This window comes from Serratia sp. K1WW1, assembly GCF_055790865.1.
The window spans coordinates 5,586,510-5,817,195 of sequence record NZ_CM147697.1 but is presented as its reverse complement, the minus strand read 5'-3'; the positions used below and the strand labels follow the sequence as shown (position 1 = coordinate 5,817,195).

The window sequence follows — 230,686 nt, the reverse complement described above, 5'->3', positions numbered from 1 at the left end:
ACTGAGTTTTGGAGTTGACCTCTCCCCCGGCCGTTGGCTCGGTAGGTGTCTTGACGCCGATCTGGCGGTTCTCCAACTCTTTGATGTAACGCCAACGCTCTTCCGGCTTCGGTGGCAGACCGTTGCCCGGGCGTGTGCCATGCGTAGGCAACATCGGCGTTTCATCCGGTTTGTTGTGGGTAATGAAATAAAGACCACCGATAAAGACAACCAGAATGGCGACGGCAAGCGCCACCACGGTTTTGGATACCTTTGGAGAACTGCGTTTTTTACGGCTGGGGGTCTTGCGCCGCGCTGCTCCTGAGCGCCCGCGGCCTACATAGTCTCTCTGTGCCACTATAATTCCGCTGTGTCGTGATGAGGTTAAAACCTATCCTCTAGCTATTTTATCGGCCATTTTGCATCAGCTTACTGCCCTGTAGGTGTAGGCAGGCTCCGGGGAGCGGTTCTGGCAAAATGACCACAACAATGATCATTACGCCGGTTTGGCCAGCGCTGGGTCTGCCATGTTACTTAACCCAAAAATATTTGACTAGCGTTTAGGGGCCGCGGTGCTGCCTCTGATGATCAATTCACTGTCCAGTAGCCGGGAACCGCTGTTCACGGTTTGCCCATGCAACTGTTCCAGCAGCAGCAACATCGCCTGCTGGCCAATCTGGAAGCGGGGCTGCGCCACGGTGGTCAGTGGTGGATCGCAATACTGCGCCAGCTTGATATCGTCAAAGCCGACAATCGACAGATCCTGCGGTACCCGCAAGCCCAGCTTTTTCGCCTGGGACAATACACCGATCGCCATGACGTCGCTGTGACAAAAGACCGCCGTTGGCGGTTTCGGCAGCGCCATCAGTGAGGCTATTGCCTGCGCACCGGCTTCGTAGGTGAAGTCACCCCGGGTAATATAGCTGCTTTCGACGGTAATGCCATTACGGCGTAGCGCCTGAATGTAGCCTTGCAACCGATAATGGCTCAGCGGCATCTGCTCTGGCCCGGCGATACAGGCGATCTGTTTATGGCCAAGCTGGTGCAGATAATGTACGGCTTCAAACGCGGCGGTCAGGTTATCGATATGCACCGTTGGCAGTTCCAGCTCCGGTGCAAACTCGTTGGCCATCACCATTGGCGGCAGGTTGCGCTGCTCTTCCTTGCTGGCGTCGAAAGGCAGGTTGGAGCCGAGCAGCAACATGCCATCGATTTGTTTGGTGATGATCAGGTTAACGAAGGTGCGTTCCTGCTGGTTCTGCTGCGCACAGTCGCCGATCAGCACCAGGTAACCCTGCTGCGCTGCCGTTTGCTCGATCCCCTGGATCACGTCGGCAAAAAACGGATCGCAGATGTCCGGGACGATCACCAGGATAGTGCGGGATTCATTGCGTTTGATATTGCGTGTCAGGGCATGAGGGGAGTAACCCACGGCCAGCACGGCCTGTTCTACTTTCTGGCGCGTTGGCGTTGACACCTTTTCCGGATTCATCAGCGCACGCGACACGGTTGCCGTGGAAACGCCGGCCATTTCGGCAACGTCTTTCATGGTCGCCATGGGTAATTCTTGCTTGTGTTCCAACGCCTTTCTCCTTGCGTCAGCACCCAGCTAACGCGGTTACTTCAGTTTGCTCACAAATTCTGGCATGCAGTGGTGGTGGTGTTATTTTTAGCGTCATCCACATTCAAGCATTCCATTGCCTGGCTGAAAAAATGCCTTCACCGACATTCTAAACAGATTACGCGCCGCTTTTGTTACCTAATTTGCATGAAAAGTGTGACGCAGGAAGGTTTTTTCGTGTTCGCTCGCAAATTGTGGTGTAAACGATTGCTTTTAACGGTGGAATTAAGAGTTTTCTTAATCAACTGTCAATGGGATCAACGTCTAACGTCCATTTGACTTTACGTGCCTGTGGCAGGGTGCCAATCAATGGCAACGTGCTTTTTATCAGGTGCTGTAACAGCTTTCTGGACGGGTGCTGCAACAACAGTTGCCAGCGGAAGCGACCCCCGCGTTTGGGTTGCAGGGCCGGAACCGGGCCCATTACCCACAGCGAATCATCCTTCAGCGGGCTGGCTTCCAACAGATTGCGTAGCTGCTGTAAGAACAACGGTGCCTGCTGATTATCGTGATCTTCCGAACGTACGATGATGTGGCTGGTGTAGGGCGGCAGGAAGACGCTGTTACGCTCGGCCAGGGTTTGCTTGGCAAAGGCGTCGTAGCCCTGTTGCAACAGGATTTGCAGTAGCGGATGCTCCGGGTGATGGGTTTGCAGCAGCACCTCGCCCTGCTTGCCCGCCCGCCCGGCACGGCCTGAAACCTGAGTATAGAGCTGGGCAAACCGCTCGGCAGAACGGAAGTCGGCGGAGAATAGCGCGCCGTCCACGTCGAGCAACGCCACCAGGGTGACATCCGGGAAGTGGTGGCCTTTGGCCAGCATTTGCGTGCCGATCAGGATACGCGGGCCGCCACGGTGAATATCGGCCAGATGCTGTTCCAGCGATCCCTTGCGGCTGGTGGTATCGCGATCGATACGGGTAATGGCGGTTTCCGGGAACAGGGGAGCCAGTTCATTCTCCAACTGTTCGGTACCGACGCCGACGGAAACCAGGTTGGTGGTACCGCACTGTGGGCACTGATGTGGTACCGGGCGCTGGCTGTCGCAGTGGTGGCAGCGCAGCTGGCGTTGATGCTGGTGGAACGTGTAGTAATGGTCGCAGCGCTGGCATTCGGCGATCCAGCCACACTCATGACACAGCAGCGCGGGGGCATAGCCACGGCGGTTAAGGAACAGGATCACCTGATTGCCGTTCTTCAGGTGGTGCTGCATGCTTTTCAGCAGAGGCTGAGAGAGCCCGACCTTCAGCGGCAGGCCTTTCAAATCGATCAGATGCTGATTGGCCGGTTTGGCGTTGCCCGCCCGCTGGGTCAGTTTGAGTTGACGGTATTTGCCTAACTGCACGTTGTGCAGCGTTTCCAGCGCCGGCGTCGCCGAGCCCATCACCAGCGGGATGTTTTCGGCGTGAGCGCGGAACACCGCCAGATCGCGAGCGTGATAGCGCCAGCCTTCCTGCTGTTTATAGGAGCTGTCGTGTTCTTCATCGATGATGATCACCCCAAGGCGCGAGAAGGGGGTGAACAACGCCGAGCGGGTGCCGATCACAATGGCGGCTTCACCGCTGCGCGCGCGCAGCCAGACGGCCAGCCGTTCGCTGTCGTTCAGGCCGGAGTGCAGGACTTCTACCGGTGCGTTGAAGCGTTCACGAAAGCGAGCGATGGTCTGCGGGGTGAGGCCGATCTCCGGTACCAACACCAGCGCCTGCTTACCTTTCGCCAGGATATTTTCCAGCACGCTGAGGTAAACCTCGGTTTTGCCGGAGCCGGTGACCCCGGCCAGCAGCCAGGCGGCAAACTGATCGTCTTCACTGCGGATAGCGCCCACGGCGGTGGCCTGCTCGGTATTGAGCCGCAACCGTTCACCGAGCACGGCAAAGCCAGGCCGCCAATCCTGCGTTGCCACAGTTTGCGAACGCAGGTCGATCAAGCCTTTGGCCCGTAGCGCCTGGAGCGCGCTTTCCGTCAGCTCCAGTTCGCTGACCTGATGGCGATACACCGGGCGTTGCAGCAGTGCCGCCAGTGCCTGTTGCTGCTTTGGTGCTCGCTTCAGGCTTTCCGGCGGGGTTGAGCGCCCCTGCTCGGTAGCAAACCATTGCCACAGCGGGGCGGCTTCTGCGGGCTTACCCTGACGCAGCAGAATGGGCAGCGCATGGAACAACACTTCACCGATCGGGTAATGGTAGTATTCGCTGGCCCACAGCAGGATGCGCCACAGGCTGGTGGTGAACAGCGAGTCGTTATCCAGCAGGCCATCGATGGGTTTGAGCTTTTCCAGCGGCAGTTCACTGGTCTCGCTGCTGCCGGTGATGATGCCTATCGCCCGTTGCTTTCCCCAAGGCACACTGACGCGCGCGCCGATGACCGGCTGCAGGCCTGCGGGCAGCAGATAATCGAAGGTGCGGGCAAGGGGAACCGGTAGAGCAACGTGTACAACAGGCATGTGGCTGTCCAGGTAGAAAAAAGTGTTGGCTAGTTTACACGGTAGGCTGGCAAATGTACGGATCCGATTGCGCGCTACATTTTATTCTGTATAATTTGCCGCCTTTGGTATAATCCCATATCAAAACCTATTATCAACCACGTGTGGTGTCTGGCGGAACAGGGCTGGATAGCGACACGGCCTTAACTGAGGTTCTCCCATGAAAAAAGGTATTCACCCTAAATACGACGAAGTTACTGCAAACTGCTCTTGCGGTAACGTGATCAAAATCCGCTCTACCGTGGGTCACGATCTGAACCTGGACGTTTGTGGCGAATGCCACCCGTTCTACACTGGCAAGCAGCGTGATGTTGCTACCGGTGGCCGCGTTGACCGCTTCAACAAGCGTTTCAGCGTACCAGGCGTTAAGAAATAAGTTTTCTTATCGTCAGATGAAAAAGGCGCCTTTGGGCGCCTTTTTTCGTTTTTGCCTTCGGTGCAGGCAAGATCAATATTCCCAGGTATCAGGGTCGACACCCAATTCACGCATCAGTACTTTCGCGGCTTCCGGGATTTCATCGCTGCGTTCTTTGCGCAGGTCTTCATCGTTCGGCAGCGGCTGGCCGGTAAAGGCGTGCAGGAATGCTTCACACAGCAGTTCGCTGTTGGTGGCGTGGCGCAGGTTGTTTACCTGGCGACGAGTCCGTTCATCCGTCAGGATTTTCAGCACCTTCAGCGGAATGGATACCGTGATTTTTTTGACTTGCTCGCTCTTTTTACCGTGTTCAGCGTAAGGGCTGACATACTCGCCGTTCCACTCAGCCATGGGACACCTTAAAATTGTCTGAAAAAATACAAAATTCTAAAAACCGGCCGATTATGCCCGATCTTCCCTATGCTCACTAAATAAATGTCTACTTTACGCGATAAGGGTCACTGAATCTGATGATTTAATAGGCTATGCCTATGCATTGTTGGGCTGACATCTTATCAATAGTACAAACCGCCATAATTTTAGCGGGTATTGTCTCTTTGCTCAATCTATACGCAAAGAAGTTTAGATGTCCAGATGTATTGACGTCTATATCTGCTGCGGTTAATCTTTAAGCCTCATTCCCCCACTTTCCGAGAGCCGAGCCACCCTATGACGCGTAAACCAGCCACGATTGCCGTACGTAGCGGTCTGAATGATGACGAACAGTACGGCTGCGTTGTCCCGCCGATCCATCTTTCCAGCACCTATAACTTCACCGATTTCAACCAGCCCCGAGCTCATGATTACTCACGCCGTGGTAACCCTACGCGTGATGTCGTGCAGCGTGCGCTGGCAGAGTTGGAAGGAGGTGCGGGGGCGGTGATGACCGGGAGCGGGATGTCGGCGATCCATCTGGTGACCACGGTATTTCTCAAACCGGGCGATCTGCTGGTGGCTCCTCATGATTGCTACGGCGGCAGCTACCGCCTGTTCGATAGCCTGAGTAAACGCGGGGCGTATCGGGTGCTGTTTGTCGATCAAGGAAATGAAGCCGCATTGCGCGATGCGTTGGCGCAAAAGCCGAAGTTGGTGCTGATCGAAAGCCCAAGTAACCCACTATTACGCGTGGTGGATATCGCGGCCATCTGTAAAGCTGCCCACGAAGCCGGTGCGCTGACCGTGGTAGACAACACCTTTCTCAGCCCGGCGCTGCAACAGCCGATCGAACTGGGTGCCGATCTGGTCGTCCACTCTTGTACCAAATACCTCAACGGCCACTCCGACGTGGTCGCGGGTGCGGTGATCGCTAAAGATAAAGATCTGGCGGTCGAGCTGGCCTGGTGGGCCAACAATATCGGCGTCACCGGCGCGGCATTCGATAGCTATTTGTTATTGCGGGGGATGCGTACCCTGTCGCCGCGTATCAAGGCTGCACAACATAATGCCGAGGCGATTGTCGGCTATTTACAGCAGCAACCCTTGGTCAAAAAGCTGTATCATCCTTCCTTGCCAGAAAACCCTGGCCATGAGATTGCGTGCCGTCAGCAACGTGGGTTCGGTGCCATGCTCAGCTTTGAACTGGATGGGGATGAAGCGCTGCTGCGCCGTTTCCTGTCCGCTCTGGAGCTGTTTACGCTGGCGGAATCCCTGGGTGGCGTAGAAAGCCTGATCTCACATGCGGCAACCATGACTCACGCCGGTATGGCGCCAGAAGCGCGTGCCGCAGCGGGGATTTCCGAAAGCCTGCTGCGTGTTTCCGTGGGGATTGAAGACAGCGAAGATTTGATTGCCGATCTGGAACAAGCCTTCCAGGCGGCGGCTACGAGGTAAGTCATGAATGCAATTGCGGTAGCAGGGCCGGTTAGCGGGCGTCAACTGCACAAATTTGGCGGCAGCAGCCTGGCAGATGTGAAGTGTTATCTGCGGGTGGCCGGGATCATGGCCGAATACAGCCAGCCGGGTGACATGATGGTGGTGTCGGCGGCGGGGAGCACCACCAACCAACTGATCAGCTGGCTGAAGCTCAGCCAGAGCGATCGCCTTTCCGCGCATCAGGTGCAGCAAACGCTGCGCCGTTATCACAGTGAGCTGATCGGCGGGTTGTTGCCTGTGGAAACGGCGGAACCGCTGATTGCCGAATTTATCCACGATCTTGAGCGCCTGGCGATCCTGCTGGACGGCAAGGTTGATGATGCGGTGTATGCCGAAGTGGTGGGGCACGGTGAGATCTGGTCAGCCCGCCTGATGGCTGCGGTGCTGAACAAGCAGGACATGCAGGCGGCATGGCTGGACGCGCGTGATTTCCTGCGTGCCGAACGTGCGGCACAACCGCAGGTCGACGAAGGCCGTTCCTATCCGTTATTGCAGCAACTGCTGGCTCAACATCCCGGCAAACGTCTGGTAGTGACCGGCTTTATTTCGCGTAATGACAGCGGTGAAACCGTGCTGCTGGGGCGCAACGGCAGTGACTATTCTGCCACGCAGGTTGGCGCGTTAGCCGGAGTGGAGCGAGTCACCATCTGGAGCGACGTGGCCGGGGTTTACAGTGCCGATCCGCGCAAAGTGAAAGATGCCTGCCTGCTGCCGTTGCTGCGTCTGGATGAGGCCAGCGAGCTGGCCCGCCTGGCGGCTCCGGTGCTACATACCCGAACCTTGCAGCCGGTGTCTGGCAGCGATATCGATCTGCAACTGCGTTGCAGCTATCAGCCGGAGCAGGGGTCGACCCGTATCGAGCGCGTGCTGGCTTCCGGCACTGGTGCCAAAATTGTCACCAGCCACGATGATGTCTGCCTGATCGAACTTAGCGTCGCGCCGCAGCATGACTTCAAGCTGGCGCAGAAAGAGTTGGATCTGGTGCTCAAGCGCGCGCAGATCAAACCGTTGGCCGTAGGGGTTCATCCTGACCGTAACCTGATCCAGCTTTGCTACACCTCTGAAGTGGTGGGCAGCGTGCTGCGCATTTTGCAGGAGGCCGGATTACCGGGTGAACTGCAACTGCGTGAAGGGTTGGCGCTGGTAGCGTTGGTGGGCGCGGGCGTGTGCAAGAATCCGCTGCATAGCCATCGTTTCTATCAGCAGTTGAAGGACCAGCCGGTGGAATTCATCTGGCAGGCCGAGGATGGTATCAGCCTGGTGGCCGTGCTGCGTCAGGGGCCGACCGGTCTGCTGATCCAGGGCCTGCACCAAACGCTGTTCCGCGCGGAAAAGCGTATTGGCCTGGTGCTGTTTGGCAAAGGCAATATTGGTTCGCGTTGGCTGGAGCTGTTTGCTCGTGAACAGAAGAATATCTCTGCGCGCAGCGGCTTTGAGTTTAGCCTGGCAGGGGTGGTGGATAGCCGTCGCAGCCTGCTCGATTATGACGGGTTGGATGCCAGCCGCGCGCTGGCGTTCTTTGAAGATGAAGCCCAGGAACTGGACGAAGAGTCGCTGTTCCTGTGGATGCGGGCGCACCCGTTCGACGATCTGGTGGTGCTCGACGTCACCGCCAGCGGGGAGTTGGCGGAGCAATATCTGGACTTTGCCAGCTATGGTTTCCATGTGATCAGCGCCAACAAGCTGGCGGGAGCCTCGTGCAGCGCCAATTACCGACAGATCCGCGATGCGTTTGCCAAAACGGGCCGCCACTGGCTGTATAACGCCACCGTGGGGGCCGGGTTACCGGTGAACCATACCGTGCGCGATCTGCGCGACAGCGGGGACAGCATCCTGGCAATCAGCGGCATCTTCTCCGGCACGCTTTCCTGGCTGTTCCTGCAGTTTGACGGCACGGTGCCGTTCACCGATCTGGTGGATCAGGCCTGGCAGCAGGGGCTGACGGAACCGGATCCGCGTGTTGACCTGTCAGGACAAGACGTGATGCGTAAGCTGGTGATCCTGGCGCGTGAGGCGGGTTATGACATTGAGCCTAACCAGGTACGTGTCGAATCGCTGGTGCCCGCGGGCGCGGATCAGGGATCTATCGATCAGTTCTTTGAGAACGGTGATGCGCTGAACCAGCAAATGCTACAGCGTTACGAAGCGGCCAGCGAAATGGGTCTGGTGCTGCGCCACGTGGCGCGTTTCGATGCCAATGGCAAAGCGCGTGTTGGCGTAGAGGCGGTACGGCCAGAACATCCGCTGGCTTCGCTGCTGCCTTGTGACAACGTGTTTGCCATCGAAAGCCGTTGGTATCGCGACAACCCGCTGGTGATCCGTGGGCCAGGGGCCGGGCGCGATGTTACTGCCGGTGCCATCCAGTCTGACCTTAACCGCTTGGCACAACTGCTTTAAATCCTCGCTTTAGCCACGGGGGTGGCGCTGCGTTGCCCCCGCTCAATCCATGAACATGAAATTCTCTCATCCTGCGTGAGGATTAATCATCGTATCTCCCTCACTTTCCTGTTGACTCTTCAGGCAACATCCGGCATTTTCTATCTAGACGTCTAAACGTATAGACGCTTATTATAACAAAGCACAACAGTGATCGATAAGAGGCGGACAGGGTATGAGTTTTTATCACGCAAACCAGCGGGAAGCGCTGAATCAGAGTCTGGCAGAGTTAAACGGCCAGATTAACGTGTCGTTCGAGTTCTTCCCGCCGCGTACCAGCGAGATGGAAGACACCTTGTGGCAGTCGATCGATCGCCTGAGCAGCCTCAAACCCAAGTTTGTTTCTGTGACCTACGGTGCCAACTCGGGTGAGCGCGACCGTACCCACAGCATCATCAAGGGGATCAAAGAGCGTACTGGTCTGGAAGCTGCCCCTCACTTGACGTGTATTGATGCCAGCCCGGCGCAGCTGCGTGAGATCGCTACCGATTACTGGAACAGCGGTATCCGCCATATTGTCGCGCTGCGCGGTGATTTACCGCCAGGCGGTGGCAAGCCGGAAATGTATGCGACCGATCTGGTCACGCTGCTCAAAGACGTCGGCGACTTTGATATTTCTGTCGCGGCCTATCCGGAAGTGCATCCGGAAGCGAAAAGCGCCCAGTCAGACCTGATCAACCTGAAACGTAAAATCGATGCTGGTGCCAACCGTGCCATCACCCAGTTCTTCTTCGACGTAGAAAGCTATCTGCGTTTTCGTGACCGCTGTGTGACTGCTGGCATCGACGTAGAAATCGTGCCGGGTATTCTGCCAGTGTCCAACTTCAAGCAGCTCCAGCGCTTTGCCACCATGACCAACGTGCGGGTGCCAAGCTGGATGACCAGCATGTTTGCCGGGCTGGATGACGATGCGGAAACCCGCAAGATGGTCGGCGCCAATATCGCTATGGATATGGTGAAGATCCTGAGCCGCGAAGGGGTCAAAGATTTCCACTTCTATACGCTCAACCGTGCGGAAATGAGCTACGCCATCTGCCATACCCTGGGCGTGCGCCCCGGTGCGGTAGTTGGCTGATAGATAGCGGTTGCCGTTGCGGCAACCGCGCCATTATCAAGGAACGGCCGGGTGCGTGAGCATCTCCACGAACCACTGCCGGAATCCTTCGACATCGATTTCCAGACAGACCTCGGTATTGGCTGGCAGTTTCAAACGATTGGCCAGATCGACACAGGTCGTTCCTCTGGTCAGCTCACCTTGCGTCTCTACCGCCACATGGCAGGCCTGAGTGGTAAACAACTCGGGTTTTGCCAGATAGGCCAGAGCGCATAGATCATGCATTTTCAGCCCACGGCTCATACTCCCACCCCGATAGTGTTGGAACAGGCTATGCAGCATGGCGCCGGTGCGGTTAAGCGTCGGTAAGCTGGCTATCATCTCGGCGGTGAGCGTGGCCCGATTGGTGACGTCCAGCCCGCACATCACAATCGGGATACCGCTGGCAAACACCACGCTGGCGGCCTCGGGATCCACGTAGATATTGAACTCCGCGTTTGGCGTATGGTTGCCACGGCTGGCGGAGCCTCCCATCATGACGATCCGCGCGATGGATGGCTTACATTCCGGGTAGAGCGTGAGCAACAGGGCAATGTTGGTTAACGGGCCAATCGGCACTAAGACTATCGGTTCCTTGCTGGCCAGTAGCAGGTCACGCATCACTTCAACGGCATGACCGTCAACGATCTGCCGTGTCGGCTCTTCAAACTCGTATCCATCCAGGCCGGAGTTGCCGTGAATATGGCTGGCATCCTCCAGTTTACGTACCAGCGGAGCCGCTGCTCCTTGAGCTACGGGCGTTGATGCGCCAAGGAAATGCAGCAGGCGCAGCGCATTGTTGGTGGTTTTATCCACGCTGACGTTGCCAGCGACCGTACTTACCAGGCGCAGGTCGATTTTGGGATGAAACAGCGCGGCAACCAGCGCGACGGCGTCATCAATACCGGGATCGGTATCCAGGATCATGGCAATAGGTGCAGAGTTAGAGGACATAATATCTCCCATACAGAATGGATCAGACGTTAGCGCTGATGGTCAAAATAGCTGGCGATCTGCGGCAGGTCTGCGCCACTCGCCAGAGCTAATTGCAGTAAAACCCGTGACTTCTGCGGGTTGAGGAAACCTGCGCCGATGGCAAAGGACTTGGTGCTGACATAGCCTGCGCCGGTACGCGTGGACATCACCACCGGGATACCTTGCTGGTGTAGCTTGCCGATGGCCGCCTCCATATTGGTAGACACGTTCCCGTTGCCATTACCGGCGATGACAATGCCTTTGGCGCCGCTCTTTAGGGCCGCATCCAGAATGGCAGTGTCCTGAGCCTGGTAGGAATAGAGTATTTCAACCTTCGGTAGGCTGGTGAGTTTACTGACGTCAAAATAGCGCTTATCGATCGGCTGGGCGGCGGTGTAATAGAATTTGGGTTGCCCGCTGACAAACAGCCCCAGATAGCCGGGCTCCGTGGCTTTAAAGGTGTCCAGCGTGGTGGAGTTGGTTTTGCTGGTGTAAAAGGCGGAGCCGATGCGGTCGTTTAATACCACCAGCGTTCCCCGGTTTTCTGCCAGCTTGGTCGTGGCTAACGTCACCGCTTCCAGCAGGTTCATTGGGCCGTCCGCACTGATGGCCGTTGCCGGGCGCATCGAGCCGACCATCACCACCGGCTGCTTGCTGTTCACGGTTAAATCCAGGAAGAAGGCGGTTTCTTCCAGGGTATCGGTGCCGTGCGTGATGACGACGCCTTGCTGTCCCTGTTGATTCAACAGCTGATTGACTCGTTTGCTCAGGGTAAGCAGCACCTTGTCGTTGACGTCGCCGCTGATGGTATTGGAGATTTGCTCACCTTTCACCTCCGCTACCTGCGCCATTTCAGGCACGGCGGCGATCAGGGTATCGATGCCGACGGCACCCGCCTTATAGCCAGTGGTGTCCGTCTTGGAGGCTGAGCTGCCCGCAATGGTGCCGCCGGTCGCCAGGATGGTGACTTGGGGTTTACCCGTCTGTGCGGCTACCGGCAGGGCGAGTAGCGTGCTTGCCAACAGAACGGCCAGTGTCGATTTATTCATTTCTCTCTCCTTGGAAAGTAGGCCGTGTTCAACGGGCCAGCAAGAGGCGCTCAAGCAACTGGGTGAAGACGGTATAGCCAGTGAACAGCTGGTCTTCGTCGATATCAAACTCGGACTGGTGGTGGCCAGCCTTCAGATCGGAGCCAATCACAAAGTAAGCCGCCTTGCCGCCGTGAGACTGCACCCGCTTGATCAACACGGTGGCATCATCGCTGCCGTTAAAATTCATGCTGCGCTGCACGTGTTCCACTGAAGGGATGTCCCTAGCGATGGACATAATCAGCTCCGTCATTTCATCATCGGGGACGAAGTTGACCGCTTCCCCCATGATCTGGGTTTCGAGCTGCACGTCAAAGCTGAGCGCGGCCCCCTGGGCGCGGCGCATCGCTTCTTCATACATGAAGTTATTGATTTTTTCGTTTTCACCCCGCACTTCGACCTGCATTTGCGCATGGCTTGGGATGACGTTGCGCCCTTCGCCGCCGTGTAACACCCCGACGTTAACGCGCGTCATACCTTCGCCGTGTGTCGGCAGGCTAAGGAGTTGCAGCGTGGTGTGGCAGGCGGCTGCCAGGGCATTTTTCCCGAGATGGGGTTCCATACCGGCATGGGCGGCTTTGCCTTTGAAGCTCATGTCGATCTTCAGCGTCGAGAGGAATTTCTCTGGCGCAGCCACGATGGTATTGCTGGGAATGTCACAGCCCAGGTGGCCGCAGGCAAAGAAGTCCACATCATCCAGAATGCCGCTTTCAGCCATTGGACGCGCGCCCCGCACGCCTTCTTCCGCCGGTTGGAACAGCAGCTTGACGCAGCCATGCAGTTGGTCACGGTGATCCATCAACCATTGCGCCACGCCCAGTCCTATCGCCATGTGGCCGTCGTGGCCGCAGGCATGCATAAACCCAGGCTGGCTAGAGGCGAAGTTTTCCTGTTGTGGCGTATGGGACGTACAGGTTGACTCCTGCACGTTGACGCAATCCAGTTCAAAACGCAGTGCCACCACTGGGCCAGGCCTGCCGGTATCGAAAACCGCAGCGCAACCGGTGTAATCCCCGATCCTTTGCAGAATGCCTTCATCCATGCCTGCGGCTTTGGCTGCGGCCTGCGAGTTCTTTACCGCTTGCTGGTTGTAGCCACGGACAAAATCGGGATTGATAACCTGCGTCCCGGTTAACACCTGATGCCCCATGGATTCCAGCGTCTGGATCACGCGGGCGGTGGTGGCAAATTCGGTCCAGCCGGTTTCCGGGTAAGCATGAAATTGACGCCGCCAGTTAATCAGGGTGCGGGGGGCGATAGTGCTCATTGTCATCTCCTCAGAATGAATAGCGGATCAGCGTGAAAATCAGGGTGGCGACAAACCCGACCAGCAACGGCACCGAGGTTCTTTTGACCACCTCAATCGGGCTGACTTTGACTACCGATGCCACGATGATCACCACCGCAGAAACTGGCGATATCGCACGGATCAGGTTTGAGGTCAGTTGCATCGGCAGGGCTATCATTACCGGATCGACGTGAGCCTGAGTGGCGATGGACGGAATAAGCTCAATAAAGGAGTAGAACACCGCATTTCCGCTACCGCTAATCAGCGTGATCAGCGCGGTCAGGCCGGAGAAGATAAACATCAGGCCGATCCCGGCGTTATTGACCTCTTTAACCAGCGAGGCCACGGTGCCGATGGCCCCGATAGCGGTCAACCCGGCCACCAGGGTGCTGGCAGCCACGATCAACACCACCACCTGCGAGAAGCCTTGCCCCATGCCGGTGAAGAACAGTGATGAATTTTTCATTTGTTCGCGCAGGTCGCCCTTGCGGATCAGTTCCACAATAAAGGCCAGTGCAAACGAAAACAGGGTGATTTCCACCAGGCCGATTTTGATCTGGCGGAAGAACAGGCCAAATACCACGATCAGGAATAAAGGGATCAGCGGGAATAGGGCGTAGTAAGCCGGAGGGAGCTGGCTTTTGGTGGTCAATTTACTTTCATCGACATCGGTAAACGCGGCTGCGCCCTGGCGTTTATCCATGTACTTTTGCCAGAAATAGTGCGCGATGCCGATAATGACCAGCACCGGCAGTGAGATAACGGCATGGTGCATCGTGACGTAGTCCACCACGTGCTCGAAACCCAGGATTTTGGCGGCGACCACGTTATCGCCACCCAGCGGCGTGGGCACGATGGTGGCGGTGGTGGCAATGACCCCGGCGGCGCTGAGCGAGGACATTTTTGCCACGCGCAGAATGGGGTAAAGCGTAGCCATCAAAATCACGGCGAGGGAGGCGGCGCTGGGAATAATCAACGATAGCAGTGACCCGATCCAGAATACGATCGGCACCAGAATATAGGGGGAGCGGATCTTCGCGATGGGTTTTGACATGATTTTAACCGCGATATCGTTTGCGCCAATATGCGACATATAAGCGGAAAAGCCGAACAGCACCATGATGATGATGCCAGCCCGGCTAAACTGCTTGATGAAATCCAGCTCGATTTGTTTTAACGGATCCAGCCAGACGGTGCCCGTTCCTGCCCCGGCACTCAAAATGGGCAAGCCCAAGGTGGCCGCCGCCAACATGAGTACGATCCCTGCGCTAAACAACACCAGCTTGGTGTCGTAGTTCTTGGCAATGGCGTAACCGGCCACCACGAGCACTGCCAAGCTGATTATTAGTGCTACATCCATTTGCTTCCCCTGTCATCATCAATCTTCATGGTAAATATCTTTCTGTGAAGATACTTTTACGAAGGTAAGATCTTTGTCTATCACCTGCAACGAATAGTACCGGTAATTTTGATCTTAACTGCATTTATTGTTAATTCCTTATTGGGCAAAGCATTCGGCATTTACTATGCAAGTAAAGTATCTTAACGTGAAGATAAATTTCCCACGGATGTTCTGCCTACGGATAAGCCACCAGTATGAAAAAATTCTCTTTAATTGGCGTTTTGTTAACATTATCTGCTGCTTTCTTGTGGGGGACGGTGGGCACGGCGCAAAGCCTGGCTCCCGGCTCGGCGTCGCCTTACTGGCTCGGAGCGCTGAGGTTGGTACTGGCCTGCCTGTTCTTCCAACTGCTGTTTGCTTATCGCCAGGCCAAAAATACGGCGACGGCCAGTGCCGAAGGGCAGCAGGTTGCGGCACAGCGCCATTTGTACTGGGGTTTTGTGCTTGGGGCTGGGGTGTGTATGGGGCTATATAACCTGGCCTTCTTTGCCGGGGTAAAAGCCACCGGGATTGCTGTAGGCACTGCCACGACGATCGGCAGCGCACCGATCTGGGCTGGTTTGCTTGAGGCCGTCTGGTTGAGAAAGTCACCGAGCGCATTATGGTGGGGAGGTGTGCTGTGTGCCACAAGCGGAGGGATCTGGATGGTGCTTTCGCAATCGGCTTCCTGGGTGATTAACCCGGTCGGGCTGATGACCTGTCTGGGGGCCGGTTTTTGCTATGCGCTGTATACCTTGCTCAGCAAGCGGCTGGTGGCCATCGCGTCACCGTTAACCATCACCAAACACACCTTTGCCATCGCCATGCTGATCGCCGTGCCGGTGGCCTGGGGGATGGCGGGTACGCCGTCACTGACTTTGCCAACCTGGTTGATCATCGCTTATCTGGGGATTTGTACCACCGGCATTGCCTACCTGTTGTTTACTCTGGCATTGAAACACATGAGTGCGGCTACCTGCGTTGCCTTGGGGTTATTTGAGCCGATCGTGGCCTTTGCGTTGGCGATCATGGTGGCAAGGGAGCCAATCAGCATGCTGGCCTTTGGTGGACTGTGCCTGATTTTAGCCGGGCTGTGGTTGGTATTGCGCGCAGAGAGAGCACCCAATCAATAGACGCCCTCACCCTCACCCTAGCCCTCTCCCCCAGGAGAGGGAACCGATCGAGTTGGCCGGAAAGGAAGGGGGCATACCTTGGATGCAGGACAATTACGGTGGGTAAAACATGTTAAAAAGTGTTCACCATGTCCTTGAACACCTGTCTACTCTATCCCCGGACTGTACTGAGGGACGTTATAGCTATTTGATATTAAGATATTTTTTTAATCTGCACGGGCTGATTCAGTACTCCGGTCAGCCCCCTCGCCCTTTGGGAGAGGGTTGGGGTGAGGGGCAAGGGTAATTCTGGCTAACGTTAGCCGAGTGACATCAGGCTGATTTGGTTTTTTCATTCAGCTGTGATTTTTGCGAGAGGATCAATTTTTTCAGTAGCTCTGCCAACTGGTCTTGATCTTCTGCACCTAATCCCTGGATCAGGGCTTTTTCGATTGCCACATGGGTTTCGACGGTTTCCAGGGTTAATTTCCGGCCTGCCGGCGTGATCTTGACGATCACGCCACGCCGGTCCGATGGATCGGGCATGCGGACAATATACTTTTTATTTTCCAGGCGATTAATCCGGTTGGATAAGCCACCGGAGGAAATCAGGATTTTCTCTTGCAGATCTTTGGGTGAAAGCTGGCGGTCGGGGTTGCGGGCCAGGGCAGCCAGCACTTCGAATTCACCAATAGTCAGGTTATAGCGTGCGAAGTTGGCATCGACAAACTGCGAGATATAGTGGCTCATGCGCACAATTCTGGCGATCACCGGTAGGCCAGACAAATCTAAAGTGGGTACCGTGTCTAACCATTCCTGGATTAAACGATCAACGAAATCTGTTTCAGTGACATTGGTCTTATCGCCCATCTATTTTATCTCTTCCTGACTGAATTCATCGCATAATCAACGCAAAAGGTGCGGCCAAACGGAGCATGGACTCAAAATGAGTGTCAGCAATAATAGCATTGATAGCCCGCAGTGAGTGACGGATGGGACAAAAATCCGCAGATTAGAATGGGGATAACCGGGGGGGAGAATAAGCACCGACGCCGATCGCATCGGTGCTTGCTGCAAATGATGAAGCAATATTAGCCGGTGTTGCGCATCCCGGCCGCCACGCCAGCAATAGTGACCATCAGCGCCTGCTCAACGCGGGCATCCGGTTGCTCCTGCTGGCGCGAACGGTGCAGCAACTCGGCCTGCAACACGTTTAGCGGGTCGGTGTAAACGTTGCGCAACGCGATAGATTCGGCAATCCACGGCAGGTCTTCCATCAGATGGTCGTCGTTGGCAATGGTCAGCACCGCCTTGATATCACTGGCCAATTGATCACGCAACTGTTGGCCGAGCGGCCACAGGGACTTGTCTACCAGACGCTGATCGTAGTATTCCGCCAGCCACAGGTCGGCTTTGGCGTATACCATCTCCAGCATCGCGATACGGGTAGAGAAGAACGGCCAGTTGTGGCACATGTCTTCCAACTGATCCTGCTTGCCAGCCTTCACCGCTTCCTGCAGGCCTGCACCAGCACCCAGCCAGGCTGGCAGCATCAGGCGGTTCTGCGTCCAGGCGAAGATCCACGGAATGGCTCGCAGGCTTTCAACACCGCCGTTGGGGCGGCGTTTGGCCGGGCGTGAACCCAATGGCAGTTTCCCCAGTTCCTGCTCTGGCGTAGCGGCGCGGAAGTAAGGCACAAACTCAGGGTTTTCACGCACGTAACCGCGATACATGTTGCACGAGGTTTCGGACAGTTCATCCATCAGCGTGCGCCATTCTGGCTTAGGCTCCGGTGGTGGCAGCAGGTTGGCTTCCAACACCGCACCGGCGTACAGCGCCAGGCTGCTGATGGTGACTTCTGGCAGGCCGAATTTAAAGCGGATCATCTCGCCCTGTTCGGTCACGCGCAGGCCACCTTTCAGGCTGCCCGGCGGTTGGGACAGCAGAGCGGCGTGCGCAGGTGCGCCACCACGGCCAATTGAGCCACCACGGCCATGGAACAGCGTCAGCGCTACTCCGGCCTTCTCACAGGTTTTGATCAGGGCGTCCTGTGCACGGTATTGCGCCCAGGAGGCAGCCATCACGCCAGCATCTTTTGCCGAGTCGGAATAGCCGATCATCACCATCTGTTTGCCCTGAATAAAGCCGCGATACCAGTCGATGTTCAGCAACTGGGTCATCACGTCTTCGGCGTTGTTCAGATCGTCGAGGGTTTCGAACAGCGGGGCCACCGGTAGCGCGAATGGGCAACCAGTTTCCTTCAACAACAGGTGCACGGCCAAGACATCGGACGGGGTTCGTGCCATGGAAATGACGTAGGCGGCGATCGAGCCTTGTGGCGCTTCAGCGACCACCTTGCAGGTTTCCAGCACTTCCTGAGTGTCTGCACTCGGCTCCCACTGCAGTGGCACCAGCGGACGCTTGGAGTTCAGCTCACGGATCAGGAATGCCTGTTTGTCGGCTTCTGACCAGCTCTCATAATCCCCCAGGCCCAGATAGCGGGTCAGTTCGGCAATGGCTTCGGTATGGCGGGTGCTTTCCTGGCGCACGTCGATACGCACCAGTGGCACGCCAAAGCAGCGTACGCGGCGCAGCGTATCCAGCAGTTGGCCGTTGGCGATAATGCTCATGCCACAGGCCACCAAAGATTGGTAGCAGGCATACAGCGGTTCCCACAACTGCTCGTTATTTTCCAGCAGATCGTGCGGACGCAGCACGCGTTCACCCTTCAGGCGGCCTTCAAGGTAGGCCTGGGAGCTCATCAGCTGGCTGCGCAGTTGCTTCATCAATTCGCGATAAGGTTCTTGTACTTCGTCACCACCGGCCAATTCCCGCAGTTCCGGGGTACATTCGGTCATCGACAGTTCGGAAACCAGTACCTGAATATCACGGGTGAACAGATCGCAAGCCTTCCAGCGGCTCAGCAACAGCACGTGACGGGTGATTTCGGCGGTCACGTTCGGGTTGCCGTCGCGGTCGCCACCCATCCAGGAGGTGAAGCGGATAGGCACGGCTTCTACCGGTAGGCGGTAATCGATGGAGTTTTCCAACTGTTCGTTGAATTCGCGCAGGAAGGCCGGTACGCCTTCCCACAGGCTGTTTTCCACCACTGCAAAGCCCCATTTGGCTTCATCGACCGGGGATGGGCGATTCTTGCGGATCTCGTCGGTATGCCAGGATTGCGCGACCAACTGGCGCAGGCGGCGCATGATTTTATTACGCTCGTAGTCGGCCAGATCGTTATGGTCCAACTGGCTCAGGCAGGTGTTCACCTCAACCAGCTTGTGGATCAGGGTGCGGCGGGTAATTTCCGTTGGGTGAGCGGTCAGGACCAGCTCGATGGAAAGATCGTCCACCGCCTTTTGCAGCTGCTTGTTATCCAGCTTGTTGTCTTTCAGCTTGCTAAACAACTGCGCCAAGGCTTCCGGGTTGCTGGCCGCTTCGCCGTGCGGCGAGATGCTGTGGTATTGCTCGGCAACGTTGGTCAGGTTGAGGAATTGGCTGAAGGCGCGGGCAACGGGCAGTAGCTCATCGTTAGACAGGTTCTGCAGTGTAGAGAGCAGCTCCTGACGATGCGCCTCGTTACCGGCACGTGAGGATTTGGAAAGCTTACGGATAGTTTCAACGCGATCGAGAATATGCTCGCCCAGCGCTTCTTTAATGGTATCGCCTAGCAGTTTGCCGAGCATACTGACATTACTTCGCATTGCCGAATATTGTTCGTTCATATAATCCCTGACCCAGTTCTTTGCATACTTATCATCCTCCGATCGCGGCGTTTTTCACCACTACCTGAACACGATGAGTACGTGATTTTTCATCTTGTAAGTAAATTTCACGTGCCGTCGCAGCCTGCCGGTTTAAGCCGATCACGTGCCTGTCCAATCATCAATTGACACTATTTTTAGCAAAAAAACATCAAATTCGGCGTATTTTCTGAAATTTAATTACGCGCTGTCGGTTATCAGTCTGGCTTATCGGCGTAAATTGCTACGTCTTAAGAGGTAGGGGATGGTAACCCATTCCCCTGTTGTTATTAAGGTTTATTGCCGGCAGAAATGGTCGACCAACTGACCCAGCAGCTTACGCGTTGGCTCGATAAACGCGGTATCCAGATATTCATCCGGCTGATGCGCCTGGTTGATCGAACCTGGGCCGAGCACCAGCGTTGGGCATACTTCCTGGACGAACGGTGCTTCGGTGCAGTAATTGACCACTTCGGTGCGTGAACCTAGCAGTTTTTCAATCACCGCCACCATGTGATGGTCGGTTGGGCATTCGTAGCCTGGGATCGGCGGATGCAACTCATCGATCGTCAAACGGCCCGGCCAACGTTGGCTTACCGGCGCCAGCGCTTCGTGCAGGAGTTCGTTGATGTTATCCAACGTCATCCCCGGCAATGGGCGGATATCCATATGCAGTTCACAGCAGGCACAGATACGATTGGCCGCATCGCCGCCGCTGATATGGCCAAAGTTCATGGTTGGATAAGGCACCGCAAACGCCGGGTTGTTGTAGCGTTCCTGTAGCGTTTTGCGCAATGCCATCAGATGCCCGATGGACTCATGCATCAGATCGATGGCATTGACGCCGCGCGCCGGATCGCTCGAATGGCCCGACTGGCCAACGATGCGGATCGCACTTGAGATATGGCCTTTATGCGCGCGCACCGGTTGCAGCGAGGTTGGCTCGCCGATGATGGCAAAGTCCGGGCGAATTTTGCTGGAGGCAGCAAAGTAACGTGCGCCAGCCATCGTCGTTTCTTCATCGGCGGTGGCCAGGATGTATAGCGGCTTGGTCAGCTTACTGGCATCGATATCGCGTACCGCATCGAGGATAAAGGCGAAGAAGCCTTTCATGTCGGCAGTACCCAGCCCGTACAGCTTGTTGTCATGTTCGGTCAGGGTAAAGGGATCTCGCGTCCAGCGGCCCTGATCGTAAGGCACCGTGTCGGTATGGCCCGCCAGCAGCAGGCCGCCGCTGCTTTCGCCGAGGCTCGCCAGCAGGTTGAATTTGTTGCGGGTGCCCGGCACGGGTTGCACGTCGACGCGGAAGCCCAAATCGTTGAACCAGCCGGCCAGCAAGTTGATTAATGCTTCATTACTCTGATCGAGGGCGCCATCGGTGGCGCTGATCGACGGAGTGGCGATCAACGCCCGGTACAGCTCAATAAATGGAGGTAATTTCATCTTCACTGTTGACAGCCTTTGGTTAGGATAGTATCAATATTCATGCATTTATTTTGAATAAAAATACAGTAAGCTAGAGCGTAAGGGAACCTGTAACCCAGATGTTGATAAAAACATCACGCTCAACCACGTGGGTGAACCGCGCAACAACGCGACCAAGCCCTGCTACCAGGGTCGCCGTGACTCTTAGATTGCTAGCCAAGAAGGTGAAAGGCCACATGTTGAATACGCTGATTGTTGGTGCCAGCGGTTATGCCGGAGCAGAGCTCACGGCTTACCTGAATCGCCACCCACACATGAACATAACCGCTTTAGCGGTTTCAGCGCAAAGTGCAGATGCAGGAAAATTGCTTTCCGAGCTGCACCCTCAATTAAAAGGCATCGTCGATCTGCCATTACAACCGCTGGTTGACGTTGCCGCAGCGGCAAAAGGCATCGACGTTGTTTTCCTCGCGACCGCCCATGAGGTGAGCCACGATATCGCGCCAGCATTCCTGGCCGCCGGTTGTGTGGTGTTCGATCTCTCCGGCGCCTTCCGCGTACAGGATGCTGATTTTTATCAGCAGTATTATGGTTTTACACACCAGCATGCCGACCTGTTGGCGCAGGCGGTCTACGGCCTGGCGGAGTGGCAGAGCGAAAAACTCAAGCAGGCGCAGCTGATTGCCGTGCCGGGCTGCTACCCAACGGCGGCGCAGCTGGCGCTCAAACCTCTGCTCGACAAGCAATTGCTGAACCTGGATCAATGGCCGGTCATCAACGCCGTCAGCGGCGTGAGCGGTGCAGGGCGTAAAGCCAGCGTCACGACCAGTTTCTGTGAAGTCAGCCTGCAACCTTACGGCCTGTTCAATCACCGTCATCAGCCAGAAATTTCTGCTCATCTCGGGGTGCCGGTCATCTTTACGCCACATCTGGGTAACTTCCCACGGGGTATTCTGGAAACCATCACCTGCCGCCTGAACAAGGGCGTCACCGCGCAGGACGTGGCGGCGGCTTACCATGCGGCTTACGACGATAAACCGCTGGTACGGCTGTATGACCAAGGGGTGCCAGCACTGAAATCCGTGGTGGGCCTGCCGTTCTGTGATATTGGCTTTGCCGTGCAGGGCGAGCATCTGATCGCCGTAGCTGCAGAAGACAATCTGTTGAAAGGTGCGGCAGCTCAGGCGGTGCAGTGTCTGAATATCCGTTTCGGCTTCCCGGAAACCCAATCCTTACTTTAAATCAGCGTGAGTAAACAGCAATGAATCCATTGATTATCAAACTAGGTGGCGTGCTACTGGACAGCGAAGAAGCGCTGGAGCGTTTGTTTACCGCGCTGGATGTCTATCGCCAGGAACATCAGCGCCCGCTGGTGATCGTCCACGGTGGTGGTTGCGTGGTGGATGAGCTGATGAAGCAGCTCTCCCTGCCGGTAGTGAAGAAGAACGGCCTGCGTGTCACTCCAGCCGATCAGATCGACATCATCACCGGCGCGCTGGCAGGAACGGCTAATAAAACCCTGCTGGCCTGGGCGGTGAAGCACAAAATTAATGCAGTTGGCCTGAGCCTGGCAGACGGTGGCAGCGTTGCGGTAACCCAGCTGGATCCAGCGTTGGGCCACGTAGGCCATGCAGTTCCAGGAACGCCTGCGCTGCTCCATACCTTGTTGGGCGCTGGCTACCTGCCAGTGGTCAGCTCCATCGGCATCACTGCCGAGGGCCAACTGATGAACGTGAACGCCGATCAGGCAGCGACGGCCCTGGCCGCCACGCTGGGGGCGGATTTAATCCTGCTGTCGGATGTCAGCGGTATTCTCGACGGCAAAGGGCAGCGCATCGCGGAAATGACAGCACAAAAAGCCGAGCAACTGATTGCTCAAGGCATCATTACCGATGGTATGGTGGTGAAGGTCAATGCGGCGCTGGATGCTGCACGTACCCTTGGCCGCCCGGTAGATATCGCCAGCTGGCGTAATGCCGAAAAGCTCCCTGCTCTGTTTAATGGTGTGTCGATTGGCACCCGGATCCTCGCTTAAATTTAGAATTAAAAAGGAATAACACAATGCAAAACAAAGGCATCAAGAAAATCGTTCTGGCGTACTCCGGCGGTCTGGATACTTCGGCCATCATTCCATGGCTGAAAGAGAACTACGGCGGCTGTGAAGTGGTAGCCTTCGTGGCGGACATCGGCCAGGAGCGCGGCGATCTGGAAGGCGTTGAGCAGAAAGCTCTGCAATCCGGTGCCTCTGAGTGTCATGTTGTCGATCTACGTGAAGAGTTTATCCGTGACTACGTTTATCCGGTGCTGCAGACCGGCGCACTGTACGAAGGCAGCTACCTGCTGGGGACTTCAATGGCGCGGCCGATCATTGCCAAGGCTCAGGTTGAGCTGGCGCTGAAAGTGGGTGCTGATGCGCTGTGCCACGGGGCTACTGGTAAAGGTAACGATCAGGTGCGTTTCGAAACCACCTATACCGCATTGGCTCCTCACCTGAAGGTCGTCGCGCCTTGGCGTGAGTGGAACCTGCGTTCCCGTGAAGCACTGCTGGACTACCTGAAAGAGCGTAATATCCCAACCACCGCTTCGCTGGAGAAGATCTACAGCCGTGACGAAAACGCCTGGCACATCTCTACCGAAGGCGGCGTGCTGGAAAGCCCGTGGAATGCGCCAAACAAAGATTGCTGGGTCTGGACTGTCGATCCGTTGGAAGCACCGGACAAGCCAGAACAAGTGACCGTGACTGTTGAGAAAGGCTGTGTAGTGGCCGTTAACGGTGAAGCCATGAGCCCGTACAAGTGCCTGGAAGCCCTGAACGTGCTGGGTGCCAAACATGGCGTGGGCCGTATCGATATCGTAGAAAACCGCCTGGTAGGCATCAAATCCCGTGGTTGCTATGAAACCCCAGGAGGCACCATTATGGTTGCCGCGCTGCGCGGGATCGAGCAGTTGGTACTGGATCGTGATAGCTTTAAATGGCGTGAGCAGTTGGGCCTGGAAATGTCCTATGTGGTCTACGATGGCCGCTGGTTTGCTCCACTGCGTCGTTCCATCCAGGCTTCTGCACAAGCGCTGGCGGAAGAAGTTAACGGCGAAGTGGTATTGCAGCTGTATAAAGGCCAGGTGACGGCGATCCAGAAGAAATCGGCCAACAGCCTGTACTCAGAAGAATTTGCGACCTTTGGCGAAGACGAAGTTTACGATCACAGCCATGCGGGTGGTTTTATCCGTCTGTTCTCGCTCTCTTCCCGTATTCGCGCGTTGAACGAGAAGAAAAAGTAACGTCGTTGGTTTAGCGTCAATTTGAGGGGCGCAGCATGCTGCGCCCTTTCGCATACTTATTCAGGAGCAAGATTATGGCACTTTGGGGCGGACGGTTTAGTCAGGCAGCGGATCAGCGGTTTAAACAGTTAAATGATTCCCTGCGCTTTGACTATCGCCTGGCGGAACAGGATATTGTGGGCTCCGTCGCCTGGTCAAAAGCGCTGGTGACCGTCAACGTACTGACGTCAGCAGAGCAACAGCAGCTTGAGCAGGCACTGAACGTGTTGCTGGAAGAAGTGCAGGCCGATCCTCTGGCGATCGTTAACAGCGACGCAGAAGATATTCACAGCTGGGTTGAGCAGAAGCTGATCGAGAAAGTCGGCGATCTGGGCAAAAAGCTGCATACCGGCCGCAGCCGTAACGATCAGGTGGCCACCGATCTGAAACTGTGGTGCAAACATCAGGTTAGTGAACTGCTTCAGGCATTGGTACAGCTGCAACAGGCGCTGGTGGAAACCGCCGAAGCCAATCAGGATGCGGTGATGCCGGGTTATACCCACCTGCAGCGCGCCCAGCCGGTGACTTTTGCCCACTGGTGCCTCGCTTACGTCGAGATGCTGGCGCGTGATGAAAGCCGCCTGCAGGACACGTTGAAACGCCTGGACGTCAGCCCGCTGGGTAGCGGTGCCTTGGCCGGAACTGCTTATCCGATCGACCGTGAACAGCTGGCTGGCTGGTTGGGCTTTGCCTCTGCCACGCGCAACAGCCTGGACAGCGTCTCCGATCGTGACCACGTGCTAGAGCTGCTGTCCAATGCTGCCATCAGCATGGTGCACCTGTCGCGCTTTGCAGAAGATCTGATCTTCTTCAACAGCGGCGAAGCGGCGTTTGTCGAGCTTTCGGATCGCGTGACCTCTGGCTCATCCCTGATGCCACAGAAGAAAAACCCGGACGCATTAGAGCTGATCCGTGGCAAGTCTGGCCGCGTGCAAGGGGCTTTGACCGGCATGATGATGACGTTGAAAGGCCTGCCGTTGGCCTATAACAAAGACATGCAGGAAGACAAAGAAGGGCTGTTCGACGCGCTCGACACCTGGATGGATTGCCTGCAAATGGCGGCGTTGGTGCTGGACGGCATTCAGGTGAAGCGCCCGCGTTGCCAGGAAGCAGCACAGCAAGGTTATGCTAACGCCACTGAGCTGGCCGACTATCTGGTTGCCAAAGGCGTGCCGTTCCGCGAAGCGCACCACATTGTGGGTGAAGCGGTAGTGGAAGCGATCCGCCAGGGCAAACCGTTGGAAGACCTGCCGTTGAGCGATTTGCAGAAATTCAACAGCGTGATTGGTGACGACGTTTATCCGATCCTGTCGCTGCAATCTTGCCTGGATAAGCGCGCGGCCAAGGGCGGCGTTTCTCCTCAGCAGGTTGCCTATGCAATCGCAGAGGCGAAAAAACGTCTGTTCTAAGCTACGCCTAGGGCAGCGCAATGCTGCCCTTATCCTGCCAACCGGGCGCACAAATAGCGGTTCAGGCTAACGCCTTCATCCATAGCATTAATCGCCAGGCGACGATGCTGTTCCGGGGTCATCCTCAGCACCAGTTTCCCACTGAAATTTTTCTCTGCCAGTGCCTCTGGCGGCGTTTCACCTTGGGAAAGCATATCGGCAATCACATCGCGGACCAGTTTTTCAATGCCGTCCAGCGCTGCGGTGCGGGTAGGTGCCAACCATGACAGAGAGGGAAACTCCGTACAGAGGCCGACATACTCGCTATCCTCCGCTGACCAGGTGATGCGGTAAGTGTAGTGCTCATGTTTTTCCATTTTCTTCCTCCAGTTTGATCAGCGCGCTGATCACCTGTTTGACCTGATATACCTTTGCCATGCCGCTATCTGCACGTTGGATATTCACGCGTGGATCCCCCGGCCAAGGCATTTTGTAAACCTTGTGACTGCCACCGTTCAAGCGGGGTGGGCCAAACCAGTAGGTGCAGATCTTTACTAATGTGTTGAATTTGATATTGGCTTGCCGCTGTTGCAGATCGTCAATGGTTTCTCTGAGTCCTTTCATTTAGCTGCCCCATATTAGTATCAATATTAGTATCATTTCAAGGTGAGGGAGCATAAAAATGACGCTAAAACCAAAACTCGGCAAGCAAGGAGATTCAAGGCTGGAATGCCATACGCAAAAAACCGGGCGCGAAGGCCCGGTGGATGGTGACTAATAGCAGAGATAAAGGCTTATTCGCCAGGGCAACGCTGACAGCGTTCGGCCTCAGACTCACCCAGCTTCAGCTTGGCTTGCAGATCGCGTAGCGCGGTACGCAACCCTTCTTCGATCACCGGATGGTAGAACGGCATATCCAGCATTTGGTCGATGGTCATCTGCTGCTGATGTGCCCAGGCCAGCAGATGGGCGATATGCTCCACGTCCGGCCCCATCATTTCAGCACCCAGGAAGCGGCCAGTCCCTTGCTCGCCATAGACGTGCAAGATGCCTTTATTGCGTAGCATCACCCGGGAACGGCCCTGGTTTTCGAACGATACGGCACCCACTTCAAAGCAGCCACAGGCGCTGAATTTCTGGTTCAGTTCACGGAAGGTCGAGCCGACCATGGCGATTTGTGGGTCTGAAAACACCACGGAAATCGAGCTGCGGCGCAAGCCTGGCGTTACCTCAGGGAAGCTGCCCGCGTTGTGTCCGGCAATACGAGCCTGATCGCTGGCTTCGTGCAGCAGTGGCAATTGGTTGCTGGCATCCCCGGCGATGAAAATATGTGGCACGTTGGTTTGCATGGTTAAGCGATCGGCCTGTGGTACGCCTTTGGCATCCAGCACCAGGGTGGTATTTTCCAACCCCAGCTTGTCGACGTTCGGGCGGCGGCCGGTGGCGGCCAGCACGTAATCCACCATCATTCCCTGCGTTTGGCCGTGCAGATCCTGGTAGCGGATAAACACTTTGTCGCCTTCACGCTGCATGATGTCTACTTTGACATCCGGGTCGAGATAGAACTCTTCACCCAGCGTTTTAGCGGCATATTCCCGCACTACGCTGTCGGTCAGCGGGCCAACCGCACCGCCGACGCCGAACACTTTGGTGGCAACGCCAAGGCGATGCAGCGCCTGGCCCAGTTCCAATCCGATCACCCCTGGGCCAAATACCGCGACGGACTGCGGCAAATCATCCCAGTTAAACACATCGTCATTGACGATCAGGCGGTCGCCCAGGTCGTTCCACGGTGCAGGCCAGCTAGGGCGGGAACCGGTGGCGATCACGATACGTTGAGCGACGATGCGCGTATGCTCGTCAACCTGCAAGGTATTGTCGTCAATGAAGCGGGCATAGCCCTGAATTTTATCTGCGGCCGGGATGTTATCGACCCCTTCCAGTACAAAACCGACGAAGCGATCGCGCTCGCGTTTGACGCGATCCATCACTTCACGGCCATTGATGGTAGTTTTTCCCGCAGGGTGGACGCCAAACCCTGGAGCACGTTCGATCTGATGCACCGCTTCTGCCGCAGCAATCAGCAATTTGGAAGGCATACAGCCCACGCGGGCACAGGTAGTGCCAAAAGGTCCGCCCTCAATCATCACCACGCTCGGGGTAGAAAGTTTTGCTGCGCGGTAAGCGCCTAGTCCGGCTGTGCCGCCGCCAATAACGGCGACGTCGACATTCAACAGTTTCATATCCGCTCCTGAAGGGAATAAAAAAAGGGCGGGTCAGCACCCGCCAAAGGTCACATTACTTCTATTCCGTTAGGTTTTTCAGGCGGCAGATTGTTGAACCGTGCCTGAGACCCATCGGGTTTATTTTTATCATTCAGGCTGACAGGAAGTTTTCCAGATCGTCGCTACCACCGATGTGGCGACCACCGATAAACACCTGTGGCACGGTAGCACGGCCGCTGACAGCGCGCAGGCTGACCGTGGTCGCGTCTTGGCCCAACACGATTTCTTCATATTGGATCCCGCGCTCTTGCAGCATTTGTTTGGCTTTGGCGCAGAACGGGCAGCCCGGCTTGGTAAACAGGGAGACCGATTCCTGCACTTGGAATTCCGGTGCCAGGTACTTCAGCATGGTATCGGCGTCAGAGACTTCAAACGGGTCGCCCGGCTTGTTTGGCTCGACGAACATTTTTTCTACCACGCCGTTACGCACCAGCATGGAGTAGCGCCATGAACGTGGGCCAAAGCCCAGATCGGCTTTCTCAACCAGCATGTTCATGCCCTTGGTGAACTCACCGTTGCCGTCCGGCACGAAGGTAATATTTTCGGCGTGTTGATCGGCTTTCCAGGCATTCATCACAAAGGTATCGTTTACCGAGACGCACAGGATGCTGTCAACGCCGTGTTGCTTGAACACGCTGGACAGTTCGTTATAGCGTGGCAAATGGCTGGATGAGCAGGTTGGGGTGAACGCGCCCGGCAAGGAGAACAGGATCACTGTTTTGTCTTTGAACAGGTCATCCGTGGTGACATCGATCCATTGGTCGCCCTGGCGAGTATGGAAGGTAACCTGAGGGACTTTTTTGCCTTCTTGACTGGTAAACATGAATTAACCCCTTAATTAGAAAAATGAATTTTTTATGTTGGCGCCGTTGCGCTTTGTTGGGGGACATTATTCACTGCGGGGCTTGATAGTTCTAATCACTCGTTGCTATCTTATCTATCGCCATGAGCTATCATGGCCAGGAGGGAAACAACAATGAATATTCGTGATTTAGAGTATCTGGTCGCCTTGGCCGAGCACCGCCATTTCCGGCGCGCTGCCGACTCATGCCATGTCAGCCAACCAACATTGAGTGGGCAGATCCGCAAACTGGAAGACGAGTTGGGCGTGATGCTGCTTGAGCGGACCAGCCGTAAGGTGCTTTTCACACAGGCAGGCTTACTGCTGGTGGAGCAGGCGCGCACCGTGCTACGCGAAGTCAAAGTCTTGAAGGAAATGGCTAGCCAGCAGGGGGAGGCGATGTCCGGGCCGTTGCATATCGGCCTGATCCCTACCGTGGGGCCTTATCTGCTGCCGCAGATTATCCCGACGCTGCATAAATCCTTTCCCAAGTTGGAAATGTACCTGCACGAAGCACAAACCCATCAACTGCTGGCACAGTTGGACAGCGGCAAGTTGGACTGCGCTATTCTTGCCCTGGTGAAAGAGACCGAAGCCTTTATCGAAGTGCCTTTGTTCGATGAGCCGATGCAATTGGCAGTCTATTCCGACCATCCGTGGGCGCAGCGGGAACGCGTGGCGATGGCCGATTTGGCGGGTGAAAAACTGCTGATGCTGGAAGATGGCCACTGTTTACGCGATCAGGCGCTGGGCTTTTGCTTCCAGGCCGGTGCGGATGAGGATACCCACTTCCGTGCGACCAGCCTGGAAACGCTGCGTAATATGGTTGCCGCAGGCAGTGGGATAACGCTGTTGCCCGCTTTGGCAGTACCGCGTGAGCGCGAACGTGATGGCGTGTGCTATCTCGAGTGCTACAAACCGGAACCGAAGCGCACCATTGCTCTGGTGTATCGCCCCGGCTCCCCGCTGCGTAGCCGCTATGAGCAGTTGGCCGAGGCTATTCGCGAACACATGCAGAACTACCTGGACGCGAACTTAAAACAGGCGGTTTAAGCCGTTTAGCGCTGCCACACGGTAGGCTTCGGCCATGGTCGGATAGTTGAAGGTGGTATTGACGAAATACTCGATGGTATTACCTTCACCTTTCTGTTCCATGATCGCCTGACCGATGTGAATGATCTCTGCCGCACGCTCACCAAAGCAGTGGATCCCCAGGATCTGCAAGGTATCGCGGTGGAACAGGATCTTCAGGCTACCCACGTTCATGCCGGCAATCTGCGCCCGGGCCAGGTGTTTGAACTGGGCGCGGCCCACTTCGTAGGGCACTTTCATCGCCGTCAGTTCCTGCTCGGTTTTACCGACGGAGCTGATTTCTGGAATGGTATAAATGCCCGTTGGAATGTCTTCGATCAGATGCCCGCTGGCTTCCCCAGAGGAGATGGCCTGCGCGGCGATGCGGCCCTGGTCATAAGCGGCAGACGCCAGACTCGGATAGCCGATCACGTCACCCACGGCATAAATGTGGGATACGGCGGTCTGATACATGCTGTTGACCTTCAGCAGGCCACGGCTGTCTGATTCCAGACCCACGTTTTCCAGGCCCAGCGCATCGGTATTACCGGTACGGCCATTGGCGTACAGCAGGCAATCGGCCTTCACTTTCTTGCCGGATTTCAGATGCACAATCACGCCGTCATCGGTACCCTCAATCTTCTCGAACTCTTCATTGTGGCGGATCACCACGCCGTTATTCCAGAAGTGATAAGACAGAGAATCTGACATCTCCTGATCGAGGAACGCCAGCAGCCGATCGCGGGTGTTGATCAAATCCACCTTCACGTTCAAACCACGGAAGATAGAAGCATATTCGCAGCCAATCACCCCTGCGCCGTAGATAATCACGTGGCGTGGCTCGTGGTTCAGCTCCAGGATGGAGTCGCTGTCATAAATGCGCGAGTGGTTAAAATCAACGCCGTTCGGATGATAAGGGCGTGAACCACAGGCGATCACAATATGGTCGGCGCGGATGGTATCCTGCGTGCCATCCATATAGCTTACGCTGACGGTGTTGGCGTCGATAAACTTGGCGTTACCGGCGAACAGCTTGCACTGGTTACGCTCGTAGAACCCTTGGCGCATGCGCGTTTGCTGGTTAATCACACTGTCGGCGTGGCGTAAAATGTCAGGGAAGGTGGCGCTAAGGGTGCGGGAGTTATTGTAAAGCGGGTTCTGGTTGAATTCGATAATGCGGCTGACGGCGTGGCGGAGGGCTTTTGAGGGGATGGTTCCCCAGTGAGTACAGCCGCCGCCCACGTTATTGTACCGTTCGATCACGGCCACGCGGGCACCTTGTTTCACCAGACCCATGGCTGCGCCTTCACCACCAGGGCCGGAGCCGATGATAATGGCATCAAATTGATAGTGTTGTTGCATGTAGGAGAGACCTGTTCTTATACAAATTTACAACGGTATCTTAACATCATAGCGCTGCGTGCCCAATTACCATTAGCCTTTTTGTGGCAAAGCACAATCGGTGTGGCCCAGAACTGTGACAAAGCGCGTTTGTATAAATGCTGTTGCAATAAATTTGCTATATTGCCAGTTCTGCGGCGTTAGACTGAAGAAGGGAAGTCATCCGGATATGCAAATGGGCGTCAGAGCACAACAAAAAGAACGCACTCGTCGTTCCCTCATTGAGGCGGCTTTCAGCCAGCTGAGTGCCGAGCGCAGTTTTGCCAGCCTGAGCCTGCGTGAAGTCTCACGAGAGGCGGGCATCGCGCCCACGTCTTTCTATCGTCATTTTCGCGATGTGGATGAGCTTGGGCTCACCATGGTTGACGAAAGCGGCCTGATGCTGCGCCAATTGATGCGCCAGGCACGCCAGCGTATTGCCAAAGGCGGCAGCGTGATCCGCACGTCGGTATCGACCTTTATGGAGTTTATCGGCAATAATCCCAACGCCTTTCGGCTGTTGCTGCGTGAACGTTCTGGCACCTCGGCCGCGTTTCGTGCGGCGGTAGCACGGGAAATCCAACATTTTATCGCCGAACTGGCAGATTACCTTGAGCTGGAAAACCATATGCCGCGCAGTTTTACCGAGGCGCAGGCGGAAGCTATGGTGACGATTGTGTTCAGTGCCGGTGCGGAAGCGCTGGATATTGATATTGAACAACGGCGGCAGCTCGAAGAAAGGTTAGTGTTGCAACTGCGGATGATCTCCAAAGGAGCGTATTACTGGTATCGCCGCGAACAAGAAAAAGCATCTGTATCCCACGTATAACAAGGTGAAAGTCATGGAAAAACTAAGCCGTGAGAATGGTACTTTACTGCTGGCGTTGATTGCCGGCCTGTCCGTAAACGGTTCCTTTGCCGCGCTGTTCAGTTCGGTGGTGTCGTTTTCAGCCTTCCCGTTGATTGCTTTGGTGTTGGCGGTATATTGCCTGCATCAGCGTTACCTGAACCAGCCAATGCCGGATGGTATGCCAAAACTGGCGGCTGGCTGTTTCCTGTTGGGCGTCCTGGGATATAGCGCGATCGTGCGTGCGGAATACCCGCAGATCGGCTCGAACTTCCTGCCTTCGATTGTCTGCGTGGTGCTGGTGTTCTGGCTTGGTTTCCAATTAAAGAAACGCAATACCGTCACTGTTCAGCATTAAAAATGGTTTTATCGAGAAAAGGCACTTTGCGGAGTGCCTTTTTTGGTTTTTGCGCCCGTCTAGATCAGCGGCGTTCGAGCAATACGCCACATTCCATATGATGGGTGTATGGGAACTGATCGAATAGAGCCAGGCGAGTGATTTTGTGCGTGGCCTGCAGCGTATCCAGATTGGCGCATAGGGTCTCCGGGTTGCAGGAGATGTAAAGGATGCGTGGATAGGTCTGCACCATCTTCACCGTTTCCTCATCCAGCCCGCTGCGCGGCGGATCGACGAAAATCGTTTCACAGTTATAGCTGCTCAGATCGATCCCTTTTAACCGGTTGAACTCGCGAGCGCCGTTCATTGCCTGGGTGAAATCTTCCGCCGCCATACGGATAATCTGCACGTTGTCGATATTATTGGCTGCGATGTTGTACTGCGCCGCCGCCACCGAAGGCTTGGCAATTTCAGTGGCTAACACCCGTTCGAAGTTGCGGGCCAAGGCCAGCGAGAAGTTGCCGTTACCGCAATACAGCTCCAGCAGATCCCCTTTTGAACCTTGGGTCACATCCAGCGCCCATTCCAGCATTTGCACGTTCATGGCTGCGTTGGGCTGGGTGAAGCTGTTTTCAACCTGGCGATAAATCATTTCGCGGCCAGCGACCGGCAGCACTTCGTCGACGTAGTCCTGATCCAGCATGATTTTCATCTTCGAGGCGCGGCCAATCAGCTGCACATCGAAGCCGTCTGAGCGTAACGCGTCACGCAGCGCAGTGGCATCTTGCTGCCATTGTTCGTCCAGCTTGCGGTGATACAGCAGCGAGGCAATGATCTTACCGCTCTGCGTAGAAAGATAATCGATCTGGAACAGCTTGTGGCGCAGCACCGGATTGGGCTTGAGGGCCACCATCAGGGCACTCATCAGGCGGTTAATCAGCTCGCTGGCCGCCGGGAAGCTATCGACGCGAATACGCTGCTTGGTCTGCTGATCGAACATGATGTGGTACATATCGTCCTCATCATGCCAGATGCGGAATTCCGCACGCATCCGGTAGTGACTGACTGGCGAGCGAAACACTTCCGGCTCGGGCGCCGTGAACGGTGACATCATGGTCTTCAGGCGGGCTGTTTTCTCCGCCAGTTGGTCGTCATAGCGTTCAATGGGCAAATTCTCGGGCGTCATGTTTTCTCTCGTCAGGCAAATTGGATCAGCGGGGATTGTAGGGAATCAGCCCGTGAAGTCCAGTTTTGTTGTGGTGCTATTTTGCAACACTGTTGGCAATCTAGACATCCATTTTCATTGATTGTAGCATTGCCATCCGGTCTCAAGCAGCGAGTGAAAAGGGAATCCAGTGCAAATCTGGAGCTGACGCGCAGCGGTATGGGGAAGTCACGGCGATAGCGTTAAATGACGCAGACACTGTCCACTGCAGGATGGGAAGTCATCGCCCGGTGCGGGTTGCCACAGGCAACCGGCAAATCCCAAGCCCGAAAACCTACCGGTGTACGTCGCAATATCCATAGCCGTCGCGAACTACCGGCCGTGGCCCTGCGGCATCCCCAATGAAGTTTGGATGCTTTTTATAATGACAATGATAAAAAATACACTGCTGGCGGTGGTCTCTTCCGCGACGGCATTTTCTGGATGGGCGCAAGATAACACCACGGCTAAAAGTAGCGATGATCTGGTGGTTACCGCCAATCGCTTCCCTCAACCGGTCTCTTCCGTATTGGCGCCTGCCGATGTGGTAACCCGCGAAGATATCGATCGCTGGCAGGCCAAAAGCCTCAATGATGTGATGCGCCGTTTGCCCGGTGTCGATATTTCACAGTACGGCGGTATGGGGCAGGGGTCATCTCTCTCTGTACGGGGCACCGAAGCTCGCCATGTATTGGTTCTGATCGACGGCGTGCCAATGGCCCGTTTGGGGATCAGCAACGGCGTCGATTTTAACCAGGTTCCGTTGGCGCTGGTTCAGCGTGTGGAGTTTATCCGTGGGCCGCGCTCTGCCATTTACGGTTCTGGTGCCATCGGCGGGGTCATCAACATCATTACCCAGACGGATAAAGAGGGCGGCAAAGTCCAGGCGGGTATCGGTTCTAAAGGATACCAGCAGTACGATGGTGCCTTGCGCCAGCGTTTTGATAACACTGTTGCTACCGTTGCGGGCAGCTACCAGATGACCAATGGTTTCAATGTGCAGCCAGGCTCGCCTTATTCGGTCGACAGCGATCGTGATGGTTTCCGTAATAAAAGTTTCTGGGGCGGGTTGGAACAGCAGTTCAATCAGAATTTCTCAGGCTTCGTGCGGGGTTATGGTTATACCAATAACTCGGACTACGATGTCGGCAGTGTACCTTACAGCCCGAAGTACAGTAATGATGAAGACCGCCTGTATAGCCATACCTATGATATGGGGCTGCGTTTCCTGTCTGGGGCTTTCTCTTCTCAACTGACGGGCAGCTATCAGAAACAGAAAGATTACAACTACAGCAGCCAGAATGGCCGTTATGGCATCAGCACTACGCTGGATGATATGGATCAGCGTAACCTGCAATGGGGCAATACCTATGCTTTCGAGCACGGTAGCGTTACCGCCGGTGCCGATTTCCAGCAACAGCGCCTGACTTCTTCCGACAGTTCCTTTGCCGATACCTATAAAAGAGACAACACGGGGCTGTACCTGAGCGGTCAACAGCAGTTTGGCAGCGTGACGCTGGAAGCCTCTGGGCGTGAAGACAAGGCAGGTGACTTTGGTTGGCACGGCACTTGGCAGACCGCGGCAGGTTGGGAGTTTGTTGATGGCTATCGAGCCACTTTGTCTTATGGTACGGGTTTCCTGACGCCGTCATTGGGTCAGCAATATGGCTCAAAACGCTTTGGCATTGATTCCAACAGCAACCTCAAGCCGGAAGAGTCCAAACAGTGGGAAATGGGTCTGGAAGGTTTGACCGGGCCGTTGGATTGGCGTCTGTCTGCTTACCATTACAAAATCCAGAACCTGATCAACTATGATTCTGACCCGGTGACCTATCAGGGGCAGTATTACAATGTGGACAAGGCAACGATTAAAGGCGTGGAATGGACGGGTAGCTTTGATACCTGGATGTTCACCCACCGGTTGACGCTGCAATATATCGATCCGCGTAATGACCAGACCGACGAGGTGCTGGCGCGCCGTTCGAAACGTCAGGCCAAATATCAGTTGGATTGGACGATGTTCAACCTGGACATGGATATCTCGTATCAATACTACGGCAAGCGTTACGACAATATCTCTTCTACTTATAACCCTGAGCAACGCGAATTGCCGAGTTACAGCACGGTCGACGTGAGCGCCTCATATCCAATAACCTCTCAGCTGACAGTTCGTGGTAGAATTGCCAACCTGTTTGATAAAGATTATGAGACGGCTTATGGCTACGCTACTCCAGGAAGAGAGTACTACCTCACTGGCAGCTATACCTTCTAACGCCACTGCGGCTCCTCGCCCGACGGCGCTGGTTTTTGATTCCGGCGTCGGTGGGTTGTCAGTGTTTCAGGAGGTTCGGCAACTGCTGCCGGATCTCCACTATATCTATGCCTTCGATAACGTGGCATTCCCCTACGGCGAGAAATCCGAAGAGTTTATCGTTGAGCGCGTGCTGGAAATTGTCAGTGCGGTTCAGCAGCGCCATCCTCTGGCGATCGTCATTATCGCCTGTAATACCGCTAGTACCGTTTCCTTACCTGCACTGCGTGAACGTTTCGCTTTCCCGGTAGTGGGGGTGGTGCCTGCGATCAAGCCTGCTGCCAAACTGACCGCCAACGGTATCGTCGGTTTGCTGGCCACGCGCGGTACGGTTCAGCGTACTTATACTCATGAACTGATCGAGCGTTTCGCGACAGATTGCAAAATTGAGCTGTTAGGCTCTTCTGAGCTGGTGGAACTGGCAGAAGCCAAGCTGCATGGTGAACCTGTGCCGCTGGCAACGCTGAAGAAAATATTGCAGCCGTGGCTGAGCATGCGCGAGCCACCGGACACGGTAGTGTTGGGCTGTACTCATTTCCCTCTATTATCTGAAGAGCTGATGCAAGTCCTGCCTGAAGGAACGCGTCTGGTGGATTCCGGTGCGGCAATTGCCCGCAGAGCCGCCTGGCTTATCTCTACTCAGGAAAATCTGGTCTCAACTCAGGAAGAGAATCTGGCGTATTGCATGGCGCTGAATGAAGACACCGATGCTTTATTGCCCGTTTTGCAGGGTTATGGCTTTAAATCGTTGAAAAAACTGCCGCTTTAATGGGTTTTTGCTTAAACATTCGACGGTCAGTAAAAAAAGTGAATTTAGGGGTTGCGGCGTTCTGAGAACTCCCTATAATGCGCCTCCACTGACCGGGAACAACGACGAACAAGTCGCCCAGCCAGGAAGAAGCAACCCGGTGAAAACACCGTGTCTCGTAAGAGAAAAAGGTTGACTCTTCAGCGGGAAAGCGTAATATGCACCTCCCGCGTTACCGAGAAACTTCACGGTAACGAACGCTCTTTAACAATTTATCAGACAATCTGTGTGGGCACTCACAAGACGATATCCAGCTACTTCGGTAGCAAAAAAAATATCAAGTCTTGAAGAGTGACCAAGCAGTAATTCATGCGAATGAATTATTACGAAAGTTAATTTTCGAGCATCGCTGCACGAGTTGCAGCAAATCAAGCTTTTAATTGAAGAGTTTGATCATGGCTCAGATTGAACGCTGGCGGCAGGCCTAACACATGCAAGTCGAGCGGTAGCACAGGGAGCTTGCTCCTGGGTGACGAGCGGCGGACGGGTGAGTAATGTCTGGGAAACTGCCCGATGGAGGGGGATAACTACTGGAAACGGTAGCTAATACCGCATAACGTCTTCGGACCAAAGTGGGGGACCTTCGGGCCTCACACCATCGGATGTGCCCAGATGGGATTAGCTAGTAGGTGAGGTAATGGCTCACCTAGGCGACGATCCCTAGCTGGTCTGAGAGGATGACCAGCCACACTGGAACTGAGACACGGTCCAGACTCCTACGGGAGGCAGCAGTGGGGAATATTGCACAATGGGCGCAAGCCTGATGCAGCCATGCCGCGTGTGTGAAGAAGGCCTTCGGGTTGTAAAGCACTTTCAGCGAGGAGGAAGGCCAATAGCTTAATACGCTGTTGGATTGACGTTACTCGCAGAAGAAGCACCGGCTAACTCCGTGCCAGCAGCCGCGGTAATACGGAGGGTGCAAGCGTTAATCGGAATTACTGGGCGTAAAGCGCACGCAGGCGGTTTGTTAAGTCAGATGTGAAATCCCCGAGCTTAACTTGGGAACTGCATTTGAAACTGGCAAGCTAGAGTCTTGTAGAGGGGGGTAGAATTCCAGGTGTAGCGGTGAAATGCGTAGAGATCTGGAGGAATACCGGTGGCGAAGGCGGCCCCCTGGACAAAGACTGACGCTCAGGTGCGAAAGCGTGGGGAGCAAACAGGATTAGATACCCTGGTAGTCCACGCTGTAAACGATGTCGACTTGGAGGTTGTGCCCTTGAGGCGTGGCTTCCGGAGCTAACGCGTTAAGTCGACCGCCTGGGGAGTACGGCCGCAAGGTTAAAACTCAAATGAATTGACGGGGGCCCGCACAAGCGGTGGAGCATGTGGTTTAATTCGATGCAACGCGAAGAACCTTACCTACTCTTGACATCCACAGAACTTTCCAGAGATGGATTGGTGCCTTCGGGAACTGTGAGACAGGTGCTGCATGGCTGTCGTCAGCTCGTGTTGTGAAATGTTGGGTTAAGTCCCGCAACGAGCGCAACCCTTATCCTTTGTTGCCAGCACGTAATGGTGGGAACTCAAAGGAGACTGCCGGTGATAAACCGGAGGAAGGTGGGGATGACGTCAAGTCATCATGGCCCTTACGAGTAGGGCTACACACGTGCTACAATGGCATATACAAAGAGAAGCGAACTCGCGAGAGCAAGCGGACCTCATAAAGTATGTCGTAGTCCGGATCGGAGTCTGCAACTCGACTCCGTGAAGTCGGAATCGCTAGTAATCGTAGATCAGAATGCTACGGTGAATACGTTCCCGGGCCTTGTACACACCGCCCGTCACACCATGGGAGTGGGTTGCAAAAGAAGTAGGTAGCTTAACCTTCGGGAGGGCGCTTACCACTTTGTGATTCATGACTGGGGTGAAGTCGTAACAAGGTAACCGTAGGGGAACCTGCGGTTGGATCACCTCCTTACCTAAAGATATGTGTTCGAGTGCAGTGTCCACACAGATTGTCTGATGAAAAAGTAACGAGCAGAAATACCTTTATAGGCTTGTAGCTCAGGTGGTTAGAGCGCACCCCTGATAAGGGTGAGGTCGGTGGTTCAAGTCCACTCAGGCCTACCAAATTCGCACTTATGCTGCGTTATGCGCGCGGTCGTTTACCCAACAGTAAACTTCCCTTACGCATGCCTTGCCTAAGCACGAATTAACAGGATTTCCAACAGGAAAGACTGTTACTCACGCGAGTGGTAAATAAAGGTTTCTGCAAGTGACTGTATGGGGCTATAGCTCAGCTGGGAGAGCGCCTGCCTTGCACGCAGGAGGTCAGCGGTTCGATCCCGCTTAGCTCCACCATATCCATATAGTCCTTGATAATACTTCAGAGTGTACTGGCAACAGTATGCTGCGAAGTATTTTGCTCTTTAACAATCTGGAACAAGCTGAAAATTGAAACATGACAGCTGAAACTTATCCCTCCGTAGATGTATTGGGGTAAGGATTAACCTGTCATAGAGTCTCTCAAATAAACAGCACGACAGTGTCTCTGTTTACAGAAACACCTTCGGGTTGTGAGGTTAAGTGACTAAGCGTACACGGTGGATGCCTAGGCAGTCAGAGGCGATGAAGGGCGTGCTAATCTGCGAAAAGTGTCGGTAAGGTGATATGAACCGTTATAACCGGCAATACCCGAATGGGGAAACCCAGTGTGTTTCGACACACTATCGTATGGTGAATACATAGCCATACGAGGCGAACCGGGGGAACTGAAACATCTAAGTACCCCGAGGAAAAGAAATCAACCGAGATTCCCCTAGTAGCGGCGAGCGAACGGGGAACAGCCCAGAACCTGAATCAGTTCTTGTGTTAGTGGAAGCGTCTGGAAAGTCGCGCAGCAAAGGGTGATAGCCCCGTACACTAAAATGCATTAATTGTGAGTTCGATGAGTAGGGCGGGACACGTGACATCCTGTCTGAATATGGGGGGACCATCCTCCAAGGCTAAATACTCCTGACTGACCGATAGTGAACCAGTACCGTGAGGGAAAGGCGAAAAGAACCCCGGCGAGGGGAGTGAAATAGAACCTGAAACCGTGTACGTACAAGCAGTGGGAGCACCTTCGTGGTGTGACTGCGTACCTTTTGTATAATGGGTCAGCGACTTATATTTTGTAGCAAGGTTAACCGTATAGGGGAGCCGTAGGGAAACCGAGTCTTAACTGGGCGAATAGTTGCAAGGTATAGACCCGAAACCCGGTGATCTAGCCATGGGCAGGTTGAAGGTTGGGTAACACTAACTGGAGGACCGAACCGACTAATGTTGAAAAATTAGCGGATGACTTGTGGCTGGGGGTGAAAGGCCAATCAAACCGGGAGATAGCTGGTTCTCCCCGAAAGCTATTTAGGTAGCGCCTCGTGAATTCATCTTCGGGGGTAGAGCACTGTTTCGGCTAGGGGGCCATCCCGGCTTACCAAACCGATGCAAACTCCGAATACCGAAGAATGTTATCACGGGAGACACACGGCGGGTGCTAACGTCCGTCGTGAAGAGGGAAACAACCCAGACCGCCAGCTAAGGTCCCAAAGTCATGGTTAAGTGGGAAACGATGTGGGAAGGCATAGACAGCCAGGATGTTGGCTTAGAAGCAGCCATCATTTAAAGAAAGCGTAATAGCTCACTGGTCGAGTCGGCCTGCGCGGAAGATGTAACGGGGCTAAACCATGCACCGAAGCTGCGGCAGCGACGCTTAGGCGTTGTTGGGTAGGGGAGCGTTCTGTAAGCCGTTGAAGGTGAACTGTGAGGTTTGCTGGAGGTATCAGAAGTGCGAATGCTGACATAAGTAACGATAAAGCGGGTGAAAAACCCGCTCGCCGGAAGACCAAGGGTTCCTGTCCAACGTTAATCGGGGCAGGGTGAGTCGACCCCTAAGGCGAGGCCGAAAGGCGTAGTCGATGGGAAACAGGTTAATATTCCTGTACTCGGTGTTACTGCGAAGGGGGGACGGAGAAGGCTAGGCTAGCCGGGCGACGGTTGTCCCGGTTTAAGCGTGTAGGGGGAGTGACCTGGTAAATCCGGTTGCTTATCAACCCTGAGGCGTGATGACGATGCACTACGGTGCAGAAGTAGTTGATGCCCTGCTTCCAGGAAAAGCCTCTAAGCATCAGGTAACATCAAATCGTACCCCAAACCGACACAGGTGGTCAGGTAGAGAATACCCAGGCGCTTGAGAGAACTCGGGTGAAGGAACTAGGCAAAATGGTGCCGTAACTTCGGGAGAAGGCACGCTGGCGCGTAGGTGAAGAGACTTGCTCTCGGAGCTGAAGCCAGTCGCAGATACCAGCTGGCTGCAACTGTTTAATAAAAACACAGCACTGTGCAAACACGAAAGTGGACGTATACGGTGTGACGCCTGCCCGGTGCTGGAAGGTTAATTGATGGGGTCAGCCGCAAGGCGAAGCTCTTGATCGAAGCCCCAGTAAACGGCGGCCGTAACTATAACGGTCCTAAGGTAGCGAAATTCCTTGTCGGGTAAGTTCCGACCTGCACGAATGGCGTAATGATGGCCAGGCTGTCTCCACCCGAGACTCAGTGAAATTGAACTCGCTGTGAAGATGCAGTGTACCCGCGGCAAGACGGAAAGACCCCGTGAACCTTTACTATAGCTTGACACTGAACATTGAGCCTTGATGTGTAGGATAGGTGGGAGGCTTTGAAGTGTGGACGCCAGTCTGCATGGAGCCAACCTTGAAATACCACCCTTTAATGTTTGATGTTCTAACTCGGCCCCATAATCTGGGGTGAGGACAGTGTCTGGTGGGTAGTTTGACTGGGGCGGTCTCCTCCCAAAGAGTAACGGAGGAGCACGAAGGTTAGCTAATCACGGTCGGACATCGTGAGGTTAGTGCAAAGGCATAAGCTAGCTTGACTGCGAGAGTGACGGCTCGAGCAGGTACGAAAGTAGGTCTTAGTGATCCGGTGGTTCTGAATGGAAGGGCCATCGCTCAACGGATAAAAGGTACTCCGGGGATAACAGGCTGATACCGCCCAAGAGTTCATATCGACGGCGGTGTTTGGCACCTCGATGTCGGCTCATCACATCCTGGGGCTGAAGTAGGTCCCAAGGGTATGGCTGTTCGCCATTTAAAGTGGTACGCGAGCTGGGTTTAGAACGTCGTGAGACAGTTCGGTCCCTATCTGCCGTGGGCGTTGGAAGATTGAGAGGGGTTGCTCCTAGTACGAGAGGACCGGAGTGAACGCACCACTGGTGTTCGGGTTGTCATGCCAATGGCACTGCCCGGTAGCTAAGTGCGGAAAAGATAAGCGCTGAAAGCATCTAAGCGCGAAACTTGCCTCGAGATGAGTCTTCCCTGGGCCTTTAAGGCCCCTGAAGGAACGTTTAAGACTAAGACGTTGATAGGCTGGGTGTGTAAGTGCAGCGATGCATTGAGCTAACCAGTACTAATGATCCGTGAGGCTTAACCTTACAACACCGAAGGTGTTTTAGAGAGATTGTAGAGATTTTCAGCGAAGTTCCGAGATTGGTTCCGATGGCGACACGAGAGTGAAGCGGTTGGAATGAAACGAATTTGCCTGGCGGCAATAGCGCGGTGGTCCCACCTGACCCCATGCCGAACTCAGAAGTGAAACGCCGTAGCGCCGATGGTAGTGTGGGGTCTCCCCATGCGAGAGTAGGACACTGCCAGGCATCAAATAAACGTTATCAGTATGACATCTGGTAATGCGCGAAATCACCCAGGTGGTTTTGCCAGCATCGAAAGATGCGACGTAGAAGAATCGGTGGAGCGGTAGTTCAGTTGGTTAGAATACCTGCCTGTCACGCAGGGGGTCGCGGGTTCGAGCCCCGTCCGTTCCGCCACTTATTTAAATTATGCCTGCTAACTTTAGCAGGCATAATGTTAAGCGTAATTTAGGGGCGTAGCTCAGTTGGTAGAGCACCGGTCTCCAAAACCGGGTGTCGCGAGTTCGAGTCTCTCCGCCCCTGCCATATTAGAAACCCTTTGCGAAAGCGAAGGGTTTTTTTTGCTTTCTACTCGCCTAAAATTGCCACTCCTGCCGCTAACGCGTACAAAATTCCCGCCGAAATCGTTCCCAATTTAGACATTTCTTGCTGTATCTATGTACAAAATGGTTGTAATCCCGCGCTGTGATATCGCTCATCATTCCTGTCTGTATTTCAACTACACCTTATAAGCCCCACGAGTTTTTTGGGCACACTCGATGAAAGCGAATATACCCACAGCCATCTCTGTCTGATCGATTCAGGCAGAGCGAGGAGAAAAACATGGTTAAGCGTTTACTGTTAGCGGCCGCCGTAAGCGGCGTGTTGATGGGAGCGGCGCAGGCTGCCCCCTTGGTTGTCGGCTTTTCTCAGATTGGTTCTGAATCAGGATGGCGTTCGGCAGAAACCAAAGTGGCGAAACAGGAGGCGGAAAAACGGGGTATTACGCTGAAAATCGCCGACGCACAGCAAAAGCAGGAAAACCAGATCAAGGCGGTGAGATCCTTTATTGCTCAGGGCGTTGACGCCATCTTCATTGCGCCGGTGGTGGCTACCGGTTGGACTCCGGTATTGCAGGAAGCGAAAGAGGCCAAAATTCCGGTCTTCCTGCTGGATCGCATGATTGAAGTGAACGATCCCTCGCTGTATACCGCAGCCGTCGCCTCTGACAGCGTCCATGAAGGGAAAGTCGCAGGCGAATGGCTAGTGAAAGCCGTTGCGGGCAAGCCCTGTAACGTGGTGGAACTGCAAGGCACCGTTGGGGCCAGCGTGGCCATCAACCGCAAGAAAGGCTTTGCGGATGGTATTGCCTCTGCCGACAACGTCAAAATCATCCGTTCGCAGTCCGGCGACTTTACTCGCAGCAAGGGTAAAGAAGTGATGGAAAGCTTTATCAAGGCTGAACAGAACGGCAAAAACATCTGTGCCGTCTATGCACATAACGACGATATGGCCATTGGTGCCATCCAGGCGATCAAAGAAGCCGGTCTCAAACCGGGTTCACAGATCAAGGTTGTTTCCATCGACGGCGTGCCGGATATCTTTAAAGCGATGATGGAAGGGGAAGCCAACGCCACGGTTGAACTGACGCCAAATATGGCAGGACCTGCGTTTGATGCCTTGATTGCATTGAAAAAAGACGGCACACAGCCACAGAAATTTATCCAGACCGAGTCGAAACTGCTGCAGCCTGAAACGGCCAGACAAGAATACGATATGAAGAAAAGCATGGGATATTGATCGTTAACAGGCGGAGCAGATAATGGCCACACCTCAGGCAGCATTATTGGCAATAAGCGGGTTATCCGTGGAGTTTCCAGGTGTAAAAGCGCTGGAGCAGGTTGATTTCACACTACAGCGCGGTGAGGTGGTGGCGCTTCTTGGGGAAAACGGCGCGGGCAAGTCCACGCTGATTAAGGCATTGACCGGTGTTTACCAACGCTCCGCCGGTGAGATCTGGCTAGAAGGCACCGCGATTGCGCCACAGAATACGGCCCAGGCGCAATCGTTGGGGATTGGCACCGTCTATCAGGAAGTAAACTTGCTGCCTAATATCTCGGTGGCCGCCAATCTGTTTATCGGCCGCGAACCTACCCGCTTTGGCCTGATCGATCAAAAAACCATGTTGCGTAATGCCCGTAAGCTGCTGGAAGGGTATGGATTACCGCTAGATGTCAGCCAGCCGCTGGGCAACTACTCTATCGCCATTCAGCAAATTGTCGCGATTGCTCGCGCCGTCGATCTCTCCGCCAAGGTGCTGATCCTGGATGAACCCACCGCCAGCCTGGATGCCAAGGAAGTCACCATGCTGCTGGATATTCTCAGCCAACTGCGATCGCAGGGAATGGGGATGATTTTCGTCACCCATTTTCTCGAACAGGTTTACCGCATCAGCGATCGTATTACGGTGTTGCGTAACGGCAAGCTGGTCGGGACCCGTGTCACCGCCGAGCTGCCACGGCTCGAGTTGGTGCAGATGATGCTTGGCCACAGTTTTGATGAGACGCTGCTCAAACGCAGCGAACATCAGGCCGTGCAGGCTCCGCCGTTAGTGGAATTTAGCGGTTATGGCCGACGCGGCATGGTTGAGCCCTTTGATCTGGCGATCCGCCCTGGGGAAATAGTCGGCCTGGCTGGTTTACTGGGGTCGGGGCGGACAGAGACGGCTCAACTGATCTTCGGCATTAAGGCTCGGGATAAAGGTATAGCGAAGGTTGAGGGCAAAACGGTGGCGATCCCTACCCCTCGTAAAGCGGCCAGCCTGGGATTTGGCTATTGCCCAGAAGATCGTAAGACCGACGGTATTGTCGGCGCGGCCACGGTAAGGGAAAACATCATTCTGGCATTGCAGGCGCAGCGTGGCTGGTTACGGCCTATCCCGTTGCGTGAGCAAACCCGAATTACGGAGGATTTCATCAAACTGCTGGGGATCCGCACGCCGGGGCCGGAGCAGCAAATCCAGTACCTTTCCGGCGGTAACCAGCAGAAGGTGCTGCTTTCCCGCTGGCTGGCGACTAAACCTCGTTTCCTGATCCTGGATGAGCCAACCCGTGGCATTGACGTGGGTGCCCATGCGGAAATTATCCGACTGATTGAACGGCTCTGTGATGAAGGGTTGGCGCTGCTGGTGATCTCCTCCGAACTGGAGGAGCTGGCAGGCTATGCCGATCGCATCGTGGTATTACGCGATAGAAAACATGTGGCGCAGCTTGAGCATGATGCCATTACGGTTCCCGCCATTATGCAGGCCATTGCCGTGCAACAGGGGGCAGCATGAACCACAGGAGTTTTCCCATGACCGGTGGACCGCGCAAAGTAAGGTGGGTAATGCCCGCCGGAGCGACGCAGCTGGGGGCGCTGGCGGTGATTTTGCTTATCGATAGCCTGGTCGCCCCCCACTTCTTTTCAATTCATATCCAGGATGGCCGCCTGTTCGGCAGCGTGATTGATATTTTTAATCGCGGTGCCCCCGTTGCGCTGCTTGCCTTGGGTATGACGCTAGTGATCGCTACCGGTGGGATCGATCTCTCCGTAGGTGCGGTGATGGCGATTGCCGGGGCGACCGCTGCCACCATGACCAGCGCTGGCTACCCATTAGCTTACATCCTGGGGGCCGCATTAGCGGTTGGGGCACTGTGTGGCCTGTGGAACGGCTTCCTGGTTGCGGTGCTGCAAATCCAGCCGATCGTCGCCACCTTGATGCTGATGGTGGCCGGGCGCGGTATCGCGCAGTTGATTACCGAAGGGCAAATCGTCACCTTTGAGAGTGAAGGATTAGCCAAGCTCGGCAGTGGTTCGCTGATGTATCTGCCGATGCCGGTGATCATTGCTGCCATCATGCTGCTGCTGATTTGGTTACTGACACGCAAAACCGCTTTGGGGCTGTTTATTGAGGCGGTCGGTATCAATTTGCGCTCGGCACGTAATGCTGGCGTCAGTACTCGCTGGGTGATCATTGCGGTATATATCATTTGCGGCCTGTGCGCGGCGGTGGCGGGGGTTATCGTCACGGCGGATATCCGTGGTGCGGATGCCAACAATGCGGGCCTGTGGCTCGAACTGGATGCGATCCTGGCCGTGGTGATTGGTGGTGGGTCACTGCTGGGCGGGCGTTTTAACCTGCTGCTCTCGGTGGTGGGGGCGCTAATTATTCAGGGTATGAATACTGGAATTCTGCTTTCGGGCTATAAACCGGAGTTTAACCTGGTATTGAAAGCGGTGGTGGTATTAGCCGTGTTGCTGGTGCAATCCCCCTGTGTGTCATTACAGCGGCTGTGGCGGAGACGGAAATCATGATGAAACGTAACCTTCCCCTATTGATCACTATCGCGGTTTTCCTGTTGGGCTATGCCTTTTGCCTTAGCCAATTCCCCAGCTTCGCTTCCACCCGCGTCTGGTGCGATCTGCTGACCGACAACGCCTTTCTCGGCATAGTGGCCGTGGGCATGACCTTTGTGATCCTTTCAGGGGGTATCGATCTTTCGGTGGGCTCGGTGATCGCCTTTACCGGCGTACTGCTGGCCAAGCTAATTGGCACTTATGGTATTGCTCCAGGTTATGCATTTGTCATTGCCTTGCTGATGGGGGCCTCATTTGGTGCGCTGATGGGTTGGATCATCGACGTACTGAAATTACCTGCATTTATCATCACGCTCGCGGGGATGTTCTTCGTGCGCGGCATGAGTTTTATCGTGTCAGAAGAGTCTTTGCCGATCGATCACCCGCTGTATGCCACGCTGGCAAACTATGCCTGGAAAGTCCCCGGTGGTGGCCGATTTACCTTACTGGCGTTGGTGATGTTGCTGGTCGTGGCGATTGGCATGATCCTGGCGCATCGTACCCGCTTTGGCCATAACGTCTATGCCATCGGGGGTAATCCGGTCTCCGCTGGGCTGATGGGGGTGCCGGTACGGCGTACCACCATCCAGATTTACATGCTTTCCAGCACGCTGGCGGCCCTCTCCGGCATAATTTTCTCGCTATACACTTCCGCCGGTTACGCGCTGGCTGCCAGCGGTGTCGAACTGGATGCCATTGCGGCGGTCGTCATTGGGGGAACGTTGCTGACCGGTGGTGTCGGCACCATCTTGGGTACCCTGTTTGGCGTGCTGATCCAGGGCCTAATCCAGAGTTACATCACTTTTGATGGCTCGCTCAGCTCCTGGTGGACCAAAATCGTCATCGGCATCCTGCTGTTCTGCTTTATCGGCCTCCAGAAGGCGATGAGCGCCTTTTGGCAGACCAGACGGGCAAAACCCCGCCATCCACGCCTGAAGCCGTCATAGCGGCTCAGGTTGCGGTATTTAAAGGTATTTTCAGCAGTTGGCGGATTAACGGTTGCTGGTCGCTGTTTTGCAGCCAGACGGCATAAAGCGGGCGGATGATCGGCTGGGCATCAGCAACGGCGATCAGCTGAGGATACTCTTTTTCCCACTGGCTGGGGAGAAATGCACAGCCACCGGTTGTCTCCAGCAATTGACGCGTCAGATGTGCTGAAGTGGTGGTCAGCACGGGCATGCTGTCGCCCTCAAGCATGCGGGCTTCCTGTTGGTGAAAATCGGCACCCCATTCCAGTTTGATGTAAGGCATGGGGGCGGGATTATCGCGTAGCGACGAAGAAAACAGGCGTAGCGAGAAGTTACCCAACTGCTGGCTGGCCAGCTCATCCATCTTTGGCGGTTCGGTGGTGATTAGCAAATCGAGCTGTCTTTCATGTAGCTGCTTCACCAAAGAATGACGCAGAGCAATCCTGGCTTCGAGCTGCAAGGCCTCCCGCTGCTGGTAGAGCGATTGCAGCCAGGGCGTGAGGTAAGCTTCCCATAGCGACGCGGTGGCGCCGATCGAAAGTTCGCTGTGCTGTAGCGATCGCACCACCTCTTTCTTTGCCAACTGCCAAGTGTTCATCAGGCTCTCGGCATAGGGCAACAGCCGCTCTCCTGCAGGTGTCAGGCGGATGTTGTTGCGGTGGCGGGTGAATAAATTCGCCCCTAATTGAGTTTCAAGCTGACGGATACGGAAACTCACCGCAGACTGCGTTAAGTACAGGGATTCCGCTGCGCGGCCAAAGTGTCGCGTTCTACTGACCTCCAAAAAGGTTTTCAGTAATTCGGTGTCCACACCAATCTCCAAAGTTTTTTATCGTTAAGATTTAAATGTTTTGTTTTACACGATGTCAAGCCTATCTAATACTCCGCGCCATAAACAGCACGGCCATGAGAGAATTAGGAGCGTGTCAGATGGCGGATAGCTTCACCACCAACAGTCGTTTTTTTGATAATAAAAACTATCCTCGCGGGTTCTCCCGTCACGGCGATTTCACCATTAAAGAAGCGCAATTGCTAGAGCGTTTCGGGTATGCGTTCAACGAGTTGGATGCCGGCAAACGCCAGCCAGCCACTGAAGAAGAGCAGTTGTTCGTTGCAGTGTGTCGCGGTGAGCGTGAACCGGTAACCGAGCAAGAAAAAGTATGGTCTAAATATCTGGCGCGCACCCGCCGCCCGAAAAAATTCCATACGCTGTCAGGTGGCAAGCCGCAGGCTGATGCGGTAGAAGACTACACTGAAAGCGACGATTGATCATCATGGGGCCATTCGGCCCCATTTTTTATTCCAGGCTACGGTGTAGCTGCAGCAGCAGGCGATCCATACTGCGATAGCTGAGCGCTTCGCTGAGGTGGCGTTTATCAATCTGTGGTTCCCCCGCCAAATCGGCCAGCGTGCGTGCCACTTTCAGGATGCGATGCCAGGCTCGAACCGATAATCCCAGTTGGCTCAGCGTTTTCTCTAAAAACTCCGCTTCCGCTGCAGGCAAATGGCAATCCCGATCCACCTCGCGGTTACTCAACAGCGCATTCACTTTTCCTGCCCGTGCCAGCTGCCGCTCGCGCGCCACCAGCACCCGTTGACGTACCTGTTGGCTGCTTTCCCCCGCATGGTGCTGCTTGGCCAGTACGCCCGATGGCAGCAGTGGCACCTCAATCGATAAATCAAATCGATCGAGGAAGGGGCCAGAGAGCCTGCCGAGGTAGCGCAAGATTTGCTGCGGTGGCGTGCGGTTGTGTATGCCCTGATAGTGCCCGGTTGGGCTGGGGTTCATCGCCGCAATCAGCTGCACCCTGGCTGGGAAGCGTACCTTGGCGCTGGCGCGTGAGATGACGATTTCACCGGATTCCAGCGGTTCACGCAGCGCATCTAACACTCTCCGTTCAAATTCGGGTAACTCATCCAGAAAGAGCACGCCGTTGTGCGCCATAGAGATTTCCCCTGGCCGCGGCAAGGAACCACCCCCAACCAGGGCAGCCATCGAAGCGCTGTGATGCGGGGCACGAAACGGCCGCTGTCGCCATGGCAGGGTTTCATCAGGGTGATGCAATAAGCTGGCAACGGCAACGCTTTCCAGCGCCTCCCGATCGCTTAACGGCGGCAGCAAACCGTTGAGGCGGCTGGCCAGCATGGTTTTTCCGGTGCCCGGGGGGCCAAGCAGCAATAGGTTGTGGCCCCCGGCCGCGGCAATTTCCAACGCTCGTTTTGCCTGCTCCTGACCAATGACTTCCTGCAGGTCGGCAGTTTCCGTTGACGTGGCGGCCGCAGGGGGCGCTACGGCGATTGGCAGATCCCCCTTACCTTGCAAAAAAGCGCAAACCTCCAGTAAATGTTCAGCGACTCGGGTCGTGCTGTTAGGAAGCAACCCTGCCTCTTTGCCGTTGGCCGCCGCCAGGATCAGCTCACGTTTGGCCTCGGCAGCCGCTATTGCCGCCGGAATGGCGCCGTGCACCGCCCTCAATGCGCCTGAAAGCGCCAATTCACCCAGGAACTCATAGTGCGCCAACTTATCTGCTGGCAGCTGCTCTGAGGCTGCCAGAATGGCCAGCGCAATGGGTAAATCATAACGCCCCCCTTCCTTAGGCAGGTCGGCCGGGGCCAGATTGACGGTGATGCGTTTGGCCGGAAAGGTGAAGCCGTTGTTGATCAGTGCGCTGCGCACCCGGTCACGGGCTTCTTTCACCGTGGTTTCCGGCAGGCCGACCAGTGTAAGGCCGGGTAATCCGTTACTGATATGGACCTCAACCATGACCGAAGGCGCCTGCACGCCGATCGTGGCACGGGTATAGATTACCGCCAGTGACATATTGCTCTCCTCGCTGAAGGCAACATGATGCGGGAACGGACCGATAGCCGCGCGCTACTCATCATCAACTTGCGTAGTGCTACAAAATTAAAAGTAATTTATTTCATCATGTTAGTGCTGTTTTTCGAGCTGGTACGCATTTCGCTGTAATACCCCTTAACAATTACCACAAGGTTGCAACAAATTAGCAGGCTAACCAAGTTGCAACAGCAGGGCTAATGGGTGTATTTAACAATTGGTTAAAATAATAAATCACTTCATTAACAAAGCCCCGACCGCTACCGCACCCGCTGCGGCCGCCGCTAAACCTCATACTCTACGGTAGGGATAACACTATGTTTGGTTGGACTCCGCTGCAGCGCAATGCGGCAATTGCCAGCTTTTCAAGCTGGACGCTCGACGCTTTTGATTTCTTTGTGCTGGTCTTTCTGCTCAGCGATATAGCTCAGGCTTTTCAGGTGGGGATGGAAGAAGTCACCCTGGCGATCCTGCTGACGTTGGCGGTGCGCCCGATTGGCGCTCTGATCTTTGGCCGTGCGGCGGAAAAGTATGGTCGTAAACCGATCCTGATGTTGAATATCGTGTTTTTCTCGGTATTTGAGCTGTTGTCGGCGGCCGCTCCTTCTTTGACCGTCTTCCTGTTGCTGCGTGTGCTTTACGGCGTGGCGATGGGGGGCATCTGGGGCGTGGCCTCATCGCTGGCGATGGAAAGCATCCCAGACCGTTCGCGCGGCCTGATGTCCGGTATCTTCCAGGCAGGGTATCCGTTTGGCTATCTGTTGGCGGCGGTGGCCTACGGCCTGCTGTTTGAAGTGGTCGGCTGGCGTGGCATGTTCGTGATCGGGGCCGCGCCGATCCTGTTGCTGCCGTTTATCTACTTCTGCGTGGAAGAGTCGCCGGTGTGGCTGGCGGCACGGGCACGTAAAGAAAGCACCGCTTTGCTGCCAGTCCTGAAGAGCCATTGGAAGCTGTGTCTCTATCTGGTGCTGCTGATGGCAGCGTTTAATTTCTTCTCTCACGGCACGCAGGATATGTATCCGGCCTTCCTGAAAATTCAGCACGGTTTCGATCCTAAAACCGTCAGTATCATCGCCATTAGCTACAATATCGCGTCCATTATCGGCGGTATTTTCTTTGGAGCCCTGTCGGAAAGAATCGGCCGTAAGAAAGCCATTATTATTGCTGCCCTATTGGCGTTACCCGTGATCCCGCTGTGGGCCTTCGCCAGCGGTTCGCTGATGCTGGGGCTGGGGGCGTTCATGATGCAATTCATGGTGCAGGGTGCGTGGGGGGTGATCCCAACCTACCTCAACGAACTGGTGCCAGCGAATACCCGTGCTGTGTTGCCGGGGTTTGTCTATCAGTTGGGTAATCTTATTGCCTCAGTGAATGCGACCTTGCAGGCCGCGATTGCGGAACATCATGGGCAAAACTACGGCCTGGCGATGGCGATGATTGCCGGGACGGTGGCGATAGTGATCGCGGTGCTGGTGTATTTTGGCAAGGATACGCGCGGCAAAGCGATTGCGGTGGAAAGTAAAGCGCCTGGTGCTGGTGTTAGCGTTTGAATTTCATGCGCTTTGTTGCAGCTTTGACCCGGCAGCGCCGAATAATAACGCAAAAAAAGTGTTGTCAGGTTACCGGCTGCTATGGTAACTCTGTAGGCATTAGTTCGAAACGAGCACAGTGAACAACCCAATTATGAAAGCCCTAGCCCAAGTGATTAGCCTAGTCGTGATTAGCGTGGTGGTGATTATTATCCCACCGTGCGGGGCTGCACTTGGACGAAGAAAGGCTTAGAAAACAAGCCGGAATCGCAAGATAACCCCCGCACCCAAAAGGTCCGGGGGTTTTTTTATGCCAAGAAAATGTGAACAAGGAGCAGAGAATGACCAACAGAATAAAATCCTGCACTTCCCGCAACAAGGCGGGGAAATAACCATGAATGGTGCTCAGTGGGTAGTTCAAGCGTTGCGTGCGCAGGGGGTAGACAAGGTATTCGGCTATCCCGGTGGTGCGATCATGCCGGTCTACGATGCGTTGTATGACGGCGGAGTTGAACATCTGCTGTGTCGTCATGAGCAGGGTGCGGCGATTGCGGCCATTGGCTATGCCCGTTCCAGCGGCAAAGTTGGCGTCTGTATCGCCACCTCTGGCCCCGGCGCGACTAACCTGATCACCGGGTTGGCGGATGCGCTGCTGGACTCGGTGCCAGTGGTTGCTATCACCGGTCAGGTAGGCTCTGCGCTTATCGGTACCGATGCTTTTCAGGAGATCGATGTTCTTGGCCTGTCTCTGGCCTGTACCAAACACAGTTTCCTGGTGGAGTCGCTGGAAGCGCTGCCAGGGATCATGGCAGAGGCTTTTGCCATCGCCACCAGCGGCCGCCCAGGCCCGGTACTGATCGACATCCCGAAAGACATCCAACTGGCGCAGGGCGATTTGCCTCCTCATCTGATGCCGGTAGAAGACCAGTTTGAACATCCCACAGCAGAGTTGGCCATGGCCACGCAACTGCTGGCACAGGCGCAGAAGCCGATGCTGTACGTGGGCGGTGGCGTAGGGATGGCGCAGGCAGTCCCGGCATTACGGGAATTTGTCGAGCTGACGCAAATCCCAACCGTGGCGACCTTGAAAGGCTTGGGCGCACCGGATGCCAACCATCCGTATTATCTCGGCATGTTGGGTATGCATGGCACCAAAGCTGCCAACTTCGCCGTGCAGGAGTGTGATTTATTGATAGCCGTGGGCGCGCGTTTTGATGATCGGGTGACCGGCAAACTGAACGCCTTTGCGCCGCAGGCCAAGGTGATCCACATGGATATCGACCCGGCGGAAATGAGCAAGCTGCGTCAGGCGCATGTGGCCCTGCAAGGGGATCTGAGAACCCTGCTGCCAGCGCTGCAACAGCCGATGCAGATCGCCCCTTGGCTGCAACGGGTGGCCGAACTGAAAGAAACCCACCCTTGGCGTTACGACCATCCGGGCCAACCGATCTATGCGCCGTTGCTGCTCAAGCAACTGTCTGAACGCAAACCGGCCAATACCGTGGTGACCACCGACGTGGGCCAGCACCAGATGTGGACCGCGCAGCACATGAGCTTTGAACGCCCAGAGAACTTCATCACCTCCAGCGGGTTGGGGACGATGGGCTTCGGTATCCCCGCTGCGGTAGGTGCGCAGATGGCGCGTCCGGAGGATATGGTGATCTGCGTGTCCGGGGATGGTTCCTTCATGATGAACGTGCAGGAGCTGGGCACCATCAAACGCAAACAGTTACCGCTGAAAATCGTGTTACTGGATAACCAGCGTTTAGGAATGGTTCGCCAGTGGCAGCAACTGTTCTTTGATGGCCGTTACAGCGAAACCAACCTCTCCGATAACCCCGATTTCCTGATATTGGCCAGTGCCTTCGGCATCCCCGGCCAACGTATTACCCGCAAAGACCAGGTCGCAGATGCGCTCGATACCTTGCTTAACAGCGAAGGGCCTTATCTGCTGCAGGTTTCCATTGATGAACTCGAGAACGTCTGGCCGCTGGTGCCGCCGGGCGCAGGCAACGAAACCATGTTGGAGAAAGTATCATGATGCAGCATCAACTCTCGATCCAGGCCCGCTTCCGCCCTGAAATGTTAGAGCGCGTATTGCGCGTTGTTCGTCACCGTGGCTTCCAGGTCTGTGCTATGAATATGGCTTCGGGCAGCAATAGCGACGATATAAATATTGAATTGACCGTTGCCAGCCAGCGCCCTGTGGATTTACTGTCATCTCAGTTGAGCAAACTGATGGATGTCTCCAGCGTTGAGATCCAGCAACAATCATCACAACAAATACGCGCCTGATTGCGCAAAAGGAACAGAACAATGACGAAGAAAGCCGATTATATTTGGTTCAATGGTGAGATGGTTCCTTGGGCCGATGCCAAGGTTCACGTAATGTCGCATGCGCTGCACTACGGAACGTCGGTATTTGAAGGGGTTCGCTGCTACGACTCCCATAAAGGCCCGGTGGTATTCCGCCACCGTGAACATATGCAGCGTCTGCATGACTCGGCCAAAATTTACCGCATGCCGGTAACGCAAAGCGTCGATGAGCTGATGGAAGCCTGCCGTGCTACGCTGCGTAAAAACAATCTGGTCAGCGCGTATATTCGTCCTTTGGTGTTTGTTGGTGATGTTGGCATGGGCGTTAACCCACCGGCAGGCTATAAAACCGACGTGATTATCGCGGCGTTTCCTTGGGGCGCATATCTGGGTGAAGAAGCGCTGGATCAAGGTATCGATGCGATGGTCTCTTCCTGGCACCGTGTGGCACCAAACACCATTCCTACCGCGGCGAAAGCCGGGGGCAACTACCTTTCCTCACTGCTGGTGGGCAGCGAAGCACGCCGCCACGGCTATCAGGAAGGTATCGCGCTGGACGTTCACGGCTATATCTCTGAAGGCGCAGGCGAGAACCTGTTTGAAGTGAAAGACGGCGTGCTGTTTACTCCACCGTTCACCTCTTCTGCCCTGCCGGGTATCACGCGTGACGCGATCATCAAGCTGGCAAAAGACATGGGCTTCGAAGTGCGTGAGCAAGTGCTTTCCCGTGAGTCTCTGTATCTGGCGGACGAAGTGTTTATGTCCGGCACCGCGGCGGAAATAACGCCGGTGCGCAGCGTGGATGGCATTCAGGTGGGGATCGGCAAGTGCGGCCCAATTACCAAGCAGATCCAGCAGGCGTTCTTTGGCCTGTTCAGCGGCAAAACCGAAGACAAGTACGGCTGGTTGGATCCGGTAAACCAATAACGACAGACAACACTAAACGGATGGTTCGTTCGCCATCCGTAAAATGACTATTTTTGGAGTGAAGAGCATGCCTAAGTACCGTTCCGCCACCACTACCCACGGCCGCAACATGGCGGGTGCCCGCGCATTATGGCGCGCGACCGGGATGACCGACGACGATTTCGGCAAACCGATTATTGCGGTGGTCAACTCCTTCACCCAGTTTGTGCCGGGCCATGTGCACCTGCGCGACCTGGGCAAGCTGGTTGCAGAACAGATCGAAGCCTCCGGCGGCGTTGCCAAAGAGTTCAACACCATTGCGGTGGATGATGGGATCGCCATGGGCCACGGCGGCATGCTCTATTCTCTGCCGTCGCGCGAGCTGATCGCCGACTCGGTGGAGTATATGGTGAATGCCCACTGCGCCGATGCGATGGTGTGTATCTCCAACTGCGACAAGATCACCCCAGGGATGCTGATGGCGTCACTGCGCCTGAATATTCCGGTGATCTTCGTTTCCGGCGGCCCGATGGAAGCCGGTAAAACCAAGCTTTCCGACAAAATCATCAAGCTGGACCTGATCGATGCGATGATCCAGGGGGCCAACCCGAACGTCAGCGACGCCGACAGCGCGCAGATCGAGCGTTCCGCTTGCCCAACCTGCGGCTCGTGCTCCGGGATGTTTACCGCCAACTCCATGAACTGCCTCACCGAAGCGTTGGGCCTGTCTCAGCCGGGCAACGGTTCGCTGCTGGCGACCCACGCCGATCGTAAGGACCTGTTCCTGAACGCCGGTAAGCGCATCGTTGAACTGACCAAGCGTTACTACGAGCAGGACGATGAGAGTGCGCTGCCACGCAGTATCGCCAACAAGGCCGCATTCGAAAATGCGATGACTCTGGACATCGCGATGGGTGGCTCCACCAATACCGTACTGCACCTGTTGGCGGCAGCGCAGGAAGGCGAGATAGACTTCGCCATGGCGGATATCGATCGCCTGTCCCGCAAAGTGCCACATCTGTGCAAGGTGGCGCCAAGCACTCAGAAATACCACATGGAAGACGTACACCGTGCCGGTGGCGTACTTGCCATTCTTGGCGAGCTGGATCGCGCCGGGCTGATGAACCGCGATGTGGATAACATCCTGGGGATGAAGCTGCCAGAGACCCTGGAAAAATACGACATCATGCTGACCCAGGATGAGGCCGTGAAGAAAATGTTCCGCGCAGGCCCGGCGGGCATCCGCACCACCCAGGCATTCTCACAGGACTGCCGTTGGGACACGCTGGACAACGATCGTGCCGATGGCTGTATCCGCTCCTTGGAAAACGCCTTCAGTCTGGAAGGGGGCCTGGCGGTGCTGTATGGCAACATGGCCGAAGACGGCAGCATCGTTAAAACCGCTGGCGTGGATAAAGACAACCTGACTTTCCGTGGGCCAGCCAAAGTTTATGAGAGCCAGGATACGGCCGTTGAGGCGATTCTTGGCGGTAAAGTGGTGGCAGGCGACGTAGTGGTGATCCGCTATGAAGGGCCAAAAGGCGGGCCGGGCATGCAGGAAATGCTCTACCCAACCACCTATCTGAAATCGATGGGGCTGGGCAAGGCCTGTGCGCTGATCACCGATGGTCGCTTCTCTGGCGGCACCTCCGGTTTATCCATTGGTCACGTTTCGCCGGAAGCGGCCAGCGGCGGCCTGATTGCGCTGGTGGAAGAAGGGGACATGATCGATATCGATATCCCGAAACGCAGCATGGTGCTGGATGTGCCGGAGAGCGTACTGGCTGCACGCCGTGAGGCGGAACTGGCACGCGGTGATGCGGCCTGGACACCGAAAGCGCGTGAGCGCCAGGTATCTTATGCGTTACGTGCTTACGCTACGCTGGCCACCAGTGCTGATAAAGGCGCAGTGCGGGACAAGAGCAAGCTGGGAGGCTAACCACCATGGCGGTATCACAACCCCTACCCGACGCCCCCTGCGGCGCCGAATATTTGCGAGCGGTACTCCGCTCGCCAGTTTACGAGGTGGCTCAGGTCACCCCGTTACAGACCATGGGCAAGATCTCTGCGCGCCTCGGCAACACCATTCTGGTGAAGCGCGAAGATCGCCAGCCGGTGCACAGCTTCAAGCTGCGCGGGGCTTACGCGATGATTGCCAGCCTGGATGAAGAGCAGAGGGCGCGTGGCGTGGTCACGGCCTCTGCGGGCAACCATGCGCAGGGCGTCGCCTTTTCCGGCAACCGTTTGGGGATCAAAACCCTGATCGTGATGCCGGTGTCGACGGCAGATATCAAGGTTGATGCGGTGCGCGGTTTCGGCGGCGAAGTGTTACTGCACGGTGCCAACTTCGACGAAGCCAAGGTCAAGGCGATTGAGCTTTCGCAGCAGCAAGGCATGACCTTCGTACCTCCGTTCGATCACCCGGCAGTCATTGCCGGGCAGGGCACTTTGGCGATGGAGCTGTTACAGCAGGACGCGCACCTGGACCGGGTGTTTGTCCCGGTTGGCGGTGGCGGCCTGGCGGCCGGTGTGGCAGTGCTGATCAAGCAACTTATGCCGCAAATCAAAGTGATTGGCGTGGAAGCTGAGGATTCGGCCTGTCTGCGTGCGGCGCTGGATGCCGGGCAGCCGGTCGATCTGGCGCGCGTTGGTCTGTTTGCTGAAGGCGTGGCAGTAAAGCGCATCGGTGATGAAACCTTCCGTCTGTGCCGTGAATACCTTGATGATGTGATCACCGTAGACAGTGATGCGATCTGCGCAGCGGTGAAAGATCTGTTCGAAGACGTGCGAGCCATCGCCGAACCTTCTGGCGCGCTGGCGTTGGCAGGGCTGAAAAAATACGTGCAGCAGCACAATATTCAGGGCGAGCGGCTGGCCCATGTGCTTTCCGGTGCCAATGTGAATTTCCACGGCCTGCGCTACGTTTCCGAACGCTGCGAATTGGGTGAACAACGCGAAGCGCTGTTGGCAGTAACCATTCCAGAGCAGAAGGGCAGCTTCCTGAAGTTCTGCCAGCTGTTGGGTGGCCGTGCGGTTACCGAGTTCAACTACCGCTATGCCGATGCTGACAACGCCTGCATCTTTGTCGGGGTCCGCCTGACCAGAGGCCATACCGAGCGGCTGGAAATCATCGATGAGCTGAACCGTGATGGCTATCAGGTGGTGGATCTGTCCGACGATGAGATGGCAAAACTGCACGTGCGCTACATGGTCGGCGGTCGGCCTTCGAAACCGCTGCGTGAGCGTCTGTACAGCTTTGAGTTCCCGGAATCACCGGGCGCTCTGCTCAAGTTCCTGCAAACGCTGGGCACGCACTGGAATATTTCGCTGTTCCACTACCGCAGCCACGGTACCGATTTTGGTCGCGTGCTGGCAGGGTTTGAGCTTTCGCAGACCGAGCCAGAGTTTGAGCAGCACCTGCAGGCGCTGGGCTACGATTGCCATGATGAGACCGACAACCCGGCCTTCCGTTTCTTCTTGCAGGGCTAACATCGGCGACAAGGATAGCGTATGAGTAATGAGTTCACCGGGTTCAGCCAACAGGGGCTGGATTTCCTGCAACAGGTGCGGATCGAGAACGACAAAGAGTGGTTTGACGCCAATCGGGGCGTGTATGACCGTGAGCTGTTAACGCCGTTCCGTTCGCTGGTGGATGCGCTGAGTCCGGCGATGCTGATGATTGACCCGCAGTTTGAAACCCGTCCGGTCATTGGCAAAACGCTGTCGCGCATTCATCGCGACACGCGTTTTTCCCATGATAAATCCCGCTACCGTAGCCGCATGTGGCTGACCTTCAAGCGGCCAAGTAAAGACTGGAAGCTGGCACCGGTGTACTTCTTTGAACTGGGGCCGGACATGCTGCGTTATGGCCTGGGCTATTACAGCGCCGACAAAGCCACCATGGATCTGTTTCGCCATACCTTGCTGCGCAGGCCACAGCCGTTTTTGGAAGTGGCCGAGTGCTGCCGTGCGCCGTTCGAGCTGGTGGGGGAAAGCTACAAGCGCCCGTTAGTGAAGGAGCAGGCACCGGAGATTGCTACCTGGTACAACCGCAAATCCTTTGCGGTGATGGCCACAGATAATCAGGTGGAAAAGCTGTTCAGCGCCGATCTGGTCGCAACCCTGACCCAGAGTTTCCAGCAGTTGGAGCCGCTGTACCAGTGGCTGATGCAGGTGGAAGCGATGAAGCAGATCGACCCTGCGGATTTATGAGAGTAAACGCCAGAACGCCTCAATCAGCGGTTCATTGAGGCGTTTTTTCGGCACGCAAACCCCCAGTTCGAACGGTTCGACCATTGAGATATTCTCCAACTGAGAAATGCGGTTGCGAACTGGCTCCGGGCTATTGTCTACCACCACGCTGGGGATCAGCGCGATACCGCAACCTAATGCCACCATCGAAACAATCGCCTCATGCCCACCGACGGTGGCGTAAATCAGCGGATTGGTGATGTGCTGGCGGCGGAACCACAGCTCGATGCGTTTTCGTGACGGGCCATGCTCCGGCAGGATAAACGGCATATTGGCCCAGTCCGGCTGCTCGGCAAAAGCCTGCGTTCGTACCGCACACGGCAGAGCGGGAGCAATCAGCACCAGCGGGATCTCACCGATTTGGGTGAAGGCGACGCTGGTGGGGAGTGTTTCAGGCCGCCCGGCGATACCAAGGTCGGCCTCGTTGGATTGCACTTTGTCCACCGCATCAGCGGCATCACCGGTGGTCAATTTGATTTCAACCAGGGGGTGCTGGGCACGGAAGCGGTCGAGGATCGGCGGCAGATGGCTGTAAGCGGCGGTGACTGAGCAGAACAAGCGTAGCTCGCCGCTCAGCGATGGGCCGTGCTGGCCAAGCGAATGTTTCAATTGCTGATACTGCAGCAGCGTTTGTTGAGCAAACACTTTCAACTGTTCGCCAGCATCGGTCAGCTCTACGGTGCGGTTATCACGCAGAAACAGCGACTGCCCAAGCGTTTCTTCCAGCCGCTGGATCTGGCGGGAAAGCGTGGAGGGACTGACGTGCATAGCCTTGGCCGTGCGGCCAAAGTGATGGCTTTCAGCCAGGTGCAGGAACAGCTTGAGATCACGTAAGTCCATAATCAGTACGCTCGCAGCGGGGTGTTGCAGAAATTGCAACGTCACGTTCGTAATATATCAATTTAAGCAACGCAATTCCTGTTATACATTGGTTTCAACGGATCCCGTACCGACAGGGTTGGGATGAAAATAATAGTAAGCCTATGGATTTCAATCTGCAGCTAGGCGGCCAGCTATCTCATCCCCAGGAGCTTACGTTTAAGTAAGTGACTGGGGTGAGATAGTGCAGATAACAACGCTGCAGATTGAAAGACGACGGCTTTGCACGACACAACATCTAACTGGAGTTCTACCATGGCTAACTATTTCAACACATTGAACCTGCGTCAGCAGTTGGCGCAATTGGGTAAGTGCCGTTTCATGGCGCGTGACGAATTTGCGGATGAAGCCGGTTACCTGAAAGGGAAAAAAGTGGTGATCGTCGGCTGTGGTGCTCAGGGTCTGAACCAGGGTCTGAACATGCGTGATTCCGGCCTGGACGTGGCTTATGCGCTGCGTAAAGAAGCGATTGCCGAGAAGCGTGCCTCATGGCGTAAAGCCACCGAGAACGGCTTCAAAGTTGGCACCTACGAAGATCTGATCCCGCAGGCCGATCTGGTAGTTAACCTGACTCCAGACAAGCAGCACACCTCCGTAGTTCGTGCCGTACAGCCACTGATGAAAGACGGTGCTGCGCTGGGCTACTCCCACGGCTTCAACATCGTTGAAGTTGGCGAGCAGGTTCGTAAAGACATCACCGTAGTGATGGTTGCGCCTAAGTGCCCAGGTACCGAAGTGCGTGAAGAATACAAACGTGGTTTCGGTGTACCAACGCTGATCGCGGTTCACCCGGAAAACGATCCAAAAGGCGAAGGCATGGCGATTGCCAAGGCATGGGCGGCAGCCACCGGCGGCCATCGTGCAGGCGTGCTGGAATCTTCCTTCGTGGCAGAAGTGAAATCTGACCTGATGGGCGAGCAGACCATCCTGTGCGGTATGCTGCAAGCGGGTTCTCTGCTGTGCTTCGACAAGCTGGTATCTGAAGGTACTGACCCGGCGTACGCAGAAAAACTGATCCAGTTCGGCTGGGAAACCATCACCGAAGCGCTGAAGCAGGGCGGTATCACCCTGATGATGGATCGCCTGTCCAACCCGGCGAAACTGCGTGCCTATGCGCTGTCTGAGCAACTGAAAGGCATCATGGCTCCGCTGTTCCAGAAGCACATGGACGACATCATCTCTGGCGAATTCTCCAGCGGTATGATGGCTGACTGGGCAGCAGACGATGTGAACCTGCTGACCTGGCGTGAAGAGACCGGCAAAACAGCCTTTGAAAATGCACCACAGTTTGAAGGCAAAATCAGCGAGCAGGAATACTTCGACCATGGCGTGCTGATGGTGGCAATGGTGAAAGCGGGCGTTGAGCTGGCCTTCGAAACCATGGTGGATTCAGGCATCATCGAAGAGTCTGCTTACTACGAATCACTGCACGAGCTGCCGCTGATCGCCAACACCATCGCGCGTAAGCGTCTGTATGAAATGAACGTGGTGATCTCCGATACCGCAGAATACGGTAACTACCTGTTCTCTTATGCAGCGGTACCGTTGCTGAAAGAGTTCATGACCACTCTGCAGGCGGGCGATCTGGGTAAATCAGTTGCTGGTACCACCGTTGACAACGCGCAGCTGCGTGACGTGAACGAAGCGGTGCGCAACCACCCGATCGAATCCGTTGGCCGCAAACTGCGTGGTTATATGACCGATATGAAACGTATCGCAGTAGCCGACTAAATACCCGTCGTCTTTCAAGCTGTAGCGTTGTTACCTGCACATAGCTATTCGGCCCATCCGTGGGCCTCACCCCTTCGGGGCCGCTGTGTACAGCGTTCAAATCTGTTCCCGACAGATTTGTCACCCCAGTCACTTACTAAACGTAAGCTCCTGGGGATGAGATAGTTTGGCGCCTAGCTACAACTTGAAATCCATAGGGTATTAAGATTGGTTTTCGAGTCCAATAAACTCGGTTCAGTGCACCAATTAAAAAGGCCAGCATCGTTGCTGGCCTTGCGCATTTCTGGCGTTCGGGAATTATTGTGGCATTGCCTCGCGCGGGATTATGGCCCCGCGATACTGGATCACCGTGCTGGCGGTCAGGTGGCCACGTCTGGCCGCGCTAACCGCATCACCGCCGGTCAGGCGTACAGCCAGATAACCCGCGCTGAAGGAATCCCCGGCGGCGGTGGTATCAATCACTTTCTCTTTTGGCAGTTTGACTGCTGGTACGTCGTGGGTTTCCCCATCGGCGCTGAACACCAGGCAGGACTCTGCGCCACGCTTAATCACAATCTCACTCACGCCAAAGTCGCGGGTACGGCTCACCACCTGCTCAACCGGTTGCTTGCCCCACAGTAAATCTTCATCATCCAGCGTCAGGAAGGCGATGTCGGTACAGGCCAGGATCTCGCGATAGGCCTGCTGAGTCTCTTGCTGGCTTTGCCACAGCCGCGGCCGATAGTTGTTATCGAAGATCACTTTGCCGCCGTTGGCCCGGCATTGGCGCAGCAGGGTCAGCAGTTTTTCCCGGCTGGCAGGGTTGAGGATCGCCACGCTGATACCGCTCAGATACAGGTAATCAAACTGCGCCAGCTGTGCGCACAGGCTCTCTGCCTGCGGGCCATCCAGCCAGTAGCGTGCGGCCGCATCGTTGCGCCAGTAATAGAAGGTGCGCTCGCCGGTATCGTCGGTTTCGATCACGTACAGCCCCGGCAGCTTGTTGTCCAACTGCTGGATCAGATCGGTTTTTACCTGCTCCTGCTGCCAGGTTTGCAGCATTTCCCGGCTGAAGCTGTCGGTGCCCAGTGCGGTGACGTAATGCACATTCAGCGCCTGTTGCGGCACCTGACGGGCGATATAGACGGCAGTGTTGAGGGTGTCGCCGCCGAATCCACGGCTGAGATCGGCGCCTTTCTGCGACAGTTCGATCATGCATTCGCCGATCACGGCGAGGTTTTTGCTGTTCATGATAATCCCTGGCTTGATAATGAGTCTGGTTGCTGCGAATACGTCCAGTCTCAACGCAAGGGCGAAGCGAGTCAATAGGAATAAAACAGCGTTTTAATTAGTTTATGATCGCGATCGGGAAACGCGAAGTTTCCCGCCGCTGAGAAAGGAAAACTACTTGGCCGCCGCGCGCAGATCGGTGACGCATTGACCACCAATCCCCCAATTATCGGTTTCCACTTCATCGATAACCACCACGGTAGTGGCCGGATTTTTGCCGAGCGTGTCGACAAACAGCTGGGTTACGCCAGCGATTAGCTGTTTTTTCTGCTCCGCGGTTGCACCTTCGCGGGTAATTTTGATATTTACGTAAGGCAATTTATTTTCCTCTTGTTAAGGATGCGTTGCATGTAGGTAATGGCTTAATGTAGGGACCTTTTACCCAGGCTTAAAGTTTTATTGTGCGTTGCCGATAACTAGATCGACAAATTTCCGGCAACGTTATCGTTCCCATTCCCTAATGGCGATAGTACCGATGATAACCAACATGATCTCAGGTCTACTGACGCCATTGTTTGCCGCCTGGCAGCGTGCCAAGGTCTTCCGTTACTGGCGGCAGTGTCGGCGTTTGTATACTTTTCAACCCATTTACCGCACCTGCGGCAAACTGCTGGCGGTGGAGTTGCTCACGGCGGTACATCATCCGGCGTCACCGGGCAAGCCGGTATCTCCAGAGCATTACTTTGCTGCGCTGGGGTTACGCCAGCGCCTCGCGGTCATTCAGGAACAGCTCAATTTACTGCAGCAATGGCAGACGTTGTTTACCCGTCATGCTCTGATGGTCTCCATCAATATCGACGGCAAGGCCCTACAGGCCCTACAGCGACACCCGGCGATGCAGCGGCAAATCAGCGTCATGCCTTACCTGCGTTTTGAGCTGGTTGAGCAGGCAGACAGGGCGTTGAATGGGCCACTGCAGCATATCCCCGGAGCGGAGCGCCTGTGGCTGGATGATTTCGGCAGCGGGCTGGCGAATTTTTCCGCGGTCAGCAGTTGGCGTTATCAGTATATCAAGGTGGCGCGCGAGCTGTTTATGTTGCTCAAGCAGAGCGATGAGGGCATTCAGCTGTTTTTTACCCTGGTGCGCCTGATGAGCCAACACAGCGACGGGGTGATTGTCGAAGGGGTCGAAACGGAGCAGGAATGGCGGCTGGTACAGCGCTCTGGCGCGTTTGCAGCCCAAGGGTATTACCTTAGCCGCCCTGCACATTTTGACCAGCTGAAAACGCTGCCTACGCGGTTTATTGCCCCCACTCCCTGACCCATTAGCCCCCAAAGCGTGAACTCTGGCCCATCCTCGACTAGGCTTTTAGCAAGGCTGCTTATCAATTTGGTCAGTCAGCTATCGCCTCAAGGGAGCCGTTATGACAAGAACAGGCAAAACATTTAGCTGGATTGGCGGCATCGTGTTGCTGATCGTCGTGGTTTTGGTGGTGTTCATTGCCACCTTCGATTGGAACCGTCTCAAACCCACCATCAATAGCAAAGTCTCTGCCGAGCTGCAGCGCCCGTTTGCTATTCGTGGCGATCTGGGCGTTAACTGGGAACGTCACCAGGATGAGCGGGGCTGGCGTGCCTGGGTACCTTGGCCGCATCTCCACGCCGAAGATATTATGCTGGGCAACCCTGCCAAGATCCCCGGCGATGAGATGGTCACACTGCAACGCGTCGATGCCTCGATCGCGCCATTGGCGCTGCTGGGCAAAGAGGTGCTGATCCCGCGTATCTGGTTGAAACAGCCGAATGCTTCGCTACAGCGCCTGGCGAACGGTGACAATAACTGGACCTTCAACCTGGCCAACAGCGCCGAAAAAGACCCCAACCAACCGCAGTCAGACTGGTCGGTCAGCATTCACGACATCGTGTTCGACCGCGGCCAGATTGATTTTAAAGACGCTACGCTCAAGGCCGATTTCCAGGCGCTGATCGACCCACTCGGCAAGCCTCTGCCCTTTAGTGAAGTTGCGGGTAAGCAACCGGGGGATAAAGCGGCGACGCCGGATTATGTCTTCGGCTGGAAGGTGAAAGGAAAATACCACGGTGAAGCGCTGTCAGGCAGCGGCAAGATAGGTGGCATGCTGTCACTGCAAAGCGCAGATATTCCGTTCCCGCTGCAGGCCGATGTGCGTTCCGGCAATACCAGAGTGCAGGTCGCGGGTACGTTGTCCGATCCGCTGAACCTTGGCGGCCTGGATCTACGGCTGAAATTCTCCGGTGACAGCCTGGGAAACCTGTATGCGTTGACCGGCGTGCTGTTACCTAACACCCCACCTTATTCTACCGATGGCCATCTTATCGCCCAGTTGCATCAACCGGGCGGTGCGGTATTCGAGTATCAGGGCTTTGACGGCAAGATCGGTGACAGCGATATTCATGGGGACTTGAAGTACGTTGCGAGCCACCCTCGGCCCAAGTTGAGCGGTGAAGTGCTTTCCAAACAGCTGCGTTTTGCCGATCTTGCGCCATTGATCGGCGCGGACTCCAATCAGCAGAAAGCCAATCGCGGCGAGAAAACCCGCCAGCCGAGCGACAAAGTGCTGCCGGTAGAGAAGTTCGAAACCAAAAGCTGGGGGGTAATGGATGCCGACGTCAAATTTACCGCCAAACGCATTGAGCATGGCAGTTCGCTGCCGTTGAGCGATCTGAATACCCACCTTAAGCTGGATAACGCGGTGATCCTGATGGACCCGCTGCGCTTCGGCGTGGCCGGGGGGAACCTGAATGCCACCGTCCGTCTTGATGGTAGCAAGAGCCCGATGCAGGGCCGGGTGGATATGCATGCGCGTAAGTTCCAGCTGAAACAGCTGCTGCCGAACGTGGAGTCGATGAAGCGCAGCCTGGGAGAATTGAACGGCGATGCCAAGCTAACGGGCAGCGGCAACTCGGTGGCCGATTTGCTGGCGACCAGCAGCGGCGATCTGCGCCTGCTGATCAATGACGGCGTGATCAGCCGCAGCCTGATGGAAATCCTGGGCCTCAACGTAGGTAACTACCTGGTAGCTCAACTGTTTGGTGATGACGAGGTGGGGATCAACTGCGCTGCGGCGGATGTCGGCATTCGCCGCGGGTTGGCGACGCCACGGCTGTTCGTGTTTGATACGGAAAACGCCATCATCAACATCACTGGCAACATCAATTTCGCCACCGAGCGGTTGGATCTGTCCATCGACCCGGAAAGCAAAGGGATGCGGGTGCTGACCTTGCGCTCGCCGCTGTATGTCAAAGGGACGTTTAAAAAACCGGACGCTGGCGTGAAGGCTGGGCCGTTGATTGCTCGTGGGGTGGCTGCGGTGGCATTGGGGGTAGTTGTCGCCCCGGCAGCAGCGTTGCTGGCTCTGGTTTCACCAAGTGACGGTGGCGAAGAAAACCAGTGTGGCAAGATCCTGCAGCAGATGAAGAATAAGAAGTGACCCCTCACCCTAACCCTCTCCCCTAGGAGAGGGGACCGATCGAGCTGGGCTGAAAGTGTAGTGATTCTTCATGAGTACTGGCTAATTCACTTTGGTTGAAAGGGCGATCGCGGTTGCTAAGGTGACCTTTTTACTTCCAAACGAGCAGGGGCTATCAGCTCCCTCTCCCTGTGGGAGAGGGTTGGGGTGAGGGGTTACCGTAGTACCTGGCAGCTGTGATCCTGAATTTCTTCGGCTGAGGCCAGATTCAGCTGCCACAGGTTACGTTTCACAGCCAGCAGTAGGAAATCCCCTCCCGGTAAGGCAGTCATCGCCATGCCATAGCTCCCCATATTTTCACTAGAGCCCTCAACGTCCTGAGTCAGCAAACGGAATGCCCCAAGCTGCTTGAGTTCAGCAGCGCTGGCGCGGCGAGCCAAATAATCATGCCCCTGCAATCCACCAGGTAGCGGCTGCCAGCTTTCGCTGAAATCTCCTTGCAGCTGCGCCAGCCGGTTTTTTACCGCCGGTTGCAGGCAGGAGATATGAATATGCAGCTGATTTTGCGTACGGCCATATTCGGAGTTGATCGCCAGAGAGATGGCGGCATCGTCGATCGGTTTACCGAGTTTATCCGCCATAAAATGCCGGGCCTGCCAGGCTAAGGCGAAGAAGTTGGCGGTATCGGGCTTCAGTACCTGCGGGCTTTCAATGCCGGTGATTTTGGCCGTTGGCATCAACAGGTATTGCAAAGGCCCATTGCGGTCTTTCAGCACCGCGAACCCTGCCTGCTCATCTACCTGTGCGCAGGGGGCCGGATTATGGTTTTGTTGCTGATTTGGCAGGCATTGCTGGCTGACGATATGCCACAGCGCATCCGGGTGGGCCGGTTTCAGCCAGAAATAGGCGGCAATGGCAATAATTATCAGCAACGTAATAGACAAACAGAGCCAACGGCGCAACGACATGGGCGGGTTTCCTCAGCAAATGGGGGGATAGCATAGCCGGGATTTGTGACAACAGACAAACAGGCCCCCATAGGCAGGGGGCCGGAAGAGGATTACAGAGACGTGTGGCGGGTTTCTTTCATCAGCAGCAGCGCGATCAGCGTCAGGCTGGCCATGGCCGCCAGGTACATGCCAACGTAGAACAGCCCGTAGTTGTTGGCCAACCAGGTCGCAATATAAGGTGCTACCGAAGCCCCCAGGATCGAGGCCACGTTATACGAGAACGAGGCCCCGGTATAGCGCACTTCGGTTGGGAATAGTTCAGGCAACAGAGCGCCCATCGGGCCAAAGGTCAGGCCCATAATGCTCAGCCCAAGCAGCAGGAAAGCCATCACCAACAGCTGATTGCCGGAACCCAGCATGCTCGGGAACAGGAAGGCAAAGCCGATCATCAACAGGGTGATGACAATCATGGTTTTGCGGCGGCCAAAGGCATCGGCCAGCAAACCGGCGATCGGCACCATCACGCCAAAGCCAATCACCGCCACCATCAGCATCCACAGGAAGCTGTTACGCGAATAGCCCAGCCCCAGCGGCTCTGCGGCCGTGCCGTAGGTCATGGAATAAACGGTCATCAGGTAGAACAGCGTATAGGTAGCCAGCATGATGAAGGTACCCAGGATGGTGGCCTTTTTGTGTTTGCTCAACAGCGTCCCGAGCGGGACCTTCACCTGTTTGCCCGCTTTGGCCACCTTGGCAAAAACCGGAGTCTCGTGCAGCGAAATACGCACATACAGACCCACCAGCACCAGCGCGGCAGAGAGGATAAACGGTACGCGCCAGCCCCAGGTCATGAACTGTTCGTCAGTCAGCAACCAGGAGAGCAGCAGGAAGGTGCCGTTGGCGAAGAAGAAGCCGATCGGTGCACCCAACTGTGGGAAAGAGCCGTACAGCGCACGTTTGTTGGCAGGCGCATTCTCGGTGGCCAGTAACGCGGCACCGCCCCATTCACCACCCAGACCCAGGCCTTGGCCAAAGCGTGCCAGCGCCAGCAGGATCGGTGCAAAGATGCCAATGGTTGCATAGCTTGGCAGCAGGCCGATCAGCACGGTGGAAATCCCCATGGTCAGCAGTGAAGCCACCAAGGTGACCTTCCGCCCGACGCGATCGCCGAAGTGGCCGAACAGAGCAGAGCCGATTGGCCGTGCCACAAAGGCGATGGCGAAGGTGGCCAGCGATTGTAGCGTTGCAGCTGCCGGGTCACCCTGTGGGAAGAAGATGTGCGGGAATACGATCACCGCAGCGGTGGCATAAATATAAAAATCAAAGAACTCGATGGCGGTACCGACCAGAGAGGCGACGATGACTTTTCCCCGGGAGTTAACCGGTGTGGACGCGGCATCGGCGTCCAAGGGGGTTGCGATGGTGGCTTGCATAGTTATTTCTTATATTTTGACTAGGGAAAAATTCATCTTAGTCATAGCAAAATGGCTTTTCAACGGGGAGATTTTGTACTATCTGGCAAATAAACCGTTAAAAAGACTAATGTTTTAACGAGTTGGCATTCTATAGTCGTTAACGTGGTGAAGTGAGCTATAAGCAGAGAGAATGACTGGAAAAGGTGCAAAGAAAAGTTATGGGGTAGTTTGTTATGCTGGTTTTTGCCGGTTGACCAGTCTTGTTTTAGAGTTATTGACTGCTTTTTGGCTTTATTGTCGAAATAAAAAACCAGTCACAACCTGGCGACTGGCATGAATGCAATGCTGATGGTGGATATTCACTTGCCCTGCGGCAGGGTTTTGTCCTCTTTATACTGTGCCGTGGCGATCCAGGCGGCGCAAAACAGCGTCAGGCGGGCAAAAAAGTAGAAGAATGCCATCAGCCCGATCACCGAGCCAAAGGCGGCACCGGAAGGCGATTTGGCGACCTGCGGCAGCGTCATGGTCATCACAAACTTGATGGCTTCAAAGCCAATTGCGGCGATCAGCGTGCCGCGCAGCAGCGCTTTTTTCTTCGGCTTATGGCGTGGCAGCATCCAGAAGATCCACAGAAACAGCAGGTAGTTGGCAAAAATGGAGATCGACAGTGCGATCAACGTCATCGCTGGCCGTAGCCATTCAATGCCATCCAGCCCCAACGCATGCACGATGGCCGCCTGGGCAGAACCCGCAATCGAGGTTAACGACAGCGTGACGATCAGTGCCACCACCAGGCCAGTTAGTGAAATAAAATCGCGGGTGTAGCGAAAATAGATTTTCTCCTGATCCTGCGGATTACGTTCCCAGACGTCACGGGACTGGGCGCGGATCGCCTCACGCAGGTTACCCATCCAACTGATGCCGGAGTACAGCGCCAGCGCCAGGCCGGTCAGGCCGACGGTGGTACGTTGCTGGATGGCGGTATTCACCGTGTTCTTCAAGGTACTGGCCAGCGTGGGATCGCTGATGCTGTTGACGATCTTATTGATCAATTCGGCCAGCAAATCCGGGTTAGATGCCAGCACAAAGCCGACGGCGGCAAACGACACCATCAGGATCGGGATCAGAGAGAGAAACGAGAAGTAGGTAATGGCGGCGCCAAACTGGCTGCCGAGACGGTCGTTGAAGCGTTCGGTGGCTCGCAGCAGGTGAGCGATGGTGGGCCAGGCTTTAACGCGCTCTATCAGGCGAGCGAACCCCGAAAGGCCTTTATCCAGTTTTTGGTTGCCGGTTTTGATGGCGATCGTCGGTTTCTCAATGGCCTTAGGCTGCTCTGGAGCGGCTTTATTCTGCATTACGTCACGGTATCCTTCAGGTAAATCAATAGGCATGTGCTTGATTATAGCCAAATATGCCCTCGATTTGGCCGTTATGGGCGAGATTGGGTTAATTCTGATGATGACCTCTACCAACAGCTGCGAGCAAGAACGTTCGATTTTGTCCTGTTCACCACACGTCTGATTTTCTGCCGGATCCCTGCAATTTTATCTATCTCAGCGCCAGGAAGGCTTTTACTCATCTTATGGCGCGCGCTTTTTTATCCGGCATGCGCCTACTGCAGCCGTAGGGGCTGGAACGGTTATTTCCTGAATCAATAGATAAAATGGAAGGTCTTATGAAATTATTCAATCATCCCACCTGTCGTCCATTTACCGAAGCGGGCAACCTGTCGCAACTTTCCGCTTATTACGAGGAAGATCGCCACATCATGTGGATGTTACTGCGTGCAGAGCCGCGCCCTTGCTTCAATCAGGCGCTGATAGAAGACATCATGACGCTGGCGCAGGCGGCGAAAGAGTCGACGTTGCAGTTCGACTTCTGGGTCACCGGCTCGCTGGTACAAAACATGTTTAACGTTGGCGGGGATCTGAGTTTTTTTGCCGAAGCGATCAAAAACCGCAAGCGTGAGGCGATGATGGCTTATGCGCGGGCCTGTATCGACTGTGTGCATGCGGCAGCACGAGGCTTTGATACCGGGGCCATCAGCATTGCCATGGTGGAAGGCAGCGCGCTAGGGGGCGGTTTTGAGGCGGCATTGGCGCACCATTTCGTTTTGGCGCAGAACAACGCGCGGATGGGGTTTCCAGAAATCGCCTTCAATCTGTTTCCCGGTATGGGCGGTTATTCACTGGTAGCCCGCAAGGCAGGTATGCGCCTGGCGGAAGAACTGATCTGGAGCGGGGAGTCTCACACCGCCGAATGGTTCGAAAGTTATGGGCTGGTGGATAAGCTGTTTCAACCGGGGGATGCCTATATGGCGACTCGTACCTTCATCGACACCATCAGGCCCAAGCTGAACGGTATGCGGGCCATGTTGCGCGCGCGTCAGCGGGTATTACAGTTAACCCGCTCCGAGCTGATGGACATTACCGAGGATTGGGTGCACGCGGCCTTTACTATCGAGGAGAAGGATCGGCTGTACATTGAGCGGTTGGTGATATTACAGGATCGGCACACGCTTAATCAGCGTCACGCTGGCTAAGCGTTAATTCCCGCCCGCATCACTTTGGTGATTGCGGGCTATAGGTTTTCAGCCACTGCTCCAACTGTTCCGGCAGCATCGGCCGGGCGAAAAGAAATCCCTGTTTTTCATCGACCCCAACGCAGTCCAGGAAGCGATTTTCACTGTCCGTCTCGACCCCTTCGGCAATCACCTTGAACTGTAGCGCTTCGGCGACCGCGACGATGGCGCGTATCAGTGACTGTGATACCGGGGCCAGATTGACGCCGCGAACAAAGCTTTGATCCAGCTTGATAGCGTCCAGCGGGATACGTGCCAACTGGGCCAGAGAGGAGTAACCGGTACCAAAATCATCCAGGTGTACCTGTGCACCCAAGGCCCGTAGCCGGGCGATCACCTCACGAGCCCGATTCTCATCTTCTATCAGGCTGCTCTCGGTCAGCTCAAAGTCCAGAGTGCATGGCGCAAGCTGGTTTTCTCGCAGTACCTCAACCAGATCGTCAACCACGCTGTCATCCACCAACTGCCTGGCGGAAAGGTTAACCGCGATGCGTAAATTCAGCCCCTGCTGCTGCCAAATGGCAGCCTGTTTAGCGGCGGTTTGCAGTACCCAGCGGCCAAGTGGGGCAATCAGCCCGGACTCTTCGGCATAGGAGATAAACTGCAGAGGTGGGATCAACCCGCGCTCCGGCGAGTCCCAGCGGACCAGCGCCTCTACGCTGTTCACGGCTCCGTTGAGCGTTGTGACCTTGGGTTGGTAATACACCACCAGTTGCTTCTGTTCCAGCCCCTTACGCAGGTTGGTATCCAGCCACATGTATTCGGCAACGCGGCGGTTCATGTCCGGCGAGAAGACGATAAAGGTGCGTTTACCGTGCTCCTTGGCGACGTACATGGCGGTATCGGCGCTGCGGATCAGGCTGTCCAGATCGTGGCCATGTTGCGGGCACAGGGCAATACCAATCGAACAGCCGGTGTAGACCTCGATCAGGCCGATGCGGAAGGGCATTTGCAAACGATCGATAATGCGCTGGGCCAGCTCTTGCAGCATAATCCGGTCGGCCTGGGTGACCATCACCAAAAATTCATCTCCCCCCAGGCGGGCAAGTTTTTCGCCATGATCCAGGCAACTGAGAATGGCGTGGGACACCTCGATCAGCAAGCGATCGCCAAACATATGGCCATAGGCGTCGTTCACTTTTTTGAAATTATCCAGATCGAGATAGACCAGCCCAACGTGGCTGTCACCCCGTTCGCTAATCGCCAGATTAATGTCATCCTGAATGGCGTTGCGGTTTGGCAGGCCGGTGATGGTGTCGGTATTGGCCAGTAGGCGCAGGCGTTCCTGGGCGCGGCGTTCTTCGGTGATATCCGTACCGGAACAGATCAGGAACACCTCTTTTTTGCCGCTGCCGCTGTGGACAAACTTGTTGCGGAACAGGAATAACCGCTCGCCTTTGACCGTTTTTATCCAGCGCTCTACCTCATAGGAGGCGCCGTTACGAAAGAAGTTGGCAATATTGCGCCGGGATGCTGCGGCCTCTTCGGGGCTCATAAACATCTTGAAGACGTTTTTGCCTATCACGTCCTGTTCCTGCAGGCCGGTATACTCTTCGCTCAGCCGGTTAAAGCGCTGGACGCGGCCGTGTTGGTCAACGATGACAATGACGGAATTGGCCTCTGACACCACCTGTTCGGCAAACGATAGGCCGTGCACCAAATCACGTGCCACGGCCTCGGTATCGGTATAGGCAGAGGCGGTGCCTGCCCACTCTAATTTATTGACCCGGCGGCCGACCAAATGCAGGTGGATGGGTTGGCCGCTGAGCAGAATGGTCAGATCCAGGCTGGCGGTGACCCCGCTCAGACGGCGGATTTTCGCTGCCTGCATTTCGTCGAGGGCCACGGCCAGGTGTGTTTTGCCTTTGATTGCCGTCAACTGCAGGGCATTGCTGTCAAACGCCAGATGCCAGTAAGGGCTGCTAGTGCCAAAGTGGGTGTTAAGGAGTATCGGGCCTTGGTCTGCGAACATGTTCATTCCTCAAAAAGGGACAGCCGGACCCTACGCTGCAGCCTGAAAGACGATGGGATCGCGTGAGCGACGTCTGTATAGAGTGTAAAAGAGAACCGCGCAGTGTGCGAAAATCAGTTTTTGCTTCGTTGAGCGATGGTTGGGGCTGGGGCCGCTAAATTATCCAAAGCTCGAAGAGGGCAACTGCCACACTAATAATTACGCTTGGGTCATGTAATCTTCCAAATAACAGACGCCTTCTCCATAATTTATTCATAATTGATGACTATTGCTATTTTTGATTTTAAAAAATTTACACTCCCTCGCATTACTATATGTTCATGCGCATACTATTATTTCCGACGACGAGATAGTGAGCCTGTTAACGTACAGCGCTCCTGATGAAGAATAACTTTTTAAGGAAATAATTATGCGTAAACTGACTGCTTTATTTGTCGCTTCAACGTTAGCCCTGGGTTCTGCTTCTGCCGCCTTTGCTGCGGACGCAACTGCCACCCCGGCAACCGCATCGGCCACAGCCGCCGCCCCGGCAAAAATGATGCACCATAAAGGCCCTGGCAAAGAAGGCCCGTTTGCCGGCCTGAACCTGACCAAAGAGCAGCGCCAGCAGATGCGCGATATCATGAAAGAGTCGCATCAAAAACGCGGCCCGGGTGCTAAAGAAGAGCGCCAGGCACTGCACAGCATGATCGCTTCGGAAAGCTTCGACGAAGCCAAGGCAAAAGCCCAGATCGATGCGATCGGTAAAGCGCAATCTGAGCACATGCTGGAACGCGCCAAAGCGGAAAACAAAATGTATAACCTGCTAACGCCAGAGCAGAAAAAACAATACAATGAGAATTATCAGAAACGCGAGCAGAAGATGACGGAGCATATGAAAAAAATGCGCGATCAACAGCCTGCCGCTGAATAATTAACATTGCTAGCATAATAAAAAATGCCGGGTTATTTGCCCGGCTTTTTTATTAATGACAAAGTCCTGACCGTGAAGCTGAAATTTTAATCTAATAAGGTCAGTGTAAACAATGGACTGGCCGCCATGTTCAAAGCTCTCTCTCTCCAGTAATACCAGTTTGAAATCATCACTCTTAATGAATTTTCCCCCGAAGACCACCTGGAATGCAAAATTGAGGATGGTGTCTGTGCTGCCACGCCTACAGCCTATTTCCCGCGGATCTCGCACGGGTTAAACTGGACGACTAGGCCGGTTTCCCGTCTTTAATCCACTGTTCCGTCATACGCATCGAAAGGCGATACCGGGCGCAGTTGTGCGTGTTCAGTACCCGGAGTTCATCCTGCAGGAGAGCCCTGAACTGCTCCTTATCTTCTGCGGCAATAGTGATGGCTAGCAGGGCGGATTCGATACTCTCCCTGTCGGTGACGATATAGCGGATGGCTGTATTTAAGTCCTCCCGGTGGCGCAGTCTGAACGGGTCAGGAACACCCATTGCCTGGAGTGTCACGGCGTAGCGTTTTATTGAGCGACGGTACAGATGCTCAAACAACTCCACCGCTAGAGCCACATTACGCTTTTCATAGACCCCCATCATGGCGTATGCATAATTCGTGGCATCAGCGTCAAGGAAGGACAAAGGGGCACTATTATACAGCATCAGCGGAATGTTGGCCGCGAGCCTGCTGGTTCTTTTGTCACCGTCCTCAAAGGGTTGCAGGTAGGCAAGATTGACCCACAGAAAAAATGCGGACTCTACCGGATTTATGATTTGCCGGGCCTTCTCAATAATTTTGTCAAACATCTCCTGCAGCAGGAAAGGTGTCTGCAGCGGAGTGTAAGTTGTTCCGCTGATATTCACTATCTTCTTCCTGATGGCCCCGAGACCTTCCGGCTCAGAAAGCAAGTCGTGCATCAATAGAGCATGAAGGTTGCTGATGACAGGGCCAGTCAGTCCGGATTCGGGGACGGCATCGACCATAAACTCAATCGCCTGCTTATGGTTCAACAGCATCACTGCATCCATATCCCCGGCTTCTGTCCCGCTTCTAAAGAGTTCCTCGGTTGCCAGCAAGGAATACCGGTTGCCTTCCAATTGCGATGAGGACCAGGATAAATCAATCAGCAACTGCTCCAGCACTTTTCGGGCATAGGTCCCAGCAGGTTGCTGCCCGGCCATCTTCCCTTCTTCCATTAGTGCCCTGGCAAGAGACTCTGACAGCAGAAAGGTCTGGTTCGGGATGTAGTCTTCCACAAAGCTTCGGTCATAACCAGTAATCTCCCTGCTAGTCAGTGGGGAGTGTAGGTAGTTGAGAAGAGCTTGCGCCTCCGTGGTGTGAGGTGCGATGCCACTGTCTGTTGTGACCGAAGAAGTGGGTTGTACCAACTCTGTCTGTTGCCCAGAGAGGGTGTAACGGGTTCCTCGTCCGGTGCCGTATCGGATGATTCTGTCTTCCCTGAGCAGGACCTCAATATGACGCTTGATGGTGGAGCGACCGACCTGAAGCTGCTTCGCCAGTTCCCCAGAACTGACGGGAGTTTTCGCGGCAGCGATGGCGGTTAGGATGGCCTGCTGCAGGTTGGGTAGGGTAACTGAGGATGTCATCGATGTTTGTTTCCTGCGGGCCAGTAAAAACACGGACCGTAAAATATCCTATTTACGGCCCGTTTTGCCATTTATGGCCCACTGTATCAGGTTTTATGGCCCAATTTAAGTTTTACCGGCCCATTAAAGGGTTTGCGGCCCATAGTAGGGCCATCGACACGATTTTAATTTCTGACAGGATTATTTAGCCGTAGCAGCAATGGCATTAAATTGTTCGATAATAACCGCGGCGAACAGGGGATCGTTGATATGGTACGGTACTTTGAGCAACCGGCGTTTTGCGGTCTGTATCAGCGTCCGTTCCAGCGAGTGAACAAAAGCGCCCAGCGCCTGTGGATCCCAGAAGGGCTGCCCTGGCGCATCCAAGGTTGAAAAGCCACCCAGCGGTACGACAAAGCATACCTCTCCGGCACAGGCGTTCAGCTTGCCGCCAATCCAGCGCCCCAACTGGGTATTCTCCTGCGCCGTGGTGCGCATCAGCGTTACCTGGCTGTTGTGGCAATAAAATTGACGATTGGAATAGCGGGCCGGAATGGTTTTCGGGTGACCGAAGTTGATCATATCCAGCCCTCCGCAGGACATCACACCAGGGATCTCAGTGCGGGCAATGGCCCCAAAGCGATCTTCGTTGCAGGCCAACACGCCATCAAACAGATAGTCGCACACCTCGGTAGTGGTCAGATCCAATACGGCGTTGAGCAAGCGGCTGTCGATCAGCTTTTCCATTGCCTGGCCACCACTGCCGGTAGCGTGAAACACCAGGCAATCCCAGTCGTGCTCAATGGTGCTGGTCACGGCCTTGATACAAGGCGTAGTGACGCCAAACATGGTCAGGCCGGTGGCGGGTTTGCTGTCGGCATCATCATCGATATGAAAGCGGATGGCCCCGGCTATCTGGTTGGCGGCATTGCTCAATACCTTGCGTGAAATGCGATTTAGCCCGGCGATATCGGTGACGGAATACAGCATGGCAATATCGCTGGAGCCGACATAGCCAGCGACATCACCCGCCGCCATACTCGATACCATCAGCTTTGGCAGGCCGATGGGCAACTGTTGCATGGCGGGCGTGATGATCGCGGTGCCACCAGACCCGCCCAAACCGAGCAGCGCAGCAACATCACGACGTGAGAGCATGAAGCGCTCAAAAGCGATAGCCATGGCCGCAATCGCCTGCCCGCGATTAGCACAAAAAACGGCTTGTTCACCTTCCGGATGGTAACCCGCGATCTCATGCGCAGAAACGTCCGCGTGATACAGAGAAGGTTTACCGGAAGTGGAGAGATCGAGGGTGATGACGGGTAAATCGAGATTGGCGATCAGATGACGGACATATTCCAGTTCTTGTCCTTTAGTATCTGCTGTGGTAGCAATATAGACAAAACTTGGGGTGCTGCTCATCATCTGTTCCTGGAAAAAGGTTCAGACAAGGGTCTGAACAAATTGATTTTAATGCTATTTTTTATAGTAGGTGGTGAACCCTGGTGTCGGACAATAAGGTACTATCGTTTATTTGTTGGTCATAATGAGACTACCGTATCATTTTTGCAAGCATTAATTTGCTTAAAGTGAGACTTGTGTCCCGTTTTTGGCTATCTTAGCTGTGATTTTTTACGTTGCCGATGGGCCAGGATCTGTCGGTGAGGCTGTCTATCGTATTGACTCCAAGGCTGGAAGATACGAGGAAGTTCGAGGAAAACGTGCCAATATCCGCATTTCCCGCTCCACGGGATGAATCTTTGACACATACTCGTGCCAAAACCCGCAGCTTGCTGCTGGCCTGTGCGATGGAGCTCTACGATGGTGGTGTCTTCCCTTCGATTACAGAGCTAGCGGCGCATGCGCAGGTCTCCCGTGCCACCGCTTATCGCTATTTTCCCACCCAAAGTGCCCTGATCTCCGCCGTTGTGGCGAAAAGCCTGGGGCCGATCCTTGAATGGCAACCGCAGGATAACGATGCGCTCAAGCGCATTCATCAACTGTTGGCGTTTGCCTATCCGCAGATGGAGCAGCATGAAGGCGCGCTACGTGCGGCGTTACAGCTCTCGCTCCAGCAATGGGCTAACGCGACGCCGGGCGAAAAGTTTGTGCGTGGCAATCGCAAGCGGCTGTTGAAGCTGGCGGTGGAGCCCTTGCAGAACAAACTCCCCGCTGAAGACCTGCAACGCGTGATCCACGCCTTTTCGCTGATTTATGGTTCCGAAGTCTTCCTGGTGCTGAAAGACATTTGGGGTTTGGAGCTCGATGATATTCAGGATGTGACCCAGTGGATGGCCAAAGCCATCATTCGCCAGGCTGAGGAAGATGCCAGAGTTGGGGGATAATCCGCGAACGAGTGACGGGCCGGGGAGTGTTCTCCGGCCTTTTCATTGGGTTTATGGCAAATAAAAAACCGGAACCCTTGCGGGCCCCGGCTTAACGAGGGGTGAAGCCATTAACTCTGCGGTTAAACTTGCTCAGCTTGCAACTCCCTGTTGATACTTTAATCAGGTGTTGTGGCCGGCTTATAATTTCCCTGGTGTTGGTATGGTTATTACTAACTTATCGTTCTACTATCGTTTTTATAATACATCACTTCTGATACCATGTTTGACCATAAAAGATGGTATGTCAAGCAAGCTATTAGGCTAAGATTGTATAGTATGCGAGATTTCGATAACGTTTTTGTACGGATGGGTGTCAAAGCGACTGAAAAATCAGCGAGATATATCGAAGGATAACATGTTTAACAATCATCAAAAATTCGATTCGCAGTCGATTGCAGGCAAGGTCAGGGAACTCTTTTTGCAACATGGGATCGGCAAGCGACAACATGCCAAGGAACTCAGCCGCATTTTGGATCTGAGTTTTTCCCATGCTCACCGCAAGCTGAAAGGCCAGAGCCCATGGACGCTGGAGCAAATCAACAGCGTGGCACTGGCCTTGGGAGAAACGCCGGCGTCCATCGTCGACATTCTCCCCGAAAGCGAGCCTGTAGGGTCCACTGTGGCACAGGATGCCATCTTTTCTGTGGCCGGGGTGGCGTTACCTTGCGTGGCGCACATTAGCAGCGAACTATTGGGCAGCAAGCAGGCCGAATTTGTTGGCTTGCAGCAGGATGGGCAGTGGATCGTTTATCGAGCCAGCGAAGCCCCACAGGGCAAGTATTTTGCTGTCGAACTGATCGAGATCCGCCCCGGCCTTAGCGAGGACGATCGCCTGAGCATTGCGGTATTGGACGATGCACACCAGGCCGCTGACGAGCTAACCAAGTATCTCAATAGCCAAGGATTTAACGCCGTGGCTTTCTATGACGTCAGCAGTTTCTGCCAGGCGCTGGCCAAAAGCCCGTTTGATGGCTACGTGGTGGATTGGTTGATAGGCCATGAGACGGCGCAGAGATGCATCGAAACCATTCGCACTTCCGATCACGCGGATGCGCCGATCCTGGTGCTGACCGGCCAGTTGGGCACCGATTTACGTGAGTCAGAGATTGCCAGAGCAATGCGTGATTATGACGTGCTCGGCCCGTATGAAAAACCGGTGCGGCTCCATGTGATCGAAGCCGCACTGCAACGGTGCTTTAATCTGTAGCGACAAACAGCGACGTGAGTGAGGTGGATAGCGCCTCCATGCGTACCGGTTTCATCAGGTAATCGTCAAACATGGCGCGTTGCTCGCTAGGGAGCAGCTCCGGCGTATAGGCGCTGATACCGATAATCGGGATATTACGGTTCGGGCCACGCTGGTCACGCAGCTGTTGCGCCACTGCCACACCATCGATGCCGGGCATTTGCAGATCGAGCAGCAAGGCATCGTAAGGCCGCCGCAACAGCTTTTGCAGCGCACGTTCCGACGAGTCACACAGCTCATATTGATAGCCCAACTTATCCAGCAGGGCGATAAAGGCCATGCCTGCGGCAGGATTGTCGTCCACCACCAGGATTTGCTGCTCTTTTTTCAACAGCGTCGCTGCCGGACGTGGGCTTTGCTCTGGCAACTGTTCTTCACTGATCTCAACGGGGATGCTGACGATAAAGGTGCTGCCTTCTCCTACTTCGCTATACACCGTGATTGTGCCATCGAGCAATTCGACCAGGCCGTGGACGATCGCCAACCCCATGCCAACCCCGCTGTATTGGCGAGTATTTGACTGATCGAGCTGGGTAAAGGGCTCAAAAATCTGCGGTAGCAGGGCATTGTCGATACCGATGCCGGTATCCGTGACTTCGATGATTAACGAGCTTCCCGCCGGTTGGCTACGCAGGCAGCTGTGCAGCGTGATGGTACCGCTTTCGGTATATTTAAAGGCGTTGGTCAGCAGGTTAACCACGATTTGCCGTAGCCGCTGCGGGTCGGAATAGACCTGCGCATGGGTAAACTCCACTTCACGTACCAGTTTGACCCCAGGTTTATGGGTCAGCATGGCGATTTCATCCGTCGTTTCGTCGATCACCTGCTGGGCATTAAAGGGAACAATGCGCAGCTCCATCATGCCGCTGTCCAGGCGTGCATAATCGGTGAGATCCTTCATCTGGCTTTCTATCTGCTCGGCGGCGGTTTCCAGCCGGTGGAAGGTATCCTTGTGCTCATGGGATACGCGGGTATTGGTCAGCACATCAATGGCGGACATAATGCTTTGCAGCGAGGTGCGCAGTTCATGCCCGATAGCCCCAAGGAAGGCGTTTTTGGTGCGGATAGCCTTTTGCTCTGCGCGAATGGCCTTCGACTGCTGGCTGATGGTTTGGCGCTGCTGGCGGATGACGATCAGCGTGATGGCAATCAGCGTGATCACCGAGAACATAATGATCACCAGGCCATAAAAGATGATGTGCCTTTTCTCGATAAAATCTTCGTAAGCGCCGGTGCGTTGCTTCACTTCAGCGTGGTCCGCCAGGTTGGCCATCATAATCGCGGAGGGTTTGATCTGTTGCATGGCCTGCGAAATCATCCCCAGATCTACCTGAGGGCTGTTGACCAACTGATCCAACTGGGTAATTTCATTGCGCATCCGTTCAACGAGCTCGGGATATCCAGGCTCGTGATACAGCGGCAGGGTCGATTCTGACGGGCGGGCGAGCACCGAATAGCGAGAATAGAGAATATCGAACCTTAGCCTCAGGTTATCGATATCCACCTGATTGGTGCTTTTTTGCTGTTCCACCAGGGTTTCAAATTCCGCCAGCTTGATGGCGAACTTGGCGATTGACCAAGAGTAGTTCTCCTGCGTACCGGCAACGGCATACAGCCCTTTTTTGGACAAGGTGGCGCTGTAGTAATACAGCGTCACCGTTGAGGCGAGCAGGAATAAGGCGGCAAAAATGGCCGGAATGGCCAACCTGCCGCTGTCTTTGAAGCGGACTAACTTCATTTAATTACGATCCTGTTGATCTGCCAGATAAAGCGCGAGTTATACAGCGGAGAGTTGAGCTCCGCGCCCCCGGCATCGCGGGGATAGATCAGAAACAGCGGCCCGAAATCGCGCACCTTTAACATTTCCCCGCCCATTTTATAGGCCAGGATCATATTGTATTTAGCCACGTCCGAGATGGGCACATCAATATAATAATCGTTCAGCGCGTAGAGCGTCATCATGGTGCCTTCGGCACCCACTTTAGCCAAAATATCTGCCAGCAATACGCCATCGAATTTTACTCTGGGCGTCCACGAAGTGGTGGTCGTGATGCTGTGGACCGGCATGGCAAACAGCTCTTTATCGGTAAAGACATAGGTTTTGTTCTCGGCGTCGGTGGTGTTTTTAATCTTGCCGCCAACTTCCAGGGTAAAGCTGAGTGCGCTGGTTTGGGTAATGACCAAAGCCAGCAGGGCAAACGCGGTATTTCTTATTGCGGTCAACAGCATCGGTAGTTCTCCAGACCGGGGATCAGGCCCACGGCAATTCGTTTAGCATCAGGGTAGTAAAGGCTAGTTCGACCTGCTCCAGGTCATGCTTTCTGGCGCTGGCCTGCACGTTGTTCAGCTCGGGGATGGCAAAATAGACAGGCTGACATAAAGGATAGTCTCGCACCCGCAATTCGGGAGCGATTGAGGTAAAGAAGGCGGTGGTTGGGACATCGTAGCCAGCGGCAATATGCACCGCAGCGGTATCCGATGTCAGAACATAGCGGGCATGCTTCACCCAGGCCAGGAAATCCGCGGTAGCGGGGGAAAGCGGTTGAATATCCACATAATGCGGATGATCCACCGCGCCGAACCCCAGCACCGGGCAGGCAAATTTCTCCCACAGGGCATTCACCAATGGCACATGGGCACTGGCCGGGATGCTGCGTAACGGCGTACTGGCGGTGGGGCAAAACAGCACGTAGGGCTTGTTCTGCCAGCGCTCAGGTAATGGCGGCAGACACAGTTTTTGCATCCAGCGGTTGGCTTTCGCCGCAGCAGGAATCGCGGCAGGTTCAACGCCCAGTGCCTGCAGGAAGAAATCGATCATCGGCAACGTGGTGAAGGCTGGCCAGAACAGTTGATTACCGGCATCGATACACAGTTCTTGTTCTGGAATATGTTCTGCCTTCCACGGCAGCCAACGGAGATCCGCCACCACGCCTGCCGCCAGATGATAAAGCTGATCGACATAGTGGGGCGCGCGCCCTGGCCGGTAGATAATAGTGTGCAGATTGGAATTAAACTCGCGCAGCGCCTCAAGCGCGGTCAGGCCAATAATGGAATCGCCCAGCGTTACGCCCATGCCGTTAATGATGTGCACGACCGATTCGTTGCAATAATCCACGCTGAAGGGGGCCGCAGCGGCGTTGCGGATACCGCGGTAGCCAGCCAGGCTAAAATAATCACCGGAAAAACTCTCCTGTTGTTCAAGATCCCATGAGGCGACCATGACGCCGTCTGCTGTCAGCAAACTTCCCCGGTGATATAACACTTCATCCTTTGTTAACACTTCCATTATTTGTCCTGTCTACGAAGGTGCAGCTAAGGCTAGGAGGAATAGGCAAAAGAATGGCAGAAAACGCTGCGCTTTGCAGGTGAGAATAAGCGAAATAGCATTAAAAAGATTGGAGTTTACGCCTTACCTGAATAGCAGCAGGAAGGCAGCCCCAATAGATAAGATGCCAACCGTGTCTTTTCCCAGTAGATTATTTTGCTTCTTGCTCACCTACGGGTATCTCGTTCTTCTGGCTATCGAAGTAAAGCGTGCTGCTCGGGAAAGCAAAGTCAGCCTCGTGCTGATGGACGATATCAATGATTTTCAGGTAAACCGCCTGTTGCACCGCAAGCCACTCACTCCAGGCCGTTGTCTTGGTAAAGCAGTAAATCATGATATTTAACGATGAATCACCAAATAAGTTAAAATTGACCAACAGGGTTTTGCTCTGATCGATGTTATCGTTCGATTTTAGCATCGCCAATATATCTTGGGTGATGCCAGCTATCTTGTCTGCATCTTCATAGCGCAGGCTGATAGAGGCCTTGATACGGCGATTGGTCATTCTGCTCGGGTTTTCAACGCTGATCGATGAAAATACAGAGTTTGGAACATATAACGGTCGCTGATCGAAGGTGGTTATCTTGGTCATTCGCCAACCCACCTCGACAACCGTACCCTCGATGTTTCTATCCGGTGAGCGTATCCAGTCACCAATGGTAAACGGACGATCAAAGTACAGCATAATGCCAGAAAAAAAGTTACTTAGGATGTCCTTCCCTGCCATACCGATGGCGATGCCACCAATCCCGCCGAACGTCACCAACCCCGACACGCTCATGCCAAAATGCTCGCCATACAGCAGTATCATGATGACCACAATCGTGGCTTTTAATATGCGGGAAATCATGTGGGTCGTCGTGATGTCTCGCCCTTTTTGGATCTGCTTCTTTCCCAGGCGATTGATCATTAAAAATAATTTTCTAATTAAAATCAATGAGATGATAGTGGTGCAGAGAAAGTTGATGGTACTGGATGAAATAAAGGAGATTTTATACGTAGCCACGGCAATTTCCGCGTAGCCGCCGAGTATCGTAATAATACAAACCCAAACTATAAATTGAGCAAGGTGAACGATAACGCCAAACTTCCCCCTTTCTCTTTCCCGGTCATAGATAGTCAATCCAATAATAGCAACAATACAAACTGCCAATACGCTAACGCTGGCTATATTATTAGAAACAAATTCACTATCCATATCATCACCCCTACATTCTTCTTATGTGTCAGGCTCATTTTCTCTCAATAGCTTTTCACAATAGTAGCTCACTTAAGGAACTCAATCCGGTTTGAGCGTTTGATCAAGCGCTAACCCGCATTGCCGGGTTGAGTCGTGCCGATCATAGCACTGGTACCCAGAAATCAACGACGCCAGATGCAGAAGACTGTGCAAAAAATACGTGATAAGGGCCAGGCCAGTAGGCTGGCAGAGTATGGCTCGCCAGACGAGCTCCTGTCTTCGGCTCCAACCCCAGTTTTTGACGGGCAAAAAATGAGCCTTGAATCAGCCAGTATTTGGCCTTGATGGTGGGAGTGCTGGCATTGTTTGATAGAGCGGTAAAGTAAACCAGGGGCCAGATAATGAAATCAAACTTTAAAAACGAAATACAGACGTTTGGGCGTTCCCTATTATTGCCTATTGCCGTGTTAGCCCCGGTGGGGATGTTAATGGGGATCTGTAGCGCGCTGGGCCAGGCGTATATGATCGATAAACTGCCGTTTCTGGGAAATGCCTACTGCAAGGCGATCCTCTCTTCGGTGGGATTAATCAGCAGCGTGGTATTCCAGAATATCCCATTGCTGTTCGCCATGGGGGTCGCTTATGGCATGTCGAAGAAGGAAAAGGGCATTGCGGTCTTTGCTTCGGTCATCGCCTATCTAACCTTACTGATCTCCATGCATGTGCATCTGAAAGTCATGGACCAATTGGTGACGGAGAATATGGCGCTGGTCGGGCAGGGCATGGTGCTCGGCATCCATACGCTGAAAATAGAGGCGCTGGGAGGGATCATTGCCGGTTTGCTTGCCGCCAAGGTGACAGACAGGTTCTACCGGCTACAGCTGCCGTTGGCCTTTGCCTTCTTCAGCGGGAAGAAATCGGTCGCCATCCTGTCGATTGCCTTTACCATTCCGGTCGGCCTGCTGATCCCATTCGTGTGGGATGTGTTTACCTATGGGATGCGGAGCATCTCGACCGTGATGATGGCGCCGAACATCGGTGCCGGGATCTACATGACCTTGAACCGTTTGCTGATCCCGTTTGGCTTGCACCATGTTCTGAGCTCAACGGTGCGCTTCACCGAAGCGGGTGGTACCTATCTGATTGATGGGCAAACCTATGTCGGCATTCTGCCCGCCATGAACAAGATCCTGTTTGAACTGGGACCCAACCATCCAGCATGGAATGAGTTCATGCCAACGCTGTCCAGCTACCTGGCTTCGTCGCAGATGCTGACCACGTTGTTCCGCGTTCCGGCTATCGGGCTGGCGATGTACCACATGGCCTATTTCAAAAACAAGAAATTCGCCAAAGGGATGATCCTGACCGTGGTGCTGACGGCGTTCCTCGGCAATATCACCGAACCGCTTGAGTTCTCCTTCCTGTTTATTGCACCGCAGCTCTTTGTTGTCTACGCGATCTTGTGCGGCCTGCTAACCATTCCTCTGCAAATGTTGGACGTCTCGATTGGCTATATTCGCGGCACGATCTTTGACTTCGGCATCTTCGGGCTGATGTACGAAAACACCCACTGGCCGAACCTGCTGCTGCTGGGCGCGATTAACTTTGTGGTGTTCTATGGCGTGTTCCGCTATGCCATTGGCAAGTTTGATATCAAAACGCCAGGCCGCGAGAACGAGATGGCGGACAGTGCGCTGCTCAATAACAAAGAGTACGACAAGGTGGCGGAGCTGGTCGTAGAAGGCCTAGGCGGCAGGCAGAACATCAAGCGGGTAGAAAACTGCGTGTCGCGGCTGCGTATCGACCTTGGCGACCAGAAGCTGATGAACATGGAGTTGCTCAAAGAAGCGGGCTCATTGGGGACCTTTATTCCCTCCAGCAACCATATTCACGTCGTCTTCGGGCCACACGTCGAGTTTGTCCGTAACGCGGTAGATGACCATCTTGCTGGCATTCAGCAACGTTAAGAGGAACACAGCATGCGCGCACTTTATGATTCCAAAAGTAAAACCATCGATCATCAGGGCATGAAAGACCTGTTCACTCACGAGGCCAGAGTGCAATCGTGGCTCGACGTAGAGGGTGCTTTGGCGATAGCGCAGGCCAAGGTGGGGATGATCCCCGCCGCCGCGGCTGAAAATATCGCTGCCAACTGCCAGTTGGAGCGGATCGATCTGGCGGAGATCGACCGGTTGATGCGTCAGATTGGCCACGGGTTTGTGCCTGTCATCAAGGTGTTGGTCAAAGCTTGTGATGCGGAAAGTGGCAAGTACGTGCACTACGGTGTGACGACCCAAAACATTCAACAGACGGCCCATCTGCTGATCGTGCAGAAATTCCACCGCTATCTGATTAGGTTTGTCGATGACACGCTGGTCAATCTGGCCCGCCTGGCGAAGGCACATAAAAATACCCTGATGGCGGGGCGTACCCACGGCAAACATGCCTTGCCTATCACCTATGGCTATAAGGTTTCCGTGTGGATTTATGAGCTGCTGGCAGCGGTGGAACGCATGCGGGAGGCGGAAAAGCGCGTCTTCACCGTGATGATGGGCGGGGCTGTGGGGGCCTTTCACGCCACGGGGGAGGCGGGCAGAACGGTGCAGGATCTGGTCGCCGAACAGCTCGGGATGCATTCGATGCTGGTCCCTTCACGCAATGCCAGAGTGTTCCGCGCCGAGTACATCAGCAACCTGTGTCTGTTGGCAACCACTCTGCATAAAATCGCCGAAGAGGTTTATCAGACTTCCAGTGAGGAGTTTGGCGAGGTCTCCGAGGCATTTACCAAAGGCACCGTGGGCAGCAGCACCATGCCGCAGAAGGTCAATCCCAAGCTGGCAAAAGGCATCATTGCCAACGCCCAGAAGCTCTATTCAGTGATGACGGCGGTGCTCTATGTGTGCCCAAGACCGTTTGAGGCGGACAGCTCGGCCTACTTTATCTTTGATGCCAGCCTGCAGGAAAGCATTGAGCTGATGGCCGAGATTATCCTGCGTGCAGAGGAGCTGACGCGCACGCTGGTGATTAACCCTGAGCGGATGCACGACAACGTGATGTTGACGCACGGGCTGATCAACAGCGAGAAAATCATGATGAAGCTGGTGGATAAGCTGGGTAAGGATCCGGCCCATGAGCTGGTTTACAACATGGCGATGCGCAGCACTCATGAACACCTCGAATACGGTGAAATACTAAGCCAGGATCCGGTCATGGCCGAAAACTTTACTGCGCAGGAGATTGCGGAGCTGCTGGATCCCGGAGCCTATACCGGCCTGTGTGCCGTCTTGGCCGATGAACTGGCGGATCGGGTCTTGGAGAGAAGCCATGAATGACCAGTGCTCTGGGGTTATCAAATCCAACCGGATCGTATTCCCCGACGGTATCAAAGCCGGTTATCTGCTGGTGGAGCAAGGGAAAATCAGCGGGTTCGCCAGCCACTTTTCCGGTAGCTGCATCGACCATAGTCATCGGATCATCATGCCCGGCTTTGTCGATATTCATGTGCACGGTTGGGGGCGGGGTTCGTTCGGCTACAAGGGCAATAAGGCATCGCTGAAGTGGATGAGCCACGATTTGGTCAAGGCCGGAGTCACTTCTTACCTGCCCACTTCCGGCACCATGCCAAATGATTTCCTTGAGACGTCGTTAATAGAGGCTGCTGACTATATTGCCACGGCAACGCCAGCGAACGGGGCCGAAGCCATTGGCATCCATATGGAAGGCCCCTACATCAGTGAAAAACACCTCGGCATGCAACGAGCCGACTGTTTGCAACGGCCAAGCGTTGAGGGATTCGAACGCTTTAACCGGCTAGCGGGGCAGAACATCCGCCTGATGACGCTAGCGCCAGAGCTGGAAGGGTCGTTGGAGTTGATTCGCCACCTGCACGCGCAGGGGATCACTGCGTCGGCAGGGCATACCGATGCCACCTTTGCTGAGGTTACTGCAGCGATAGAGGCGGGATTAAATCACTTCACCCACGCTTATAGCGGAATGCGTGGCTTCCATCACCGTGAGCTCGGGGTGGTTGGTGCGCTGATGTACTATCAGGATACCTACGCGGAGGTCGCGAAACAGAGCGGCATCACCATCAAACCGGAGGCCTTTGATCTGCTCTACCGCCTGAAACGCGATCGGCGCATGGTGCTGATGAGTGACTGTATGGGCTATGTGGATTTCCCGGAAGGCTATGAGTTTCACCATTACCTGCGCAAAGAGACCTTCCGTATCAAACAGGGGCAGTTAGAGATCACCTCAGACGGTGGCGATACGTGCCACGTTTGCCCCTGTGACTATGGTGCGGTGCAGCAGTTGGAGATGAACTTTCTCGATTCGGTGAAGAACATCGTCGATCGTCTGGATAATGGCCTGGTGTCTATTGCCAGCATTGCTTGCGAAAATCCGGCGTTTCTGGCGGGCGCGCAGAGCCGGAAAGGGTCACTGTGCCCGGGGAAAGATGCCGATATTCTGGTGCTGGATGAAGGGTTGGATCTAGTGGAGGTCTACTGCCGGGGCGTTCGTCAGACACTGTAACCTTACCTAATGCACGGCCAACGTTGGTTGGCCGTTGTGCCTCCAATCCCCCCCTCGCTAAAACTCTCAGTGGTACAACCTCAAAAAATTTCAGCGATTTTATTGATGAAGGCCGTCACATAATCTAATTATTTGAGGGACTGTAAAAAAATATGTTGATATTTATCAATATGTGTCAGTTCAAAAAGTGAGCACACTGCGGGTGCTCGTTTGAAATGGTATACAAATCAATAAAAAAGGTGTGGCCAGCTTGGCACAAAGAAATATCTCTGTGAGCATTATTGAAAGGAATATCAACATGAATTTGATTTCAAAGGTATTTTTTCACAAGGCTTCGCAACAACCCAACAAAATAAATCAAAACCAGGGGAAAAAAGTAACGCTTAACAAGTCGCTCATTGCCTTGACTATTTCCGCCGCCATTTCGCCGATGGCCGGTGTGGCCACCGCAGCTTATGTGGAAACAGGGCAGATTGGCGATAAAGCCAGTTGGGAAACAGAGGAATACAGCAGGGATTGGGGCATCACTGCGATGAAAGCATCCAGCGCCTATGCGCTGGGGTACTCTGGGCAAGGGGTTAACGTTGGCGTAATGGATTCTGGTGCTCTGCTATTTATTCATCAAGATCTTAATGGCGATCGCTTCCATGCAGTCCAGGCAAATGGCATCTACGGTTCGTCCGGTTTGCGTTACCCACAGTTGGCACCGGGGTTACAGGGCGAATATATCGAGGGTGAAGCATTTGATATCAGCGGCCAATGGGTCGCCGGTGTTAACGATGGCCATGGAACCCACGTAACCGGCACCGTTGGGGCTAATCGTGATGGCGAAGGCATGCACGGCGTTGCCTGGGGAGCCAATATTTATGTCGCAAATACCGGTGGCACAGATAGCAATAACTATGGCCCGTTCCAGGATTATCAGTACTTCTATACCGGTTGGAAAGCGCTGGTAGATTCCGGTGCAGAGGTGATTAACAACAGCTGGGGCACCAACATTCGTATTGTCGACAACGGGTCAACCGGCAGTGATGGTGGTAATACCGGTGTGCATATACCGGCCAATAACATGACCCAGTCAGAATATGAGTACTTTTATTTCAATAAAGTCTACGGAGATAATCCGTCCTTTGTTGATGCTGCCTATGATGCCGTGAAAGGCACCACGGTGGTGCAGATATTTACCACGGGCAACCGCGATTTTGCCAATCCATTCTATCGTGCACTTTACCCCTATTATCATCCTGAAGCCGAGCAGCACTGGATTGCTGTTGCCGGGTTGCAACGGGTAACCGGTACCGATAAATACTCCCTCTCTTATACCTGGAATGAGGCTGGCGAGGCCAAATGGTGGACCGTGGCTGCGCCGGGAAATGGCATCTACTCAACGACGGTGAATGCGACAACCGGAGCGCCGGGCTGGGGGAACTCATCAGGTACCTCCATGTCGGCTCCACATGTGGCTGGTGCCATGGGCGTACTGCTATCACGTTATCAGGATATGAGTGCTCTTCAGGTTCGTGATGTGATGTTCACGACCGCCAGCCACCAGAACCCGGACGGCAGTACGCTGGCCAACTGGACTGCGGCTGACGGCGTTCCTGATGTTCGTTACGGCTGGGGAGTGCCCGATCTTGATAAAGGTATGTATGGGCCCGGTCAGTTCCTTGGCAAGGTTGAATACAAGATGACCACAACACCGCTTGATGTCTGGAGTAATAACATCAGCCAGCAAGCGCTGGATGCGCGTAAACAAGAAGATTTGGCTTGGCTACAGAACTATAAAGATCAGGGTATTGCGGCTGGTGGAGCCTATGAGCTGGGTAACAGCTTCGTAGTCAATGATGGTAACAGCGATCCGACGGATCATATCGTTAGCCAGGAGGATGCGGAAAAATGGCGGCAAGATTATTACGCTGCGCGTGCTGCTTCTATTGAGGCCAAAATTAACGCCGATCTCTATACCGGTTCACTGGTTAAACTCGGTGCGGGCACGTTGATCATGACCGGTGATAACAGCTATCAGGGTAATACCACCGTGGAGAACGGCGCCCTGTATGGCTTCACTGAATCCTTTGGTAGCGGCACCGTAGCGGTGAATGGCGGTAAGTTCGGGGTCATTGGCCACTATAACGATACGTTTACGCTGAAAGGCCATCTGACATCGACAGAAAGCCATAAGGCCAATATTGACGTCAATGCCGGGGGTACTTACGTCGTCAGCACGGACGAGCATGTCAATGTGGGTCAGTTGACCTTTAACGACGGTTCGATGATTACGGTGGGCTCCAACGACAGGGATGTGTACGCAGACGTCTTTAATAATGGCACTGTCGCTGTCGGCACTGTCACCGCTGATGCCTTAACCGGCGTTGATAAGGCCATTGCCACACCTCAGTACGCGTTCTTCAACACCCAGGTCGAGGTCTCTGGTAATGCCCTCACCGCCAGTTTTGGCCGCAATGATGATGTGACGTTTGCCTCTTACGCTTCAAACCACAATGGTCGCTCTATTGCCAATACGATTGAGGGCACGGGTAGGGGGACGCTTTTCAACTCCCTGCTTATGGCATCTGGCGAGGAGGTTAGTAATACCTACAATTCACTCGGTAGTGATATGTACCTCAATACGCAAAATGCCAGCATCGTTAATTCAATGACTATGTCGCGCGTTATCAAGGATCAGGCGGTTGGCATAGGTGGAGGGCGTTATGTTGAAACGGCCGATGGTTCGGGCCGCTTCTGGATGGCGCCTATAGGTAGCTGGTCTAATGTGGATTATGGTCAATCCAGCATGGACGTCGACTTCTTCGCGGCCTTAATCGGCAATGAAATCGATGTTAGCAGCAGCACTAAACTCGGGCTGTACTTCGGGGCGGGTAGCACCGATTTCAAAGGGGGAAGCAGCGGTAAAATCGACAGTGACGACCTGCACTTCGGGGTTTACGGGGTCTCCAAAATCGCTGATGTGGCTTCGCTGAATTATGGTGCGATGTACACCAAACAGGATCGTGATGCTAATCGTACTTTGAGTATTCTCGATCAGGTTGGCACAAATTCTGTTTCCCCAAATGTGGATATTACCCAGCTGTTTGCAGAAGCGGCCTATTCAGGATTCAATACCGATAGCTATTCCGTTGAGCCCTATTTCGGTATCAGCTGGATGCATATCAAATCCGATGGCTATGTGGAAACGGTTAACAATATGGTGTTTACCACCAACGTTGATAACCAGGATCTGCAGGTCACTACCCTTGGCGTGCGCACCGCGGTGCCATTTACTTTGGCTAACCTGGATATGGCAGTGAAGGGCGATTTGTATGGTACCCACTTCTTCGGTGACACCACTCCAGAAGCGACAATGTCTCTGGCAGATAGCGGAGTAGCCAGGATCCAGGGGGGTAAATTGTCTAACCTGGTTGGCGTGGGGTTAGGTATTGAAACCAAGCTCGGTAAAGCGACCACCTTCGGTCTGTCATACACCGGTGCCTATAATAGCGATATCACTTCAAACGGTTTTTACGCCAAGTTAAAAATCGATTTCTAGAGTTATTACTCGATAAAACAACCACCGGCCAAGGCTGGTGGTTGTTCCCGATCAAATGAAAAAGTCAGGGTATTTCTGTTCTAGCATGGCGTGCAACTGCTGACGATCCAATCCCTCAACCTCCTGAATAAATCCCTCTGCCGGGATCTTCTTCTTCGCTCGGGAAAGCCCGTGCTGGCTGAGCAGCGAGATATCATCGCGGCTGAGATAGAAATTCACCTTGATGTAATCCCACTGATAATACTTCAGATAGCTCGAGATCTTATTGGTGAAGGTGATCAGCAAATCAAAAGGTATCTGCTCGAGCGTGTGCAGCTCATTGATATTCACGTAGCCGATAATTTCAATATGGAAGTGCGACTTCAACACCTCCTTGAAATACCCCACCTTACTTTCCGAAGAGTTGGTCACGATAATGACGCGTTTTTTCTCCTCGCTGTGGACTCGGTTTTGCAGCTCGTATTTCTTCAGGATCAATACCAGCGTGGACAGATGCACCGTTGAAAAGGTGGTTTGATAGTGCTGCGCAATAGGCGCGGTGGCCTGGGTGACTCCTTGATAGAGCAAGGCGTGCCGGGTCTGCACCTGATGTAGTTTCTTATCGTCAAAATAGAGATTGAACTTGTTTTGTACGATGGTCGAATAGACAAACTGGTAGATCTCGGCGAAGAAGGGCGAACGGTTGTGGATTTCTGCCCGCAGCAACGGGGTCAGGCTTTCACTCAGGCGGCCAACGAGCGTAATCAGTGTGGGATCGTAGATATCGAACGGCCGCCAGGTGTAGGTCAGCGATGAAATCAGCAGGTCGAGAAAGCGGTTTTCGTGCTCGCCATCCAGCAACCCAAAGTCAGAAGATTGAATAAAGCTCAGGTTATCGCTGTGGGTAATGAAATGCCCGCGCCGCATGCGATGTAGCGCAATGCTCATATACACCAGGAAGTATTTCTTGCTGTTATAGCCCAGCGTGATCCGCTGGCTCAGCCGCTGTTGGTACAGCTCGGCGGCAGCGCTGATTTCCGGCTGGCACACCTTTAAGAACTGCGTGGCAATGGAGCGATTGATCGGCTCGTTGGCTTTGTGCGGCACCAATAGGTGATCTTCGCCGATCTCGATGGTTTTCAGGATCGTCAGGCAGATGGCGATGCGCAGCAGGATCTCGTCGCCATCCAGCCGCGATCCCTGCTTGGGAATGGCGGTAACGGTGAGATGATTGGCCTGTAAAAATGCCGACAGCGCCTGATTATCGTTCTTGAGCGTGGTTGGGCTGACGTTAAACTTGCGGTAATACTCGCTTTTGTTCACCACATCCTGCAAGCATAGCGCCACGCTGAGATCTTTAATGCGTTCATCGGCGGTGGTGATGTAGCGGTTAAACGGGATCTGTTCCAGAAAGGCGATATATTCCCGGTAGCCGATTGCCGTGACGATCCACTGCCCATCGATATGCAGGTGGTAATCTGCCTCCAGGAACTCGTTGATCTCCTTCATGGAGCGCTTCAGCGTCGACAGGGTTTTGCCAAACCTGGAGGTGACATCCTCGATTAACACCGGGCTGTGTTCCTGAATATATTTCAACAATGACAGGTCAAAACTGTTCACCAAGGCATCTCAACGTCTGGTCTGGAGTCGGATAGTTGAGAGTATAGAAAATCGCGGGGATTGTCTGTGAGCTGGGTGGGTAAGGGGAGTTCCAGTGCGGTGTAATGGTCTATTCATCGCTATCCACCTGGTGTAAAACCTGCAGTAGTGGCTGATAACCTACAGAATCGACAATTTTATCTGTTGTTTATCTAAAAAACAGACAGCCGAGATTTTTTTCGTCTTCCCTCCGTTAACGCGACAGAATCACCTATACTGAAATTCAGCTCGTTGATTTAGCTCGTTTCGACGAGCACAGACGATCCTGGTCGGCATCGAACTGATCAACATGATACGAAAAGGGCAATATCAACATCTACAAAGTGAGGGATTATCACCCGCGGAACAATTATATTTGCTGGCTGCCTAAATAACCGACAACGCAACTTTTGCCAACTTCATGTCACTAATGCGGCAGAGCAAACGAGCGTAATCTGTTGTTGCTGCATGACAAACCGCAGCTGCCCCAGCGCGAACATAACGGTAAAATCGCGGTACCGGAGAGCAACCAACGCTGGTGCTCAGACAGCTTCGAGTTCGGTTGTGACGACGCGGGTGGCACGCGCAAGTTTGCCAGAGAGCTGAATTTGGAAGCCTGCACAACGGCAGTGAGCAGTCCACAAAGTAACTGTATGGACGAGTGGTTCGTGAAAACGATGAATCGCGCTGGGATATCACTCCCCCGAGGAATACCGGCGCCTGCAGGCATCGTTAACTTAAGCTACAAAAGCTGTCTGGAGATAGCGGGTCAAGATCACGTAAAAGCTGAATTATGTAATTAAGACAGACAGGGGAGTGTTAATAATCGACGCAATGCAGCATTACATTTCTATTCTTCAGACGACGTTATTTCGAACTAACTTACGGTGAAATAGTGAGCGCTTATGAATAATACACTGGCAACACTTCAGACACTAGACGTCCCCAATACGGCATTTATGTTGATATGTGCGAGTCTGGTTATGTTAATGACGCCCGGACTGGCCTTCTTCTATGGAGGACTTGTTCCGCGCAAGAGTATACTGACCATTATGTTTCAGAGTTTTATTTCTATGGGCTGGGTGGCCATTATATGGTTCTGCGTCGGCTACTCGCTGGCGTTCGGTCCAACAATGAATGGTATTATTGGCGATCCTTTCTTCTATGCCTTTATGGCTAATATTGACCCGACAACCATGTATACAGGTAACAGCGGTGGCCTGCCTTTGCTCAGCCATTTTGTTTACCAGATGATGTTTGCCATTATTACTCCGGCACTGATTACTGGAGCCTTTGCGAATCGCGTAAATTTCAGCGCCTACTTCGTCTTTCTTACCTTCTGGACGCTGCTGGTCTACTGTCCGTTTGTACACATGATCTGGAGCCCTGAAGGCATTTTCGCTAAATGGGGGGTGGTCGATTTTGCTGGCGGGATAGTGGTTCACGCTACGGCGGGTTTTGCTGCTTTAGCCTCGGCACTGTTTGTGGGTAAACGCGTTCTGAGCAGCGATCGCAGCCATAATGTCCCCTACATTGCTTTGGGTGCCGGGTTGCTGTGGTTCGGTTGGTACGGCTTTAACGCCGGTTCAGAGCTTCAGGTGAATGCGACGACCGTTTCCGCCTTTATCACCACCGATATTGCCGCTGCTTTCGCCGGGATTGCCTGGGTGCTGATTGAAAAAATCCACACGGGTAAACCCAAACTCGTTGGTTTCCTTACCGGCTCGGTCGCCGGCCTCGCAACCATTACACCAGCGTCAGGCTATGTTTCAATTCAGTCCGCTGCGGTAATCGGGATCATTGCCAGTATCGTCTGTTACTTCTCTGTGGCTGTAGTCAGACGCTATCTTGACGATGCGCTCGATGTGTTTGGGGTTCACGGTATGGGAGGGATTACGGGTTCCATTCTGGTGGGTGTTTTTGCATCCAGTGTGTGGAACGCGAAAGGTCCGGATGGTCTGCTGCACGGTGACAGCTCCCTTATCCTGAAACAAATCGTCGCTGTCGTCGTTGCCTGCGTATGGTCCTTTGTCTTCACTATTGTCATTTTATGGATTATCAATAAATTCACGCCGGTGAAAGTTCAGCAGGGATCCCCGGATTTCGATCTGGATGAAAATCAGCTGGATGAGCGGGCTTATACCCTGAAGTAATCCGGCAACACTACTACTAAAAGGCAGCGGCCGGGGGATTCTGTCGCGTTAACGGAGGGAAGACGAAAAAAATCTGGGCTGTCTGTTTTTTAGATAAACAACAGATAAAATTGTTCTGCTGGCGACGGATTGTCGCCAGCAGAATGATGGAGCTGTCCTTTGCGTATTATATATATCAGTTCGATGCTGGCCAGGATCGTCTGTGTCCGTCGAAACGATTTGAATCCCTGCATCGGTCGATTCCGACGTTTGATATTTCGGTGATCTTGCTCAACCAGGTTATTCCGGTACTTACTTTGCCTGACGGTAATCGTTTCCTCATCGGGTTTATCGGCGTTGAGCATGGCTAACCCAATGATGCAGCGTTGAATGGGCAACGACAATACCGCGCTCTGCCATCATCTCTTCCAGGTTGCGTACACTCAGTGAGTAAGCCAAATATAAGCGGACACACTGAGCAATAATATCGACGGGATAATGTAGACGACAGAAGGCGTTTCGGATCAGAGACATCAATTAAGGGACACCACCTAGTACTGATAAGGGTTTATATTCTAAATAATTCGAGTTGCCTGTAGGCGGCAAGCGCTGTTTATTTGGGATGAATATGTGGGTGGAAATGATGGTGCATGTGCTGGTGAATCTCAGCCTCTTTCAATCCTCCTGCGGATAGTACTGCCGCACGGGTCGCAATGTCCGTAACAAAGCGTTCATCATGTGATACCAGCAGCATAGCACCCTCGAAAGTCAGCAGCGCCGCGCGTAGCTTCGCACTGTTCTCAGCATCAACACCGTTTGTCGGCTCATCAAGCAGAAGGATATCGGGTCGCATGGCGAAAAGACCAGCAAGACAAACTAGCCGTTTTTCTCCCCCCGAGAGGCTATGGGTAAACCGTTCCGCTAGATGGGCAATCCCCAGTTTACTCAATGTGTCAGCGGCACACTGTAGAGCTTCTTGGTTAGATACTCCGGTGTTACGGGGGCCAAAGGCAACATCCTCAATGACACTTGGACAGAAAAGCTGGTCATCGCTCTCCTGGAAGAGAAAACCAATGCGAGGCCGCTGGACACGAAATTCAGCCTCGCTTTTACAGGTATGCCCGAACAGAATGACCTCGCCGGCCTCCGGATGTTCCAAGCCAGCAATGGTGCGCAGGAGCGTAGTCTTGCCCGCACCATTAGAACCGATAATTGCCAGTCTTTCACCGACATTAAGTACCATTTCAAGATTATTAAGGATGATTTTGCCATCCCGAAGCACCCTGAGATCATGGAGTCGGATGAGTTCAGTCATAATTTATCCCAAAGCAAAAGCAGCATTGAACTGCCTATCAACCCGATAGCGGAAATCCAATCAGAAAGTGGCGGTGGTGGAAGAGGTGTTTGTGGAAAGCGACCAGTATATCCGCGCATGCGCATTGCCTCTTCCACGCGTTCGGCACGTTCCATCGCGCGTATAAGTAGCATACCGAGCAGATAACCATAGCTTCGCCAGGTATGTCGATTGGAACGAGGGATAAAGGCGCGAGCACGCATTGACTCTTGTAGGCGGGAAAACTCCGCTTGAATCAACGTCAAATATCGCACTACCGTCACAAACAACCGGACAAGTGGTTCAGGTACCCGCAATCCCAGTAATGCGTTACCGATACTGAGCGGATCTGCTGAGGCAAAAAGAAACGAAATAAGCAGCACACATGCCATTACCTTGCATGCCAGGACGATAGCTCGCCATAATCCCTCCTCGCTGGCACTCAGAGGACCCAGATGAAAAAGCGTGGTTCCGGGCAATGTGAAAGGTAAGGTAATCAGCAGAAGAAGCAGAAAACCTTCGAGATGGAAAAGCCTTCTCCAAGGAAACGGTTGGCGATTGACCGCGTACAGCATCAGCACAGCCAATACACCGACAGCTGCTGGCGCTATATTCTTAACGGGGGTAAAGACCACAAGTGCTCCCATTGTTGCTATCAGACGCAAACGCAGATCCCCAAGAAGGGTTACCGTCTTCGGTTGCGGATCCATAGCCCTATTCCCGCAAGTCCAATGATGAGAAAAATACCTGACATCACATCAGTCAGGCGCATGCGCGAATCCATAGCCACAATCCGCTCAAGGAGAGGCCCCACTTGACGTTCAACAGCCTGTTCAACAAGTCGTTCCGTGATCTTACTATCAGGCGTTGCATCAGGTAGCTTGCCGTCACTATCTATCACCGTGGCAGGTTTCTTTTCGGCTGTTGAGAGAGAGAGTTCGAAACGCTCAGGCACCAGCCTGGTGGTGGCGATATGTCCTTCGCCGGTATTCACGGTGATGATGATGTCCCCGATTACTGGAGAGGGTGCGGAAAAATGATATTTACCACTTTCATCGGTTTTCCCTTGAGCAATGATCTCGTTGTTCATCTTTGCAATCCAGTCCACATTCGAGGGATGTCCTCCACCGATAAAAAAGGCATAACCGCTGACCTGCCCTGCCTCAACCCTAGCAAAAAGCCGAAGACTATGGGCAGCTACAGGACTGACTTGCAGTATAAGAAACAAAACAATAAAAATACGTACCATGAACTTACTTCCTTGGGTCAGGCAGATATGGGAACAATGCCTGCGGTTTTATACGTACCAAGAAACCCACTGCGGCAGCTGTAATTGCGGCATCAGCTAAGGCCAACGGAAAATATGTCAACATAAGTATCTTCGCAACTGGCGTAAACTCTGATGATGAAAGCCAAAGTGATAGAGCAACTAGCCCCCCTGTTGCAAGCACACAGAAAGCGGCACCAATGGCAGCAAGCATTCCCGCTCTGAGTGGTGAGACTGTGCGACGGATCACCGGCCCAAGTACCGTACCGACTAGTGCACCGGGCAATGCAATGTTAACGATATTTACACCCAACGTGGTTAAACCGCCAAAGCCGAAAAGTACAGTCTGCAGCAACAATGCGACCAGTACAGCCGGAAAGATACCCAGTCCAAGGATCAATCCCATGAGACACGAAAGCAACAGATGTACGCTTGAAGGGCCGACCGGTACGGAAATCAAAGATGCCACAAAGAATACTGCGGAAAGAATGGCTATACGAGGGATAGCGCGATCGTCGATCCGCCGAAGCGCCAGATATATCCCGGCGGAAGCCATAATGCCACCGCCTACCAGTACGGGAAGTGAGAGAATACCGTCAGGGATGTGCGCCATTCTACTTACCCATTGCGTTCGTATGGATCCATATCAGTGCGCCTTCCTCAACGGGCACATCTTTGCCATCTGGCGATTGCATCGGCTTATCACCTTCAACCAGCGCTGCAAATCCCCACCATCCTGATGCGGGCATTGCATAGTTGAATGTGCCATTCTCATCAGCTTTGATCACTTGGGTAATATAGGCATCGTTCGGAGCCTTAACGCCGGCATCATTGACATACTCAACCTCGATCTCAGCAAAGGGCACGGGTTTACCCGCCTTGATTACCACGCCGGAAAATATATTACCTGTCCACAACCCCGTCGGCCGCGTCAACGGTTGGATCTCGACGGGTAAACCAATCATTTCATCCCAACCTTCTCCAGAGGCAAAACTATCCACAATTACTTTGGCATAATGCACAATGTATTTATTTTCCGCCGGTTCCCAATAGGGTTGCGGTTTTACATAGAAGATGGCTGCTCCGGGTTCAGGCAAGTTATGGGAAACCTGCCAAGTTACGGCACCCTCTTTCGGCTGCTCTACCAGTTTGCCAGTGAGATCGGTTTTTGTACCGTGATCCAGAACACCTACTTCAGTAGGGCGTTTCATCGCCATGATTGGTCCACCTTCAAAAGGATGTGTAAAGACCAGATCCAGCGTTACATCCCCTCCTTCTGGAAGTACATCTGCTGAGGGAATGATTTCTTGGAAATGAGCGGCAACGGGTAATATAAAGATTCCATTAAGTACAGTTGCCAAGATAGTTTGAGACAACAAAGGGGGGAGCATAACCTTCTCCTTGTTTAGTTTAGTAACTCAATATCGCCATGTTTTTTTGACTAAAGTATCGGCACGTCAGTGCACAGTCGCTGATTCTGTCGCGTTAACGGATGGAAGACGAAAAAAATCTGGGCTATCTGTTTTTCAGACAGACAAAATTGTTCTGCTGGCGACAATCCGTCGCCAGCGGGATGATGGAGCTGTCCTTTGCGTATCATGTGTATCAGTTCGATGCTGGCCAGGATGGTCTGCGTTCGCCGAAACGATTTGAATCCCTGCATCGGTCGACTCCGACGTTTGATATTTTTGTGAACTTGCTCAACCAGGTTGTTCAGGTACTTGCTTTGCCTGACGGTAATCGCTTCCTCATCGGGCTTGTCGGCGTTGAGCATGGCTAAAGCTGCTGTGTTAGCACCGCTTTTATCGATAGTGACCACCTCAGGTCCGCCATGATGACGAATAGCCTTGCGAAACCATTGAGCAACATTCCCTTATTACCGATGGAACCTTTCCGTTCTATACGCTATATGGATGTTTCGTATTGTCTCAAAATTAGACTATCTTCAAGTAACTTGCAATGTTACTTAGATTTACCGTTAAATAGCCAACCTTCCCAGCGTCATCATGCGGCTATTCTTGTAACTACAACCACTCTGGTGTTCCCAAGCTATCAGGATATAGTTTGAGATCCGGCTTTAACTCTGACACCCAGCCCTAGCCCCATTTCGACGGCCAAAAAGCCGACTACCAGGCTGATGATCAGATAAAAAATAGCAACCAGGATGCTTAGTGGATCTTTCATCATTTCTACGGCCCCAAACACAAAGCTCGAGAAAGTGGATAATCCCCCCATGATGCCCGTCGCAACCATCGTATGTACATATTGATTAATTCTATTTTGTTTGAATAGCGATGTAGCCAACCCAAGAAGAAAGGCGGCGACTGTATTTGCAATGAAGATATCCAGGGGAAAAAAATCGCTCAGGCGGGGTACGGCCAGCATCAGTAGTTCGCGACACACTGCACCAAAGGCACCGCCAACAAAGATCAAAATAATAAAATTCAGCATCTTGTTAACTCCTTATGGATTGGCTAACCAAGCACCACATGCAGCAGCAGCTAAACCGACAACAACCGAAATGAGCAGATAGCCTGCTGCAATGAGCCTCTGATGTGTATTTGCCAACTTTGCTGCATCCAACTGCATGCTACTGAAGGTGGTATAACCACCAAGCACACCTGTCAATATAGCAGCACTGAACCATTCCCCATAGCGGTCTCGCCAATCAATACCTAACAGAATGCTAAGGTAGCCAATAATAAATGCACCACTCACATTGATTAAAAAAGTACCGAGAGGAAATGGCCCTTGATAAAGCTTTGCCACGGCAAGACTTACCCACCAACGCAACAACGAGCCAATACCACCCCCCACCCCCACCCACATAATATCAATTGCAATCATGATCATACCTTCCAAGTTAATCCGCATAGACATAAAAACTATAGCAGTATTTCATAGCTGCCGTTCGATGTGGCAATTGCTAAATAAGCTACGCTACTTTATGAAAACAGTAAGCCCATTCCCAGGCAGGAAACACAGTCAGGCAAAAGTGTAACGGCATTCAGATCAGCTATTTAGCGCGGGTGGGGGGGGAGCGCAGATGCCATCGCTTGTTCCTGTTCCTCGATCTTCACTTGCAGTTTGTTATTCTGGATCATTTTAATGGCAAAATAGAGGTCGGGAACCAAGATCAGCGTGTTATCACTATACATGATGTTATTACGCCCCAACCACTTGGCCAGCTCGTCGCTGCGCCCCGCTAAAACCAGTGTCACTCCCTTGATTTTCAACTCTGCAATCAATTCATTCAGTACAGAAAATACGCTGGCGTCATTATAGGTAAAGCAAACGGTGGCATCAATCACCAGCCAGTTGGCTTTATTGTTCGAATCATCAATTGTCTGCAAGACACGTTTTTTAAAGTAATTGACGTTGAAATAGGTCAAGGTGGAGTTAAAACGATAGATCACCATGTTCTCAAGCGGCTTGATCGGTTTACCCGCTGTGATCTCACGGATTATATTTTGGCCATCCACGCCAAGTAGCTGGTCTGTTGGCCTGAATACAGTATGCAGGAACTGTAGCAAACCCAACAGAATAGCGAAGCCGATGCCGTCAACCAAACCGACAGTTATCACAGCCAGCAGGGTGAACAAGGTGAGAATATAGGCCAAGCGGTTGTGTTTGCGTTCAGCAAAGATAGATCGCAGACTGAACATTGACCAGGCAGCATAAATCAACACGGCTCCCAACGTCGCTAGAGGTATAAAACTGAGAAAACGAGTCAGGAAAAACAACACAAGGAAAATTATCAACGCAGCAACACATGAAACCATCTGCGTCTTACCATTATTGGCATCGTTAACTGCCGTGCGGCTCGTGGCTGCACTTACAGCGAAACCTTGTGATATTCCTGCTGCAATATTGATATAGCCTAACGCTCGTAGTTCCTGATCAATATCCACTTCGTAGCCGTTTTTGACAGAAAAACTGCGTACCGTCATCATAAAACTCACAATACTGATTACGGCAAGATTAAGTGAGGGAATAATCAACTCCCGTAAGAGCTCAAGGTTAAAATCAGAAGACATGTGGATAACAGGCAACCCGTGATCAACGCTTCCGATAATGGCAATTCCTTTGGTATCAAAGTTCAGATGCCAACTGAGGAATGTGGCCACCGACATTACGAACAGCGGTGCAGGCAAGTTAGGATACCAAGCGTTCAGAATAAATAACGAAGCCAAGCAGATAGCTGCAAGTGTGAGTGTCAATCCATGCGTAGCAGCCATATTGCCAGGCAAGGCGATCAGGCATTCAATCAAATCGGTCGATAGTGAGCCTATCCCCAAAATATTGCCAAACTGGCCAACAACTATGGTGACCGCCACGCCATTTAACAAACCTTGCAGGATCGGTTGGGAAAGGAAATCGGCAAAAATGGCGAGGCGAAAATGCCCGGCGATCAGGCACCAGAACCCGGTCATCAGTGTCATTATAATCGCCAGTTGCCAAAGCGTATTATGATCCCCTAGTGCAAGTGGAGCGATGGTAGCGGTAATTACCGCACAGGTTGCTGCATCCGGCCCAACGATAAGCTGTCGTGAGGTGCCAAATATGGCATAAACTACCATTGGTATAATACAGGCATAGAGTCCAATGATGGCGTTTATCCCCATCAATTCGGCATAAGCGATAGCCACAGGAAGTGCAACAGCAGCGACAGATAGTCCTGCGCGAATATCATACTTAATATTTTTCCTATCATAATGGATAAGGGTTGCAAGCCCTGGCATCCACTGTTTGATTCTACGAAATTGCATTCAATGTATCTCTTTTCATATATAGGCTCCGTTTGGGAAACGGTAAATACCGTACATTTAGTCTGTTTTTTTACTTGTCGAGGCGATAACCAATCATGTAAAACTCCAGGATCGAGAGTTCGAGATGCAATAGAGAAAAAATAGACCTGAATAGTATTTTTCACAAGTGCTGCTTCGTGGATTAATGACCTGCCATTATTTTTCAACTTCTTCAGGCTTATCATGCACACCAAACCGAACAATAAGGGTAGAGGTCGCTTCATTCATACCCCGGATTTCAACGTCAGTTTCTTATCTTAACCGGTGCGCTCACAGAGGTGATATCCCTGAAGTGGGTATGACTAACATCGAACTGATACATATGATACGCAAAGGACAGCTCCTTCATCTTGCTGGCGACGAATTGTCACCAGCAGAACAATTTTGTCTGTCTGAAAAACAGATAGCCCAGATTATTTTCGTCTTCCCTCCGTTAACGCGACAGAATCGTTCTTAACCTCGGGTTTATTTTCAAGCTGCGGATAGGTGACAAGCTATCTCTCCCCAGAAGCTTACTTTTATGAGTGACTGGGGGAGGTAGTGCAGGTAACAACGCTGCAGCTTGAAAGACGGTGGGTACAGTTGTTACAGCTGACTCCTATCCATAGTTAAACCATATAGAGCTAAAGAATTTGAGCAATCGCATGAATGTTAATTGGGCGATTATGGTTTTTAGCGCGCACTCTGCAGGTTTTTGGCGCTACTCAGCGCTATACTTGACTACAAACCGACCAGGGTGATTAAAATGAATCCACTTATGCGGTTGCTTTGGTTAGAGAACCCTTTTGAGTTTGTTATCCACATTAAACGATGATTGATTAATAACTGGTTGTTTACTTTGGCTATTCAATCTTATTCGGCAACGTCCACCTGCGGTGGCGAACCGAGAACCTGACCGATCACAGACGGAGGAGTTATGCAACTAACCCCGAGAGAAATAGAGAAGCTGATGGTTTACACCTTGGCGGATGTGGCGATAAAAAGGAAAAATAAAGGGCTGAAACTCAACCATCCTGAAGCGGTTTCCATCATAACCGTCACTGCGATGGAGGGAGCCCGTGAGGGAAAAACCCTTGAGGATGTCATGAAAGAAGCCCGTACGGTATTAACCAAAGAGGATGTCATGGACGGCGTCGCCGATTTGATACCACACGTTCAGGTCGAGGCGATTTTCACCGATGGCAGCCGGTTGGTGACCGTTCATGATCCGATTCAGTGAGTGATGCAAACATCAGCCCAGCCCTGAGGATATCGCAATGAAGAAAAAGTCGACCAAAGCCAACGATACGCAAGTTGCCATAGGTGGTTATGTTCTTGCCGATACACCAATCGCATTCAATACCGATAAACCTGTCACTAAAGTCAAAGTCAAAAACACCGGCGATCGCCCCATCCAGGTGGGGTCGCATTTCCATTTTTTCGAAGTCAATAAACTGCTGGAGTTTGACCGCAGCCAGGCATTTGGCAAACGGCTGAATATTGCTGCCACCACGGCGATCCGTTTTGAACCCGGTGACGAAACCCCGGTTGAACTGGTGCCTTACGGGGGCAAGCAAACCATTTATGGTTTTAACAACCTGGTGGATGGTTGGGTAGGCAGTGTCGGTGGTGGACAGGATACGGGCAAAGTGCCAGACGACGTTTTAGAAAATGCCATCAAGCGCGGGTTTAAATCCTCGACTAAATGATTCTGCGTATAACCTGGTTTTGGAGAAGAAAATGCCTACGATTTCCAGAAAAGAATATGCCAGCCTGTTTGGCCCAACCGTCGGTGACAAGATCCGTCTGGGCGATACGGATTTATATATCGAAATAGAACAAGACCTGCGGGGTTATGGTGAAGAGTCGGTCTACGGCGGCGGTAAGTCGCTGCGTGATGGTATGGGTGCCAACAATAACCTGACGCGCGATAACGGCGTGCTCGATTTGGTGATCACTAACGTCACCATTCTGGATGCCAAATTGGGCGTGGTGAAGGCCGATGTGGGCGTCAAGAATGGCCTGATCGTCGGCATTGGTAAAAGCGGTAACCCAGACACCATGGACGGCGTGACGTCGAACATGATTGTCGGCCTCAGTACCGATGCAATTTCAGGTGAACACCTGATCCTTACCGCTGCGGGTATCGACAGCCATATTCACCTGATCTCCCCCCAACAGGCGTTTGCTGCGCTATCGAACGGAGTTGCCACCTTCTTTGGTGGCGGCGTTGGGCCAACGGACGGGTCTAATGGCACCACGGTTACCGCCGGGCCATGGAACATCCGGGCCATGCTGCGTGCGTTTGAGGGGATCCCGGTCAATATTGGACTGCTGGGTAAAGGAAACTCCTTTAGCCGAGCGCCTCTGGAAGAACAGATCATTGCTGGTGTATCCGGGCTGAAAGTGCATGAAGATTGGGGCGCAACACCCAACGCTCTGCGCCATTCCCTGCGCATCGCCGACGAGATGGATGTTCAGGTTTCAGTGCATACCGACAGCCTCAATGAGGCCGGTTACGTGGAGAACACCATCGACGCCTTTGAAGGCCGCACCATCCATACCTTCCATACTGAAGGGGCCGGTGGCGGGCATGCGCCTGACATCATCAAGGTGGCAGGACAGCTTAACGTGTTGCCGAGTTCAACTAACCCAACGCTGCCTTTCGGTATCAACAGCCAGGCTGAACTGTTCGACATGATCATGGTGTGCCACAACCTGAACCCGAATGTGGCGGCGGACGTCTCTTTCGCAGAAAGCCGTGTGCGCCCGGAAACCATCGCGGCGGAAAACGTGCTGCATGATATGGGCGTGATCTCAATGTTCTCCAGCGACTCACAGGCAATGGGCCGCGTAGGGGAAAACTGGTTGCGTTTGGTTCAGACCGCACATGCCATGAAGGTCGCCCGTGGAAAACTGCCCGAAGACAGCGACGGCAATGATAACTTCCGCGTGCTGCGCTACGTAGCCAAATTGACCATCAACCCGGCGATCACCCAAGGGGTGAGCCACGTGATCGGTTCGGTTGAAGTGGGTAAAATGGCGGATTTGGTGCTGTGGGATCCGCGCTTCTTTGGCGCCAAACCGAAAATGGTCATCAAGGGCGGCATGATTAACTGGGCGCTGATGGGCGATCCTAACGCCTCGTTACCAACGCCTGAACCCGTCTTCTACCGGCCGATGTTTGGCGCAATGGGTAAAACCTTGCAGGATACCTGTGTCACCTTTGTGTCCCAGGCCGCGTTGGAAGATGGCGTCAAAGAAAAAGCCCAACTGGAACGTCAGGTTGTCGCCATCAAGAACTGCCGTTCTATCACCAAACACGATCTGGTGCGTAACGCTGAAACCCCGAATATTGAAGTCGATCCAGAAACGTTTGCCGTGAAGGTGGATGGCAAACATGCCACTTGTGAACCGATCAAGACTGCAGTCATGAACCAGAAATTTTTCTTCGGTTAATCCTGGCGCTTACGGCATCAGTAAAAAGGTGAGAGACATGATCCTGATTGAAAATATTATCGGCAATATCAAGACCGAACCACACTGGGCACAGAAGGCGGAAGGCTTCCAACATGATGTGTTAGTGCTGGAGCAGTGGGAAGCGCAAAAGAGCCGTTGTCGTAAACAAAGTGAACAAGGGGCCGATATTGGCCTGGCGCTGGATCGCCATGTCCGGCTCTCGGATGGCGATGTGCTGATGTTTGATGAACAAAAGCAATATCTGCTCACCGTCACCATCCATCTGCGCGATGTGATGGTGATCAATCTGGAGAAATTCGCCACGGCCAGCTTTGAGGAAGTGGTCAAACACGTATTTGAGTTAGGGCATGCACTCGGCAATCAGCATTGGAAATCCGTGACTAAGGGCAGCAAGGTCTATGTCCCCTTGACCGTGGAAGTGAAAATGATGAACTCCGTAATGAAAACGCATGGCTATGACGCAGAAGAATATCAGTTTGTGGCAGGGAGTTCGGTCCTACCGCTGCTGACGCCTTCGGAATCACGCCTGCTATTTGGCGGGGCAGAAGACTCGCATGTGCATGTTCATGTCCACCACGATTATGATCACGCGCACTTGCATCACGATCATCATCATGGAACAGACCATGAACACCAGCGCTGAAGGGCTGGCCCGGCTATCCCGAGTGCTGCAATTTGGTGATTCGATGCTACCCGTGGGGGCGTTCTCGTTTTCCTGCGGGGTTGAATCGGCGATCCAGGTCGGCCTGGTCAAGGATGTGGAGACACTGAAGCAGTTTGTCAAAACGTCGCAAAACCAGGCTGCCCATTGCGATGCTATCGGGCTGGCGCATGCGCTCCGCGCCTTACAGCAAGGTCGCCATGACGATATTTTGGCGGTCGATCGGGAGGTCATCAATCGCAAACTCAACGAAGAGTCGCGCGTTATGACAACCCGGATGGGTAAAAAGTTGGCGGAGATGACCTCGCACGTTTTTGAATCGCCGATCCTGGCCTGGTGGCTGGGGAAGATCAAGGCAGGGGAAACGTCAGGAACGCTACCTGTCTCTCAGGCTCTGGTCATGGGGTTACAAGGGATCAGCGTCGAAGAGGCTATCGTGATGCATCAGTATGGCGTCGGCATGACCATTCTGAGTGCAGCGCAAAGATTGATGAGGATAACCCATCTCGACAGTCAGCGTATTCTGTTCGATGTGAATAGCGACATACCGCACTTTTGCCAATTGGCGGCTAATGCCAGTATCAGTGATATGGCTTCCTATACGCCTCTCATTGATATTCTGGCCGCCGTTCATGTTGATGCACACGTGCGCTTATTTATGAATTAATAGAAAGGGATCTGAGATGAAAAAAATAACTCGAATCGGCATCGGTGGTCCTGTGGGCTCAGGGAAAACGGCCATTATCGAAGTGATTACGCCAATACTGATCAATCGCGGGTTTAAGCCATTGATCATTACCAATGACGTGGTGACCACGGAGGATGCCAAGCAGGTTAAGCGCACATTGAAAGGGATCCTGGATGAAGACAAGATCCTGGGAGTCGAAACCGGGGCCTGTCCGCATACGGCGGTGAGGGAGGATCCTAGTATGAATATCGCTGCGGTTGAAGAAATGGAGGAGAAATACCCAGATAGCGATTTGATCATGATAGAGAGCGGCGGCGACAACTTAACACTTACTTTCAGCCCGGCACTGGCGGATTTTTATATCTATGTCATCGACGTGGCGGAAGGGGAAAAAATCCCACGTAAAAACGGGCCTGGTTTGGTGCAGGCGGACATTTTGGTGATCAACAAAATCGACCTGGCTCCGTATGTGGGTGCCAGCCTGGCGGTTATGGAACACGATACGCAAATTGTCCGCAGCGGTCGGCCGTACATTTTGACCAACTGCAAGACCGGTGAAGGGATTGAGGCACTAGTGGATATGATCGAGAAAGATTTCTTGTTCACGCATTCCAAACAATAAGGAAGCCAGGATGCAGACAGATGAGAGATCACCCGCCGCGTTGACGGCGCTGTCGCTTGGGGCGCATTCGCCCGAACTGGCGCAGTATCAACAGGAACCACCGCAGATGGCTAGCGCCGCCGTCGGCAAAAACGGCTATTTGCGGCTGAGGTTTATTCACAAGGGCGACAAGAGCGTGCTGTATGAAATGGAGCGCAAAGTACCATTGCTGGTGCAAAAAGCGCTTTATTGGGATGAGGAAATGCCGTTCCTGCCCTGTGTACCAATCATTTCTACCTCGGGATGCATTCTGCAAGGGGATCGGCTTTCGATGGTGGTTGAGGTGGATGAGGGGGCCTGTGCCCACATCACGACCCAATCGGCCACTAAGATCCATTCCATGGATAACAACTATGCGGCACAGACCCAGTTTATCCGTGTCGGGGAAGGAGCTTACCTGGAGTTTATGCCCGACCAGGTGATCCCCCACAGAAATTCGCGCTTTATCAATGAAACGGTGATCGAGTGCGCCCGCAATGCGACGGTGATCTACGCCGAGATCTTGATGTCTGGGCGCAAGTACCATCATCATGACGAGCGTTTTGGTTTTGATGTCTATTCGTCCAAAATTACGATGAAAAACCCTGCCGGTGACACGCTGTTTACCGAAAAGCTGGTTCTGGAACCCCAAGCGTATCCGTTGGATGTCGTTGGCGTGATGGGGGCATTTGATACCTATGGTAATGTCGTCGTCATTACGGACAAAGCGTTTCAGGATGAAATCTTAAAGCAGTCCCCCTCGTTTTACAGCCCCGAGCTTTGCCATGGCGTCAGCCGTCTTCCCAATGAACTCGGGCTGATTTTCAAGGTGCTTTCCTGTGACAGCCCCCGGGTCAAACAAGCTATCCGCGAATTCTGGCAAGTAGTACGCCAGGTGACGACCGGATATTCACTTCCCGCACCCTTTCTTTGGAAAACATAAAGCTCGGTTTGTATCTGGCCCCGTTAGGGGGACAGCCCAGGTTTCCGGTGTCCGGCAAACGTTATCAGGAGTTTACCTCATGAATGCTCCCGCAGAGATTTCGTCCCAATGGCAACGCTTGGCCCAATCACATGCCGTGATCGGTTTTATCGATGTGACATTGCGCGGCTGCGCTCAGGTCATGTTTCAGAATAACCCACTGACCGGCCTGATTTTCTTTATCGCCATTTTTGTGGCGGCCTATGGAGAAGGTATCCCGATGGCCGCCTATGGTTGTCTACTTGGCACTGTGGTCGCGACCTTGACGGGGTTGGGGCTACCCGATCGTTCATCCTGGCGGGCGGGGCTTTATGGTTATAACGGTTGCCTGGTCGGCGTTGCGCTGCCGACCTTTCTGGTCATGACGCCGCTGGTATGGGTCTGTATCGTTGTTGGCAGCGTGGTGTCGGTTATCGCTACCGCCTGCCTTGCTGACCTGCTGAAAACCTGGAAAATTGCCGCCTTGACGGCGCCTTTTGTGCTGACAACCTGGGTCATCTTGCTGAGCAGCTATATGTTTGCCGGATTGCATAGCGCAGGTTTACCGGCACCGAAGCTACCAACTGCTGAGAGCGTGGTAGCAATGCAATCTTTGTTGAACGCTTCCGTTTACAAGACGCTGTTCCACGGTATTTCGCAGATTTATCTATTCAGCAGCGTCATCGCGGGGGTTTTATTTGTCATCGGTTTAGCCGTCAGTTCGCTGTGGGCCGCCGTATTTGCCGTGGTGGGGTCACTCCTGGCGCTGCTGACCGCACTGGCCTTGGGCGCTAATGATGCCAGCATCGCCAGTGGCCTGTATTCCTTCAGTGCCGTATTAACGGCGATTGCCTTAGGTTCAACCTTTAATAAACCGAGTTGGCGGGTGCTGGCCTACACCCTTATTGGCATCATCTTTACGGTTTTTGTCCAAGGCGCGATGAATACGCTGATGTCCCCGCTGGGGATCCCGACCTTAACGATGCCGTTTGTGCTGGCATCCTGGTTATTTTTAGTCCCCAATCAGGATGTTATGCCGCCACATCGTCAGGCATGAGAAACTATTGGGCTCTGTCGCATTAAGGCGTCGCCAGTTAACTGGAAGAGATGATGGCAGAGCGCGGTATTATCGTTGACCATTCAACGCAGTGTCGTTGGGTTATCCGCCTGGCGCCGCTGCTGGATAAGGCTTCTCGCCGACACAAGCGCACTGCAGGTCGGCAGGGGCGAATGGATGAAAGCTACATCAAAATCAAAGGCCAATGGAAGTATCTGTATCGGGCTGTCGATACAGCAGTTCAAACTATCGACTTTTTGCTGACTGCCAAATGGGACGCTGCAGCCGCATTGCGCTTCTTTCGCAAGGCTATTGGTCATCACGGTGAACCTGAGGTGGTCACTATCGATAAAAGTGGTACTGACTTTTTCCAACTTCATGTCACTAATGCAACAGAGCCATTTATAGACCTTCACCTTATCCTTCATTCCGCAGTGAGGGCTCACAGCGGTTCAACATGCCCAACCACCCGCGATACCATCGGGAATTGCATTCTCAATTGCCGTTCAATATGGTCCACCGCATCGTGCACCGCAGAAATCGACAAGGCAGGAAGGGCCCGACAGTGAAAATTCACAATCACGCCCTGCGGCGTTTCTCGCGCCCGGATATCATGGATGTCTTGCACCAATCCGCTGTTTTGCGCCGAAAGCGTCAATGCTTGTTCAATCTTCGCCAGTTCGCCGTGTTCCACATCCTGGCTAGTTAGCCAATCCAGCATCTGTGGCTCCAGGTGGGTTTCGATCTCCGTATTTTCGCCCAACGTCCGGCGTAGAGCCTCCTCCACCTCGCTGGCAATATCATGCGCCTGCTCTACGCTGGCATTGGCCGGAACCAACAGATCCATACCGATCGCCACACGGTCTGCCAATTGTTGTAGCGAAAGGCTCTGCACCACGGCCCCATGGTTGGCGGCCAGCATGCGAATACGGGTTGCCAGATCTTCATCACTTCTGGCTTGAGGGATGGCAATCACCCGTACTTCCGAGTTGGTGTATTGCTGCGCAAGTTTGGCGGTAACGTTCTGCTTCAATTCCTTGATCCGCTCAAGCGGTAGCGTCCGGCATACCCCAACGCTCACCTCGATAAACAGCGTGGCTCCGCCACTGCGCAGTCGAATGTTTTCTGTAGACAGCACCGCGGGGAAATCGTTAAGCAGGGCCGCGATATCTTCCCGCGTGCCTGCAGGTGCAGTGTCAATCAGGGAATCAAAAGAGCGTTTCCCCAGCTTCAATGCGGCGGTCAGGATAAAGCAGGCGACGATCAGTGCTGCCAGCGCATCCGCACGGGCAAAACCAAATAGCACAAAAACCATGCCCAACAGCACCACGCCAGAAGACAACATATCGGAGAAGAAATGCAGAGCATCGGCTTCCAGAGCCGCGCTGTTGGTGGCCTTGGCCACGCGGTTCAAGGCCCGGACACGGAAGAAATCAACCACAATGGACACCAGCAGTACCGCAATCACTACCGGTGCAGCCACAATCTGGTTTGCCTCACCTATCAGGCTGCTTACTGCTTCAAAGATGATCCAACCCCCGGCCGCCAACAGGAGGAGTACCTCAAACAGTGCGGCCAGATTCTCAACCTTGCCATGACCGAAATGATGGTCATCATCAGCAGGTTTATCGCTGACGCTCACCGCCCACCAGGTGATGCTGGTGGCGATAAAATCGGTAAATGAATGAATGCCTTCGGATATCAGGCCAATACTGCCGGTAAATATACCTGCGATAAATTTACCTAACGCCAACAATCCGCTGATAATCATCGAGTTTCTGGCGACGGCCTGTTTTTGATTTTGCATAGCACAGCTCATAGTTGAATTAAAAAAATCAGCGTTTGGTTTTTACGGAACATTGCCAGACAAAAGCGACGAGCAGTAAGCTTGCGGTAGCTGTCAGCAATAGACAGGAAAGAAATGCAGTTTGACCGGTGGAATACAAATAAATCTCATTAATACCTACCGAGATCATAAAAATAGCGTACAGCAACCCAAGAATAAAAATCATCATCATTATCACGCGCGGTAAATACCGTCCGTTTATTGCGGTTATTCATCCTCCCCGCAATGATTGATGAGGCTACGGGGAGGATGATGCTAGGCGGATCCTTTTCGTTCATTAGTCATCCCATTTGGTGCTCAGATAGGCTGCAATCAGCCCCAATGAGCTGATGAAAAACAAAAATCCCATAAAAAACATCATATTTCCCATAATCTTATCCTCGGTTAACTGTAATCGATAACGACCTCTGTGGTTAAAAGTAAGTGTGCAACGTAGTCTCCTGGCTTCATTCACCGTCATGGTGCCAGTGGCGGTGAAAAAGTCAGCGTTCAAAGAGTTAGCAATGCCTGAACCGCCTGTGTTGCTGGCGCGGTAGCGGTCATCGCTGAGGAGTCTGGAAGTGATTGACCCTATTGCTGTTTAAACTTCAGCAGTGCATCGCATAGGGGAGTAAACCAAAGAGGGGGAGTGCAGAAAGCCTATCTCCGCGTCCAGGTTTTAGCACTATACAACGTATCTGAAAAATTTCAGAAGTTACCTTGGGCTGAACCTTAATCCGATAAAGCCTGTCTTAACCTTGGGCATCTCTCGATGTCGTCAGATCAGTAACCTGTGTTTGTATAGGAGCCTCGCCAAACGAGATACTGCATATAACTACGCGGTGATTATAGGCGTGCTGGGAGCGATAGTGCTCGAAAATCGGCAACTCGTTGAGGTGATATTTAAGAAGTTATATTTAAACGAACGATGTATCTTAATGAACGTTAATTTTGAAGTGATATAAACACTATGGCGGGGATATTCAATTGCCTTAATCAGCATTTATAAGCTGAATAAAAGCAAAAACCGACCTTTTACAGTCGGTTTTCCAGTAAGGAATGCACTATTACCGCATGGTCACAAACTCTTCCGCGGCGGTTGGGTGGATAGCCACGGTGTTGTCGAAGTCTTTCTTGGTCGCGCCCATTTTGATCGCTACGGCGAAGCCCTGCAGGATTTCATCCATACCGAAGCCGATACCGTGCAGGCCAACGATCTTCTCTTCTTCACCCACACACACCAGCTTCATGCGGCACGGCTGGCGATGCTGAGTCACGGCGCTGTACATGGCGGTGAAGGACGATTTATAGACCTTCACTTTGTCCTCACCAAACTGCTCTTTCGCCTGTGGTTCGGTCAGGCCAATGGTGCCGATTGGCGGGTGGCTGAACACCACGGTGGCGATATTGCTGTAATCCAGATGTTCGTCCGGCTTGTTGTTGAACAGGCGCTCGGACAGGCGACGGCCAGCGGCGACGGCAACCGGGGTCAGCTCAACTGCACCGGTGTTGTCACCTACCGCGTAGATGCCCTTCACGTTGGTGTTCTGGAATTTGTCGACCTCGATGTAACCTTTCGCATTGGTTTTCACGCCGGTGACCGCCAGGTTCAGATTGTCGGTCGCTGGCTCGCGGCCGATGGCCCAGACCAGGCTGTCCACGGTGAACTCTTTACCGTTTTCCAACGCCAGCGTCAGGCTGCCGTCGGCGTTTTTGACGATGGATTTTGGAATGGATTCGGTGTGCAGGGTTGGCCCTTCGGTGTTCATCACCTCAACCAGGGTTTCTACAATCATCGGATCGAAGGTACGCAGCGGGGCGTGTTTACGCACGAACAGGTGCGTTTCCGCTCCCAGCGCGTTCATTACACCGGCAATCTCTACCGCGATGTAGCCAGCGCCCACCACTGCCACGCGTTTTGGCATGGCATCCAGCTCGAAGAAGCCGTCGGAGTCGATGCCGTATTCGGCCCCAGGGATTGAAGGGTGGCTTGGGCGGCCACCGGTCGCAATCAGAATATGGTCGGCAGTGATTTTCTCGCCGTTGACTTCCACAGTATGCGCGTCAATAAAGCGGGCAAAACCTTTGATCACGTCGACCTTGTTTTTACCCAACACGTTGTCGTAGGAAGTATGAATACGATCGATGTAGGCGGTGCGGTTGGCGATCAGACGTTTCCAGTCGAAGGCGTTGACGGTGGTATCGAAGCCGTAATCCGGGCCGTACTGGTGAATGGCCTCGGCAATCTGTGCCGCATGCCACATGACTTTTTTCGGGACACAACCCACGTTAACGCAGGTGCCGCCAAGTTCTTTGGCTTCAATCAGTGCGCATTTCTGGCCATACATGGCTGCCCGGTTGATCGATGCGATACCGCCGCTGCCGCCGCCAATTGCTAGATAATCGTAATGTTTCGTCATCTGGGTTTTCCATGAGTTGTGTGATTCGAGAAGGGTAAGAGTTTAACGCCTGATAGGGGGTTGTCGCAAAGATTGCGTCGATGGCTGTAATAGGCAGAGGCTTGATCCTCTGCCCGGTTGATTTTACACGATAACCAGTTCGGGTTTTGCCCGATCGAGCGCTTGGCGATCGGCACTGCTGATGCCGGTATCGGTAATGATCATGTCGATCTGGCTCATCGACAGCACCAGGTTGAACCCCCGGCGGCCGAACTTGGTGGAATCGACCACCGCGACCACGCGCTTGGCTGCCTGAGCCATTACGCCGCTGATCGAGTAGCCTTCATTAAAGGTGGTGATGCCGTTGGTAGCGTCCAGCCCGTCGGCCCCGACGAACATCACGTCACCGGCAATGCCCTGTAGGGAGAGTTCCGCGATGGAGCCGTGCATGGAGCGCGTCTTATGGCGCAGCGTGCCACCACACAGCACCAGCGTGATGTCTTTATTGTCGGAAAGTGCAAAGGCGGCGGGCAGGTTATTGGTGATCACCGTGATATTACCCATCTTCACCAGCTCTTCGGCGATCAGCATGGTGGTGCTGCCGCTGTCGAGGATCACCGTATCGCCGGGGTTGACCATCGCCGCTGCCTTTAAGGCAATGCGCTTTTTCGGGTCTTTGGCCAACTGGTAGCGTTCTTCCAGGATGACCTCACCGGTGGTTTTCGGCGCCTCGGCCTCCTGCTCCAACTGGCTGCCCGGCCTGGCGGCACCGCCGTGGAAGCGGATCAGCAGGCCTTTTTCTTCCAGCAGGCGCAGGTCAGCGCGGATGGTAACTTCAGAAATTCCGAAGGAATTCGAAAGATCGCTGACCAAGATGCTGCCGTTCTGCTGAACCAAGTCGACAATTTTATTTCGTCTTTCAAAAGAGTTCATCATCCTGACCTATCGAAATGTTTTGCTTTTATTTTATGCGAAAGGGATATGAAAGGGGAGCATAAAGATCAAGGAGATGGGATTTGAGGCAAAATAATGGCTGCACCAGGGCAGCCATTGGCTAAATATCACTCTTCGCCAAGCTTGAGCATGATTTTTCCCTGCATCGGCATACCGGCCAGGGCTGCAACGCTGGCGGCGTATTGCTGCGGACGATCGATGCTGGCAATCAACGGCTCCAGAGCCAGATCTGCCGATTGGAACAGCTTCATGGCCTGCTGCCACTCTTCCCCTGGCCACGGGGCTGAATAGTTCATCCAACTGCCCAGCAGCGTCAGTTCCTTGCGCAGGATCTGACTGAAGGTGCTGTAAGACAGATGCAGGTCCTTATGGAGAGTCCCCACCAGCGCGATTTGTGCCCGTGGCCCGGCGATATCTAGCGCCAGCCCAACCGTTTGTGGTGTACCAGCGGTTTCCAGAATCAACTGATCAAAACGCCTCTCCTGCAAGCGTTCGGCTATCTGGGCGGGACTGAGTTCTGCGCTGTTAAACGTGTTTTCTGCGCCGATCTGGCGTGCCAGCTTGAGCCGGTCGTCATTGATATCGATCGCCGTGACGCTGCGTGCGCCCATTGCTCTGGCGCACTGGATCGCCAGTTGGCCGATGGTGCCAGCACCAATGATGATCACCTCTTTATCTTTGCATCCGCCAGCCAACTGAATGGCATGCAGGCCGACGGTGATGGGCTCAATAAACGCCCCCTGCAATAAGCTGACGTTGGCAGGCAATTTCACCAGATTGGCACGTTTGACCACGATAAACTCGGCGTTGCCGCCGTGGCTGCGTGAACCGACGAACTGGTAATGCTTGCACAGCGAATAGTAATGGCGCTGACACTCCGGGCAGTTAAAGCAAGGCAGCAAAGGGACGCAGGCCACGGCATCATGCTGTTGCAGATCGGTAACCCGATCGCCGCAGGCCACGACCCGGCCACTGAACTCATGCCCCAGGGTAATCGGGTAGAAATGCGCGCCCTTGGCGAAGATGCGGGGGATATCCGAACCGCATAGCCCGGAATACGCCACCCGAACCAATACCTCATCGGCGGCCTCAATGGCAGGAGCGGGGCGTTCTTCAACGCGCACTTCTCCCTCCGTGTGGATCACGACTGATTGCATAACTTGAACTCCGTAGAAATAGAGAGGGGGAGATAAGCTCCCCCGAAGGATCAGGACATCGCGTTGAGGCTTTGCGCGGTCTGCTGTTTAGCAGTGGCTTCAGCTTGGGCAAATTGACGGGCACGGCGCCAGGTGAGGAACACCCCAATGGCGTAAATGACGCCGATAACCACCAGACCCACCACGTTTTGCCAGGTGAGTAGTTGGATCAGCAGGTAGGTGATTGGTGAGCCGCCTTGGTCCATCGAGGCCACTACGCCGCCCGCTTTCAGGGCACCGGCATTGGCAGCCAGTTGGGTATGCAGCCCGATGGTTTGGGTGGCGATCCACAGCGTGATGCTCATGATGATAAAGCCCGAGATCAGCGTGCGGAACAGGTTGCCCTGATGCACTGCGACGGCGAGGGCCACAAAGAAGCCGATGGTTGCCAGATCGCCAAACGGCAGCACCTGGTTACCTGGGACGATCACGGCGATCAGAATGGTCAGCGGGATAAAGATCAGGCTGGCAGAGACCACGGCGGTATGGCCCAGCAGCAGCGCCGGGTCGAGGCCAATAAGGAACTCCTGGCCACCAAAGCGTGCTTGCAGGCGTTTACGAGCATGCTTGGCGATCGGCGTCAGACCATCCATGATCGGTTTAATCACCCGTGGCATCAGCAGCATTACGGCAGCGGTTTTCACCGCCAGTTGCAGAATGCCCTTCAGGTCATAACCGGCCAGCGCACCGATAATCAGCCCCATCACAAAGCCGACGGTCACCGGCTCGCCGAACGGGCCAAAGCGTTTCTGTACGTCGTCTGCGCTGAAGTGAATGCGGTTCAGACCGGGGATCTTCTCGATAATGGTGTCCACCAGTACGGCGATCGGCCCCATATAGGCGGAGGTGCCGTGCGGGATGGCAATCCCTTCCAGCCCGAAGAAGTCACGGGTATCTTTGGCGAACCAGTCCCCCAGCTTGTAGACGAAGGCGGCATGCACCACCACGCCCAGCATACCCAGCCAGTATGAACCGGTGGCCAGATGCACCATGGCGCCGGTAAAGGTCATGTGCCAGATGTTCCAGATATCCACGTTAACCACTCGGGTCATACGCGTCAGCAGCATCACGATGTTGACCGCAATCGCTACCGGGATGGCGATCAGGGCAATCTGCGAGGCCCAGGTCATCGGCGACGAGCCTGGCCAGCCGATATCCACCACGTGCAGGTTGATCTGGAACTGTTCGGCCATCGATTTTGCTGCGGGGCCGATCGAGTCCAGCATCAGGCCGATAACCAGCCCGATACCGACAAAGCCAATGCCGATATGAATGCCGGATTTAAATGAATCCCCTAATTTCATCCCTAAAATCAGCGAGAAGATGATGATCACGATGGGCAGCATCACCGTAGGGCCGAGATCGAGGATGTAACGCATGATGTCGGTAAACATGGGCTACTCCGTCAGAATGGTCAGTATTTTTTGTTTCAGCGCATCGATGCCGACGCCGGAAATAAACGGCATGCCGTGGACCAACGGTATATCGCCAAACTGCCGGTCGACACGGGCGGTGGTGCAGATCAAATCGGCATCGTCCATATAGGTTTCAATCTCGGTCACGCGGCACTGCACCAAATCCAGCTCGATGTTGTGCTCCGCGCACAGCTCTTTGATCTCTTCTGCGGCCATGGTCGAGGTGGCAACGGCACCGCCGCAGGCAACGATAATTTTACGTTTCACAGTGTGGCTCCTTCATATTCTGTTTTTTGTTGTGGTCGGGAGGGCGGAGTGAAAACCCGCTGGGCAAAAATTTCGCCCAATTGGTCCTCGGGGGCGGTCAGTAGCGCAGTGATAAACTCGGGGTGCTGCAACTGGCCAAACAGCGTGCGCAGTAAAACCAACTGCGCCGCCGGGTCGGTGACGATCAGCGCGATAATCAGCGCAACGTCGATCGTGCCGTCATCATCCGCCTGAGCGAAGGGTACGGCATGGTCAGGGCGGATCAGATAAATAGCCGGAGCGCGTGCATGCTCCGCTTCACAATGGGGTATGGCGACCGCATGCTGCTCAAGGGCTATGCCGGTGGGATAAGCGCTCTCACGCACCAGCAACGCCTGCGGGTAGCTGTTGTGAACGACCCCGGCGTTGAGCATGGTGACGCCAATGTGCTCCAGCGCCTGCTGCGCGTCGGCAAAGCTGATGCCAGTGCGAACGAACAGTTGGCTGTTATGCATGGACCATCTCCTCGGCGTTTTTGGCTTGCTCTGCGGAGGCACAGCCGAAGCGATAAGCGCGCAGCACATCCTGAATCTTGTCGATCATCAGTGCGTGGGGTTGCTTTGCCAGTTTGCGCTCCATCACGCGCTGATATTGCAGCGGGAAGTATTGGCTAAGCAGGCCCGCGGGGATCTCTTGCTGGTCGAGGTTATTGAGCAGCGTCGTCATACTTTGGGCGATACGCGGGTGAGGCCAGTAGTAGCGGATACGATCCGACAGGCTGAAATGCAGGTCGATCAGCGAGCGGCTGAACGTCGGGTGGTAATACTTTTTCCAGTAATCCGGTTCGTCGAGCATTACGGCGTCAATCACCGCCAGGATCTGGCTGCGTTTTTCCGGGGCAATCAGGGCCTGTTCGATATTGGCCAGGGCAAACACCGCTTCGCGCAGGGCAAACGTCAGGGCCGGGCCAACCTTGAGAATGGCGAAGTGATCGCGCACCAGTTGCTGATAGGCTTCACGCGTTTGGTAATCGGTAGAGTGCGCCTCATAGACCAGCGGCGTGGTGGTAATAAACTGGGAGAGTTCGCGGGCCAGCTGCGGTTGGTATGCGATCACTTGTGAGTGGTCGAACTCCACCCCTGGTTGCACTACCACGGCGATGATCCTGGGGATCGCCGCCGCCAACCCGGCCTTGCGGAACGCCTGATAGTGAGTTTCCAGCGTGGCGGCGGCATCCGTCGCGTGAGTGATATGTACGCTGCCAATGGCGGAAGATTCTCCTCCAGGAACTGGCACCTCGGTCCCAATCACATAGGTCAGCTGCTGTTTTTGCTCTGGGGTAGCGACCCGTTCGGCGACCTGGCACAGACGGGCGGCGCGTTCTGCCACCACGTGGGGATCTAACGGGATCGGATCGTCGGCGCAGGACATGGACGCATCCAGATGGATCTTGCTGAATCCGGCGGTAACGTAGTCGGCGATCAGCACTTCCGCTTTCGCCATTGCGCTGGCGGCGGGTTCATTTTGCCAACAGTTAGGGCCTAGATGGTCGCCCCCTAATAGCAGCCGGGAGAGCGGAAAGCCGACGGTTGCCGCAATATCGCAGACAAACTGCCGGAAATCCGCCGGTTTCATGCCGGTGTAACCGCCAAACTGATTAACCTGGTTGGATGTGGCCTCGATCAGCACCTGGCGATCGCTGTGCAGATCCAGGCGTAATGCGGCTTCAATGACTAATGGGTGTGCCGAACAGACAGAGCAGATCCCGATCGGCTCCCCTGCTTTATGTCGTGCGATTATATTTTTCATTCTACCCTCCGTTTTCTTACGAATATAATCGTAATGTTTCGAAAGGTTAGCAATGCACTTTTCTATTATTCGTGATCAAGATCGAAAACTTTAGCGCTATTTTTCCGTGCCGGTGCTTTCAGTGTGAGGGGGTAAGTTAACGAGCAGGGTAAGTTTAGTTATTTAAAATCAGTATATTACAGATGGTTGATAAAAAGAAGAATGGGCATACGCAATAAAGTGAAAGCGGTTGTTTTGCTGCGGAGATAGGTTCACCGGCCCCTCACCCCAACCCTCTCCCATAGGGAGAGGGAGCTGTTAGCCCTTGCTCTTTTGGAAGTAAAGAGGTCATCTCATTAAACTCGATCGTCCCCTTATCCAAGGTGCGTCACTGAGTTTTCAGACACACTTGATCGGCTCCCTCTTCTTTAGGGAGAGGGAGCTGTTAGCCCTTGCTCTTTTGGAAGTAAGAGGTCATCTCATTAAACTCGATCGTCCCCTTATCCAAGGTGCGTCACTGAGTTTTCAGCACACTCGATAGGTCCCCTCTCCCTGTGGGAGAGGGTTAGGGTGAGGGGCCATTACCATGCTGGCGTATTTCACTGCCTGCCTTCGCAGCCACAAACCTGAATCACCTTTTGCACCACCTGTTGCATCGCCAGCTTGGCGGGCTGCATATAGTGGCGCGGATCGTTGGCCTGCGGATGCTCCGCCAGATGCTGTTTCAGCGCATCGGAAAAGGCGATTTTAAGCTCCGTCGCCACGTTCACCTTGCAGACCCCCAGCCGAATAGCCTGCTGAATATCGGCGTCTGGCAAGCCCGACGCACCATGCAGCACCAGCGGTACGCTGACTCTGTCGCGGATCTGCCCAAGGCGGGTGAAATCCAACTCTGGCCTGCCCTGGTAAAGCCCATGTGCCGTACCAATCGCCACCGCCAGTGAATCGATGCCGGTGGAACGCACAAACTCCTCGGCCTGCTGCGGTGAGGTATAGCGGGCATCCTTGGCATCGACACTGATGCCATCCTCAACGCCACCAAGCCTCCCCAACTCTGCTTCAACGCTGACATCATAACGATGGCAAAACTCGGTCACCTGCCGCACCAGCGCGACATTTTCCGCAAAGGGCAGGTGCGAGCCATCAATCATGGCCGAGCGGATCCCTGCATGCACTTTAGTTTCAATATCTTGCAGGGTTTCATGGTGATCAAGATGTACCGCCAGTGGGATGCGGTATTCGGCGGCCAGCTGTTTGACAATGGCGACCACGTTAGCCGTTCCCGCATAGAGATAGGTGCCGGGCGTACCGGCCAGGATCACCGGTGAGCGCATGTGCGCGGCGGTTTCAGCCACCACCTGCATGGTTTCCAGGTTATGAATGTTGAAGGCCGGTACGGCATAGCCCTGTTGTTGTGCCTTCTGCAGCATATTGTTGGTCGAAATGATGTACACCGCCTGCCTCCTGTTTTCTTTAGTTACGTTATCTTTCGATAATCATCATCTAATCGAAAGGTAAAATAAGCAAACAGTTATTTTGCGGTTGTGATGAGGATCGGCAAAAGATCGGGGGAAAATGAGGCTGAAGCAGGGGGGATGGAGACTGGAAAAGTGGATGGCCGCCCAGGCAGGCGACCATCATCGAACTTATTCTGGTACGACCCAGTTCACCAGGTGGTGACCGATACCGGACGGCACCAGTACCTTGTGCAGCCACGGCAGCACGTTGTTCATCTGCTGTTCCAGCTTCCAAGGTGGGTTAATCACGATCATGCCTGAAGCCGTCATCCCGCGTTGATCGCTGTCGGGCTTCACCGCCAGCTCGATTTGCAGGATACGGCGGATGCCGGTCGCTTCCAGCTCTTTGAGCATGCGTTTGATCTGCTGGCGCATCACCACCGGATACCACAGGGCATAGGTGCCGGTGGCAAAACGCTTGTAGCCTTCCTGAATACCTTTCACCACGTCTTGATAATCGGTTTTCATCTCATACGGCGGGTCCATCAGGATCAGGCCACGGCGTGACGGAGGCGGCAACTGGGATTTTAACTGCTGGTAACCGTCGGCACGCTGCACTTTGGCGCGCTCGTCTTTCTGGAATTCGTTACGCAGCAGCGGGAAATCGCTTGGGTGCAGCTCTGTCAGATGGATTTTATCCTGCGGGCGCAGCAACTGGCGGGCGATCAGCGGTGAGCCTGGGTAGTAACGCAGGGTGCCGGAGCGGTTGAAGTTGTGCACTACGCTCATGTAGGCCGCCAGCTCTTCTGGCAGATCGTCACGTTGCCACAGCAGGCCGATGCCTTCCAGGTATTCCCCGGTGCGCTCGGCATGCTCACCGCTCAACTGATAGCGCCCGGCACCGGAGTGGGTATCCAGGTACAGCAGCGGCTTATCTTTTTCTTTCAGCGCCTCAATGATCAGGCTCTGAACGGTGTGCTTGAGCACGTCGGCGTGGTTGCCGGCGTGAAAACTGTGGCGGTAACTTAACATGGCGTTTTGTGTTTCCTGATTTTCGAGTTATTTTCAATAAAATCAACTCATTAAATGCAAAAGAGTTCTGCGTGTTTACTGCAAACTCGTAGATCAACGAATTTAAGCTACCAAGTATAAACCGCCTTGCTGGTAAAAAGCGAAAAGCGTTGCAGCCTGGAGGGATCTACGCCGGTATAGTCAAGAATAGGTGATAGCTATGAGGAATTTGCCTTGATTGTTCTTTATACAATGCCGAATTTCAATTATATTAGTGGATGAGTAAATGGAAATACTTTCTTATAAGGCAACCGGAGGCCGCGATGAAGGATAGAATATACCCCAACTATCTCACGGGAAATAATTCCACTCTCTTCCCCACACCACCCGATCATGGCGCCTATGCCCGACGAATTGCGGAAGAAAAATTCCAGGCTTGCATGAATGCCGAACAGCGCCACATCATGCTGCTTACCAAAGAAGAAGCCTATGATGTTCTGGAGTGCTTTGGAGAGTTTGGCAGAGGCGATCGGCAGCATGATGAGGGTTTTCTAAATATCACACGTGATGAAGGGTTGGACTATCTGGGATATGCAGCAACCTATAGCGGTAACGCGAAGGATTTCTACTCTGCGGCGGACCTGGTCAGGAAGTTGGGGGGCTTTGGGATTGCCGCCATCATTTATGTCGGAAGAAACGGCGAGAAGTTAATCAAGATCACCGGCTACCCAGGTATTAGACGGATCTTAAATGGAACGCGTTATTCGTTAAATAATATGCAGATTGTGCAGATTGGGATCGGGACTAAAGGCATCAATCATACTATCATTCAGGGTGTGAAATGGAGCGTGTATGTCTCTTTGGCCTACCGTAGTTTGGAGTTTATTCTGAGCGATGAAAGCTCTGCGGCAAGATTTTTGGGGAGTGTAACTAGTGATATAGCTAAAGCTATAGCTACTGCAGCTATTATGAGAATGGCGACGCCAATATTACTTGGGCTCGTTGTGGGAAGTATTGGAGGAGCTTTTTTTGTTGTTGCAATTGCAGGGGCAATATTTGTCGGTGGAATAGAATACATAGACAAAAAGTTTGGTTTGACTGATACGATAATAATGAAGATAAGAGAGATGGAGGCAAATACTCCTCGTGTATCAGGTCTGCTAGGAACCAATAATCAATTGATTTATAATAAAATATGAAAAAATCACAAAGGAAAGATACGATAAAGGCCACAATGCAAGAGAGACTAAGTGCATTATTAGTTTTGTTCATCGGTGTTATGGGTATTCTATTGGTTTTCCCGCTGGTAGGTAACTACATGGTTAGCTTTAGTTTTCCCTCAGTCGTGTCGTTCAATAGACTCGGCACTTATATTATCTCTGCGTGGCCAGTCAGTGTCTTGCTTATCATTATAGGAGGGTATTCTTTTTTTACTGGTGATAAGAATTTCATTAGATTTAAAATGATAACGATATGGTCTTGTCGAATCACCGTGCTTGGTATGATTGTTGCGACTCTATTTAATTGGCATTTTACTACCGCATTGGATCAACATGGTTATGGTATCTGTTGGAAAAAAAGTATATATGGGGAAACGCTCTATATCAAAGATGCCAGTGAATGTAAAAAAAGAGGCTTGTCTTTATTGAGAAAACCAAGTCCTGCTATAGAATCAATAGAGTCACCTTGAGGAGAACGATAAGAGAACATGGAAAAAAAACCGCAAAGCAGAACGAAAGTAATTTATGCAATGTTCGAATATAGGTTAAGTGCTTTGCTGGTTATTCTTCTTGGTGTTGTCGCTTTTTGGTTTGTTCCTGAGATCGTTAGAGAATATGAAGTAAAATTTACTTTCCCGGACGTGGTGCCATTCCAGAGGTTAGAAGCTTATATTATTGCTGGGGTGCCAATTTATTCATTATTCATGATCCTAGGTTTTTATATTCTTATTACTGGAAAGACTGAGCTCTACGGACATAAACATTATACCAAGATTAAAACCTGTACAGTGTGGTTTTGCCGTATAACTATGTTTAATTTCTTAATCGCAATTATCTTTAATTGGCACTTCACCACGGTGTTAGATGTGCATGGCTACGGTTACTGCTGGAAATCAGGCCCGAATAGTGAAGTCCTCTACATTAAAGATGCCAGTGAATGTAAAAAAAGAGGAACCCAAGTGCTTAAAAGACCCAGAGCTATTTATAGCCGTTAGGGCCTCTTGGTAAGAGAGACCCTGCTAGTCGTTAATAAACTCTGTCGTCCCATACGCTATAACCTGAGGTGCCAGCAATATGGTGTTGGCAAATAATATCTTTATAACGTACGGAGATAATTTCTTCGGGTTGTGCACTAGCATGCGTTAAGCAGTGGGGATAGTTTATGTTGAAATCTACGATGGTTGCCTCTCTGAGTTCGATCGTGTAGTACAACTCTTGGGCACCATTTTGTGATGTGCGGTAAAAATCAAACTTAAGGTTAAGCAACTCGTTATTAGAAATAGCCAGCAAAAACAAAGGGGATGATTTATCCTGCGGTTTAACAAAAATCACTGGGTTATGCATCACATTCTCGCCCCGGCTGATGTTATGCGCGAGCTTAAGAACCAGTATCTGGTTTTCGTGGCCTAATTGGTGCTTGTTACCGATCGAATCCGCTGTAGAACACCCTGCCGATATCAATCCTTGTTGTTTTCCATTAATCGTTACGTAGATATTATTTGCCATGATGAACTCCTTGTCATGTAATTCGTGGCTGGGGTTGGTTAAAAATAGACCGAACCATTTTGTATCAAAACAACTTCAATTAACATGGTTTTTAGCGCACAGGCTGATTTTTTAGCTAGGAATAATAATCTTCATCAATAAATAAAAATGACTCATAAAGTGTGCTGTATGTATGTGAGCGTGTTTAGACGCGGGTATTAACGCAAATGAGAGCATTTTATAGGTACTTAGCGGGGAGGTATTCTTGTCGCTTTCCTACTTAATCTACTTAATGCAATCGTGGCCTATCTTCCTCACTAAACGATCCGCGTGAGTGAAGAAACAGGTTCAATCACACGCATGACCATTGATTTTCCCGCTGGTTGGCACCATGTTAGAGAGAAGCTTATCTTTGTCTGGCCTGATGTGCGCATCGGGTCCACCACCCTAATCAGGACTTCCTCTATGACCAATGCGTTGCTGACACCGTTTGCCTTACCGCCATTTTCTGCCATTCGCCCTGAAGATATCGTCCCTGCGGTGACATCCGCATTGGCCGACTGCCGTGCTGCGGTTGAGCGCGTCGTGGCTCAACCGGGGCCGTTTACCTGGGAAAATCTGTGTCAGCCGCTGGCCGAATCTGACGATCGCCTGTCACGCATCTGGTCACCTGTTGGTCACCTAAACTCGGTAAAAAACAGCCCGGAACTGCGCGAAGCTTACGAACAGGCGCTGCCGCTGCTTTCTGAATACGGTACTTGGGTGGGCCAACATGAAGGGCTGTATCAGGCCTATCGTAATCTGAAAGACGGCGAAGGCTTTGCCAAACTAACTGCGCCACAGCGAAAGTCGGTTGAAAACGCGCTGCGTGATTTTGAGCTGTCGGGCATTGGCCTGCCAAAGGAAAAACAAAAGCGTTACGGCGAGATCGTGGCGCGTCTGTCTGAACTGGGTTCGACCTACAGCAACAATGTGCTCGATGCCACCATGGGCTGGAGCAAGTTGATTACCGATGTGAATGAGCTGAGCGGCCTGCCGGAAAGCGCACTGGCCCAAGCCCAGGCGATGGCACAGGCTAAAGAGCAGGAAGGCTGGTTGCTGACGCTGGACATGCCGAGCTATTTGCCGGTGATGACCTATGCCGATAACCAGGCGCTGCGTGAAGAGATGTACCGCGCCTTCACCACCCGCGCCTCCGATCAGGGGCCAAATGCCGGTAAGTGGGATAACAGCGAAGTAATGGCGGAAACGCTGGCTCTGCGCCACGAACTGGCACAGCTGCTGGGCTTTGCCAGCTATGCGGACAAATCGCTGGCCACCAAGATGGCAGAAAGCCCGGAGCAGGTGCTCGGTTTCCTGAACGATCTGGCCAAGCGCGCTCGCCCACAGGCAGAACAGGAATTGGCACAGCTACGAGCCTTCGCTAAGCAGCACTATGGTGTGGATGAGCTAGAGGCTTGGGATATCAGCTATTACGGAGAAAAACAGAAGCAACATCTGTTCTCCATCAGTGATGAGCAACTGCGGCCATACTTCCCGGAACAGCGCGTGCTGGAAGGGCTGTTCGAAGTGGTTAACCGTATTTACGGTATCACCGCCAAAGAGCGTCAGGGTGTCGATACCTGGCATCCAGAGGTGCGTTTCTTCGATCTGTTCGATGCCAAAGGTGAACTGCGCGGCAGCTTCTATCTGGACTTGTATGCCCGTGAGAACAAGCGTGGTGGTGCATGGATGGATGACTGCGTCGGCAGCCTGCGCAAAGCCAATGGCGAATTGCAAAAACCGGTGGCTTATCTGACCTGTAACTTTAACCGCCCGCTGGGCGACCAGCCGGCGCTGTTTACCCATAACGAAGTCACCACGCTGTTCCATGAGTTTGGCCACGGCCTGCACCATATGCTGACGCAGATCGATACCGCCGGGGTTTCTGGTATCAACGGTGTGCCTTGGGATGCGGTAGAGCTGCCGAGCCAGTTTATGGAAAACTGGTGCTGGGAGCCGGAGGCGTTGGCGTTTATCTCTGGTCACTTCCAGACTGGCGAACCACTGCCGAAAGCCCTGCTGGACAAAATGCTGGAAGCGAAAAACTATCAGGCGGCGCTGTTTATCCTGCGTCAGCTGGAGTTTGGCCTGTTCGATTTCCGTATGCACGCCGAATACAGCCCGGAAAAAGGGGCGCAGATCCTGCCAACCCTGTTTGAGGTGAAGAAAATGGTGGCGGTGATCCCTTCACCAAGCTGGGGCCGTTTCCCACACGCATTCAGCCATATCTTTGCCGGTGGCTATGCGGCGGGTTACTACAGCTACCTGTGGGCGGAAGTGTTGTCGGCAGACGCGTACTCGCGCTTTGAAGACGAAGGGATTTTCAACGCTGAAACCGGTCAATCCTTCCTCGATAACATCCTGTCACGTGGGGGTTCCGAAGAGCCGATGGAATTGTTCAAACGCTTCCGTGGCCGTGAACCGAAGCTGGATGCTATGCTGCGCCATTACGGTATTAAAGGGTAACCCGCCAAGTGAGCGTGTTTTTATTGTGTGAAGCAGGCGCCGATCCCGGCGCCTTGTCTATTTTGGCCGATCGTTGGCAGCTAACCAGCGACGAAAATGCGACGATGGCGCTGGTGCTGACGCCAGAACGATTGGAACTGCGCAAGCGCGACGAGCCAAAGCTTGGTGCTATCTACGTCGATTTTATCTCTGGCCCGATGGCCCATCGGCGGCGTTTCGGCGGCGGCCGTGGCGAAGCGGTGGCCAAAGCGGTAGGCATCAAAGGCAGCTATGTGCCTAGCGTGGTGGACGCCACCGCCGGGTTAGGGCGTGATGCATTTGTTTTGGCATCGCTGGGTTGCCAGGTTCGCATGTTGGAGCGTGATCCGGTAGTCGCTGCGTTGCTGGAAGACGGTTTGCAACGGGGCTATCAGGACGCGGAGATCGGTCCTTGGCTGCGTGAACGCATGACGTTGCTTCATGCCTCCAGCCTGACGGCGCTGAGCGATCTCGATCCACGCCCGGAAGTGGTGTACCTCGACCCAATGTATCCGCATAAGCAGAAGAGTGCGTTGGTGAAAAAAGAGATGCGGGTATTTCAGTCGCTGGTGGGCAGTGATGATGATGCCGACGGTTTGCTGGAGCCTGCCCGCAGGTTGGCCACCAAACGGGTTGTGGTGAAGCGACCGGACTACGCCCCACCGCTGGCCGATGTTCCCGCTCATGCTGCCACGACCACCAAAAATCACCGTTTCGATATTTATATGCCGCTGTAAGATAAACGTGAGGGGGGCATTCATTGAGCCCCCTCACATTTCCCATGTTCATTCTGCAATGTCACTGGTAACGCTGAGATGTGCGTCGCATAATCCTGTTTAATTACAATCAACTATAATGAAACAACATGATGAAAAAGACGCTGCTTTCCCTGCTGCTTTGCTTGAGTACCTCTGCCATGGCCGCTGAACCGGTAAATATCACCATTCTTGGCACCTCCGATCTGCATGGCACCTTCGTGCCTTGGGATTACTCTACCGACACCGAGAACCTGGCAGGCAGCCTGAGCCAGATTGCCACCCAGGTGCATAAAGTCCGTGCCCAGCAGCCGAACGTGATCCTGGTAGACGCCGGGGACACCATTCAGGGCAACTTTGTTGAAACCTTCAAGAATGACAAAACCAGCCCGATGATCCTCGGCTTTAACGCGCTGGACTACGACGTATGGGTGATGGGTAACCACGAGTTCGATTTTGGCTTGAAGGCGTTGGCAACCCCACTCAGCGAGTTCAAAGGCACCGCGCTGGCGGGCAATATCGTCTGGGACAGCGGCAAGCCTTACCTGCCCGCCTATAAGATCGTTGAGCGCCAGGGGGTGAAGATTGGCATTATCGGCATGGATACGCCGATGACCGCTGAGTTTGCCAAGGGCACCGATCGCATTGACGGCCTGACGTTTACCGATCCGGTGCAGGCGGTGAAAAAGGTGATCCAGCAGATCCACGGCCAGGTGGACGCCATCGTGCTGGTGGCCCATATGGGGATCGATAATGAGAACCAGCGGCCGGGCACCGGCGTGGGCGATATCGCGCGGGCTAACCCAGAGCTGGCGGCGATCGTTGCCGGGCATATGCACGTTAAGGTGGATAAAGAGGTGATCAACGGCGTGATCGTCACCGAGCCGGATAAATATGGCCGTGCGCTGTCGCGTATCGATCTGCAATTTGAGCAGCAAAATGGCAAATACGTGCTGATTAATAAAGACAGCTACACCTATCCGATCAAAGGCATCAGCTCCGATAAAAAGCTCGAAGAGATCTACCAACCGTTCCATACCATCCTGCGTGCCAATGCCAACCGGCCGATTGCGCAACTGACCGGCCAGGATCTGGTGCCGCCGGATGCGGTGAAAGGTATTCCACAGGTGCATATTCAGGATACCGGCATCAGCGCCCTGTATCAGGAGGCTGCCCGTCACTATGCGCCTAAGGCCCAGGTGATCGCGTTGCAGATTGATAACGACAGGCCGAAGCTGAACGTGGGCACCATCACCGCCAAGGATATCGCCTTCAACTATCAATATGCCGGTGGCGAAATCACCGTCTACCAACTGACCGGTAAAGAGCTGAAAAAGTACATGGAGTGGTCAGCGGACTACTTCAACCAGCAGCATGATGGCGATGTCACCTACAGCTTTAACCCACAGCGCCGATCGTCAAAATACTCAACCAATGACTTCTTTGATGGTGTGACCTATACCATCGATCTGCGTAAACCCGTTGGGCACCGCATCACCGAGTTGAAGTTGAACGACGGCACCCCGGTGACCGACAGCACGCCGATCCAGTTGGGGATGAACAGTTATCGCATGGGCCACCTGACGCAAAAAGGCGGCGTACTGGAAGGTATGCAGTTCCCGGTGCTGTCAGATACCAAGGCGGAATTTGGTGAGGAAGCGGGGACTATCCGTAATCTCACCATTCGCTATCTGACCGAGGTGAAGAAGGGTGAATACCAGGGCAAAGCGATGCACCGCTGGAAGCTGGTGGGGCTGGAAGGGTACGAACGTGAGCGCAAGATTGTGGACAAGTTGCTCAATGACGGCAAAATCAGCGTGCCAACCACCGATGATGGGCGCTATACCAACGTGGCCTCCATCAACGTCAAAGAATTACTGTTTAGCGATCCGCAAAAGATGAAGCAGCAGGTTGCGGCACTGCAACAACAGGCGCAAGCAGCGACCGATCCGGTCATCAAACAGCGGCTCAATGATCGGTTGGTGATTATCGAAGCCATTAATTGAGGTAATACTCAGTTAACCAGATAAAAAAATGCCGGCGAATCTGCCGGCATTTTTCATTCAGGGTAAGGTTAGAGCACGCCCTGAGCCAGCATAGCATCGGCAATCTTAACGAACCCGGCAATGTTGGCGCCGTGAACGTAATGCGTTTGCTTGCCCTCACCGCCGTAGTCGACGCAGGACTGATGGATATCCGCCATGATGTGACGTAAACGGATATCGACTTTCTCTGCCCGCCAGTTAAGGCGCGCGGCGTTTTGCGCCATCTCCAGCCCGGAAGTGGCAACACCACCGGCGTTGGCGGCTTTGCCCGGTGCGAACAGCACGCCCGCTTCCAGGAAGGCATCGGTGGCCTGGATGGTGGTTGGCATATTAGCGCCTTCTGCCACGGCTTTGACCCCGTTGCGTATCAGCACCTGTGCGGCTTCCAGATCCAGTTCGTTCTGGGTGGCACAAGGCAGGGCGATATCCACCGGCACGTTCCACGGGCTTTCACCGGCCAGATAGGTCAGGCCACGCTCGCGGGCGTAATCGGCAACCCGGCCATAGCGCTGGTTTTTGATTTCGGCCAGATGCGCCAGTTTTTCAGTGGTGAAGCCAGCTTCATCCACCACGGTACCGCCGGAATCGGAAACGGTGATCACCCGTGCGTCCAGCTCCAACGCTTTCTCAATGGTGTATTGCGCCACGTTACCGGAGCCGGAAACCGCGACACGCATTCCTTCAAAGCCCAGGCCATGGCGCTGCAGCATTGAATCGGTGAAGTACACCAGGCCGTAACCGGTTGCTTCCGGGCGGATCAGGCTGCCGCCGAACGACAGGCCTTTGCCGGTGAATACGCAGCTGGTGTTGTTGGACAGCTTTTTCATCATGCCGGCCATAAAGCCTACTTCGCGGCCACCTACGCCGATATCCCCGGCTGGCACGTCGGTATCTGGGCCCAGGTGACGATAAAGCTCGGTCATCAGCGATTGGCAGAAGCGCATGATTTCGCCCTGGCTTTTGCCTTTGGGATCAAAGTCTGAACCACCCTTGCCGCCGCCCATAGGTAGCGTGGTCAGGGCATTCTTGAAGGTCTGTTCGAAACCGAGGAACTTCAGAATGGAGGTGTTAACCGAAGGGTGGAAACGCATCCCCCCTTTGTACGGCCCAATGGCGGAGTTGAACTGGATACGGTAGGCGCGGTTTACCTGAACTTTGCCCTGATCGTCGATCCAGCTGACGCGAAACTGAATGATACGCTCAGGCTCTACCAGGCGCTCTAACAGAGCGTGGTCACGATAATGGGGGTTACGTTCGATGAATGGCCACAGAGAGGTAAAGACTTCACGCACTGCCTGCAGATATTCCGGTTGATGCGAGTTATGACGTTGTAAGGATTTTAGAAAGGATTCTAGCGATACAGCCTGTTCCATGGATAGCTCCTGTTTAGCATATTGGTTCCCCTGTTTTTATGATGTGTCTCACAGTTGGGGAGGATGTTGTGTCTACCTCGACTATATCACTGTGGGGTGGATGATTAACAAGCAATAAATAACAGGAAACCATGAAAAACGCCCGCGCAGGGCGGGCGTTGGCCAAACAGGTTAGCGAATACTTACTTTTCTTCGTCGCGCAGCGGCACAATCAGCATATCAATATGTACCGTATTGATTAACTGGCGCGCAGAGGACATCAATTTGCTCCAGAAATCCTGGTGGTGTCCACACAATACCAGGTCCATATCGTATTTTTTAATCGCATCAACCAGCACCTGCGCCAGATCGCCGCTGCCGCTCAGGGTTTCGGTGATGGGATAGCCCGCATTTTGCGACAGCTCGGTTAACGCATGGTGAGTTTCTTCGGAAATACGCTTTTGCATATCGCCCAGATTGACGTCGATCAGGCCGGTATACAGGTCGGAATAGTTTACATCAACGTGGATCAGAGAGACTTTGGCATTGTACGGCCGCGCCATTGATACCGCTTTCTCGACCAGGATTTTACTTTCCGGTGATAGGTCAACCGCAATCAGTATGTGTTTGTAAGCCATGAGAATACTCCTTCCATATAATGCCGATTAAAGGGGGCAGGCATTCAGTGTTCCAGCTTGGCGCTTTCGCCTTACCTGCATAGTACCATCCAGATAACACAATGATATGTTGGGGCGATCACACTGCATCGCATCGATCACCCTTGTTTATACGTTTACCCCACCCGTTTTACACCGCCGGGGCAAAAAATCCTATGGCTTATACGGCTATCCGCCGTTTGAACGATTGAATTATAAGCATTGTTGCTCAAAGTATAGCTTATGACGGTTATCCGAGCGGAGAGCGGGTAGATGAAGAATTTGCCCCTGACTGTAAATTTTATGCGGCACCGGGATCTGTTTGCGTTTCATTATTCTACACTAGTGAATGTGGGCCCCACTTATTTCCTCTGATCGCTGTAAAGCCTGTTATCAAGCGGTCAGAGGTTGTGGGTAGATTCGGGTCCGTAAGGTGCTAGGGGGATGGGAGCCAAGGCTCCGGCAGCATAAGATATGAAGTAGGGCCGTTGGCCCGGCGGGTGTCCGGGATAACAACGCCTTGAGGGGGCTATCATGATTAGTACCGTCGCGCTGTTTTGGGCATTGTGTGTGGTCTGTGTGATTAACATGGCCCGGTATTTCTCTTCTCTGCGTGCGCTGCTATTTGTTTTACGCGGCTGCGACCCGTTACTTTACCAATACGTCGATGGTGGAGGGTTCTTTACTTCGCACGGCCAGCCGAGCAAGCAGATACGGCTGGTGCGCTATATCTTTACGCAACGCTATATGGAGCACCACGACCCGGAATTCATCCGCCGCTGTCAGCGTGTCCGCAGCCAGTTTGTGCTGACTTCATCGCTGTGTGGGCTAGTGGTGATCAGCCTGGTGGCATTGGCGATCTGGTATTAGCCCTGCGATAGCAAGGCAAAAAAATGGCGGCCACTTTGGCCGCCATTTTTGTATCGAGCAATCGTCAAATCACTTTCAGCGCCAGCCAATACAGGCCACCGGAAAGCAAAATCGAGACTGGCAGGGTCAGAACCCAGGCCAACAAGATGCTCTTGATGGTTTTGCTCTGCACGCCACCGCCATCCACCAGCATCGTTCCGGCAACCGCCGAAGACAGTACTTGGGTAGTGGAAACCGGCATACCGGTATAGCTGGCCACGCCAATCGACAGGGCGGCCGTCATCTGTGCCGACACCCCCTGAGCGTAGGTCATGCCTTTCTTACCGATTTTCTCACCGATAGTGGTAGCAACGCGTCGCCAACCCACCATGGTACCGAGAGACAGCGCCAGGGCTACCGCGACGATAATCCAGGTTGGTGCATATTCAACGGTTTCCAACAGGTCTGAACGCAGATTCTTCAGGAAGCGTTGATCTTCCACTGAGGTTTCTGGCAGCTTGGCCACCTTGTCTGCAGTCTCGGTCACGCACATCAGCAGGCGGCGCAGATGGCTGCGCTGCTCTACCGTCAGCTGATCGTAGTTTTGCAGATTGTTCAGCAGGTCCAGAGAGCGCTCAACGGCGATCAGGGCACGTGAGCTGTCGCAGTGGAACTCAACCGGTTGATCAGGCGTTGGAGCCGCATTCTGAGGCGCAGGAACCAATGGCGTCTGTGTGGCCACATGTGCCAGAGAGTCGCCATGCTTTTGGTAGAATTGCTGCAGGTGGCTCACGGCATCGCGGGTACGGGTGATGTCATAACCGGTCGCGCTCATGTTGAGGACGAAGCCTGCAGGAGCAACACCGATCAGCACCAACATAATCAGACCGATACCTTTCTGACCGTCATTGGCACCGTGTGAGAAGCTCACGCCGATAGCCGACAGGATCAGAGCGATACGTGTCCAGAATGGTGGCTTGCGTTTGCCATCGACCTTTTCACGTTCCGCCGGTGTCATGTGAATACGCTGACGTTTTTTGGTATTACTCCAATAGCGGCGCAGCATAAACACCATCAGCCCGGCAATGATCATCCCGATCAACGGGGAGAAGATTAACGACAGGAAGATGCTGATCATTTTTGGCACGTTCAGCGCGTCGACCACGGAGGTGTTGGTCACCAACGCATTGGTCAAGCCGACACCGATAATGGCGCCAATCAGGGTGTGGGAACTGGAGGCCGGTAGCCCAAGATACCAGGTACCGAGGTTCCAGATAATTGCCGCCAACAACATGGAGAAGACCATGGCTAACCCGTGTGCTGAACTGACGTTCAACAACAGATCGGTTGGTAGCAGGTGCACAATGGCGTAGGCAACACTCAAACCGCCGAGCATCACGCCAAGAAAGTTGAACAGGCCAGCCATAACGACCGCAAGTTGCGAGCGCATAGCACGGGTGTAAATTACAGTAGCGACCGCATTGGCCGTATCATGGAAGCCGTTAATGGCCTCATAGAACAGCACGAACAACAATGCGAGAATTAACATCAGGCCGGTATGGAAATCCAGGCCAGTGAACAAATGCAGCATAAGCGTTACGCCAGGTTTGTGGACATGAACGCCGCGCATTATCGGCGACAACCGGTGTCGGGGAAAAGGAAAATATGACGTTTTTTTGATTTCTCTGATGTACAGGGGGTTGGAACAGTGTTGAATCGATGCAATTTCAGCATGTTACTGCCGTTTATGCTCGTTACATTTTCTTACGTTGGCGTTGACCTGCCGATGCCTTTACAATCCCTCACCGCGGATTTAGCGGTATACAGGCACGTAAAAGGCGTAAAATACGCTCTTGTTGCCGCGATTGTTGTGGTTATTGCAAAGAGAGGTTTGGGTGGAACAGTTTGATGTTGTCGTCATTGGCGCGGGTGCCGCAGGGATGTTTTGTGCTGCGCAGGCAGGGCAACTGGGTTGCCGGGTGCTATTACTCGACAACGGCAAAAAACCGGGCCGCAAGATCCTGATGTCTGGCGGTGGGCGCTGTAACTTCACCAACATGTCCGTTGAACCGGCGGCCTACCTCTCAAATAACCCCCATTTCTGCAAATCGGCATTGGCACGCTATACCCAATGGGATTTTATCGATCTGATTAACCGCTACGGCATCGCCTACCACGAAAAAACCTTGGGGCAGCTGTTCTGTGATGATTCTGCACAGCAGGTCGTCGATCTGTTGGTGCAAGAGTGCGAACTGGGTCAGGTGGTAACGCGCCTGCGCAGCGAGGTCCTGAGCGTCGAAAAAACCGACCAAGGCTTTGAATTGGCACTTAACGGCGAGAGTGTGAGTGCTCGCTCACTTGTGGTTGCGAGCGGTGGGCTTTCCATGCCGGGTTTGGGGGCCACCCCCTTTGGCTATAAGCTGGCGGAACAGTTTGGCCTGAAAGTATTACCGACCCGGGCCGGTTTGGTGCCCTTTACGTTACATAAGCCGCTGTTGGAGCAATCCCAGGCGCTGTCTGGCGTTTCGGTTCCCGCAGTGGTCACAGCGGAAGATGGCACCAGCTTTCGTGAAAGCATCTTGTTTACGCATCGGGGGTTTTCTGGCCCGGCTATCTTGCAGATCTCCAGTTACTGGCAGCCTGGTGAGTTTGTGAGCATTAACTTACTTCCGACGCTAGATCTGGTGGGCTTCCTTAACGAACAGCGCCAGGCACATCCTAACCAAAGCCTGAAAAACACTCTGGCTTTGCACTTGCCAAAGCGCCTGGTGGAATTGCTGCAAGAATTGGGGCAACTGCCGGAGGCCACGTTGAAGCAACTTACTCCAACGCAGCAGGCAGCGTTGGTTGATAGTTTGCAAGACTGGCGCGTACAACCCAATGGCACCGAGGGTTACCGCACCGCAGAGGTGACCTTGGGCGGTGTGGACACCAAAGAGCTTTCTTCCAAAACCATGGAGGCGAGTAAGGTACCGGGCCTGTACTTTATCGGTGAGGTGGTGGACGTGACGGGCTGGCTGGGGGGTTATAACTTCCAGTGGGCCTGGAGTTCCGCTTGGGCCTGCGCGCAGGCTTTGGCTGCTATACAAAGATCTTAAAAGTGATTTGCGATAAGCTCATATTAATGAGCTACATATGATTCATTAAGAGGCTTTTTGGTTCATATATAACTCACTGCATGCAGTTGATAGGGTGATCATTTAATCCTCATGTGGTTTACATATAGCTCATTATCACCTTTAATGAACCTTATATGAATTATGTGGGGTATAAGAATGCCAAAGTCTATTGTAAGAGCCTATTCGCGTTACACAGAGGAAGCTCTGGGGCTGCTTGCTGTGTCTATTCGTGCGGCAAGGCTCGAGCGAAAGCTGACGACCAGTGAGGTAGCTGAACGCGCGGGCATTTCTAGAGGCCTACTGCAGCGCATTGAGAAAGCGGATCCTCGCTGCGGGATTGGCGTTGTCTTCGAGGTGGCCAAAATTGTCGGAGTCAGGTTATTTGACGAAGACGCAGAGGTGAGCACGATTATCGGTCACCGTACCCGAACTGAAGAAAAGCTTAGCCTTCTGCCACGGCGCGCCAGGAAAATATCCAAGGAGGTGAATGATGATTTCTAATAGGGAATATAACGAAGCTTATGTCTGGATCTGGTTACCGAATGAAACTCAACCCGTTGTCGCAGGATTAGTCACCCGGGAGGGGGAAAGTCTACTATTCAACTATGGTAAAAGTTATCTGGAGCGCATTCGTGATGAGCCTCGTGCTATTTCCATCTATGAACCTGAACTTCCTTTGAAAAAAGGGTTTATCCCTCTTCTGCCAGGGTTGGGTATGCCAGGCTGTCTCAGAGATAGCTCTCCTGACGCGTGGGGACGGCGGGTTATTCTTAATCGCAAACTCGGAAGAAAAGGTGCTGATACTGATACAGCCGCTTTGGATGAATTAACCTATTTACTTGAATCAGGCTCGGACAGGATCGGGGCTCTGGACTATCAACGCTCCCCCTCGATTTATGAACCCCGCTCAGCGATTAATGTCACCGTTGAAGAGTTAATGCATTCTGTTGAGCGAGTTGAAAAAGGGATACCTCTGACTCCTGAACTTGATCAAGCCCTCTTTCATGGGAGTTCTATTGGTGGCGCGCGTCCAAAAGCGCTGATCGAAGCGGAGGGTGAAAAGTACATAGCAAAATTTTCGGCCAGTTCAGATCTCTATAGTGTGGTTAAGGCTGAATATATTGCCATGCGGCTAGCTGCGTTGGTTGGTTTGAACGTAGCGCCGGTTAGTCTGCTCAAAGCGGCCAAAAAAGATGTGCTGCTCATCAAGCGATTCGACAGGGAGAGAACAAAGCGGGGATGGACACGTCGCTTGATGGTATCTGCGCTGACTCTGTTTGAGCTGGATGACATGATGGCGAGATATGCGAGTTATGAAACACTGGCAGAAATCATTCGTACGCGTTTTCAACAGCCTAAGGAAACGCTGAAAGAGCTGTTTTCTCGATTGTGCTTTAATATTTTATGCGGGAATACGGACGATCATGCCAGGAATCATGCGGCGTTCTGGGATGGTAGCACCCTGACACTCACCCCCGCTTACGACATTTGCCCACAAGGCCGTGCAGGAAACGAAGCATCACAGGCGATGCTCATTGTTGGCAATACGCGGCTCAGTAAGCGAAGTTGTTGCATTGAGGCGGCCCATGCTTTTCTTTTGACCGCGTCGGAAGCAGAAAACATCTTTGATCAGCAGTGTTCAGTCATTGAGAATCATTGGCAGCAGGTATGCGATGAGGCTGAGGTTTCAGAGGTTGATCGTAGGCTGCTGTGGCACCGGCAATTCTTAAATCCTTTTTCAAGGTTATGATCCTACATTGATGGGATCGCAGGGTGTCTGCATTGGTAAAGTGGAAGCCAATTTTCTCTGTTAATTGATCATTATCAGTTTTGGATCGTCCACTTTAGGAGCTTTGGAGATAGAAACATCAGAAATAACTCAGAATAATGGGCTCGGCTCGTGCGTTGAGACAAGCGCACTCTTATTCAAATAATAACAAGGAAAGTTCTGCTGATGAAAATCAAATGCGGTTTAGCATTACTGGCTTCTCTGGTGCTGGTTTCCGGCTGTAGCCAAAAGATTTCCTCTTCACGCGCGGTGGCTGAATCCGCCTCTGCTCCGGCTCCGGTTGCCCAGGAAAATAAACTGGGAACGGCATGGGGTGAGGACGTTTACTCCAAAGTGACCACCGTTGACGCGAAGCGTATGCATTCCTCTCCAGACAGTGTCGCCAAAGTTTTTTACAGCGCGGCAGCTTCCAGTAATGGGCAGTACACCAATGAGATCGTGCTGTCTTCCGTCAGAATGCGGGTGCAGACCGAAAATAATCGGGATTTCGCGCTCAATCGCTATAAAAATGGCGAGTTTTCATTTTCTGCCAATGACGGCGAGCGCTACCAGCTGTTCTTCTATAACACTAGCCCCAACAAAACCTATGAGGTGGTAACCGCGGTTGACGGCCTGGACGTGATTTCTGGCCGCAGTGGTTCACTGCGCAATTCCGGCTATCTGGTCTCACCAAAAGGAACTCTGGTGATTGAGGGCTTCCGTAAAAGTGATTCGTCCGTTGCCGCATTCCGTTTTACAAAACCGGATGACTCCTATGCTGCGAGTTCACTGGCGGGGGAAAAGGAGAATGTCGGCGTGATTGGTGTGGCGGTTTATGAAATGGTGCTGCCGGGGCTGCCTGATTGCCAACCGCAGGCATTCCCTGCGGATGCTAAATACGCCCCTGCTCCCTGCAAGAAACCGTGATTGCGTGAACGTGGCCTCAAAATCTGAGGCCATTATTCAGGCTTCGGGCCTGTTGCCAGCTTCCTCAGACACCCTAGACACACCGGCATCTCCTGACGACCCCCGTAGCTGCTATCGCCTCATCGCAGGGTGAACGCTTACCTTTCGGCCAGCAAGACCTTGCTCTTGGCAGTTTTCGAGACAATAAATGGTGTGTTGGAATAATCTTGTTGGTAATAACTTTACGTTTACAACTATCGTGTTTTTTCAGAATATCCTCCTGCATCTTGCGAACGTGTTTTTCTATTGTTTTTAACGCATAATTTACAGCAAAAGCTGGTTTTTTTTCCCCAATTTAGGTTAGGGGCAGATAGAGGTCGCAGTAGGAATTTTATCTTTTTTTAAGTAAAAAATGTGGCGTTATCGAAATCTTGCGAATTATCTTAACCATTGAGTGAATATAAAAATTTGGCGATCTTTATGCAATGTGACCTATATCAATAAACCATGGCTGGAAAAACCTATCTTGTATAGGGCCAGCTTGATTAGGGGCGCTTGTGGTTTGTTGTTAGTCGTTAATGCATGTTAACGTGCTGATTATTAATCATATCTAGGCAAGGCAATCAGTCTCAGAGGAAAGTGGTTATGCCATGGAGTCATGAAATTCAACAGGCAATTACCTTGTTACAGGCATGCCAACATCGCCATTCGGACAGCCTGCCCTGTCCGGCCAGGGGGGATGAACCTGGCGCAGTAGGCACTTGCGCAGAAAAAATCATGCCGTCGATTATCCTGCTTAATGCGTTTGCGGATGTACTTCCGCAGCATCAGGAATTACATCGTCTTGGTATGGTGTTGGAGGCCCAAGGCCTGATAAAGAAATTGACTCAAGGGGAGAGCTACAGTCAAAGCGCACTGGCGTATTTACGTGCGCAAATCGAACCCTAGCAGCCACTATTATTATCCTTGCCATGTGGATGAATAGTTCGAATATTTCATCGATATATTCGTGTTGCCTCTATATTTGTTGTCGGAGTTGACTTGATTAAGTGCTCATCATTGGCGTATTTATTAAAATTCAATAGATACTTCGTTTACTATTCCGATGCGAATTTATAGGGCCCTACGCATGCCTGGGTGGCGCTATCAAACACACAGAGTTACGCTGTTAAAACAACCCCCCGCATTCTACGGGGGGGTTTACTTTTACTCTTGCAGTAATGCAATACTGTGGCGGATCTCGCGTTCGATATCGCCTTCTGTCCAGGTGTTTAGCTGTGAAGAGAACGGCTCGAACGCATAGATCCCCCGGTAGCCCAAACGTTCCAGGTTCTGTACCTGGGCTACGCTTGCCAACCGATCTTTATCGCTCAGCATAATGCGTTCTTCATCGCTTAATGCGCCTTTGATGAGCGGATCCTCAACGCCAGAGAGATGCACCAAACCAATCTGCTCAACCCGGATCTGAGCATCAAACTCTGGTTGTGCTACGTCGCTCAGATAGTGGTGGAACGTATCCAGCACTATCTTGTAGGGTGCGCCAGAATCCCGAATGATTGCCTGCGCCTGCAAGGAAGAGCGCAGTGAACTTATGCCAAACCCCAATGGTTCCACGTAGCCCTCAACGCCGTACTGCTTGAACAACGGAGCGAGTAGCCGTAGAGCAGCCAGCGTATCTTCCCTCTTTTGTGACTCACTGCGCCTGTCGCTCGCGTTGCAATGTGGGCACATCACCACCGCCTTGCTATGGATGGCTTTCGCCTGCACCAGCAACGCTTCAGCGTTTTTCAACAATACTGCTTGATCTTCCAGCAGGTTGAACATTCCCAGCGCGTTGATGGTGACGATCTCAATGCCGAACTCTTCGGCCAGCGCGTTTAACTGCTCGTTGCTCAGGTTGTCGGTCACTTTGCCACCCGACATATCGTTGCGCAGTTCGACCTTGCTTAACCCACACTTTTTCACTAGGCGGAAGAAGTTCTCCAGCGTGAGATTGGGGGCGATTTTACGGTTGATACAAAAACGTGCTAACGCAATGGCCATGATGCATCACTCCTGGATTTGTGGGCTTTAGGCTTTGCCATCTTCTGCCGTGACGATTTCAGATAGCGGTTGGCGATAGCGTTTTGCCATCACGACGTCTTCCATTCTTTCCAGTGAAACGCCCTTGGTTTCTGGAATAAAGCGGGCAACAAACCAATAGCTGAACAGGCAGCAGGCGGCAAACACCCACATTGGGAACGCCCCGTGGAAGGTGGAGAACAGATAAGGTTGGTCATTGATCATCGGGAAGCTCTGGGCCACGACGAAGTTGGCCAGCCACATACAGCCAACGGCAATGCTCATCCCCTGTGAACGCATGCGGTTGGGGAAGATTTCGGAGACCAGCACCCAGGCACCTACGCCCCATGACATGGCGTAGAACACCATAAAGACCAGCATACCAAACAGCGCGAAGTAGCCAGTTGCCTGGGTATACAAGGCATAAGAGGTGATCAGCAGACCAACGATAGTGCCCAGGGTGCCCCAGCGCATCAGTGGGATACGGCCCAAGCGATCCATCAGCATGGCGCCGATCACCGAGCCGACCAGTTGCAATACGCCGATCCAGATGGTCTGGAACAGGGCTTCTTGCGCGTTTTCGGTCACGGTTTTCAGCACCACCGGGGCGTAATACATCATGACGTTAACCCCCGTCACCTGTTGCAGCATGGCGATCATACAACCGACAAACAGGATGAAGCGTACGCGTACATCGCCATAATTCAGCTTTTGCTTGCGGTGCTGCTCGTCCTGGCGAAGCGACTCCTTGATTTCTCTCAAAACGCTTTTAGCATGCTCGGCATTTGAAACGCGGGTCAGCATGGCTAAAGCCTGATCGTCGCGGCCTACCATTACGCTCCAGCGCGGTGATTCAGGGATGACAAAGACCAAGGCGGTGAACAACAGGCAGGGGATCACCTCTGAGCCAATCATCCAGCGCCAGCCCATCTCAATCAGCCAGGCTTCGCTCGCATAGCTGGCAATCTTGAAGTTAACGTAAAAAATCACGATCTGACCGAACACGATGGCGAATTGCTGCATGCTGAGCGCCCGGCCCCGCATATCCTTCGGTGAGACTTCTGACATGTACATGGGGGATACCGTTGCGGCCAGCCCGACGGCCAAACCCCCGATGATGCGATAGATAACAAACCAGGTGAAGGTGGTGGCCAGAGCTGCACCGACGGCAGAGACGGTAAACAGGAAGGCGGCTACCACCAGGGCCTTTTTACGACCATAGCGCCCGGCCAGCGGCCCAGCACCGAAAGCACCGACCACGCAGCCGATCACCACGTTGGACACGGCCCAGCCGGTTTCTGCCGGGCTGAGGTCAAAGTAGGCTTTAAGGGCTTCGATCGCACCAGAAATCACGGCGGTGTCATAACCAAACAGAATGCCGCCGAGTGCCGCAATCCCGCAGATACGCAGAATATACCCAGTATTGTGTTTACGCTGATGTGACATATGTTGCTCCGATTTTTATCCTGGCTTCTGCCTACTTAAGTGACTTGTAGGGGGTAGGGAGGCAGAAGGGTGAACCGTGCCTGTCATCAAGGCGGTGTTTTTCAGGGGGCCTGTGGCAGACAAGAACATTTATTTCATATTTAGTGAATAATGAAATATTGATTTTTAGATCCAGTTCAAAAAATTGAGCATAAATAGGGCAAATGTTCTGCCCGTTTTGCATAGCAGATTGGAAAATTGACTCGCCCAAGCGGGAACGCGTATCTGTATAAAAAATAGGGATTACTGCGTAAGTCCACGCAGCTGGCGGATCGCAGATAGCATCGTTCGCCACCACCCGCTCTGCCTATGGGCATGGTAAATTTGCGATCGGCGGCACTAAAAACAAATTTTCTAAAAACTTTTATTTGAAACTTTTTTTTCAATAGAATAGAGTTTGATTCATCTGGTCAGGATTTAATCTGCCTGTGGGCCGTACTCTTGCAGACGGCACGATGAACGTCACGGTATGCGGCAATGCTTCAGGTCGTGGCGATAGCGGACTTAAAAGAGGGTGAAACATGAAAACCGTGGGTAACTTTATTGGTGGGCAGGTTTGCCTGAGCAGCAGTAATCAAACCGTCGACGTGCACAATCCGGCTAGTGGCCAGGTTGAACGCCGGGTAACGCAGAGCACCGCCGCCGAGGTGAAACAGGCTATTGATGTCGCCCATCAGGCATTTACCGACTGGGCGCGTACCACGCCGCTGCGCCGGGCGCGTATCATGTTCAACTTCAAAGCATTGCTAGAGCAGCACCGCGAAGAGTTGGCGCAACTGATCGTCAGTGAACATGGCAAAGTCTATTCCGATGCGCTGGGTGAATTGACCCGTGGCATGGAGGTGGTGGAGTTTGCCTGCGGTATTCCGCACCTGATCAAAGGGGAATACTCACCGGATGTAGGCACCGGCGTTGACAGTTTCTCGCTGATGCAGCCGCTGGGCGTTGTGGCCGGGATCACGCCGTTTAACTTCCCGGCCATGGTGCCGATGTGGATGTTCCCTATCGCGCTGGCCTGCGGCAATACCTTCGTCTTGAAGCCTCCGGCGTTGGTGCCTTCGGCTTCCGTGCGCCTGGCAGAACTGCTGAAAGAGGCGGGCCTGCCGGATGGGGTGTTCAACGTCGTGCATTGCGGCAATGAAGAGGCCTCGCAGCTGTGCTTCGATCCACGCATTCAGGCGGTGAGCTTCGTTGGCTCATCTACGGTTGCAGAGCATATTTACACCACCGCCAGTGCGCATGGCAAGCGTGTACAAGCCTTTGGGGCCGCCAAAAATCAGGCTATCGTCATGCCGGATGCGGATCTGGATGCCACGGTCAATGCGCTGATGGGAGGGGCATTTGGCTCGGCCGGTGAACGTTGCATGGCGCTGCCGGTGGCCGTCGTGGTTGGTGATAGCACCGCGGATAAACTTATTGCCAAACTCAAACCGCTGATCGCCCAGCTGCGGGTTGGCCCCGGCATGCAGCAAGGCGGCGAGGAAAATGAAATGGGGCCGTTGGTCTCATCCGCCCATCAGAAAAAAGTACTGGGATACATTGATATTGGCGTTAAAGAGGGCGCAACGCTGGTGGTCGATGGCCGCGATTATCAGGTACCGGGTTATCCAGAGGGTTACTACGTGGGCGGCACCTTGTTCGACAACGTACAGCCGGATATGCGCATCTATCGCGAAGAGATCTTTGGGCCGGTGTTGGGCATTGTGCGTGTGGCCGATTACCAAATGGCCATCAATACGGTGAACAGCCACGAGTTTGGTAACGGCAGCGCCATTTTCACCAATAACGGCCACTATGCTCGCCAGTTTGTGCATGAGGTTCAGGCGGGGATGGTGGGGGTTAACGTGCCGGTACCGGTGCCGATGGCTTTCCACAGCTTTGGCGGCTGGAAACGTTCAGTATTCGGTGCGCTTAACGTACATGGTACGGACGGCGTGCGATTCTATACCCGCATGAAGACGGCCACCGCACGTTGGCCAACCGGCCAGCAAACGGTATCCGAATACAGTATGCCAACGCTGGGCTAAACCGCAGCCAGGTATATGCCGAGGCCGTTATTCCTCCGGGATAGCGGCCGTTGGCGCTGGTATCAATGCATTGCAGCCACATTCACAAGCACGGGATTTAAGGAGCATTGTCATGTCATCATTACTTGCGAAATGTCAGCAACCGGATGCGCAGGGGCGTATTCAGTCCGTCACCCCGGAAAATGCCGGCTGGCATTTTGTCGGGTTTGAGGTCTATCGGTTAGCGGCCGGGCAGTCGTTGCGGTTGGAGAGTGGCGACAAGGAGCTTTGCCTGGTGCTGGTGGCGGGTATTGCCTCTGTGGCAACGCAACGAGCGGAGTATCCACACATTGGTAAGCGGATGAGCCCGTTTGAGCGCACTCCACCTTACTCCGTTTATGTACCGCATCACGACCATGTTGAAGTCCGGGCAGAGACCGATCTGGAACTGGCGGTATGCAGCGCACCGGGTAACGGGCATCTGCCTTCACGCTTGATCACCCCGGCAGACGTCGGCGTGGAGCGGCGGGGTAAAGGCCGTAACCAACGGCTGGTACACAATATTCTGCCTGATAGCCAACCGGCTGACAGCCTGCTGGTGGTTGAGGTTTATACCGATGAAGGCAATACCAGCTCCTACCCAAGCCATAAGCACGACCAGGAAAACTCGCCGGACGAAACCTACCTGGAAGAAACCTATTACCACCGTCTTAACCCTGAACAAGGGTTCTGCCTGCAACGTGTCTATACCGACGATCGTTCGCTGGATGAGTGTATGCCGGTCTATAACCGCGATGTGGTGAAAGTGCCGCGCGGTTACCATCCGGTGGCAACCCTGGCCGGATATGACAATTACTATCTCAATGTGATGGCGGGGCCGGTACGCCTGTGGAAGTTCACCTGGGAAAAAGATCATGCCTGGATCAACAGCGAGAGCTATTGATACTGACAAGGTAGGGGCCGCCGCACGCTGCGCCCCTTTTCGAATATTACAGCTCTTTGGCGTTATTCAGTGCCAATGATACCGCCAGCGTCTGTGCCAGACACATGGAGGCCACCTGCGAGCGGAACCCATCGACCTGTGCTTCGCGCACCACAAAACAGACATCGCTGAAGGCGGCCAGTGGGCTGACCTGGCTGTCGGTAATGGCGATGAGCTGTGCGCCCTGCTTGGCACCCAACTCCACCAGTTCTACCGCTTCTTTGGCATAAGGCGAATAGCTGATGGCGATCACCACGTCCTTGGGCTTCACCATGCTGAGCTGTTCGGTAAACATCCCGCCTAGCCCGTCGATCAGGAAGGCGCGCCTTTCCAGGTGGCGCAGGGCATAGGTGAGATATGAAGCCACGCTGAATGAGCGGCGCAGGCCGATCACGTAGATATTTTCCGCGTTATTCAGCAGCTCTACCGCCCGATCCAACTGCTCGGCGCTGGTTTGCATCGCCAACTGTTGCAGCGCCTGCGAGTTGACCATCGTAAACACGTTAAGGATTTCTGCCGGCTTTTCCGGGGCAACGCTGTCGTCGGTAGAGGTTTGGCGGAACAGACGTGCGCGCTCGGTATAGTTCACCGTTTCTTCCATCAGATGTTGGCGGAAGACCTGCTTCATTTCGTTGAAACCGCTAAAGCCAAAGGCGTTGGCGAAACGGATCAGGGTAGATGGCGGCACGCTGGCCTGTGCGGCGATGGAGGCAACGGTATCGAAAGCAATGCTGTTACTGTTATCCAGAATGTATCGTGCTACCTGTTTCAAGCGCTTGCTCAGCGTTTCATAACGGCGGCGGATCTCGTCCTGTAACAGCGAAAGTTGAGTTGGGTTAGTCATCCATTCGGCTCGCAGTATTGGCTGAGGCGTATTGGTTATACGCTGAAGATATTGTCCGGTTATTCTAACAGATGGAGTGGACATTTCATTTCTACAAAAAGCGATTTATTTCGTCGCCAGTTGCGTTACTTCACAGAAAATGGGCAAAAAAATCCCCTTAAAGCAGCGAAAATTACTTTAAGGGGCAGGTTCGTTAACAACGCCAGCTTAACTCCGGCTGGTTTTACTCGCAGGCTGCGGGCGATATTGCCGCCAGAAACCGATCAGCGTCAGGTATTTCTGTTTCACCTGTTCGACCAGCCCGAGGTCATCGATCTCACCTTGCAGCCAAAGGCGTGAAGAAGCGCCAAAAATGGTGCGGCCAACCGCGAAGCCTTTTACCCAGTGGGCATCTGCGGCTGCGGCGAACCCGGCTTTCAGCGTTTCCTGTGGGGAGTCTAGCCCGAGGATCAGCACCCCGCGGCAGAATGGGTCGTGAGTTTCAATCAATTCCCCCACTTTTTGCCAGTTGGCGGCACTCAGCGGCGGCAATTTCCACCAGTCTGGCAGAACGCCCAACCGGTAGAAATGTTCCATCACCTGCAGATAGTGGCTCTCGTCTTTGTCGGCATGACCTTCTGGCAAAATGACTTCCAGCAACAGCTCATGGCCCGATTTGCAACAGCCACGATACACGTCAACGATCAGCTCATCCTGCTCACGGCGCAGCGTTTCGGCATCCTGTGGATGATAAAACACCAGGCATTTGACCACGTGCTCTTGGGGCCAGTCGATCAGCTGCGAGCCAATGTTGCCGTGCTCCAACCGCAAAGGGCGGGAGCTAGGCAGCTCCACCGGGCGGCCAATCCACCAGCCCTGGCCAGTAATGGCATTCAACGCCGCCTGGCCGTAGGTCGTATCTGCCAGAATGCCGCTATTGCCGTGTAACCCAGCTTCGGCAGCTGCAGCCTGTGCGGCGGCCAACAACAACGTTTTTAACTGTGGGATCCGCTCTGTACTCACTCCTGCCTCTCGCGCCATTTCCGCCAACTGCTTGCGATGATCAAAGGCAAATACGCACAGTTCCGGCCACTGTTGTTTACGTGTGGTAACGCGGTGTAAATGGTTCAGACGGGCATCCAGATCCGGGCGTTTCACCTCTTGTTCGCGTTGCAGGTAATCGTCCAGCTCCAGCTTGGTCGGCATCGCGGGGGCGCAGCCGTGGCGTGACACTACCAGCGCACCGCAGGCATTGGCGTAACGGCAGGCCTGCTCCCAACCCTCATCATTAAGATAGCCACGTAGCAGGCCAGACATAAAGGCATCACCCGCGCCGAGCACGTTCAAAACGTCAACGCGAACGCCAGAATGCAGTTTGACTTGCTGCCAATCTGTGGGGATCTCCCCTTCAAATACCGAGCACCCCTGCGCCCCTCGCTTGCACACCAACGTAGCCTGGGTGACTTTACGGACGTTTTGCAGCGCGACCAGCGTATCGGTACTGCCGCCAGCGATATGGAACTCTTCTTCAGTTCCCACGATGAGATTGAAATGATGCAGAACTTCCTGCAACTCGCGGGTCACCTTTTCCGATTCGATAAAGCGGGTCTCGCCATCCCCTAACGAGGTCAACCCCCACAGCACCGGCCGATAATCGATATCCAATGCGGTACGCAGCCCGTGGCGGTGGGCGTATTCCAACGCTTTAAGCACCGCTGCGCGCGTTTTGGGATGGGAAAGGTGGGTGCCGGTGATCGCCAGAGCCCGTGATGATGCGATGTAGTTTTCATCGATATCCTCGGGTGTCAGCGCCATGTCGGCACAGTTTTCACGGTAGAAAATCAGCGGGAAGGTTTCCTGATCCTTGATGCCCAGGATCACCAGGCCGGTGAGGCGCTGCTTATCGGTGATCAGGCTCTGCGTGTCCGCGCCGACGCGCTGGAGTTCTTCACGCAGAAAGCGGCCCATGTGCTCATCCCCTACGCGAGCCAGCATGCCGGATTTTAACCCTTGGATCGCGGTGCCATAGGCCACGTTGCCGGAGGAGCCGCCAAGATATTTGGCGAATGAGCTGGCATCTTCCAGGCGTGCGCCGATTTGTTGAGCATAGAAATCGACAGCGATGCGCCCTAGGCAAATGACATCAAGCTGCTTTTGTTGTGTGGCCATACCCGTTTCCTTCTGTCATTAAGCAAAACCGATTGCGACCCGGTAAAGGAGCTAAGTAGGAAGCATGGTTGAAGTATGAGGAATAAAAATTTCAATTTCAATATGAAATGAAATTTATACCCCGTAAATGTGATGCATTTAAAAGCAGACTACAACGAATTGTCTGCCGATCTTGCATATTATTATTTATATAACAGTACCTTGTGTGAATTTTATGCACAAGCGAGCGCCATCTTGATGGCTGCTGGTTCGATCGGCGAGTGGGCGCATCGATCGAAAGAGAGCTATGATGATTTTTTACTTAATCAATTGAATTATATAAATAACTTCAGTCTGTGTGGTTTGGTAATATGCGATCTTTATCGCAAAATGAAATGTTTTTTCTGTATTGATATTTTATGAAAAATATATTTGTTTATAATCAATGCACGTTTCAAACCGCTTATTGCATGAGCAGTGTGTAACAACCCAGACAAGATTATCACTGCTTTTGTGTAACGAAGTCAGCGCTACGCCACCGGCTACACCTGCCTGCTCGCAAACCACCATCTGCAGCAGGCTAGGGATAACGCCAAATGAAAGGGTGAGTAAAATGGGTAAGAACAAGTTGACCATGGCACAGGCGTTGGTCAGATTTCTCGACAACCAGTACCTGCTGGTAGATGGTGTCGAAACCAAATTCGTAAAGGGTATCTTCGCCATTTTCGGCCACGGTAACGTACTCGGCCTGGGGCAGGCTCTGGAGCAAGACTGTGGCGATCTGCTGGTGCATCAGGGGCGCAACGAACAGGGAATGGCGCATGCCGCTACCGGGTTTGCCAAGCAGAAGCTGCGCCAGCAGATCTACGCCTGCACTTCTTCCATCGGCCCCGGCGCAGCCAATATGATTACCGCTGCAGCCACTGCCACGGCTAACCGCATTCCTTTACTGCTGCTACCGGGCGATGTGTACGCCTCTCGCCAGCCCGATCCGGTATTGCAACAGATCGAACAATCCTACGATTTAAGCCTCAGCACCAACGACGCATTTCGCGCTGTCAGTAAATATTGGGATCGCATTGTGCGCCCGGAACAACTGATGAGCGCCTGCATCAATGCCATGCGCGTGCTGACCGATCCGGCAGAAACCGGAGCCGTCACGCTTTGCCTCCCGCAGGACGTTCAGGGCGAAGCCTACGATTACCCAGACTATTTCTTCCACAAACGGCTGCATCGCCTTGAGCGCCGTCCGGCCAGCCAAGAATCGCTGGCCGATGCCTTGGCGTTACTGGTGAACAAACGCAAGCCGTTGATAATCTGCGGTGGCGGGGTGAAATATTCGCAAGCTGGGCAGGCATTGCAGCAGTTTGCTGAACGCTTCCATATTCCGTTTGCCGAAACTCAGGCTGGTAAAGGTACGGTCCTTTCCGCTCATCCTTATAACGTGGGTGGCATCGGTGAAACCGGCTGTCTGGCGGCCAACACGCTGGCGAAGCAGGCAGACCTGGTGATCGGCATCGGCACCCGTTACAGCGATTTCACCACCTCATCCAAATGGCTATTCCAAAATTCGGATGTGGCCTTCCTTAACATCAACGTCAGCGCGTTTGATGCCGACAAGCTGGACGGTCTGCAAGTCTTGGCGGATGCCCGTATGGCGTTGGCCTCGCTCAGCCCATTGTTGGCTCAGGCGGATTATCGTGCCGATTGGCAAGACACTATCAGCAAGGCACTTGGCGAACAGCAGAAAGAGACCGAGCGTGTCTATCAAGTGACCTATACCGGCGAAGGCTTTGTGCCGGAAATCGACGACAGCCTCGATCGTGAACGGGTGTTTGCCGAGTTTATCGAAAAAACCGACTCGGTATTAACCCAAAGCCGAGTGCTGGGGGTGCTGAATGAGCATTTACCGCAGGACAGCGTCATCGTTGCCGCCGCTGGCAGCCTGCCGGGCGATCTGCAGCGTGTCTGGCAAAACCGGGGTGAGCACGGCTATCACGTGGAATACGGCTACTCCTGTATGGGCTATGAGGTTAACGCCGCGTTAGGCGTCAAGCTTGCGGAGCCGCAGCGCGAAGTTTACGCCATGGTGGGGGATGGGGCGTTCATGATGCTGCATTCTGAGCTGGTCACCTCGATCCAGGAAGGCTGCAAAATCAACGTGGTGCTGTTCGACAACATGACCAACGGCTGCATCAACAACCTGCAGATAGAACACGGCATGGGGAGCTACACCACCGAGTTCCGCTTCCGTAACCCGCAAGGCGGCAAACTGGATGGCAAGCTCGTTCCTGTCAACTTTGCCATGTTGGCGGCGGCCTATGGTTGCAAAACCTACAGCATAACCACCGAACAACAGCTGATCGAAGCGCTGGCAGATGCCCGCAAGCAACAGGTTTCTACCCTGCTGGATATCAAAGTGCTGCCAAAAACCATGGTGCACAACTATCTCAGTTGGTGGCGCGTGGGCGGGGCGCAGGTGGCCGAAAGTGAAAAAATTATCGCCGTCGCCCGCCAGCTGCAAGAGAACATCGATAAAGCCCGCGACTACTGATAACGCAATGCCTTGGCAATCGTAGGTGCGGTGGAGCATGCCGCGCCGACATAAATAATCAGCTCGACTTCAGACCTTGCGTCTGCCGTTTACAGTCCACGAGGATAACGAAAATGACATTGAACATTGGGGTTATTGGTACCGGCGCTATCGGTAGGGATCATATCCGCCGTTGCAGCCAGGTGTTGCAGGGCAGCCGCGTGGTTGCGGTGAATGACATTAACCGAGACAGTGCGGCCAAGGTGGTCAGCGAACTGAAACTGGACGCCAAGGTTTATGACAATGCTCACGATCTGATCAATTCCACAGACGTACAGGCGGTGCTGGTCACGTCATGGGGGCCGAGCCATGAAGAGTTTGTGCTGGCCGCCATTGCTGCGGGCAAACCGGTGTTTTGCGAGAAACCGCTGGCGGTCACGGCACAAGGCTGCAAGAACATCGTGGATGCTGAAGCCAAGCATGGCAAACGCCTGGTACAGGTCGGCTTTATGCGCCCTTACGATCAGGGCTACCGGGCGCTGAAACAGGTGCTGACCAGCGGCCAGATCGGCGAGCCGCTGATGCTGCATTGTGCCCACCGCAACCCAAGGGTCGGTGAAGCCTACACCACGGATATGGCCATTACCGATACGCTCATTCACGAGTTAGACGTGCTGCGTTGGCTGCTGGACGATGATTACGTCTCGGTGCAGGTAGTGTTCCCACGCAAGAGCAGCAAAGCCCTGCCGCATTTGAAAGATCCGCAAATTGTGCTGATTGAAACGGCCAAGGGCACCCGTATTGACGTCGAAATCTTTGTTAACTGCCAATACGGCTACGACATTCAGTGTGAGGTGGTGGGGGAAACCGGCATCGCCAAGCTACCAGAACCTTCCGCAGTGCAAATGCGCAGCGGTGCCAAACTGTCCACTGAGATCCTAGTCGACTGGAAAGACCGCTTCATTGGTGCCTATGACGTTGAGCTGCAAGCCTTTATCAATGACGTCCATGCCGGCAAGCTCACCGGGCCTTCTGCTTGGGATGGCTTTGCGGCTGCGGTGGCGGCAGATGCCTGTATCGCCGCGCAGAACAGCGGTGAAGTGGTGCCAGTGACCTTGCCCGCTCGCCCTGGCTTCTATGGTAAATAACTTTCTTGGCCAAGCCGGTGGGAAAGATAGCCGGTAAGTGCCTACATGACTGAGGCTGAAAATGAACAAAGACCACGTAAAGCTGGCAATCGCCCCGATTGGTTGGACGAATGACGATATGCCTGAATTAGGGGACGAGAACACGTTCCAGCAGTGCGTCAGCGAAATGGCGCTGGCCGGGTTCACCGGCAGCGAAGTGGGCAGTAAATACCCGCGCGATCCCAAGGTGCTGAAGCCGATGCTGGATATCCGCGGGATCCAGATCTGTAATGCCTGGTTCAGCACGTTTTTTGCCGATGGGCTGAAGGAAAAGACCATCGATGAGTTTATTAACCACATGAATTTCCTGCATGCGATGGGGGCCAAAGTGATTGGCTGCTCCGAGCAGAGCAAGAGCATTCAGGGCACCACCAAGGCGGTATTTGAAGAGAAGCCCTATTTTAGCGATGAAGAGTGGCAACGGGTGGCGCAGGGGTATAACGAGCTGGCGAAAATTGCCGCCGGAAAGGGGATGCAGGTCTGTCTGCACCATCATATGGGCACAGGTATCCAGACTGCCGAAGAGATAGACCGCTATATGAGCATGGTGAACGACGATGTTTACCTGCTGTTTGATACCGGGCATGCCTATTACTCCGAAGGCAGCCAACAGGCAATGTTGGCGATCCTGGAGAAATACCTGCCGCGCATCAACCATGTGCACTTGAAAGACGTGCGTGACGAGGTGGTGGCAGAGGTTAAGGCCAAGCGCCTGAGCTTCCTGGACGGGGTGAAAAAAGGCACCTTCACCGTGCCGGGGGATGGCGTGATCGATTTCCGGCCGGTATTCAAGCTGCTGGATGAGCGTGGCTATAAGGGATGGATGGTGGTGGAGGCCGAGCAGGATCCGGCGCTGGCCAATCCTTTTGAATACGCGGTGAAAGCACGCCGCTATATTCGCGAAACGGCCGGGCTTTAGGTCAGTTATTGGTTTTGCTGTGTCTAACAGGAGGGGCGTTCATATGAGCGCCCCTCCGACATCGCCGTTCTGATTACGCGGTTTTAAACCGAGCCATATGATAGGCATCCACCAACTCGCCATCGCGCATGGCAAAGCGGCGGCTGGTGCCTTCAATCTCAAAACCGAACTTACGATACAGCGCAATGGCACCCTGATTGTCGGTGTACACCGTGAGCTCTATGCGCTCAATACCGGCCCAGTTGTCGCAGATATCGATCATCGCCTTCATCAGCGCGCTGCCAACGCCTTTGCCGTGGTAACCGGCATCCACGCTGATGCCAATAGTGGCCACATGGCGGCGGCGTACCCGCTGGTTGAGTTCCACAAACAGCTGCCCCACCACGCGATCGTCAATGCAGGCCACCATGTTGTAGGTTCCGGGTTGCACGTTAGCAATACGTTGCTGCCACATGGCTTTTGACGGTAGCGGTAGTTGTAGCGTGTCACGGTAAACGGTCGGGTGGGAATATAGCTGGTGCAGGGCTTCAGCATCGTTACTTTCCACGTGACGAACTACAATCTCGCTCATTCTTTCCTCTCTTTGGCGTTTACCGTTTGAATAACCTCCCAAATTATCCGTTTACTCCCCTGAGTCAATATAATTTCCCATTGGTCAAAAAAACGCTTTACAGGTGCGAATGATAATGATTATTATTGTCATGCGTTCAGAGAGAGTATCAATCTTTGATACTGTTTGCTGAAGGCACGACATTGCTCACATTGCTTCCAGTGTTTACTTAGCCAGCTCGGGTGCTGGCTTTTTTTTTGCCCAAATTCAGCGGCTAAACCATCCCACAAATCCTTTGCTACGTGCTGCCAAACTCCACCTAATTTTTTGAACAGAGGGGTGAGATTTTTGCGCTTTCATATTCCTCCGTCAGGTCTAGACTGTAGAAAACGTTGAGGAGAGTTGAATATGATTTATTTACGTAAGGCACAAGATCGCGGTCATGCCAATCATGGTTGGCTCGACAGCTGGCACACTTTCTCATTTGCTGACTATTACGATCCCGACTTTATGGGGTTCTCGGCGCTGCGGGTGATCAACGAAGACGTGATTGATGCAGGCCAGGGGTTCGGTACTCATCCCCATAAAGACATGGAAATCCTGACCTACGTGCTGAGCGGCACGGTGGAGCATCAGGACAGCATGGGCAACAAAGAACAGATCAATGCCGGTGAGTTCCAGATCATGAGTGCAGGGACCGGTGTGCGTCACTCCGAGTACAATGCCAATAGCGATCGGCCATTGCATCTCTACCAGATCTGGATTATTCCGGATCAGGTTGGGCTGGAGCCACGTTATGAGCAACGGATGTTTGATGCGCCTCAGGGCCGCCAGTTGGTGCTGTCGCCAGACGCCCGTGAAGGTTCGCTGAAGGTATTCCAGGATATGACGTTGTCTCGCTGGGCGCTGAAGAAAGACGAGCAGTCGGTTTATCCAATTCAGGCAGAACGCCGCGTTTGGATCCAGGTGGTGCATGGCAATGTCTCTATCAATGGCCACAAAGCGGGTATTAGCGATGCTTTTGCCATCTGGGATGAGACTGCACTGTCTATCCATGCTGATGAAGACAGCGAGATTTTACTGTTCGATCTGCCACCGGTGTGATGACAGAGCAATGGCGAGGGCTTGGTGCAATGCCGGGCCCTTTTTTGTGTCTGCTGGCCGGATAACCAACAATATCGGAAAGGCGTTTTATTTGCTAAAATGGCCGCCCATTCACGGTTAGCCAGTTCAGTGATAATGAAGAAAAAACGGCCGGTGCTTCAAGATGTTGCAGATCAGGTTGGCGTCACCAAAATGACGGTGAGCCGCTATTTGCGCAATCCCGATCAGGTTTCTGCCGCTTTACAGCAAAAAATTGCGGTAGCGCTGGACGAACTTGGCTACATTCCCAATCGTGCCCCGGATATCCTTTCCAATGCGACCAGCCGGGCGATCGGCGTGTTGCTGCCGTCGCTGACCAACCAGGTATTTGCCGAAGTTTTGCGGGGTATCGAAAGCGTTACCGATGCACACAACTATCAAACCATGCTGGCGCACTACGGCTATCTGCCGGAGCGTGAGGAAGAGCGCCTGACGTCGCTGTTTTCTTATAACATCGATGGGTTGATCCTGTCCGAACGCCACCATACCGCACGTACCCTGAAGATGATTGAAGTTGCAGGCATCCCGGTGGTGGAGCTGATGGACTGTGTCTCACCCTGTATCGATCTGGCGGTCGGGTTCAACAACTTTGAAGCGGCCCGCCAAATGACCCAGCAGATCATCGCTCGCGGCCATCGCCATGTGGTGTACTTTGGCGCGCGTCAGGATGAACGTACCATTATCAAACAGCAGGGCTACGAACAGGCCATGCGTGAGTCTGGTCTTGAAGCCTACAGCATCATGACCGCACGTTCTTCTTCCTATTCGGCCGGTGGTGAGATGTTGCGCGAGGCGCAGCGCGATTATCCGCAGGTTGACAGTATCTTTTGTACCAACGATGACCTGGCGATCGGTGCGGCATTCGAGTGCCAGCGCCAGGGGTTATCTATCCCGCAGGATATGGCGATTGCCGGTTTCCACGGCCACGATATCGGCCAGGTGATGGTGCCAAAACTGGCGAGTGTGCTAACGCCGCGTGAGCATATGGGGCAGATCGCTGCTGAGCGCCTGTTGGCACGGCTGCGTGGAGAAGTTGTTTCCCCACGTATGGTGGACGTGGGCTTCACCGTGGCACCCGGTGGCAGCATCTGAACCTGGGCGCAACAGCCAGCGCCCAGCACGGCTAACTTATTGCTTTAGCGCTGCAACACAGCGGCCAACTACGCCTTCAACGTCGGTATCGATATCCACGCAAATCACATCTTTTTCGTCGGCCCCTGGCTCTTCTAATGCCTCAAACTGACTTTTTAGCAGCTCGGTGGGCATAAAATGCCCGGAGCGGGCTTGCAGACGGGCCAGGATCGTCTCGAAGCTGCCTTTCAGATAGATAAACACCATATTGTCATTGTCTTGGCGTAGCAGATCGCGGTAGCGGCGCTTGAGCGCCGAGCAGACGATGATCCCGCTCTCGTTCTTGTGATTAAGGCTGTACGCCGCGTCGTTGAGGCGTTGCAGCCAGGGCGCGCGGTCCTCGTCATTCAGCGGCTGGCCGCTGGCCATCTTCTGGATATTGGCGCGTGGATGCAGATCGTCGCCATCGATAAATTTTGCCTTGATTTCCCGTGCTACCGCCGCGCCAATCGTGGATTTGCCGCTGCCGGAGACGCCCATCAGGATGATGCTTTTTCCCGCCATAAGTTTGATCTCTATCTCAGAATGCGAATTTTGCTGGGTTACCTGGTTCCGGATCTTATCATGTTACCGGTATCATGATACGGGTAACAAATGGAGATGTGATTGTCATCACACAGCATAGAACAGGGAACATGCCCGGCGTTTTCATGTCGCCACGTGGCGGGCTGCAATCTGCATCCATTAGCTATACCACTGTACTCAGCTGCCTACTTAGACCACCAGGATAGGGTCGTACAATAAAACAAAGCACCTTCTTTCGCTGCCGTTACGCATAGGCCAAGTGATAAAAGGGTTGGAGAAAAATTATGCCACTAGTGATTGTTGCCATCGGCGTAGCCATGCTACTGCTGCTGATGATCCGCTTTAAGCTGAACGGCTTTATCTCGTTGATTCTGGTCGCTTTGGCGGTCGGTATCATGCAGGGAATGCCGGTAGACAAAGTAATTGGTTCCATCAAGGCTGGCGTGGGCGGAACGCTGGGCGGTCTCGCGCTGATCATGGGCTTTGGTGCCATGCTCGGTAAGCTGCTGGCGGACTGTGGTGGTGCGCAGCGGATTGCTACCACGCTGATCGACAAGTTCGGTAAACAGCATATCCAATGGGCCATCGTGCTGACCGGTTTTACCGTCGGTTTTGCTCTGTTCTACGAAGTGGGCTTCGTGCTGTTGCTGCCTTTGGTGTTTACCATTGCTGCCTCTGCACGTATCCCGCTGCTGTATGTCGGCGTGCCGATGGCTGCGGCGCTGTCCGTTACCCACGGTTTCCTGCCGCCACACCCAGGCCCAACGGCGATCGCTACCATTTTCCATGCGGACATGGGTAAAACCCTGCTGTACGGTACCTTGCTGGCGATCCCGACCGTGATCCTGGCAGGCCCGGTGTATGCCCGCTTCCTGAAAGGTATCGATAAGCCGGTTCCGGTCGGTTTATACAACCCAAAAACCTTTACCGAAGAAGAGATGCCAGGGTTTGGCGTCAGCGTAGCGACTGCACTGGTGCCGGTGATCCTGATGGCGTTGCGTGCCGTGGCGGAAATGGTGTTGCCAAAAGGCCACCCGATCTTGGCTTACGCCGAGTTCTTTGGTGACCCGGTAATGGCAACGCTGATCGCGGTGCTGATCGCCATCTTTACCTTCGGCCTGAACCGTGGCCGCACCATGGACGAAGTGATGGGCACCGTCAGCGACTCCATCAAAATCATCGCCATGATGCTGTTAATCATCGGCGGCGGCGGGGCGTTCAAACAGGTGCTGGTGGACAGCGGCATTGAGCAATACATCGCTGGCATCATGCATGGCAGCGACGTGTCACCGATCCTGATGGCCTGGTCGATTGCCGCAGTGCTGCGTATCGCACTGGGTTCCGCGACCGTAGCGGCAATCACCGCCGGGGGCATTGTGGCTCCGCTGATTGCTACCACCGGGGCTAGCCCGGAGCTGATGGTTATCGCCGTTGGTTCGGGCAGCGTGATTTTCTCTCACGTTAACGATCCAGGCTTCTGGCTGTTCAAGGAGTATTTCAACCTGACCATTATGGAAACCATCAGGTCCTGGTCCGTGTTGGAAACCATCATTTCAGTCTGCGGCCTGATTGGCTGCCTGCTGTTGGCGATGGTGGTTTAAGTATTAACGGTGGGGCGCAGCAATCTCTGCTGCGCCCTGACTGCTAAAGGTTCAGATAGGCCCGAACGCCGTCCAGGAACATCTGGGTGGACAGCATCACCAGAATCAACCCCATCAGTCGTTCCAGTGCACTCACCCCTTTGCTACCCAGTAACCGCAGGAACACGTTCGACATCAGCAGGATCGCCGCCGACAATCCCCAGGCAATCAGCAAGGCCACTACCAGATGCGAAATCTGGTTGGGGTACTGGTGTGAAAGTAACATCAAGGTTGCCAGAATCGACGGCCCGGCCACTAACGGAATAGCGAGCGGCACCAGGAAAGGCTCCTCTCCGGCGGAAAGATCGCTACCGCTGCCCTCCTGAGAAGGGAAAATCATCTTGATGGCGATCAGGAACAGGATAATCCCGCCGGAGATCGACACGGTTTCGGTGCGCAGGTTAAGGAACGCCAAAATATGCTCGCCCGCGAACAGGAAGATCAGCATCAATACCAAGGCTATCAGCAACTCGCGGATCACCACCGCCCGGCGACGGCGCGGTTCCAGGTGTTTCAGCACCGACATGAAAATCGGCAGGTTACCCAGCGGATCCATAATTAAAAACAGCAACACCGTTGCCGCAATCATTTCTGTCATCTAAGGCCTCAAAATCAGAAAAAACGACGGGTATAAGCGGCGTTACTGAGAATTGCCTGCTCATTGAATAAATTCACTTTGCGCTCGCGCCGACTTTTTGTAAGGTGGGTAGATATTGCACACAACATATAACTTAACTCTATCTCATATCCTTCCTGAAAGGGTATAGAGCATAGTCATCCTCCAAGGCAGGACAGTAAATATGAAAAACGTTGGTTTCATTGGTTGGCGTGGTATGGTCGGTTCGGTTCTCATGCAGCGCATGACTGAAGAGCGCGATTTTGACGCCATTCGCCCGGTATTCTTCTCCACTTCGCAGCTCGGTGCTGCCGCCCCGGCTTTCGGTGGCCAGCAGCAAGGCACGCTGCAAGATGCGTATGATGTCGAAGCATTAAGCGCTCTCGATATTATTATTACCTGCCAGGGCGGCGATTACACCAATGAAATCTATCCAAAGCTGCGGGCTACCGGCTGGCAGGGCTATTGGATCGATGCGGCCTCTTCTCTGCGTATGAAAGACGATGCGATTATCATCCTCGACCCGGTCAACCATGCGGTGATCCAGGAAGGGCTGAACAAAGGCATCAAGACCTTTGTTGGCGGTAACTGCACCGTCAGCCTGATGCTGATGTCGCTGGGCGGCCTGTTTGCTAATGACTTGGTGGAGTGGGCCTCTGTTGCCACCTATCAGGCTGCCTCTGGCGGCGGTGCGCGCCATATGCGTGAGCTGTTGACCCAGATGGGCATGCTGCATGCGGATGTAGCGAAGGAGTTGCAGGACCCGGCCTCGGCGATCCTGGACATCGAACGTAAAGTCACGGAGGCTACCCGTTCCGGTAAGCTGCCAACCGATAACTTCGGCGTTCCTCTGGCGGGCAGCCTGATCCCTTGGATCGACAAGCAACTGGATAACGGCCAAAGCCGTGAAGAGTGGAAAGGCCAGGCGGAAACCAACAAGATCCTCAGCACCTCAAGCATTATCCCGGTTGATGGTTTGTGTGTGCGCGTCGGTGCGCTGCGCTGCCACAGCCAGGCATTTACTCTGAAGCTGAAGAAAGACATCCCGCTGCCGGAAATCGAGCAACTGTTGGCCACGCACAATGACTGGGTACGGGTGATCCCGAACGACCGCGAACTGACCATGCGTGAGCTGACGCCCGCTGCCGTAACCGGTACTTTGAACACGCCAGTTGGCCGTCTACGCAAGCTGAATATGGGGCCGGAATACCTCTCCGCCTTCACCGTTGGCGATCAGCTGTTGTGGGGCGCGGCCGAACCGCTGCGTCGCATGCTGCGTATCCTGCTGTAGAATATTTAGTTGCGTTGCATGAAGGATCACTAAGCTGCAAAAATCCCGATAGCCCGCATAACAGCGGGCTTTTTTAGGTGGATAGCATTACTAAAACGCATATTTAGGTTATCCCAAAGACCGTACTTTGGGGACAGGTCGATTGGCGGCAACGTAAAGCGGGGGCCATGTTGGCGGTATTTCATTGAAACCGCGGCCCATCGTGTTATTTCGTCAGCACCTTTTCTAATGCGGTAAGCGCGCATTGCTGATCAAGGTGTCCACCCGGTGCGCCACCTACACCAATAGCGCCAACGACTTCTTCACCGCTTTTCACCGGTACGCCACCGGCCAGCAATAAAAATCCAGGGATATCACGCAGATTTTCTGCCCCGGCGTTGGTCTGGGCATTTTTCATCACATTTTCGGTAGGGTTTTTGGTGGTCAGCGCGGTAAATGCTTTCATCCGGCTGGCTTCCACCGTATGAGGACCCGCGTTATCCATCTTCTTGATAACCAGAGGAATGCCGGCGCGGTCTACCACGGTAACGGCAACATTGTAGTTATTGGCGCTACAGGCCTGGATGGCACTTTGCGCCAACTTATCAGCCAATTCGAGGGAGAGATTCTTTTCGGTCAGAATGCCACTGGCTGCACTGGTGAATGACAGCATACTGCTAAATAAAATGGCGCATGAGATTATACGTTTCATCTTGGCTTGCTCCTGAATAGACCTTTGGTGTAACAAAGAGAATAGAGGGTGTCATTGAAGCAATCTATTGTCTTGATTACCTACTTGGCTAGGTGTTTTTACTGAGTAGGGGGATATGCAGCCCTGTGAAAGAGCTGGAGCGTTGTTTGATCTGACGTTCGGTGAGCCCCAACACTGCACGTAACTGCTATAACCTTGAACTTCCTCAAGGCTGATCTCTTTCAGCCCTCCAATGCACTGTTTTCCACATTTCTGGTCTCAATTGCTGTAGCAGTAAAGGCGATGTAGGCAAGGTGACGCCACGCCTGTCATCTATCAGACGCAGCCAGCGAAGGTTGCCCGCTCCGCCGGTTTTCCGGCTAAAAATTTTCCTTGGTAATGTCACCGTGTTTTTAGCAGACATGGCTATGCTTATTAGGTGGATGAAAAGTTTTCCATCAATGGTGAAAATTCGCCTAAAAATTAAGCATAAAGAGCGAAACTGCGAGCATGAAGGCGATCGATTAATCAATAACCGACTGAAATCACGCTTTAGGTAGCAAATGAATTGCATGATAGGTGCAACGGCTGCTTTTTGTTCAGCGTAGCCTTTTAAAAGTCATGCTCTTAATCAAAGGAAGAATGCTATGCCTGTACTTCCCGAACGTGACGTGATCAATCAGCTCATCTCCGGTCACTATGCCGATCCCTTTTCCTTGCTCGGCATGCATGTAACCGAACACGGACTACAGATTTGTGCGCTGTTGCCGGATGCGGGCACCGTGTGGCTGGTAGAGAGTAAAACCGGTAACCGTCTGGTTCAGCTCAATTGCGATGACGCTCGTGGTTTTTTCAGCGCTCTCGTACCGCGTCGTAAAACCCTTTTCCGCTATCAGCTTGAAGTCAGCTGGCGCGACCATCAACAACTTCTCGAAGACCCTTACCGTTTTGGCACCCTGCTGCAGGATATTGACAGCTGGCTGCTGGCCGAGGGCACCCATCTGCGGCCTTATGAGCGGCTGGGGGCGCATCCTGGCTCGTTGGATAATGTGGATGGGGTCAGCTTTGCCGTTTGGGCACCGAATGCCCAGCGCGTGTCGGTAGTGGGGGAGTTCAACTTTTGGGATGGACGGCGTCATCCCATGCGCCTGCGTAGAGAGAACGGGATTTGGGAGCTGTTTTTACCGGGCGTAAAGGCCGGGCAGCTGTATAAATACGAGATTATCGATTGTTACGGCAACGTGCAGCTGAAAGCCGATCCTTATGCTTTCGAAGCGCAGATGCGGCCGGAAACGGCCTCGTTGATCACACCGTTGCCTGCGGTGGTGGAAAACACGCCGGAAAGGCAGCGGGCCAATGACTTTGACCGTCCGATTTCCATCTACGAAGTGCACCTGGGCTCCTGGCGTCGCCATACCGACAATAATTTCTGGCTCAGCTATCAAGAACTGGCCGAGCAACTGATCCCCTACGTTAAATATATGGGTTTCACCCATATTGAACTGTTGCCGATCAACGAGCATCCGTTCGACGGCAGCTGGGGCTATCAGCCGTTGGGAATGTATGCGCCAACTCGTCGTTTTGGCACACCAGCGGAGTTCAAGGCTTTTGTCGCCGCGGCTCATGATGCCGGGATCAACGTGATCCTGGATTGGGTACCGGGGCATTTCCCCAGCGATGCCCATGGCCTGGCCAACTTCGACGGTACCGCGCTGTATGAATATGCCGATCCTCGTGAAGGATTCCATCAGGACTGGAACACGCTGATCTACAACTATGGCCGCCACGAGGTGCGTAACTACCTGGCGGGTAATGCGTTTTACTGGCTGGAGCGCTTTGGCATCGACGCCCTGCGCGTCGATGCGGTGGCGTCGATGATTTACCGTGATTACAGCCGTGCCGACGGTGAGTGGGTGCCGAACTACTATGGCGGCAATGAGAACCTGGAAGCGATCTCCTTCCTGCGTTACACCAACCAGACTCTGGGCAAAGAGCGGCCAGGGGCGGTGACGCTGGCGGAAGAATCTACCGATTATCCGGGCGTTACTCTACCGCCGGATGCCAACGGCTTAGGCTTCCACTACAAGTGGGATCTCGGCTGGATGCACGACACGCTGGATTATATGAAGTGCGATCCGGTGCACCGTAAATACCATCACAACCTGATGACCTTCGGCATGCTCTACGCCTATACCGAAAACTTCGTGCTGCCGATCTCGCACGACGAAGTGGTGCATGGCAAAGGCTCCGTGCTGGATCGGATGCCGGGGGATGCCTGGCAGAAATTCGCCAACCTGCGGGCCTACTACGGCTTTATGTGGGCGCATCCGGGCAAAAAACTGCTGTTTATGGGCAGCGAATTTGCTCAAGGGCGTGAGTGGAATTTTGATAACAGCCTGGACTGGCATCTGCTGGATGGATTGGACGGTTGGCACCACGGCGTGCAACGGTTGGTACGCGATCTCAACCACTGCTACCAGGAGAATGCGCCGCTGTATGAGCGCGATTATCGTCCAGACGGCTTTGAATGGTTGGTGGTCGACGATCACGACAACTCGGTATTTGCCTTTGCACGCTACGACTCGCAGGGCAATGAACTGATAGCAATCAGCAACTTTACCCCGGTGCCGCGCCCCCATTACCGTATCGGTATTGGGCGCGCTGGCGAATATCAGGAAATCCTCAATACCGATTCACACCATTATCACGGCAGCAACGCGGGTAATCAGGGGCGGGTGATTTCGCAGCCCGTTGGCAGCCACGGTCGTGAACATTCGATCAGCGTGATGGTGCCACCGCTGGCCACGGTTTATCTACGGCGGGAGGTTTGATGGCAGAGCTGACGCCGGGTCTTGCCGCGCCTTTAGGGGCTTATTACGACGGTAATGGCATCAACTTTACCCTGTTTTCTGCGCACGCCACGCAGGTTGAGCTATGCCTGTTCGATGCGCAATATCGTGAAACACGCCTGCCGTTGCCTGCCCGCAGCGGTGATATCTGGCATGGATATCTGCCAGGGGGCGAGTTGGGGCAACGTTATGGTTTTCGGGTGCATGGCCCATTTGAGCCGCATCTTGGGTTGCGTTTTAACGCCAACAAGCTGTTGCTCGATCCGGCGGCGCGGGCAGTCGAAGGGCCGGTTGCCGACCATGTGCATTTGCATGGGGGGTACGATCAACCGGACCAGCAAGACAGCGCCCCGTTGATGCCCAAATGCGTAGTGATCGACGAAAGCTACGATTGGCAAGACGATCGCCCGCCAGCCACCCCTTGGGGCAAAACGGTGATCTACGAAGCCCACGTCCGGGGGCTGACGTTAACGCACCCGGAGATCCCGGCCGTATTGCGTGGCAGCTTTGCCGCTCTTGGCCACCCGGCGATGATTGCCTACTTCAAGCGGTTGGGGATCACGGCGCTTGAGCTTTTGCCGGTGCAACAGCACACCACGGAGCCGCGTTTGCAGCGCCTGGGGCTGATCAATTACTGGGGATACAACGTGCTGGCTCCTTTCGCGCCAGACAACCGTTACAGCAGTTTGAGCACCGGGACCACGCCGCTACGTGAGTTCCGCGATGCGGTGAAAGCGCTGCACCGGGCGGGGATCGAAGTGATTCTGGACGTGGTGTTCAACCATAGCGCAGAGCTGGATGTGGATGGGCCAACGCTGTCGCTGCGCGGTATCGATAACCCCAGCTACTACTGGCTAACCCCTGACGGTGGCTACGATAACCTCACCGGCTGTGGCAATACGCTGCGGTTGGATCAGCCAGCGGGTGTGGCGTGGGTGATGGATTGCCTGCGCTTTTGGGTTCGGGAGTGCCATGTCGACGGTTTCCGCTTTGATCTTGGCACCGTGTTAGGCCGTACACCGGCGTTTGACCGCGATGCACCGCTGTTTCAGGCGATGCTGGCGGACGATACGCTGGGGCGCTGCAAACTGATCGCCGAGCCTTGGGACATTGGCCCGGGGGGCTATCAGGTTGGCGCGTTTCCAGGCCGTTTTGCTGAGTGGAATGACCATTTCCGTGACGATATCCGCCGTTTCTGGCTGCGGGGCGATCTGTCACTGGGTCAGTTTGCCCAGCGTTTTGCTGCCTCCAGCGAGGTATTCAACCAACGTGGGCGCGCGCCTTATGTCAGCATCAATATGCTGACGGCCCACGACGGCTTTACCTTGCAGGACGTAGTGAGTTTCAAGGAGAAGCATAACCAGCCTAACGGAGAGGGAAACCGTGATGGCAGCGACCAAAACTTTAGCTGTAACCACGGGGTTGAAGGCCTGATTGCCGACGAAACCGTTTTGCAACGCCGCCAGGCCAGCCAGCGAGCACTTCTTGCCACGCTGCTTCTGGCACAGGGGACACCGATGCTGCTGGCCGGTGATGAGCACGGAAATAGCCAGCAAGGCAACAACAATGCTTACTGTCAGGATAACGCAACCACCTGGCTCGACTGGGCCAATGCGGATGAGTCACTGACCGCATACACCGCCGCGCTGATCCGCTTGCGCCAGCAAATTCCTGCTTTGCAGGCAGACTGCTGGTGGCAGGAGGGAGACGGCAGCGTGCAGTGGTTAAACGCGCAGGGGCAGCCGCCCAGTGCGCAACAGTGGGAACAGGGCGATCGCTGCTTGCAGATCCGCCTGTCGCAACGCTGGCTGATGGTGATCAACGCCACCCAGCAGACCGTTGAGATGACGTTACCCGAGGGTGATTGGCAGGTTGTCGCCCCCTTCACTCAGGAAGATTCGCGGGCGGTTCTACCCGCCTGGTGCCAGGTTGCGCATTCGCTTTGCGTGCTGGAAGAGAAAAATTAAAAGGAGTCAGTTATGGTTAAGCACGAAAATAAAGACCCTCTGATGTTGGCGCGCCAACTGCCGAATAAATCCGTTGCCCTGATATTGGCAGGCGGCCGTGGCTCGCGTTTGAAAGATTTAACCTCTACCCGCGCCAAGCCAGCCGTTCACTTCGGTGGCAAGTACCGCATCATCGATTTTGCCATGTCCAACTGCCTGAACTCAGGGATCCGCCGTATGGGGGTGATCACTCAGTATCATTCCCATACGTTGGTGCAGCATATTCAGCGGGGCTGGTCGTTCCTCAATGAAGAGATGAATGAGTTTGTCGATCTGCTGCCTGCCCAGCAGCGCCTCAGCACCGAACATTGGTACAAAGGCACCGCGGATGCGGTTTACCAGAACCTCGACATCATTCGCCGCTATGAAGCGGAATATGTGGTGATCCTGGCGGGCGACCATATTTATAAAATGGACTACTCGCGCATGCTGATCGACCACGTCGAGAAGGGGTCGCAGTGTACGGTGGCCTGTATTCCGGTACCGCGCAAGGAAGCCAGCGAGTTTGGCGTGATGAAGGTGGACGATAACGACCTGATCCTCGAATTCCTGGAGAAGCCAGCCAATCCGCCGGCCATGCCTGGCAACCCTGAGATGTCACTGGCCAGCATGGGCATCTATATTTTCAACGCCAGCTACCTCTTCCAACTGCTGGAAGAGGATATGTCGACCCCTGACTCCACCCACGATTTCGGTAAGGATCTGATCCCTAAAATTACCGCGCAGGGTGCTGCCTGGGCGCATCCGTTTACTCTTTCCTGTGTGGGATGTGGTCCCGATCTGCCGCCGTATTGGCGTGATGTCGGGACCTTGGAAGCCTACTGGCGCGCCAACCTCGATCTGGCTTCGGTAACGCCTGAGCTGGATATGTACGACCGTTCCTGGCCGATCCGCACCTACATGGAGCCACTGCCACCGGCCAAATTTGTGCAAGACCGTTCCGGCAGCCATGGCATGACCATGAACTCGCTGGTGGCCGGTGGGTGCATTGTCTCCGGTTCGGTGGTGGTGCATTCAGTGCTGTTCTCGAGGGTGCGGGTGAACTCCTTCTGCACTATCGACTCTTCTGTATTACTGCCCGATGTTAACGTTGGCCGCTCCTGCCGCCTGCGCCGCTGCATTATCGATCGCGCCTGCCATATTCCCGAAGGCATGGTGATTGGTGAAAACGCCGAGGAAGACAGCAAGCGTTTTTACCGCTCGGAAGAGGGCATCGTGCTGGTAACGCGCGAAATGTTGGCAAAACTGTAACCATTCCGGCCGGGACCTTGGGCGTGGCAAGCCGCGCCCCTTATCTCCGTAAAGACGTATTTACCGAATTTCAGGAGTGATAATGCAGGTTTTACACGTATGTTCCGAGATGTTCCCACTGCTTAAAACCGGCGGGCTTGCAGACGTGGTTGGCGCATTACCGACGGCGCAGATTGCCGCAGGAGCTGATGTTCGGGTGCTATTACCGGCTTTTCCTGACGTGCGCAACGGTATCCCGGACACGGTACTGGTTGCCGAAATCGACTCTTTTGCCGGGCGCGTAGGCCTGCGTTATGGCACCTACCATGGCGTGGGCGTTTACCTGATCGATGCCCCCTGGCTGTATGACCGGCCGGGCAGCCCGTACCACGATCAGTCGATGTACGCCTACCCGGACAACCACCGCCGTTTTGCATTGCTGGGCTGGATGGCCTGCGAGCTGGCGAAGGGGCTGGATCATTACTGGCGGCCAAAACTGGTCCATGCTCATGACTGGCATGCTGGCTTGGCCTGCGCTTATCTGGCGGCGAATGGCCACCCGGCACGCTCGATCTTTACCGTACACAATCTGGCCTATCAGGGGCTATTCTCCGCCCACCATATGGCGGAGCTGTGGTTGCCATCGTCATTCTTGAATATCTATGGCCTGGAGTTTTATGGCCAGATGTCTTTCCTGAAGGCAGGCCTGTACTACGCCGACCATATCACCGCCGTCAGCCCGACCTATGCGCGTGAAATCACCCAGCCGGAGTTTGGTTACGGCATGGAAGGGTTGCTTCAGGAGCGGCAACGGCAGGGGAGATTGAGCGGTATTCTCAACGGTGTTGATGACAAGATTTGGGACCCGTCACACGATGCGCGCCTGGCGGCACGCTATGACGCCAACAGCTTGAAAAACAAGGCCAAGAACAAGGTTCATCTGCAAAAAGCCATGGGGCTACAGGTGGATGAATCGTTGCCACTGTTTGCGGTGGTCAGCCGTTTGACCAACCAGAAAGGGTTGGATCTGGTGCTGGAAGCCTTGCCAGCGTTGCTGGATCAAGGGGGGCAGTTGGTGCTGCTGGGGGCGGGGGACGCGGTATTGCAGCAGGCGTTCTTGGCTGCGGCGGCCGATTATCCGGAACAGGTCGGCGTGCAGATTGGCTACCACGATGCCTTCTCCCACCGCATTATCGGCGGAGCGGACGTGATCCTGGTGCCCAGCCGCTTTGAGCCTTGCGGGTTAACACAGCTTTATGGCCTGAAATATGGCACGTTGCCGCTGGTGCGCCGCACTGGTGGGTTGGCAGATACGGTGGTGGACTGTGCGCTGGAGAACCTGGCCGACGGCACTGCCAGCGGGTTTGTGTTTGATGATTGTGATGCTGTTGCCCTGGGCAATGCCATTCGGCGTGCTCTGGTGCTGTGGAGCAGGCCGAGACATTGGCATCACGTACAACGCCACGCCATGAGTCTGGATTTTGGCTGGCAAGTCGCGGCAAAGGAATATCTGTCGCTTTATCAACGCTTGTTGTAATCACGTACTTGGGATTGAATTACTATGACTTCACCGTTTAGTTACACCTCACCCACGGTCAGTGTTGAAGCGCTGAAACATTCCATCGCCTATAAACTGATGTTTATTGTCGGTAAGGATCCGGCTATCGCCACCCAGCACGACTGGCTTAATGCCGTGTTGTTTGCGGTGCGCGACAGGATGGTGGAACGTTGGTTGCGATCCAATCGCGCCCAGCTTTCGCAAGATGTCCGGCAGGTGTATTACCTGTCGATGGAGTTTCTGCTTGGCCGTACGCTGTCGAATGCGCTGTTATCGATGGGGATTTACCAGGATATTGAAGACGCACTCGATGAGATGGGCCTGAACCTGAGTGAACTGCTTGAGGAAGAGAACGATCCTGGCCTGGGCAATGGCGGCTTGGGCCGGTTGGCTGCTTGCTTCCTGGATTCGTTGGCCACGCTGGCGCTGCCTGGCCGGGGTTACGGTATCCGCTATGAATATGGCATGTTCAAGCAGAACATCGTCGATGGCCAACAGATGGAGTCGCCGGATTATTGGCTGGAATACGGCAACCCGTGGGAATTCCCGCGCCACAATACCCGCTATAAAGTGCGTTTTGGTGGCCGCGTTCAGCAGGAAGGGGCGAAGGCCCGCTGGGTGGAAACCGAAGAGATTATCGCCATCGCCTACGATCAGGTGATCCCGGGCTTTGATACCGATGCCACTAACACGCTGCGTTTGTGGAGCGCTCAGGCCAGTAATGAAATCAACCTGGGTAAGTTCAACCAGGGGGATTATTTTGCCGCCGTGGAAGATAAAAACCACTCCGAGAACGTCTCGCGGGTGCTTTATCCCGATGACTCCACCTATTCCGGGCGTGAACTGCGCCTGCGGCAGGAGTATTTCCTGGTTTCAGCCACTACCCAGGACATCCTCAACCGCCATTGGACGATGCACAAAACCTTCGACAATCTGGCCGACAAGATTGCCATCCACCTCAACGATACCCACCCGGTGTTGTCGATCCCTGAACTGATGCACCTGCTGATTGATGAGCACAAATTCAGCTGGCTGGATGCCTGGGAAGTGGTGGAAAAGGTATTCTCCTATACCAACCACACCTTGATGAGCGAAGCGCTGGAAACCTGGCCGGTCGATATGCTTGGCAAGATCCTGCCGCGCCACCTGCAGCTGATCTTCGAAATCAACGATCATTTCCTCAAGCAGGTACAGCAAGTGGTGCCGGGGGATGATCAATTACTGGCACGGGTCTCCATCATTGATGAAACCAACGGGCGCAGGGTACGGATGGCGTGGTTGGCCGTGGTCGCCAGCCATAAGGTGAATGGCGTCTCGGCACTGCACTCCGAACTGATGGTACAGTCCCTGTTTGCCGATTTTGCTCGCGTATTCCCCAATCGCTTCTGCAATAAAACCAACGGGGTAACGCCGCGCCGCTGGCTGGGGTTGGCTAACCGGCCGCTGTCCAAAGTGCTGGATGACAGTATTGGCCATAACTGGCGTACCGATCTCAGCCAGCTTGGCGAAATCAAAGCGAATGCGGATTACCCGAGCTTCTTGCAGGCCGTACAGGCTGCCAAACGGCAGAATAAAGCGCGGTTGGCGGCGTATATCGCGAAAAAACTCAACGTGGTGGTGAACCCCGACGCATTGTTCGACGTACAGATCAAACGGATCCACGAATATAAGCGGCAATTGCTGAACGTATTACATGTGATCACGCGTTATAACCGTCTGCTGCAGGATCCCGATGCCAAACGCGTACCGCGCGTGGTGATCTTTGCGGGTAAAGCGGCTTCTGCCTACTATGCCGCCAAACAGATCATCCGTTTGATCAACGACGTGGCTAAGGTGATCAACAACGATCCGCGAGTGCATGATGACCTGAAGGTGGTATTTATCCCTAACTACGGGGTGAGCCTGGCCCAGATGATCATTCCGGCGGCCGATCTCTCCGAGCAGATCTCGCTGGCGGGGACCGAGGCTTCGGGCACCAGTAATATGAAGTTTGCTCTCAACGGTGCCTTGACCATAGGCACGCTGGACGGGGCCAACGTCGAAATGCTGGAACACGTGGGTGAAGAGAATATCTTTATCTTTGGCAATACTGCCGATCAGGTGGAAGCGCTGCGCCGCGATGGGTATAACCCACGTCAGTATTACGAGCAGGATGAAGAGTTGCATCTGGCTTTGACGCAGATTGCTACCGGTGCGTTCAGCCCCGAGGAGCCCAAGCGTTACAGCAGCCTGTTCGATTCACTGGTCAATCTTGGCGACCACTATCAGCTGTTGGCCGATTATCGCAGCTATGTGGATACGCAGGATAAGGTGGATGAGGTGTATCTCAATCAGGACGACTGGACCAAGCGCGCGATACTCAATATCGCCAACATGGGCTACTTCTCTTCCGACCGGACGATCCAGGAGTACGCGGATGAGATTTGGCATATCAAGCCGATAAAGCTGTAATCACTTGAGGTGGGTGAGGAGGCATCCCCTCACCCTAACCCTCTCCCACAGGGAGAGGGGACCGATCGAGTTCGCTTGTTTTTCTTTGTAATACAATGAATTAATTAATCTTTTCACCCCTAGCCTCCCGAGGTTGCACTAGCTAACTGATGTGGCTTAATGATCTTGGACACCGAATAAGGGTGATATGGTCACTCCAATAAACTTCCCTGATACAAAAGAGGTGTCCAATGAAAGGCAGACGTACTTTTTCTCCAGAATTCAAATGTGAGGCTGCAAGCCTTGTTCTCGACAGGGGGTACTCAATTGTACAAGCCTGTGAGGCAATGGGAGTGGGCAGTACGGCTATGCAGCGCTGGGTACACCAGCTCGCCAGTGAACGAGGTGGAGTAACACCAACTACCGGAAAAGCCCTGACTTCTGAGCAAAAACGCATTCAGGAACTTGAAGCTCAAATCCGTAGGATTGAACGCGAGAAAAATATCTTAAAGGAGGCTACCGCTCTCTTAATGTCGGAATCGTTCACTCGCTTGAAATGATTAAGATATTGAGCGAGCGTTATCCTGTTGTTGAACTGTGTGTTCTCTTTGGTGTTGCACGTAGCCGCTATTACTACCGACGGCTTCCAGAGAAGACGGTGAGAAAAGTTCAACGAGAGCGCGTGTGTGCGCTTCATAAAGAAAGTCGTGGCTCTGCAGGAGCTCGGACATTGTCAGCGTCACTCACTGCTGAAGGTCATGTGGTAGGCCGGTATAAAGCTCGTCGGTTGATGAAAGAAGCCGGGCTGAGAAGTACACAACAACGCAAACACAGTTACCGGTTAGCGACAGATGAAGCGAGGTATGCCCCCAATCACCTGACGCGCGCCTTCAATGTTGAACGACCGAATACAGTCTGGTGTGGGGATGTGACTTATATCTGGGCGGGTCGATGCTGGCTTTACCTGGCGGTGGTGTTGGATCTCTATGCCAGAAAGGTAGTGGGTTGGTCTTTATCGTTATCACCGGATAGCGTACTGACTGGGGATGCGCTACGTATAGCTTATGAATCAAGAGGATGTCCTACGGGAGTGATGTTCCACTCAGACCAGGGCAGCCATTACAGTAGTCGAGCGTACAGGCACAAGTTAGAGCAATATCAGATAAAACAAAGCATGAGTCGGCGTGGTAACTGTTGGGATAACGCGCCAATGGAGCGGTTCTTCAGAAGCCTGAAGTCAGAATGGATCCCGGAGTATGGTTACGAGACAGTGGCCGAAGCCAAAGCAGATGTCCTGAGCTACATAACGCATTACTACAACCATCGAAGAGCACATAGCTTTAATGATGGCCAGACGCCGCATGCCAAAGAGAGGCATGCGGCGTAAAAAAACCTTAATCGGTGTTCGATATTACTAGACCACATCAAACCAAGTACTCCGGTCTGCTCCCTCTCCCTGTGGCTCTCTGGGGGACCGATCGAGAGTGTCTGAAAATCCGGTGACGCACCTTGGCTATGGGGACGATCGGGTTTGCTAAGGTGACCTCTTTACTGCCAAAAGAGCAGGGGCTAACAGCACCCTCTCCCTGTGGATAAGGGGACGATCGGGTTTGCTAAGATGAGCTCTTTACTGCCAAAAGAGCAGGGGCTAACAGCTCCCTCTCTCTGTGGATAAGGGGACGATCGGGTTTGCTAAGATGATCTCTTTACTGCCAAAAGAGCAGGGGCTAACAGCTCCCTCTCCCTGTGGGAGAGGGTTGGGGTGAGGGGCAAATCAAGACGCTAACGACAGCGCCTTTGGTTTGGCATTTTCTGCCAGCCAGGTTTTCACCCGAGCCTGCTGTTCTTCGCTGAGCCACATCCCCAGTTTGGTACGGCGCCACAGGGCATCATCCAGCTCGACAACCCACTCTTTCTCCACCAGATAACGCAGTTCAGCCTCGTACAGGTCATGGCCGAAATCTTCACCCAAATCGCTCAGGCTATTGGCATTGGCCAGGATAATTTCGCTGTGGCTGCCATAGGTGCGAGCGTAACGGCGAGCCAGAGACTCTGTCATCCAGCCGTGCTGACGGCGGAGTTTAGCGGCATAGCTATCGCGATCGCCGTCAATATCGCCCCCTGGCAGGGAACCGTTTTTGGTCCACGCCGGGCCACAGCCAGGATAGTAGTGAGCCAACTTCTCCATCGCATGCTCAGCCAGCTTGCGGTAGGTGGTGAGTTTGCCACCAAACACGGAAAGCAGTGGGGCTTTGCCCTGCTCGTCATGCACATCCAGCGTATAGTCGCGAGTGACGGCCTGCGGTGAATCAGATTCATCATCACACAGTGGGCGTACGCCAGAGTAGGTCCAGACGATATCGTCACGGCCCAGCTGTTTTTTGAAGTGATCGTTATACACCTTCAACAGATAGTTGATTTCGTTATCGTCGATCTTCACGTCTTTCGGATCGCCTTGGTATTCCACGTCGGTGGTGCCGATGATGGAGAACTCGTCCAGCCACGGAATGACAAACACGATACGGTGGTCTTCGTTCTGCAAGATATAAGACTGTGGCTGGTTATGTGCCCGAGGTACCACGATATGGCTGCCTTTGATCAGGCGGATACCGTAAGGAGACTTGAGCTTCAGGCCATCGTCGAAGAAATGTTTTACCCATGGGCCGGTGGCGTTTACCAGGCCTTTGGCGCGCCAGGTAAAGGTTTTGCCGCTGTCGACGTCGATGGCTTCCACCATCCACAGGCCATTTTCGCGCCAGGCGCGGGTCACTTTGGTGCGGGTGCGAACTTCGCCACCGCGTTCGGCCACGGCTTGGGCGTTCAGCACGACCAGGCGCGCATCGTCTACCCAACAATCAGAATATTCGAAACCGCGCTTTAAGTCCGGCTTCAGGACGGACTCTGGTCCAAAGCGCAAACCCTTACTGCCTGGCAGGCTGGTGCGTTTGCCCAAATGATCGTACAGGAACAGGCCGATGCGGATCATCCAGGCCGGGCGCAGATGGGGCTGGTGCGGCAGGCGGAAACGCATTGGGAAGGCGATGTGCGGTGCCAGTTTCAGCAGCACTTCACGTTCGGCCAGCGCTTCGCTGACCAGACGAAACTCGTAGTGTTCCAGGTAGCGCAGGCCACCGTGGATCAGTTTTGAACTGGCGGAAGACGTAGCACAGGCCAAGTCTTGCGCTTCCAGTAGCAGCACGGACAGCCCACGCCCGGCTGCATCGGCTGCGATGCCGGCTCCGTTGATGCCGCCACCGATAACGATCAAGTCTTTGGTTTCCACGTTAACTTCCTCCTGGTGTTCGTAATAGCTCTTTTATGTTCGTTTTCGCTCATTATTGTAATCGGAAACCAACAAGCAAGCCAAGAGTTAACCAAACAAAAACATTCTTGCGTGATAGAGGTAACAGTTTGGTGATAGTAGGTATACAAATTGAAGGGGTATTGGAGGCGTTTACTATAGGAAAGAGGACCCCTCACCCCAACCCTCTCCCACAGGGAGAGGGAGCTGTACGGAGCATATGGTTAGTCCGTGCTTTGGCAAGTAGGGAGTAAGAACAAGAAAGGCAAGATATTACGAAAAGTCACACAAACTCGAACAGGAAAGAGGATCCCTCACCCCAACCCTCACAGGGAGAGGGAGCTGTACGGAGCATATAGTTAGTCCGTGCTTTGGCAAGTAGGGAGTAAGAACAAGAAAGGCAAGATATTACGCAAAGTCACACAAACTCGATCGCTCCTTCATCCAAGGTGCGTCACCGAATTTGCAAACTCTCTCGATCGGTCCCCTCTCCCTGTGGGAGAGGGTTAGGGTGAGGGGCGATCAGCAGAGTTCCAGCTGTACGTCGTATTGTTCGATAATCTTCATCACGCTGGGTGGTGGAGCCTGATCGGTAAACAGATAGTCGATCAGGTTCATGTTCCCCAGGTTCACCATCGCGTTACGGCCAAACTTGGAGTGGTCGGTAACCAACATTACGCAGCGGGAGTTTTCGATAATCGCGCGTTTGGTTCGCACTTCGTGATAGTCGAATTCGAGCAACGAGCCATCCATATCGATGCCGCTGATGCCGAGAATGCCGAAATCAAGGCGGAACTGGGAGATAAAGTCCAGCGTGGCTTCGCCCATGATGCCGCCATCACGGGTACGGACCTCACCACCGGCCAGGATCAGGCGGAAATCCTCCTTGGCGGTGAGCAGGGTGGCCACGTTCAGATTGTTGGTGACGACCCGCAGATTTTTATGGCCCATCAAGGCGTGGGCTACCGCTTCCGGCGTGGTGCCAATATCGATAAACAGTGTGGCACCGTCCGGTATCTGGCTGGCTACGCGCTGGGCGATGCGGGCTTTCTCTTCCGACCACATCACCTTGCGATCGTGATAAGCGGTGTTCACCGAACTGGAAGGTAACGCAGCGCCACCGTGATGACGCTGTATTTTGTTCTGATCGGCCAGGTCATTCAAATCACGGCGAATGGTTTGCGGGCTGACGGCAAAATGCTCCACCAGCTCTTCCGTACTGACATATCCCTGCAGGCGCACTAATTCGATAATTGCGTCATGACGCTGTGTTTGCTTCACGATATTCCCCTAATACACCGATGTGCCTGGTTGTTATTGTTCGTTGTGCGCGCGATGCCGCGTATCCCAGAATGCCATTAATAACCCTATCACTAAACCGGCAACGTGTGCCGCATTGGCGATCGACATTCCTAAAATATCGAAATAACCGGCCACCAGCCAGAGCGCGGAAAAGACCATCAAGCCCCTTGGCAGGTTCAAACCGCGTTCCGGTGCGCGTTCACCGCTCAGCCAGACGTAGCCCATCAGCGCGTAAACCACCCCGGAAAGCCCGCCGAACAGCGCACCGCTGAACAATGACTGTGCCCAGCCGCTGAAAAAGGCCGACACTACGGCGATCACAAACAGCTTGCCGGTGCCGAGGCGTTTTTCCAGCGGACCACCAAGATACCACCACCACATCAGGTTAAAGGTAATGTGCAGCAGCGAGAAGTGCAGAAACGCATGGCTGACCCAGCGCCACAGCTGGCCATATTGCGAGCTGTTTTGCGGCCAGGAGAGCCAGAACATGACGGTATCATCACCCAGCACCTGCATCAGGATATAGACCAGAATACACAGGCTCATCACCGTCAGCGTCAGCGGCCCGGCCTTGCTGCGGATGATTTGCAGGTAAGAAAACTGTTGATACTGTAGACCGGCATCGGTGCTGCCTGCCTGCCAACTGGCGGCCTGATAGCGGCGGTTGAACGGATCGAGCAGGAACTGTTGCAGTTCGTGTTGCACCTGCTCCAGATGGGCCTCGTCCGCCAGCCAGATTTCGGCTGCATCGCCCGTGGCGCGGACTTCAAGTACAACCCCCTGCGTTGCCATGTAATCGACAAAGGCCTGCGCCAGGCGAGGGTTGGATACGGCGATCACTCGAACCATAGATTTTCCGTCTAAGTAGATGACTTTGGCCACGGGCAAAACCGCCGATGGCATTGGCGGCTGATTATACCGTTGAAATCCTGAGCGCAGGGAAGGGATCTGACAAAAACAGTGCAGAATTCAGCAATTGGCCGCCCAGAAAGGCGGCCAAAGGGGATTAGGCGGAGGTCTCGACGTCCTGTGGGAACTGACGGGCCCAGGCCTCAAAGCCGCCATCAATACTGTAAACCGCGTCAAACCCTTGATGCAGCAGATACTGCGCGGCGCTGCGGCTGCTGTTGCCGTGATAGCACATGACCATCACTGGGCGATCGAACTCGTTCTGTTGCATAAAGGCGGACAGGGTGGCGTTGGTCAGATGAAAAGCGCCTGGCGTATGCCCAGCTTCAAAGCTTTGTGGATCGCGGATATCAACCAGTGCGGCGCTACCGTCTTTCAGACGTTGGTGTGCTTGCACAACGTCGATCGTTTCAAACTGTTCCATAACTGCAAAATACCGGGTAATGGGGAATGACGGTATTGTATCCAACTTTGGCTGGATTTAGACCAGAGCAACAGCAGGGACTTTATCCCCGCCGTCTTGCTGTTACCAGCGATAGCTCACACCCAAGGTGCCACCGTAATCCTGGTAGCTGTTGGCTCCCATGGTGATCCCGCCTTCAAACCACAGCTGCATGTTGTAAGTACTAGGCGAATGCAGGCCTAATTTGACCTCAAACAGATCATCCAGGGAGTTGGATTCTACCCGCGTATCATTAAAGTTGACCGCGTTCTTGCCACTATTATGCCACCAGTTGGTGGCGAGATAGGCGGTAGTATAATCGTCTTGATCGCTGTACCAGCGAATGCCGACGCGTGAAGTAAAGTTTGGTGCATCGGCCTGATGAATATAGACGCCCGCCGGATCCTGATAATTATCGGCATCGAAGCGGTTATAAATAATCTGCAGCTGTGGCTCGATAATTAATTCGAGTGCCGAAAATGGCTGCATGGCATAGCCAGTTTCCAGCGAGGCGCTAAAGCTGGTGCTGTCATAATTCTGCTTGCCCTGGGCATAGGTCACGCTGTTGTTAAACCAGGCATATTGCAGCCAGGAATCGACATACGCCCCAGAATGCTTTTTCTTATCCTGATACCAGGTGCTGTAAGCGCCGATAGAATAGCCGTCGACTTTACCTTCGGATGAGAGGGTGGCGTTGTTAGCGCTGCTTTTGGCGTGGCCGTAGCCGGTCATCAGGCCTGCCGTCCACTCTTCTTTGTTGTTATCCAAGGCCAGCAAATCCCCGCCAAGCATAAAGACCTGACGATCCATATCGACGGGCAAGCCGTTATCGCCTGCGCTCAGATCCTTGCTGTGATAACCCGAAGCGCGCATCCAGAATTGACTGTCCCCTGGCGCGGTCTTTCTTTGGTGCAAGGTATGAGAAAATAACGTTGATGCGGCAACCTGATTCCCCAGATAAACCCCGGCGTCGGGCCGAGAACTATAATCGATGAGGGTATCCGTGCTCGCCATGGCTTGAGAGCCAATAAGATAAATTCCGGCTGTAATAAGTGCTTTGCTGTTTATTGCCACAATCCCAACTCCCTATGGAAATTTGCCGCAATAGTACCCAGATGAAACGATAATGTCATGAGAAAACAGGCGGGCTTTAGATTGACCGCAGGTGATATCGCTCGACCTATTTATTTGGTGGATATATTAGGCTCTATATATTCTCCAAACTTGCAGGTTTATGGTCGAAAGCAGTTATCAAATGTGACACGTTTGGCCCCTTCTCCCACAAGGAGAAGGAGCCACACGGGGCTTAACCTACTGATCTGCTGTTAAAACTACGCGCCATAACCCATCATTTTCAGCAACTGCTGTGCCTGCTGCACCGCTTCCTGGCGATGTGCGACTCCCAGTTTCTGATACAGATTACGGATATGGGTTTTGATGGTGGTGGCCGCCACGGCCAGTTCCCCGGCAATTTGATCGTTGCTGTAACCGGAGTAAATCAGGCCCAGCACCTGCCATTCACGTTGTGTCAGCGGGCTCGTGCGGATCAATTCTGGTACCTGCGGGTGAGTGAGCAGCTTATCGACGAAGTTCTCGTCAAAATGAGCGAACTTGTGCCGGTGATGCTGGTTGATATCGCGCAGAATGCGCTGGGCGCGATGTTGTTCCATCTCCGGCAGCGTATTGAGCTGGATCAGTTGACGCAGTTGCTGCGCCATGGCCTCTCCCTCGATCACAAAGTGGCTGATAAACCCGGTACGGTTGGCCAGCGAAAGTGACTCTATCAGCGCGCGCTGGGCATCCACTTTGCGGTCCATCTGCCAGTAGAGATGGTTACTGAGCAGCAGGTTACGGTTGAGATCGCTCACCAGCCGCAGGCGGCGGGCATTTTCGTTCAGCTCGTCCAACACCACTTCGGCTTCTTCGTACTGCCCAAGCAGGATCTGCACGCGGGCGATATTACGCCATTGCCCCTGCATAAAGTGGTTGTTGGCCATTCCCGGTTTTTCGGTATTGCGCAGCCAATTGGCCGCTGCGGTGGTATCCCCGGTCATCTGCCAGTGGATCACCCTGGGTTTATCGGCATTGGTCAGCCAGTCACGGTGATACTGCGAGCCATGCAGCAGGACTTCGCTGCGCAGCAGGTGAGCATTGGCATTATCCAGATCGCCACGCGCCAGCGAGCATTTCGCCAACATCGCCAGGCATTGCAACTGCTGCTGCGGCTGGTAGTTAGCCAACACCTTCAGCCCTTCACGTGCCGCTTCTTCGGCTTCGTCCAACCGTGACCACGACCAGAGCACCTGTGAGCGGATGCGCAGCAGGAATTCGTGCATCGGTAACTGCTCCAGATGCTGTTCACGCACCAGTTCAAAGGCCTTATCCTGCGTTTCATAGGCGGCTTGCAGGAACCCTTGCGCGATCAGAATTTCGCTCTGCTGCAACAGTGCCCACAGGGCATAGTGATAAGCCTGATGGCGGCGAGCCATCTGTTCGGTTTGCTGCATCATGGGCAACGCCCGTGCCAATTCCCCCTTGCAGTGGTGAACCTCACCGGTAACGGAGGTGGCCACAATGCGGCTGTAATAGCTGGATAGCGGCAGGAATTTCAGCGCCTCGGTGGCAAGGCGTTCGGCCTCTTCCGGTTTACCGGCGTTGATCGCCACCTGAGCACGCAGCGCGTCAAATTCAGCGTGCTGAGTCTGGTCAATGACGATCTTTTGCTGGAGCATGGCCTGTTCGGCGCGTTCCAGCTGGGTATTAACTTCGCTGTAACGGTGCTGGCTTTGTGCCAGCCAGGCTTGTAGCAGCGCCAGTTTCGGGTTCTGGATCAGCCGTTCGTACGGTAGGGCATTCAGACACTCTTCCAGCAAGGCCAGCTCGCTGTGATGGAACAACGACCAGGCATGTTGCAGCAGGATATCGCGCAACATGCTGACATCGCTGGCCGCCAACGCATGGTGAATGGCTTCCGCCGGGTATCCGAGCGCCAGCCAACCTTCCGCCGCCGCATGGTGCAGGCCTGGCAGTTCCAGCGCCAACTCCCACTGGCAACGCTGGCGCAGGAACGAGGCAAACAGCGGGTGGAAACAGAACCACTCGCCGGTGTCGTCCATACGGTGAATAAACAGGCCCTGGCGCTCAAGCTCTTCCAGGCGCTGCTGGCCGTTGTCTTCCCCGGTCAGGCGCACGATCAACGCGTCGTTCATCGAACGCAGTACCGAGCAGCGCAACAGGAACGCGCGGGCATCGGCATCGACGCGATCCAGCACTTCATCCACCAGATAGTCGGACAGGTGGCTGGCGTTCAGCCCGGCCAGACGTTTGGCAGATTGCTGAGCGGAAGAGGTGGATTGGCGGGCGGAGAGCGCGATTAGCTGCAAGGCGGTTGCCCAGCCCTCCACTTCGTCACACAGACGGCTGCTGTCATTGTGCTCCAGCGGGGAGGTTAGGCGGCAGTCAAAGAACTGTTTAGCCTCCTGATGATTAAAAGCCAATTGGCGCGTGCTCAGCTCTAACAGCTGATCGCGTACGCGAAGATTGGCGATCCCCAGGGGAGGCAGAGTGCGGGAAAGGATCAGCAGCGTCAGATTTTCTGGCTGGTGGCGCAGGAAGAAACGCATCGCTTCATGGATCTGGTCATTGGTGATCAGGTGATAATCGTCGATCACCAGGTATAGCGGCTGGTGCCAGTCGGACAGTTCGATAAACAGCTGGGCAAACAGCGCCGAAAGGTTGGCGTATTGGTGTTTCTGGCTTAATGCCTCGCTTTTCACGCAGTGCCCAGTGGTGGCCTGCTGCAGCGCGGCGATCAGATAGCTGGCGAAGCGCTCCGGCTGGTTGTCGCTCTCGTCCAGGGAGTACCACCCCAGATCCGATTTGCCCGCGGCCCATTGTGCCACCAGCGTGGTCTTACCGTAGCCTGCCGGGCAATTGACCAATGTCAGGCGATAGTTAGCCGCACCGGCCAGCTTCGCCAGCAGACGATCGCGTACCACGGTATTTTGCAGCCGTACCGGACGGCTCAGTTTTGATGGGATCAGCATAATATTCCAGGTGTAAAGTGCGGTTCCCGCCGCCGAAGGACTGCCCGAAGGAATTTATTTCACCGTGTTCCTGTCTCGGGACCGGGTTGAGTTAATTATTTTGTAGCTCGTAATTAATCCCCCTCTTTAACTTCGAACATCGTCAACGGTAATGCAACAAGCTTGCGCTTTGGCTTGAAGTTAAATTGCTATTGATCACACTTTTTTATGTTTGCCCCCGGTTCCGCTCTAACTGCGCTTTACATCGCGCCTGATTACCCTCAGAAATTACCTTGTTTTTCGGCTGTTAGTGGACAAGTACAAAACTTCATCAGCTATCATAACTGTGCTAACGTCCTGAGGTTTGCCGTCGATTTTATGCTCACCGGTGATATCGATGGGCTTTCTTACCGTACGCAAGGGGGCTTAAAAGTGCCTGAGATCACAGTTTCAGCTACGCCCCAATCCTCCTCCCCAGCTAACCCCCAGGCGGGATGATGCCATTGCGGGTTCTCCCCGGCACGATAGTGAAAAAATTGGCCCATTTACTACCCAATGGAACTCAAGTTGCCGCTTGAAAGACGACGGGTACACCGGATAGAGAGTTTTACCTATGTCACAGCCTATGCTCAAAAAGGACGTTTTTCTGGCTGCACTGACTCGTCAGTGGCAGCGTTTTGGCCTCAGCTCCGCACAGCAGATGACTCAGCATCAATGGTGGGAGGCCGTAAGTGCCGCTCTCGCCGAACAGCTGGCCGCGCAGCCTGCGCCGCGTAAAAGCAGCAAGTCGTTGCGCCATGTAAACTACATCTCGATGGAATTCCTGATTGGCCGCTTGACGGCCAACAACCTGATCAACCTTGGCTGGTATGACACCGTTGAGGCGGCGTTGGCAGAGCAGGACGTCAAGCTGGCCGATCTGTTGGAGCAGGAAACCGATCCGGCGTTGGGTAACGGTGGCCTGGGGCGTTTAGCCGCCTGTTTCCTGGACTCGATGGCCACGGTGGAGCAACCGGCTACCGGCTATGGGCTGAACTATCAATACGGGCTGTTCCGTCAGTCGTTCAAAGAGGGCCATCAGCAAGAGGCACCGGATAACTGGCAGCGCGAGAGCTACCCGTGGTTCCGCCATAATGCGGCGTTGGCCGTGGATGTCGGGATCGGTGGCAAAGTAGAGAAGTTGGCCGATGGCCGTGAGCTGTGGCGCCCGGCGTTTACCCTGCGTGGGGAAGCTTGGGATCTGCCGGTGCTGGGCTTCCGTAACGGGGTCACCCAGCCGCTGCGCCTGTGGCAGGCAACGCATAGTCATCCATTCGATCTGGGGGATTTCAACGACGGCAAATTCCTGCAGGCGGAAAAGCAGGGTGTAGAAGCCGCCAAGCTGACCAAAGTGCTCTATCCGAATGACAACCATCAGGCTGGCAAACGCCTGCGCCTGATGCAGCAGTATTTCCAGTGTGCCTGCTCGGTGGCCGATATTCTGCGTAAACACCATCTGGCCGGGCGCAAGATTGAAGAGTTGCCGAAGTACGAAGTGATCCAACTCAACGACACCCACCCAACCATCGCCATTCCAGAGCTGCTGCGTATTCTGCTCGATGAGCACCAACTGGATTGGGATGCGGCCTGGGCGATCACCAGCAAGACCTTTGCCTATACCAACCACACCCTGATGCCGGAAGCCCTGGAGTGCTGGGATGAGAAACTGGTCCGCAGCCTGCTGCCGCGCCACTTCTCTATCATCAAGCAGATCAACGCCAACTTTAAGCGGTTGGTAGACCAACACTGGCCGGGCGATGAGGCGGTGTGGGCCAAGCTGGCAGTGCACCACAACAAGCAGGTGCGCATGGCCAACCTGTGCGTGGTCAGCGGCTTTGCGGTGAACGGTGTGGCCCAGTTGCACTCGGACCTGGTGGTAAAAGATCTGTTCCCGGAATATCACCAGCTGTGGCCGAACAAATTCCACAACGTCACCAACGGCATTACGCCGCGCCGCTGGCTCAAGCAGTGTAACCCGGCATTGTCAGGCCTGATCGATACCACCCTGAAAGTGGAGTGGGCCAACGATCTTGATGCACTGAAGGGGCTGGAAAAATATGCCGAAGATGCCGCTTTCCGCGAGAAGTACCAGCAGATCAAGCGTGATAACAAGGTGGTCCTCGCCAACTACGTGCACAGCGTAATGGGGCTGACGCTTAATCCAGACGCGATCTTCGACGTGCAGATCAAACGCCTGCACGAGTACAAGCGCCAGCATCTGAACCTGCTGCATATTCTTTCGCTGTATCGCCAACTGCGGGATAACCCGGATCTGGACATCGTGCCACGCGTATTCCTGTTTGGTGCCAAAGCTGCGCCGGGCTATTACCTGGCGAAGAACATCATCTATGCGATCAATCAGGCCGCAGAGAAGATCAATAACGATCCGATCGTCAAAGATCGCCTGAAAGTGGCCTTCATCCCTGATTACCGCGTTTCCGTCGCTGAACTGATGATCCCGGCGGCGGACATTTCCGAGCAGATCTCCACCGCCGGTAAAGAAGCGTCGGGTACCGGGAATATGAAGCTGGCGCTGAACGGCGCACTGACCGTTGGCACGCTGGACGGAGCCAACGTCGAGATCGCCGAGCAGGTCGGCGAGGACAACATCTTTATTTTCGGCAACACCGTGGAGCAGGTCAAAGCGCTGTTGGCCAAGGGTTATGACCCGCTGAGCTATCGCAAGAAAGACAAGCACCTGAAGGCAATCCTGGACGAACTGGCCAGCGGCGCATTCAGTCACGGTGACAAGCACGCTTTCGATATGATGCTGCACAGCCTGTTGGAAGGTGGCGATCCGTATCTGGTGCTGGCGGACTTTGCTTCCTACTGCGAAGCTCAACGGCAGGTAGACAAACTGTATCGTGACCGCGACGAATGGACGCGCCGCACTATCCTTAACACCGCGCGCGTAGGCATGTTCAGCTCGGATCGTTCGATCCGTGACTATCAGCAACGCATTTGGCAAGCCAAGCGTTAAGGAGTGCGAATGAGTAAAGGTATCGATCAGGTAGCAGCCCAGGCTGGGATTGCTGCCGATTACATCAATGCCCACGGCCAACGCCAGGCGATTTCGCCGGAAACCAAACGCAAGCTGTTGGCGGCGATGAACCCGGCGTCGTTGCAGCCGTCAGTGGCTCCCTTGCCGCTGGTTAAAGTCTTTTATCATGGCAACCCGGTGGCGCTGCCGCTGGGGGGAGATGGCGAGTTTCATTGGGTATTGTTGCGTGAGGATGGTAGCCAGCAAGAAGGCCGTGCCAGTGCGCATAAAACCCTGACCCTGCCGGGCAAGTTACCGCTGGGTTATCACCAGCTCACGTTGTCACAGGGGGAGCAGCAATGGGCCTGCCGGCTGATTGTCGCCCCCAAGCGTTGCTACGAACCGGATGCATTGTTGACCGGCAAGAAGCTGTGGGGGGCCTGCGTACAGCTCTACACGCTGTGTTCCGAGCGTAACTGGGGGATTGGCGACTTTGGCGATCTGCGGGCGATGGTCGGTGAGGTGGGTGAACGCGGCGGCGCCTTTATCGGGCTCAACCCGATCCACGCGCTGTATCCGGCCAGCCCGGAAAGCGCCAGCCCTTATAGCCCGTCTTCGCGCCGCTGGTTGAACGTGGTGTATATCGACGTCAACGTGGTGGAGGATTTCCAGCTCAGCCAGGCCGCGCAAAAATGGTGGCAGAAGGCTGCGACGCAGAAGCTGTTGGCCAAGGCGCGTAGTAGTGAGCTGGTGGACTACAGCACGGTAACGCAGTTGAAGCTGGCGGCGTTGAAGCTGGCTTTCCCGCATTTCCAGGCCCGCAAGCCGCAGGATGCGCTGAAGCAGGAATTTGAGCGCTTCGTCGGCGAAGGGGGCAGCAGCCTGTATCAGCAGGCAACGTTCGACGCGTTACATGCCCATCTCAGTGCCAAAGATAGCACTATGTGGGGATGGCCAGCCTGGCCGGAAGAGTATCAGCAGGGCAACAGCCCGGCAGTGGAAACCTTCTGTAAGCAGCATGAGGATGAGATTACCTTCTATCTGTGGCTGCAATGGTTGGCGGCCAGCCAGTTTGCCGAGTGCTTCGGCCAAAGCCAGCAGTGCCAGATGCCAATTGGCCTGTACCGCGATCTGGCGGTCGGGGTGGCAGAGGGCGGGGCGGAAACCTGGTGTGAACGCGAGCTGTATTGCATGCAAGCTTCGGTGGGTGCTCCGCCGGATATTCTCGGGCCGCTGGGGCAAAACTGGGGCCTGCCGCCGATGGATCCGCATGTGATGGTGGCGCGGGGGTATCAGCCGTTTATCGATTTGCTGCGGGCCAATATGACCAGCTGTGGCGCCTTGCGTATCGATCACGTGATGGCGATGCTGCGTTTATGGTGGATCCCTTATGGTGAAACGGCCGATCACGGTGCCTATGTGAAATACCCGGTTGACGATCTGCTGGCGCTGTTGGCCCTGGAGAGTCAGCGCCATCGTTGCATGGTGATTGGGGAGGATTTAGGGACCGTGCCGGTGGAAATCGTCGGCAAACTGCGTGATAGCGGCGTCTATTCCTACAAGGTACTGTATTTCGAGCACGATGCGGAGAAGCAGTTCCGTGCGCCGCAGTCTTATCCGGTGCAGGCAATGGCGACCATTACCACCCACGATCTGCCAACGCTGCGTGGCTATTGGCAAAGCGGCGATCTGACCCTCGGTAATCAACTGGGGTTATACCCGGATGCGGAAGTGCTCAAAGAGCTGTTTGCCGATCGTGAACGGGCCAAGCAGGGGCTACTGGACGGGCTACATCGCTATGGCTGCGTACCGCAAAAGGTCGGCAAGAAAGCCTCGTTGTTGAACATGAGCCCGTTGCTGAACCGGGGTCTGCAACGCTATGTGGCTGACAGCGCCAGCGCCTTGCTGGGCCTGCAACCGGAGGACTGGCTGGATATGGCGGAACCGGTCAATATTCCTGGCACCAGCGATCAGTACCCGAACTGGCGGCGCAAGCTGAGCCAGACCTTGGAAGCGATGTTTGACGATGTTGAGGTCAACCGTTTATTGAAGGATTTGGATAAGCGACGCAGAAAGGTTTCGGTAGGTTAAATGCATCGGGGGCGGTTTACCGACCCCGATGGAGATAGGCAGGGCGCAAAACGGAATTGCGCCCTGATAGTTATCAGTAGTAGGAGTGCTCGCCGCGCTGGTGCTCGGTGAGATCGCGCACGCCTTTCAGTTCCGGGAACTTTTGCAGCAGCTCTTTCTCGATCCCTTCCTTCAGCGTGACGTCGACCATTGAACAACCGTTGCAACCGCCGCCGAACTGCAGGATGGCCAGCGCGTCGTCGGTGATTTCCATCAGCGTCACACGGCCACCGTGGCCAGCCAACTGCGGGTTGATCTGCGATTGCAGCACGTATTCTACGCGCTCCATCAGTGGCGCATTGTCGTCCACTTTGCGCATTTTGGCGTTCGGCGCTTTCAGCGTCAGCTGTGAGCCGAGCTGATCGGTGACGAAGTCGATTTCGGCGTCGTCCAGATAAGGCGCGCTCAGCTCATCGACGTAAGCGGACAGCTTTTCGAACTTGAGTTCGGTATCTGTCGCTTCCACCGCGTCTGGCGGGCAATAAGAGACACCGCATTCGGCCGTCGGCGTACCCGGATTGATCACGAATACGCGGATTTGGGTGCCTTCTTCTTGGCTTGCCAACAGCTTGGCAAAGTGTTCCTGTGCAGCATCTGTTATACGGATCATAGCATTAGCTCAATAGTTGACTTCTATAGTAGGTTATAATACGCCCATTGCCGTGGTACTACAACGTGCGGCAAACGCACCAAATCTGCAATGATGCGACGCCCTGCTTCTGTAACAGTGTAGCGATTTCCGCCATGGTGCTGCCAGTGGTAACCACATCATCCAGCAGCGCCACATGTTTTCCTGCCAGGTTCTCATCACAACGGAAAGCCCCACGCAGATTACGCCGCCGCAGGCGCGCTATCAATTGCTGTTGTGGCGCGGTTGCCCTGATGCGGCGTAATGCCGCAGGGCGATATTCGCAGCCCAACCAGCGGGCCAGTGGCAGGGCCAACAGCTCGCTTTGGTTATAGCCGCGCCGCCAGCAGCGTTTATCCTGCAAGGGTACCGCTAAAATCACCTCCGGTCTGTTCAGATGTTGCTCTCGGTGCGCCCGCAGCCAATGCAGCAGGATCAAACGAGCCAGAGTGGGAGCCAGTGCGGGTGTCTGCTGGAATTTGAAATTTTTCACCAGGGTGCTGATGGGCGGGCGATAATCCGAAACAAATACCAAGGCTTGCCAAGGGGGCGCCTTTTGCAGACATCGTCCGCAAGGCTGATGGGGATCGCCACTGGGCAAACCGCAAACCGGGCAGCAACAAGGTTTGGCAGGCAACGTCCGCAGGCAGTAGCTGCAGATGCCCTGTTGCATCAGCCGTAATGGTTGCCGGCATAGCCAACAGCGGCTGTGGATTGGTAGCATAGTCACCTCCGTTTTAGCAGGACAATAACTGATGACTGAGCTGTATTGGAAAACACTGGGCGAGGGCGATCGCGATCTTGTGCTGCTGCACGGATGGGGATTGAATGCCGAGGTCTGGGGTTGCACGCTGGAGCGATTGGCTCCGCATTTTCGCCTACATCTGGTGGACTTGCCTGGCTATGGCCGCAGCCAGGGCTATGGGGCCGTCTCGTTAACGGAGATGGCGGAGATACTGCTGGCCGCCGCACCCAAGCAGGCTTATTGGTTGGGGTGGTCCCTTGGTGGGCTGGTAGCCGGGCAGATTGCCCTTATGCAGCCTGAGCGGGTAACCGGGCTGATCACCGTGGCTTCTTCGCCCTGCTTTACGGCGCACGACCCGTGGCCGGGGATCCGCCCGGAGGTGCTCAGTGGCTTCCAGCAGCAGCTCAGCCATGATTTCCAGCGCACCGTGGAACGCTTTCTGGCACTGCAAACGCTGGGCACGGAAAGCGCTCGTCAGGATGCGCGCCAGTTGAAAACCGTAGTGCTCAATCAGCCGATGCCGGGCGTTGAGGTGCTTAACGGGGGCCTTGAGATGCTACGTACGGTGGATCAACGCCAATCATTGGCGGCACTGACGATGCCGGTACTGCGTATTTATGGCTACCTTGACGGACTGGTGCCGCGCAAAGTGGCTAGCCTGCTGGATGAATTGTGGCCAAACTCCACCTCGGAGGTGATCGCCAAAGCGGCCCATGCGCCGTTTATCTCTCACCCCGAAGCATTCGCTAACATTATTAATCAATTTGTTGCAACCGAGTAATGGCGCGGTCTGGCGGCGATATCTCATTGATTACAGATTATAAACGCACAAAATGGCGGTAAATTTTTAACCATTAAGTGGATAAAAACTAAACCTGTTCGATACTTGAAGGGGTAAATGCGTGGCTACAAGGTGAATATAGGCTTATCAATCTTCACTTTGGCGATTTGTTTCTGGGCAGAGGGAGCTTCGTCAAGGAAAGCAACGAAGCTGTTAGACGTCGCGGTAGCCAAGCTCGATGACGCATTTGTTGTTAGTCGCTTTCATAAAACCAATTTATCCATTGAGAGGTATTGTCATGAAATCATTGAAGATGATCGTTGCGGCGTTGATTGTAGGTTCAGTGTCTTTCGGTTCGATGGCTGCAACCTTGCTAACCAAGGACGAGCTGGATAAGAACCCAGGCAAGTATGAGAAAATTGGCACCGTGTCTTCAACTGCACAGGCCACCGATCCGATGGACTTGAAAGATGAATTGTCCAAACTGGCCGATGAGAAAGGGGGCCAATACTATGTCGTGCTGGCTGCCCGTGAGCACGGCAAGTTCAGCGCCGTAGCCGACGTGTATAAAGACAAGCAATAATCTTCAAGTGAGGGGGTGCAGGCAAACTATTGCGCCCCTGTATTCACCCCTTCAAACGATAAATCACCGTGTTACAAGCCAGCCCTTCTGGGCAACTCTTACAACTGCCGCTCAGGCATTCGCTGCTATCGAGCTCAATACGTTCAACTTTCCCCATCGCGGTCAAACGTTGCAGCATTGCCTCAACCAATGGCAAGGGCGTTGCCAACTGCTGACTCAGCTGTTGCGCCTGAGCGCCGCCCTGTAGGGCAAGCGCATCACGGAGTTGCAGCAGGCTGGCCATTAGTGGCAGTCACCAGAACTTTGACAACAGGATGCCGAAGTGGCGCTACGCAAACGGATCGTTACGCGGCTCCTTGCCTTGCGCAAGCCCAATAGCACCAGAGCATTGAACAGCAGCACGATCAGGATCGCCGTCGCGCTGTATTGCGGATGTTGGCTGAAGGTCGCGAACTGATAGAACAGCGTTGCCAGCGAATAGGCCACGTTCAGCCCCCACAGGATGGAGAAGGTCATCCAACCCCGGCTGGACTCACGTGCAATAGCGCCCATCACCGAAACGCAGGGAACGTACAGCAACACGAAAATCAGATAGCTGTAGGCAGAGATTGAAGTGCCAAATTTGCTACTCATGACGCCCATTGAGCCCACGCCCATCTCACCATCACCCTTGCTGGCTTCGATAGGGTTGGAGAGTACGCTCAGGCTGAAGGTGCTCTTCAGGCCCTGCCAGGTTTCATTGGCGGCGGCGCCGAGTTCATCAAGCAGGTTGAAGTTGGCTGCATCGAAGTGCTCATTGGTGATGTTCTCTGCGGTGTACAGCGTGTTGAGCGTCCCAACCACCACTTCTTTGGCCATCGCCCCGGTTACCAGCCCGACGGTTGCTTGCCAGTTATCATTATGTACGCCCATTGGCTGCAATAAAGGCGTCAGCACTTTGGAAACCGAGGCCAGTGCTGAATCATTGATGCTGTCTACCGGCTGCCCGCTGAACGAGAAGCTGTTCAAGCCGCCAATAAAGATGCTGGCAATCACGATCACTTTCCCGGCGCGCAGCACAAAACCTTTCAGGCGTTGCCAGGTTTGCAGCAGCAGGCTTTTCAGATGCGGCACGTGATAAACCGGCAGCTCCATCACGAACGGCGATGCTTCGCCGCGCATGATGGTGTATTTCAGCACCAGGCCGGTGAGGATCGCCACCACGATACCGAGCATATACAGTGAGAACACCACGCCCGCGCCGTCCTGGCCGAAGAAGGCCGCGGCAAATACGGCAAAGATTGCCAAACGCGCGCCGCAGGACATAAAGGGGGCCATCATGATGGTGATCAGGCGTTCACGTGGGGCATCCAAGGTGCGTGCGCCCATAATGGACGGCACGTTACAGCCAAAGCCGACGATCAGCGGCACAAAGGATTTACCCGGCAGCCCGAGCGCCTGCATCAGGCGGTCCATCACAAATGCCGCTCGCGCCATATAGCCGGAGTCTTCCAGGAATGACAGGAACAGATACATCATGCCGATCTGGGGAACCAGCGGCAGCACGGTATTGATACCGCCGCCCACGCCCTGCGCCAGAAAGACGGTCAGCCACTGCGGGAAATGCAGGGTATAACCGACCCACTGGATGCCCTGGATAAAGATGGCCGCCGAACCGAGATCGAAGATTGGTTGCAGTGCGCCACCGATGTTGATCGCCAATACGAACATGATGTACATCACCAGCAGGAAGATCGGCACCCCCAGCCAGCGGTTGAGGATCACCCGATCCAGTACCTCCGTCAGGCGGTTTGGCAACGCCAGCTTGGAGTTGCTGACCGCATCGCAGATAGTGGCGATCGACTGGTAGCGAGCATCGGCAATTACCAGCGCGGGATCTTCCTGCTGCTGCTGTTGCAGCGCTTGCCTGGAATGAGCCAGCAGATCGGTGGCGTTCCCGGCTAACTGATGGCTGTAGATGTCGCCCTCCAGCATTTGCAGCGCCAGCCAGCGGCGTTGTTCGGTGGGCAGTTGTTGAGGCATGGCCTCGGTCAGCGTAGCGATTTCGTCTAGCAGCAGCGGCGGATAGGCCACCAGCGCTTTTAACTCATTGAAGCGGTGATTGTCGATGGTCTGTTTCAGCAGGCCAATGCCGTCGGCCTTGGTAGAAACCATGGATACCACCGGGCAGCCAAGGCGCTCGGCCAGGGCGGCGACATCGATCTCAATATTCTGGCTCTTGGCAATATCTTGCATGTTCAAGGCCACGATGCACGGAATACCCAGCTCCAGCAGTTGCAGCGTCAGGTAGAGGTTGCGTTCCAGGTTAGAGGCATCGACCACGTTGATCAGCATATCCGCATCGCCGCTCAGGATGTAGTGACAGGCGATCTGCTCATCCAACGAGGTTTGTTCGGAGATAGTGGTGAGCGAGTAGGTGCCAGGTAAATCCACCAGCGTGACCTGCGACTGCGGCGTCGTAAACTGGCCCTCTTTACGTTCAACCGTCACCCCGGCCCAGTTACCGACCCGCTGGCGCGCCCCGGTGAGCTGGTTGAACAGCGTCGTCTTGCCCGAGTTCGGGTTACCGATTAAGCCAATAGTGATTTTTTTCATAAACCAACTTGATATCAGTGAATTAAGTATCGGCCGCGTTTGCACACGGCAACTGCCTGAGGCGGGGACAGCGCGTTACGGTTGGCTATCTAGCAGGATCAGGTCTAAATCTTTTTTCCGCAGTACCAGGCTAACGCGGCGAGTTTTTATTTCTATCGGGTCGCCTAGCGGTGCCACGCGCACTACGTCAAACTGCGAGCCGGGCAGCATGCCAAGCGACAGTAATTTCTGGCGGTAGGCCGGGCTAATCTCGCTGGAGAAGCCAGTGATTTTATAGGTATGTTTAGGAAGCAGCTGCATATTGCCTTCTCAATGCGTTGAGCATTCCCACAGGAATGCCACCTTCAGAACATTTGCTGCCCAGACAACCTGCGAAAAGGTGTATGGGGCCAAGAGCGCCGAACCATAAAGCGCAGCAAGGAATACGCAGAATCATAGTGATAACAATTATCGTATTCAATACAGAATATGTGGGTAATTGTAAGTGTCGTCACATTTGAGCTAAGACGGTTTGCTTGCATTAGTTTTAGCACTAAGCCAAACGCTCTGCAAATGAGCGCAACAGGTTAATTAAGTTGCAAATTTGTGCATCTTCTTGCGGTGATGAAACAGTTGTAGCTCTATTGGCGTGGCTGAAAGTTTTATGGCGCAGATCTGGCAACATCGCCTGCTGTAAATGAGAGGGGTAAGTATTTGTGTTTACGGCACAATCGACGGACTGAAAAGGTGGTGTTAATAAGGGTGTTAACAACGGAGCATTTTTACCGGAGTGCGGGCTTTAAGCGATAGCTCGAAACCGGGTGGCAAAATAATCGCCATTTTATTGCGGTAGGTCAAAATTGTCGGGGGTGGCGCTACCGGTGGCGCAAGAAAAGATGAGAGCCAGGGGAACGAGCAACTGGCTAAATTTTTCAACTAAAGTAGAACATGGCTTTCGAGCAAAAAAATTCCATGGCGATGAGCTATGTAATACCATCATGTTAATATCTAACGATAATAAAACCCCCCATCATGGACTAGGTTGCTGCGCTTAATACGGCTGTACTGGCAGCATCAGGCGCAGCAAGCATCCTTCTCTACGAGGTCAGGACGATGTTACAGCAGCATGACGCTACCCCGGCAATCGGCATCGATTTAGGCACCACCAATAGCCTCATCAGTGTCTGGCAAGACGGGGAGTCGCGCTTAATCCCCAATGCGCTCAATGAATTTCTTACCCCCTCGGTCGTCAGCATTGATGAAGACGGGGCAATATTGGTTGGCCGCTCTGCGTTATCTCGCCTGACGACCCACCCGCAAAAGACGGCAGCGCTGTTTAAACGTTACATGGGCAGCAAGAAGAAATTCAAACTGGACCAGCAGACGTTTGACGCCCCAGAGCTATCGGCCATCGTGCTGAAATCGCTGAAATCAGACGCAGAGAGTTTTCTTGGCCAGCCGATCCGCGACGTTGTGATTTCGGTCCCTGCCTATTTTAGCGATGAGCAACGTAAGCAGACCCGTTTTGCCGCCGAGCTGGCCGGTTTAAATGCGGTGCGGCTGATTAATGAACCGACTGCGGCTTCGATGGCTTATGGCCTGCACACCCAGGGGGTTGGCCGTACTTTGGTGTTTGATCTGGGCGGGGGCACTTTTGACGTCACGGTATTGGAATATGATCTGCCGCTGATTGAGGTGCACGCTTCGGCGGGGGATAACTATCTTGGCGGTGAAGATTTTACCCAGGCAATCATTAAAGCCTGTCTCAACGAATGGCAACTGAACGACTCACAGATCGCGCTCCATGATATGGCACGGTTGTATGATTGCGTCGAGCAGTGGAAATGCCAGCTCAATCAGCAACAGGGCTCGCATCAGCTGCGTTGGCAGTGGCAGGATCGGCAATGGGAAATAGAGCTGGATGAACGTAAAGCAGGGGAGATCTGGCTTCCGCTGCTGAATCGCCTGCGCGCACCGATTGAGCAGGTGCTGCACGATGCGCGTTTGCAACCGCAGCAGATGGATCATCTGGTATTGGTCGGCGGAGCCACGAAGCTGAACACCATCCAAAAACTGGTGGTGAAGCTATTCGGTCAGTTGCCGCATCAGCACCTCGATCCCAGAACCATCGTAGCGCTGGGGGCCGCAGTTCATGCCGCCTGCCGCCTGCGCGATCAGAATATCGACGAAGTGATCCTGACGGATGTCTGCCCCTATACGCTGGGCATCGCTACCTCGAATGCGGATCGGCATGGGATTTTCTCACCGATTCTGGAACGTAATACCGTGGTCCCGACTTCACGGGTGGAAAGCTTCACCACGACGCATGTGGAGCAAAAGGCGATCCGGATAGCGATCTATCAGGGGGAAAGCCCACATGTTGACAACAATATTCTGGTGGATGAGTTTACCGTGCCGGTAAAGCCTAACGGCCATATTCAATCACTGGACGTTCGTTTCAGTTACGATATCAATGGGCTGCTAGAGGTTGATGTCCATTTGCCAGACAGCGGTGATTCCTTCTCAAAAGTGATCGACCACAGCCCCATTGGCCTGAGCCCAGAACAGCGAAAGCAAAGTCAGCAGCGTTTGCAGGAGTTAAAAGTGCATCCGCGCGATACGCTGTCCAACCGTACCTTGCAGGCTCGGCTGGAAAAAGCCTGGGCGCAGTCACTGGGTGATGAGCGTATGCAGATCGGTTTGTGGCTACAGGAGTTTGAAGCGGTGCTGGTTAGCCAGCAGGAGCAAAAAATCCAGCCCATACGCCTGCGGCTGGAACGTTTTCTGGATGAGATGAGTTTCTGATCGTCCACTGCCCCCATAAAACGTTGGGGGCAGTTCCTCACGCCACAATCCTCAGCGCTTTTCTCCTGGCTGCGGGCCATATTGGTTCGCGTGCTTCACGCCGGGTATCAGCAGATACAGCAGGATCAGATAGGGCATGCATATCAGCAACACAGCTTCAAAGACCGGGTATTTACGGTTTAAATCATGGCTGCGCCGCAGCAGTGCGCTGAACGTATTGAGCAGTAGTAACCCGATAATGACCCAGGCCGAAAGCACGTTGATGAGCAGTAGGTAAACCGCAACCATCACCAGCGGTACTAGCGTCAGCTGAGCCAGCAGGCCCAGGCGGTTGATGCGTCGGTCAAATTGCCAGAACTGCCAGAAGCGAGTATCTGGCCTTTGCTCCTTCGCTCGTTGCTTTTCAATGACGCGCTGATCCGATAGCTGTACTAAGAGCCCGGCATTCAATCGCAGAATGGGGGACAGACTGCTATCTGTCAGGCAGACCATCAACTGTTGACGTTCCTCTTGTTCCAACTTATCCCAATCGTAGTCATACAGGCGATAGCCAACCTGAGCTATTTTTGTCAGTAATGAGTCCCGGGCAAACAGCGTTGAGTTCCCCAAGGCTTTGGGCTTTTTACCGTTAAGCAATGCCTGCTGCAGGTCAGTTTCCCCCTGATTGCCGCAGTCTAACCGTTCAAGCACCTCCCGGCTTTTGTCCTGTATTTGCTGGTCGCCATGGCGTAGTAAAAAGGCGTGAAGCAAGGCTTGCTCGGCCATCGGAGGCTGTTCTATCTCCTCGGGCCAACTGGCAACACGATGATAGAAATGATCGACTTTGGTGCAGTTGCACAGCTCTGGCTGGCTTTCCACGCGGAGTAAAAACTGGCTGATAGATACGGGTAACTCCAACCAGCAAAGGAAGTGCAGACGGTTGTCCAACCGCAGTTGTTGCTCAAGCTGCCAGACCAGGTCACCTTTTGCCGGGTCGAGTTGCCGGATTAACGGATACAGTGCGTAGACGGGATGCTGTTCACTGAGCGTTAAGTGGTTTATCTGCCGGACAGTATCGATATGCCCGGCCGCCCCGTTGAGTAATAGCACCAGTAAACAGGTTTGCCGGTATTGATCCCAGGAAGCGGTAGCATCGTTAAACGGTGGGATCTCAATCTGGTCCACTGCAACTAAATAATTCAGCCAGTCATTGAGATTGCCAAGCTGTGCACTAAACGCTGGCTCCTGATACAAGCGGTTCAATCGTGCTGGTGACAGGTAACGCCATTGGCGCAGCCAGAAGACGGCTTGATGCCAGCCAGCGGAGCCTGCATCGGTATATCTCTCTGGCAGTTCGTGGTCGATTGGGCCATCCAGCCACTGAATGAAGTTGGCAATGATGCTCGAATCATTCAACCATGCCAGCCGCTGTGCCGCCTGAGATTGCAGCCCTTGCAGGATCAGGGCCTGTAGGGGATCGGCCGGTGTGGGCTGGTCAATAATTTGCTGCAACAGGCCTTCATTACCCAAGGTTAGCATGCAGGCGTGGCGGTACAGTAATCGCAGGGGATCGGAACCCTCATCAAGCACTAGCTGGTCATACATCACACCGACATGGCCGTTACCGGATTTCCAATGGATATAGGCCTGGGCAATCGGCACTGCCGCCCAGTTAAACTGCGCGGCCTCGCCCCAACGCACCAAGGTCTGTATCGTTTGGGTCGGGGTCAGGAAATCCTGCATCTCATCCTCTGCCGCTATCCCTGCCGCCGCAGGGTAAACCGGCCGATCAAAAGCCTGGATCAACAGTGGTAGGTAAGCCGGATGCTGTTCACGGCACCAATCCAATAGTCCTTGCTCGGCCTGCGCATGTTGCTCTAACCGATATAGCCGTAGCCAATAATCAAACGCTCGCTGATTATCTTGCAGCAAAGCACAATGTCGTGCAGCCAGGTATAACCAATCGCTATTCTCTGCGTCCAGTTCCAGCTGTGCCAAACAGTGATCCCGCAACGTTTCGCTGGGAACTTCCGCCAGGCTGTACCATTGCGCCAACTGTTTCATTAGCCGTGGGCAATCAGGCCAGTAAATCACTGATGGATTACTCAGCAGTAAACGCAGCATCCATTCTGGCTCATTCCAGTGCAGATGATACGCATGGCGGAAGAAGGCAACGGTTTCTACTTGAGCAGGCAGGCTGATTGACGACAGTGTGGAAAGATCGAAGATATCGGCGCGTGCGATATAGTCTAAATAATCATCCATCCTGGCCGCGTCATCCTGCTCCAGTTCGTTCAGGCGATGCCGCCAGTTTAAACGTTCCGCTAATAACCTAACGCAGTCGGTGGAGATACATGCTGAGTGGTAAACCCGATCGAGCAGATGCCAGCGCAGCCGATCAATGAGCGCAATATCGTACTGATCCAGCTGAGCGATATAGCGATGCCAGCTTTGTGGCTGATAACGCGTTTCTGGGGTATTCAACAGAGCGTCGAATTGGGCCAGCATGCTCTCGAATAATGGTTCTGCAGCGGATGGCGGCGGCTCGGGGGCCTGCTCGAGTTGAGTTGTTCCCTCATCATGAGGACCGTCATCTTCAGCACTGTGTGCAGAACGCAGCATAAACGGGGTCTCGGCCAGTTTTCGCGCGTGTTCAAAAGCCTGACGTAATAGCTGAAAACCGCTCGGGTCATTTTCAGGATGATGGTCGGGGAGCTTACTGCGATAGGCGGCACGAATGGCTTGTTGATCTTCGGTTGGCTCAATGCCTAATATTTGCCAGCAACGTTGATTCATGACCAATCAACCTCTTCCAGGGACGCCGGTTTCTCTATTTCATGGCAGTCAATGTGCCAGGCCAGATGTTTTAAGGGGCTATCTGCGTGGCAATAGAGGTGTTGTTGCATCTGAATATAGTTTTCCGTTCCACTGTAATGGCAAAAAGCATATTGCTGTTGCTCAGGGGTCTCCTGATTTAATGATTGCCAATAGGCTCGGCCAACGAAAAACGCGGCGTAATAGCTTTCCCAATTCGCGTAATAGTGGCGGGCACGCAATGCTAGTCGAGTATGGAACCACAGATTTTCCTCAGCGGTAAACCAGCCATGGAGCTGAGCAACGCGACAAAGAAAACTCAGCCGCCCCAGATCCCAGGAACGGATCCCTCCATCACCACAAATAACTGCCGTATCAGCGACTATTTGCATCAACACCTGTTCTTCAACTGACTGCTGTTCCACATGCTCCTGCCATTGCGTCGGGCTGAGACGATGCCAGAGAGAATAGTAGTGTGCCAGCTCTCTCGCATGCCCTGCATCCACCATGCGTAATATCATATTGATTACACCGGAACGTGAGGTGATCCCCCAGCTTTCTTTTAAATCGAAAGTGGTGTCGAAGGGATAATATTTTGGCGAGTCAAAGGTGCAGCCGGTATGAGCATTTATCGCGACCATGGGGGCTGAAAGAGCCATTAGCCATTGCTGATATTGTTGTTCCATCAATCAAGTTCCAATAAATCCCTGTTTTATACCGGCATCAGCGGCCTGCCGATTAAGTCAGGTAGGGGCCCGAGCGGAGAGACGATCTATAAGCCGGCGATGTCTCTTGAACAGGAGGTTTGTCCAAGAGACAGCCGAAGGAGGGGATAAGGGTTTATCCCCTCAGCTTATTATTTCTTACCAAACGCCGCGGCCAGCGCATCACCCATGGCGCTGTTACCTGCCGGGGTGCTGTTGCGTGGCTTAGGCTTATTGGCCGCCGGGCGCGAAGTCTTATCGCGTGCTGGAGCATTGTTATTGCCCCCGCCACGGCGTGCGGAACCTTCGCCCGGTTGCTCATCCAGACGCATGCTCAGCGCGATACGCTTACGCTGCAAATCAACCTCCATCACCTTCACCTTGACGATATCGCCGGCTTTCACCACGGTATGCGGATCTTCAACGAACTTGTCCGCCAGTGACGAGATGTGCACCAGGCCATCCTGATGGACGCCGATATCAACAAAGGCACCAAAGTTGGTGACGTTGGTGACCGAACCTTCCAGGATCATGCCCACCTGCAGGTCGTTGAGGGTTTCCACCCCTTCGGCGAAGGTAGCCGTTTTGAATTCCGGGCGTGGGTCGCGGCCCGGTTTTTCCAGCTCTTTCAGGATGTCGGTGACCGTCGGCACGCCGAATTTCTCATCGGTAAAGTCGCTGGCTTTCAGGCTGCGTACCGCGCTCGGGTTGCCCATCAAATCTTGCAGAGCCTGGCGGGTTGCGGCCAGAATGCGTTCCACCACCGGGTAGGTTTCCGGGTGAACGGTTGACGCATCCAGCGGGTTATCGCCGTGGTTGATGCGCAGGAAGCCCGCACACTGCTCGAAGGCTTTTGGCCCCAAACGGCTCACTTTCAGCAACTGTTCACGGTTGCTGAAGCGGCCATTCTCATCACGCCAGGTAACGATATTCTGCGCCATCATGCGCGTCAGGCCAGCTACACGGGTCAGCAGCGGCACGGAGGCGGTGTTCAGATCAACGCCAACGGCGTTCACACAGTCTTCCACCACCGAGTCCAGCTTCTTGGCTAACTGGCTTTGGCTGACGTCATGTTGGTATTGGCCCACGCCAATAGATTTCGGATCGATCTTCACCAGTTCCGCCAACGGATCTTGCAGACGGCGGGCGATGGAAACCGCACCGCGCAGCGAAACGTCCAGGTTCGGGAACTCCAACGCGGCCAGCTCGGAAGCGGAATACACCGAAGCTCCGGCCTCGCTTACGATCACTTTCTGGGCTTTAACGTCCGGGAACTGCTGTTGCAGCTCGGCAAAGAAACGCTCGGTCTCGCGCGATGCGGTGCCGTTACCGATGGCAACCAGCTCAACCTTGTGCTTGATGCACAGCGCGGCAACAACCGCAGCGGCTTTGGCTGCCTGCCCGGTGTGCGGATAAACGGTATCGGTGGCAACCAGCTTGCCGGTGGCATCTACCACCGCCACTTTAACGCCGGTGCGCAGGCCTGGATCCAGGCCCATGGTGGCGCGCATACCGGCCGGGGCGGCCATCAGCAGATCGTGCATATTGCGGGCGAAAACGTTGATCGCTTCGTCTTCCGCGCGCTCACGCAGGGTACTCATCAGCTCGGTTTCCAGATGCAGCAACACCTTGATGCGCCACGTCCAGTTAACCACGGATTTACGCCAGGCATCTGCCGGCGCGTTGTTCAGGCGCAGGTTGAGATGGTTGCTGATAATCAGCTCGCCCTGGCTTTCACGCGGGGTTTCTTCAAACTGCGGATCGGCGTTCAGCGCCAGCTGCAGCACGCCTTCATTGCGGCCACGGAACATCGCCAGCGCACGGTGCGAAGGCACTTGCGCAATAGGTTCATGGTGATCGAAGTAGTCGCGGAATTTCGCGCCTTCCTCTTCTTTACCCTCGACAACCTTGGACACCAGATGGGCGTGTTTCCACAGGTAGTCACGCACCTTGGCCAACAGGGTAGCGTCTTCGGCAAAGCGTTCCATCAGGATGTAGCGTGCGCCGTCCAGCGCCGCTTTGACGTCTGCCACGCCCTTCTCGGCATCGACAAACCCTTCGGCCAGCTGTTCTGGCTGCTGTTGAGGATCTTGCCACAGGGAGTCTGCCAGCGGCTCCAGACCGGCTTCAATAGCGATCTGCCCGCGGGTGCGGCGTTTCGGTTTGTAGGGCAGGTAAAGGTCTTCGAGTTCGGTTTTGCTTTGCGTGGCGTTGATTGCCCCCGCTAACTGCTCGGTCAGTTTACCCTGATCTTCAATGGACTTGAGGATGGTTTGGCGGCGATCTTCCAGTTCACGCAGATAGCCCAGACGAGTCTCCAACTGACGCAGTTGGGTATCATCCAGGCCCCCGGTGACTTCCTTACGATAGCGTGCGATAAACGGCACGGTATTACCTTCATCCAGCAGACGGATGGCGGAGTCAACTTGCTCCGGGCGGGCCTGCAGTTCGGTTGCAATAATGCGGCTCAGTGGATCAGTCATAAGTCAGGTATCTGTTAGCAGCGATAATCGATAGGGGGATAGTTATACGTTTTGCAGGGGGAAAATGCCAGTCCAGAGGGCCGAGGTTTTGACGGGCGCAGTATGCAGCGCCCCTACGGTCTCAACTATTCTTCGTCTTTGATATATTCGATCTCGTTGACCGTCCAGTAGGCAATACCTGCCGGGGTCTCAACCGTAGCCGTATCCCCCACCTCTTTTTTCAGCAAGGCGCGAGCCATGGGTGAGTCGATGGAGATGTAGTCTTTACGGCCAAAGATTTCGTCGTAACCCACGATGCGAAAGCGTTTGGTATCACCATCGTCATTCTCGATCTCTACCCAGGCCCCAAAGAACACCTTGCCCGCCTGCTGTGGCGAATAATCGACAATTTTCAGCTGCTCGAGGCACTTGGTGAGATAACGTACCCGGCGATCGATCTCACGCAGCCGCTTTTTATTGTACTGGTAATCGGCATTTTCACTTCGGTCGCCCAGGCTGGCGGCCCAGGTGACTTTCTTGGTCACTTCCGGGCGGTCTTCACGCCACAGGTAATCCAGTTCTTTTTTGAGTTTGTTGTAACCCTCACGGGTGATCAGCAATGTTTTCATTGTCATCCATCATCGAATCACAGGAGCAGTGGGCAATTCTCGCATAAAGCGGCCACCATATCCGTTGGCGTTTTTTTTATAAACCTGAGGTACACTGCCAATTCGCCAGTCTTGCGGTTTTCTATCAGGAGTGTACATCATACGCAGCGGGAAGTTTTTTACCGATCTGCGGCTCCGGTTTAAGTGAAAATTGTTGATATTTGGGCAAAAGAATAAGCTTTGTAACAATTTCGTCTAGAATATATACCATTAAACGCTGTCAGTAATGATGGAGTTTTTGAACAATACGAGGCTGTTGCCAAATAGCCGCCAGCGGTACCGAAGCATAAGTGCGGGCCACAGTCTAGAATCAGGCAATACAGCCTTTGGGAGTCAGACAATGCAAGAGAATCACAAGATTCTGGTCGTCGATGATGACATGCGCCTGCGTGCGCTTTTAGAGCGTTACTTAACCGAACAAGGCTTCCAGGTTCGCAGCGTTGCCAACGCTGAGCAAATGGATCGTTTGCTGACGCGTGAGTCTTTCCATCTGATGGTATTAGACCTGATGTTGCCGGGTGAAGACGGGCTGTCCATTTGCCGTCGCCTGCGCAGTCAAAGCAACCCGATGCCGATCATTATGGTGACCGCCAAGGGTGAAGAAGTGGATCGTATCGTCGGGCTGGAAATCGGTGCCGATGACTATATCCCTAAACCGTTCAACCCGCGTGAGCTGCTGGCCCGTATCCGTGCCGTGCTGCGCCGCCAGGCCAACGAGCTGCCGGGTGCGCCTTCTCAGGAAGAAGCGGTGATCGCCTTCGGTAAATTCAAACTGAACCTCGGCACGCGTGAGATGTTCCGTGAAGATGAGCCTATGCCATTAACCAGCGGTGAGTTTGCCGTGCTGAAAGCCTTGGTCAGCCACCCACGCGAACCGTTGTCGCGCGATAAGCTGATGAATCTGGCCCGTGGCCGCGAATACAGCGCGATGGAGCGTTCCATCGACGTGCAGATCTCGCGCCTGCGCCGCATGGTTGAGGAAGATCCGGCACATCCACGTTATATCCAGACCGTTTGGGGTCTTGGCTACGTCTTCGTCCCGGACGGCAGTAAGGCATGAGGAGATTACGCTTCTCACCGCGTAGCTCGTTTGCCCGAACTTTGCTGTTGATCGTCACCTTGCTGTTTGTCAGCCTGGTGACGACCTATCTGGTGGTGCTTAACTTCGCCATCCTGCCCAGTCTGCAGCAGTTCAATAAGGTATTGGCGTACGAAGTTCGTATGCTGATGACCGATCGGCTGCAACTGGAGGACGGTACCTTGCTTGAGGTGCCGCCAGCGTTCCGCCGCGAGATCTACCGCGAGCTGGGCATTTCGCTTTATACCAACGCGGCTGCTGAAGAGAGCGGCCTGCGCTGGGCGCAACACTACCAATTCCTTAGCCAGCAGATGGCGCAGCAACTGGGGGGCCCGACCGACGTCCGCGTCGAGGTGAATAAAAACTCCCCGGTGGTCTGGCTGAAAACCTGGTTGCAGCCGGATATCTGGGTACGCGTCCCGCTGACCGAAATCCATCAAGGCGATTTTTCGCCGCTGTTCCGCTACACCCTGGCGATTATGTTGCTGGCGATAGGTGGCGCCTGGCTGTTTATCCGCATTCAGAACCGCCCTCTGGTGGAGCTTGAGCACGCCGCCTTGCAGGTAGGCAAAGGCATTATTCCGCCGCCGCTACGTGAGTATGGTGCCTCTGAAGTGCGCTCGGTAACCCGGGCCTTCAACCAGATGGCCTCTGGGGTGAAGCTGCTGGCCGACGATCGCACGCTGCTGATGGCGGGGGTCAGTCATGACTTGCGCACGCCGTTGACGCGTATCCGTCTGGCGACGGAAATGATGAGCGAGCAAGACGGTTATCTGGCGGAGTCGATCAATAAAGATATCGAAGAATGTAACGCCATCATCGAACAGTTTATTGATTACCTGCGTACCGGCCAGGAGATGCAAACCGAAATTTGCGATTTGAATTCCATTCTGGGCGAAGTGGTGGCGACAGAAAGTGGCTACGAGCGGGTGATTGAAACCGATATTCTGCCGGGTGAACTGATGGTGGATGTGCATCCGCTATCGATCAAACGAGCGGTGGTGAACATGGTGGTGAATGCGGCGCGCTATGGCAACGGGTGGATCAAGGTCAGCAGCGGGCGCGAACTGCAGCGCGGCTGGTTCCAGGTAGAGGATGATGGCCCCGGTATCAAGCCGGAAGAGCTGAAGCATCTGTTCCAACCCTTTGTGCGCGGCGACAGTGCGCGTAGCACCAGCGGCACCGGGTTAGGGCTGGCGATCGTGCAGCGCATCATTGACGCTCATGCTGGCGTGCTGGATATCGGCACCAGCGAGCGCGGTGGGCTGCGGATCCGAGCTTATCTCCCATTACCGATCGAGAAGAAAGAAACTCCCAGCGGGACTCCGCCAGCCAAAGAAAACGCCTGATATCCTGACTTAAGGCCGCAGCACTGTGGCCTGGTCAGGGCTTTGTGTCGTACCCTGCCGCTTCTTCATGCAGACGCTGATCATCAATGGCCTGCCATGGATCGATTAACTCAATGCCGCAATGGAGAAAATCTTTGATATTGCGCGTAGCAAGGGTGGCACCATATTGTAAACAGATGGCGGCGATTTGCGTGTCGGGCATGCTCATTAACTTCCCTTGACGCTGGTTTCGGCCCATCAGTTGTGCATACTGCATGGCGCTCATTGCATCAAATGGCAGAATTTGCTCATCAAACTTTGTCTGTATTGCCTCTGCCAACTTGAGTTTTAGTTCCCGCTGCCGCTTGCCTTCCGGCATGCGGGCAACGCCACTGAACAACTCGGCAATCACAATCGCGCTTAGATACAACTCATTATTGTCTTTTTCGTCTAGCCAAGTGACGACGTTGTAATGCGGATAGGGGCGCATCATTTCTGAAATGATATTAGTGTCGAGAATAATCATGCTTTGTCATCTTCATCGCCGAAGGTGACTATACGTGGTGGCATCTCGTCGCGCGGTGGGATATCCAGTTCTACGCCACCGAATTCGGCAAAGTGCTGGTGCATCCAGGTACCCAAGCCATAACGCGCTGGCTTCTTCATCAAGGCCTGTTTCAAGATCATGCGTGCTTCCTCCTCCATGGAATGACCATTTTTAGCCGCTGAAATGCGCAACAGCTCTTTTATTTCATCATCTAGATCCCTGACGGTTAGGGTAGCCATTCAAACCTCCTGTGCTAGCAATGATAGCATTGCTCTATATTCCTGCTTGATTGTCTAAAAATCAATCAAAAAATAGAAAAGGCGCGGGATCCGCGCCTTGGCTTAGGGGGTAATCAACGCTATTACAGTTTCGGACCCGAGCTGACCAGTGCAGCGCCTGCCGGGGTATCGGTGTATTTGTCGAAGTTGGTGATAAAGCGGTTCGCCAGATCGTGCGCCTTCTCTTCCCACTGCTCTATGTTGGCATAGGTGGCACGTGGGTCGAGGATGGCCGGATCAACGCCTGGCAGGGCGGTTGGCATCGACAGATCGAAGATTGGCAGCGTGATGGTTTCTGCCTTATCGATTTCACCGTTGAGGATGGCGTCGATAATACCGCGGGTGTCTTTGATCGAGATACGCTTACCGGTGCCGTTCCAGCCGGTATTCACTAGGTAAGCCTGGGCTCCGGCTGCCTGCATGCGCTTGACCAGCACTTCTGCATACTGGGTTGGGTGCAGTGACAGGAATGCTGCGCCAAAGCAGGCAGAGAAGGTTGGCGTTGGCTCGGTAACGCCGCGCTCGGTACCGGCCAGCTTGGCGGTGAAACCGGACAGGAAGTGGTACTGGGTCTGGTTGGCCGTCAGGCGTGATACCGGCGGCAGTACGCCGAAGGCGTCCGCAGTCAGGAAGATCACCTTGGTAGCGTGGCCCGCTTTGGACACCGGCTTGACGATGTTATGGATGTGGTAGATCGGATAGGAAACGCGTGTGTTCTCGGTTTTCGATCCGTCGTTGAAGTCCACGGTACCGTCGGCCAATACGGTGACGTTTTCCAGCAGCGCATCGCGCTTGATGGCGTGATAGATATCTGGCTCAGCTTCTTCCGACAGCTTGATGGTCTTGGCGTAGCAGCCGCCTTCGAAGTTGAAGACGCCATCGTCATCCCAGCCGTGTTCGTCATCGCCAATCAGTTGGCGTTTCGGATCGGTGGACAGGGTGGTTTTACCGGTGCCGGACAGGCCGAAGAACACCGCCACGTCGCCTTTCTCACCCACGTTGGCCGAGCAGTGCATGGAGGCAATGCCTTTAAGCGGCAGCAGGTAGTTCATGATGGAGAACATACCCTTTTTCATTTCGCCGCCGTACCAGGTGCCGCCGATCAGCTGCATACGCTCGGTCAGGTTGAATGCCACGAAGTTTTCCGAGTTCATTCCCTGCTGCTGCCAGTTCGGGTTGGTGCACTTGGCGCCGTTCATCACCACGAAATCAGGCTCAAAGCCTTGCAGTTCTTCATCGCTCGGGCGGATAAACATGTTTTTGACGAAATGCGCTTGCCAGGCCACTTCTGTGATAAAGCGGACTTTCAGGCGGGAATCTGCGTTAGCACCGCAGAAGGTATCGACCACGAACAGGCGCTTGCCGGAAAGCTGCTCGGTGACCAGTTTTTTCAGATCTGCCCAGACTTCAGGGCTGAGAGGTTTGTTATCGTTCTTGCCTTTACCTTGATCGGCCCACCAGACGGTGTCCCGGGTGATATCGTCACGGACGATGTACTTATCTTTTGGCGAACGGCCGGTGAAGATGCCGGTATCGACGGCAACGGCACCCAGATTGGTTACTACACCACGCTCAAACCCTTGCAGTGAAGGGTCCGTTTCTTCCTTAAACAGTAATTCATAACTCGGATTGTGAACGATTTCACCAACGTTATGAATTCCATAAGCGGCAAGATCCTGGTGGGTTATACCATTAACACGCATGTCACTACTCCTTGATCACAGAATTTCTGGCGACAATTGTAGGGATCCATAGAGATGTAACCGCGATAGGTATCAAATATTTAACGTATTAAACGTTTTTTAGTTACGTTATGAGATGTAGACCACGGAATAAAGCAAGCGTGCAAACGGCGGGGGCTGACGTGCGTCACAACTCGACGCACGTCACACCGCGGTGTTGCTTAATGCAGTTGGGTGCTGCTGTCGGCATTGCCGTTGTGAAGGGCGGCGATGTCTAACGCATCGAATACATAATGATTACCACAGTAATCACAGTGCATATCGATGTTGCCATCCTGTTCCAGCATATCGGCCACTTCTTCCGTTGGCAGCGTGATCAAGGCATCGGCACAGCGCTGGCGTGAACAGGTGCAGCGGAAGATCACGTCCTGAGGTTCGTACAGCGTAACCTCTTCCTGATGATAGAGGCGATACAGCACTTCGTTGGCCGGCAGGGTGAACAGCTCGTGATCCTTGATGGTGGCGGTCAGTTGCACCAGATGGTCGAAATCATCGGCATTACCATCCTGAGCTGGCAGTACCTGCAGCAGCATGCCGGCAGCCGCTGGCTTGCCTTCGGCTTCGCCGGTGCGGATAAACAGGCGCGTTGGCAACTGTTCGGACTGGCGGAAATACCCTTCCAGACATTGGGCCAGCGTTTCACCTTCCAGACCTACCACGCCCTGATAGCGTTCACCTTCAGACGGGCTGATGGTGATCACCATAATGCCGTTACCCAGCATCTGATGCAGGGTGCTGTCGGCCACAATCTCGCCTTCGACACGGGCTACACCACGCATCTCCTGGCGATTGTTGCCGTTGATCACCGCCAGTTTTAGCGGGCCGTCACCTTGCACCTGAACGGTAATGTCACCGTCGAACTTCAGCGTGGCGGTCAGCAGGCTGGTGGCTACCAGCAACTCGCCCAGCAGTTTTTGTACCGGTGCCGGATAATCATGGTTGGTCAGGATGTGCTGATAGGTTTCGCTGACGGTAACCAGCTCACCGCGCACCGCGTAGTTTTCGAACAGGTAACGGTGCAATTGGTCATGGTTGGACATAGTTTTCTCTCTTTGAGGCGAGGGATTATTCCTGCTCGCCAAATTTAAATTTAATTAAATCGCGCCGCTCTTTCTTGTCCGGACGACGATCCGGATGCGGCATGGTCAGCGCATTCATCTTGCGTGCCAGCGCCACTTTCTCGCGGTTGGCAATGCTGGCCTCGGTTTCCTGATACATCAGCTGCGCCTCATCGGCTCCACGCCGTTGGCTATTGATGGCCAGCACGATGACAGTGCGTTCGTCGTTGCCCTGACGCAGCTTGATTTCGGCATTGATTTCAACGGCTTTGCTCGGCTTGCCGCGCTGCCCGTTGTAGTGCACCTTGCCGCCGTCGATCATGTCCCGGGCCAGTGCGCGGGTTTTGTAAAATCGGGCGGCCCACAGCCATTTATCCAGGCGGACGGCCTCATCCGGTGTTGCTTTGGCTTTCATTGCTCCCTCCGTTCCAAGGCCGGTATCAACTGGCGGTAGTCGCTCATCGACGGATAACGCTGGAAAGTTTTACTCGCCATGCTGGAATCCGGGTTTTGCACGCCCAGGCAGTAGCGGATACCAAACTTGCGGGCGGCATCCAGGATCGGTTCACCATCATCCACGAACAGCGTACGCTGTGGGTCAAAGCCGGTTTGCTGCTGCACGGCCTGCCACAGACGCTGATCTTCCTTTGGATAACCAAATGTGTGGGTAGAAAGTAATAAATCAAGGTGTCGATCCAAACCGGTGTGCTCAACCTTCACCGCCAGACTGTGTGGATGCGCGTTGGTGAGCAGGATGGTGCGCTGCCCGGCATCGCGTAACGCCTGCAAAAACGGCTGGGTATCTTCACGCAGACGAGCGCGGTTACCGACTTCGCTGGTCATTTGGTAGATATCCAGCCCGAGGCGTTCGCTCCAGTAATCAAAGCAATACCAGTTCATGGTGTGTTGCACGGCCAGGTATTCCTGGTGAATGATTTTGCTGGCGTCGTCGAAGGGAATGTCTCGTTGCTCACTCAACGCCTGCGGTACCAGCGTTAGCCAAAAATGGCTGTCGAATTCAAGATCCAGCAGGGTGCCGTCCATATCCAGCAGGACGGTATCAATATCGTGCCAGTCAAACTCAGGAACCATGTACCAACTCCATAGGCGGGATAGCGGTATCCCGCGGATGATAAAAAACATACAGCCTAGTATAGGCGGATGGCAGGTCGGAGGCTACGCCATCGGGCGTATGGATATCGGGGTGAGCTGCGGGTTGAAGCAGCTGTCGTAATAGCGCTGGATGTCGGCGAGGCGATGTTGGTTTTTGCGCCAGCGCTGTACCAGCCGCCAGGAGTTGTAACCCAGCACGACGACCAACACCAGCAACAGCAAGCTGGTGCCAAGATAGCGCCACAGGGTCACGATATCCGGTTCACTATGCAGGGCGATATGCCGAGTGCCGTTGGCATCGACAAAGATATTGGTGATCACCCCGTTTGCCCGGAACGGCGTATGTAGCAACATGCTGCTAAGACGCTGTAGTTCTTTCCATTGGTCGAGTGAGTTGTATTCGTTCAGCGGCTGTGTGGGCAAGGGATAATCCACCAACTGCTTGCCTTCGTCACTGGTAATCAAAAAACCGCCCGGCGGTGGGCTGTTGAGGGCCGCAGCGGCCTGACGGGTTTCCCGCACCACAAAGGCGGAGGTAGCCGCGTTGCTCAGGTTTTCCAGCGATTCAGCACTGACCTGACGCAGCAGAACGTTAACGCCTTCCAGCGCCCCGGATTTGGCCCGTTTCACCAGGTTGGCCCAGTTCTTGACGTTACCCAGATTGACCAGTGCATTCTTCAAGCGCACACAGTCGGCCTCCGTGCCACACAGGTCCTGCGTTTTCAATACGATATCCGCAAAGTCATCCAACAGGATCATGCCCGACTTTTCAATGGCGCTGGCCAACTGCGGGTTCACTTTCTGCTCGGCACCGCTTGGGTGCAGTTGCCGGTTGATGGTGGCCATCAGCGCAGCCGCTTTATCGATCACTTCCGATTCTGGCTGTGGCAGCGGGGTAGCCGTATTCCAGTAGATCCCCGAACAATCGAAAGGCATAAAGCTTGGCGCAGTGGCGCTGTTGTTGCCCGAAGGAACGTAGCACATGCCGTTGCCCTGAATTTTCAGCCTATCGCCGATATGCAGTGGAATGGCCTCCAGCGCCTGAACGCTGGTGACTTCCGTTTTCTGTGTGCCCTGTAACCACGCGGTGCTCAATTTAGCGGGTAGGCTGAGTGGAATGTAGATTAACAGTAACAACAGCACCACGAGCGAACTGGCCGCTAATACGGCGTTCTTGCCCCAATGCTGCAAGGGGAAGTTCTTCACTTCGTCATGCAGGGAAAGATAGTGCCCCTGACGTACCACCTGCCGGTTGAGGTAGATATCCACATTGGTGGTTTTACCCAGGTCCGCATTCAGGTAAGGCAGCCAGTGCGGGGGGTAGATCAAATCGATAATGCCAAAAGAGATATTACTGATTTGCCCCTGATTGGACTCACCGAATAACCCCCAGCGCTTTGGCGTGCCGCGCAGACAGTGCACCTCTTTCAGCTCTTTTTCGCTCGGGCGGCGCAACAGATGCCAGCAGCTCCAGACGATCATCAGCACCGCTACCAGAATGATCCAGGGGATCACTACCACCGGACTGATCAGGCTAAGGAACAGCAGCAGTAGGGCAGCAGAGATGAGGGCCGCTTCCTTGACGCCGTTCGGCCGGTTAAGCTCATGTTCCTCGCGGGTTTCCTTGCGAATGTTCACCAACTCAATATGTTCGCTCTCTTCTTTGCGGATGGAGGCGTTCCTTGTCGGGGTTGTAGTCACTACCGGCGAAGGTGGGCTGTCGTAAATATGATCCAACAGCGAATGCCCGTTGAGTGAGATCACCAGCGGTAGCGTCTGGGTCTTGATCACTTCGACGTGGTTATCGGCGCTGATGTACTGCTCCCAGAACGGAGGAAGATGGATCTCTTCCGAGTCGAGATAGTAGCGCCAGTTGTTGGGTTCATCGCTGGCCAGGCCATAGCGGGTAATGGCATGGGTGATCGGGTAAACGTTGTCGCTCTGTGCGGTCAACGCCAGCCTGGCAGAAGGCAGGGAAGCGGAACCTGACAGCAGTTTGTTGCCCAGGCGGTTTTGTTGGTTGAGGTAATTCTCGATAGCTGCCCGCTCTGGCGCGGTCAGTTTGCGGTGGTTAGGTTTGACGAACGGCAGGATACCTGCCAAGGCTGGCTGGGGGCGGAATTTAAACCACAAGTAGAGGCCAGCAGCGATCAGGCAGGCTAGCGCTAAGGCCAATATCAACGCTATTGTGCTCATGCTATTCTCGTCCTACACCCATGAAACCGCCAATCTTACGCAAAGCCAGACATTATACGGAGTTAACCGCCCAGAGATAGAATGACCCACCGTATTAGTTGTTATCCGGCTCTCATTCGTGGCTATCGTTAGGATTTTACCGTACGATTTTTTAACCTGCACGAGCATAGCAATCCTCATGGTGTCCGGATATCAGGATTATCCTATTTGCCTACCTGTTTTTTTATCCACCGGGATAGCTGCTGGCCAGGTTTGTTAAAAAAAAGTAAATTACAGGCTAAGCTCGTTGCGGAAATGGTTCCCATTAACGCACAATGTGATCAAGATCGAGTTTAGCCAGTGGTTGACCCTTATGCTGTCTGCCACAACGCGCATATTATTATCCTGGTTACCTGCCTGAGAGTACTGAGTATTCAGTGTATTAGGCAGTTAACCTATTTGAGGCAATCATGGATAAACAGCTGCAAAAACCTAAAATTCTGAAAGTAGAAACGGTCGCGCGCTCGCGTTTATTTAACGTTGAGTCGGTCGATCTGGAGTTCAGTAACGGTGTGCGGCGGGTCTATGAGCGTATGCGCCCTTCGGAACGCGAAGCGGTGATGATTGTGCCGGTGATAGGGGATGATTTGCTGCTGATCCGTGAATATGCGGTAGGCACCGAATCCTATGAGCTGGGCTTCCCCAAAGGGCTGATCGATCCTGGCGAAGGGGTGTTGGAAGCCGCTAACCGCGAACTGATGGAAGAAGTCGGCTTTGGGGCCGGGCGCTTTGATTTCCTCAGCAAACTGACGATGGCACCTTCCTATTTTTCCAGCCAGATGAATATCGTGCTGGCACACGACCTCTATGCGCAAAGTCTGGAGGGGGACGAGCCAGAGCCGTTACCCCAGGTACGTTGGCCGATAGCCAACATGATGGCACTGCTGGCGGAACCGGACTTTCGTGAGGCGCGCAATGTCAGCGCATTGTTCCTGGCAGAGGCATTCCTGCGCGGTTCACGCTAACCCTCCATCGATTCATCTGCTGATAAATCCGCCCGGACTCACAACATGCGGCGCCCGCCGGTTAAGATAAAAAAATGGCCAGATTGCTCTGGCCATTGTCGTTTTTAGAACAGCTCGTGACTTTCGCCACCAGGGTCTGTCAGGGTGGTTCCGGCATCATGTACCGAGAACTCCGTGGGTTGAGTGCCTTCGATAAAGTACTCGGAACGGCTACCCCCGCCCCCGTTGGACAGTTTGCCGGTGCTCTTGTCGATGGTCACGCTGACAATCCCCGGTGGTGGAGTGACTTTCTGCTCTGGCAGGCCTTCCAGCGCCACCTTCATAAAATCATCCCAAGCCGGTTGAGCACTCTTCGCCCCACCTTCACCACCGGAAATCTGATCCGGGATGGCACCCGAAGCGGAGGCCCGGCCAAGATTGCGGCGGTGATCGTCGAAACCGATCCACACCGATGTCACTGTTTCTGGGCCGTAGCCGGAGAACCAGGCATCTTTCGAACTGTTGGTGGTACCGGTTTTGCCGCCGATATCATGGCGTTTAAGATCGCGGCCTGCGCGCCAGCCGGTACCCATCCAGCCCGGTTCACCGAAGATATTGGTGTTCAACGCATCACGGATCAGGAACGACAGCGGGGTGCTGATCACGTGTGGCGCATACTGCTGGTCGTTATCCTGCTGCATCTGTGCCGGGGTTACCTGCTCAAGCTGTGGCATCGGGACGTTGGCATTGTTGCCTTCCTGCGATACCGCCACGTTCTCGACGTTATCATCGGAAAGCATGGCTGAACGATGCGTATCGCCGTAGATCACCGGCAGGTTGCAGCTATTGCAGACTACTTTCGGTTTGGCTTCGAATATCGCGTTACCCGTATCGTCTTCGATCTTGGTGATGAAGTACGGGTCAACCAGATAGCCACCGTTGGCCAACACGGCATAGCCGCGAGCCACCTGTAGCGGGGTGAACGAAGCCGAACCCAGTGCCAGCGATTCTGAATGCACGATGTTTTGCGCCGGGAAACCAAAGCGTTGCAGATATTCAGCGGCATAGTCCACGCCCATGGCCCGCATTGCCCGCACCATCACCACGTTTTTCGATTGGCCAAGACCCTGGCGCAGCCGGATAGGGCCGTCGTAAGTGGGTGGCGAGTTTTTCGGCCGCCAGTCGGTACCGGCACCGGCATCCCAACGGGTGATCGGCAGATCGTTGAGGATGGTGGCCAGCGTCAGGCCCTTATCCATCGCCGCAGTATACAGGAACGGTTTGATGTTGGACCCCACCTGGCGCAGCGCCTGGGTTGCCCGGTTGAACTTGCTCTGGTTGAAATCGAAGCCGCCGACCAACGCCTTGATAGCGCCAGTATTAGGATCGAGCGACACCAGCGCCGAGTTCACGTCCGGCACCTGTGACAGCCACCAGTTGTCGTTAACTTTACGCACCCAGATCTGTTGGCCGGGCTGCACCACGTCGGTGACGCGCTTCGGCGTAGGACCTTGCAGCGTATCGCTCTTGAACGCACGTGCCCAGCGCATGCCAGACATGGGGAGCGCAATGCGGCTGCCGTCGGCCAGCATAGCGGTAGCCTGTTCGGCATCCGCCTGCAGGATCACTGCAGGAGATAGCGGGCCGTAGTTCGGCAGGTTCTTCAGTGAATCGACAATCTGTTTCTGATCCCAGGCAGGCTCACCCACTTTCCACAGCACGTTTGACGGGCCGCGATAGCCGTGGCGCATGTCGTAGTTGAGGATGTTGTTACGTACCGCCTCCTGCGCACCTTGTTGCAGCCGCTTGGTGATGGTGGTGTACACCTTGTAACCGTCGGTATAGGCGTTTTCACCGTAACGCTTGATCATCTCCTGACGCACCAGCTCTGAAAGATAAGGGGCGGAGAAGCTGATTTCCGGCGCATGGTAATTGGCTACCAAAGGTTCACTGCGGGCCTGATCGTACTGCGCCTGCGTGATGTAGCGCTCATCCAGCATTCGCGATAGCACCACGTTACGACGCGCTACGGAGCGATCGTGGGAGTACAACGGGTTAAAGGTAGAAGGTGCCTTGGGTAATCCGGCAATGGTGGCCATTTCGCTCAGCGTCAGTTGGCTGACATCCTTACCAAAATAGACGTGCGCGGCAGCACCCACGCCATAAGCGCGGTAACCCAGATAGATTTTGTTCAGATACAGCTCAAGAATTTCATCCTTGGTCAGCATCTGTTCAATGCGGATCGCCAGGAAGGCTTCCTTGATTTTGCGCATCAAGGTGCGTTCCGGGCTCAGGAAGAAGTTTCTGGCCAACTGCTGAGTGATGGTACTGGCCCCCTGCGAAGCATGGCCGGAAACCAGCGCGACCGAGGCAGCACGGAAGATACCCACGGGATCGACCCCGTGATGATCATAGAAACGGCTGTCCTCCGTGGCGATGAAGGCATGCACCATCACCGGTGGGATTTGGTCCAGCTTGAGAGGAATACGGCGTTTTTCACCATATTGGGCGATCAGTTCGCCCTCCGCGCTGTAAACCTGCATCGGGATTTGTAGCCGCACGTCTTTCAGCGTTGCGACATCGGGCAGCTGTGGCTCGACATATTTGTACAAGCCAAAAATCGAGGCTGCTCCCAGCACGATGCAAAACACTGCAAGGATTAAAAGATACTTTACGAACTTCACCTGAGATTTCCCATTTCATGTCAATTGGGCAGTTTATAAACAACCGCGCGGTAGTATAAAGGCAAGCCTGCAACATGGATATGTTCTTTTGTTATCTGAGGGTACGGAGGCGGGGTGAAATATGTTTTCTCAAACGTGGCAGGTGGGGTTGGACATCCAGGATCACAGCATCAGAGCGCTGGCTGCGCAGCGTCGGCGTAACGGTTGGCAATTGCGCCACTGGTGGCAACAGGCATTGCCCTATTCGGCGCTGCGGGCGGGGCATTTAGAGAGTTCTGCGATGCTGGTGGCGGTACTCAAGCAGTGGCGTAGCCGGTTACCAAGACATATTTCCTTACGCATTGCTTTACCCGCACAGCGGGTTTTACAGCAGACGTTACCCCTGCCGGATCTGCGCTTGCAGGAGCCGGTTCGCCATGACTACATCACCACTCAGGGCCTGAAGCAGTTCCCGTTAGACAGCCAGACGTTGGCAATAGATTACCGCCAGGCGCAGCCCAATACCCATCAGTTGCTGCTCACCGCGGCCCGCCAGCAGGAGCTGCAACAATGGCTGCATTGCCTGCAACTGGCGGATCTGCATCCCCAGGTGATCGATATCGCACCCAATGCGCTAAGCATGATGGCCGCCTTTGCCGGCTTGGCTCCCGATGCCGGGCTGTTGCATCGCCTGGAGTCGGAATGGTTATGGGTAGCACCGCGAGCGATGCCCTTTGCTTATGGCGTCTTGCCTGCGGGGGAAGCCGTCAGCGTCAGGCAGGCGTTGGTAGCCCTGCGTTCAGCTTGCCCAGCCATGGGGGCCAAAGAGGTGTATTACAGTAGCGTGTTGGATGAGGCCGCACCGGAAGGTGCCATGCCCTGGTCACCGTTTACGGCTTTCAGCAGCTTATACCCGCCGCTGCCCGCACAGCCGATGGCGTTTGTTCTGGCTGGCGGGTTGGCGTTGCGCCGCGAGGATGCCTGATGTATCAGGTCAATCTTTTGCCCTGGCGCCTCAGACGGCAGCGGCGGCGCTACATCTTCTGGTTACGCTGCTTCTTTGCTCAATTACTGCTGGTGCTGGCTATGCTCACGGCGGCCTACTTTTTGCTGTACTACCAACAGGCCAGGCAACATTCGATATTGCAGGGTTTAACGCAGCAACACACTGAGCTGGCAGAGCGTTTTCAGCAGACGCAGCAAAAGATGGCCGAACTGGCCCGTTTGGCCACACAAAGCGCCCGTTACCAGCATAATCGAGCGCACAACCTGCGTTACCTGTCGCTATTGCAGCAGCTCTCGGTAGCGCTGCCTGAAACCCTGTGGCTCACGGATTTTGAAGAGAACGCCAGGGGGATTTTGCTGCGGGGGCAAGGTGGGGCGTATGGGGAGATAGTCACCTTTGAACGGCGGTTGGCCGCGCTACCTTTGTTGCAGGGCTGTCGCCTGGTTGAAGTCACACAGCGCAAGGAGGGAGGGTTGGCGTTCACTCTAACGGCACGCTGGGGGCAGGATGGATAAACCCCTGCCAGACTGGCTGATCCCCTGGCTAGCCCGCCCTGGTTGGCAGCTGCTGGCGGCTCAATGGCTGGTATTAGCCGGGGTTGGGCTGTTGGCCTGCAGTGGGCTGATCTCGGGGGAATGGCAACGGTGGGAAAGGCTGGATGAGCAGCGTCAGCAGTTGGCACACCAGATTGCAGAGCGTCGGCAGCAACTGAGCCGGCTACCGCCGTTAGCAGAGCTTGAGCAGCGGTTGGGGCAGCAGGTGCTGATCGTGCCTGATGAAACGGGGGATTTGGGGACTCAGCTCTATCAGCTTGGGGGGCGGCTGCTACGTTTCCAGCAGCAGGAGAAACCAGCCCAGCAAAAGATAAGGTTACAGCTAGATTTCGAGGGCTTGCTGCGCTTGCTGGAGGCGCTGCCATCCACCCGAAGGATTGGGCAAATGAAGATCGAGAGGCAGCCCGAAGGGTTAACCACTCAACTGACTCTGATTAGCTCAGAAGAGGCGGCGGATGAATAAGGCATGGTGGTTTTGGCTGTTGCTCTCGGCCCCGCTGTGGGCTGAACAGTATCGCGATCCGTTCCAGCCACCGCTCATGGCGGCCTGCGCCGATCCTGCCGCTTCACCGGAGGATTGGCGGCTGAAAGGGATTATTGGCACGCCGGATTTGCGCTATGGCTGGGTGGTCACTCCGCAGGGGCAGTGGTTGGGGCTATTGCCCTGGCAGCGGGTGCTGGATGGGGATTGGCAAGTGATGCAGATCCAGCCCCGGCAGCTTGAACTCGTTGCGCAGGATAGGGCCGAAGCATGTCGGCCACGCACGGGTAGTGTGGTGCTCACGTTGGGGAAAAACCTTAAGGAAAAGTGATGAAAGGATATCAGTGGCTTTTGGTGGGGGGGCTGGCTCTCCCTTTGGCGGTGATGGCGAGTGTGCAACAGGAAAAACCGGTGTCGCTAGCATTTCATGATACACCGGTCAGCCTGATTTTACAGGCGCTGGCGGAGTATCAAGACTTGAACCTGGTAGCCGCCGAGGAGGTCGATACCAATCTGACGCTGCGGTTGGACAATGTTCCCTGGCAGCAGGCGTTGGCCGTGGTATTACGCATGGGCAAGCTGACGATGACGCTGGAGGACAATGTGATGATGGTTTTCCCACAGCCGGATGAACAGGAGCTGCTTCGTCGGCAGCGGGCGTTGGCGCAGCAGGAGCCGCTGCACCATCTGACGATCACGCTGCAGAACGCGGAGGCCACCGAGATAGCGCAGAGCCTGGATAGCCAACGTGGCAAATTATTGACCGAACGTGGCAGTGTCGTGGTGGATAAACGTACCAACGCGTTGCTGTTGCGTGACACCGCTCAGGCGCTGGCCCAGTTGAAGACCTGGGTGGCAGAGATGGATACCCCGCTGGAACAGGTGCAGCTGGCTGCCCATATTGTCACCATCAGTAGCGAGAATTTGCGGGAGCTTGGCGTAAGGTGGGGCCTGGCGGCAGAAGAAAGGCCAGCCAAAAAGCTGCGGATAGACAATTTCAGCGTTGGTCTGCCGGTAGAGAACAGCGCCATAACGGGCGGTTTCCATCTGGCACGCATCAGCGGGCGCATCCTGGATCTGGAGCTGTCGGCGCTCGAGCAGGAAAATCAGGTGGAGATTATCGCCAGCCCACGCCTGCTTACCGCACATCTGCAAACCGCCAGCATTAAACAGGGCACGGAAATCCCCTACGAGGTGTCGAGCGGTTCCAGCGGTGCCACCTCGATCGAGTTCAAGGACGCGGTGCTGGGCATGGAAGTCACGCCAAAGATTTTACCCAATGGCCGCATCACCCTGGCGTTACAGATCAGCCAGAATATGCCCGGGCGTTCGATCAAACAGGGCGAAGGAGAGGCGCTGGCGATCGACAAGCAGGAGATTAAAACTCAGGTGACGGTGAAAGATGGGGAAACCATCGTCTTAGGGGGCATTTTTCAGCGTCAGCGCAACCAGGTGGCCGATAAAGTTCCTGGCGTGGGCGACATCCCCTTGCTGGGATCGCTGTTCAAACACAGCAACCAACAGCATAAAAGGCGCGAGTTGGTGATTTTCATCACGCCTACACTGGTTAAAGTCTAAATTGTCTCGATCGTGATGTTTGGCACGGTGGTGTCGCCAAGGCCAAATGAGGGAAACCGACCAAAGTTGCCGTTAATCTGCCAAATCACGGCATCCCGCTACTTTTTCAGATAAACTCCAGGCGGAAATCTCGCTGCAATGCTCGGTTCATGAGGTCTGGGTCCAAAATCCTAGCCGTTGAAAACGCTTAAAAGTTGGCAAGCAAATGCACTTTTTTTCGTGCCTTAGAGGCATCTGAGTTTGACGCTGCGGCCGATTTAGCTTACAAGGGTTACCGAATTGAGCACCGAGGTTTTTTTGTTAATGCTGTACCCGTCGTCTTCTAGGCTGAAACCTAGGATCCATAGGGTATAAGACGCCGTTAAAAACGTATGGTTTCCCTCCTGCGGCGTGGATAGTGATTTATTCGGTTGCCAAACTACCAAGAGTGTTGAGATAATTTTTCGTCTGATCTCGCACTATCGCTCATGAGGTTTCAGTTTAGGTCCCGCCGCTAATTTGATTGGCGGGGCGGGTTATCATTAACGAATTGTCTTAGTAATACCGAAAAACATGGCAGAGAAACGCAATATCTTTCTGGTTGGGCCTATGGGTGCCGGCAAAAGCACTATTGGCCGTCAGTTAGCTCAGCAACTCAATATGGAGTTTTTCGACTCCGATCAAGAAATTGAGCGACGTACCGGAGCTGACGTGGGCTGGGTATTCGACGTGGAAGGTGAAGAAGGTTTCCGCGATCGTGAAGAAAAAGTCATTAATGAACTGACGGAAAAGCAAGGGATTGTGCTGGCTACCGGCGGGGGCTCGGTTAAGTCGCGTGAAACGCGTAACCGCCTGTCGGCGCGTGGTGTCGTGGTCTATTTGGAAACCACTATCGAGAAGCAGTTGGCCCGTACTCAGCGCGACAAGAAGCGTCCGCTGCTGCAGGTAGACTCTCCTCCACGTGAGGTGCTGGAAGCGCTGGCTAGAGAGCGCAATCCGTTGTACGAAGAAATTGCAGATGTCACTATCCGCACCGACGATCAAAGCGCTAAAGTGGTTGCCAACCAGATTATCAACATGCTGGAAAGTAACTGATAGCGGGTTCCGTGTTGGCCGCGGGCAAATGCGGAAATTCTGATTGTGTTCCCCGCGTTGGCGGGGATAAACCACACCGAGAACTGAGCGCGACATGGAGAGAATTACCGTAACGCTTGGGGAGCGTAGCTACCCGATTACCATAGCCGCCGGATTGTTTGACGATCCGGCTTCTTTTATGCCGCTAAAGGCGGGTGAACAGGTCATGCTGGTCACCAACCAGACTTTGGCACCGTTGTATCTGGAGCGGATCCGGTCGGTGCTGGAACAGGGCGGCGTAGTGGTGGATCAGGTGATTCTACCTGATGGCGAACAGTATAAATCTCTGGCCGTACTCGAGCAGGTGTTCTCGGCGCTGCTGGAAAAGCCCCACGGTCGCGATACCACGCTAGTTGCTCTCGGCGGCGGCGTGATTGGCGATCTGACCGGCTTTGCCGCGGCGTGCTATCAACGCGGTGTGCGTTTTATTCAGGTTCCTACCACGCTGCTCTCGCAGGTGGACTCCTCCGTTGGCGGCAAAACCGCCGTCAATCATCCGCTCGGTAAAAATATGATCGGCGCCTTCTACCAACCGGCTTCGGTGGTGGTAGATCTGGATTGCCTACGTACTTTACCGGCGCGTGAACTCTCCTCTGGTCTGGCGGAAGTGATCAAGTACGGGATTATTCTCGATGGTGATTTTTTCGTCTGGCTGGAAAATAATATTGATGCGCTGGTTGCGCTGGATATGGACGCGTTAGCGTACTGCATCCGCCGCTGTTGCGAATTGAAGGCCGAAGTGGTGGCTGCCGATGAACGTGAAAACGGTCTGCGGGCGCTGCTCAATCTGGGCCATACCTACGGTCATGCCATCGAAGCCGAAATGGGCTACGGTGTCTGGCTGCACGGTGAAGCCGTGGCGGCAGGCATGGTGATGGCTGCGCAAACAGCACGTCGCCTGGGCCAGTTCCCGGCTGACGATATCGAACGGATCAAGGTGCTGCTGCTGCGTGCCGGGTTGCCGGTTTGCGGGCCGCAGGAAATGACACCTGAGGCCTACCTGCCACACATGCTGCGTGATAAAAAAGTGTTGGCGGGGGCGTTGCGTTTGGTATTGCCGAAGGGCATTGGTGAAGCAGAAGTTCGTGGCGGTGTCGCCCATGAGCTGGTGCTGGCATCCATCGCTGACTGTTTACCAACACAGCGCGCGTAAGTCGGTTACACTCAATAGCATTAACGTTTCGCCAGGTCGATATGCAGCCGTTGCTCTGCTGCTATCCGGGCTGTACCTTGCCCGCCGGGCAATTCCATGGATGGCGTAATTTGACGCAGGTCGACAGTGCTTGAGCTTGCGGGCTATAACAGTAGCTTGGCTACTGTTAGACTCTATAAAAATTGTGCGCAGGGCGAGACAGATGTCGCTTTGCCATCATCGGGTTAATAGTCTCGAGCCACCTGGGTGGCGAGATTTTGCCTCTAGTTGGAGGGTTTCAGATGGATGAATTTAAACCAGAAGACGATCTCAGGCCTGATACCAGCGATCGCCGTCCTTCGCGTTCACGCCGGCCAGCCGCAACTGGGCCGCGTTTTGCCGTTTCACGCCAGCATATGATGATTGGGATTGGCATTTTAGTGCTGCTGTTGCTGATCATCGGTATCGGTTCGGCGCTGAAGGCTCCCACCAAGCACGAGGTTGCGCAACAAGGGGCAACCCGCGACATCAATCTGTCGGGCTCATCGTCGCTGACCACCAGCAACAACGGCGTTGCGGGCGGCACTACGGATACCAACGATAACAACGGTGTCAGTACCTCTCAGCCTCAGACCGTTAGCGTCCCACCTATCTCCAGCACGCCAACCGAAGCACAACCTGTAGCACCACAGGGCGGTGCTGGTGAGCGTGTCGATCTGCCAGGCAACATGGCCGATGCCCTGTCTTCACAACAAGGTCAGGTTGATGCTGCTGCCGCGCAAAGTATCAATGCCCCGGTTTCCGCTTTGCCAACCGCTCCGGCTACCGTGATGAACGGTGCTGCCGCGCGTCCGGCGGCGAATGGCAATGCAACCGCTGCGACGCAGCCGCATAAAACGCCTGCCTCCAAGCCAGCAACCAAGCCGACAGCATCGGTCAAACCTTCTGCGACCACCACCACGGTTTACACCCCACCGGCCAAAGGCAAGAGTGGTGTGGTGAGCGGCAGCGGGAGCTCACTGAAAACCGCACCGGGTAGCCATTACACGCTGCAGTTGAGCAGTGCCTCACGTTCCGATACGTTGAATGCCTTTGCCAAGCAACAGAATTTGCCACACTTTATGGTGTACGAGACCAAGCGTGATGGTAAACCCTGGTATGTGTTAGTGAGCGGCAACTACGCTTCTTCGGCGGAGGCCAAGCGTGCCATCGCCACACTGCCGGCGGAAGTTCAGGCGAAAAAACCATGGGTCCGCCCTGTACAGCAAGTACAGCAAGACCTGAAAAAATAATCATTAATTTTGTGCGCTGATGTGCTGTCTGAAGCAGAGTACATATCCGCCGCTCTGAATTGTAATAAGTAGCTAACTGACGGCATGAAGAAAAACCGCGCTTTTTTAAAATGGGCTGGTGGAAAATACCCGCTGATAGACGAGATCCGTCGTCATTTACCAGAGGGTAACTGCTTAATCGAGCCCTTCGTGGGCGCGGGTTCAGTCTTCCTGAACACAGAGTACGAGGCTTATATTCTCGCCGATATCAACAGCGACCTTATCAGCCTGTATAACATCGTTAAGCTGCGCACGAATGATTTCGTGCGCGATGCCCGCTTGCTTTTCACCGACGAATTCAATAACTCTGAGCAGTTCTACCTGCTGCGCGAAGAGTTCAACACCACCACCGATGAGTATCGGCGCGCGCTGCTGTTCCTGTATCTGAACCGTCACTGCTATAACGGCCTGTGCCGCTATAACCTGCGTGGTGAGTTCAATGTGCCGTTCGGGCGTTACAAGAAACCCTACTTCCCGGAAGAAGAGCTGTATTGGTTTGCTGAAAAATCACGCAATGCCACTTTTGTCTGCGAGCACTATCACGATACCATGGTGAAGGCGACCCAAGGTGCGGTGGTTTATTGCGATCCGCCATATGCTCCTCTGTCGGCAACGGCGAATTTTACCGCTTATCACACCAACAGCTTTAGCCTGGCCGATCAGCAAGGGCTGGCGCGCATTGCGCATCAGCTGTCGGTTGAAAGCCAGGTGCCGGTGTTGATTTCCAACCATGACACCGAGCTGACGCGTGACTGGTATCAGCATGCTTCGCTGCATGTGGTGAAGGCTCGTCGCACCATCAGCCGCAATATTTTAGGCCGCAGTAAAGTGAACGAACTTTTGGCGCTGTATAAAAAAGCGGAATAACTCGACCCCTACGTTTGGAGAAGCGGATGAAAAAGTTTTTGATTGCCCCGTCCATTCTGTCTGCAGATTTTGCCCGCCTGGGTGAAGATACTGCCAAAGTGTTGGCCGCTGGTGCCGACGTGGTGCATTTTGACGTGATGGATAACCACTACGTGCCTAATCTGACGATCGGGCCAATGGTGTGCGAAGCCTTGCGCAATTACGGCATTACCGCACCGATTGACGTCCATCTGATGGTAAAACCGGTCGATCGCATCGTGCCGGACTTTGCCAAGGCAGGGGCAACCTACATCTCTTTCCATCCCGAAGCTTCCGAACACGTCGACCGCACTATCCAACTGATCAAAGAGAACGGCTGCAAGGCGGGCCTGGTGTTTAACCCAGCGACCCCGTTGAGCTATCTCGACTATGTGATGGACAAGATCGACGTGATCCTGCTGATGTCGGTCAACCCTGGTTTTGGCGGTCAATCCTTTATCCACGGCACGTTAGACAAGCTGCGTCAGGTTCGCAAACTGATCGATGAAAGCGGTCGTGACATTCGCCTGGAAGTGGACGGCGGCGTGAAGGTAGACAATATTGCCGAGATCGCAGCGGCGGGCGCGGACATGTTCGTGGCAGGCTCTGCCATCTTTGGCAAACCGGATTACCGCGCGGTGATCGATCAAATGCGCAGTGAGCTGGCAAAGGTGAGTCATGGCTGATTTTAGCGCTATCCGTGGTCTGGCCTTCGATCTCGATGGCACGCTGGTAGACAGTGCGCCGGGTTTGGCGGCGGCCATCGATATGGCGTTGGCGGAAATGGGTCTGCCGCAGGCTGGTGAGGCCCGTGTTGGCACCTGGATTGGTAACGGTGCCGATGTGCTGGTCCAGCGTGCGCTGCGCTGGGCAGAGGTGGAAGCCACGCCGGAACTGTGCCTGCAAATGCGTCAACGTTTCGACCATTTCTATGGGCAAACCGTAGAAAGCGGCAGCCGCCTGTTTCCACAGGTAATAGAGACGCTGGCCCAGTTGGCCAAGCTTGGCTACCCGCTAGCGCTGGTCACCAACAAGCCGACACCCTTTGTAGCCCCTTTGCTGACGGCACTTGGCATTATCGACTTTTTCTCGCTGATCATCGGCGGTGACGACGTGGTGGAGAAAAAGCCACATCCTGCCCCGCTGTATCTGGTGTTCGGCAAGCTTGGCCTGCGGGCCGGTGAAGTGCTGTTCGTCGGGGATTCGCGCAATGATATTCAGGCGGCGCAGGCGGCAGGTTGCCCGAGCGTCGGTCTGACTTACGGATATAACTACGGTGAAGCGATCGCCCTGAGCCACCCCGACCGCGTGTTGGAGCGCTTCGCCGATTTGTTGCCCGCACTTGGGCTGTCATCTTTAGAAGATCGGGAAATTTAACTATGAGTAAGCCCATCGTTTTCAGCGGCGCGCAGCCGTCCGGTGAACTGACTATCGGCAACTACATGGGGGCGCTGCGCCAGTGGGTGCAGCTGCAGGACGAGTTTGATTGCATCTACTGCATCGTCGATCTGCATGCCATCACCGTGCGTCAGGATGCACAACAGCTGCGTAAAGCCACCCTGGATACGTTGGCACTGTACCTGGCCTGTGGTATCGATCCAGAGAAAAGCACCATCTTCGTGCAGTCTCATGTGCCGGAACATACGCAACTGAGCTGGGTGCTGAACTGCTACACCTATTTCGGTGAACTGAGCCGCATGACCCAGTTCAAAGACAAGTCGTCGCGCTATGCGGAAAACATCAACGCCGGTCTGTTCAGCTATCCGGTGCTGATGGCGGCAGACATTCTGCTGTACCAGACCAATCAGGTGCCGGTCGGTGAAGACCAGAAGCAGCATCTGGAACTGAGCCGTGACGTTGGCCAGCGTTTCAACGCGCTGTACGGCGACGTGTTCAAGGTGCCGGAGCCGTTTATTCCGAAATCCGGCGCGCGCGTGATGTCGCTGCAAGAGCCGACCAAGAAGATGTCCAAGTCTGACGATAACCGTAACAACGTGATCGGCCTGCTGGAAGATCCGAAGGCGGTGACCAAGAAGATCAAACGCGCGATGACCGATTCCCAGGATCCGCCGGTCATTCGTTACGACGTTGCCAATAAAGCGGGGGTGTCCAACCTGTTGGATATCCTTTCCGGCGTGACCGGCAAGAGCATTGCCCAACTGGAAGCCGAATTTGAGGGCCAGATGTATGGTCACCTGAAGGGCGCCGTAGCAGAGGCCGTGTCTGGTATGTTGGTCGAGCTGCAAGAGCGTTATCACCGTTTCCGCAACGATGAGGCTCTGTTACAGCAGGTGATGCGTGATGGTGCCGCGAAAGCCCGTGCTCGCGCGCAGGAAACCTTGGCGAAGGTGTATGAAGCCGTTGGTTTTGTACCGCATCCGTAACGGATACTGCGTAACGGTAGCAATAAACAGCGGCCCATAGATGGCCGCTTTTTTGTGGCAGGGTTATCCTGCCAATCAGGGAGTCAAGTTCCCGGATATCCACTTTGCCGAATTGGTCCTGGGAAAGAGAGCGCGGATTATACAATCACGCGGCGTGCGGTGGTGTAGCGTTTTACCCAGTAGTCATTTTGCAGGCTGGAAATTTTTACGCCCTGGCTGGTTGAAGCGTGAATGAACTGTTTATCACCGATGTAAACCCCCACGTGGCGCTCTGCGGATGTCATACGAAAGAAGACCAGATCGCCAGGCCGGAGGTCGGCACGCGTTGTACCCACGCCGTGACCGATCTGCCGGGACGTGGTTCTCGGCAGACGCTCATTGAGCATATCCGCAAAGGCAGAATGATAGATTTCCTGCATCAACGATGAACAGTCGATCCCCTTTTTCGACGCCCCGCCAAGCTTGTATTTCACGCCTTCCCACTTGGCAAATTCGGAAAGGATCCTGTCCCGCATTTCTTTTTCATCAGGTACGGACGATTTCGTGGTGACAGTGCCCTCGTCTCTGAAAGGAGATGAAAATGCAGGGCTAGCCAGCAGGATAGTGAGAATAAGTAGGCTGTAGGTAGTAAAAGATTTCAAAGTCATAACAATAAACGAGATTAAATAATAAGCAAAAAGAGGGTGAAAAATAGCCATCTCATCCGATCAGATCAAGATCTAAATTGCTGCTTATATGTTAATAACTTGTATCTCACACGGGTTTTTCATTGCGTGTCAGTACGTTTTATGACCTTTTTATGTCTGGACGATGGGTCAGTAACGGGTCGTTGTTTAACCAACGTTTAGGTTCGCCGCTGTAGGCAGGAAATCACGACCGCTGGCTAACCAACGGCCGAGATCCTGTATCAGGCAATTTTGCTGATGTCTGCTGGTGTCTGCTGGCAGGCATTCCAGTTCAGCTTGCTGCGCAGGCTGACGACGCTGCCAACGATAATCAGGCTTGGGCTGGCAGCCTGTTTGGCTAGCTCACCCAGTTGCGCCAGCTCGCCTTCGATCACACGTTGGCGAGTTGAGGTGCCGTTTTCGACCAGAGCTACGGGCATTGAGGCCGCCATACCGTGAGCGATCAGCTGCTGCTGAATTTCTGCCGCCTGAGTTAGTCCCATATAGAACACCAGCGTCTGCTGCTTGGCGGCAAGCTGTGCCCAGTCTAATCCGCCGTCGGCCTTGGCGTGGCCCGTCACCAAACGCACGCTTTGCGCGTGATCGCGGTGGGTGAGGGGGATGCCGCTGTAAGCCGAACAACCCGAAGCCGCAGTGATCCCCGGTACTACCGAGAAGGGAATGTCCGCTTCGGCCAGCGTTTCCAGTTCTTCGCCACCCCGGCCAAAGATGAAGGGATCGCCCCCTTTTAGCCGGACGACACGCAGGCCTCGTCTGGCCTGTTCCACCAGGATCTGATTGATGTGTTCCTGGGGTACGCAGTGGTATCCGGCACGCTTGCCCACAAAGATTCGTTCGGCATCACGGCGTACCAGGGCCATAATTTCTTCAGAGACCAGGCGATCGTAAACGACCACGTCAGCCTGTTGGATCTGCTGCAGGCCTTTCAGCGTCAGCAGGCCAGCATCACCGGGGCCTGCGCCTACCAGCACCACTTCGCCCTGTTCTTCAGGCCGATCGGCGAACAGCTTTTCAACCTGCTGGTTGGCCTGCGGGGTATCGCCGTTGGCCAGGGATTGTGCCAGCCTGTCGTGTACGAACAATCTTTCCCAGAAGCGGCGACGAGCGCCAATGCTGGCAAACTCCTGCTTCACCCGCTGGCGCAATGAACCCGCCAACTGAGCCAGTTGACCCAGATGCTGCGGCAGAATAGCTTCCAGTTTTTCCCGTAGCAGACGTGCCAGCACCGGGGCTTTGCCCCCGGAAGAAACGGCCACCATAATCGGCGAACGATCGATAATCGAAGGCATGATAAAGCTGGCGCGTTTGGGGTCGTCCACCACGTTGCAGAACACCTGCCGTTGGTTGGCGCATTGATAGACCAGGGCGTTGACTTCCACCCGATCGGTTGCGGCAATCACTAACCATTTTTCTGCCAGCAAGTCGGCAGAAAACTCACTTTCTACCAGCGTCACCTGGCCTTGTTCGGCCCAGATCAGGAATTGCTCACTGAATTCGAGCGAGTTGACGGTCAACTGCGCACCTGCGTCTAGCAGCAGGCGAGCCTTACGTTCAGCGACTTCCCCGCCGCCGACCAGCAGGCAGGCTTTGTGTTGCAGTTGGCAGAAAATGGGTAAGTAATCCATCGGCAATCCTCGGGGAAGTGGTAAACGGGGGCGATCGCTCACCCCCAAAATCATTATGCGTTTTGGCGAGCAGCAGCAATCTCAGCCTGTGGACGCTGGGCACGTGGCGTGGCATACCAGTAACCGAGGCCCATAAAGACGGCACCAGAGACCATATTGCCCAGAGTCACCCACAGCAGGTTATGACCGATACCGCTCAGGGTATAGGCTTCGCTGTGGTGGCCGAACCAGGACAGGGCAAACAGCGTCATGTTAGCTACCGAGTGCTCGTAACCGGAAGCGATAAACGCCAGCAAACACCACCAGATGGCGATGAATTTGGCCGCGCCTTCAACGCGCAATGCCATCCAGATCGCCAGGCAAACCAGCCAGTTACACAGTACGCCTTTGAAGAACAGCACTTCTGCCGGGGCGGTGGTTTTGGCCAGCGCCACGGTATGCACCAGGCTGGTATCCATCGGCAGTAGGCTACCGCCGCCGTAATAATACATCAGCGCAACCAGCACCGAACCGAGCAGGTTACCCAACCAGGTTTGTGGCAGTACGGCCCACATCTGGCGGTGCTTGATGGTACCGGCTTTGACGCCCAGCATCAGAAACATGGTATGGCCGGTGAACAGCTCTGAACCGGCGATGATCACCAGCGTCAGTGCGATACCGAAGGTGGCACCCATGACCAACGGACGGATAGACGGATCCACCAGGTTGCCGAGGGTAAAGATCAGGATGATGCCAAGGCCGACGTAGGCCCCGGCCATAGCGGAACTGATCCAGAAGCCGAGCGGACTCTCTTTGGCCAGTTTGACGATGCGTGCCGCGTTGGCAGCGCATTTGTTGATGGTGTCGGTGAACATAGATTTCCCTGGAAATAAATAATAAAAAGTGTGTTTGTAATAAGGGTAATGCTGGTCAGTTAGGCAAAGAGAGACGCCCTCACCCTAACCCTCTCCCCCAGGAGAGGGGACCGATCGAGCTAGTTGATTGCTTAGCGTTTTACCTTGCCTTTGTTGTTCTTACTCCCTCCTTTCCGCAGCTGCATGGGCTAACTACGTGCGCTGGGCAGCTCCCTCTCCCTTTGGGAGAGGGTTGGGGTGAGGGGCGAAGGATTACTTAGCCGCCACCTGAACCAGGCCGTCGACTACCCGGCTGGCGAAGCTGGCCACGGAGCGGCTCTCATCTTCCAGACAGAAACCGTCGTGCAGGCGGAAATGCTGTTTTTTCAGCGGGCTGGCGACCCACAATTCACCCTGATGCTCGGCAATCAGGCCGCGAGAAAGCACGCTGGCCTGGGCAAACGGGTCGATATTGCTGATGGCAAACAGCCGTTCGTCGGCATAGGGGCGGAATATCGCCACCTGCTGGGTGCCGATCAGCGCACACACGCCGGTCGCGGGCAAAATATCGGCGATGGGGCAAACGGTGATCCACTGGCTCATGCGTTGTTCTCCTCGGTTGCAAGCCAAGTAACGGGAATGCGTTCATCCGGGCGAGCTGGGCGATGTTGCTCACGCTCGGCCACGACCTGGACGTTAGGATCGCGCTGGCTGTTGTTAATAAAGTGAGCGAAACGCACCTGCGATGCAGGATTTTCGACAGTGGCTTTCCATTCGCAGATCACCGCTTCACGCAGGCGAGCAATTTCGGTTTCCAGCTGTGCGTTGATGCCCAGCTTGTCGTCGATAATTACCTTGCGCAGATAATCGATGCCGCCTTCCAGGCTTTCCAGCCAGACCGAGGTACGCTGCAACTTATCGCCGGTGCGGATATAGAACATCATGAAACGGTCGAGGTAACGCATCAGCGTTTCGTTGTCGAGATCGGCTGCCAGGAGGTCGGCATGGCGCGGTTTCATCCCGCCGTTGCCGCAGACATAGAGGTTCCAGCCGTTCTCGGTGGCAATAATACCGACGTCTTTCCCCTGCGCCTCGGCACACTCGCGGGTACAGCCGGAAACGCCAAACTTCATCTTGTGCGGGGTACGGATGCCTTTGTAACGGTGTTCAAGCTGCACGCCGAAGCCAACGCTGTCACCCACGCCATAACGGCACCAGGTGCTGCCGACGCAGGTTTTTGCCATCCGCAGCGCCTTGGCGTAGGCGTGGCCGGTTTCGAAGCCGGCGGCGATCAGCTTGCTCCAGATGGCGGGCAGATCGTCTTTCTGCGCACCGAACATGCCGATACGCATCGAGCCGGTCATCTTGGTGTACAGGTTGTATTCTTTGGCGATCTGGCCGACGGCGATCAGACCCTCCGGCGTGATTTCACCACCGGCAGAGCGTGGGATCACCGAATAGGTGCCGTCTTTCTGGATGTTGCCCAGGAAGTTGTCGTTGGTGTCTTGCAGCGGCGTGTGCTGTGGCTTGAGCACATACTCGTTCCAGCAGGAGGCCAGCAGTGAACCGACGGTCGGTTTACACACTTCGCAGCCGTAACCCTTACCGTATTTCGCCAACAGTTCGTCGAAGGTTTTAATGCCTTCAACCCGGATCAGGTGGTACAGCTCCTGGCGGGAATAGGCAAAGTGTTCACACAGGTGATGGTTAACCTCGATGCCCTGTTTGCTCAGCTCGGCATTCAGCACCTGGGTGATCAGTGGAATACAGCCGCCGCAGCCGGTACCGGCCTTGGTTTCCGACTTGATCGCCGCCACGGTATGGCAGCCCATATTCACCGCTTTGATGATATCGCCCTTGCTAACGTCGAAGCAGGAACAGATCTGTGCGGTTTCTGGCAGTGAATCTACGCCGATGGCAGGCTTGCTGCCGGCATGGGCTGGCAGGATCAGGCTGTCCGGGTTTTCCGGCAGTTCGATATTATTCAGTGCCAGCTGCAGCAGGTTGCCGTAGTCGCTGGTATCGCCGACCAGCACCGCGCCGAGCAACGTTTTGTTGTCCGCGCTGACGACCAGGCGCTTGTACACCTCTTTGCTTTCATCCAGATAGACGTAGCTGCGGGCGCCTTCGGTACGCGCGTGCGCATCACCAATACCCCCAACATCGACCCCCAGCAGCTTCAGCTTGGCGCTCATATCGGCACCCTGGAAGCTGTTTTCACGGCTCAGCAGATGGTCGGCGGTGACCTGAGCCATCTTGTAGCCCGGCGCGACCAAGCCGAAAGTGCGCTGCTGCCAGGAGGCGCATTCGCCAATGGCGTAAACGTCCGGATCGGAGGTCTGGCAGTTATCGTTAATCGCAATGCCACCGCGTGGGGCGGTAGCCAGCCCGCATTGGTGAGCCAGTTTGTCTTGCGGGCGGATGCCGGTGGAGAAGACGATAAAGTCGACTTCCAGCTCGCTGCCGTCGGCAAAGTGCATGGTTTTGCGTGCGCTTTTGCCGCCGTTGATGATTTCGGTGGTGTTCTTGCCGGTGTGGACTTTGACACCCATGCGCTCGATCTTGCGGCGCAGCTGATCGCCGCCCATCGGATC

General features: G+C 54.2%; 186 protein-coding genes, 4 tRNA genes, 3 rRNA genes, 7 pseudogenes and 2 riboswitches (2 of these 202 only partly in view). Of the genes and pseudogenes, 105 read left to right on the top strand and 95 right to left on the bottom strand.

What is annotated here, in order from left to right:
- From ftsN to priA, 3 genes are all read right to left on the bottom strand, one after another.
- Positions 1 to 337, bottom strand: the 5' portion of a protein-coding gene (ftsN, locus tag ACX9GU_RS26435) for a cell division protein FtsN (protein ID WP_473193387.1). Its footprint begins 593 nt before the window's first position; the window shows 337 of its 930 coding nt (coding positions 1-337); its start codon is at positions 335 to 337; its stop codon lies off the left edge, out of view.
- A 195-nt stretch (positions 338 to 532) separates the two neighbouring features.
- The gene (gene cytR, locus ACX9GU_RS26430; RefSeq protein WP_021181893.1) at positions 533 to 1,561 is read right to left on the bottom strand and encodes a DNA-binding transcriptional regulator CytR; all 1,029 of its coding nucleotides are present in this window, start codon (positions 1,559 to 1,561) and stop codon (positions 533 to 535) included.
- A gap of 280 nt (positions 1,562 to 1,841) precedes the next feature.
- Entirely contained in the window at positions 1,842 to 4,037 is a 2,196-nt protein-coding gene (gene priA / locus ACX9GU_RS26425; RefSeq protein ID WP_473193386.1) for a primosomal protein N', read from the bottom strand.
- 199 nt (positions 4,038 to 4,236) lie between these two features.
- Between priA and rpmE the strand changes: the two genes are divergently transcribed.
- Positions 4,237 to 4,452 (top strand): 50S ribosomal protein L31, encoded by a 216-nt coding sequence (rpmE, locus tag ACX9GU_RS26420; RefSeq protein ID WP_024482871.1) that lies wholly within the window; start codon positions 4,237 to 4,239, stop codon positions 4,450 to 4,452.
- A 72-nt stretch (positions 4,453 to 4,524) separates the two neighbouring features.
- Here rpmE and metJ read toward each other — a convergent pair whose 3' ends face one another.
- Complete coding sequence (metJ, locus tag ACX9GU_RS26415) at positions 4,525 to 4,842, bottom strand: met regulon transcriptional regulator MetJ (RefSeq protein WP_006317756.1); 318 nt, start codon at positions 4,840 to 4,842, stop codon at positions 4,525 to 4,527.
- 318 nt (positions 4,843 to 5,160) lie between these two features.
- Between metJ and metB the strand changes: the two genes are divergently transcribed.
- From metB to metF, 3 genes are all read left to right on the top strand, one after another.
- The gene (gene metB / locus ACX9GU_RS26410; protein WP_021181896.1) at positions 5,161 to 6,321 is read left to right on the top strand and encodes a cystathionine gamma-synthase; all 1,161 of its coding nucleotides are present in this window, start codon (positions 5,161 to 5,163) and stop codon (positions 6,319 to 6,321) included.
- A 3-nt stretch (positions 6,322 to 6,324) separates the two neighbouring features.
- Entirely contained in the window at positions 6,325 to 8,760 is a 2,436-nt protein-coding gene (locus ACX9GU_RS26405; protein ID WP_473193385.1) for a bifunctional aspartate kinase/homoserine dehydrogenase II, read from the top strand.
- A gap of 214 nt (positions 8,761 to 8,974) precedes the next feature.
- Positions 8,975 to 9,874 (top strand): methylenetetrahydrofolate reductase, encoded by a 900-nt coding sequence (gene metF, locus ACX9GU_RS26400; protein WP_166733657.1) that lies wholly within the window; start codon positions 8,975 to 8,977, stop codon positions 9,872 to 9,874.
- Positions 9,875 to 9,910: 36 nt separating this feature from the next.
- Here metF and rihC read toward each other — a convergent pair whose 3' ends face one another.
- The 4 genes from rihC to dcuC are packed head-to-tail and all read right to left on the bottom strand — an operon-like array spanning position 9,911 to position 14,603.
- Positions 9,911 to 10,846, bottom strand: coding sequence for a ribonucleoside hydrolase RihC (gene rihC / locus ACX9GU_RS26395; protein WP_473193384.1), 936 nt, complete (start codon positions 10,844 to 10,846; stop codon positions 9,911 to 9,913).
- 29 nt (positions 10,847 to 10,875) lie between these two features.
- Positions 10,876 to 11,916 carry a type II asparaginase gene (locus ACX9GU_RS26390; RefSeq protein WP_473193383.1) on the bottom strand — a complete coding sequence of 347 codons (1,041 nt, stop codon included), beginning with the start codon at positions 11,914 to 11,916 and terminating at the stop codon, positions 10,876 to 10,878.
- A gap of 28 nt (positions 11,917 to 11,944) precedes the next feature.
- On the bottom strand, positions 11,945 to 13,222 hold the full coding sequence (locus ACX9GU_RS26385) for an amidohydrolase (RefSeq protein WP_473193382.1): 1,278 nt from the start codon (positions 13,220 to 13,222) through the stop codon (positions 11,945 to 11,947).
- Positions 13,223 to 13,232: 10 nt separating this feature from the next.
- Positions 13,233 to 14,603 (bottom strand): C4-dicarboxylate transporter DcuC, encoded by a 1,371-nt coding sequence (gene dcuC, locus ACX9GU_RS26380; protein ID WP_473193381.1) that lies wholly within the window; start codon positions 14,601 to 14,603, stop codon positions 13,233 to 13,235.
- Positions 14,604 to 14,839: 236 nt separating this feature from the next.
- Here dcuC and ACX9GU_RS26375 point away from each other — a divergent pair, with 236 nt between their 5' ends.
- Positions 14,840 to 15,757, top strand: coding sequence for a DMT family transporter (locus tag ACX9GU_RS26375; protein WP_473193380.1), 918 nt, complete (start codon positions 14,840 to 14,842; stop codon positions 15,755 to 15,757).
- 312 nt (positions 15,758 to 16,069) lie between these two features.
- Here the strand turns inward: ACX9GU_RS26375 and ACX9GU_RS26370 are convergent, their stop codons facing one another.
- From ACX9GU_RS26370 to argE, 3 genes are all read right to left on the bottom strand, one after another.
- Positions 16,070 to 16,606 carry a MarR family winged helix-turn-helix transcriptional regulator gene (locus ACX9GU_RS26370; protein ID WP_021181904.1) on the bottom strand — a complete coding sequence of 179 codons (537 nt, stop codon included), beginning with the start codon at positions 16,604 to 16,606 and terminating at the stop codon, positions 16,070 to 16,072.
- Between the two features lie 221 nt (positions 16,607 to 16,827).
- Positions 16,828 to 19,464: a phosphoenolpyruvate carboxylase gene (ppc, locus tag ACX9GU_RS26365; protein ID WP_473193379.1), complete on the bottom strand. Its 2,637-nt coding sequence runs from the start codon at positions 19,462 to 19,464 to the stop codon at positions 16,828 to 16,830.
- A gap of 315 nt (positions 19,465 to 19,779) precedes the next feature.
- Positions 19,780 to 20,925 carry an acetylornithine deacetylase gene (gene argE / locus ACX9GU_RS26360; protein WP_473193378.1) on the bottom strand — a complete coding sequence of 382 codons (1,146 nt, stop codon included), beginning with the start codon at positions 20,923 to 20,925 and terminating at the stop codon, positions 19,780 to 19,782.
- Between the two features lie 218 nt (positions 20,926 to 21,143).
- Between argE and argC the strand changes: the two genes are divergently transcribed.
- The 4 genes from argC (at position 21,144) to argH (ending at position 25,634) form a co-directional block, all read left to right on the top strand.
- Positions 21,144 to 22,148, top strand: coding sequence for an N-acetyl-gamma-glutamyl-phosphate reductase (gene argC, locus ACX9GU_RS26355; protein WP_473195242.1), 1,005 nt, complete (start codon positions 21,144 to 21,146; stop codon positions 22,146 to 22,148).
- Positions 22,149 to 22,168: 20 nt separating this feature from the next.
- Positions 22,169 to 22,942 carry an acetylglutamate kinase gene (gene argB / locus ACX9GU_RS26350; protein ID WP_473193377.1) on the top strand — a complete coding sequence of 258 codons (774 nt, stop codon included), beginning with the start codon at positions 22,169 to 22,171 and terminating at the stop codon, positions 22,940 to 22,942.
- Positions 22,943 to 22,968: 26 nt separating this feature from the next.
- Positions 22,969 to 24,186 (top strand): argininosuccinate synthase, encoded by a 1,218-nt coding sequence (locus ACX9GU_RS26345; protein ID WP_021181909.1) that lies wholly within the window; start codon positions 22,969 to 22,971, stop codon positions 24,184 to 24,186.
- A 74-nt stretch (positions 24,187 to 24,260) separates the two neighbouring features.
- Positions 24,261 to 25,634: an argininosuccinate lyase gene (gene argH, locus ACX9GU_RS26340; RefSeq protein ID WP_071683722.1), complete on the top strand. Its 1,374-nt coding sequence runs from the start codon at positions 24,261 to 24,263 to the stop codon at positions 25,632 to 25,634.
- Between the two features lie 29 nt (positions 25,635 to 25,663).
- On the opposite strand, the gene ACX9GU_RS26335 is transcribed toward argH, so the two are convergent.
- The 4 genes from ACX9GU_RS26335 to ACX9GU_RS26320 all read right to left on the bottom strand — a co-directional run bounded on the left by ACX9GU_RS26335 (position 25,664) and on the right by ACX9GU_RS26320 (position 28,721).
- Complete coding sequence (locus tag ACX9GU_RS26335) at positions 25,664 to 25,990, bottom strand: type II toxin-antitoxin system HicB family antitoxin (RefSeq protein ID WP_059199394.1); 327 nt, start codon at positions 25,988 to 25,990, stop codon at positions 25,664 to 25,666.
- Positions 25,977 to 26,237: a hypothetical protein gene (locus ACX9GU_RS26330; RefSeq protein WP_021807211.1), complete on the bottom strand. Its 261-nt coding sequence runs from the start codon at positions 26,235 to 26,237 to the stop codon at positions 25,977 to 25,979. The genes ACX9GU_RS26335 and ACX9GU_RS26330 overlap by 14 nt, the downstream gene beginning before the upstream one ends.
- 170 nt (positions 26,238 to 26,407) lie before the next feature.
- Positions 26,408 to 27,856, bottom strand: coding sequence for a dihydrolipoyl dehydrogenase (locus ACX9GU_RS26325; RefSeq protein WP_473193376.1), 1,449 nt, complete (start codon positions 27,854 to 27,856; stop codon positions 26,408 to 26,410).
- A gap of 133 nt (positions 27,857 to 27,989) precedes the next feature.
- Entirely contained in the window at positions 27,990 to 28,721 is a 732-nt protein-coding gene (locus ACX9GU_RS26320; protein WP_024482856.1) for a glutathione peroxidase, read from the bottom strand.
- A 153-nt stretch (positions 28,722 to 28,874) separates the two neighbouring features.
- Here ACX9GU_RS26320 and oxyR point away from each other — a divergent pair, with 153 nt between their 5' ends.
- Positions 28,875 to 29,792, top strand: coding sequence for a DNA-binding transcriptional regulator OxyR (gene oxyR / locus ACX9GU_RS26315; protein WP_021181915.1), 918 nt, complete (start codon positions 28,875 to 28,877; stop codon positions 29,790 to 29,792).
- Here oxyR and sthA read toward each other — a convergent pair.
- A complete protein-coding gene (gene sthA / locus ACX9GU_RS26310; protein WP_021807209.1) occupies positions 29,775 to 31,172 on the bottom strand; it encodes a Si-specific NAD(P)(+) transhydrogenase in 1,398 nt (465 codons plus the stop codon). The two genes, oxyR and sthA, sit on opposite strands and share 18 nt — an antisense overlap.
- 214 nt (positions 31,173 to 31,386) lie before the next feature.
- Here sthA and fabR point away from each other — a divergent pair, with 214 nt between their 5' ends.
- Both fabR and ACX9GU_RS26300 read left to right on the top strand, forming a co-directional pair.
- Positions 31,387 to 32,019, top strand: a complete 633-nt coding sequence (gene fabR / locus ACX9GU_RS26305) for an HTH-type transcriptional repressor FabR (protein WP_024482854.1) — start codon at positions 31,387 to 31,389, stop codon at positions 32,017 to 32,019.
- A 13-nt stretch (positions 32,020 to 32,032) separates the two neighbouring features.
- Positions 32,033 to 32,395, top strand: a complete 363-nt coding sequence (locus ACX9GU_RS26300) for a YijD family membrane protein (protein WP_141133184.1) — start codon at positions 32,033 to 32,035, stop codon at positions 32,393 to 32,395.
- Between the two features lie 64 nt (positions 32,396 to 32,459).
- Here the strand turns inward: ACX9GU_RS26300 and trmA are convergent, their stop codons facing one another.
- Positions 32,460 to 33,560 carry a tRNA (uridine(54)-C5)-methyltransferase TrmA gene (gene trmA, locus ACX9GU_RS26295; RefSeq protein WP_473193375.1) on the bottom strand — a complete coding sequence of 367 codons (1,101 nt, stop codon included), beginning with the start codon at positions 33,558 to 33,560 and terminating at the stop codon, positions 32,460 to 32,462.
- A gap of 120 nt (positions 33,561 to 33,680) precedes the next feature.
- A riboswitch (cobalamin riboswitch) is annotated at positions 33,681 to 33,895 on the top strand.
- A 74-nt stretch (positions 33,896 to 33,969) separates the two neighbouring features.
- Between trmA and btuB the strand changes: the two genes are divergently transcribed.
- From btuB to yjfF, 13 genes are all read left to right on the top strand, one after another.
- The gene (btuB, locus tag ACX9GU_RS26290) at positions 33,970 to 35,850 is read left to right on the top strand and encodes a TonB-dependent vitamin B12 receptor BtuB (RefSeq protein ID WP_473195241.1); all 1,881 of its coding nucleotides are present in this window, start codon (positions 33,970 to 33,972) and stop codon (positions 35,848 to 35,850) included.
- On the top strand, positions 35,795 to 36,658 hold the full coding sequence (gene murI / locus ACX9GU_RS26285) for a glutamate racemase (RefSeq protein ID WP_473193374.1): 864 nt from the start codon (positions 35,795 to 35,797) through the stop codon (positions 36,656 to 36,658). Before btuB ends, murI begins: the two co-directional genes overlap by 56 nt.
- Before the next feature lie 416 nt (positions 36,659 to 37,074).
- Positions 37,075 to 38,615: ribosomal RNA gene (locus ACX9GU_RS26280) — 16S ribosomal RNA — on the top strand.
- 75 nt (positions 38,616 to 38,690) lie between these two features.
- Positions 38,691 to 38,767 (top strand) — tRNA-Ile (locus ACX9GU_RS26275).
- A 155-nt stretch (positions 38,768 to 38,922) separates the two neighbouring features.
- Positions 38,923 to 38,998, top strand: a tRNA-Ala gene (locus ACX9GU_RS26270).
- Positions 38,999 to 39,217: 219 nt separating this feature from the next.
- Positions 39,218 to 42,125 (top strand): 23S ribosomal RNA (locus tag ACX9GU_RS26265).
- A gap of 106 nt (positions 42,126 to 42,231) precedes the next feature.
- Positions 42,232 to 42,347: ribosomal RNA gene (rrf, locus tag ACX9GU_RS26260) — 5S ribosomal RNA — on the top strand.
- The 16S, 23S and 5S rRNA genes sit together here with 4 tRNA genes alongside, the layout of an rRNA operon.
- Positions 42,348 to 42,441: 94 nt before the next feature.
- Positions 42,442 to 42,518: transfer RNA gene (locus tag ACX9GU_RS26255), tRNA-Asp, on the top strand.
- Between the two features lie 53 nt (positions 42,519 to 42,571).
- Positions 42,572 to 42,647 (top strand) — tRNA-Trp (locus tag ACX9GU_RS26250).
- A 297-nt stretch (positions 42,648 to 42,944) separates the two neighbouring features.
- Positions 42,945 to 43,901, top strand: a complete 957-nt coding sequence (gene ytfQ, locus ACX9GU_RS26245; protein ID WP_021807362.1) for a galactofuranose ABC transporter, galactofuranose-binding protein YtfQ — start codon at positions 42,945 to 42,947, stop codon at positions 43,899 to 43,901.
- A 22-nt stretch (positions 43,902 to 43,923) separates the two neighbouring features.
- Complete coding sequence (gene ytfR, locus ACX9GU_RS26240) at positions 43,924 to 45,438, top strand: galactofuranose ABC transporter, ATP-binding protein YtfR (protein ID WP_473193373.1); 1,515 nt, start codon at positions 43,924 to 43,926, stop codon at positions 45,436 to 45,438.
- 17 nt (positions 45,439 to 45,455) lie between these two features.
- On the top strand, positions 45,456 to 46,457 hold the full coding sequence (ytfT, locus tag ACX9GU_RS26235; protein WP_473193372.1) for a galactofuranose ABC transporter, ATP-binding protein YtfT: 1,002 nt from the start codon (positions 45,456 to 45,458) through the stop codon (positions 46,455 to 46,457).
- Positions 46,454 to 47,446: a galactofuranose ABC transporter, permease protein YjfF gene (yjfF, locus tag ACX9GU_RS26230; RefSeq protein ID WP_059199402.1), complete on the top strand. Its 993-nt coding sequence runs from the start codon at positions 46,454 to 46,456 to the stop codon at positions 47,444 to 47,446. The genes ytfT and yjfF overlap by 4 nt, the downstream gene beginning before the upstream one ends.
- Before the next feature lie 4 nt (positions 47,447 to 47,450).
- Here the strand turns inward: yjfF and hdfR are convergent, their stop codons facing one another.
- Positions 47,451 to 48,278 carry an HTH-type transcriptional regulator HdfR gene (gene hdfR / locus ACX9GU_RS26225; RefSeq protein ID WP_473193371.1) on the bottom strand — a complete coding sequence of 276 codons (828 nt, stop codon included), beginning with the start codon at positions 48,276 to 48,278 and terminating at the stop codon, positions 47,451 to 47,453.
- A 119-nt stretch (positions 48,279 to 48,397) separates the two neighbouring features.
- On the opposite strand from hdfR, the gene ACX9GU_RS26220 reads away from it, so the two are divergent.
- Positions 48,398 to 48,736: a MaoP family protein gene (locus ACX9GU_RS26220; protein ID WP_021181829.1), complete on the top strand. Its 339-nt coding sequence runs from the start codon at positions 48,398 to 48,400 to the stop codon at positions 48,734 to 48,736.
- 28 nt (positions 48,737 to 48,764) lie between these two features.
- On the opposite strand, the gene ACX9GU_RS26215 is transcribed toward ACX9GU_RS26220, so the two are convergent.
- On the bottom strand, positions 48,765 to 50,288 hold the full coding sequence (locus ACX9GU_RS26215; RefSeq protein WP_473193370.1) for a YifB family Mg chelatase-like AAA ATPase: 1,524 nt from the start codon (positions 50,286 to 50,288) through the stop codon (positions 48,765 to 48,767).
- 335 nt (positions 50,289 to 50,623) lie between these two features.
- Here ACX9GU_RS26215 and ACX9GU_RS26210 point away from each other — a divergent pair, with 335 nt between their 5' ends.
- From ACX9GU_RS26210 to ACX9GU_RS26175, 8 genes are all read left to right on the top strand, one after another.
- On the top strand, positions 50,624 to 51,856 hold the full coding sequence (locus tag ACX9GU_RS26210; protein ID WP_473193369.1) for an MFS transporter: 1,233 nt from the start codon (positions 50,624 to 50,626) through the stop codon (positions 51,854 to 51,856).
- Positions 51,857 to 51,989: 133 nt separating this feature from the next.
- Complete coding sequence (gene ilvL / locus ACX9GU_RS26205) at positions 51,990 to 52,088, top strand: ilv operon leader peptide (RefSeq protein WP_071681478.1); 99 nt, start codon at positions 51,990 to 51,992, stop codon at positions 52,086 to 52,088.
- A gap of 141 nt (positions 52,089 to 52,229) precedes the next feature.
- On the top strand, positions 52,230 to 53,876 hold the full coding sequence (gene ilvG / locus ACX9GU_RS26200; protein ID WP_179248700.1) for an acetolactate synthase 2 catalytic subunit: 1,647 nt from the start codon (positions 52,230 to 52,232) through the stop codon (positions 53,874 to 53,876).
- Entirely contained in the window at positions 53,873 to 54,130 is a 258-nt protein-coding gene (gene ilvM / locus ACX9GU_RS26195) for an acetolactate synthase 2 small subunit (RefSeq protein WP_021181824.1), read from the top strand. Before ilvG ends, ilvM begins: the two co-directional genes overlap by 4 nt.
- Before the next feature lie 21 nt (positions 54,131 to 54,151).
- The gene (gene ilvE / locus ACX9GU_RS26190; RefSeq protein ID WP_021181823.1) at positions 54,152 to 55,078 is read left to right on the top strand and encodes a branched-chain-amino-acid transaminase; all 927 of its coding nucleotides are present in this window, start codon (positions 54,152 to 54,154) and stop codon (positions 55,076 to 55,078) included.
- Positions 55,079 to 55,145: 67 nt separating this feature from the next.
- Complete coding sequence (gene ilvD / locus ACX9GU_RS26185; protein WP_021181822.1) at positions 55,146 to 56,996, top strand: dihydroxy-acid dehydratase; 1,851 nt, start codon at positions 55,146 to 55,148, stop codon at positions 56,994 to 56,996.
- Between the two features lie 5 nt (positions 56,997 to 57,001).
- Positions 57,002 to 58,546: a threonine ammonia-lyase, biosynthetic gene (gene ilvA, locus ACX9GU_RS26180; RefSeq protein ID WP_021181821.1), complete on the top strand. Its 1,545-nt coding sequence runs from the start codon at positions 57,002 to 57,004 to the stop codon at positions 58,544 to 58,546.
- Positions 58,547 to 58,567: 21 nt separating this feature from the next.
- Positions 58,568 to 59,269 carry a DUF2461 domain-containing protein gene (locus ACX9GU_RS26175; RefSeq protein ID WP_473193368.1) on the top strand — a complete coding sequence of 234 codons (702 nt, stop codon included), beginning with the start codon at positions 58,568 to 58,570 and terminating at the stop codon, positions 59,267 to 59,269.
- Here the strand turns inward: ACX9GU_RS26175 and ilvY are convergent.
- Positions 59,264 to 60,148, bottom strand: a complete 885-nt coding sequence (gene ilvY / locus ACX9GU_RS26170; RefSeq protein WP_059201933.1) for an HTH-type transcriptional activator IlvY — start codon at positions 60,146 to 60,148, stop codon at positions 59,264 to 59,266. The two genes, ACX9GU_RS26175 and ilvY, sit on opposite strands and share 6 nt — an antisense overlap.
- A gap of 294 nt (positions 60,149 to 60,442) precedes the next feature.
- Between ilvY and ilvC the strand changes: the two genes are divergently transcribed.
- Positions 60,443 to 61,918 (top strand): ketol-acid reductoisomerase, encoded by a 1,476-nt coding sequence (gene ilvC / locus ACX9GU_RS26165; RefSeq protein ID WP_473193367.1) that lies wholly within the window; start codon positions 60,443 to 60,445, stop codon positions 61,916 to 61,918.
- A gap of 297 nt (positions 61,919 to 62,215) precedes the next feature.
- On the opposite strand, the gene kdgK is transcribed toward ilvC, so the two are convergent.
- Together kdgK and ACX9GU_RS26155 are read right to left on the bottom strand one after the other, a co-directional pair.
- Positions 62,216 to 63,148, bottom strand: a complete 933-nt coding sequence (gene kdgK, locus ACX9GU_RS26160; RefSeq protein WP_473193366.1) for a 2-dehydro-3-deoxygluconokinase — start codon at positions 63,146 to 63,148, stop codon at positions 62,216 to 62,218.
- A gap of 153 nt (positions 63,149 to 63,301) precedes the next feature.
- The gene (locus ACX9GU_RS26155; protein ID WP_473193365.1) at positions 63,302 to 63,505 is read right to left on the bottom strand and encodes a 2-hydroxymuconate tautomerase family protein; all 204 of its coding nucleotides are present in this window, start codon (positions 63,503 to 63,505) and stop codon (positions 63,302 to 63,304) included.
- A gap of 142 nt (positions 63,506 to 63,647) precedes the next feature.
- Between ACX9GU_RS26155 and pdeH the strand changes: the two genes are divergently transcribed.
- Positions 63,648 to 64,448, top strand: coding sequence for a cyclic-guanylate-specific phosphodiesterase (gene pdeH / locus ACX9GU_RS26150; protein ID WP_473193364.1), 801 nt, complete (start codon positions 63,648 to 63,650; stop codon positions 64,446 to 64,448).
- 103 nt (positions 64,449 to 64,551) lie between these two features.
- Positions 64,552 to 66,597: an AsmA family protein gene (locus ACX9GU_RS26145; RefSeq protein WP_473193363.1), complete on the top strand. Its 2,046-nt coding sequence runs from the start codon at positions 64,552 to 64,554 to the stop codon at positions 66,595 to 66,597.
- Positions 66,598 to 66,791: 194 nt separating this feature from the next.
- On the opposite strand, the gene ACX9GU_RS26140 is transcribed toward ACX9GU_RS26145, so the two are convergent.
- The 3 genes from ACX9GU_RS26140 to yhjD all read right to left on the bottom strand — a co-directional run bounded on the left by ACX9GU_RS26140 (position 66,792) and on the right by yhjD (position 70,296).
- On the bottom strand, positions 66,792 to 67,544 hold the full coding sequence (locus tag ACX9GU_RS26140) for a CDP-diacylglycerol diphosphatase (protein WP_473193362.1): 753 nt from the start codon (positions 67,542 to 67,544) through the stop codon (positions 66,792 to 66,794).
- A 92-nt stretch (positions 67,545 to 67,636) separates the two neighbouring features.
- Complete coding sequence (locus ACX9GU_RS26135; RefSeq protein ID WP_021807376.1) at positions 67,637 to 68,959, bottom strand: MFS transporter; 1,323 nt, start codon at positions 68,957 to 68,959, stop codon at positions 67,637 to 67,639.
- Between the two features lie 341 nt (positions 68,960 to 69,300).
- Complete coding sequence (gene yhjD / locus ACX9GU_RS26130) at positions 69,301 to 70,296, bottom strand: inner membrane protein YhjD (RefSeq protein WP_473193361.1); 996 nt, start codon at positions 70,294 to 70,296, stop codon at positions 69,301 to 69,303.
- A 320-nt stretch (positions 70,297 to 70,616) separates the two neighbouring features.
- Between yhjD and ACX9GU_RS26125 the strand changes: the two genes are divergently transcribed.
- A complete protein-coding gene (locus ACX9GU_RS26125; RefSeq protein ID WP_473193360.1) occupies positions 70,617 to 71,483 on the top strand; it encodes a crotonase/enoyl-CoA hydratase family protein in 867 nt (288 codons plus the stop codon).
- Positions 71,484 to 71,502: 19 nt separating this feature from the next.
- Here the strand turns inward: ACX9GU_RS26125 and pdeR are convergent, their stop codons facing one another.
- Positions 71,503 to 73,494, bottom strand: coding sequence for a cyclic di-GMP phosphodiesterase (pdeR, locus tag ACX9GU_RS26120; protein ID WP_473193359.1), 1,992 nt, complete (start codon positions 73,492 to 73,494; stop codon positions 71,503 to 71,505).
- Positions 73,495 to 73,903: 409 nt separating this feature from the next.
- Here pdeR and spy point away from each other — a divergent pair, with 409 nt between their 5' ends.
- Positions 73,904 to 74,407: an ATP-independent periplasmic protein-refolding chaperone Spy gene (gene spy, locus ACX9GU_RS26115; RefSeq protein WP_473193358.1), complete on the top strand. Its 504-nt coding sequence runs from the start codon at positions 73,904 to 73,906 to the stop codon at positions 74,405 to 74,407.
- 286 nt (positions 74,408 to 74,693) lie between these two features.
- Here the strand turns inward: spy and ACX9GU_RS26110 are convergent, their stop codons facing one another.
- Positions 74,694 to 76,052 (bottom strand): Fic family protein, encoded by a 1,359-nt coding sequence (locus ACX9GU_RS26110; protein ID WP_473193357.1) that lies wholly within the window; start codon positions 76,050 to 76,052, stop codon positions 74,694 to 74,696.
- A 180-nt stretch (positions 76,053 to 76,232) separates the two neighbouring features.
- Positions 76,233 to 77,453, bottom strand: coding sequence for a Tm-1-like ATP-binding domain-containing protein (locus ACX9GU_RS26105; RefSeq protein ID WP_473195240.1), 1,221 nt, complete (start codon positions 77,451 to 77,453; stop codon positions 76,233 to 76,235).
- A 386-nt stretch (positions 77,454 to 77,839) separates the two neighbouring features.
- Between ACX9GU_RS26105 and ACX9GU_RS26100 the strand changes: the two genes are divergently transcribed.
- Complete coding sequence (locus ACX9GU_RS26100; protein ID WP_473195239.1) at positions 77,840 to 78,376, top strand: TetR/AcrR family transcriptional regulator; 537 nt, start codon at positions 77,840 to 77,842, stop codon at positions 78,374 to 78,376.
- Between the two features lie 397 nt (positions 78,377 to 78,773).
- Positions 78,774 to 79,625 (top strand): helix-turn-helix domain-containing protein, encoded by an 852-nt coding sequence (locus ACX9GU_RS26095; RefSeq protein ID WP_473193356.1) that lies wholly within the window; start codon positions 78,774 to 78,776, stop codon positions 79,623 to 79,625.
- Here the strand turns inward: ACX9GU_RS26095 and ACX9GU_RS26090 are convergent.
- The 4 genes from ACX9GU_RS26090 to ACX9GU_RS26075 form a co-directional block, all read right to left on the bottom strand.
- A complete protein-coding gene (locus ACX9GU_RS26090; protein WP_473193355.1) occupies positions 79,615 to 81,402 on the bottom strand; it encodes an ATP-binding response regulator in 1,788 nt (595 codons plus the stop codon). The two genes, ACX9GU_RS26095 and ACX9GU_RS26090, sit on opposite strands and share 11 nt — an antisense overlap.
- Positions 81,399 to 81,893: a putative pterin-binding protein gene (locus tag ACX9GU_RS26085; protein WP_024527650.1), complete on the bottom strand. Its 495-nt coding sequence runs from the start codon at positions 81,891 to 81,893 to the stop codon at positions 81,399 to 81,401. The genes ACX9GU_RS26090 and ACX9GU_RS26085 overlap by 4 nt, the downstream gene beginning before the upstream one ends.
- A 22-nt stretch (positions 81,894 to 81,915) precedes the next feature.
- A complete protein-coding gene (locus tag ACX9GU_RS26080; RefSeq protein WP_473193354.1) occupies positions 81,916 to 82,950 on the bottom strand; it encodes a glycosyltransferase family 9 protein in 1,035 nt (344 codons plus the stop codon).
- 190 nt (positions 82,951 to 83,140) lie between these two features.
- Positions 83,141 to 84,187 (bottom strand): mechanosensitive ion channel family protein, encoded by a 1,047-nt coding sequence (locus tag ACX9GU_RS26075; RefSeq protein ID WP_473193353.1) that lies wholly within the window; start codon positions 84,185 to 84,187, stop codon positions 83,141 to 83,143.
- A 383-nt stretch (positions 84,188 to 84,570) separates the two neighbouring features.
- Here ACX9GU_RS26075 and ACX9GU_RS26070 point away from each other — a divergent pair, with 383 nt between their 5' ends.
- The 4 genes from ACX9GU_RS26070 (at position 84,571) to ACX9GU_RS26055 (ending at position 92,249) form a co-directional block, all read left to right on the top strand.
- The gene (locus tag ACX9GU_RS26070) at positions 84,571 to 86,136 is read left to right on the top strand and encodes a PTS transporter subunit EIIC (protein WP_473193352.1); all 1,566 of its coding nucleotides are present in this window, start codon (positions 84,571 to 84,573) and stop codon (positions 86,134 to 86,136) included.
- A 12-nt stretch (positions 86,137 to 86,148) separates the two neighbouring features.
- On the top strand, positions 86,149 to 87,501 hold the full coding sequence (locus tag ACX9GU_RS26065) for a class-II fumarase/aspartase family protein (RefSeq protein WP_473193351.1): 1,353 nt from the start codon (positions 86,149 to 86,151) through the stop codon (positions 87,499 to 87,501).
- Positions 87,494 to 88,702, top strand: coding sequence for an N-acetylglucosamine-6-phosphate deacetylase (locus tag ACX9GU_RS26060; RefSeq protein ID WP_473193350.1), 1,209 nt, complete (start codon positions 87,494 to 87,496; stop codon positions 88,700 to 88,702). Before ACX9GU_RS26065 ends, ACX9GU_RS26060 begins: the two co-directional genes overlap by 8 nt.
- A gap of 298 nt (positions 88,703 to 89,000) precedes the next feature.
- The gene (locus tag ACX9GU_RS26055; protein WP_473193349.1) at positions 89,001 to 92,249 is read left to right on the top strand and encodes a S8 family serine peptidase; all 3,249 of its coding nucleotides are present in this window, start codon (positions 89,001 to 89,003) and stop codon (positions 92,247 to 92,249) included.
- 51 nt (positions 92,250 to 92,300) lie between these two features.
- Here the strand turns inward: ACX9GU_RS26055 and ACX9GU_RS26050 are convergent, their stop codons facing one another.
- Positions 92,301 to 93,848, bottom strand: a complete 1,548-nt coding sequence (locus ACX9GU_RS26050) for a BglG family transcription antiterminator (RefSeq protein ID WP_473193348.1) — start codon at positions 93,846 to 93,848, stop codon at positions 92,301 to 92,303.
- Positions 93,849 to 94,122: 274 nt separating this feature from the next.
- Between ACX9GU_RS26050 and ACX9GU_RS26045 the strand changes: the two are divergent.
- The 3 genes and pseudogenes from ACX9GU_RS26045 to ACX9GU_RS26035 all read left to right on the top strand — a co-directional run.
- Positions 94,123 to 94,257, top strand: a pseudogene (locus ACX9GU_RS26045) (IS6 family transposase); the annotation flags it as partial.
- 67 nt (positions 94,258 to 94,324) lie between these two features.
- Positions 94,325 to 94,567, top strand: a pseudogene (locus ACX9GU_RS26040) (IS3 family transposase); the annotation flags it as partial.
- Between the two features lie 204 nt (positions 94,568 to 94,771).
- Positions 94,772 to 96,019 (top strand): ammonium transporter, encoded by a 1,248-nt coding sequence (locus tag ACX9GU_RS26035; RefSeq protein WP_473193347.1) that lies wholly within the window; start codon positions 94,772 to 94,774, stop codon positions 96,017 to 96,019.
- 89 nt (positions 96,020 to 96,108) lie between these two features.
- On the opposite strand, the pseudogene ACX9GU_RS26030 reads toward ACX9GU_RS26035, so the two are convergent.
- The 9 genes and pseudogenes from ACX9GU_RS26030 to crcB (ACX9GU_RS25990) form a co-directional block, all read right to left on the bottom strand.
- A pseudogene (locus tag ACX9GU_RS26030) lies at positions 96,109 to 96,532 on the bottom strand (DDE-type integrase/transposase/recombinase).
- Positions 96,533 to 96,611: 79 nt separating this feature from the next.
- Complete coding sequence (locus ACX9GU_RS26025) at positions 96,612 to 97,313, bottom strand: energy-coupling factor ABC transporter ATP-binding protein (RefSeq protein WP_473193346.1); 702 nt, start codon at positions 97,311 to 97,313, stop codon at positions 96,612 to 96,614.
- Positions 97,310 to 98,041: a cobalt ECF transporter T component CbiQ gene (gene cbiQ, locus ACX9GU_RS26020; RefSeq protein WP_473193345.1), complete on the bottom strand. Its 732-nt coding sequence runs from the start codon at positions 98,039 to 98,041 to the stop codon at positions 97,310 to 97,312. The genes ACX9GU_RS26025 and cbiQ overlap by 4 nt, the downstream gene beginning before the upstream one ends.
- Entirely contained in the window at positions 98,017 to 98,580 is a 564-nt protein-coding gene (locus ACX9GU_RS26015; protein WP_473193344.1) for a hypothetical protein, read from the bottom strand. The genes cbiQ and ACX9GU_RS26015 overlap by 25 nt, the downstream gene beginning before the upstream one ends.
- Before the next feature lie 4 nt (positions 98,581 to 98,584).
- The gene (cbiM, locus tag ACX9GU_RS26010) at positions 98,585 to 99,211 is read right to left on the bottom strand and encodes a cobalt transporter CbiM (protein ID WP_473193343.1); all 627 of its coding nucleotides are present in this window, start codon (positions 99,209 to 99,211) and stop codon (positions 98,585 to 98,587) included.
- 1 nt (position 99,212) lies between these two features.
- Positions 99,213 to 99,989 (bottom strand): DUF4198 domain-containing protein, encoded by a 777-nt coding sequence (locus tag ACX9GU_RS26005; protein WP_473193342.1) that lies wholly within the window; start codon positions 99,987 to 99,989, stop codon positions 99,213 to 99,215.
- Between the two features lie 140 nt (positions 99,990 to 100,129).
- Positions 100,130 to 100,459: pseudogene (locus ACX9GU_RS26000) on the bottom strand (DDE-type integrase/transposase/recombinase); the annotation flags it as partial.
- A gap of 191 nt (positions 100,460 to 100,650) precedes the next feature.
- Positions 100,651 to 101,049 (bottom strand): fluoride efflux transporter CrcB, encoded by a 399-nt coding sequence (gene crcB / locus ACX9GU_RS25995; RefSeq protein ID WP_473193341.1) that lies wholly within the window; start codon positions 101,047 to 101,049, stop codon positions 100,651 to 100,653.
- Positions 101,050 to 101,061: 12 nt separating this feature from the next.
- Positions 101,062 to 101,445, bottom strand: a complete 384-nt coding sequence (crcB, locus tag ACX9GU_RS25990; protein WP_473193340.1) for a fluoride efflux transporter CrcB — start codon at positions 101,443 to 101,445, stop codon at positions 101,062 to 101,064.
- 37 nt (positions 101,446 to 101,482) lie between these two features.
- On the opposite strand from crcB (ACX9GU_RS25990), the pseudogene ACX9GU_RS25985 reads away from it, so the two are divergent.
- Positions 101,483 to 101,599 (top strand): annotated as a pseudogene (locus ACX9GU_RS25985) (IS630 family transposase); the annotation flags it as partial.
- Between the two features lie 19 nt (positions 101,600 to 101,618).
- Here the strand turns inward: ACX9GU_RS25985 and ACX9GU_RS25980 are convergent.
- Both ACX9GU_RS25980 and ACX9GU_RS25975 read right to left on the bottom strand, forming a co-directional pair.
- Complete coding sequence (locus ACX9GU_RS25980; protein ID WP_473193339.1) at positions 101,619 to 103,367, bottom strand: SulP family inorganic anion transporter; 1,749 nt, start codon at positions 103,365 to 103,367, stop codon at positions 101,619 to 101,621.
- A 181-nt stretch (positions 103,368 to 103,548) separates the two neighbouring features.
- Positions 103,549 to 103,716, bottom strand: a pseudogene (locus ACX9GU_RS25975) (sodium-independent anion transporter); the annotation flags it as partial.
- Positions 103,717 to 104,322: 606 nt separating this feature from the next.
- Between ACX9GU_RS25975 and ACX9GU_RS25970 the strand changes: the two are divergent.
- The 9 genes and pseudogenes from ACX9GU_RS25970 to ACX9GU_RS25930 form a co-directional block, all read left to right on the top strand.
- The gene (locus ACX9GU_RS25970; RefSeq protein ID WP_473193338.1) at positions 104,323 to 104,625 is read left to right on the top strand and encodes an urease subunit gamma; all 303 of its coding nucleotides are present in this window, start codon (positions 104,323 to 104,325) and stop codon (positions 104,623 to 104,625) included.
- 37 nt (positions 104,626 to 104,662) lie between these two features.
- Positions 104,663 to 105,094 carry an urease subunit beta gene (ureB, locus tag ACX9GU_RS25965; RefSeq protein WP_473193337.1) on the top strand — a complete coding sequence of 144 codons (432 nt, stop codon included), beginning with the start codon at positions 104,663 to 104,665 and terminating at the stop codon, positions 105,092 to 105,094.
- 31 nt (positions 105,095 to 105,125) lie between these two features.
- Positions 105,126 to 106,844, top strand: coding sequence for an urease subunit alpha (locus ACX9GU_RS25960; protein WP_473193336.1), 1,719 nt, complete (start codon positions 105,126 to 105,128; stop codon positions 106,842 to 106,844).
- A 37-nt stretch (positions 106,845 to 106,881) separates the two neighbouring features.
- Positions 106,882 to 107,508, top strand: a complete 627-nt coding sequence (locus ACX9GU_RS25955; protein WP_473193335.1) for an urease accessory protein UreE — start codon at positions 106,882 to 106,884, stop codon at positions 107,506 to 107,508.
- Positions 107,492 to 108,193 carry an urease accessory protein UreF gene (locus ACX9GU_RS25950; protein WP_473193334.1) on the top strand — a complete coding sequence of 234 codons (702 nt, stop codon included), beginning with the start codon at positions 107,492 to 107,494 and terminating at the stop codon, positions 108,191 to 108,193. Before ACX9GU_RS25955 ends, ACX9GU_RS25950 begins: the two co-directional genes overlap by 17 nt.
- 16 nt (positions 108,194 to 108,209) lie before the next feature.
- Positions 108,210 to 108,836, top strand: coding sequence for an urease accessory protein UreG (gene ureG, locus ACX9GU_RS25945; RefSeq protein ID WP_473193333.1), 627 nt, complete (start codon positions 108,210 to 108,212; stop codon positions 108,834 to 108,836).
- A gap of 10 nt (positions 108,837 to 108,846) precedes the next feature.
- On the top strand, positions 108,847 to 109,797 hold the full coding sequence (locus ACX9GU_RS25940) for an urease accessory protein UreD (protein ID WP_473193332.1): 951 nt from the start codon (positions 108,847 to 108,849) through the stop codon (positions 109,795 to 109,797).
- 79 nt (positions 109,798 to 109,876) lie between these two features.
- A complete protein-coding gene (yut, locus tag ACX9GU_RS25935; protein WP_473193331.1) occupies positions 109,877 to 110,872 on the top strand; it encodes an urea transporter in 996 nt (331 codons plus the stop codon).
- Positions 110,873 to 110,913: 41 nt separating this feature from the next.
- A pseudogene (locus tag ACX9GU_RS25930) lies at positions 110,914 to 111,273 on the top strand (IS6 family transposase); the annotation flags it as partial.
- Between the two features lie 41 nt (positions 111,274 to 111,314).
- On the opposite strand, the gene ACX9GU_RS25925 reads toward ACX9GU_RS25930, so the two are convergent.
- From ACX9GU_RS25925 to ACX9GU_RS25875, 11 genes are all read right to left on the bottom strand, one after another.
- Positions 111,315 to 112,679 (bottom strand): cation diffusion facilitator family transporter, encoded by a 1,365-nt coding sequence (locus ACX9GU_RS25925; protein ID WP_473193330.1) that lies wholly within the window; start codon positions 112,677 to 112,679, stop codon positions 111,315 to 111,317.
- 316 nt (positions 112,680 to 112,995) lie between these two features.
- Positions 112,996 to 113,067 (bottom strand): protein MgtS, encoded by a 72-nt coding sequence (gene mgtS, locus ACX9GU_RS25920; RefSeq protein ID WP_245208526.1) that lies wholly within the window; start codon positions 113,065 to 113,067, stop codon positions 112,996 to 112,998.
- A 287-nt stretch (positions 113,068 to 113,354) separates the two neighbouring features.
- Positions 113,355 to 113,526: riboswitch (M-box (ykoK) riboswitch) on the bottom strand.
- 238 nt (positions 113,527 to 113,764) lie between these two features.
- A complete protein-coding gene (gorA, locus tag ACX9GU_RS25915) occupies positions 113,765 to 115,117 on the bottom strand; it encodes a glutathione-disulfide reductase (protein WP_021181790.1) in 1,353 nt (450 codons plus the stop codon).
- A gap of 123 nt (positions 115,118 to 115,240) precedes the next feature.
- Positions 115,241 to 116,029, bottom strand: coding sequence for a DeoR/GlpR family DNA-binding transcription regulator (locus ACX9GU_RS25910; RefSeq protein ID WP_059199417.1), 789 nt, complete (start codon positions 116,027 to 116,029; stop codon positions 115,241 to 115,243).
- Between the two features lie 128 nt (positions 116,030 to 116,157).
- Entirely contained in the window at positions 116,158 to 117,207 is a 1,050-nt protein-coding gene (gene gatD / locus ACX9GU_RS25905; RefSeq protein WP_473193329.1) for a galactitol-1-phosphate 5-dehydrogenase, read from the bottom strand.
- Positions 117,208 to 117,257: 50 nt separating this feature from the next.
- Positions 117,258 to 118,640, bottom strand: a complete 1,383-nt coding sequence (locus ACX9GU_RS25900; RefSeq protein WP_368439145.1) for a galactitol-specific PTS transporter subunit IIC — start codon at positions 118,638 to 118,640, stop codon at positions 117,258 to 117,260.
- A 3-nt stretch (positions 118,641 to 118,643) separates the two neighbouring features.
- Complete coding sequence (gene gatB, locus ACX9GU_RS25895; RefSeq protein WP_021181786.1) at positions 118,644 to 118,928, bottom strand: PTS galactitol transporter subunit IIB; 285 nt, start codon at positions 118,926 to 118,928, stop codon at positions 118,644 to 118,646.
- Positions 118,925 to 119,422 (bottom strand): PTS galactitol transporter subunit IIA, encoded by a 498-nt coding sequence (gene gatA / locus ACX9GU_RS25890; protein ID WP_021807402.1) that lies wholly within the window; start codon positions 119,420 to 119,422, stop codon positions 118,925 to 118,927. Before gatA ends, gatB begins: the two co-directional genes overlap by 4 nt.
- Entirely contained in the window at positions 119,415 to 120,716 is a 1,302-nt protein-coding gene (gene gatZ / locus ACX9GU_RS25885) for a tagatose-bisphosphate aldolase subunit GatZ (protein ID WP_473193328.1), read from the bottom strand. The genes gatA and gatZ overlap by 8 nt, the downstream gene beginning before the upstream one ends.
- 578 nt (positions 120,717 to 121,294) lie before the next feature.
- Positions 121,295 to 122,149 carry a tagatose bisphosphate family class II aldolase gene (locus tag ACX9GU_RS25880; RefSeq protein WP_473193327.1) on the bottom strand — a complete coding sequence of 285 codons (855 nt, stop codon included), beginning with the start codon at positions 122,147 to 122,149 and terminating at the stop codon, positions 121,295 to 121,297.
- A 192-nt stretch (positions 122,150 to 122,341) separates the two neighbouring features.
- On the bottom strand, positions 122,342 to 123,184 hold the full coding sequence (locus ACX9GU_RS25875) for a 23S rRNA (adenine(2030)-N(6))-methyltransferase RlmJ (protein WP_021181782.1): 843 nt from the start codon (positions 123,182 to 123,184) through the stop codon (positions 122,342 to 122,344).
- Positions 123,185 to 123,486: 302 nt separating this feature from the next.
- Between ACX9GU_RS25875 and ACX9GU_RS25870 the strand changes: the two genes are divergently transcribed.
- Genes ACX9GU_RS25870 through ACX9GU_RS25860 form a run of 3 tightly spaced genes read left to right on the top strand, consistent with a single transcriptional unit; the run spans position 123,487 to position 125,378 of the window.
- Positions 123,487 to 124,362 (top strand): hypothetical protein, encoded by an 876-nt coding sequence (locus ACX9GU_RS25870; RefSeq protein ID WP_473193326.1) that lies wholly within the window; start codon positions 123,487 to 123,489, stop codon positions 124,360 to 124,362.
- Positions 124,359 to 124,853, top strand: coding sequence for a hypothetical protein (locus tag ACX9GU_RS25865; protein WP_473193325.1), 495 nt, complete (start codon positions 124,359 to 124,361; stop codon positions 124,851 to 124,853). Before ACX9GU_RS25870 ends, ACX9GU_RS25865 begins: the two co-directional genes overlap by 4 nt.
- 18 nt (positions 124,854 to 124,871) lie before the next feature.
- Entirely contained in the window at positions 124,872 to 125,378 is a 507-nt protein-coding gene (locus tag ACX9GU_RS25860; RefSeq protein ID WP_473193324.1) for a hypothetical protein, read from the top strand.
- Positions 125,379 to 125,409: 31 nt separating this feature from the next.
- Here the strand turns inward: ACX9GU_RS25860 and ACX9GU_RS25855 are convergent, their stop codons facing one another.
- Positions 125,410 to 125,889 (bottom strand): Hcp family type VI secretion system effector, encoded by a 480-nt coding sequence (locus ACX9GU_RS25855; protein WP_209555008.1) that lies wholly within the window; start codon positions 125,887 to 125,889, stop codon positions 125,410 to 125,412.
- Between the two features lie 444 nt (positions 125,890 to 126,333).
- Here ACX9GU_RS25855 and prlC point away from each other — a divergent pair, with 444 nt between their 5' ends.
- From prlC to ACX9GU_RS25840, 3 genes are all read left to right on the top strand, one after another.
- Positions 126,334 to 128,376 carry an oligopeptidase A gene (gene prlC, locus ACX9GU_RS25850; RefSeq protein WP_473193323.1) on the top strand — a complete coding sequence of 681 codons (2,043 nt, stop codon included), beginning with the start codon at positions 126,334 to 126,336 and terminating at the stop codon, positions 128,374 to 128,376.
- An 8-nt stretch (positions 128,377 to 128,384) separates the two neighbouring features.
- On the top strand, positions 128,385 to 129,131 hold the full coding sequence (gene rsmJ / locus ACX9GU_RS25845; protein ID WP_473193322.1) for a 16S rRNA (guanine(1516)-N(2))-methyltransferase RsmJ: 747 nt from the start codon (positions 128,385 to 128,387) through the stop codon (positions 129,129 to 129,131).
- A 131-nt stretch (positions 129,132 to 129,262) separates the two neighbouring features.
- Positions 129,263 to 131,155, top strand: coding sequence for a bifunctional metallophosphatase/5'-nucleotidase (locus ACX9GU_RS25840; protein ID WP_473195238.1), 1,893 nt, complete (start codon positions 129,263 to 129,265; stop codon positions 131,153 to 131,155).
- 68 nt (positions 131,156 to 131,223) lie between these two features.
- Here the strand turns inward: ACX9GU_RS25840 and gdhA are convergent, their stop codons facing one another.
- Positions 131,224 to 132,567, bottom strand: coding sequence for an NADP-specific glutamate dehydrogenase (gene gdhA / locus ACX9GU_RS25835; RefSeq protein ID WP_473193321.1), 1,344 nt, complete (start codon positions 132,565 to 132,567; stop codon positions 131,224 to 131,226).
- A 182-nt stretch (positions 132,568 to 132,749) separates the two neighbouring features.
- A complete protein-coding gene (gene uspA / locus ACX9GU_RS25830) occupies positions 132,750 to 133,184 on the bottom strand; it encodes a universal stress protein UspA (protein ID WP_021181773.1) in 435 nt (144 codons plus the stop codon).
- A 552-nt stretch (positions 133,185 to 133,736) separates the two neighbouring features.
- Between uspA and uspB the strand changes: the two genes are divergently transcribed.
- Positions 133,737 to 134,072 (top strand): universal stress protein UspB, encoded by a 336-nt coding sequence (gene uspB, locus ACX9GU_RS25825; protein ID WP_021181771.1) that lies wholly within the window; start codon positions 133,737 to 133,739, stop codon positions 134,070 to 134,072.
- Between the two features lie 64 nt (positions 134,073 to 134,136).
- On the opposite strand, the gene pitA is transcribed toward uspB, so the two are convergent.
- Positions 134,137 to 135,642 (bottom strand): inorganic phosphate transporter PitA, encoded by a 1,506-nt coding sequence (gene pitA / locus ACX9GU_RS25820; RefSeq protein WP_021181770.1) that lies wholly within the window; start codon positions 135,640 to 135,642, stop codon positions 134,137 to 134,139.
- A gap of 304 nt (positions 135,643 to 135,946) precedes the next feature.
- Between pitA and ACX9GU_RS25815 the strand changes: the two genes are divergently transcribed.
- The 5 genes from ACX9GU_RS25815 (at position 135,947) to ACX9GU_RS25795 (ending at position 140,792) form a co-directional block, all read left to right on the top strand.
- Entirely contained in the window at positions 135,947 to 137,149 is a 1,203-nt protein-coding gene (locus ACX9GU_RS25815) for a BaiN/RdsA family NAD(P)/FAD-dependent oxidoreductase (protein WP_473193320.1), read from the top strand.
- A 177-nt stretch (positions 137,150 to 137,326) separates the two neighbouring features.
- Positions 137,327 to 137,671, top strand: a complete 345-nt coding sequence (locus ACX9GU_RS25810; protein ID WP_121609070.1) for a helix-turn-helix transcriptional regulator — start codon at positions 137,327 to 137,329, stop codon at positions 137,669 to 137,671.
- Positions 137,658 to 138,920 (top strand): type II toxin-antitoxin system HipA family toxin, encoded by a 1,263-nt coding sequence (locus ACX9GU_RS25805; RefSeq protein ID WP_473193319.1) that lies wholly within the window; start codon positions 137,658 to 137,660, stop codon positions 138,918 to 138,920. Before ACX9GU_RS25810 ends, ACX9GU_RS25805 begins: the two co-directional genes overlap by 14 nt.
- A gap of 204 nt (positions 138,921 to 139,124) precedes the next feature.
- Positions 139,125 to 139,865, top strand: a complete 741-nt coding sequence (locus tag ACX9GU_RS25800) for a hypothetical protein (RefSeq protein ID WP_473193318.1) — start codon at positions 139,125 to 139,127, stop codon at positions 139,863 to 139,865.
- A gap of 624 nt (positions 139,866 to 140,489) precedes the next feature.
- Positions 140,490 to 140,792, top strand: a complete 303-nt coding sequence (locus tag ACX9GU_RS25795; RefSeq protein WP_021181767.1) for a hypothetical protein — start codon at positions 140,490 to 140,492, stop codon at positions 140,790 to 140,792.
- A 258-nt stretch (positions 140,793 to 141,050) separates the two neighbouring features.
- Here the strand turns inward: ACX9GU_RS25795 and ACX9GU_RS25790 are convergent, their stop codons facing one another.
- Positions 141,051 to 141,887 (bottom strand): TIM barrel protein, encoded by an 837-nt coding sequence (locus tag ACX9GU_RS25790; protein WP_473193317.1) that lies wholly within the window; start codon positions 141,885 to 141,887, stop codon positions 141,051 to 141,053.
- Positions 141,888 to 141,914: 27 nt separating this feature from the next.
- Positions 141,915 to 143,351 carry a sugar porter family MFS transporter gene (locus ACX9GU_RS25785; RefSeq protein ID WP_473193316.1) on the bottom strand — a complete coding sequence of 479 codons (1,437 nt, stop codon included), beginning with the start codon at positions 143,349 to 143,351 and terminating at the stop codon, positions 141,915 to 141,917.
- Positions 143,352 to 143,911: 560 nt separating this feature from the next.
- Here ACX9GU_RS25785 and ACX9GU_RS25780 point away from each other — a divergent pair.
- Both ACX9GU_RS25780 and iolB read left to right on the top strand, forming a co-directional pair.
- The gene (locus tag ACX9GU_RS25780) at positions 143,912 to 145,417 is read left to right on the top strand and encodes a CoA-acylating methylmalonate-semialdehyde dehydrogenase (protein ID WP_473193315.1); all 1,506 of its coding nucleotides are present in this window, start codon (positions 143,912 to 143,914) and stop codon (positions 145,415 to 145,417) included.
- A 112-nt stretch (positions 145,418 to 145,529) separates the two neighbouring features.
- Positions 145,530 to 146,339, top strand: a complete 810-nt coding sequence (iolB, locus tag ACX9GU_RS25775) for a 5-deoxy-glucuronate isomerase (RefSeq protein WP_473193314.1) — start codon at positions 145,530 to 145,532, stop codon at positions 146,337 to 146,339.
- A gap of 46 nt (positions 146,340 to 146,385) precedes the next feature.
- Here the strand turns inward: iolB and ACX9GU_RS25770 are convergent, their stop codons facing one another.
- Together ACX9GU_RS25770 and ACX9GU_RS25765 are read right to left on the bottom strand one after the other, a co-directional pair.
- On the bottom strand, positions 146,386 to 147,222 hold the full coding sequence (locus tag ACX9GU_RS25770; RefSeq protein ID WP_021181760.1) for a MurR/RpiR family transcriptional regulator: 837 nt from the start codon (positions 147,220 to 147,222) through the stop codon (positions 146,386 to 146,388).
- Positions 147,223 to 147,429: 207 nt separating this feature from the next.
- The gene (locus ACX9GU_RS25765) at positions 147,430 to 149,370 is read right to left on the bottom strand and encodes a bifunctional 5-dehydro-2-deoxygluconokinase/5-dehydro-2-deoxyphosphogluconate aldolase (RefSeq protein ID WP_473193313.1); all 1,941 of its coding nucleotides are present in this window, start codon (positions 149,368 to 149,370) and stop codon (positions 147,430 to 147,432) included.
- Between the two features lie 592 nt (positions 149,371 to 149,962).
- On the opposite strand from ACX9GU_RS25765, the gene iolD reads away from it, so the two are divergent.
- The 3 genes from iolD (at position 149,963) to iolE (ending at position 153,988) form a co-directional block, all read left to right on the top strand.
- On the top strand, positions 149,963 to 151,903 hold the full coding sequence (iolD, locus tag ACX9GU_RS25760; protein ID WP_473193312.1) for a 3D-(3,5/4)-trihydroxycyclohexane-1,2-dione acylhydrolase (decyclizing): 1,941 nt from the start codon (positions 149,963 to 149,965) through the stop codon (positions 151,901 to 151,903).
- A 113-nt stretch (positions 151,904 to 152,016) separates the two neighbouring features.
- Positions 152,017 to 153,030, top strand: a complete 1,014-nt coding sequence (gene iolG / locus ACX9GU_RS25755; RefSeq protein ID WP_473193311.1) for a bifunctional inositol 2-dehydrogenase/D-chiro-inositol 1-dehydrogenase — start codon at positions 152,017 to 152,019, stop codon at positions 153,028 to 153,030.
- A gap of 61 nt (positions 153,031 to 153,091) precedes the next feature.
- Entirely contained in the window at positions 153,092 to 153,988 is an 897-nt protein-coding gene (gene iolE / locus ACX9GU_RS25750; RefSeq protein WP_473193310.1) for a myo-inosose-2 dehydratase, read from the top strand.
- A 73-nt stretch (positions 153,989 to 154,061) separates the two neighbouring features.
- Here the strand turns inward: iolE and ACX9GU_RS25745 are convergent, their stop codons facing one another.
- Complete coding sequence (locus ACX9GU_RS25745) at positions 154,062 to 154,559, bottom strand: GNAT family N-acetyltransferase (protein WP_473193309.1); 498 nt, start codon at positions 154,557 to 154,559, stop codon at positions 154,062 to 154,064.
- Positions 154,560 to 154,946: 387 nt separating this feature from the next.
- Between ACX9GU_RS25745 and ACX9GU_RS25740 the strand changes: the two genes are divergently transcribed.
- Entirely contained in the window at positions 154,947 to 155,642 is a 696-nt protein-coding gene (locus ACX9GU_RS25740; protein ID WP_021807425.1) for a pirin family protein, read from the top strand.
- 135 nt (positions 155,643 to 155,777) lie between these two features.
- Complete coding sequence (gene gntR, locus ACX9GU_RS25735; protein ID WP_024482777.1) at positions 155,778 to 156,773, top strand: gluconate operon transcriptional repressor GntR; 996 nt, start codon at positions 155,778 to 155,780, stop codon at positions 156,771 to 156,773.
- Between the two features lie 36 nt (positions 156,774 to 156,809).
- On the opposite strand, the gene ACX9GU_RS25730 is transcribed toward gntR, so the two are convergent.
- Positions 156,810 to 157,316 (bottom strand): gluconokinase, encoded by a 507-nt coding sequence (locus tag ACX9GU_RS25730; RefSeq protein WP_473193308.1) that lies wholly within the window; start codon positions 157,314 to 157,316, stop codon positions 156,810 to 156,812.
- Between the two features lie 305 nt (positions 157,317 to 157,621).
- On the opposite strand from ACX9GU_RS25730, the gene gntT reads away from it, so the two are divergent.
- On the top strand, positions 157,622 to 158,938 hold the full coding sequence (gntT, locus tag ACX9GU_RS25725; RefSeq protein WP_121608398.1) for a gluconate transporter: 1,317 nt from the start codon (positions 157,622 to 157,624) through the stop codon (positions 158,936 to 158,938).
- A gap of 43 nt (positions 158,939 to 158,981) precedes the next feature.
- Here gntT and ACX9GU_RS25720 read toward each other — a convergent pair whose 3' ends face one another.
- Entirely contained in the window at positions 158,982 to 159,575 is a 594-nt protein-coding gene (locus tag ACX9GU_RS25720) for a YhgN family NAAT transporter (protein WP_021181749.1), read from the bottom strand.
- Between the two features lie 202 nt (positions 159,576 to 159,777).
- Here ACX9GU_RS25720 and asd point away from each other — a divergent pair, with 202 nt between their 5' ends.
- A complete protein-coding gene (gene asd / locus ACX9GU_RS25715) occupies positions 159,778 to 160,884 on the top strand; it encodes an aspartate-semialdehyde dehydrogenase (protein WP_065683993.1) in 1,107 nt (368 codons plus the stop codon).
- A 205-nt stretch (positions 160,885 to 161,089) separates the two neighbouring features.
- Here the strand turns inward: asd and ACX9GU_RS25710 are convergent, their stop codons facing one another.
- Positions 161,090 to 161,575 carry a GlcG/HbpS family heme-binding protein gene (locus tag ACX9GU_RS25710; protein ID WP_473193307.1) on the bottom strand — a complete coding sequence of 162 codons (486 nt, stop codon included), beginning with the start codon at positions 161,573 to 161,575 and terminating at the stop codon, positions 161,090 to 161,092.
- A gap of 626 nt (positions 161,576 to 162,201) precedes the next feature.
- On the opposite strand from ACX9GU_RS25710, the gene glgB reads away from it, so the two are divergent.
- The 6 genes from glgB to ACX9GU_RS25680 all read left to right on the top strand — a co-directional run bounded on the left by glgB (position 162,202) and on the right by ACX9GU_RS25680 (position 173,014).
- Positions 162,202 to 164,385 (top strand): 1,4-alpha-glucan branching protein GlgB, encoded by a 2,184-nt coding sequence (gene glgB, locus ACX9GU_RS25705; RefSeq protein WP_473193306.1) that lies wholly within the window; start codon positions 162,202 to 162,204, stop codon positions 164,383 to 164,385.
- Positions 164,385 to 166,370: a glycogen debranching protein GlgX gene (gene glgX, locus ACX9GU_RS25700; protein WP_473193305.1), complete on the top strand. Its 1,986-nt coding sequence runs from the start codon at positions 164,385 to 164,387 to the stop codon at positions 166,368 to 166,370. The genes glgB and glgX overlap by 1 nt, the downstream gene beginning before the upstream one ends.
- Before the next feature lie 12 nt (positions 166,371 to 166,382).
- On the top strand, positions 166,383 to 167,660 hold the full coding sequence (glgC, locus tag ACX9GU_RS25695) for a glucose-1-phosphate adenylyltransferase (protein ID WP_473193304.1): 1,278 nt from the start codon (positions 166,383 to 166,385) through the stop codon (positions 167,658 to 167,660).
- 82 nt (positions 167,661 to 167,742) lie between these two features.
- Complete coding sequence (gene glgA / locus ACX9GU_RS25690) at positions 167,743 to 169,176, top strand: glycogen synthase GlgA (RefSeq protein WP_473193303.1); 1,434 nt, start codon at positions 167,743 to 167,745, stop codon at positions 169,174 to 169,176.
- 24 nt (positions 169,177 to 169,200) lie between these two features.
- Positions 169,201 to 171,648 carry a glycogen phosphorylase gene (gene glgP / locus ACX9GU_RS25685; protein ID WP_473193302.1) on the top strand — a complete coding sequence of 816 codons (2,448 nt, stop codon included), beginning with the start codon at positions 169,201 to 169,203 and terminating at the stop codon, positions 171,646 to 171,648.
- 230 nt (positions 171,649 to 171,878) lie between these two features.
- Positions 171,879 to 173,014, top strand: a protein-coding gene (locus ACX9GU_RS25680) for an IS3 family transposase (protein ID WP_473192739.1) whose coding sequence is annotated in 2 segments (ribosomal slippage) — positions 171,879 to 172,140 and positions 172,140 to 173,014 — 1,137 coding nt in all. Because the reading frame shifts where the segments join, the coding sequence is not laid out codon by codon here.
- Positions 173,015 to 173,401: 387 nt separating this feature from the next.
- Here ACX9GU_RS25680 and glpD read toward each other — a convergent pair.
- The 6 genes from glpD to malT form a co-directional block, all read right to left on the bottom strand.
- A complete protein-coding gene (gene glpD / locus ACX9GU_RS25675; RefSeq protein WP_473193301.1) occupies positions 173,402 to 174,910 on the bottom strand; it encodes a glycerol-3-phosphate dehydrogenase in 1,509 nt (502 codons plus the stop codon).
- A 540-nt stretch (positions 174,911 to 175,450) separates the two neighbouring features.
- A complete protein-coding gene (locus tag ACX9GU_RS25670) occupies positions 175,451 to 176,209 on the bottom strand; it encodes a DeoR/GlpR family transcriptional regulator (protein WP_021181740.1) in 759 nt (252 codons plus the stop codon).
- Positions 176,210 to 176,242: 33 nt separating this feature from the next.
- A complete protein-coding gene (glpG, locus tag ACX9GU_RS25665; protein WP_021807440.1) occupies positions 176,243 to 177,079 on the bottom strand; it encodes a rhomboid family intramembrane serine protease GlpG in 837 nt (278 codons plus the stop codon).
- A gap of 157 nt (positions 177,080 to 177,236) precedes the next feature.
- Complete coding sequence (gene glpE, locus ACX9GU_RS25660) at positions 177,237 to 177,563, bottom strand: thiosulfate sulfurtransferase GlpE (protein ID WP_021807441.1); 327 nt, start codon at positions 177,561 to 177,563, stop codon at positions 177,237 to 177,239.
- A gap of 102 nt (positions 177,564 to 177,665) precedes the next feature.
- Complete coding sequence (locus tag ACX9GU_RS25655) at positions 177,666 to 178,595, bottom strand: autotransporter family protein (RefSeq protein WP_473195237.1); 930 nt, start codon at positions 178,593 to 178,595, stop codon at positions 177,666 to 177,668.
- A gap of 317 nt (positions 178,596 to 178,912) precedes the next feature.
- Positions 178,913 to 181,627, bottom strand: a complete 2,715-nt coding sequence (gene malT, locus ACX9GU_RS25650; protein WP_473193300.1) for an HTH-type transcriptional regulator MalT — start codon at positions 181,625 to 181,627, stop codon at positions 178,913 to 178,915.
- Positions 181,628 to 182,219: 592 nt separating this feature from the next.
- Between malT and malP the strand changes: the two genes are divergently transcribed.
- Entirely contained in the window at positions 182,220 to 184,625 is a 2,406-nt protein-coding gene (gene malP, locus ACX9GU_RS25645; RefSeq protein WP_473193299.1) for a maltodextrin phosphorylase, read from the top strand.
- A gap of 9 nt (positions 184,626 to 184,634) precedes the next feature.
- Positions 184,635 to 186,716 (top strand): 4-alpha-glucanotransferase, encoded by a 2,082-nt coding sequence (gene malQ, locus ACX9GU_RS25640; protein ID WP_473193298.1) that lies wholly within the window; start codon positions 184,635 to 184,637, stop codon positions 186,714 to 186,716.
- A 73-nt stretch (positions 186,717 to 186,789) separates the two neighbouring features.
- On the opposite strand, the gene nfuA is transcribed toward malQ, so the two are convergent.
- Together nfuA and gntX are read right to left on the bottom strand one after the other, a co-directional pair.
- Complete coding sequence (nfuA, locus tag ACX9GU_RS25635; protein WP_021181724.1) at positions 186,790 to 187,365, bottom strand: Fe-S biogenesis protein NfuA; 576 nt, start codon at positions 187,363 to 187,365, stop codon at positions 186,790 to 186,792.
- Positions 187,366 to 187,423: 58 nt separating this feature from the next.
- Positions 187,424 to 188,107, bottom strand: coding sequence for a DNA utilization protein GntX (gntX, locus tag ACX9GU_RS25630; RefSeq protein WP_473193297.1), 684 nt, complete (start codon positions 188,105 to 188,107; stop codon positions 187,424 to 187,426).
- 31 nt (positions 188,108 to 188,138) lie between these two features.
- On the opposite strand from gntX, the gene bioH reads away from it, so the two are divergent.
- Positions 188,139 to 188,909, top strand: coding sequence for a pimeloyl-ACP methyl ester esterase BioH (gene bioH, locus ACX9GU_RS25625; RefSeq protein WP_473193296.1), 771 nt, complete (start codon positions 188,139 to 188,141; stop codon positions 188,907 to 188,909).
- Positions 188,910 to 189,207: 298 nt separating this feature from the next.
- Complete coding sequence (locus ACX9GU_RS25620; RefSeq protein ID WP_021181721.1) at positions 189,208 to 189,492, top strand: YdgH/BhsA/McbA-like domain containing protein; 285 nt, start codon at positions 189,208 to 189,210, stop codon at positions 189,490 to 189,492.
- 43 nt (positions 189,493 to 189,535) lie between these two features.
- On the opposite strand, the gene ACX9GU_RS25615 is transcribed toward ACX9GU_RS25620, so the two are convergent.
- From ACX9GU_RS25615 to feoA, 3 genes are all read right to left on the bottom strand, one after another.
- Positions 189,536 to 189,775, bottom strand: a complete 240-nt coding sequence (locus ACX9GU_RS25615) for a FeoC-like transcriptional regulator (protein ID WP_473193295.1) — start codon at positions 189,773 to 189,775, stop codon at positions 189,536 to 189,538.
- Positions 189,775 to 192,087 carry a Fe(2+) transporter permease subunit FeoB gene (gene feoB, locus ACX9GU_RS25610; protein ID WP_473193294.1) on the bottom strand — a complete coding sequence of 771 codons (2,313 nt, stop codon included), beginning with the start codon at positions 192,085 to 192,087 and terminating at the stop codon, positions 189,775 to 189,777. The genes ACX9GU_RS25615 and feoB overlap by 1 nt, the downstream gene beginning before the upstream one ends.
- Before the next feature lie 75 nt (positions 192,088 to 192,162).
- Positions 192,163 to 192,387 (bottom strand): ferrous iron transporter A, encoded by a 225-nt coding sequence (gene feoA / locus ACX9GU_RS25605; RefSeq protein ID WP_024482757.1) that lies wholly within the window; start codon positions 192,385 to 192,387, stop codon positions 192,163 to 192,165.
- Between the two features lie 792 nt (positions 192,388 to 193,179).
- Here feoA and ACX9GU_RS25600 point away from each other — a divergent pair.
- Positions 193,180 to 194,871, top strand: a complete 1,692-nt coding sequence (locus ACX9GU_RS25600; RefSeq protein WP_473193293.1) for an Hsp70 family protein — start codon at positions 193,180 to 193,182, stop codon at positions 194,869 to 194,871.
- A gap of 51 nt (positions 194,872 to 194,922) precedes the next feature.
- Here the strand turns inward: ACX9GU_RS25600 and ACX9GU_RS25595 are convergent, their stop codons facing one another.
- From ACX9GU_RS25595 to greB, 4 genes are all read right to left on the bottom strand, one after another.
- Positions 194,923 to 197,646, bottom strand: coding sequence for a hypothetical protein (locus tag ACX9GU_RS25595; RefSeq protein ID WP_473193292.1), 2,724 nt, complete (start codon positions 197,644 to 197,646; stop codon positions 194,923 to 194,925).
- Positions 197,643 to 198,350: a DUF1266 domain-containing protein gene (locus tag ACX9GU_RS25590; RefSeq protein ID WP_473193291.1), complete on the bottom strand. Its 708-nt coding sequence runs from the start codon at positions 198,348 to 198,350 to the stop codon at positions 197,643 to 197,645. Before ACX9GU_RS25590 ends, ACX9GU_RS25595 begins: the two co-directional genes overlap by 4 nt.
- 170 nt (positions 198,351 to 198,520) lie before the next feature.
- Entirely contained in the window at positions 198,521 to 200,851 is a 2,331-nt protein-coding gene (locus tag ACX9GU_RS25585; RefSeq protein ID WP_473193290.1) for a Tex family protein, read from the bottom strand.
- A 125-nt stretch (positions 200,852 to 200,976) separates the two neighbouring features.
- Complete coding sequence (greB, locus tag ACX9GU_RS25580; protein WP_121608418.1) at positions 200,977 to 201,459, bottom strand: transcription elongation factor GreB; 483 nt, start codon at positions 201,457 to 201,459, stop codon at positions 200,977 to 200,979.
- A 379-nt stretch (positions 201,460 to 201,838) separates the two neighbouring features.
- On the opposite strand from greB, the gene ompR reads away from it, so the two are divergent.
- The gene (gene ompR, locus ACX9GU_RS25575; protein WP_004709363.1) at positions 201,839 to 202,558 is read left to right on the top strand and encodes an osmolarity response regulator transcription factor OmpR; all 720 of its coding nucleotides are present in this window, start codon (positions 201,839 to 201,841) and stop codon (positions 202,556 to 202,558) included.
- Positions 202,555 to 203,925 (top strand): two-component system sensor histidine kinase EnvZ, encoded by a 1,371-nt coding sequence (gene envZ / locus ACX9GU_RS25570; protein WP_473193289.1) that lies wholly within the window; start codon positions 202,555 to 202,557, stop codon positions 203,923 to 203,925. Before ompR ends, envZ begins: the two co-directional genes overlap by 4 nt.
- A gap of 34 nt (positions 203,926 to 203,959) precedes the next feature.
- On the opposite strand, the gene ACX9GU_RS25565 is transcribed toward envZ, so the two are convergent.
- The 7 genes from ACX9GU_RS25565 to ACX9GU_RS25535 form a co-directional block, all read right to left on the bottom strand.
- The gene (locus ACX9GU_RS25565) at positions 203,960 to 204,430 is read right to left on the bottom strand and encodes a PIN domain-containing protein (RefSeq protein ID WP_473193288.1); all 471 of its coding nucleotides are present in this window, start codon (positions 204,428 to 204,430) and stop codon (positions 203,960 to 203,962) included.
- Positions 204,427 to 204,690: a FitA-like ribbon-helix-helix domain-containing protein gene (locus ACX9GU_RS25560; RefSeq protein ID WP_179245949.1), complete on the bottom strand. Its 264-nt coding sequence runs from the start codon at positions 204,688 to 204,690 to the stop codon at positions 204,427 to 204,429. Before ACX9GU_RS25560 ends, ACX9GU_RS25565 begins: the two co-directional genes overlap by 4 nt.
- A 122-nt stretch (positions 204,691 to 204,812) precedes the next feature.
- A complete protein-coding gene (gene pckA, locus ACX9GU_RS25555) occupies positions 204,813 to 206,432 on the bottom strand; it encodes a phosphoenolpyruvate carboxykinase (ATP) (protein WP_021807458.1) in 1,620 nt (539 codons plus the stop codon).
- Between the two features lie 200 nt (positions 206,433 to 206,632).
- Complete coding sequence (hslO, locus tag ACX9GU_RS25550) at positions 206,633 to 207,511, bottom strand: Hsp33 family molecular chaperone HslO (protein WP_024482748.1); 879 nt, start codon at positions 207,509 to 207,511, stop codon at positions 206,633 to 206,635.
- 25 nt (positions 207,512 to 207,536) lie between these two features.
- Positions 207,537 to 207,944: a ribosome-associated heat shock protein Hsp15 gene (gene hslR / locus ACX9GU_RS25545; RefSeq protein WP_021181711.1), complete on the bottom strand. Its 408-nt coding sequence runs from the start codon at positions 207,942 to 207,944 to the stop codon at positions 207,537 to 207,539.
- On the bottom strand, positions 207,941 to 208,621 hold the full coding sequence (gene yrfG / locus ACX9GU_RS25540) for a GMP/IMP nucleotidase (protein WP_021181710.1): 681 nt from the start codon (positions 208,619 to 208,621) through the stop codon (positions 207,941 to 207,943). Before yrfG ends, hslR begins: the two co-directional genes overlap by 4 nt.
- An 84-nt stretch (positions 208,622 to 208,705) precedes the next feature.
- Positions 208,706 to 210,838: an intracellular growth attenuator family protein gene (locus ACX9GU_RS25535; protein WP_473193287.1), complete on the bottom strand. Its 2,133-nt coding sequence runs from the start codon at positions 210,836 to 210,838 to the stop codon at positions 208,706 to 208,708.
- Between the two features lie 449 nt (positions 210,839 to 211,287).
- Here ACX9GU_RS25535 and nudE point away from each other — a divergent pair, with 449 nt between their 5' ends.
- A complete protein-coding gene (gene nudE, locus ACX9GU_RS25530) occupies positions 211,288 to 211,842 on the top strand; it encodes an ADP compounds hydrolase NudE (RefSeq protein ID WP_021807462.1) in 555 nt (184 codons plus the stop codon).
- Positions 211,843 to 211,946: 104 nt separating this feature from the next.
- Here nudE and mrcA read toward each other — a convergent pair whose 3' ends face one another.
- The gene (gene mrcA / locus ACX9GU_RS25525; protein ID WP_473193286.1) at positions 211,947 to 214,505 is read right to left on the bottom strand and encodes a peptidoglycan glycosyltransferase/peptidoglycan DD-transpeptidase MrcA; all 2,559 of its coding nucleotides are present in this window, start codon (positions 214,503 to 214,505) and stop codon (positions 211,947 to 211,949) included.
- Positions 214,506 to 214,626: 121 nt separating this feature from the next.
- On the opposite strand from mrcA, the gene pilM reads away from it, so the two are divergent.
- The 12 genes from pilM to trpS all read left to right on the top strand — a co-directional run bounded on the left by pilM (position 214,627) and on the right by trpS (position 224,948).
- Positions 214,627 to 215,469 (top strand): type IV pilus biogenesis protein PilM, encoded by an 843-nt coding sequence (gene pilM, locus ACX9GU_RS25520; RefSeq protein ID WP_473193285.1) that lies wholly within the window; start codon positions 214,627 to 214,629, stop codon positions 215,467 to 215,469.
- Positions 215,469 to 216,005 carry a PilN domain-containing protein gene (locus tag ACX9GU_RS25515; protein WP_473193284.1) on the top strand — a complete coding sequence of 179 codons (537 nt, stop codon included), beginning with the start codon at positions 215,469 to 215,471 and terminating at the stop codon, positions 216,003 to 216,005. The genes pilM and ACX9GU_RS25515 overlap by 1 nt, the downstream gene beginning before the upstream one ends.
- Positions 215,998 to 216,507 (top strand): hypothetical protein, encoded by a 510-nt coding sequence (locus ACX9GU_RS25510; RefSeq protein WP_473193283.1) that lies wholly within the window; start codon positions 215,998 to 216,000, stop codon positions 216,505 to 216,507. Before ACX9GU_RS25515 ends, ACX9GU_RS25510 begins: the two co-directional genes overlap by 8 nt.
- Entirely contained in the window at positions 216,500 to 216,856 is a 357-nt protein-coding gene (locus ACX9GU_RS25505) for a hypothetical protein (RefSeq protein WP_473193282.1), read from the top strand. The genes ACX9GU_RS25510 and ACX9GU_RS25505 overlap by 8 nt, the downstream gene beginning before the upstream one ends.
- Positions 216,856 to 218,103: a DNA uptake porin HofQ gene (hofQ, locus tag ACX9GU_RS25500; RefSeq protein WP_473193281.1), complete on the top strand. Its 1,248-nt coding sequence runs from the start codon at positions 216,856 to 216,858 to the stop codon at positions 218,101 to 218,103. The genes ACX9GU_RS25505 and hofQ overlap by 1 nt, the downstream gene beginning before the upstream one ends.
- Positions 218,104 to 218,655: 552 nt before the next feature.
- Complete coding sequence (gene aroK, locus ACX9GU_RS25495; RefSeq protein WP_005271698.1) at positions 218,656 to 219,177, top strand: shikimate kinase AroK; 522 nt, start codon at positions 218,656 to 218,658, stop codon at positions 219,175 to 219,177.
- Positions 219,178 to 219,271: 94 nt separating this feature from the next.
- A complete protein-coding gene (aroB, locus tag ACX9GU_RS25490; RefSeq protein WP_473193280.1) occupies positions 219,272 to 220,369 on the top strand; it encodes a 3-dehydroquinate synthase in 1,098 nt (365 codons plus the stop codon).
- A gap of 281 nt (positions 220,370 to 220,650) precedes the next feature.
- Positions 220,651 to 221,640 (top strand): SPOR domain-containing protein, encoded by a 990-nt coding sequence (locus ACX9GU_RS25485; protein WP_473193279.1) that lies wholly within the window; start codon positions 220,651 to 220,653, stop codon positions 221,638 to 221,640.
- 84 nt (positions 221,641 to 221,724) lie between these two features.
- Positions 221,725 to 222,546, top strand: a complete 822-nt coding sequence (gene dam, locus ACX9GU_RS25480; RefSeq protein WP_071681346.1) for an adenine-specific DNA-methyltransferase — start codon at positions 221,725 to 221,727, stop codon at positions 222,544 to 222,546.
- Between the two features lie 26 nt (positions 222,547 to 222,572).
- Positions 222,573 to 223,250, top strand: coding sequence for a ribulose-phosphate 3-epimerase (gene rpe, locus ACX9GU_RS25475; RefSeq protein WP_024482734.1), 678 nt, complete (start codon positions 222,573 to 222,575; stop codon positions 223,248 to 223,250).
- On the top strand, positions 223,243 to 223,941 hold the full coding sequence (locus tag ACX9GU_RS25470) for a phosphoglycolate phosphatase (protein WP_071681345.1): 699 nt from the start codon (positions 223,243 to 223,245) through the stop codon (positions 223,939 to 223,941). The genes rpe and ACX9GU_RS25470 overlap by 8 nt, the downstream gene beginning before the upstream one ends.
- A gap of 2 nt (positions 223,942 to 223,943) precedes the next feature.
- A complete protein-coding gene (gene trpS / locus ACX9GU_RS25465) occupies positions 223,944 to 224,948 on the top strand; it encodes a tryptophan--tRNA ligase (RefSeq protein ID WP_021181695.1) in 1,005 nt (334 codons plus the stop codon).
- Between the two features lie 137 nt (positions 224,949 to 225,085).
- Here the strand turns inward: trpS and ACX9GU_RS25460 are convergent, their stop codons facing one another.
- The 5 genes from ACX9GU_RS25460 to nirB form a co-directional block, all read right to left on the bottom strand.
- Positions 225,086 to 225,646 (bottom strand): NlpC/P60 family protein, encoded by a 561-nt coding sequence (locus ACX9GU_RS25460; RefSeq protein WP_473193278.1) that lies wholly within the window; start codon positions 225,644 to 225,646, stop codon positions 225,086 to 225,088.
- A gap of 209 nt (positions 225,647 to 225,855) precedes the next feature.
- Positions 225,856 to 227,259 carry a siroheme synthase CysG gene (cysG, locus tag ACX9GU_RS25455; protein WP_473193277.1) on the bottom strand — a complete coding sequence of 468 codons (1,404 nt, stop codon included), beginning with the start codon at positions 227,257 to 227,259 and terminating at the stop codon, positions 225,856 to 225,858.
- Between the two features lie 53 nt (positions 227,260 to 227,312).
- The gene (nirC, locus tag ACX9GU_RS25450) at positions 227,313 to 228,113 is read right to left on the bottom strand and encodes a nitrite transporter NirC (protein ID WP_473193276.1); all 801 of its coding nucleotides are present in this window, start codon (positions 228,111 to 228,113) and stop codon (positions 227,313 to 227,315) included.
- A 252-nt stretch (positions 228,114 to 228,365) separates the two neighbouring features.
- A complete protein-coding gene (nirD, locus tag ACX9GU_RS25445) occupies positions 228,366 to 228,695 on the bottom strand; it encodes a nitrite reductase small subunit NirD (protein ID WP_024482730.1) in 330 nt (109 codons plus the stop codon).
- Positions 228,692 to 230,686, bottom strand: partial view of a nitrite reductase large subunit NirB gene (gene nirB, locus ACX9GU_RS25440; RefSeq protein ID WP_024482729.1) — the 3' portion only. 555 nt of this gene lie beyond the right edge of the window; the window shows 1,995 of its 2,550 coding nt (coding positions 556-2,550); its start codon lies beyond the right edge, outside the window; its stop codon occupies positions 228,692 to 228,694. The genes nirD and nirB overlap by 4 nt, the downstream gene beginning before the upstream one ends.

Coding starts and splice junctions, on each gene's coding strand:
- ACX9GU_RS25710 (WP_473193307.1), bottom strand. CDS start 161,575: ATGAAACGTATAATCTCATGCGCCATTTTATTTAGCAGTATGCTGTCA.
- yhjD (WP_473193361.1), bottom strand. CDS start 70,296: ATGCAGAATAAAGCCGCTCCAGAGCAGCCTAAGGCCATTGAGAAACCG.
- ACX9GU_RS25900 (WP_368439145.1), bottom strand. CDS start 118,640: ATGTTTACCGACATCATGCGTTACATCCTCGATCTCGGCCCTACGGTG.
- ACX9GU_RS25960 (WP_473193336.1), top strand. CDS start 105,126: ATGCCTACGATTTCCAGAAAAGAATATGCCAGCCTGTTTGGCCCAACC.
- trpS (WP_021181695.1), top strand. CDS start 223,944: ATGAGTAAGCCCATCGTTTTCAGCGGCGCGCAGCCGTCCGGTGAACTG.
- ytfQ (WP_021807362.1), top strand. CDS start 42,945: ATGGTTAAGCGTTTACTGTTAGCGGCCGCCGTAAGCGGCGTGTTGATG.
- greB (WP_121608418.1), bottom strand. CDS start 201,459: ATGAAAACATTGCTGATCACCCGTGAGGGTTACAACAAACTCAAAAAA.
- ACX9GU_RS25535 (WP_473193287.1), bottom strand. CDS start 210,838: ATGAGCACAATAGCGTTGATATTGGCCTTAGCGCTAGCCTGCCTGATC.
- cysG (WP_473193277.1), bottom strand. CDS start 227,259: ATGGATTACTTACCCATTTTCTGCCAACTGCAACACAAAGCCTGCCTG.
- priA (WP_473193386.1), bottom strand. CDS start 4,037: ATGCCTGTTGTACACGTTGCTCTACCGGTTCCCCTTGCCCGCACCTTC.
- pdeH (WP_473193364.1), top strand. CDS start 63,648: ATGGCGATAGTACCGATGATAACCAACATGATCTCAGGTCTACTGACG.
- ompR (WP_004709363.1), top strand. CDS start 201,839: ATGCAAGAGAATCACAAGATTCTGGTCGTCGATGATGACATGCGCCTG.
- metB (WP_021181896.1), top strand. CDS start 5,161: ATGACGCGTAAACCAGCCACGATTGCCGTACGTAGCGGTCTGAATGAT.
- gntX (WP_473193297.1), bottom strand. CDS start 188,107: ATGCTACCAATCCACAGCCGCTGTTGGCTATGCCGGCAACCATTACGG.
- ACX9GU_RS25655 (WP_473195237.1), bottom strand. CDS start 178,595: ATGGCGAGCACGGATACCCTCATCGATTATAGTTCTCGGCCCGACGCC.
- ytfR (WP_473193373.1), top strand. CDS start 43,924: ATGGCCACACCTCAGGCAGCATTATTGGCAATAAGCGGGTTATCCGTG.
- ACX9GU_RS25795 (WP_021181767.1), top strand. CDS start 140,490: ATGCCATGGAGTCATGAAATTCAACAGGCAATTACCTTGTTACAGGCA.
- ACX9GU_RS26140 (WP_473193362.1), bottom strand. CDS start 67,544: ATGTCGTTGCGCCGTTGGCTCTGTTTGTCTATTACGTTGCTGATAATT.
- yut (WP_473193331.1), top strand. CDS start 109,877: ATGAATGCTCCCGCAGAGATTTCGTCCCAATGGCAACGCTTGGCCCAA.
- ilvD (WP_021181822.1), top strand. CDS start 55,146: ATGCCTAAGTACCGTTCCGCCACCACTACCCACGGCCGCAACATGGCG.
- crcB (WP_473193340.1), bottom strand. CDS start 101,445: ATGATTGCAATTGATATTATGTGGGTGGGGGTGGGGGGTGGTATTGGC.
- dcuC (WP_473193381.1), bottom strand. CDS start 14,603: ATGGATGTAGCACTAATAATCAGCTTGGCAGTGCTCGTGGTGGCCGGT.
- ppc (WP_473193379.1), bottom strand. CDS start 19,464: ATGAACGAACAATATTCGGCAATGCGAAGTAATGTCAGTATGCTCGGC.
- ACX9GU_RS25865 (WP_473193325.1), top strand. CDS start 124,359: ATGAAAAAATCACAAAGGAAAGATACGATAAAGGCCACAATGCAAGAG.
- iolB (WP_473193314.1), top strand. CDS start 145,530: ATGTCATCATTACTTGCGAAATGTCAGCAACCGGATGCGCAGGGGCGT.
- asd (WP_065683993.1), top strand. CDS start 159,778: ATGAAAAACGTTGGTTTCATTGGTTGGCGTGGTATGGTCGGTTCGGTT.
- rpmE (WP_024482871.1), top strand. CDS start 4,237: ATGAAAAAAGGTATTCACCCTAAATACGACGAAGTTACTGCAAACTGC.
- ACX9GU_RS26080 (WP_473193354.1), bottom strand. CDS start 82,950: ATGGAAGTGTTAACAAAGGATGAAGTGTTATATCACCGGGGAAGTTTG.
- ACX9GU_RS25470 (WP_071681345.1), top strand. CDS start 223,243: ATGGCTGATTTTAGCGCTATCCGTGGTCTGGCCTTCGATCTCGATGGC.
- ACX9GU_RS26100 (WP_473195239.1), top strand. CDS start 77,840: ATGGAGCTCTACGATGGTGGTGTCTTCCCTTCGATTACAGAGCTAGCG.
- cbiQ (WP_473193345.1), bottom strand. CDS start 98,041: ATGGATCCGCAACCGAAGACGGTAACCCTTCTTGGGGATCTGCGTTTG.
- gatA (WP_021807402.1), bottom strand. CDS start 119,422: ATGCATAACAGCCAACTGTTCGTTCGCACTGGCATCAGCTTTGCCGAC.
- ACX9GU_RS26370 (WP_021181904.1), bottom strand. CDS start 16,606: ATGGGCGATAAGACCAATGTCACTGAAACAGATTTCGTTGATCGTTTA.
- nirD (WP_024482730.1), bottom strand. CDS start 228,695: ATGAGCCAGTGGATCACCGTTTGCCCCATCGCCGATATTTTGCCCGCG.
- glgC (WP_473193304.1), top strand. CDS start 166,383: ATGGTTAAGCACGAAAATAAAGACCCTCTGATGTTGGCGCGCCAACTG.
- ACX9GU_RS25810 (WP_121609070.1), top strand. CDS start 137,327: ATGCCAAAGTCTATTGTAAGAGCCTATTCGCGTTACACAGAGGAAGCT.
- ACX9GU_RS26085 (WP_024527650.1), bottom strand. CDS start 81,893: ATGCTGTTGACCGCAATAAGAAATACCGCGTTTGCCCTGCTGGCTTTG.
- argE (WP_473193378.1), bottom strand. CDS start 20,925: ATGAAATTACCTCCATTTATTGAGCTGTACCGGGCGTTGATCGCCACT.
- feoB (WP_473193294.1), bottom strand. CDS start 192,087: ATGAAAAAAATCACTATTGGCTTAATCGGTAACCCGAACTCGGGCAAG.
- gntT (WP_121608398.1), top strand. CDS start 157,622: ATGCCACTAGTGATTGTTGCCATCGGCGTAGCCATGCTACTGCTGCTG.
- btuB (WP_473195241.1), top strand. CDS start 33,970: ATGATAAAAAATACACTGCTGGCGGTGGTCTCTTCCGCGACGGCATTT.
- ACX9GU_RS25790 (WP_473193317.1), bottom strand. CDS start 141,887: ATGGCCATTGCGTTAGCACGTTTTTGTATCAACCGTAAAATCGCCCCC.
- glpE (WP_021807441.1), bottom strand. CDS start 177,563: ATGGAACAGTTTGAAACGATCGACGTTGTGCAAGCACACCAACGTCTG.
- ACX9GU_RS26025 (WP_473193346.1), bottom strand. CDS start 97,313: ATGACTGAACTCATCCGACTCCATGATCTCAGGGTGCTTCGGGATGGC.
- ACX9GU_RS25745 (WP_473193309.1), bottom strand. CDS start 154,559: ATGAGCGAGATTGTAGTTCGTCACGTGGAAAGTAACGATGCTGAAGCC.
- ACX9GU_RS26210 (WP_473193369.1), top strand. CDS start 50,624: ATGTTTGGTTGGACTCCGCTGCAGCGCAATGCGGCAATTGCCAGCTTT.
- ACX9GU_RS25460 (WP_473193278.1), bottom strand. CDS start 225,646: ATGGCTATTTTTCACCCTCTTTTTGCTTATTATTTAATCTCGTTTATT.
- ACX9GU_RS25770 (WP_021181760.1), bottom strand. CDS start 147,222: ATGACTAACCCAACTCAACTTTCGCTGTTACAGGACGAGATCCGCCGC.
- ACX9GU_RS25875 (WP_021181782.1), bottom strand. CDS start 123,184: ATGTTAAGTTACCGCCACAGTTTTCACGCCGGCAACCACGCCGACGTG.
- ACX9GU_RS25780 (WP_473193315.1), top strand. CDS start 143,912: ATGAAAACCGTGGGTAACTTTATTGGTGGGCAGGTTTGCCTGAGCAGC.
- argH (WP_071683722.1), top strand. CDS start 24,261: ATGGCACTTTGGGGCGGACGGTTTAGTCAGGCAGCGGATCAGCGGTTT.
- ilvY (WP_059201933.1), bottom strand. CDS start 60,148: ATGGACTTACGTGATCTCAAGCTGTTCCTGCACCTGGCTGAAAGCCAT.
- ACX9GU_RS26405 (WP_473193385.1), top strand. CDS start 6,325: ATGAATGCAATTGCGGTAGCAGGGCCGGTTAGCGGGCGTCAACTGCAC.
- ACX9GU_RS26075 (WP_473193353.1), bottom strand. CDS start 84,187: ATGGATAGTGAATTTGTTTCTAATAATATAGCCAGCGTTAGCGTATTG.
- ACX9GU_RS26090 (WP_473193355.1), bottom strand. CDS start 81,402: ATGAAGTTAGTCCGCTTCAAAGACAGCGGCAGGTTGGCCATTCCGGCC.
- trmA (WP_473193375.1), bottom strand. CDS start 33,560: ATGACGCCCGAGAATTTGCCCATTGAACGCTATGACGACCAACTGGCG.
- ACX9GU_RS26070 (WP_473193352.1), top strand. CDS start 84,571: ATGAAATCAAACTTTAAAAACGAAATACAGACGTTTGGGCGTTCCCTA.
- nfuA (WP_021181724.1), bottom strand. CDS start 187,365: ATGATCCGTATAACAGATGCTGCACAGGAACACTTTGCCAAGCTGTTG.
- ilvM (WP_021181824.1), top strand. CDS start 53,873: ATGATGCAGCATCAACTCTCGATCCAGGCCCGCTTCCGCCCTGAAATG.
- ACX9GU_RS26135 (WP_021807376.1), bottom strand. CDS start 68,959: ATGCAAGCCACCATCGCAACCCCCTTGGACGCCGATGCCGCGTCCACA.
- ACX9GU_RS26125 (WP_473193360.1), top strand. CDS start 70,617: ATGAAATTATTCAATCATCCCACCTGTCGTCCATTTACCGAAGCGGGC.
- prlC (WP_473193323.1), top strand. CDS start 126,334: ATGACCAATGCGTTGCTGACACCGTTTGCCTTACCGCCATTTTCTGCC.
- cbiM (WP_473193343.1), bottom strand. CDS start 99,211: ATGGCGCACATCCCTGACGGTATTCTCTCACTTCCCGTACTGGTAGGC.
- gntR (WP_024482777.1), top strand. CDS start 155,778: ATGAAGAAAAAACGGCCGGTGCTTCAAGATGTTGCAGATCAGGTTGGC.
- ACX9GU_RS25785 (WP_473193316.1), bottom strand. CDS start 143,351: ATGTCACATCAGCGTAAACACAATACTGGGTATATTCTGCGTATCTGC.
- pilM (WP_473193285.1), top strand. CDS start 214,627: ATGTTTTCTCAAACGTGGCAGGTGGGGTTGGACATCCAGGATCACAGC.
- ACX9GU_RS26320 (WP_024482856.1), bottom strand. CDS start 28,721: ATGTTTACCAGTCAAGAAGGCAAAAAAGTCCCTCAGGTTACCTTCCAT.
- hslO (WP_024482748.1), bottom strand. CDS start 207,511: ATGTCCAACCATGACCAATTGCACCGTTACCTGTTCGAAAACTACGCG.
- uspB (WP_021181771.1), top strand. CDS start 133,737: ATGATTAGTACCGTCGCGCTGTTTTGGGCATTGTGTGTGGTCTGTGTG.
- ACX9GU_RS26105 (WP_473195240.1), bottom strand. CDS start 77,453: ATGAGCAGCACCCCAAGTTTTGTCTATATTGCTACCACAGCAGATACT.
- ACX9GU_RS26300 (WP_141133184.1), top strand. CDS start 32,033: ATGGAAAAACTAAGCCGTGAGAATGGTACTTTACTGCTGGCGTTGATT.
- rpe (WP_024482734.1), top strand. CDS start 222,573: ATGAAAAAGTTTTTGATTGCCCCGTCCATTCTGTCTGCAGATTTTGCC.
- ilvA (WP_021181821.1), top strand. CDS start 57,002: ATGGCGGTATCACAACCCCTACCCGACGCCCCCTGCGGCGCCGAATAT.
- ACX9GU_RS25805 (WP_473193319.1), top strand. CDS start 137,658: ATGATGATTTCTAATAGGGAATATAACGAAGCTTATGTCTGGATCTGG.
- aroB (WP_473193280.1), top strand. CDS start 219,272: ATGGAGAGAATTACCGTAACGCTTGGGGAGCGTAGCTACCCGATTACC.
- gdhA (WP_473193321.1), bottom strand. CDS start 132,567: ATGGAACAGGCTGTATCGCTAGAATCCTTTCTAAAATCCTTACAACGT.
- glgA (WP_473193303.1), top strand. CDS start 167,743: ATGCAGGTTTTACACGTATGTTCCGAGATGTTCCCACTGCTTAAAACC.
- ACX9GU_RS25740 (WP_021807425.1), top strand. CDS start 154,947: ATGATTTATTTACGTAAGGCACAAGATCGCGGTCATGCCAATCATGGT.
- ACX9GU_RS25970 (WP_473193338.1), top strand. CDS start 104,323: ATGCAACTAACCCCGAGAGAAATAGAGAAGCTGATGGTTTACACCTTG.
- ACX9GU_RS25565 (WP_473193288.1), bottom strand. CDS start 204,430: ATGATTATTCTCGACACTAATATCATTTCAGAAATGATGCGCCCCTAT.
- nudE (WP_021807462.1), top strand. CDS start 211,288: ATGGATAAACAGCTGCAAAAACCTAAAATTCTGAAAGTAGAAACGGTC.
- malQ (WP_473193298.1), top strand. CDS start 184,635: ATGAGTAAAGGTATCGATCAGGTAGCAGCCCAGGCTGGGATTGCTGCC.
- ytfT (WP_473193372.1), top strand. CDS start 45,456: ATGACCGGTGGACCGCGCAAAGTAAGGTGGGTAATGCCCGCCGGAGCG.
- ACX9GU_RS26330 (WP_021807211.1), bottom strand. CDS start 26,237: ATGAAAGGACTCAGAGAAACCATTGACGATCTGCAACAGCGGCAAGCC.
- argC (WP_473195242.1), top strand. CDS start 21,144: ATGTTGAATACGCTGATTGTTGGTGCCAGCGGTTATGCCGGAGCAGAG.
- glgP (WP_473193302.1), top strand. CDS start 169,201: ATGACTTCACCGTTTAGTTACACCTCACCCACGGTCAGTGTTGAAGCG.
- ACX9GU_RS26385 (WP_473193382.1), bottom strand. CDS start 13,222: ATGAGCACTATCGCCCCCCGCACCCTGATTAACTGGCGGCGTCAATTT.
- iolG (WP_473193311.1), top strand. CDS start 152,017: ATGACATTGAACATTGGGGTTATTGGTACCGGCGCTATCGGTAGGGAT.
- ACX9GU_RS25515 (WP_473193284.1), top strand. CDS start 215,469: ATGTATCAGGTCAATCTTTTGCCCTGGCGCCTCAGACGGCAGCGGCGG.
- envZ (WP_473193289.1), top strand. CDS start 202,555: ATGAGGAGATTACGCTTCTCACCGCGTAGCTCGTTTGCCCGAACTTTG.
- ACX9GU_RS26060 (WP_473193350.1), top strand. CDS start 87,494: ATGAATGACCAGTGCTCTGGGGTTATCAAATCCAACCGGATCGTATTC.
- yrfG (WP_021181710.1), bottom strand. CDS start 208,621: ATGGTTCCTGAGTTTGACTGGCACGATATTGATACCGTCCTGCTGGAT.
- pdeR (WP_473193359.1), bottom strand. CDS start 73,494: ATGTTCGCAGACCAAGGCCCGATACTCCTTAACACCCACTTTGGCACT.
- ACX9GU_RS25800 (WP_473193318.1), top strand. CDS start 139,125: ATGAAAATCAAATGCGGTTTAGCATTACTGGCTTCTCTGGTGCTGGTT.
- sthA (WP_021807209.1), bottom strand. CDS start 31,172: ATGCAACAACACTATCAATTTGATGCCATTATCATCGGCTCCGGCCCT.
- aroK (WP_005271698.1), top strand. CDS start 218,656: ATGGCAGAGAAACGCAATATCTTTCTGGTTGGGCCTATGGGTGCCGGC.
- ACX9GU_RS26375 (WP_473193380.1), top strand. CDS start 14,840: ATGAAAAAATTCTCTTTAATTGGCGTTTTGTTAACATTATCTGCTGCT.
- nirC (WP_473193276.1), bottom strand. CDS start 228,113: ATGTTCACCGACACCATCAACAAATGCGCTGCCAACGCGGCACGCATC.
- ACX9GU_RS25560 (WP_179245949.1), bottom strand. CDS start 204,690: ATGGCTACCCTAACCGTCAGGGATCTAGATGATGAAATAAAAGAGCTG.
- ACX9GU_RS25980 (WP_473193339.1), bottom strand. CDS start 103,367: ATGCAATTTCGTAGAATCAAACAGTGGATGCCAGGGCTTGCAACCCTT.
- ACX9GU_RS25505 (WP_473193282.1), top strand. CDS start 216,500: ATGAATAAGGCATGGTGGTTTTGGCTGTTGCTCTCGGCCCCGCTGTGG.
- metJ (WP_006317756.1), bottom strand. CDS start 4,842: ATGGCTGAGTGGAACGGCGAGTATGTCAGCCCTTACGCTGAACACGGT.
- feoA (WP_024482757.1), bottom strand. CDS start 192,387: ATGCAGCTGCTTCCTAAACATACCTATAAAATCACTGGCTTCTCCAGC.
- hofQ (WP_473193281.1), top strand. CDS start 216,856: ATGAAAGGATATCAGTGGCTTTTGGTGGGGGGGCTGGCTCTCCCTTTG.
- ureB (WP_473193337.1), top strand. CDS start 104,663: ATGAAGAAAAAGTCGACCAAAGCCAACGATACGCAAGTTGCCATAGGT.
- ACX9GU_RS25720 (WP_021181749.1), bottom strand. CDS start 159,575: ATGACAGAAATGATTGCGGCAACGGTGTTGCTGTTTTTAATTATGGAT.
- ACX9GU_RS26175 (WP_473193368.1), top strand. CDS start 58,568: ATGAGTAATGAGTTCACCGGGTTCAGCCAACAGGGGCTGGATTTCCTG.
- gatD (WP_473193329.1), bottom strand. CDS start 117,207: ATGCAATCAGTCGTGATCCACACGGAGGGAGAAGTGCGCGTTGAAGAA.
- glpG (WP_021807440.1), bottom strand. CDS start 177,079: ATGGTTCGAGTGATCGCCGTATCCAACCCTCGCCTGGCGCAGGCCTTT.
- ACX9GU_RS26110 (WP_473193357.1), bottom strand. CDS start 76,052: ATGACATCCTCAGTTACCCTACCCAACCTGCAGCAGGCCATCCTAACC.
- pckA (WP_021807458.1), bottom strand. CDS start 206,432: ATGCGTGTTAATGGTATAACCCACCAGGATCTTGCCGCTTATGGAATT.
- ACX9GU_RS26335 (WP_059199394.1), bottom strand. CDS start 25,990: ATGGAAAAACATGAGCACTACACTTACCGCATCACCTGGTCAGCGGAG.
- crcB (WP_473193341.1), bottom strand. CDS start 101,049: ATGCTGAATTTTATTATTTTGATCTTTGTTGGCGGTGCCTTTGGTGCA.
- ilvL (WP_071681478.1), top strand. CDS start 51,990: ATGAAAGCCCTAGCCCAAGTGATTAGCCTAGTCGTGATTAGCGTGGTG.
- gorA (WP_021181790.1), bottom strand. CDS start 115,117: ATGACGAAACATTACGATTATCTAGCAATTGGCGGCGGCAGCGGCGGT.
- ACX9GU_RS26215 (WP_473193370.1), bottom strand. CDS start 50,288: ATGTCACTGGCGGTAATCTATACCCGTGCCACGATCGGCGTGCAGGCG.
- ACX9GU_RS25765 (WP_473193313.1), bottom strand. CDS start 149,370: ATGGCCACACAACAAAAGCAGCTTGATGTCATTTGCCTAGGGCGCATC.
- ilvG (WP_179248700.1), top strand. CDS start 52,230: ATGAATGGTGCTCAGTGGGTAGTTCAAGCGTTGCGTGCGCAGGGGGTA.
- hslR (WP_021181711.1), bottom strand. CDS start 207,944: ATGAAAGCCAAAGCAACACCGGATGAGGCCGTCCGCCTGGATAAATGG.
- argB (WP_473193377.1), top strand. CDS start 22,169: ATGAATCCATTGATTATCAAACTAGGTGGCGTGCTACTGGACAGCGAA.
- ilvE (WP_021181823.1), top strand. CDS start 54,152: ATGACGAAGAAAGCCGATTATATTTGGTTCAATGGTGAGATGGTTCCT.
- oxyR (WP_021181915.1), top strand. CDS start 28,875: ATGAATATTCGTGATTTAGAGTATCTGGTCGCCTTGGCCGAGCACCGC.
- gatZ (WP_473193328.1), bottom strand. CDS start 120,716: ATGAAAAATATAATCGCACGACATAAAGCAGGGGAGCCGATCGGGATC.
- ACX9GU_RS25595 (WP_473193292.1), bottom strand. CDS start 197,646: ATGAATCAACGTTGCTGGCAAATATTAGGCATTGAGCCAACCGAAGAT.
- ACX9GU_RS25910 (WP_059199417.1), bottom strand. CDS start 116,029: ATGAACTCTTTTGAAAGACGAAATAAAATTGTCGACTTGGTTCAGCAG.
- ACX9GU_RS25615 (WP_473193295.1), bottom strand. CDS start 189,775: ATGGCCAGCCTGCTGCAACTCCGTGATGCGCTTGCCCTACAGGGCGGC.
- uspA (WP_021181773.1), bottom strand. CDS start 133,184: ATGGCTTACAAACACATACTGATTGCGGTTGACCTATCACCGGAAAGT.
- ACX9GU_RS25925 (WP_473193330.1), bottom strand. CDS start 112,679: ATGCAAAATCAAAAACAGGCCGTCGCCAGAAACTCGATGATTATCAGC.
- ACX9GU_RS26005 (WP_473193342.1), bottom strand. CDS start 99,989: ATGCTCCCCCCTTTGTTGTCTCAAACTATCTTGGCAACTGTACTTAAT.
- ACX9GU_RS25870 (WP_473193326.1), top strand. CDS start 123,487: ATGAAGGATAGAATATACCCCAACTATCTCACGGGAAATAATTCCACT.
- ACX9GU_RS25860 (WP_473193324.1), top strand. CDS start 124,872: ATGGAAAAAAAACCGCAAAGCAGAACGAAAGTAATTTATGCAATGTTC.
- ureG (WP_473193333.1), top strand. CDS start 108,210: ATGAAAAAAATAACTCGAATCGGCATCGGTGGTCCTGTGGGCTCAGGG.
- ACX9GU_RS26325 (WP_473193376.1), bottom strand. CDS start 27,856: ATGAAACTGTTGAATGTCGACGTCGCCGTTATTGGCGGCGGCACAGCC.
- ACX9GU_RS26055 (WP_473193349.1), top strand. CDS start 89,001: ATGAATTTGATTTCAAAGGTATTTTTTCACAAGGCTTCGCAACAACCC.
- ACX9GU_RS25855 (WP_209555008.1), bottom strand. CDS start 125,889: ATGGCAAATAATATCTACGTAACGATTAATGGAAAACAACAAGGATTG.
- glgX (WP_473193305.1), top strand. CDS start 164,385: ATGGCAGAGCTGACGCCGGGTCTTGCCGCGCCTTTAGGGGCTTATTAC.
- ACX9GU_RS26145 (WP_473193363.1), top strand. CDS start 64,552: ATGACAAGAACAGGCAAAACATTTAGCTGGATTGGCGGCATCGTGTTG.
- spy (WP_473193358.1), top strand. CDS start 73,904: ATGCGTAAACTGACTGCTTTATTTGTCGCTTCAACGTTAGCCCTGGGT.
- ACX9GU_RS26035 (WP_473193347.1), top strand. CDS start 94,772: ATGAATAATACACTGGCAACACTTCAGACACTAGACGTCCCCAATACG.
- dam (WP_071681346.1), top strand. CDS start 221,725: ATGAAGAAAAACCGCGCTTTTTTAAAATGGGCTGGTGGAAAATACCCG.
- ACX9GU_RS25955 (WP_473193335.1), top strand. CDS start 106,882: ATGATCCTGATTGAAAATATTATCGGCAATATCAAGACCGAACCACAC.
- iolD (WP_473193312.1), top strand. CDS start 149,963: ATGGGTAAGAACAAGTTGACCATGGCACAGGCGTTGGTCAGATTTCTC.
- murI (WP_473193374.1), top strand. CDS start 35,795: ATGGCTACGCTACTCCAGGAAGAGAGTACTACCTCACTGGCAGCTATA.
- ACX9GU_RS25620 (WP_021181721.1), top strand. CDS start 189,208: ATGAAATCATTGAAGATGATCGTTGCGGCGTTGATTGTAGGTTCAGTG.
- iolE (WP_473193310.1), top strand. CDS start 153,092: ATGAACAAAGACCACGTAAAGCTGGCAATCGCCCCGATTGGTTGGACG.
- glgB (WP_473193306.1), top strand. CDS start 162,202: ATGCCTGTACTTCCCGAACGTGACGTGATCAATCAGCTCATCTCCGGT.
- fabR (WP_024482854.1), top strand. CDS start 31,387: ATGGGCGTCAGAGCACAACAAAAAGAACGCACTCGTCGTTCCCTCATT.
- bioH (WP_473193296.1), top strand. CDS start 188,139: ATGACTGAGCTGTATTGGAAAACACTGGGCGAGGGCGATCGCGATCTT.
- ACX9GU_RS26065 (WP_473193351.1), top strand. CDS start 86,149: ATGCGCGCACTTTATGATTCCAAAAGTAAAACCATCGATCATCAGGGC.
- ACX9GU_RS25730 (WP_473193308.1), bottom strand. CDS start 157,316: ATGGCGGGAAAAAGCATCATCCTGATGGGCGTCTCCGGCAGCGGCAAA.
- ACX9GU_RS25590 (WP_473193291.1), bottom strand. CDS start 198,350: ATGGAACAACAATATCAGCAATGGCTAATGGCTCTTTCAGCCCCCATG.
- ACX9GU_RS26095 (WP_473193356.1), top strand. CDS start 78,774: ATGTTTAACAATCATCAAAAATTCGATTCGCAGTCGATTGCAGGCAAG.
- pitA (WP_021181770.1), bottom strand. CDS start 135,642: ATGCTGCATTTGTTCACTGGCCTGGATTTCCATACCGGCCTGATGTTA.
- malP (WP_473193299.1), top strand. CDS start 182,220: ATGTCACAGCCTATGCTCAAAAAGGACGTTTTTCTGGCTGCACTGACT.
- ACX9GU_RS25510 (WP_473193283.1), top strand. CDS start 215,998: ATGGATAAACCCCTGCCAGACTGGCTGATCCCCTGGCTAGCCCGCCCT.
- ACX9GU_RS25600 (WP_473193293.1), top strand. CDS start 193,180: ATGTTACAGCAGCATGACGCTACCCCGGCAATCGGCATCGATTTAGGC.
- ACX9GU_RS25485 (WP_473193279.1), top strand. CDS start 220,651: ATGGATGAATTTAAACCAGAAGACGATCTCAGGCCTGATACCAGCGAT.
- kdgK (WP_473193366.1), bottom strand. CDS start 63,148: ATGAACAGCAAAAACCTCGCCGTGATCGGCGAATGCATGATCGAACTG.
- yjfF (WP_059199402.1), top strand. CDS start 46,454: ATGATGAAACGTAACCTTCCCCTATTGATCACTATCGCGGTTTTCCTG.
- metF (WP_166733657.1), top strand. CDS start 8,975: ATGAGTTTTTATCACGCAAACCAGCGGGAAGCGCTGAATCAGAGTCTG.
- ACX9GU_RS26390 (WP_473193383.1), bottom strand. CDS start 11,916: ATGAATAAATCGACACTGGCCGTTCTGTTGGCAAGCACGCTACTCGCC.
- ilvC (WP_473193367.1), top strand. CDS start 60,443: ATGGCTAACTATTTCAACACATTGAACCTGCGTCAGCAGTTGGCGCAA.
- ACX9GU_RS25950 (WP_473193334.1), top strand. CDS start 107,492: ATGAACACCAGCGCTGAAGGGCTGGCCCGGCTATCCCGAGTGCTGCAA.
- rihC (WP_473193384.1), bottom strand. CDS start 10,846: ATGTCCTCTAACTCTGCACCTATTGCCATGATCCTGGATACCGATCCC.
- ACX9GU_RS25585 (WP_473193290.1), bottom strand. CDS start 200,851: ATGACTGATCCACTGAGCCGCATTATTGCAACCGAACTGCAGGCCCGC.
- ACX9GU_RS26345 (WP_021181909.1), top strand. CDS start 22,969: ATGCAAAACAAAGGCATCAAGAAAATCGTTCTGGCGTACTCCGGCGGT.
- ACX9GU_RS25840 (WP_473195238.1), top strand. CDS start 129,263: ATGAAAAAGACGCTGCTTTCCCTGCTGCTTTGCTTGAGTACCTCTGCC.
- malT (WP_473193300.1), bottom strand. CDS start 181,627: ATGCTGATCCCATCAAAACTGAGCCGTCCGGTACGGCTGCAAAATACC.
- ACX9GU_RS26015 (WP_473193344.1), bottom strand. CDS start 98,580: ATGGTACGTATTTTTATTGTTTTGTTTCTTATACTGCAAGTCAGTCCT.
- ACX9GU_RS26220 (WP_021181829.1), top strand. CDS start 48,398: ATGGCGGATAGCTTCACCACCAACAGTCGTTTTTTTGATAATAAAAAC.
- ACX9GU_RS25940 (WP_473193332.1), top strand. CDS start 108,847: ATGCAGACAGATGAGAGATCACCCGCCGCGTTGACGGCGCTGTCGCTT.